This window comes from Mesorhizobium sp. M2A.F.Ca.ET.043.05.1.1 (assembly GCF_003952445.1).
Lineage (GTDB): Bacteria > Pseudomonadota > Alphaproteobacteria > Rhizobiales > Rhizobiaceae > Mesorhizobium.
This window is the reverse complement of sequence record NZ_CP034446.1, coordinates 2,803,561-3,024,642: the sequence shown is the minus strand read 5'-3', so window position 1 is coordinate 3,024,642 and position 221,082 is coordinate 2,803,561. Positions and strand designations below refer to the sequence as shown.

Annotated in this window: 225 protein-coding genes, 1 tRNA gene, 3 pseudogenes and 1 riboswitch (2 of these 230 cut by a window edge); of the genes and pseudogenes, 134 read left to right on the top strand and 95 right to left on the bottom strand. The window is 64.0% G+C overall.

Annotated elements, in window-relative coordinates; all coding sequences use genetic code 11:
- From EJ069_RS15075 to EJ069_RS15060, 4 genes are all read left to right on the top strand, one after another.
- Positions 1–149: the 3' portion of a response regulator transcription factor gene (locus tag EJ069_RS15075; RefSeq protein ID WP_042642042.1), read on the top strand. Its footprint begins 526 nt before the window's first position; 149 of the gene's 675 nt are visible here — the last part of the coding sequence; its start codon lies off the left edge, out of view; the stop codon is at positions 147–149.
- 8 nt (positions 150–157) lie between these two features.
- On the top strand, positions 158–1,636 hold the full coding sequence (locus EJ069_RS15070; RefSeq protein ID WP_126061958.1) for a HAMP domain-containing sensor histidine kinase: 1,479 nt from the start codon (positions 158–160) through the stop codon (positions 1,634–1,636).
- A 12-nt stretch (positions 1,637–1,648) separates the two neighbouring features.
- Positions 1,649–4,624, top strand: coding sequence for a bifunctional [glutamine synthetase] adenylyltransferase/[glutamine synthetase]-adenylyl-L-tyrosine phosphorylase (locus EJ069_RS15065; RefSeq protein WP_126061957.1), 2,976 nt, complete (start codon positions 1,649–1,651; stop codon positions 4,622–4,624).
- A 245-nt stretch (positions 4,625–4,869) separates the two neighbouring features.
- Positions 4,870–5,112: a hypothetical protein gene (locus EJ069_RS15060; RefSeq protein WP_126061956.1), complete on the top strand. Its 243-nt coding sequence runs from the start codon at positions 4,870–4,872 to the stop codon at positions 5,110–5,112.
- A gap of 236 nt (positions 5,113–5,348) precedes the next feature.
- On the opposite strand, the gene EJ069_RS15055 is transcribed toward EJ069_RS15060, so the two are convergent.
- A complete protein-coding gene (locus EJ069_RS15055; protein WP_126061955.1) occupies positions 5,349–7,670 on the bottom strand; it encodes a PAS domain-containing sensor histidine kinase in 2,322 nt (773 codons plus the stop codon).
- A 300-nt stretch (positions 7,671–7,970) separates the two neighbouring features.
- Positions 7,971–10,616 carry an aminopeptidase N gene (gene pepN, locus EJ069_RS15050; RefSeq protein WP_126061954.1) on the bottom strand — a complete coding sequence of 882 codons (2,646 nt, stop codon included), beginning with the start codon at positions 10,614–10,616 and terminating at the stop codon, positions 7,971–7,973.
- A gap of 204 nt (positions 10,617–10,820) precedes the next feature.
- Here pepN and EJ069_RS15045 point away from each other — a divergent pair, with 204 nt between their 5' ends.
- A complete protein-coding gene (locus tag EJ069_RS15045) occupies positions 10,821–11,768 on the top strand; it encodes a DMT family transporter (RefSeq protein ID WP_126061953.1) in 948 nt (315 codons plus the stop codon).
- Between the two features lie 61 nt (positions 11,769–11,829).
- Positions 11,830–12,288 (top strand): hypothetical protein, encoded by a 459-nt coding sequence (locus tag EJ069_RS15040; RefSeq protein ID WP_126061952.1) that lies wholly within the window; start codon positions 11,830–11,832, stop codon positions 12,286–12,288.
- On the opposite strand, the gene EJ069_RS15035 is transcribed toward EJ069_RS15040, so the two are convergent.
- From EJ069_RS15035 to EJ069_RS15020, 4 genes are all read right to left on the bottom strand, one after another.
- Complete coding sequence (locus EJ069_RS15035) at positions 12,285–13,103, bottom strand: helix-turn-helix transcriptional regulator (protein ID WP_126061951.1); 819 nt, start codon at positions 13,101–13,103, stop codon at positions 12,285–12,287. The two genes, EJ069_RS15040 and EJ069_RS15035, sit on opposite strands and share 4 nt — an antisense overlap.
- A gap of 347 nt (positions 13,104–13,450) precedes the next feature.
- Positions 13,451–14,431: an IS5 family transposase gene (locus EJ069_RS15030; protein WP_189341472.1), complete on the bottom strand. Its 981-nt coding sequence runs from the start codon at positions 14,429–14,431 to the stop codon at positions 13,451–13,453.
- Positions 14,432–14,458: 27 nt separating this feature from the next.
- Positions 14,459–15,451, bottom strand: coding sequence for a uracil-DNA glycosylase (locus EJ069_RS15025; protein ID WP_126061950.1), 993 nt, complete (start codon positions 15,449–15,451; stop codon positions 14,459–14,461).
- Between the two features lie 188 nt (positions 15,452–15,639).
- Positions 15,640–16,278, bottom strand: a complete 639-nt coding sequence (locus EJ069_RS15020; RefSeq protein ID WP_126061949.1) for a hypothetical protein — start codon at positions 16,276–16,278, stop codon at positions 15,640–15,642.
- Positions 16,279–16,503: 225 nt separating this feature from the next.
- On the opposite strand from EJ069_RS15020, the gene EJ069_RS15015 reads away from it, so the two are divergent.
- The gene (locus EJ069_RS15015; protein WP_281060071.1) at positions 16,504–18,207 is read left to right on the top strand and encodes an electron transfer flavoprotein-ubiquinone oxidoreductase; all 1,704 of its coding nucleotides are present in this window, start codon (positions 16,504–16,506) and stop codon (positions 18,205–18,207) included.
- Positions 18,208–18,386: 179 nt separating this feature from the next.
- The gene (locus tag EJ069_RS15010; RefSeq protein ID WP_126061947.1) at positions 18,387–18,989 is read left to right on the top strand and encodes a DUF922 domain-containing protein; all 603 of its coding nucleotides are present in this window, start codon (positions 18,387–18,389) and stop codon (positions 18,987–18,989) included.
- Between the two features lie 30 nt (positions 18,990–19,019).
- Here the strand turns inward: EJ069_RS15010 and EJ069_RS15005 are convergent, their stop codons facing one another.
- From EJ069_RS15005 to EJ069_RS14990, 5 genes are all read right to left on the bottom strand, one after another.
- Positions 19,020–20,030, bottom strand: a complete 1,011-nt coding sequence (locus tag EJ069_RS15005; protein ID WP_126064739.1) for an endonuclease/exonuclease/phosphatase family protein — start codon at positions 20,028–20,030, stop codon at positions 19,020–19,022.
- Between the two features lie 123 nt (positions 20,031–20,153).
- The gene (locus EJ069_RS15000) at positions 20,154–21,614 is read right to left on the bottom strand and encodes an AMP nucleosidase (protein ID WP_245456670.1); all 1,461 of its coding nucleotides are present in this window, start codon (positions 21,612–21,614) and stop codon (positions 20,154–20,156) included.
- 272 nt (positions 21,615–21,886) lie between these two features.
- Complete coding sequence (locus tag EJ069_RS14995; protein ID WP_126061945.1) at positions 21,887–22,090, bottom strand: hypothetical protein; 204 nt, start codon at positions 22,088–22,090, stop codon at positions 21,887–21,889.
- Positions 22,091–22,156: 66 nt separating this feature from the next.
- Positions 22,157–22,291: a hypothetical protein gene (locus EJ069_RS33765; RefSeq protein WP_281060070.1), complete on the bottom strand. Its 135-nt coding sequence runs from the start codon at positions 22,289–22,291 to the stop codon at positions 22,157–22,159.
- Positions 22,292–22,487: 196 nt separating this feature from the next.
- Entirely contained in the window at positions 22,488–22,829 is a 342-nt protein-coding gene (locus EJ069_RS14990; RefSeq protein ID WP_126064738.1) for a DUF2147 domain-containing protein, read from the bottom strand.
- 438 nt (positions 22,830–23,267) lie between these two features.
- Here EJ069_RS14990 and EJ069_RS14985 point away from each other — a divergent pair, with 438 nt between their 5' ends.
- Both EJ069_RS14985 and EJ069_RS14980 read left to right on the top strand, forming a co-directional pair.
- Positions 23,268–23,534 (top strand): sel1 repeat family protein, encoded by a 267-nt coding sequence (locus tag EJ069_RS14985; RefSeq protein WP_042639605.1) that lies wholly within the window; start codon positions 23,268–23,270, stop codon positions 23,532–23,534.
- A 441-nt stretch (positions 23,535–23,975) separates the two neighbouring features.
- Complete coding sequence (locus tag EJ069_RS14980; protein ID WP_126061944.1) at positions 23,976–25,097, top strand: ABC transporter substrate-binding protein; 1,122 nt, start codon at positions 23,976–23,978, stop codon at positions 25,095–25,097.
- A 52-nt stretch (positions 25,098–25,149) separates the two neighbouring features.
- On the opposite strand, the gene EJ069_RS14975 is transcribed toward EJ069_RS14980, so the two are convergent.
- From EJ069_RS14975 to EJ069_RS14960, 3 genes are all read right to left on the bottom strand, one after another.
- On the bottom strand, positions 25,150–27,111 hold the full coding sequence (locus tag EJ069_RS14975; protein ID WP_126061943.1) for an acetyl/propionyl/methylcrotonyl-CoA carboxylase subunit alpha: 1,962 nt from the start codon (positions 27,109–27,111) through the stop codon (positions 25,150–25,152).
- 310 nt (positions 27,112–27,421) lie between these two features.
- A complete protein-coding gene (locus EJ069_RS14965; RefSeq protein WP_126061942.1) occupies positions 27,422–27,958 on the bottom strand; it encodes an O-acetyl-ADP-ribose deacetylase in 537 nt (178 codons plus the stop codon).
- Between the two features lie 2 nt (positions 27,959–27,960).
- The gene (locus tag EJ069_RS14960) at positions 27,961–29,568 is read right to left on the bottom strand and encodes a carboxyl transferase domain-containing protein (RefSeq protein WP_126061941.1); all 1,608 of its coding nucleotides are present in this window, start codon (positions 29,566–29,568) and stop codon (positions 27,961–27,963) included.
- Between EJ069_RS14960 and EJ069_RS33905 the strand changes: the two genes are divergently transcribed.
- A complete protein-coding gene (locus tag EJ069_RS33905; protein ID WP_348639369.1) occupies positions 29,483–29,926 on the top strand; it encodes a type II toxin-antitoxin system HicA family toxin in 444 nt (147 codons plus the stop codon). The genes EJ069_RS14960 and EJ069_RS33905 overlap by 86 nt on opposite strands.
- Positions 29,923–30,291: a type II toxin-antitoxin system HicB family antitoxin gene (locus EJ069_RS14950; protein WP_126061939.1), complete on the top strand. Its 369-nt coding sequence runs from the start codon at positions 29,923–29,925 to the stop codon at positions 30,289–30,291. Before EJ069_RS33905 ends, EJ069_RS14950 begins: the two co-directional genes overlap by 4 nt.
- Here the strand turns inward: EJ069_RS14950 and EJ069_RS14945 are convergent.
- The 3 genes from EJ069_RS14945 to EJ069_RS14935 form a co-directional block, all read right to left on the bottom strand.
- Positions 30,288–31,451 (bottom strand): isovaleryl-CoA dehydrogenase, encoded by a 1,164-nt coding sequence (locus EJ069_RS14945; RefSeq protein WP_126061938.1) that lies wholly within the window; start codon positions 31,449–31,451, stop codon positions 30,288–30,290. The two genes, EJ069_RS14950 and EJ069_RS14945, sit on opposite strands and share 4 nt — an antisense overlap.
- A gap of 49 nt (positions 31,452–31,500) precedes the next feature.
- The gene (locus EJ069_RS14940) at positions 31,501–32,148 is read right to left on the bottom strand and encodes a TetR/AcrR family transcriptional regulator (protein WP_126061937.1); all 648 of its coding nucleotides are present in this window, start codon (positions 32,146–32,148) and stop codon (positions 31,501–31,503) included.
- Between the two features lie 214 nt (positions 32,149–32,362).
- Entirely contained in the window at positions 32,363–32,644 is a 282-nt protein-coding gene (locus EJ069_RS14935; protein WP_126061936.1) for an acylphosphatase, read from the bottom strand.
- A gap of 148 nt (positions 32,645–32,792) precedes the next feature.
- On the opposite strand from EJ069_RS14935, the gene EJ069_RS33310 reads away from it, so the two are divergent.
- Both EJ069_RS33310 and EJ069_RS33305 read left to right on the top strand, forming a co-directional pair.
- Positions 32,793–33,044 (top strand): hypothetical protein, encoded by a 252-nt coding sequence (locus EJ069_RS33310; RefSeq protein WP_245456572.1) that lies wholly within the window; start codon positions 32,793–32,795, stop codon positions 33,042–33,044.
- Between the two features lie 38 nt (positions 33,045–33,082).
- On the top strand, positions 33,083–33,277 hold the full coding sequence (locus EJ069_RS33305) for a hypothetical protein (protein ID WP_245456571.1): 195 nt from the start codon (positions 33,083–33,085) through the stop codon (positions 33,275–33,277).
- Positions 33,278–33,322: 45 nt separating this feature from the next.
- On the opposite strand, the gene EJ069_RS14925 is transcribed toward EJ069_RS33305, so the two are convergent.
- The 3 genes from EJ069_RS14925 to EJ069_RS14915 all read right to left on the bottom strand — a co-directional run bounded on the left by EJ069_RS14925 (position 33,323) and on the right by EJ069_RS14915 (position 35,927).
- Complete coding sequence (locus tag EJ069_RS14925; RefSeq protein WP_126061935.1) at positions 33,323–34,435, bottom strand: pyridoxal phosphate-dependent aminotransferase; 1,113 nt, start codon at positions 34,433–34,435, stop codon at positions 33,323–33,325.
- 91 nt (positions 34,436–34,526) lie between these two features.
- On the bottom strand, positions 34,527–34,796 hold the full coding sequence (locus EJ069_RS14920; RefSeq protein WP_245456668.1) for a hypothetical protein: 270 nt from the start codon (positions 34,794–34,796) through the stop codon (positions 34,527–34,529).
- 276 nt (positions 34,797–35,072) lie between these two features.
- Positions 35,073–35,927, bottom strand: coding sequence for a helix-turn-helix domain-containing protein (locus EJ069_RS14915; RefSeq protein WP_126061933.1), 855 nt, complete (start codon positions 35,925–35,927; stop codon positions 35,073–35,075).
- Between the two features lie 420 nt (positions 35,928–36,347).
- Here EJ069_RS14915 and EJ069_RS14910 point away from each other — a divergent pair, with 420 nt between their 5' ends.
- The 6 genes and pseudogenes from EJ069_RS14910 (at position 36,348) to EJ069_RS14885 (ending at position 43,951) form a co-directional block, all read left to right on the top strand.
- Positions 36,348–37,145 (top strand): hypothetical protein, encoded by a 798-nt coding sequence (locus EJ069_RS14910; protein ID WP_126061932.1) that lies wholly within the window; start codon positions 36,348–36,350, stop codon positions 37,143–37,145.
- Positions 37,146–37,210: 65 nt separating this feature from the next.
- Positions 37,211–37,654, top strand: coding sequence for a hypothetical protein (locus EJ069_RS14905; protein ID WP_126061931.1), 444 nt, complete (start codon positions 37,211–37,213; stop codon positions 37,652–37,654).
- A gap of 506 nt (positions 37,655–38,160) precedes the next feature.
- Positions 38,161–39,666, top strand: coding sequence for an arylsulfatase (locus EJ069_RS14900; protein WP_126061930.1), 1,506 nt, complete (start codon positions 38,161–38,163; stop codon positions 39,664–39,666).
- A gap of 87 nt (positions 39,667–39,753) precedes the next feature.
- Positions 39,754–40,662 carry a formylglycine-generating enzyme family protein gene (locus EJ069_RS14895; protein ID WP_245456570.1) on the top strand — a complete coding sequence of 303 codons (909 nt, stop codon included), beginning with the start codon at positions 39,754–39,756 and terminating at the stop codon, positions 40,660–40,662.
- Positions 40,641–41,861 (top strand): annotated as a pseudogene (locus tag EJ069_RS14890) (alpha/beta hydrolase); the annotation flags it as partial. The gene EJ069_RS14895 and the pseudogene EJ069_RS14890, both read left to right, overlap by 22 nt.
- Positions 41,862–42,274: 413 nt before the next feature.
- Positions 42,275–43,951 (top strand): sulfotransferase, encoded by a 1,677-nt coding sequence (locus EJ069_RS14885; RefSeq protein ID WP_126061927.1) that lies wholly within the window; start codon positions 42,275–42,277, stop codon positions 43,949–43,951.
- 133 nt (positions 43,952–44,084) lie between these two features.
- Here EJ069_RS14885 and EJ069_RS14880 read toward each other — a convergent pair whose 3' ends face one another.
- Positions 44,085–45,275: a porin gene (locus tag EJ069_RS14880; RefSeq protein ID WP_126061926.1), complete on the bottom strand. Its 1,191-nt coding sequence runs from the start codon at positions 45,273–45,275 to the stop codon at positions 44,085–44,087.
- A 330-nt stretch (positions 45,276–45,605) separates the two neighbouring features.
- On the opposite strand from EJ069_RS14880, the gene EJ069_RS14875 reads away from it, so the two are divergent.
- The 3 genes from EJ069_RS14875 to EJ069_RS14865 all read left to right on the top strand — a co-directional run bounded on the left by EJ069_RS14875 (position 45,606) and on the right by EJ069_RS14865 (position 48,594).
- Positions 45,606–45,696: transfer RNA gene (locus EJ069_RS14875), tRNA-Ser, on the top strand.
- A gap of 382 nt (positions 45,697–46,078) precedes the next feature.
- Positions 46,079–47,278, top strand: coding sequence for a porin (locus EJ069_RS14870; RefSeq protein ID WP_126061925.1), 1,200 nt, complete (start codon positions 46,079–46,081; stop codon positions 47,276–47,278).
- A gap of 242 nt (positions 47,279–47,520) precedes the next feature.
- Complete coding sequence (locus EJ069_RS14865; RefSeq protein WP_126061924.1) at positions 47,521–48,594, top strand: site-specific integrase; 1,074 nt, start codon at positions 47,521–47,523, stop codon at positions 48,592–48,594.
- Positions 48,595–48,820: 226 nt separating this feature from the next.
- Here the strand turns inward: EJ069_RS14865 and EJ069_RS14860 are convergent, their stop codons facing one another.
- Both EJ069_RS14860 and EJ069_RS14855 read right to left on the bottom strand, forming a co-directional pair.
- Complete coding sequence (locus tag EJ069_RS14860) at positions 48,821–49,720, bottom strand: alpha/beta hydrolase (RefSeq protein ID WP_126061923.1); 900 nt, start codon at positions 49,718–49,720, stop codon at positions 48,821–48,823.
- Between the two features lie 236 nt (positions 49,721–49,956).
- Positions 49,957–51,990 carry a lytic transglycosylase domain-containing protein gene (locus EJ069_RS14855; protein WP_126061922.1) on the bottom strand — a complete coding sequence of 678 codons (2,034 nt, stop codon included), beginning with the start codon at positions 51,988–51,990 and terminating at the stop codon, positions 49,957–49,959.
- 291 nt (positions 51,991–52,281) lie between these two features.
- Between EJ069_RS14855 and dapA the strand changes: the two genes are divergently transcribed.
- The 3 genes from dapA to EJ069_RS14840 all read left to right on the top strand — a co-directional run bounded on the left by dapA (position 52,282) and on the right by EJ069_RS14840 (position 54,456).
- A complete protein-coding gene (gene dapA / locus EJ069_RS14850) occupies positions 52,282–53,163 on the top strand; it encodes a 4-hydroxy-tetrahydrodipicolinate synthase (protein ID WP_126061921.1) in 882 nt (293 codons plus the stop codon).
- 25 nt (positions 53,164–53,188) lie between these two features.
- A complete protein-coding gene (smpB, locus tag EJ069_RS14845) occupies positions 53,189–53,668 on the top strand; it encodes an SsrA-binding protein SmpB (protein ID WP_041002108.1) in 480 nt (159 codons plus the stop codon).
- Between the two features lie 77 nt (positions 53,669–53,745).
- Positions 53,746–54,456 (top strand): GH25 family lysozyme, encoded by a 711-nt coding sequence (locus EJ069_RS14840; protein ID WP_126061920.1) that lies wholly within the window; start codon positions 53,746–53,748, stop codon positions 54,454–54,456.
- A gap of 21 nt (positions 54,457–54,477) precedes the next feature.
- Here the strand turns inward: EJ069_RS14840 and EJ069_RS14835 are convergent, their stop codons facing one another.
- On the bottom strand, positions 54,478–55,407 hold the full coding sequence (locus EJ069_RS14835; protein WP_126061919.1) for a DMT family transporter: 930 nt from the start codon (positions 55,405–55,407) through the stop codon (positions 54,478–54,480).
- A gap of 132 nt (positions 55,408–55,539) precedes the next feature.
- Here EJ069_RS14835 and EJ069_RS14830 point away from each other — a divergent pair, with 132 nt between their 5' ends.
- Positions 55,540–56,013: an Lrp/AsnC ligand binding domain-containing protein gene (locus EJ069_RS14830; RefSeq protein WP_126061918.1), complete on the top strand. Its 474-nt coding sequence runs from the start codon at positions 55,540–55,542 to the stop codon at positions 56,011–56,013.
- A gap of 33 nt (positions 56,014–56,046) precedes the next feature.
- On the opposite strand, the gene EJ069_RS14825 is transcribed toward EJ069_RS14830, so the two are convergent.
- Both EJ069_RS14825 and EJ069_RS14820 read right to left on the bottom strand, forming a co-directional pair.
- Positions 56,047–56,703 carry a uracil-DNA glycosylase gene (locus EJ069_RS14825; protein WP_126061917.1) on the bottom strand — a complete coding sequence of 219 codons (657 nt, stop codon included), beginning with the start codon at positions 56,701–56,703 and terminating at the stop codon, positions 56,047–56,049.
- 12 nt (positions 56,704–56,715) lie between these two features.
- Positions 56,716–57,297: an NYN domain-containing protein gene (locus tag EJ069_RS14820; RefSeq protein ID WP_040984251.1), complete on the bottom strand. Its 582-nt coding sequence runs from the start codon at positions 57,295–57,297 to the stop codon at positions 56,716–56,718.
- 303 nt (positions 57,298–57,600) lie between these two features.
- Here EJ069_RS14820 and rpoZ point away from each other — a divergent pair, with 303 nt between their 5' ends.
- The 3 genes from rpoZ (at position 57,601) to pyrE (ending at position 61,198) form a co-directional block, all read left to right on the top strand.
- Positions 57,601–58,002 carry a DNA-directed RNA polymerase subunit omega gene (gene rpoZ / locus EJ069_RS14815; RefSeq protein WP_042637845.1) on the top strand — a complete coding sequence of 134 codons (402 nt, stop codon included), beginning with the start codon at positions 57,601–57,603 and terminating at the stop codon, positions 58,000–58,002.
- Positions 58,003–58,263: 261 nt separating this feature from the next.
- A complete protein-coding gene (locus EJ069_RS14810) occupies positions 58,264–60,495 on the top strand; it encodes a bifunctional (p)ppGpp synthetase/guanosine-3',5'-bis(diphosphate) 3'-pyrophosphohydrolase (protein WP_042637846.1) in 2,232 nt (743 codons plus the stop codon).
- Positions 60,496–60,619: 124 nt separating this feature from the next.
- Positions 60,620–61,198, top strand: a complete 579-nt coding sequence (gene pyrE / locus EJ069_RS14800; protein ID WP_126061916.1) for an orotate phosphoribosyltransferase — start codon at positions 60,620–60,622, stop codon at positions 61,196–61,198.
- On the opposite strand, the gene EJ069_RS14795 is transcribed toward pyrE, so the two are convergent.
- The 3 genes from EJ069_RS14795 to EJ069_RS14785 all read right to left on the bottom strand — a co-directional run bounded on the left by EJ069_RS14795 (position 61,173) and on the right by EJ069_RS14785 (position 64,369).
- Positions 61,173–61,592 (bottom strand): hypothetical protein, encoded by a 420-nt coding sequence (locus tag EJ069_RS14795; protein ID WP_126061915.1) that lies wholly within the window; start codon positions 61,590–61,592, stop codon positions 61,173–61,175. The genes pyrE and EJ069_RS14795 overlap by 26 nt on opposite strands.
- A 73-nt stretch (positions 61,593–61,665) precedes the next feature.
- A complete protein-coding gene (locus tag EJ069_RS14790) occupies positions 61,666–62,295 on the bottom strand; it encodes a LysE family transporter (protein WP_126061914.1) in 630 nt (209 codons plus the stop codon).
- A gap of 541 nt (positions 62,296–62,836) precedes the next feature.
- Positions 62,837–64,369 (bottom strand): winged helix-turn-helix domain-containing tetratricopeptide repeat protein, encoded by a 1,533-nt coding sequence (locus EJ069_RS14785; protein WP_126061913.1) that lies wholly within the window; start codon positions 64,367–64,369, stop codon positions 62,837–62,839.
- A 224-nt stretch (positions 64,370–64,593) separates the two neighbouring features.
- Here EJ069_RS14785 and EJ069_RS14780 point away from each other — a divergent pair, with 224 nt between their 5' ends.
- From EJ069_RS14780 to recO, 9 genes are all read left to right on the top strand, one after another.
- Positions 64,594–64,974: a VOC family protein gene (locus tag EJ069_RS14780; protein ID WP_245456568.1), complete on the top strand. Its 381-nt coding sequence runs from the start codon at positions 64,594–64,596 to the stop codon at positions 64,972–64,974.
- 29 nt (positions 64,975–65,003) lie between these two features.
- The gene (locus EJ069_RS14775) at positions 65,004–65,414 is read left to right on the top strand and encodes a RidA family protein (RefSeq protein WP_126061911.1); all 411 of its coding nucleotides are present in this window, start codon (positions 65,004–65,006) and stop codon (positions 65,412–65,414) included.
- 329 nt (positions 65,415–65,743) lie between these two features.
- The gene (locus EJ069_RS14770; RefSeq protein WP_126061910.1) at positions 65,744–66,331 is read left to right on the top strand and encodes a DUF2062 domain-containing protein; all 588 of its coding nucleotides are present in this window, start codon (positions 65,744–65,746) and stop codon (positions 66,329–66,331) included.
- Positions 66,328–66,741 (top strand): holo-ACP synthase, encoded by a 414-nt coding sequence (acpS, locus tag EJ069_RS14765; protein WP_126061909.1) that lies wholly within the window; start codon positions 66,328–66,330, stop codon positions 66,739–66,741. Before EJ069_RS14770 ends, acpS begins: the two co-directional genes overlap by 4 nt.
- A gap of 79 nt (positions 66,742–66,820) precedes the next feature.
- A complete protein-coding gene (gene lepB / locus EJ069_RS14760) occupies positions 66,821–67,570 on the top strand; it encodes a signal peptidase I (protein WP_042637851.1) in 750 nt (249 codons plus the stop codon).
- A gap of 4 nt (positions 67,571–67,574) precedes the next feature.
- Positions 67,575–68,291, top strand: a complete 717-nt coding sequence (gene rnc, locus EJ069_RS14755) for a ribonuclease III (RefSeq protein WP_126061908.1) — start codon at positions 67,575–67,577, stop codon at positions 68,289–68,291.
- A complete protein-coding gene (era, locus tag EJ069_RS14750; RefSeq protein WP_126061907.1) occupies positions 68,276–69,208 on the top strand; it encodes a GTPase Era in 933 nt (310 codons plus the stop codon). The genes rnc and era overlap by 16 nt, the downstream gene beginning before the upstream one ends.
- Before the next feature lie 36 nt (positions 69,209–69,244).
- Positions 69,245–70,138 carry an aminoglycoside phosphotransferase family protein gene (locus tag EJ069_RS14745; RefSeq protein ID WP_126061906.1) on the top strand — a complete coding sequence of 298 codons (894 nt, stop codon included), beginning with the start codon at positions 69,245–69,247 and terminating at the stop codon, positions 70,136–70,138.
- Between the two features lie 85 nt (positions 70,139–70,223).
- A complete protein-coding gene (gene recO, locus EJ069_RS14740) occupies positions 70,224–70,973 on the top strand; it encodes a DNA repair protein RecO (protein ID WP_126061905.1) in 750 nt (249 codons plus the stop codon).
- A 21-nt stretch (positions 70,974–70,994) separates the two neighbouring features.
- On the opposite strand, the gene EJ069_RS14735 is transcribed toward recO, so the two are convergent.
- Entirely contained in the window at positions 70,995–71,459 is a 465-nt protein-coding gene (locus tag EJ069_RS14735; protein ID WP_126061904.1) for an NUDIX domain-containing protein, read from the bottom strand.
- Between the two features lie 245 nt (positions 71,460–71,704).
- Between EJ069_RS14735 and EJ069_RS14730 the strand changes: the two genes are divergently transcribed.
- The 6 genes from EJ069_RS14730 to EJ069_RS14705 all read left to right on the top strand — a co-directional run bounded on the left by EJ069_RS14730 (position 71,705) and on the right by EJ069_RS14705 (position 79,197).
- Positions 71,705–74,527 carry a DUF2339 domain-containing protein gene (locus tag EJ069_RS14730; RefSeq protein WP_126061903.1) on the top strand — a complete coding sequence of 941 codons (2,823 nt, stop codon included), beginning with the start codon at positions 71,705–71,707 and terminating at the stop codon, positions 74,525–74,527.
- Positions 74,528–74,657: 130 nt separating this feature from the next.
- Positions 74,658–75,170: an RNA polymerase sigma factor gene (locus EJ069_RS14725; RefSeq protein WP_126061902.1), complete on the top strand. Its 513-nt coding sequence runs from the start codon at positions 74,658–74,660 to the stop codon at positions 75,168–75,170.
- Positions 75,171–75,172: 2 nt separating this feature from the next.
- On the top strand, positions 75,173–75,967 hold the full coding sequence (locus tag EJ069_RS14720) for an anti-sigma factor (RefSeq protein WP_126061901.1): 795 nt from the start codon (positions 75,173–75,175) through the stop codon (positions 75,965–75,967).
- A gap of 207 nt (positions 75,968–76,174) precedes the next feature.
- Entirely contained in the window at positions 76,175–77,272 is a 1,098-nt protein-coding gene (locus EJ069_RS14715) for a GNAT family N-acetyltransferase/peptidase C39 family protein (protein WP_126061900.1), read from the top strand.
- 3 nt (positions 77,273–77,275) lie between these two features.
- A complete protein-coding gene (locus EJ069_RS14710) occupies positions 77,276–78,739 on the top strand; it encodes a RimK family protein (RefSeq protein ID WP_126061899.1) in 1,464 nt (487 codons plus the stop codon).
- 185 nt (positions 78,740–78,924) lie between these two features.
- Positions 78,925–79,197 carry a DUF3303 family protein gene (locus tag EJ069_RS14705; RefSeq protein ID WP_042637865.1) on the top strand — a complete coding sequence of 91 codons (273 nt, stop codon included), beginning with the start codon at positions 78,925–78,927 and terminating at the stop codon, positions 79,195–79,197.
- Positions 79,198–79,231: 34 nt separating this feature from the next.
- Here the strand turns inward: EJ069_RS14705 and EJ069_RS14700 are convergent, their stop codons facing one another.
- Together EJ069_RS14700 and EJ069_RS14695 are read right to left on the bottom strand one after the other, a co-directional pair.
- Positions 79,232–79,624: a RidA family protein gene (locus tag EJ069_RS14700; RefSeq protein ID WP_126061898.1), complete on the bottom strand. Its 393-nt coding sequence runs from the start codon at positions 79,622–79,624 to the stop codon at positions 79,232–79,234.
- A 78-nt stretch (positions 79,625–79,702) separates the two neighbouring features.
- Positions 79,703–80,632: a LysR substrate-binding domain-containing protein gene (locus EJ069_RS14695; RefSeq protein WP_126061897.1), complete on the bottom strand. Its 930-nt coding sequence runs from the start codon at positions 80,630–80,632 to the stop codon at positions 79,703–79,705.
- 111 nt (positions 80,633–80,743) lie between these two features.
- On the opposite strand from EJ069_RS14695, the gene EJ069_RS14690 reads away from it, so the two are divergent.
- A complete protein-coding gene (locus EJ069_RS14690) occupies positions 80,744–81,634 on the top strand; it encodes a fatty acid desaturase family protein (protein ID WP_126064737.1) in 891 nt (296 codons plus the stop codon).
- Between the two features lie 30 nt (positions 81,635–81,664).
- On the opposite strand, the gene EJ069_RS14685 is transcribed toward EJ069_RS14690, so the two are convergent.
- The 3 genes from EJ069_RS14685 to EJ069_RS14675 form a co-directional block, all read right to left on the bottom strand.
- Positions 81,665–83,806, bottom strand: coding sequence for an EAL domain-containing protein (locus tag EJ069_RS14685; RefSeq protein WP_126061896.1), 2,142 nt, complete (start codon positions 83,804–83,806; stop codon positions 81,665–81,667).
- 65 nt (positions 83,807–83,871) lie between these two features.
- Entirely contained in the window at positions 83,872–84,510 is a 639-nt protein-coding gene (locus tag EJ069_RS14680) for an HD family hydrolase (protein WP_042637869.1), read from the bottom strand.
- Positions 84,510–85,373, bottom strand: a complete 864-nt coding sequence (locus EJ069_RS14675; RefSeq protein WP_126061895.1) for a folate-binding protein YgfZ — start codon at positions 85,371–85,373, stop codon at positions 84,510–84,512. Before EJ069_RS14675 ends, EJ069_RS14680 begins: the two co-directional genes overlap by 1 nt.
- A gap of 84 nt (positions 85,374–85,457) precedes the next feature.
- On the opposite strand from EJ069_RS14675, the gene EJ069_RS14670 reads away from it, so the two are divergent.
- Complete coding sequence (locus EJ069_RS14670) at positions 85,458–86,789, top strand: dihydroorotase (RefSeq protein WP_126061894.1); 1,332 nt, start codon at positions 85,458–85,460, stop codon at positions 86,787–86,789.
- 51 nt (positions 86,790–86,840) lie between these two features.
- Positions 86,841–87,065: a hypothetical protein gene (locus EJ069_RS14665; RefSeq protein ID WP_126061893.1), complete on the top strand. Its 225-nt coding sequence runs from the start codon at positions 86,841–86,843 to the stop codon at positions 87,063–87,065.
- A 79-nt stretch (positions 87,066–87,144) separates the two neighbouring features.
- Here EJ069_RS14665 and EJ069_RS14660 read toward each other — a convergent pair whose 3' ends face one another.
- The 4 genes from EJ069_RS14660 to EJ069_RS14645 form a co-directional block, all read right to left on the bottom strand.
- On the bottom strand, positions 87,145–87,936 hold the full coding sequence (locus EJ069_RS14660; RefSeq protein ID WP_189476381.1) for a hypothetical protein: 792 nt from the start codon (positions 87,934–87,936) through the stop codon (positions 87,145–87,147).
- A 116-nt stretch (positions 87,937–88,052) separates the two neighbouring features.
- Entirely contained in the window at positions 88,053–88,310 is a 258-nt protein-coding gene (locus tag EJ069_RS14655; RefSeq protein ID WP_040984202.1) for a hypothetical protein, read from the bottom strand.
- Positions 88,311–88,664: 354 nt separating this feature from the next.
- Positions 88,665–89,042 (bottom strand): TIGR02301 family protein, encoded by a 378-nt coding sequence (locus EJ069_RS14650; protein ID WP_126061891.1) that lies wholly within the window; start codon positions 89,040–89,042, stop codon positions 88,665–88,667.
- Between the two features lie 71 nt (positions 89,043–89,113).
- Complete coding sequence (locus EJ069_RS14645) at positions 89,114–89,539, bottom strand: NUDIX hydrolase (RefSeq protein WP_126061890.1); 426 nt, start codon at positions 89,537–89,539, stop codon at positions 89,114–89,116.
- Positions 89,540–89,657: 118 nt separating this feature from the next.
- Between EJ069_RS14645 and EJ069_RS14640 the strand changes: the two genes are divergently transcribed.
- A complete protein-coding gene (locus EJ069_RS14640; RefSeq protein ID WP_126061889.1) occupies positions 89,658–90,419 on the top strand; it encodes an SOS response-associated peptidase in 762 nt (253 codons plus the stop codon).
- Positions 90,420–90,610: 191 nt separating this feature from the next.
- On the opposite strand, the gene EJ069_RS14635 is transcribed toward EJ069_RS14640, so the two are convergent.
- On the bottom strand, positions 90,611–90,766 hold the full coding sequence (locus tag EJ069_RS14635; RefSeq protein ID WP_108702811.1) for a hypothetical protein: 156 nt from the start codon (positions 90,764–90,766) through the stop codon (positions 90,611–90,613).
- A 392-nt stretch (positions 90,767–91,158) separates the two neighbouring features.
- Between EJ069_RS14635 and cysS the strand changes: the two genes are divergently transcribed.
- From cysS to cimA, 7 genes are all read left to right on the top strand, one after another.
- A complete protein-coding gene (gene cysS, locus EJ069_RS14630; protein WP_126061888.1) occupies positions 91,159–92,610 on the top strand; it encodes a cysteine--tRNA ligase in 1,452 nt (483 codons plus the stop codon).
- Positions 92,611–92,811: 201 nt separating this feature from the next.
- Positions 92,812–93,204, top strand: a complete 393-nt coding sequence (locus EJ069_RS14620; RefSeq protein ID WP_126061887.1) for a DUF559 domain-containing protein — start codon at positions 92,812–92,814, stop codon at positions 93,202–93,204.
- A complete protein-coding gene (locus tag EJ069_RS14615) occupies positions 93,201–93,587 on the top strand; it encodes a VOC family protein (RefSeq protein ID WP_126061886.1) in 387 nt (128 codons plus the stop codon). Before EJ069_RS14620 ends, EJ069_RS14615 begins: the two co-directional genes overlap by 4 nt.
- Positions 93,588–93,620: 33 nt before the next feature.
- The gene (locus EJ069_RS14610) at positions 93,621–94,112 is read left to right on the top strand and encodes a GFA family protein (RefSeq protein WP_126061885.1); all 492 of its coding nucleotides are present in this window, start codon (positions 93,621–93,623) and stop codon (positions 94,110–94,112) included.
- The gene (locus EJ069_RS14605) at positions 94,109–94,585 is read left to right on the top strand and encodes a GFA family protein (protein WP_108702816.1); all 477 of its coding nucleotides are present in this window, start codon (positions 94,109–94,111) and stop codon (positions 94,583–94,585) included. Before EJ069_RS14610 ends, EJ069_RS14605 begins: the two co-directional genes overlap by 4 nt.
- On the top strand, positions 94,582–95,547 hold the full coding sequence (pip, locus tag EJ069_RS14600; protein WP_126061884.1) for a prolyl aminopeptidase: 966 nt from the start codon (positions 94,582–94,584) through the stop codon (positions 95,545–95,547). The genes EJ069_RS14605 and pip overlap by 4 nt, the downstream gene beginning before the upstream one ends.
- Positions 95,548–95,758: 211 nt before the next feature.
- Positions 95,759–97,375 (top strand): citramalate synthase, encoded by a 1,617-nt coding sequence (gene cimA / locus EJ069_RS14590; protein WP_126061883.1) that lies wholly within the window; start codon positions 95,759–95,761, stop codon positions 97,373–97,375.
- A 14-nt stretch (positions 97,376–97,389) separates the two neighbouring features.
- Here cimA and EJ069_RS14585 read toward each other — a convergent pair whose 3' ends face one another.
- On the bottom strand, positions 97,390–98,223 hold the full coding sequence (locus tag EJ069_RS14585; protein WP_126061882.1) for a sulfotransferase family 2 domain-containing protein: 834 nt from the start codon (positions 98,221–98,223) through the stop codon (positions 97,390–97,392).
- A gap of 236 nt (positions 98,224–98,459) precedes the next feature.
- Between EJ069_RS14585 and rarD the strand changes: the two genes are divergently transcribed.
- Entirely contained in the window at positions 98,460–99,389 is a 930-nt protein-coding gene (gene rarD / locus EJ069_RS14580; protein ID WP_126061881.1) for an EamA family transporter RarD, read from the top strand.
- Between the two features lie 11 nt (positions 99,390–99,400).
- On the opposite strand, the gene EJ069_RS14575 is transcribed toward rarD, so the two are convergent.
- On the bottom strand, positions 99,401–100,396 hold the full coding sequence (locus EJ069_RS14575) for a transporter (protein ID WP_126061880.1): 996 nt from the start codon (positions 100,394–100,396) through the stop codon (positions 99,401–99,403).
- A 208-nt stretch (positions 100,397–100,604) separates the two neighbouring features.
- Entirely contained in the window at positions 100,605–103,202 is a 2,598-nt protein-coding gene (locus tag EJ069_RS14570; protein WP_189476487.1) for an EAL domain-containing protein, read from the bottom strand.
- Between the two features lie 347 nt (positions 103,203–103,549).
- Between EJ069_RS14570 and EJ069_RS14565 the strand changes: the two genes are divergently transcribed.
- From EJ069_RS14565 to EJ069_RS14550, 4 genes are all read left to right on the top strand, one after another.
- The gene (locus EJ069_RS14565; RefSeq protein ID WP_126061878.1) at positions 103,550–103,759 is read left to right on the top strand and encodes a DUF680 domain-containing protein; all 210 of its coding nucleotides are present in this window, start codon (positions 103,550–103,552) and stop codon (positions 103,757–103,759) included.
- A 219-nt stretch (positions 103,760–103,978) separates the two neighbouring features.
- Positions 103,979–104,950 (top strand): MBL fold metallo-hydrolase, encoded by a 972-nt coding sequence (locus EJ069_RS14560; protein WP_126061877.1) that lies wholly within the window; start codon positions 103,979–103,981, stop codon positions 104,948–104,950.
- 31 nt (positions 104,951–104,981) lie between these two features.
- On the top strand, positions 104,982–105,443 hold the full coding sequence (locus tag EJ069_RS14555) for a tetratricopeptide repeat protein (RefSeq protein ID WP_126061876.1): 462 nt from the start codon (positions 104,982–104,984) through the stop codon (positions 105,441–105,443).
- Between the two features lie 233 nt (positions 105,444–105,676).
- Positions 105,677–106,171 (top strand): DoxX family protein, encoded by a 495-nt coding sequence (locus EJ069_RS14550; RefSeq protein WP_126061875.1) that lies wholly within the window; start codon positions 105,677–105,679, stop codon positions 106,169–106,171.
- Positions 106,172–106,174: 3 nt separating this feature from the next.
- Here EJ069_RS14550 and EJ069_RS14545 read toward each other — a convergent pair whose 3' ends face one another.
- Both EJ069_RS14545 and EJ069_RS14540 read right to left on the bottom strand, forming a co-directional pair.
- A complete protein-coding gene (locus EJ069_RS14545; RefSeq protein WP_126061874.1) occupies positions 106,175–106,957 on the bottom strand; it encodes a glucose 1-dehydrogenase in 783 nt (260 codons plus the stop codon).
- Positions 106,944–107,975 carry an L-idonate 5-dehydrogenase gene (locus EJ069_RS14540; RefSeq protein WP_126064736.1) on the bottom strand — a complete coding sequence of 344 codons (1,032 nt, stop codon included), beginning with the start codon at positions 107,973–107,975 and terminating at the stop codon, positions 106,944–106,946. The genes EJ069_RS14545 and EJ069_RS14540 overlap by 14 nt, the downstream gene beginning before the upstream one ends.
- A gap of 161 nt (positions 107,976–108,136) precedes the next feature.
- Here EJ069_RS14540 and EJ069_RS14535 point away from each other — a divergent pair, with 161 nt between their 5' ends.
- Together EJ069_RS14535 and EJ069_RS14530 are read left to right on the top strand one after the other, a co-directional pair.
- Positions 108,137–108,853, top strand: a complete 717-nt coding sequence (locus EJ069_RS14535) for a FadR/GntR family transcriptional regulator (RefSeq protein ID WP_126061873.1) — start codon at positions 108,137–108,139, stop codon at positions 108,851–108,853.
- Between the two features lie 101 nt (positions 108,854–108,954).
- On the top strand, positions 108,955–109,329 hold the full coding sequence (locus EJ069_RS14530; RefSeq protein ID WP_126061872.1) for a hypothetical protein: 375 nt from the start codon (positions 108,955–108,957) through the stop codon (positions 109,327–109,329).
- Positions 109,330–109,368: 39 nt separating this feature from the next.
- Here the strand turns inward: EJ069_RS14530 and EJ069_RS14525 are convergent, their stop codons facing one another.
- Positions 109,369–109,659: a muconolactone Delta-isomerase family protein gene (locus EJ069_RS14525; RefSeq protein WP_126061871.1), complete on the bottom strand. Its 291-nt coding sequence runs from the start codon at positions 109,657–109,659 to the stop codon at positions 109,369–109,371.
- 117 nt (positions 109,660–109,776) lie between these two features.
- Between EJ069_RS14525 and EJ069_RS14520 the strand changes: the two genes are divergently transcribed.
- Positions 109,777–110,661 carry a LysR family transcriptional regulator gene (locus EJ069_RS14520; RefSeq protein ID WP_126061870.1) on the top strand — a complete coding sequence of 295 codons (885 nt, stop codon included), beginning with the start codon at positions 109,777–109,779 and terminating at the stop codon, positions 110,659–110,661.
- 134 nt (positions 110,662–110,795) lie between these two features.
- On the opposite strand, the gene EJ069_RS14515 is transcribed toward EJ069_RS14520, so the two are convergent.
- Positions 110,796–111,407, bottom strand: coding sequence for a TIGR00730 family Rossman fold protein (locus tag EJ069_RS14515; RefSeq protein ID WP_126061869.1), 612 nt, complete (start codon positions 111,405–111,407; stop codon positions 110,796–110,798).
- Between the two features lie 119 nt (positions 111,408–111,526).
- On the opposite strand from EJ069_RS14515, the gene EJ069_RS14510 reads away from it, so the two are divergent.
- The 7 genes from EJ069_RS14510 (at position 111,527) to EJ069_RS14480 (ending at position 119,136) form a co-directional block, all read left to right on the top strand.
- Positions 111,527–113,014, top strand: coding sequence for a LysM peptidoglycan-binding domain-containing protein (locus EJ069_RS14510; protein ID WP_126061868.1), 1,488 nt, complete (start codon positions 111,527–111,529; stop codon positions 113,012–113,014).
- Positions 113,015–113,236: 222 nt separating this feature from the next.
- Positions 113,237–113,572, top strand: a complete 336-nt coding sequence (locus tag EJ069_RS14505) for a metalloregulator ArsR/SmtB family transcription factor (protein WP_126061867.1) — start codon at positions 113,237–113,239, stop codon at positions 113,570–113,572.
- Positions 113,572–115,455, top strand: coding sequence for an ABC transporter ATP-binding protein/permease (locus tag EJ069_RS14500; RefSeq protein ID WP_126061866.1), 1,884 nt, complete (start codon positions 113,572–113,574; stop codon positions 115,453–115,455). The genes EJ069_RS14505 and EJ069_RS14500 overlap by 1 nt, the downstream gene beginning before the upstream one ends.
- A 294-nt stretch (positions 115,456–115,749) precedes the next feature.
- A complete protein-coding gene (locus EJ069_RS14495; protein WP_126061865.1) occupies positions 115,750–116,091 on the top strand; it encodes an antibiotic biosynthesis monooxygenase in 342 nt (113 codons plus the stop codon).
- Positions 116,092–116,235: 144 nt separating this feature from the next.
- The gene (locus EJ069_RS14490) at positions 116,236–117,489 is read left to right on the top strand and encodes a DUF4375 domain-containing protein (protein ID WP_126061864.1); all 1,254 of its coding nucleotides are present in this window, start codon (positions 116,236–116,238) and stop codon (positions 117,487–117,489) included.
- 129 nt (positions 117,490–117,618) lie between these two features.
- Entirely contained in the window at positions 117,619–118,317 is a 699-nt protein-coding gene (locus tag EJ069_RS14485; protein WP_126061863.1) for a phosphatidylserine decarboxylase, read from the top strand.
- A gap of 75 nt (positions 118,318–118,392) precedes the next feature.
- Positions 118,393–119,136: a phosphatidylcholine/phosphatidylserine synthase gene (locus tag EJ069_RS14480; RefSeq protein WP_245456666.1), complete on the top strand. Its 744-nt coding sequence runs from the start codon at positions 118,393–118,395 to the stop codon at positions 119,134–119,136.
- A 9-nt stretch (positions 119,137–119,145) separates the two neighbouring features.
- Here the strand turns inward: EJ069_RS14480 and EJ069_RS14475 are convergent, their stop codons facing one another.
- Positions 119,146–121,368 carry an AMP-binding protein gene (locus EJ069_RS14475; protein WP_126061862.1) on the bottom strand — a complete coding sequence of 741 codons (2,223 nt, stop codon included), beginning with the start codon at positions 121,366–121,368 and terminating at the stop codon, positions 119,146–119,148.
- Between the two features lie 153 nt (positions 121,369–121,521).
- On the opposite strand from EJ069_RS14475, the gene EJ069_RS14470 reads away from it, so the two are divergent.
- Entirely contained in the window at positions 121,522–122,025 is a 504-nt protein-coding gene (locus EJ069_RS14470; protein WP_245456564.1) for an antitoxin Xre/MbcA/ParS toxin-binding domain-containing protein, read from the top strand.
- The gene (locus EJ069_RS14465; RefSeq protein ID WP_126061861.1) at positions 122,022–122,528 is read left to right on the top strand and encodes an RES domain-containing protein; all 507 of its coding nucleotides are present in this window, start codon (positions 122,022–122,024) and stop codon (positions 122,526–122,528) included. Before EJ069_RS14470 ends, EJ069_RS14465 begins: the two co-directional genes overlap by 4 nt.
- A gap of 31 nt (positions 122,529–122,559) precedes the next feature.
- Here the strand turns inward: EJ069_RS14465 and EJ069_RS14460 are convergent, their stop codons facing one another.
- Complete coding sequence (locus EJ069_RS14460) at positions 122,560–122,967, bottom strand: 4-oxalocrotonate tautomerase family protein (protein WP_126061860.1); 408 nt, start codon at positions 122,965–122,967, stop codon at positions 122,560–122,562.
- A gap of 111 nt (positions 122,968–123,078) precedes the next feature.
- Between EJ069_RS14460 and EJ069_RS14455 the strand changes: the two genes are divergently transcribed.
- Entirely contained in the window at positions 123,079–123,933 is an 855-nt protein-coding gene (locus EJ069_RS14455) for a LysR substrate-binding domain-containing protein (protein ID WP_126061859.1), read from the top strand.
- Positions 123,934–124,070: 137 nt separating this feature from the next.
- On the opposite strand, the gene EJ069_RS14450 is transcribed toward EJ069_RS14455, so the two are convergent.
- Together EJ069_RS14450 and EJ069_RS14445 are read right to left on the bottom strand one after the other, a co-directional pair.
- Positions 124,071–124,988, bottom strand: coding sequence for a DMT family transporter (locus EJ069_RS14450; RefSeq protein ID WP_245456562.1), 918 nt, complete (start codon positions 124,986–124,988; stop codon positions 124,071–124,073).
- Between the two features lie 40 nt (positions 124,989–125,028).
- Positions 125,029–125,922 carry a DMT family transporter gene (locus EJ069_RS14445; protein ID WP_126061858.1) on the bottom strand — a complete coding sequence of 298 codons (894 nt, stop codon included), beginning with the start codon at positions 125,920–125,922 and terminating at the stop codon, positions 125,029–125,031.
- Between the two features lie 170 nt (positions 125,923–126,092).
- On the opposite strand from EJ069_RS14445, the gene EJ069_RS14440 reads away from it, so the two are divergent.
- Together EJ069_RS14440 and EJ069_RS14435 are read left to right on the top strand one after the other, a co-directional pair.
- Positions 126,093–126,473 (top strand): hypothetical protein, encoded by a 381-nt coding sequence (locus EJ069_RS14440; RefSeq protein ID WP_126061857.1) that lies wholly within the window; start codon positions 126,093–126,095, stop codon positions 126,471–126,473.
- 338 nt (positions 126,474–126,811) lie between these two features.
- Positions 126,812–127,243 (top strand): nuclear transport factor 2 family protein, encoded by a 432-nt coding sequence (locus EJ069_RS14435; RefSeq protein WP_189476378.1) that lies wholly within the window; start codon positions 126,812–126,814, stop codon positions 127,241–127,243.
- Positions 127,244–127,281: 38 nt separating this feature from the next.
- On the opposite strand, the gene EJ069_RS14430 is transcribed toward EJ069_RS14435, so the two are convergent.
- On the bottom strand, positions 127,282–128,781 hold the full coding sequence (locus EJ069_RS14430; RefSeq protein ID WP_126061855.1) for a peptidase S10: 1,500 nt from the start codon (positions 128,779–128,781) through the stop codon (positions 127,282–127,284).
- Positions 128,782–129,042: 261 nt separating this feature from the next.
- Here EJ069_RS14430 and EJ069_RS14425 point away from each other — a divergent pair, with 261 nt between their 5' ends.
- A complete protein-coding gene (locus EJ069_RS14425; RefSeq protein ID WP_126061854.1) occupies positions 129,043–129,549 on the top strand; it encodes an OsmC family protein in 507 nt (168 codons plus the stop codon).
- Positions 129,550–129,691: 142 nt separating this feature from the next.
- On the opposite strand, the gene EJ069_RS14420 is transcribed toward EJ069_RS14425, so the two are convergent.
- The 12 genes from EJ069_RS14420 to rpsF form a co-directional block, all read right to left on the bottom strand.
- Complete coding sequence (locus EJ069_RS14420; protein WP_041008353.1) at positions 129,692–129,916, bottom strand: hypothetical protein; 225 nt, start codon at positions 129,914–129,916, stop codon at positions 129,692–129,694.
- 169 nt (positions 129,917–130,085) lie between these two features.
- Positions 130,086–130,829, bottom strand: a complete 744-nt coding sequence (locus tag EJ069_RS14415) for an SDR family NAD(P)-dependent oxidoreductase (protein WP_126061853.1) — start codon at positions 130,827–130,829, stop codon at positions 130,086–130,088.
- A gap of 145 nt (positions 130,830–130,974) precedes the next feature.
- The gene (gene purF / locus EJ069_RS14410; RefSeq protein WP_042637921.1) at positions 130,975–132,456 is read right to left on the bottom strand and encodes an amidophosphoribosyltransferase; all 1,482 of its coding nucleotides are present in this window, start codon (positions 132,454–132,456) and stop codon (positions 130,975–130,977) included.
- Between the two features lie 114 nt (positions 132,457–132,570).
- Complete coding sequence (locus tag EJ069_RS14405) at positions 132,571–133,245, bottom strand: CvpA family protein (protein WP_126061852.1); 675 nt, start codon at positions 133,243–133,245, stop codon at positions 132,571–132,573.
- A gap of 42 nt (positions 133,246–133,287) precedes the next feature.
- On the bottom strand, positions 133,288–134,691 hold the full coding sequence (gene radA / locus EJ069_RS14400) for a DNA repair protein RadA (protein WP_126061851.1): 1,404 nt from the start codon (positions 134,689–134,691) through the stop codon (positions 133,288–133,290).
- Positions 134,692–134,913: 222 nt separating this feature from the next.
- Entirely contained in the window at positions 134,914–136,404 is a 1,491-nt protein-coding gene (locus tag EJ069_RS14390) for a replicative DNA helicase (RefSeq protein WP_041010739.1), read from the bottom strand.
- A 607-nt stretch (positions 136,405–137,011) separates the two neighbouring features.
- Positions 137,012–137,977: a small ribosomal subunit Rsm22 family protein gene (locus EJ069_RS14385; RefSeq protein WP_126061850.1), complete on the bottom strand. Its 966-nt coding sequence runs from the start codon at positions 137,975–137,977 to the stop codon at positions 137,012–137,014.
- Positions 137,978–137,980: 3 nt separating this feature from the next.
- Positions 137,981–138,304 carry a YnfA family protein gene (locus EJ069_RS14380; protein WP_126061849.1) on the bottom strand — a complete coding sequence of 108 codons (324 nt, stop codon included), beginning with the start codon at positions 138,302–138,304 and terminating at the stop codon, positions 137,981–137,983.
- Positions 138,305–138,370: 66 nt separating this feature from the next.
- Entirely contained in the window at positions 138,371–139,663 is a 1,293-nt protein-coding gene (locus tag EJ069_RS14375; protein WP_126061848.1) for a cyclopropane-fatty-acyl-phospholipid synthase family protein, read from the bottom strand.
- A 230-nt stretch (positions 139,664–139,893) separates the two neighbouring features.
- Positions 139,894–140,478 carry a 50S ribosomal protein L9 gene (gene rplI, locus EJ069_RS14370; RefSeq protein ID WP_126061847.1) on the bottom strand — a complete coding sequence of 195 codons (585 nt, stop codon included), beginning with the start codon at positions 140,476–140,478 and terminating at the stop codon, positions 139,894–139,896.
- Between the two features lie 213 nt (positions 140,479–140,691).
- Positions 140,692–140,940 (bottom strand): 30S ribosomal protein S18, encoded by a 249-nt coding sequence (gene rpsR / locus EJ069_RS14365; protein WP_006203718.1) that lies wholly within the window; start codon positions 140,938–140,940, stop codon positions 140,692–140,694.
- Positions 140,940–141,434 carry a 30S ribosomal protein S6 gene (gene rpsF / locus EJ069_RS14360; protein ID WP_126061846.1) on the bottom strand — a complete coding sequence of 165 codons (495 nt, stop codon included), beginning with the start codon at positions 141,432–141,434 and terminating at the stop codon, positions 140,940–140,942. The genes rpsR and rpsF overlap by 1 nt, the downstream gene beginning before the upstream one ends.
- Positions 141,435–141,869: 435 nt before the next feature.
- Here rpsF and EJ069_RS14355 point away from each other — a divergent pair, with 435 nt between their 5' ends.
- The 3 genes from EJ069_RS14355 to EJ069_RS14345 all read left to right on the top strand — a co-directional run bounded on the left by EJ069_RS14355 (position 141,870) and on the right by EJ069_RS14345 (position 144,923).
- A complete protein-coding gene (locus tag EJ069_RS14355) occupies positions 141,870–142,475 on the top strand; it encodes a TetR/AcrR family transcriptional regulator (protein ID WP_126061845.1) in 606 nt (201 codons plus the stop codon).
- A 291-nt stretch (positions 142,476–142,766) separates the two neighbouring features.
- Positions 142,767–144,065: a beta-ketoacyl-ACP synthase II gene (gene fabF, locus EJ069_RS14350; protein ID WP_126061844.1), complete on the top strand. Its 1,299-nt coding sequence runs from the start codon at positions 142,767–142,769 to the stop codon at positions 144,063–144,065.
- Between the two features lie 42 nt (positions 144,066–144,107).
- Positions 144,108–144,923 (top strand): oxidoreductase, encoded by an 816-nt coding sequence (locus EJ069_RS14345; protein ID WP_126061843.1) that lies wholly within the window; start codon positions 144,108–144,110, stop codon positions 144,921–144,923.
- A gap of 73 nt (positions 144,924–144,996) precedes the next feature.
- Here EJ069_RS14345 and EJ069_RS14340 read toward each other — a convergent pair whose 3' ends face one another.
- Positions 144,997–146,922, bottom strand: coding sequence for an LTA synthase family protein (locus tag EJ069_RS14340; protein WP_126061842.1), 1,926 nt, complete (start codon positions 146,920–146,922; stop codon positions 144,997–144,999).
- Positions 146,923–147,198: 276 nt separating this feature from the next.
- Between EJ069_RS14340 and fabD the strand changes: the two genes are divergently transcribed.
- The 8 genes from fabD to EJ069_RS14300 all read left to right on the top strand — a co-directional run bounded on the left by fabD (position 147,199) and on the right by EJ069_RS14300 (position 155,110).
- Positions 147,199–148,140 (top strand): ACP S-malonyltransferase, encoded by a 942-nt coding sequence (fabD, locus tag EJ069_RS14335; RefSeq protein ID WP_126061841.1) that lies wholly within the window; start codon positions 147,199–147,201, stop codon positions 148,138–148,140.
- Between the two features lie 60 nt (positions 148,141–148,200).
- Complete coding sequence (gene fabG / locus EJ069_RS14330) at positions 148,201–148,938, top strand: 3-oxoacyl-[acyl-carrier-protein] reductase (RefSeq protein ID WP_042637932.1); 738 nt, start codon at positions 148,201–148,203, stop codon at positions 148,936–148,938.
- Between the two features lie 203 nt (positions 148,939–149,141).
- Positions 149,142–149,378 (top strand): acyl carrier protein, encoded by a 237-nt coding sequence (locus EJ069_RS14325; RefSeq protein WP_006203723.1) that lies wholly within the window; start codon positions 149,142–149,144, stop codon positions 149,376–149,378.
- 34 nt (positions 149,379–149,412) lie between these two features.
- On the top strand, positions 149,413–150,675 hold the full coding sequence (fabF, locus tag EJ069_RS14320; protein WP_126061840.1) for a beta-ketoacyl-ACP synthase II: 1,263 nt from the start codon (positions 149,413–149,415) through the stop codon (positions 150,673–150,675).
- 156 nt (positions 150,676–150,831) lie between these two features.
- Complete coding sequence (gene mltG / locus EJ069_RS14315; protein WP_126061839.1) at positions 150,832–152,067, top strand: endolytic transglycosylase MltG; 1,236 nt, start codon at positions 150,832–150,834, stop codon at positions 152,065–152,067.
- Positions 152,068–152,301: 234 nt separating this feature from the next.
- Positions 152,302–153,192: a YicC/YloC family endoribonuclease gene (locus EJ069_RS14310; protein ID WP_042637935.1), complete on the top strand. Its 891-nt coding sequence runs from the start codon at positions 152,302–152,304 to the stop codon at positions 153,190–153,192.
- Positions 153,193–153,197: 5 nt separating this feature from the next.
- Positions 153,198–153,872, top strand: coding sequence for a guanylate kinase (gmk, locus tag EJ069_RS14305; RefSeq protein ID WP_126061838.1), 675 nt, complete (start codon positions 153,198–153,200; stop codon positions 153,870–153,872).
- 299 nt (positions 153,873–154,171) lie between these two features.
- Complete coding sequence (locus EJ069_RS14300) at positions 154,172–155,110, top strand: IS110 family transposase (RefSeq protein WP_126059835.1); 939 nt, start codon at positions 154,172–154,174, stop codon at positions 155,108–155,110.
- A 73-nt stretch (positions 155,111–155,183) separates the two neighbouring features.
- Here EJ069_RS14300 and rsmA read toward each other — a convergent pair whose 3' ends face one another.
- The 6 genes and pseudogenes from rsmA to lptF form a co-directional block, all read right to left on the bottom strand.
- Complete coding sequence (gene rsmA, locus EJ069_RS14295) at positions 155,184–156,029, bottom strand: 16S rRNA (adenine(1518)-N(6)/adenine(1519)-N(6))-dimethyltransferase RsmA (RefSeq protein WP_126061837.1); 846 nt, start codon at positions 156,027–156,029, stop codon at positions 155,184–155,186.
- Positions 156,030–156,036: 7 nt separating this feature from the next.
- Positions 156,037–157,071, bottom strand: a complete 1,035-nt coding sequence (gene pdxA, locus EJ069_RS14290; RefSeq protein WP_126061836.1) for a 4-hydroxythreonine-4-phosphate dehydrogenase PdxA — start codon at positions 157,069–157,071, stop codon at positions 156,037–156,039.
- Positions 157,072–157,315: 244 nt separating this feature from the next.
- Positions 157,316–158,239 carry a peptidylprolyl isomerase gene (locus EJ069_RS14285; protein WP_126061835.1) on the bottom strand — a complete coding sequence of 308 codons (924 nt, stop codon included), beginning with the start codon at positions 158,237–158,239 and terminating at the stop codon, positions 157,316–157,318.
- 219 nt (positions 158,240–158,458) lie between these two features.
- Positions 158,459–160,872: pseudogene (locus tag EJ069_RS14280) on the bottom strand (LPS-assembly protein LptD).
- Positions 160,872–161,954, bottom strand: coding sequence for an LPS export ABC transporter permease LptG (gene lptG, locus EJ069_RS14275; protein WP_126061834.1), 1,083 nt, complete (start codon positions 161,952–161,954; stop codon positions 160,872–160,874). The pseudogene EJ069_RS14280 and the gene lptG overlap by 1 nt, the downstream one beginning before the upstream one ends.
- 2 nt (positions 161,955–161,956) lie before the next feature.
- Entirely contained in the window at positions 161,957–163,153 is a 1,197-nt protein-coding gene (gene lptF, locus EJ069_RS14270) for an LPS export ABC transporter permease LptF (RefSeq protein ID WP_126061833.1), read from the bottom strand.
- 377 nt (positions 163,154–163,530) lie between these two features.
- Between lptF and EJ069_RS14265 the strand changes: the two genes are divergently transcribed.
- Together EJ069_RS14265 and EJ069_RS14260 are read left to right on the top strand one after the other, a co-directional pair.
- Positions 163,531–165,033 (top strand): leucyl aminopeptidase, encoded by a 1,503-nt coding sequence (locus tag EJ069_RS14265; RefSeq protein ID WP_126061832.1) that lies wholly within the window; start codon positions 163,531–163,533, stop codon positions 165,031–165,033.
- Positions 165,034–165,036: 3 nt separating this feature from the next.
- Entirely contained in the window at positions 165,037–165,486 is a 450-nt protein-coding gene (locus tag EJ069_RS14260; protein ID WP_126061831.1) for a DNA polymerase III subunit chi, read from the top strand.
- On the opposite strand, the gene EJ069_RS14255 is transcribed toward EJ069_RS14260, so the two are convergent.
- Positions 165,483–166,379, bottom strand: a complete 897-nt coding sequence (locus EJ069_RS14255) for a LysR family transcriptional regulator (RefSeq protein ID WP_126061830.1) — start codon at positions 166,377–166,379, stop codon at positions 165,483–165,485. The genes EJ069_RS14260 and EJ069_RS14255 overlap by 4 nt on opposite strands.
- Before the next feature lie 114 nt (positions 166,380–166,493).
- Here EJ069_RS14255 and EJ069_RS14250 point away from each other — a divergent pair, with 114 nt between their 5' ends.
- A complete protein-coding gene (locus tag EJ069_RS14250; protein WP_126061829.1) occupies positions 166,494–167,336 on the top strand; it encodes an alpha/beta fold hydrolase in 843 nt (280 codons plus the stop codon).
- A gap of 49 nt (positions 167,337–167,385) precedes the next feature.
- On the opposite strand, the gene EJ069_RS14245 is transcribed toward EJ069_RS14250, so the two are convergent.
- A complete protein-coding gene (locus tag EJ069_RS14245) occupies positions 167,386–167,952 on the bottom strand; it encodes a T6SS immunity protein Tdi1 domain-containing protein (protein WP_126061828.1) in 567 nt (188 codons plus the stop codon).
- A 137-nt stretch (positions 167,953–168,089) separates the two neighbouring features.
- Between EJ069_RS14245 and EJ069_RS14240 the strand changes: the two genes are divergently transcribed.
- The 8 genes from EJ069_RS14240 to EJ069_RS14205 are packed head-to-tail and all read left to right on the top strand — an operon-like array spanning position 168,090 to position 174,922.
- Positions 168,090–169,079, top strand: coding sequence for a 3-oxoacyl-[acyl-carrier-protein] synthase III C-terminal domain-containing protein (locus EJ069_RS14240; protein ID WP_126061827.1), 990 nt, complete (start codon positions 168,090–168,092; stop codon positions 169,077–169,079).
- A 3-nt stretch (positions 169,080–169,082) separates the two neighbouring features.
- A complete protein-coding gene (locus EJ069_RS14235) occupies positions 169,083–170,066 on the top strand; it encodes an NAD(P)-dependent oxidoreductase (protein WP_126061826.1) in 984 nt (327 codons plus the stop codon).
- Positions 170,063–170,887, top strand: coding sequence for an MBL fold metallo-hydrolase (locus EJ069_RS14230; protein ID WP_126061825.1), 825 nt, complete (start codon positions 170,063–170,065; stop codon positions 170,885–170,887). The genes EJ069_RS14235 and EJ069_RS14230 overlap by 4 nt, the downstream gene beginning before the upstream one ends.
- Positions 170,884–172,140 carry a F390 synthetase-related protein gene (locus tag EJ069_RS14225; RefSeq protein WP_126061824.1) on the top strand — a complete coding sequence of 419 codons (1,257 nt, stop codon included), beginning with the start codon at positions 170,884–170,886 and terminating at the stop codon, positions 172,138–172,140. Before EJ069_RS14230 ends, EJ069_RS14225 begins: the two co-directional genes overlap by 4 nt.
- On the top strand, positions 172,137–173,282 hold the full coding sequence (locus EJ069_RS14220; RefSeq protein WP_126061823.1) for a GNAT family N-acetyltransferase: 1,146 nt from the start codon (positions 172,137–172,139) through the stop codon (positions 173,280–173,282). The genes EJ069_RS14225 and EJ069_RS14220 overlap by 4 nt, the downstream gene beginning before the upstream one ends.
- Complete coding sequence (locus tag EJ069_RS14215; RefSeq protein ID WP_126061822.1) at positions 173,279–174,274, top strand: Rieske 2Fe-2S domain-containing protein; 996 nt, start codon at positions 173,279–173,281, stop codon at positions 174,272–174,274. The genes EJ069_RS14220 and EJ069_RS14215 overlap by 4 nt, the downstream gene beginning before the upstream one ends.
- Positions 174,275–174,326: 52 nt before the next feature.
- Positions 174,327–174,614: a type II toxin-antitoxin system RelE/ParE family toxin gene (locus tag EJ069_RS14210; protein WP_042637956.1), complete on the top strand. Its 288-nt coding sequence runs from the start codon at positions 174,327–174,329 to the stop codon at positions 174,612–174,614.
- A 2-nt stretch (positions 174,615–174,616) separates the two neighbouring features.
- The gene (locus tag EJ069_RS14205; protein WP_126061821.1) at positions 174,617–174,922 is read left to right on the top strand and encodes an addiction module antidote protein; all 306 of its coding nucleotides are present in this window, start codon (positions 174,617–174,619) and stop codon (positions 174,920–174,922) included.
- Positions 174,923–174,927: 5 nt separating this feature from the next.
- Here the strand turns inward: EJ069_RS14205 and EJ069_RS14200 are convergent, their stop codons facing one another.
- The 3 genes from EJ069_RS14200 to EJ069_RS14190 form a co-directional block, all read right to left on the bottom strand.
- A complete protein-coding gene (locus tag EJ069_RS14200) occupies positions 174,928–176,085 on the bottom strand; it encodes a hypothetical protein (RefSeq protein ID WP_126061820.1) in 1,158 nt (385 codons plus the stop codon).
- A 90-nt stretch (positions 176,086–176,175) separates the two neighbouring features.
- Positions 176,176–176,676: a DUF995 domain-containing protein gene (locus tag EJ069_RS14195; protein ID WP_126061819.1), complete on the bottom strand. Its 501-nt coding sequence runs from the start codon at positions 176,674–176,676 to the stop codon at positions 176,176–176,178.
- 130 nt (positions 176,677–176,806) lie between these two features.
- Positions 176,807–177,724, bottom strand: coding sequence for a glycoside hydrolase family 26 protein (locus EJ069_RS14190; RefSeq protein ID WP_126061818.1), 918 nt, complete (start codon positions 177,722–177,724; stop codon positions 176,807–176,809).
- Between the two features lie 590 nt (positions 177,725–178,314).
- Between EJ069_RS14190 and EJ069_RS14185 the strand changes: the two genes are divergently transcribed.
- Both EJ069_RS14185 and EJ069_RS14180 read left to right on the top strand, forming a co-directional pair.
- Positions 178,315–180,147 (top strand): cellulose synthase catalytic subunit, encoded by a 1,833-nt coding sequence (locus tag EJ069_RS14185; RefSeq protein ID WP_245456664.1) that lies wholly within the window; start codon positions 178,315–178,317, stop codon positions 180,145–180,147.
- Between the two features lie 471 nt (positions 180,148–180,618).
- A complete protein-coding gene (locus tag EJ069_RS14180) occupies positions 180,619–181,020 on the top strand; it encodes a hypothetical protein (protein ID WP_245456560.1) in 402 nt (133 codons plus the stop codon).
- Between the two features lie 138 nt (positions 181,021–181,158).
- Here the strand turns inward: EJ069_RS14180 and EJ069_RS14175 are convergent, their stop codons facing one another.
- Positions 181,159–181,644, bottom strand: coding sequence for a MarR family winged helix-turn-helix transcriptional regulator (locus tag EJ069_RS14175; protein WP_126061815.1), 486 nt, complete (start codon positions 181,642–181,644; stop codon positions 181,159–181,161).
- 90 nt (positions 181,645–181,734) lie between these two features.
- On the opposite strand from EJ069_RS14175, the gene EJ069_RS14170 reads away from it, so the two are divergent.
- The gene (locus tag EJ069_RS14170) at positions 181,735–182,103 is read left to right on the top strand and encodes an antibiotic biosynthesis monooxygenase family protein (RefSeq protein WP_126061814.1); all 369 of its coding nucleotides are present in this window, start codon (positions 181,735–181,737) and stop codon (positions 182,101–182,103) included.
- Positions 182,104–182,106: 3 nt separating this feature from the next.
- On the opposite strand, the gene EJ069_RS14165 is transcribed toward EJ069_RS14170, so the two are convergent.
- Positions 182,107–183,186 carry a glycosyltransferase family 2 protein gene (locus EJ069_RS14165; RefSeq protein ID WP_126061813.1) on the bottom strand — a complete coding sequence of 360 codons (1,080 nt, stop codon included), beginning with the start codon at positions 183,184–183,186 and terminating at the stop codon, positions 182,107–182,109.
- 5 nt (positions 183,187–183,191) lie between these two features.
- The gene (locus EJ069_RS14160; protein WP_126061812.1) at positions 183,192–184,109 is read right to left on the bottom strand and encodes a lysylphosphatidylglycerol synthase domain-containing protein; all 918 of its coding nucleotides are present in this window, start codon (positions 184,107–184,109) and stop codon (positions 183,192–183,194) included.
- A 225-nt stretch (positions 184,110–184,334) separates the two neighbouring features.
- On the opposite strand from EJ069_RS14160, the pseudogene EJ069_RS14155 reads away from it, so the two are divergent.
- A pseudogene (locus EJ069_RS14155) lies at positions 184,335–184,514 on the top strand (DUF995 domain-containing protein); the annotation flags it as partial.
- A 102-nt stretch (positions 184,515–184,616) separates the two neighbouring features.
- On the opposite strand, the gene galE reads toward EJ069_RS14155, so the two are convergent.
- The 4 genes from galE to EJ069_RS14135 form a co-directional block, all read right to left on the bottom strand.
- Positions 184,617–185,735, bottom strand: a complete 1,119-nt coding sequence (galE, locus tag EJ069_RS14150) for a UDP-glucose 4-epimerase GalE (RefSeq protein ID WP_126061811.1) — start codon at positions 185,733–185,735, stop codon at positions 184,617–184,619.
- A complete protein-coding gene (locus EJ069_RS14145) occupies positions 185,732–186,790 on the bottom strand; it encodes a UDP-glucuronic acid decarboxylase family protein (RefSeq protein WP_126061810.1) in 1,059 nt (352 codons plus the stop codon). The genes galE and EJ069_RS14145 overlap by 4 nt, the downstream gene beginning before the upstream one ends.
- A gap of 492 nt (positions 186,791–187,282) precedes the next feature.
- Positions 187,283–187,636, bottom strand: coding sequence for a hypothetical protein (locus tag EJ069_RS14140; protein WP_126061809.1), 354 nt, complete (start codon positions 187,634–187,636; stop codon positions 187,283–187,285).
- 250 nt (positions 187,637–187,886) lie between these two features.
- On the bottom strand, positions 187,887–188,360 hold the full coding sequence (locus tag EJ069_RS14135; protein ID WP_126061808.1) for a carboxymuconolactone decarboxylase family protein: 474 nt from the start codon (positions 188,358–188,360) through the stop codon (positions 187,887–187,889).
- 135 nt (positions 188,361–188,495) lie between these two features.
- Between EJ069_RS14135 and EJ069_RS14130 the strand changes: the two genes are divergently transcribed.
- The 3 genes from EJ069_RS14130 to EJ069_RS14120 all read left to right on the top strand — a co-directional run bounded on the left by EJ069_RS14130 (position 188,496) and on the right by EJ069_RS14120 (position 190,747).
- The gene (locus EJ069_RS14130; protein WP_245456558.1) at positions 188,496–189,110 is read left to right on the top strand and encodes a TetR/AcrR family transcriptional regulator; all 615 of its coding nucleotides are present in this window, start codon (positions 188,496–188,498) and stop codon (positions 189,108–189,110) included.
- 100 nt (positions 189,111–189,210) lie between these two features.
- Positions 189,211–189,840: a hypothetical protein gene (locus tag EJ069_RS14125; RefSeq protein WP_126061806.1), complete on the top strand. Its 630-nt coding sequence runs from the start codon at positions 189,211–189,213 to the stop codon at positions 189,838–189,840.
- Positions 189,841–189,898: 58 nt separating this feature from the next.
- Positions 189,899–190,747 (top strand): 23S rRNA (adenine(2030)-N(6))-methyltransferase RlmJ, encoded by an 849-nt coding sequence (locus EJ069_RS14120; protein ID WP_126061805.1) that lies wholly within the window; start codon positions 189,899–189,901, stop codon positions 190,745–190,747.
- 15 nt (positions 190,748–190,762) lie between these two features.
- Here EJ069_RS14120 and EJ069_RS14115 read toward each other — a convergent pair whose 3' ends face one another.
- Positions 190,763–191,518 carry a helix-turn-helix domain-containing protein gene (locus EJ069_RS14115; RefSeq protein ID WP_126061804.1) on the bottom strand — a complete coding sequence of 252 codons (756 nt, stop codon included), beginning with the start codon at positions 191,516–191,518 and terminating at the stop codon, positions 190,763–190,765.
- 182 nt (positions 191,519–191,700) lie between these two features.
- Between EJ069_RS14115 and EJ069_RS14110 the strand changes: the two genes are divergently transcribed.
- From EJ069_RS14110 to EJ069_RS14095, 4 genes are all read left to right on the top strand, one after another.
- Entirely contained in the window at positions 191,701–192,123 is a 423-nt protein-coding gene (locus EJ069_RS14110) for a VOC family protein (protein ID WP_126061803.1), read from the top strand.
- A gap of 34 nt (positions 192,124–192,157) precedes the next feature.
- Positions 192,158–192,520, top strand: coding sequence for a DoxX family protein (locus tag EJ069_RS14105; protein WP_126061802.1), 363 nt, complete (start codon positions 192,158–192,160; stop codon positions 192,518–192,520).
- A 131-nt stretch (positions 192,521–192,651) separates the two neighbouring features.
- Complete coding sequence (locus EJ069_RS14100; RefSeq protein WP_126061801.1) at positions 192,652–193,104, top strand: hypothetical protein; 453 nt, start codon at positions 192,652–192,654, stop codon at positions 193,102–193,104.
- A gap of 16 nt (positions 193,105–193,120) precedes the next feature.
- Positions 193,121–193,735 (top strand): LysE family translocator, encoded by a 615-nt coding sequence (locus tag EJ069_RS14095; protein ID WP_126061800.1) that lies wholly within the window; start codon positions 193,121–193,123, stop codon positions 193,733–193,735.
- 57 nt (positions 193,736–193,792) lie between these two features.
- Here the strand turns inward: EJ069_RS14095 and EJ069_RS14090 are convergent, their stop codons facing one another.
- From EJ069_RS14090 to EJ069_RS14080, 3 genes are all read right to left on the bottom strand, one after another.
- Complete coding sequence (locus EJ069_RS14090) at positions 193,793–195,052, bottom strand: RNA polymerase sigma factor (RefSeq protein ID WP_126061799.1); 1,260 nt, start codon at positions 195,050–195,052, stop codon at positions 193,793–193,795.
- Positions 195,049–195,453, bottom strand: a complete 405-nt coding sequence (locus EJ069_RS14085; protein WP_126061798.1) for a YciI family protein — start codon at positions 195,451–195,453, stop codon at positions 195,049–195,051. The genes EJ069_RS14090 and EJ069_RS14085 overlap by 4 nt, the downstream gene beginning before the upstream one ends.
- A gap of 179 nt (positions 195,454–195,632) precedes the next feature.
- Complete coding sequence (locus tag EJ069_RS14080; protein ID WP_126064731.1) at positions 195,633–196,223, bottom strand: TetR/AcrR family transcriptional regulator; 591 nt, start codon at positions 196,221–196,223, stop codon at positions 195,633–195,635.
- 104 nt (positions 196,224–196,327) lie between these two features.
- On the opposite strand from EJ069_RS14080, the gene EJ069_RS14075 reads away from it, so the two are divergent.
- The 6 genes from EJ069_RS14075 (at position 196,328) to EJ069_RS14050 (ending at position 200,903) form a co-directional block, all read left to right on the top strand.
- Positions 196,328–196,843 carry a DinB family protein gene (locus EJ069_RS14075; RefSeq protein ID WP_126061797.1) on the top strand — a complete coding sequence of 172 codons (516 nt, stop codon included), beginning with the start codon at positions 196,328–196,330 and terminating at the stop codon, positions 196,841–196,843.
- Between the two features lie 383 nt (positions 196,844–197,226).
- The gene (locus EJ069_RS14070) at positions 197,227–197,616 is read left to right on the top strand and encodes a histone (protein ID WP_126061796.1); all 390 of its coding nucleotides are present in this window, start codon (positions 197,227–197,229) and stop codon (positions 197,614–197,616) included.
- A 268-nt stretch (positions 197,617–197,884) separates the two neighbouring features.
- Positions 197,885–198,481 (top strand): glutathione S-transferase family protein, encoded by a 597-nt coding sequence (locus EJ069_RS14065; RefSeq protein ID WP_126061795.1) that lies wholly within the window; start codon positions 197,885–197,887, stop codon positions 198,479–198,481.
- A 379-nt stretch (positions 198,482–198,860) separates the two neighbouring features.
- On the top strand, positions 198,861–199,823 hold the full coding sequence (locus EJ069_RS14060; RefSeq protein WP_126061794.1) for an IS110 family transposase: 963 nt from the start codon (positions 198,861–198,863) through the stop codon (positions 199,821–199,823).
- A gap of 103 nt (positions 199,824–199,926) precedes the next feature.
- Entirely contained in the window at positions 199,927–200,304 is a 378-nt protein-coding gene (locus EJ069_RS14055; RefSeq protein ID WP_126061793.1) for a TfoX/Sxy family protein, read from the top strand.
- Between the two features lie 65 nt (positions 200,305–200,369).
- Positions 200,370–200,903: a GFA family protein gene (locus EJ069_RS14050; RefSeq protein ID WP_348639368.1), complete on the top strand. Its 534-nt coding sequence runs from the start codon at positions 200,370–200,372 to the stop codon at positions 200,901–200,903.
- Here EJ069_RS14050 and EJ069_RS14045 read toward each other — a convergent pair.
- Complete coding sequence (locus tag EJ069_RS14045) at positions 200,875–201,528, bottom strand: outer membrane protein (protein ID WP_126061792.1); 654 nt, start codon at positions 201,526–201,528, stop codon at positions 200,875–200,877. The genes EJ069_RS14050 and EJ069_RS14045 overlap by 29 nt on opposite strands.
- A 410-nt stretch (positions 201,529–201,938) precedes the next feature.
- Here EJ069_RS14045 and EJ069_RS14040 point away from each other — a divergent pair, with 410 nt between their 5' ends.
- The 10 genes from EJ069_RS14040 to EJ069_RS13985 all read left to right on the top strand — a co-directional run bounded on the left by EJ069_RS14040 (position 201,939) and on the right by EJ069_RS13985 (position 209,118).
- A complete protein-coding gene (locus EJ069_RS14040) occupies positions 201,939–202,703 on the top strand; it encodes an SDR family oxidoreductase (RefSeq protein WP_126061791.1) in 765 nt (254 codons plus the stop codon).
- Positions 202,700–204,781 (top strand): excinuclease ABC subunit UvrC, encoded by a 2,082-nt coding sequence (gene uvrC / locus EJ069_RS14035; RefSeq protein ID WP_126061790.1) that lies wholly within the window; start codon positions 202,700–202,702, stop codon positions 204,779–204,781. Before EJ069_RS14040 ends, uvrC begins: the two co-directional genes overlap by 4 nt.
- Before the next feature lie 143 nt (positions 204,782–204,924).
- A complete protein-coding gene (gene pgsA, locus EJ069_RS14030) occupies positions 204,925–205,521 on the top strand; it encodes a CDP-diacylglycerol--glycerol-3-phosphate 3-phosphatidyltransferase (RefSeq protein ID WP_126061789.1) in 597 nt (198 codons plus the stop codon).
- 1 nt (position 205,522) lies between these two features.
- Positions 205,523–205,780 (top strand): molybdopterin converting factor subunit 1, encoded by a 258-nt coding sequence (gene moaD / locus EJ069_RS14025; RefSeq protein ID WP_126061788.1) that lies wholly within the window; start codon positions 205,523–205,525, stop codon positions 205,778–205,780.
- 1 nt (position 205,781) lies between these two features.
- Entirely contained in the window at positions 205,782–206,261 is a 480-nt protein-coding gene (locus EJ069_RS14020) for a molybdenum cofactor biosynthesis protein MoaE (protein WP_126061787.1), read from the top strand.
- A 295-nt stretch (positions 206,262–206,556) separates the two neighbouring features.
- The gene (locus tag EJ069_RS14010; protein WP_245456556.1) at positions 206,557–206,856 is read left to right on the top strand and encodes a YbaY family lipoprotein; all 300 of its coding nucleotides are present in this window, start codon (positions 206,557–206,559) and stop codon (positions 206,854–206,856) included.
- Positions 206,857–207,118: 262 nt separating this feature from the next.
- The gene (locus tag EJ069_RS14005; RefSeq protein WP_126061785.1) at positions 207,119–207,388 is read left to right on the top strand and encodes a hypothetical protein; all 270 of its coding nucleotides are present in this window, start codon (positions 207,119–207,121) and stop codon (positions 207,386–207,388) included.
- 258 nt (positions 207,389–207,646) lie between these two features.
- Positions 207,647–207,709: riboswitch (Fluoride riboswitch) on the top strand.
- Positions 207,710–207,807: 98 nt separating this feature from the next.
- On the top strand, positions 207,808–208,221 hold the full coding sequence (crcB, locus tag EJ069_RS13995; protein WP_126061784.1) for a fluoride efflux transporter CrcB: 414 nt from the start codon (positions 207,808–207,810) through the stop codon (positions 208,219–208,221).
- A gap of 3 nt (positions 208,222–208,224) precedes the next feature.
- Positions 208,225–208,662: a fluoride efflux transporter CrcB gene (gene crcB, locus EJ069_RS13990; RefSeq protein ID WP_126061783.1), complete on the top strand. Its 438-nt coding sequence runs from the start codon at positions 208,225–208,227 to the stop codon at positions 208,660–208,662.
- Between the two features lie 111 nt (positions 208,663–208,773).
- Complete coding sequence (locus EJ069_RS13985) at positions 208,774–209,118, top strand: DUF190 domain-containing protein (RefSeq protein WP_126061782.1); 345 nt, start codon at positions 208,774–208,776, stop codon at positions 209,116–209,118.
- A 122-nt stretch (positions 209,119–209,240) separates the two neighbouring features.
- Here the strand turns inward: EJ069_RS13985 and EJ069_RS13980 are convergent, their stop codons facing one another.
- Positions 209,241–209,447, bottom strand: coding sequence for a hypothetical protein (locus tag EJ069_RS13980; RefSeq protein WP_126061781.1), 207 nt, complete (start codon positions 209,445–209,447; stop codon positions 209,241–209,243).
- Between the two features lie 163 nt (positions 209,448–209,610).
- The gene (gene ndk / locus EJ069_RS13975) at positions 209,611–210,033 is read right to left on the bottom strand and encodes a nucleoside-diphosphate kinase (RefSeq protein ID WP_040984737.1); all 423 of its coding nucleotides are present in this window, start codon (positions 210,031–210,033) and stop codon (positions 209,611–209,613) included.
- A gap of 130 nt (positions 210,034–210,163) precedes the next feature.
- On the opposite strand from ndk, the gene EJ069_RS13970 reads away from it, so the two are divergent.
- Entirely contained in the window at positions 210,164–210,424 is a 261-nt protein-coding gene (locus EJ069_RS13970; RefSeq protein ID WP_126061780.1) for a hypothetical protein, read from the top strand.
- Positions 210,425–210,550: 126 nt separating this feature from the next.
- Here EJ069_RS13970 and EJ069_RS13965 read toward each other — a convergent pair whose 3' ends face one another.
- The gene (locus EJ069_RS13965; protein ID WP_126061779.1) at positions 210,551–211,243 is read right to left on the bottom strand and encodes a glutathione S-transferase family protein; all 693 of its coding nucleotides are present in this window, start codon (positions 211,241–211,243) and stop codon (positions 210,551–210,553) included.
- 58 nt (positions 211,244–211,301) lie between these two features.
- Between EJ069_RS13965 and EJ069_RS13960 the strand changes: the two genes are divergently transcribed.
- The 4 genes from EJ069_RS13960 to EJ069_RS13945 all read left to right on the top strand — a co-directional run bounded on the left by EJ069_RS13960 (position 211,302) and on the right by EJ069_RS13945 (position 214,729).
- Positions 211,302–211,814, top strand: coding sequence for a DinB family protein (locus EJ069_RS13960; protein ID WP_126064730.1), 513 nt, complete (start codon positions 211,302–211,304; stop codon positions 211,812–211,814).
- A 257-nt stretch (positions 211,815–212,071) separates the two neighbouring features.
- Positions 212,072–212,677, top strand: a complete 606-nt coding sequence (locus EJ069_RS13955; protein ID WP_126061778.1) for a hypothetical protein — start codon at positions 212,072–212,074, stop codon at positions 212,675–212,677.
- Between the two features lie 264 nt (positions 212,678–212,941).
- Positions 212,942–213,727, top strand: a complete 786-nt coding sequence (locus EJ069_RS13950) for a GGDEF domain-containing protein (protein WP_126061777.1) — start codon at positions 212,942–212,944, stop codon at positions 213,725–213,727.
- 186 nt (positions 213,728–213,913) lie between these two features.
- Positions 213,914–214,729 (top strand): sterol desaturase family protein, encoded by an 816-nt coding sequence (locus EJ069_RS13945; protein ID WP_126061776.1) that lies wholly within the window; start codon positions 213,914–213,916, stop codon positions 214,727–214,729.
- 92 nt (positions 214,730–214,821) lie between these two features.
- Here EJ069_RS13945 and EJ069_RS13940 read toward each other — a convergent pair whose 3' ends face one another.
- The 3 genes from EJ069_RS13940 to EJ069_RS32775 all read right to left on the bottom strand — a co-directional run bounded on the left by EJ069_RS13940 (position 214,822) and on the right by EJ069_RS32775 (position 217,583).
- Complete coding sequence (locus EJ069_RS13940) at positions 214,822–215,124, bottom strand: DUF982 domain-containing protein (protein WP_126061775.1); 303 nt, start codon at positions 215,122–215,124, stop codon at positions 214,822–214,824.
- Between the two features lie 150 nt (positions 215,125–215,274).
- Complete coding sequence (locus EJ069_RS13935) at positions 215,275–217,356, bottom strand: ATP-dependent helicase (RefSeq protein ID WP_126061774.1); 2,082 nt, start codon at positions 217,354–217,356, stop codon at positions 215,275–215,277.
- 56 nt (positions 217,357–217,412) lie between these two features.
- The gene (locus EJ069_RS32775) at positions 217,413–217,583 is read right to left on the bottom strand and encodes a hypothetical protein (protein WP_189476592.1); all 171 of its coding nucleotides are present in this window, start codon (positions 217,581–217,583) and stop codon (positions 217,413–217,415) included.
- 125 nt (positions 217,584–217,708) lie between these two features.
- Between EJ069_RS32775 and EJ069_RS13930 the strand changes: the two genes are divergently transcribed.
- Positions 217,709–217,891 carry a hypothetical protein gene (locus EJ069_RS13930; protein ID WP_095816012.1) on the top strand — a complete coding sequence of 61 codons (183 nt, stop codon included), beginning with the start codon at positions 217,709–217,711 and terminating at the stop codon, positions 217,889–217,891.
- 212 nt (positions 217,892–218,103) lie between these two features.
- On the opposite strand, the gene EJ069_RS13925 is transcribed toward EJ069_RS13930, so the two are convergent.
- Entirely contained in the window at positions 218,104–219,072 is a 969-nt protein-coding gene (locus tag EJ069_RS13925; protein ID WP_126061773.1) for a LysR substrate-binding domain-containing protein, read from the bottom strand.
- A gap of 112 nt (positions 219,073–219,184) precedes the next feature.
- Here EJ069_RS13925 and EJ069_RS32770 point away from each other — a divergent pair, with 112 nt between their 5' ends.
- Both EJ069_RS32770 and EJ069_RS13905 read left to right on the top strand, forming a co-directional pair.
- Positions 219,185–220,018, top strand: a complete 834-nt coding sequence (locus EJ069_RS32770; protein WP_189476375.1) for a hypothetical protein — start codon at positions 219,185–219,187, stop codon at positions 220,016–220,018.
- 41 nt (positions 220,019–220,059) lie between these two features.
- Positions 220,060–221,082 carry the 5' portion of a DMT family transporter gene (locus tag EJ069_RS13905; RefSeq protein ID WP_245456656.1) on the top strand. It continues 87 nt past the right edge of the window, so only the first 1,023 of its 1,110 coding nucleotides appear in the window; it begins with the start codon at positions 220,060–220,062; its stop codon lies beyond the right edge, outside the window.

Here is a 221,082-nt window from a genome sequence, read left to right as displayed (position 1 = left end):
TGGAAAATGTCTGGGACTATCATTTCGATCCGCAGACCAACGTCATCGACGTCCATGTCTCGCGCCTGCGCGGCAAGATCGAAAAAGGCTTCGATAAGCCGATCCTGCACACGATCCGCGGCGCCGGCTACATGCTGAAGGGCGGTTAAGGAGCAAAATGGCTCTTTCCCTGCCGGCCATCATGAAGACGACGGCGGCCCGGCTCTCGGCGCTCTATCTTCTGCTTTTCGCGCTTTGCGCGGTGCTGCTCGTCTTCTATATGACGTCGCTGTCGGCGCGCATGCTGACCGCGCAGACGCAGGAGACCATCAACGAGGAGGTGCTGGGCCTCGCCCGTGCCTATCAGCGCGGCGGCCTGCCCGTGCTGGTGCGCGTCGTCGAAAACCGCTCGCGCCAGCCCGGCGCCAACCTCTATCTCATCGCCGACGCCAACGGCCAGATCCTGACCGGCAACGTGCAGAGCCTGGAACCCGGCGTCATCGAGACCGAGGGCTGGACGACCGAGCCCTTCTCCTACCAGCGCTTCGGCGAAGGCGAGCTCGACCGGTTGCGCAGTGGAGCTACCGACCAGCCCGCGCCCCAGGCCGGCGACAACAGCACTCCCCAGTCGACAGGCGAAAAGGGCCACAACGCCATCGCCTTGGTGCTGCGACTGCCAAACCAGATGATCATGCTGGTCGGCCGCGACCTCGGCGAGCCCGAGCGCTTCCGCGCCGTCATCAGCCGGGCGCTGACGCTGGCGCTCGGCATGATGGGCCTGGGCGGGCTCCTGATCTGGTTCTTTGTCGGGCGCGCCGCGCTGAAACGCATCGACAGCGTGTCCGATGCCAGCCGCCGCATCATGGGCGGCGACCTCAGCGGACGGCTGCCGGTCACCGGCGCCGGCGACGAATTCGACCGCCTGTCGGAAAACCTCAATGCGATGCTGGCCAGGATCGCCATGCTGAATGAGGGGCTGAAGCAGGTCTCCGACAACATCGCCCATGATCTGAAGACGCCGCTGACCAGGCTGCGCAACCGCGCCGAGGCGACGCTTGCCGGCAGGCACAAGACGGAAGACTACCGCCAGGCGCTGGAAGGCACGATCGCGGAGTCCGACCAGCTCATCAAGACGTTCAACGCCATCCTGATGATCTCGCGGCTGGAGGCCGGCTATTCCTCGGAACAGACCGGTCCGGTCGATCTCGCCGCCACGGTGAGCGACGTCGTCGAGCTCTACGAGCCGGTGGCGGAGGAAGCGGGCGTCACGCTGGAGGCGACCGTGCCCGAGGCCTTCACGATCAACGGCAACCGCGAGCTGATCGGTCAGGCGCTGTCCAACATCGTCGACAACGCCATCAAATACTCGACCGACGCCGCCGAGACGCCGAAAGTGCGTGTGGCGCTGGAGCGCGCCGGAAGCGAAATCAAGCTTACCGTCACCGACAATGGCCACGGCATTCCCGACGACGCTGATCGTGCCCGCGCCACCGAGCGTTTCGTGCGCCTGGAAAAGAGCCGCTCGCAGCCGGGCTCGGGCCTCGGCCTCAGCCTCGCCAAGGCCATCATGACTTTCCACAACGGCAGGCTTGATCTTTTGCCCGCCAATCCCGGATTGTCCGTGGTGATGAGTTTTCCATTGCGGGAGACGCATTGATGGTTCGGATGAATGGCGAAGAAGAAAATCGAATCCGAGTTCCGGCTTAGCCCGACATTGACGCTCCAGCCCCTGGACGCGGAGCATGCCCGGCGCGAATTGTCGGAAATCGCCGACACCGCCGAGGAGGAGGGGCTTTCCCGCCTCGCCGCGTTGCTGGCGGGCGAGGGGCCGCTGCAGGACCTGATGGCGACCGTGTTCGATCTCTCGCCCTTCCTGCGGGATGTCGCGCGCCGCCGGCCGGCAATTCTCGACACGCTGTTCGACGAGACGATCGAAGCTCGGCTCGGCGCCATCGGCGAGGCGATCGGCGGCGCGGCCAGGGCGGACGACGCCTCGGAATCGACCCTGATGATGGCGCTGCGGCAATGGAAGACGGAAGCGCATTTACTGATCGCGCTGGCGGATCTTTCCGGCGAGGCGGAAACCTCCGTGACGGTGCGCCGCCTCAGCGATCTCGCGGACGCCTGTACAAACGCCGCCGTCGATTTCCTGCTGCTCGACGCGCACCGGCAAGGCAAGCTCAAGCTGCCGAAGCCGGCGGTGCCAGCCAAGGATTCAGGCTGGATCCTGCTCGGCATGGGCAAGCTCGGCGCGCAGGAGCTGAATTTTTCCTCCGATATCGACCTTGTCGTCTTCTTCGATCCGGAAGCGCCGGCCGTCATCGACCCGCTCGACGCGACTGAGCTGTTCTCCAGGCTCACCCGGCGGCTCGTGCGCATCCTCCAGGACCGCACCGAGCACGGCTATGTCTTCCGCACCGATCTCAGGCTCCGCCCCGATCCCGGCTCGACGCCGCTGGCGATCCCGGTCGAGGCAGCGCTTCGCTATTATGAGGCGCGCGGCCAGAACTGGGAACGCGCCGCCATGATCAAGGCGCGCCCAGTCGCCGGCGACCTCGCCGCCGGCGCCGCCTTCCTCAAGGAATTGCAGCCCTATGTCTGGCGCAAATACATGGACTATGCGGCCATCGCCGACGTCCATTCGATCAAGCGCCAGATCCATGCCCATAAGGGTCATGGCGAGATCGCGGTGAAGGGCCATAATGTGAAGCTCGGCCGCGGCGGCATCCGCGAGATCGAGTTCTTCGTCCAGACCCAGCAGCTCATCGCCGGCGGCCGCTTCCCTGAGCTGCGCGGCCGCGAGACGGTGCCGATGCTGGGCGCGCTCGCCGCGCGCGGCTGGATCACCGCCGATGCGCGCGATGCGCTCACCCGGCAATACTGGTTCCTGCGCCGTGTCGAGCACGCCATCCAGATGGTGGCGGACGAGCAGACGCACATCTTGCCCGACAGCGACGAGGGGCTGGAACGCATTGCGCTGATGCTGGGCTTTGCCGGCGAGGCCGAATTCACCCAGGCATTCCGCGCCTCGTTACAGCAGGTCGAGCGCCACTACGCGGCACTGTTCGAAACCGCGCCCGAACTGTCGGCCGGTATCGGCAACCTGGTCTTCACCGGCGATGTCGACGATCCCGACACACTGCAGACCTTGCATCGGCTGGGTTTCCAGCGGCCGAGCGACATCTGCCGGGTCATCCGCGGCTGGCATTTCGGCCGCTACCGCGTCACCCAGTCGGCCGAAGCGCGCGAGCGGCTGACCGAACTGACGCCGGCGTTGCTCAAGGCTTTCGGCCAGACGCGACGCGCCGACGAGGCGCTGATCCGCTTCGACGAGTTCCTTGCCGGCCTGCCGGCGGGCATCCAGCTCTTCTCGCTGCTGCAATCCAATCCGGCGCTGCTCAAGCTGATGGCGACGATCATGGGGGCGGCCCCGCGGCTGGCGGCCATCATCACGCGCCGCCCGCATGTTTTTGACGGGCTGCTCGACCCGGCGCTGCTCACCGAATTGCCGGATCGCGCCTATCTTTCGGCCCGCCTTGCCGCCTTCATCGAGGGCGACCGCGCCTATGAGGACGTGCTCGATCGCCTGCGCATCTTCGCTTCCGAGCAGAAATTTCTGATCGGCGTGCGCCTGCTTGCCGGCTCGATCGATCCTGCGCGGGCGGGGCGTGCCTTTTCCGATCTCGCCGACCTCACCATCGAGGCGGCGCTTCAAGCGGTGATCGCCGAATTCGCGCAGCGCCATGGCAGCATCGCCGGGGGCAGGGTGGCGCTGCTCGGCATGGGCAAGCTCGGCAGCCGCGAGCTCACCGCCGGCTCCGATGTCGATCTCATCCTGCTGTATGACCATGACGCGGATGCCGAAGAGTCCGACGGCGACAAGCCGCTGGCGCCGTCGCACTACTATACCCGCATGACGCAGCGCCTGATCGCCGCCGTCTCGGCGCCGACCGCCGAAGGCGTGCTCTATGAACTGGACCTTCGCCTGCGCCCCTCCGGCAACAAGGGGCCGGTCGCCACCCATATCGACGCGTTCAAGAAATATCAGCGCCAGGATGCCTGGACCTGGGAGCACATGGCGCTGGCGCGGGCGCGCGCCATCGGCGGCGATGCCGAACTCTGTGCCGAGCTCGAGGAAGAGGTGGCGGCGGTTCTGGCGCAGCCGCGCGACGCCGCCAAGGTGAAAGCCGAAGCCTCGGAGATGCGCGCGCTGATCGAAAAGGAAAAGCCGCCGCGCGACCTCTGGGACATCAAGCTGATCCCCGGCGGACTGATCGATCTCGAATTCATCGCCCAGGTCGCGACCATCACCGGCAATGTCGAGCCCGGCCGCCGGGTGACGGCGACAGTCGACATTCTGGCGCGGCTTGCCCCCGATTTCGCGGGCGCCGATGTCCGTGAAGAGCTAGGCGAGGCCTACCGGCTCTATCTGGCGCTGACCCAGATGATCAGGCTTTGCCTCACCGGCGAGTTCCAGCGCGACGACGTCCCGCCGGGCCTCTCGGACCTGCTCCTGGCGGTCACCGACCTGCCGGATTTCGCTGTGCTGGAAGCGCATCTCAAGGAGATGTCGAGGAAGGTCAGGAAGGACTTCGACCGTCTGCTTCGTGCGGGAGCATCGCTATCACCCGCATCGTCGCCATGAGATTCCTCGGGGTGGCACATTAGCCACAGTTAATATTAATCGGCGATCCGGCCTTGCGCCATTGGCAGAGGTGTCCCGTAATGGGGCAACGGGTCTGGCACCGCAATTGCACTGTCAGCAATGCCGGGGTCAATCATCACCCCGACGAAGGGGGGCCTCGCCGCTTCGCAAATGGAGCGGCGGGTTCTTTCAACGGCTGACTTGAAAGCCCCCCAAATCGCCAAAACCTGGGGCGCTGGGCAACTATGGATCTTCAGAAATTCTTGGTGGGCATGTTTGCGGCGTCATTCATGGTGGCGATCTGGGCTGACATGGAAACTGGTTCCGTCTGGACGGCGCTCGGATGGGCAATGCTGGCCATGGTCATTCTGCAGGTCGGATATTTCGGTCTCGTCGTCGCCTTGGTCTATAGACAGGCATCGAAAGGCGCCGAGGCAAGCCCGCCGTCGGCAGCCGTAAACGATCTAAACCCTACTGGCTCAGTTTAGCGGCCCGACAGTTCGTTGGGGTGGGTTCGACCAACCGCCGGGCCTAACCGGCGCGGGGGCAAGCCGGCTGAGCCAATCGTAATATTAGCAATTCTGCATTAAAACCCGGAGCGGACGTTTTCCCCCGTTTTGGGCAGCACAGCGGGCGCTGGTCCGCCGGTGAACCGCTCTATCTCTTTGTTTTTACGCAATTCCGGACGGAAAACCGTTCACACTTTTCCTGGAATTGCTCTAGCCTAAGCCGCGACCTTCACAGCGGTCGGCGCCTTCTTCAGCGGAATGCGCACCGACACGATGGTGCCGACGCCTTCGGTCGAGCGGATCTTCAGCGCTCCGCCCTGCAGCTCGGCCAGCGAGCGCGAGATGGCGAGGCCAAGGCCTGAGCCGGTGTGGTTCTTGGAGAACTGGTTCTGCACCTGCTCGAACGGCCGCCCGAGCTTGCTCAGCGCATGCTTGGGGATGCCGCAGCCATTGTCCTCGATGGTGAGCAGCAGGGCGCCCGACGTGTTGCGTGCCCGGACCGTGATCTTGCCGCCCTGGCCGGTGAACTTCACTGCATTGGAGAGCAGGTTGATGGCGATCTGCTTGATCGCGCGGCGGTCGGCGTAGACCCGCATCGCATCGGCGATGCGCGTCTCGACATTGATCGACTTTTCCGCCGCCTGCAGCGAGATCACCCGCACCGTCTCCTTGATCAGCGGGCAGAGGTCGATCTCCTCGCGGTCGAGCGAGAACTGGCCGGCCTCGATCTTCGACATGTCGAGGATATCGTTGATGACGCCGAGCAGGTATTTGCCGCTGCCGTTGATGTCGGTCGCGTATTCCTCGTAGCGCTCGGAGCCAAGCGGCCCGAACAGGCCCTGCTGCATCAGCTCGGAGAAGCCGATGATGGCGTTGAGCGGCGTGCGCAGCTCATGCGACATGTTGGCGAGGAACTCCGATTTGGCGCGATTGGCCGCCTCGGCGCGCTCGGTCTCCTTCATATATTTGCGGTTGAGCTCGACCAACTCGCTGGAACGTTCCTCCTCGGCGCGGCGGGCGAGGCTGAGATCGTGGATCGTCGCCATCAGCCGGCGCTCGCTGTCGACCAGCTTCTCCTGATGCAGCTTGATCTGGGTGATGTCGGAGCCGACCGAGACGATGCCGCCGTCGCGGGTCCTAAGCTCGTTGACCTGCAGCCAGCGGCCATCGGCAAGCTGGCGCTCCAGGGTGACGCCGCCATGCGGCCCGTTGGCGTTGGCGAGCCTGCGCTCCGAGGCGAAGGCCAGCATCCGCTCCTCGAGCGCATCGCGACCGACGCCCGGCACGACGTCGCGGTCCGAGAGCCCATTGTCCTTCTGGAACTTCGAGTTGCACATGATCAGCCGCTCGGAGGCATCCCACAGCACGAAGGATTCGTTGATGTTCTCGATCGCGGTCCTCAGCCGCATGTCGGCCGCTTCCGAACGCAGCGCCAGATGCCGCTGCTCGGTGACGTCGACGGCGATGCCGATCAACTGGATCTCCGGCGCCTCCGGGTCGATCACCTGCGCGCGGGCCCGCATCCACACCCATTGGCCGTCGGCGTGGCGCATGCGGAAGACCTGGTCGATATGATCGATCTCGCGTTCGACGATGCGGTTGGCGAGCTCGAACAGGTCGCCGTCGTCCGGGTGGATAATCTCGTCGACCTCGCCGAAGGAGAGCATCGTATCGCAGGGTTCATAGCCCAGCATGTCATACATCGAGCGCGACCAGTACATCTTGCCGCGCACCATGTCCCAGTCCCACAGCCCGCAGCGGCCGCGCACCAGCGCCATGTCGATGCGCTGGTGCGCCTCGAGATAGATGCGGTCCGCCGCCTGGGCGCGCGCCGCCTGGCCGAAATAGGCGTAGAGGATGACGATCAGCACGCCCGCCGTCAGCACGAACAGCGTGACGTTGAGCGACATCGACTTGCGCCAGCTGTCGAACACCGCTTCCTGCGGCACCAGAACGGCGGTCGCGTGCCTGCGATCCCCGGTGAGGCTGACGGCGGCGAACCAGTCCTGTCCGGCGATCGAGACATCCATCACGCCGGCGCGGTCGCCGAACATGAACAGCGGCTGGCCGCCAAGGACCAGACTGTCCAGCGTGCGGCCCTGCCAGCCGGTCGACAGCGGCGAGACGGCGATGACCTTGAAGGCGCCGTCGGTGATGGCCAGCACATGGGCGCGGCTCATGGCGCCCTGGCGGCTGGTGCTTTCCAGCAGGCTGATGGCGTTGGCGCCCGCGGCGTTGGGGTCGGCGGTGATGGCCTGCGCCATCTGGCCGGCGGCTAAAGCCAGTACCGCCTTGGCGTCGCGCTCGATCTCGTCATGCTCGTTCATCAGCGACAGGAAGCGCAGCGCCGCGATAACGATGAGGAAAATAACAATCAGCGCCGGGATTGAACGGCGCAGAAACGGCTCGGCGGCCAAGAGCCGCTGATAGGTGGGTTCGGCGATCAGGCGCGTATTGCCGGCAAGTCCATCGCCCCTTGCCTTGCGACGCGCAAAAGCCTTCCCTCCGGGCGCGCCCCACGCGTCCGCCTTGGCCATAAATGGCACTCCCCGATCTGCCGTATACTGGATGATCCGGATACGCCGCACGCCCGAATCGCCATTAAAGAATCAAACGTGATTCGCCTTGTCCAGAGGAGCGCGCGAAAAAGATTAAAAGTTGATTGAAATTGCGCCTTTTTCCCTTCTCCCCTTGTGGGATAAGGTGGATCGGCGCGTTAGCGCCGAGACGGATGAGGGGTGTTCCAGCGGAATGAGACGCTGGTGGCATCTGGAGCACCCCTCATCCGTCGCCTTCGGCGACACCTTCTCCCGCAAGGGGAGAAGGGGGAGTCGGCGCTACGCCAGCGTCCGCTCTACAATATCCCGCAGATCCGCCGACAGGTTCTCTACCTTCGCCATATCGAGCAGCGCCTGCTTGGCCTTGGCCTGGCGTCCGGGCTCCAGCGAGCGCCAGGAGCGCAGCGCCGTCGCCAGCCGCGCCGCCACTTGCGGGTTGCGCTTCTCGACCTCCAGCACCGTCTCGGCGAACAGGCGATAGCCTTCGCCGTCGGGGCGGTGGAAGCCGGTCTGGTTGGCGCTGGAGAAGGTGCCAATCAGCGAACGCACCCGGTTCGGATTGGCGATCGAGAAGGCAGGGTGCTGCATCAGCGCGCGTACCTTGTCGACGGTCCGTGCGCCGGGCACGCCGGCCTGGATCTGGAACCATTTGTCGAGCACCAGCGCGTCGCCGCGATAGCGGGCCTCGAAGGCCGCCAGCGCCTGTTCGGCCTCGGCTGTGCCCGAATGACGATGCGCCAGCACGGCCAGTGCCGCGGCACGGTCGGTCATGTTGGTGGCGGTATTGAAGTGCCGCGCGGCGAGGGCGCCGCCGCCCGGCAGCAGCGAAAGATAATCGAGCAGGATGTTGCGGAGCGCCCTGCGTCCTGCGCTCGCCGCGTCCGGGCTGAACGGACCCTTGTCGGCGAGGCTGTCATAGAGAGCAGAGAAGGCATCGCGATTTGTCTCGGCGATGATGCGCGCCAGCGCCTCGCGCGCGGCGAAGATGGCGTCGGGGTTGATGCCCCTGCCGATGTCGCGGGCAATGTCGGATTCGCCGGGCAGCGCCAGCGCCAGTGCCCGGTAAGCCGGCTCCAGCGCCTCGTCGCCGGCGATCCTGCCGGCAAGCTCAGCCAGCCGTCCTGCGAAGGCCGGGTCCTTGCCGCCGAGGATCTGGCGGAAGGCGGCGATCAGCGCGTCGGTCAAAAGCGTGTTGAATGCCTGCCAGCGCGAGAAGGGGTCGCTGTCATGCGCCGCCAGGAAGAACTGGTCATCGGCCTTCTGCTGCACCGACAGCGTGATCGGCGCCGAGAAGCCGCGGTTGAGCGACACCGAGGGCCGCTCCGAAACGCCGGAAAAGCGCACCGTGTGCCGGCGCTTGCGGATATGGATGACGCCGTCATCCACTGTCGCACCCTCGACGGCGTCCCAGGCGACAGGCTTGCCGTCGGCGCCGACAAGTCCGAAGGCCAGGGGGATATGCATCAGCCGCTTGCGGCTCTCCGACGGCGTCGGCGGCACCGACTGCTCGATCTCCAGCGTGAACTCCCTGGCCGTCGCATTGTGCGTGGAGCTCACCGTCAGGTTTGGCGTGCCGGCCTGATGGTACCAGAGCGCGAATTGCGCGAGATCCCGTCCCGATACCTCCTCAAAGACTTTGAGAAAATCCTCGATCGTCGCGGCCTGCCCGTCATGCCGCTCGAAATAGAGGTCCATGCCGGCGCGGAAGAGCTCGGCGCCGAGGATGGTGCGGATCATGCGCACCACCTCCGAACCCTTCTCGTAGACGGTCGCCGTGTAGAAATTGTTGATCTCGCGATAGCGGCGCGGCCTCACCGGATGGGCTAGCGGCCCCTGGTCTTCCGGGAATTGGTGCGCGCGCAATGTGCGCACCTCGGCGATGCGCTTCACCGCCCGCGAGCGCTGGTCGGCCGAGAATTCGTGGTCGCGGTAAACCGTCAGCCCTTCCTTCAGGCAGAGCTGGAACCAGTCGCGGCAAGTGATTCTGTTGCCTGTCCAATTGTGGAAATATTCATGCGCGATGATCGCCTCGATATTGGCGAAGTCGGCATCCGTCGCGGTCTCCTCGTCGGCCAGCACATATTTGTCGTTGAAGACGTTGAGGCCCTTATTCTCCATCGCCCCCATGTTGAAGTCGGACACGGCGACGATGTTGAAGACGTCGAGGTCGTATTCGCGGCCGAAGGCGTCCTCGTCCCATTTCATCGAGCGCTTCAGCGCGTCCATCGCATAGCCGGCAAGCCGCTCCTTGCCGGGCTCGACGTAGATGCCGAGCTCGACCTCCCGGCCGGACATCGTGGTGAAGCTGCCCGCCACCTTGCCGAGCGCTCCAGCCACAAGCGCGAAAAGGTAGGACGGTTTGGGGAAGGGGTCGTGCCAGACCGCATAATGTCGCCCATTGGCGAGCGCGCCGCGTTCGACGGGATTGCCGTTGGAAAGCAGCAGCGGAGCCTCGTTATGCGGGGCTTCGACGCGCACCGTGTAGACGGACAGGATATCGGGCCGGTCGAGGAAATAGGTGATGCGGCGAAAGCCCTCGGCCTCGCATTGCGTGCAATAGACATTGTTGGAGCGATAGAGGCCCATCAGCGCTTCGTTGCGTGAAGGCGCGATCTCGGTCTCCAGACGAAGCTCGAAACGCTGTGTCGCCGGCAGCTTCAGGATCGTCAGCCGGTCCGGCGTCGCCTCGTAGTCGCCGGCAGCGAGCGCCTGCCCGTCGATGGCTACGCCAAGCAGCGTCAGCCCGTCGCCGTCGAGCACCAGCGGCGCAGTTGCCGCGACGCCCTCCCGCCGCTCGATGGTGAGCAGCGCGGTGACATGGGTCGCGTCCGGCGACAGGCGGAAGTCGAGGCTGGTCCTCGGGATGAGATAGTCGCTGGGGCGATAGTCTTCGAGCTTGAAGACATGGCCGGTATCGGTGCGCATTCCTTGGGCTTTTCCTGTCGATGTCTTGCGGGGGCCAGCTCGGCTGGTCCAGGAATTTTGAGGTGCGCGCTCTTTACACGAAACCGTCACGCGACAAAACCGCAGGATATCACGTGTTTTCGCAATTTCCGGCTACGCACTTTTCCTGGAATTGCTCTTAGGCTATTTGGCGGCTTCGTTTTCCGACCATCCTGACGAGGCAAGATGACCGTCGATCATGCCGTCGGCCACAGCACGCTGCGCGGCATCACACTGAAGATCGTCTCGGTGACGGTCTTCGTCGGCATGCAGACCTGCATCAAGGCGGCCGGCGACGTGCCTGCCGGGCAGATCGTCTTCTTCCGTTCCTTCTTCGCCATCTTCCCGATCATCGCCTTCCTGGCCTTCAAGGGCGAGCTCGCCACCGCCTTCACGACCAGGCGGCCGTTCAACCACATCGCGCGCGGCCTTGTCGGCGTCGGCGCCATGGGGCTCGGCTTCTTCGCGCTGACCAGGCTGCCGCTGCCTGAGGCGATCACGCTGAACTATGCCCAGCCGCTGCTGGTCGTTGTGTTTTCCTCGATCTTTCTCGGCGAGACGATCCGCGTCTATCGCTGGAGCGCGGTCGTCGTCGGTCTTGCCGGCGTGCTGGTCATCTCCTGGCCCGAACTGACGTTGCTCAATTCCGATCAGGGTCTCGACGACCAGGAGGTGCTTGGCGTCATGGCCGCGCTGATCGCCGCCGCGATTTCGGCCGTCGCCATGCTCCTGGTGCGCAATCTCGTCCAGACGGAGAAGACAGCGACCATCGTTCTATGGTTCTCCTCGACGGCTTCGGTGCTGTCGCTCCTCACGCTGCCATTCGGCTGGCAGGCGCTGACGCCGCTGCAGGCGGCGCTGCTTGTTTTCGCCGGCTTCTGTGGCGGCCTCGGCCAGATCCTGATGACGGCGGCCTACCGCCACGCCGAGGCCTCGGTCGTGGCGCCGTTCGAATACACCTCGATGATCCTAGGCGTCGTCGTCGGCTATCTCGTCTTCGGCGACGTGACCTCGCTCAACACGCTGATCGGCGGCGTCATCGTGGTCGCCGCCGGCATCTTCATCATCTGGCGCGAGCGGCAGCTCGGCCTGGAGCGCACGCGCACCAGGACGGCCGCGCCGCCGCAGGGGTGATCGAGATCGCCGGCATCTCGACAAAGGTCACGGATGTTTCTCAGTCCATGGGGAATTGAAAATGAATGACAAAGAGCGCCCTTACGTCCTTCACACCAACCGCGAACTGGAGATGATGCTTGCCCGAGCCAAACCGATGGCTGTGTTTGCTCACGAGAAAGTGGATGGCTTTGAAAAATCCGACGCACTGGCCAATCAGGACTTCGCGCCACACGTCGCCGCCGGGACTCTTTCAGAGCATGTGAGGACCAGAACGATCTCCCTGCCAAGCGGTACTGCGGTGGACATCGACTACTGGTTCTACACGCTCAAGGGCGAGGAATGGCGGGTCGAAGCATATTGGCTGCTTATCGATTTCCTCCACCACAGGGGTTGGTGCCCGCAATTCGAATGGCTGCAGGGAAAGCTGCTTGGGTACACCGATCAGGAGAATACCCATCATCTTTTGCGGACCTATCCGGCAGACCTGTGGGTTGCCGAGATTTGCAAGTCGCAGGATGCCGGATCGGCCGAAGCTTAGCTGCTCGTCGCTTTGGCCCGCTCTTTCGCCAGCCGCACCAGCACCGCGCGTGTCTGCTCATCAGCCGGGAAGAAGGATTCGATCGCCAGTTCCGACAGGGTGACATCGAGCGGCGTGCCGAACACGGTGATGGTGCTGATGAAGGAGAGCACCTGATCGCCATGCGCGAGCCTGAGCGGATGCACGATGCCGCTTGGCTCGACCGGAGCCGGCCGGCTGCTCTTCAGGCCGGACGGATAGGCGCGGAGCTCGCGCTCCAGCTCGATCAGCACAGGATCGCCTGTGGCGTCGTTCTGGTGCTTCAGCCGTTCGAGCAGATGCGCGCGCCACTCCGCCAGATTAACGATGCGCGGCGCCACGCCGCCTGGATGGAGGCTGAGCCTCAGCACATTGACCGGCGGCGCAAGCAGCGACTGTTCGGAAATATCGGCGAGGAACGGGGCGATCGCGGTGTTTGCCGAAACCAGGTTCCAGTGCCGGTCCACCGCCAGCGCAGGAAAGGGCTCGTGGCCCTTGAGCACGGTCTCGACCGCGGCCATCGCCGGCGCCAGCGTTGCGTCGGTGAGTGGCCTCTCGCTGAAGCTCGGCGCGAAACCCGCCGCGAGCAGCAGCTGGTTGCGTTGACGCAGCGGGATCGACAGTTGCTCGGCCAGATGCAGCACCATCTCGCGCGACGGCTGGGCGCGGCCGCTCTCGACGAAGGAGAGATGCCGCTGCGATATATCGGCTTCCATCGCGAGATCGAGCTGGCTCATGCGCCGTCGGGTGCGCCACTCGCGGATGAGGCTGCCTGCGGAGATGTCGGATGTGGTCATGGACGGATGAGTAGGGCGGCGGGCGGCGCAATTCAATTACCTGGGAGGTTATAGCTCCCCCTTCTCCCCTTGTGGGAGAAGGTGGATCGGCGCGAAGCGCCGCGACGGATGAGGGGTGTTCCAGCGGAGTGAGACGCTGGCATTCCCTGGAACACCCCTCATCCGTCTCGGCGCTGGCGCGCCGATCCACCTTCTCCCACAAGGAGGGTTTTGCATGGGAGCCGATATTTAGCGCACGAGGCAGATGGGCGTTTTTTGAAAGGCGCTCTGGCCGCTTTGGCGGGTTGTTTTGCCTCGCTCTTGAGGCCTCAGGCCGCCTTGGCAGTGGATTTTGGGCGGACTGCGCCTCATGCCGGCTTCCTCTTTGGGAAGAGGACTGCGGCCGCTCTTTGCAGATTGTAGCCGCAGCCGGCAAGCATGCACTGCGTCCGGTTGGTCGCAAGGTTGAAGAAGCGCAGTCGCCGCATGCCGTAGCGCTGTTTGAACACTGCAAACGGCCGCTCCACTGCCGCCCGCACCTTCGAGATGAGCCGGTTGCGCTGCTTCTGACGCGGTGTCAGCGGATGGTGCTTGTTGGCTCTGTGCATCAGCCGGTCCTTGATGCCGGCCTGCTTCAGCCGGGCATGGCGGGCATGGGTGTAGTAGGCTTGGTCGCCATAGGCCGCCTTCTCGTCCCCGATGATCAGGCCGTCGGCCGGCTCGGTATCGGTGACCGATGCATCCGTAAAGTCCATGCGCCGGATCAGCGTATGAGCATCGTCGACGCCGTTGTGCACCTTATAGCCGAACACGGTCTTGTTGCCCTTGCGTCCCCAACGTGCCTCGCCATCGGCCGATGGCCGCGCCGTCGCCTCCTCACCCTTCTTCGGCTTCGCCGGCGGGCGCGCGGCGGCCTGCATGAAGGAGGCATCGATCAACGTGCCGCGCTTGACGATCAGCCCCTTCTGCTCAAGCTGCCGCGTGATCTCATAAAACACCCGGTCGATCAGCCCATCGCACTTCAGCTCCTCGCGGAAACGCCACAACGTCGAATGGTCCGGCGTGGGGTCCGACAGGCTGAAACCGGCAAAGCGGCGGAACGACAGCCGGTCGCGCAGTTGTGCCTCCAGCGAAGGATCGCTGAGATTGTTCCACACGCCAAGCAGCAGACAGCGCAGCAAGGCCTCGGCCGGATAGCTAATGTTGCCCCGTCCTGGTCCGCTGCGCTGACCAAGAAGCGCCTTGATCGGCACCCAGTCGATCACTCGCGCGATCTGGTCAAGCTCCGTCACGTCCGACCACACCAGCCCATCCGCAAGGCTCAGTTGTCCAAGCACGCGATCGACCATCCGAATCATCTCCCCTTCATGCCGGACCTACGGAATCACCAACTCAGTTCCGTGCAAAGCCCTCACAATGGGAGAAGGGGAAGCCGCCAGCGCCCGCAACTTCGCCTTAACCTCGAGAAAATCCCGCCAGGCCAGCTTCTTGTGAGCCGGCGTCCGCAAGAGGTAGGCCGGGTGCAGCGTCGGCATCGCCGGAATGGCTATGCCCGATGCGGTCGTGTGCACCCGCCAGTTGCCGCGCAGGCGCAGGATGCCTTCGGCCGTGTTGAGCAGCGTCTTGGCCGATGGCCCGCCGAGATTGACCAGCACTTTCGGATTGACCAGCTCGATCTGCCTTTCGATGAAGGGCCTGCAGATTTCGGTCTCATGCGGCGTCGGCGTACGATTGCCCGGCGGCCGCCAGGGAATGACGTTGGCGATATAGGCGGAACCACGGTCAAGGCCAATCGCGGCCAGCATGCGGTCGAGCAGCCGGCCGGATCGGCCGACGAAGGGCAGGCCCTCCAAATCCTCGTCGCGGCCCGGCGCCTCGCCGACCAGCATCAGGTCGGCGTTCGGATTGCCGTCGGCGAAGACCAGGTTCTTGGCGGTGAATTTGAGATTGCAGCCGTCGAAGCCGGCCATGTACTGGCGCAGTTCATCGAGCGTCGTCGCGCGGGCGGCAAGCTGCCGCGCGAGCAGGACCTGCCCCTCGTCGGGAACGGCCGCGGCTGCGGGCGGCCGGGCTGGCGCGTCCGGAATATTGCTGGCATCGAGGCCGGAGAAAGGCGCTGGCGGGTTCTCAACGCGTTCGGGAGCCTGCTCGGGTACCGTTCGGCTCTCGGGCACGGCTTCGCGGCGTGGCGCGGTCGGCGCGCGCTCGGCAGGCCTGCGTTCGGCCGGCCCGCGTCCAACTGGCGCTGCCGCCGCTTCGGCGAACCGGTTGATCGGCGTGTCTTCGAGCGCGTCGTCGACGCCGGCGCTGGCATAGAAGGCGAGCAGTTCGGCGATCTCGGCTGGTGTTCTGGGGGAGGCGGCAGTCATGGCGCCACCATTGTCCGCGCGGTTCGAATTTGCAACCTCGGCGACTGCAATCTCCCCACTTGAGGGGGAGATGGCCGGCAGGCCAGAGGGGGTCGGTTCGACTGGGCTCGACGCATTGGACGCCGGCGCTTCACGCGCGGCGACCCCCTCTGTCGCCTTTGGCGACATCTCCCCCTCGAGGGGGGAGATTATCCGGTCGGAATCCTAGGATCCTGCACGATGTAGAACGTCCAGCGCGGCGTGTAGTCGGTGATCAGGAAATCGAAAGTTGCTGACTTCAGCGGATCGACCTTGCCGTTTTTGAACAGCAGCTGGTCATAGGGTTCGAACTTACGCTCGAAATCGGCGAAATTGCTGGAGATGATGTTGTCGGGCGTCTTGTTGCGCTGGTCGAAGGACAGGCCATCGCCGAACACGCTCGGCTGGTCGAGGATTTCCTGCAGCTCGAACTGGAACTCCACCCAGGGGAGCGCGCTGTTGTTGAGCACGTCGATGCGCATATACATCACGCCGTTGGCGACCTCGCCGGCCTTGCCGAAGGGCTCGATCGGCTTGGTCGCGCGGATGGTCAGGGTCACCGGCGTCGCCGTATTCAGTTCCTCCTTAATGACCAGCGGATCTTCCTTGGTGCCGATGCCGGACACGCCGGTAATACGAAAGCCGCCCAGCTCGTCGGAGAAGGAATAGGCGCCGGTGGTCCAGACCTTCACCGGATCGCCTTCAGCTGGCAGGCTCAAAAAGAGGAGCGGAAGAACCGCCCGCCAGGCCAGGCCTGGCGTGAAGAGTAAGCGCTTCGATGGAAAGCCGGAGGGCTCTGGACTGCGCATGGCGCGAAGTATTGCCGATAACCAAGCCGCCGAACAATTAAAAACATGCAGGCGCCGCCTGGCCTGCCAACATGCCAGGTCTGGCCTATGCTTGGCCATGGCCTGTGCTGCTGCCTTTTCGTAGGAAACCGCGACTTTTTGTCGAAATCGGCGTTGTCACGTCAGCGCCGGTTTCGCGTCGCGAATTGATGCGCTATGCAGCGCGTGAGCCAGCACAATGCGAGAATGCGGCAAGCTATAGAGGGGTCGATGAGCGATATCGAACGCGAAAGCATGGAATTCGACGTGGTGATCGTCGGCGCCGGTCCCGCCGGCCTTGCCGCGGCGATCCGCCTGAAGCAGCTCAACCCGGAACTCTCCGTCGTCGTGCTGGAGAAGGGCGGCGAGGTCGGCGCGCACATCCTGTCCGGCGCGGTCGTCGATCCGATCGGCATCGACCGGCTGCTGCCCGGCTGGCGCGAGGAAGGCGATCATCCCTTCAAGACGCCGGTAACGGCGGACCATTTCCTGGTGCTCGGCCCGGCCGGCTCCTTCCGTCTGCCCAATTTCCTGATGCCGCCGCTGATGAACAATCACGGCAATTACATCGTCTCGCTCGGCAATGTCTGCCGCTGGCTGGCGACCAAGGCCGAGGCGCTGGGCGTGGAGATCTATCCGGGCTTCGCCGCGGCCAGCCTCGTCTTTAACGAGGCCGGCGCCGTCACCGGCGTCATCACTGGCGACATGGGCATCGAGAAGGATGGCACGCATGGCCCGGCTTACGCGCCGGGCATGGCGCTGATGGGCAAATATGTGCTGATCGGCGAGGGCGCGCGGGGGTCCTTGGCCAAGCAATTGATCGCGAAGTACCAGCTTGCCGACGGCCGCGATCCAAGCAAGTTCGGCATCGGCCTCAAGGAGCTTTGGCAGGTCAAGCCCGAGAACCACAAACCGGGTCTGGTGCAGCATTCCTTCGGCTGGCCGCTCGACATGAAGACCGGCGGCGGTTCCTTCCTCTACCATCTCGAGGACAACCAGGTGGCGGTCGGCTTCGTCGTCCACCTGAACTACAAGAACCCCTATCTCTCGCCCTTCGAGGAGTTCCAGCGCTTCAAGACGCATCCGGCGATCGCCGGCACCTTCGAAGGCGCCAAGCGCATCGGCTATGGCGCGCGCGCCATCACCGAGGGCGGCTGGCAGTCCGTGCCGAAGCTGTCCTTCCCGGGCGGCGTGCTGATGGGTTGTGCGGCTGGTTTCGTCAACGTGCCGCGCATCAAGGGTTCGCACAATGCGGTGCTGTCCGGCATGCTGGCGGCCGAGCATGTCGCCGACGCCATCGCCGGCGGCCGCGCCAATGACGAGCTTGCGTCCTATGAGGAGGCCTGGCGCGGCAGCGACATCGGCAAGGATCTGAAGAAGGTGCGCAACGTCAAGCCGCTCTGGTCGCGCTTCGGCACCATCGTCGGCGTCGGCATGGGCGGCCTCGATATGTGGCTGAACACGCTGTTCGGCTTCTCGCCCTTCGGCACGCTAAAACACGGCAAGGCCGACTATGCGACGCTCGAGCCGGCCTCCAAGCATCAGAAGATCGCCTATCCGAAGCCGGACGGCGTCTTGACCTTCGACCGGCTCTCCTCGGTGTTCCTATCGAACACCAACCATGAGGAAAACGAGCCGGTGCACCTGATCGTCGGCGACATGGCGCTGCAGCAGCGTTCCGAGCACGACGTCTTCGCCGGTCCCTCGACCCGCTACTGCCCGGCCGGCGTCTATGAATGGGTGGACAAGGACGGCAACGCCGCCGCCGATCCGTCGGCCAAGGACGTGCGCTTCGTCATCAACGCGCAGAACTGCGTGCACTGCAAGACCTGCGACATCAAGGACCCGAACCAGAACATCAACTGGGTGCCCCCGCAAGGCGGCGAAGGCCCGGTCTACCAGGGCATGTGAGCCGCTCCGACCGGGCCGTCTCGACCGCCGCTCCAACAAAGCCGGCGAAGGCCCGGTCTACCAGGGCATGTGAGCCGCTTCATCGACCGGCAACCGTTTGCGGTCCAGTCGGCGGGTTCCTTACGCTTGAAATTGCAAGCGGCTTATAGTTCCTTTTCTGCGGATAGGGAGCAAGGGCAATGCGCCTGGCGGTTCTGACATGCCTCGTCATGCTCGGCGGCCTGTGCGGCGGCGCCCCGCAGGCCCTGGCCGGCACCAAGGTGCTGGTCACGACGCGCAACTATGACATCGCCGGCGCGACGGGCGCCGCCCTGGTTGAAGCGATGAACCGCAAAGGTCCCAAGCACGGCTTCATGACCCGCGCCATCGCCGATACCGGCTATGTGGTGAACTGGAAGCTCGATGTGGACCGCACCGACGGGGTCTGCAGGTTGCGGGGCGCCGACGGAACGATGGAGCTCACCTACACTTTTCCGCGCCTGGCTTCGCTGCCGAAACCCGAGCTCGAGCGGCGCTGGCAGCGCTTCCTCGCCGGCGTCCACGCCCACGAGCGTCACCACGGCCGCATCGCCGAGGCCATGATGCGGGCCACCGATAAGTCCATTGCCGGCCTGAAGCTGGCCGACAATTGGTTCTGCACCGCCACCCATCGCGAGGCCAGGCGCCGGATCGACGCCGTCTACGCGCAATATGAAGCGAGACAGAACGCCTTTGACGCGCGCGAGCACCGCGACGGCGGCCATGTCGACCGGCTGGTCAATGCGCTTGTGGGGAAGAACTGAACTCAGCCTGTTCGCTTAAGAAACGAAGCGTCAGCCCCGCGGTCTGTCCGGCGCGTCGTTTGCCGCCAGCGCCGACTTGTGCTGGTCCTCGGGCGCATTGCTTGCGGGCGGCAGCGTGAATTCGACCAGAACCGGCAGATGGTCTGAGCCTGTATCCTCCAGCCGGGCCGACGACAGGATCCTCACTCCGCCCTTGCTGAACACCTGGTCGATCGGCAGGCCGGCATAGCGGCGCAGGACGTCGGGCAGGGTGCGGTGGATCCAGGTCGGGCCGGCCGAGGGCATCAGCGTCATGCCGCTGAGCCGCGCCACCCGCCGCACCGCCGCGCTCCACGGCACGGCATTGCAGTCGCCGGCCATGATGGCGGTTTCGCCGAGCGCTGCCAGCGGTTCCGCCAGCTCGCCGATCTGCCAGGACTGCTCCATCGGCCATGGCCAGCTGAGATGGATCGCGGCGACGTCGACCGGAACGCCGTTGAAGTCGATCGTTGCGGTCGCCATCGCCCCGCGCGGCTCGCAACGCGGCGCGGTGCCGGCGGCGAACGGACGGCGTGACAAGAGAGCCACGCCGAATATGCCATTGGGGTAGTCGCACAGGATGCGATAGGGATAGGCGCCGGCAATATAGCCGAGCTCCTTCGCCCACATGCCGGACACTTCGTCGAGCGTGATGACGTCCGGATTGGTCCGGCCGATCAGCGACAGCACCTTCTTCGGCGTCGGATTGTTGAAGCGCAGGTTCATCTGCAGCAGGCTGTAGACGATCCGGTCGGCCGGCTTCGCGACCGCCTGCTGCGTCGACAACCTAGGCAGCGCGCTCGTGGTCGTGGCGAGGCAGACAATGGCGAAGACCAGCGCCGCGACCGCCTGCAGCCGGTAGGAACCGGCAAGCAGCGGCAGCGCGAGCAGCGCCGTCAGCACGCTCAGATGCATGCGGAAATGCGAGAAGGAATCGAAGGCCGGATGCAGCGCGCCGAAGAACCCGGCCAGCAGCGCGGCCGAAAATGCCGTCATCGCCAGGAATGTCAGCTGAGCCATCATGCTCAAGCGCGCACCGCCCGTAGTCATCTTATTGCCCCGGCAATCCGTTCTGATCGCTTATCGGCCAAATTGCGGCTCAAGCAAGACGACGGATTGCCCCGCCGACAGCTGGCTGGCATGCGCCTACTGGAACGCCGTCTCCGAGAAACTTCTGAGCTTGCGCGAATGCAGCCGCTCCATCGGCATTTCGGCAAGCTTCTCCATCGCCTTGATGCCGATGGTGAGATGCTGGGCCACCTGACGCTTGTAGAACTCGGTCGCCATGCCGGGCAGCTTCAGCTCGCCATGCAGCGGCTTGTCGGAAACGCATAGCAGCGTGCCGTAGGGCACGCGGAAGCGGAAGCCGTTGGCGGCGATCGTCGCCGATTCCATGTCGAGCGCGATGGCGCGGGACTGCGACAGGCGCTGCACCGGTCCGCGCTGGTCGCGCAGTTCCCAGTTGCGGTTGTCGATGGTGGCGACGGTGCCGGTGCGCATGATGCGCTTGAGGTCGTAGCCGGAAAGTCCAGTGACTTCGGCCACGGCTTCCTGCAGCGCCACCTGGATCTCGGCCAGCGGCGGGATCGGGACCCAGACCGGCAAATCGTCGTCCAGTACGTGGTCCTCGCGCACATAGGCATGCGCCAGCACATAGTCGCCAAGCGCCTGCGTGTTGCGCAGGCCCGCGCAATGGCCGAGCATGACCCAGGCATGTGGCCGAAGCACCGCGATATGGTCGGTGATCGTCTTCGCGTTGGAGGGGCCGACGCCGATATTGACCATGGTGATGCCGCCATGGCCGGGCTTCTTCAGGTGATAGGCCGGCATTTGCGGCAGGCGCTGCGGCGGCGTGCCTTCGCTTGGCGCGCCGGTTCCCGCCTTGGTCACGACATTGCCCGGCTCGACAAATTCACTGTAGCCGCCTCCACCACTCTCCATCAATTCGCGGGCCCGCGCCACGAACTCGTCGATGTAGAACTGGTAGTTGGTGAACAGCACGAAGTTCTGGAAGTGCTGCGGGCTGGTCGCCGTGTAATGCGTCATGCGGTGCAGCGAATAGTCGATACGTTGCGCGGTGAACGGCGCGAGCGGCCTCGGCTCGCCGAACGCCACCTCGAAGGTGCCGTTGGCGATCTGGTCGTCGGTGCCGTCGAGATCCGGCACGTCGAACAGGTCGCGGATCGGCCGCTTGATGCGCTCGGCGGCCGCGCCGTCGACATAGCTGCCTTCCAGGAAGGCGAAATGCAGCGGAATGGGCGTCGTCGATTCCGACACCGTCACCGTCACGCCGTGGTTGCGCATGATGAGGCGAAGCTGCTCGATGAGGTAGTTCTCGAACAGCTGCGGCTGGGTGATGGTGGTGGCGAAATGCCCGGGCGTCGGCATATGCCCATAGGCCTGGCGCGAGTCGACCTGGCTGAACGAAGTCGTGGTGACGCCGATCTGCGGATAGAAGGCCCGGTAGCGCTTGCTCTCGTCGGCGCCGGCGGCAAGAGCGGCGAAGGAATCGCGCAGGAATTTGGTGTTGCGGTCGTAGAGCGCCTGCAGCGCCGCGACGGCCTTTTTGGCGTCATGGAAGCTCTGCGCGCCGAAAGGCTCCGGCATGACGACCGATTCGATGGCTTGGGGGTAGATTCGCTTTTCCATGTCTCAATATAGAGATTCAGGATGGCGCTTGGGAGGGGGATGTGGGACCGCGAGAGCCGATAGCGTCGATTTTCTTCGGATGTGTTTAATGCATGTCGCCCAGAAGTGTGCGCGGTTCTGGGACAACGACATGCAGCAAAACAAAGACTTAAAGCGCCTCGCCTGAACCCGGTTCAGCGCGACGCGCTTTAAGGCGCGCTGGCTACGAGCCAGTCGCGCCGTTCGACACTCTATAAAGCTTGCCCGCGCTGCAGGCTGACCAGCAGCACAAAGCCGACGCTCCTGTTCTTGTTCGCCGGCGCCTCGATCCTGTGGCCGGTGTCGGCGCGCATAATCGGCACAGCCAGCACCGGGGCGGCGAGCAGCATCAGGATGAGCGTCGCCCGCGGCAGCAGCCTCAGGATCTTCGTTGTGGTGGCGGCGATGCGGTTCATTTTGGTGGTGTCCCGATTTTCAACGTGGTCGATTTTCAACTTTGTCGTTTCAGCGCGTCACTTGGTTCACGGAGCCGAGAACCCAGCCACGGGCCGTTCCCACAAGCGGGCAGAGTGGCCGCCTTCGGCCACCAGGATGGCGAAGAGCATGCCGAACAGGCTCATCAGCAGGCAGACGACGGTGAAGCGACGGGCAAGCATTTCTCTCTCCTTCAATGCGGGAGAGAATGCCGCAATGCCTCTGAACCGGTTCTGAGACCGGTATTCATCTGCGGTTCAAAATGATTGACGAGGTCTCAAGCCGCCGCCGGCGACAAGACCGTTCGGCGGAGCGCCGCCGCCGCAAACGAAAACGGGGCCGCTCGGGGCCCCGTTTCGGATGATCTCGGAAGGTCAGTTACAGCTTGTGCCAGGTCTGGCTCTTGCAGATCAGGCCGCCGAGCACGCAGCCGCTCATCTTGAGCGATGTGCCCGACAGCGTCGCCTTGCCGGAATAGGTCTTGTCGGTTTCCGGGTCGGTGATGGTGCCGGTGTATTTGTTGTCGCCGGCCGCCTTGAAGGAGCCGATCGTCTTGCCGGAGTACTTGCCTGATTTCAGTGTGATGGAGAACGCATCGCTGCCGGCGATTGCCGCCGTTGAGCCGGCCTGCGTCTTCCAATTGCCTTCGATCGGGTCGGCCCACGCGGCGCCCGCCATGATCAAGGTGGCCGCCAGGGCCAGGCTCGTCTTTCGAAACATCTTGTGCTCCTCCCAATGGGCATGCGGGGACTCCGGCCCACCTTCCAGTCCCTTACGCAAAGGTAAAGCTAGTCCAGCTCCCGCCAAAACAAAAGCGATGCCGCTACGGAAGGTTGTAGCGTTTTTCGCCTCGCGCATGGCCGAAAATGAACGGCACTGGAAAAACGCTTCGGTTCCCGTGGTTAGCGAAGTCTTGATTCCGCTCCCGCCAATTTTCATCGAATTTGACGCAAAACCCCGCAAACGCTGGATTCCCATGCTTAACGGTTTCCCGCGTTTACCTCTTGTTTTAGCTTTGTTTTCCGCAAATTAAGCAAGCCATTTAACGACGGATTCAAGGCCAGGCTTCATCCTCGAAAGCATCGAAAGAGCGGCCCGCCCCGAGGGAAATCAAGGGACAGAAGGAGGCAGCTCTCGGGAGCCAGACAGGGGATTGAAATGGCACGCTTTGAAATGCTTGAAGACGGCTTCGGCGCCATGGGGGCAACTGCCCAGGCCGACATTCTTTTCGAACTGGGCATGATGTATGCGACCGGCCGCGATTGCGAGACCGATGTCGTCGCCGCCCACAAATGGTTCAACATCGCCGCGATCAAGGGTTCGGTCCGCGCCGCCGAGCTGCGCTCGGAACTGTCTGCCACCATGTCGAAGGTGGAGATCGCCATGGCGCTGCGCGAAGCCCGCGAATGGATGACGATGCACTGATCCTGCGCGCAGCGCTGAGAGGTTGATTTGGACAAGGCCGCGAAAAGACGGCCGGCCCACAAGACCAAGAACGCGGCAGGCCAACAGGGCAAAGCCGCGCCGACCATGATCCCGAACCGAAGGTCCACGCAGTGAAAAGTGGAGTGCGGTTTTCGGATAAGATCATGGTCCACTAGAAACAGGGAAGCGAACGGGTTTCAGGCGCGGGGCGTCTGGGGAGCTCGACTGCAAAAGCCGCGACCGACCGAAACAAGGTCGGCGCGGCTTTTTGCATTACGCCAGGTGATCACGCGGGCGCGTGGCCCAAGAAATCCTCGCCGGAATGAACCAAAACGGGTCTCATTGTCCTCTCGACAGTCTCGGCGAAGGGTGAAATTGTCCCGGCTCTGTGAAAGAAGCGCGGCCATGCCGCCGCGCACAAGTGGAGGAGTTCTTATAACCATGAAAAGATTGGGTATTTTGAGCGCGGCCGCATTTGGCCTGATGATGAGCGCCCCTGTTGCCTTTGCCGACGACATCACCATTTCGGTGGTCGGCCCGATGACCGGCCAGCTCGCCACCATCGGTGACCAGTTCAAGCAGGGTGCGCAGGCTGCCGCCGACGCCATCAACGCCGCCGGCGGCGTCAACGGCTCGCAGATCAAGCTCGACATCGAGGACGACCAGTGCGATCCGAAGCAGGCGGTGTCGGTTGCCAACCGCATCGTCGCCAACGGCGTCAAGTTCGTCGACGGCCATGCCTGCTCGGGCTCGAGCATTCCGGCCTCCGCCGTCTATGCCGAAGCCGGCACGCTGATGATGAGCCCGGCCTCGTCGAACCCGGTGCTGACCGACGCGGCCGCCAAGTCCGGCTGGCCGACGATCATGCGCCTCTACACGCGCGACGACGCGCAGGGCGCCTTCATCGGCCCGTGGATCGCCAAGAAATATGCCGGCAAGAATGTCGTCGTCCTGCACGACAAGAGCGCCTATGGCCAGGGCGTTGCCGACGCCGTCAAGGCGACGATGAATGCGGGCGGCCTCAAGGAAGTCGATTACGAAGGCATCAACGCCGGCGAGAAGGATTACTCGGCCCTCGTCACCAAGCTGAAGGAACTCAAGGCCGACGTCGTCTATTTCGGCGGCTACCACCCCGAGGCTGGGTTGATCCTGCGCCAGGCGGCGGAGCAGAACGTCAAGTTCCAGCTGATCATGCCGGACTCGATCGCCTCGCCGGAATTCTGGCAGGTCGCCGGTCCAGCCGGTGAGGGCACGCTGTTCGTCTTCCCGTCGGACCCGCAGGCCAAGCCCCAGGCGAAGGACGCTGTCGCCAAGATAAAGGCCGGCGGCTTCACGCCCGAAGGCTTCACGCTGTTCTCTTATGCCGTGATCCAGGCCGTCGCCGAAGGCGTCAAGCGCGCCGGCAGCGATGACCCGGCCAAGGTCGCCGAGGCGCTCAAGGACGGCAAGCCCATCAGCACCGTCGTCGGCGACGTCATCTTCGACGAGAAGGGCGACCTCAAGAACGCCAGCTACGACATCAACCAGTGGCACGACGGCAAATACGCGCCGATCCAGCAGTAAGTCGGTTCTGTTTGTGTGAAGGTGGCCGGGGCTCGTCCCGGCCACTTTCGTTTTATCGCTGGTCCTCCGTGAACCGCACCAGCACAGTGCCGTCGCTGACCTGCGCGCCCTCGGCCGCGATCTCGGCGATCACCCCGTCATGCGGGGCGGCGATCATGTGCTCCATCTTCATCGCCTCGAGGATCAGAAGCGGCTGGCCCTTGATCACGGCATCGCCCACTGCTGCGCGCACCAGCTTGACCAGCCCCGGCATCGGCGCGCGCAGGCTGCCTGAGGCGGCTCCCGCCTCGTCGGCCTTGGCGAGCGGATCGGGAACCGCGAAGGTGTAGCCGACGGCGCCCTCGAAGACGGTGACATGGCCGGGCCAGCGGGCGGCGTGCGGCATGGTCCTCAGATCATGCGTGTTCGCGGCATCATGCGGCGCTTCCAGCGCCACCTGGAAACGGCCGTCCGGCCGTGCCGAAACTCTGGCCAGGATGTTCTCCTCGCCATGGCGCAGGCGGATGCGGCGCGCGAGCGTGTGGAAATGCGCATAGCCTGAAAGTGTCGACCACGGATCTGCGGCCGCACCTGGCGCGCCGGCGTCGGTCGCGGCCAGCGCCGCGGCGGCGATCGTCTCGTCACTCGGCGCGGGGATCGCGGTGAGCGCCTCCTGATGCCTGCCGATCAGCCCGGTATCGACATCGCCCGCCGCGAAATCGGCGGCGGCCGCGAGCGCCGCCAGGAAGGCGGTGTTGACGGTGGAGCCCGCCACTTCCGTCCGCGCCAGCGTCTTGCGCAGCGCGCCGAGCGCGGCGTTCCTGTCCTTGCCGTGCACCACCAGCTTGGCGATCATCGGGTCATAGAAGGGCGAGATCGCGTCGCCGGCGCGCACGCCGGTCTCGATGCGCATCGCAGCACCCTCCGGCGGCGCATCGGGGAATTTCAGATAATGCAGCGTGCCGGTCGCCGGCAGGAAGCCTTTCGCAGCGTCCTCGGCGTAGAGGCGCGCCTCGAAGGCGTGGCCGGAAAGCGCGATCTCGCCTTGCGTCTTCGGCAGCCTTTCGCCGGATGCGACGCGCAACTGCCATTCGACGAGGTCGATGCCGGTGACCATTTCGGTCACCGGGTGCTCGACCTGCAGCCGAGTGTTCATCTCCATGAACCAGAAGCGGTCGGCTTTGAGCCCCTGGGAGGCATCGACGATGAACTCGATGGTGCCGGCGCCCGAATAATTGATCGCCTTGGTGGCCTTCACGGCGGCCTCCGTCATCGCCTTGCGCAGCGCAGGCGTCATGCCGGGGGCGGGGGCTTCCTCGATCACCTTCTGGTGGCGGCGCTGCGCCGAGCAGTCGCGTTCGAAAAGATGCACGGCATTGCCGAAATTGTCGCCGAATACCTGCACTTCGATATGGCGCGGCTTGTCGACATATTTTTCGACCAGCACCCGGTCATCGCCAAAGGCCGCTTTCGCTTCGCGCCGCGCGCCCGACAGCGCTTCGGAGAAATCGTCGGGATGGTCGACGCGGCGCATGCCCTTGCCGCCGCCGCCGGCGCGCGCCTTGATCAGGACGGGGTAGCCGATCTCGCGCGCCTTGGAGGCGAGCAGCACGATCTCTTGCGCTTCGCCATGATAGCCGGGCACGACAGGCACGCCGGCCGCCTCCATCAGCCGCTTGGCGGCGTCCTTCAGCCCCATGGCACGGATCGAGGCGGCGCTCGGCCCGATGAAGACGAGGCCTGCCGCCGTCACCTGGTCGACGAAGTCCGGATTTTCCGACAGGAAGCCGTAGCCGGGATGGATCGCCTCGGCGCCGGTGGCGAGCGCCGCGGCAACTATCTTGTCGCCGCGCAGATAGCTTTCGCCGACAGGCGAGGGGCCTATATGCACCGCCTCGTCGGCCATCTCGACATGCAAGGCGCGGGCGTCGGCGTCGGAATAGACGGCCACGCTGCGCACGCCGAGCTTGCGGGCCGTGCGAATGACGCGGCAGGCGATCTCGCCGCGATTGGCGATCAGGATCTTGCCGAACATGGAACCTCCGCAGCCAGAGTATGCTTTGAGCGAGGTCGGCGTTCCTTCGCGCCCCCCTCTGTCCTGCCGGACATCTCCCCCACTTGGGGGGAGATTGGATGTCGCCGCCGCCTTCGCCAACTATCGACGTTGCAGGAAAGGAGCCGTCCGCAAAGCTGCTGATCTCCCCCCTTCTGCGGGAGATGCCCGGCAGGGCAGAGGGGGGCGCTGTCCCGCCAGCGCTTCGGGACAAGCATTCGTCCGAAATCATAGACCTCTCCCTCGCCAAGGGAGTGCTCTGCCGAGGTCGCCTCTTGGGCAGTTTTGGTCATCAAGGTCCGCTCCTTCCAACGGCAGCGGCGGCCCGCCGGTAGATCTCCGCCGTCTGCTCATCGAAACAGCAGAAGGTAACTGCATCCGGCACTGCATTCTGCCGCAGAAAGTTACTGACTGTGTCGACGGCAATCCCAGTCGCTTCCTCCTTCGGAGAGCGGTAAATACCGGTCGAGATCGCCGGAAACGCCACCGTCCGGCAATCATGGCCGAGTGCGATTTCGAGCGAGCGCCGATAGCACGAGGCAAGCAGGCTCGCCTCGCCCTCGCCGCCGCCCTGCCAGACCGGACCGACCGTATGGATGATGAAACGCGCCGGCAGGCGGTAGCCCCTGGTCAGCTTGGCGTCGCCGGTCTTGCAGCCGTTGAGCGTCCGGCACTCGGCAACCAGCTCCGGCCCGGCCGCGCGGTGGATGGCGCCGTCGACGCCGCCACCGCCGAGCAATGAGGAATTCGCTGCGTTCACGATGGCATCCACCACGAGTCGGGTGATGTCGCCGGTGTGGATGCGGATCCTGTCGCCGAGAGCACCCATCGTCACATCCTGAACACGCCGAACTTCGTGTCCTCGATGCCGGCATTCAGCGCCGCGGAGAGGCTGAGCGCCAGCACGTCGCGGGTTCTGGCCGGATCGATGATGCCGTCGTCCCAGAGCCTCGCCGAGGAATAGAGCGGGTGGCCCTCATGCTCGTATTTCATCAGGATCGGCTTCCTGAATTTGGCTTCCTCCTCGGCGCTCCATTCACCACCCTTGCGCTCGATGCCTTCGCGTTTGACCATGGCAAGCACGGTGGCTGCCTGCTCGCCGCCCATCACCGAGATGCGCGCGTTGGGCCACATCCATAGGAAGCGGGGCGAATAGGCGCGGCCGCACATGCCGTAATTGCCGGCGCCGAACGAGCCGCCGATGATGACGGTGAGCTTCGGCACTTTGGCGGTGGCGACGGCCATGACCAGCTTGGCGCCGTCCTTGGCGATGCCGCCGGCCTCGTATTTTCGCCCCACCATGAAGCCGGTGATGTTCTGCAGGAAGACCAGCGGAATGCCGCGCTGGCAGCAGAGCTCGATGAAATGCGCGCCCTTGAGCGCGCTTTCGGAAAACAGCACGCCGTTGTTGCCGAGGATGCCGACCGGCATGCCGTGCAGATGCGCGAAGCCGGTGACCAAGGTCGTGCCGTAATTCTGCTTGAACTCGTCGAACTCCGAACCGTCGACAAGGCGCGCGATCACCTCGCGCACGTCATAGGGCTGGCGCAGATCCGTCGGCACGATGCCGTAGAGTTCCTGCGGATCGTAAAGCGGTTGAATCGGCTTCTGCAAATTCAGGCTTACGGCCTTGTTGCGATTCAGGTTCTTGATGATGCGCCGGCAAATGGCCAAGGCGTGTTCGTCGTCCATGGCGTAGTGGTCGGCGACACCGGAAAGCCTGGTATGGACGTCCGCGCCGCCGAGCTCCTCGGCGCTGACATCCTCCCCCGTCGCCGCCTTCACCAGCGGCGGGCCGCCAAGGAAGATGGTCGCCTGGTTGCGCACCATGATCGTCTCGTCCGACATCGCCGGCACGTAGGCGCCACCCGCCGTGCAAGAGCCCATCACGCAGGCGATCTGCGGGATGCCCGCCGCCGACATGTTGGCCTGGTTGTAGAAGATGCGGCCGAAATGCTCGCGGTCGGGGAAGACTTCATCCTGGTTCGGCAGATTGGCGCCGCCGCTGTCGACCAGATAGACGCAAGGGAGGTTGTTCTGCAGCGCGATCTCCTGCGCGCGCAAATGCTTCTTCACCGTCAGCGGATAATAGGTGCCGCCCTTCACCGTCGCGTCGTTGACGACGACCATCACTTCCCGGCCCTCGACGCGGCCGATGCCGGTGATGATGCCGGCCGACGGAATGTCCTCGCCATACATCGACCAGGCCGCGAACTGGCCGACCTCGAGGAAGGGCGAGCCGGTGTCGAGCAGCTGTGCCAGCCGCTCGCGCGGCAACAACTTGCCGCGTGAGACATGGCGTTCGCGCGCCTCGTCGGAGCCGCCGCGCTCGACGCCTGCCGCCTTCTCGGCGATGTCGGCGACCAGTTCCCGCATGCGCTCGGCATTGGCGCGGAAAATGTCGGAGGAGGGGGAGATCTGCGAGGTCAAGGCGGGCATTGACGACCCTCAAATGATATCATATTTTAGTATCACTTCGGGCTCTCGCCCTAACCCCAGAGGAACTGACCACAAAGGTATTCGATTGGGGAGGGCGAAAGCCATGAAAGCGGCGCACCGGCAGACACTGGACAAGATATTTGCGAACCCGGTCAGCGCCTCGATCAAATGGCGCGATGTCGAGACGTTGTTGGTGGCGCTCGGAGCGCGAGTGTCGGAAGGGCGTGGATCGCGGGTGCGCTTCACGTTGAACGGGATAACGCTTCGAGTGCATCGACCGCATCCATCGCCAGACACGAAAGCATACGTGGTCCGCGAGATCAGGACTTTCCTAATAGATTCGGGTGTTGAGCTATGAAGCCCTACAAGGGATATCTGGGAACGATCGAGTTCGATGAAAACGACGTTGTATTTCACGGTCGTATCATAGGTATTCGCGACATCTTCACATACGAAGCCGATTCGGCGGAAGAGTTGCTGAAGGCCTTTCATGAATGCGTTGACGACTATCTGGAATTTTGCGCTGAAGAGAACAAGGAACCGGAAAAGCCTTTTTCGGGCAAACTCGCTCTGCGCACCACGCCCGAGGTTCATCGTCTTGTCAGCCGGGCCGCTGCCAGTGACGGAAAATCGATAAATCAATGGGTGTCGGACGCTCTCGCAGAAGCGGCGCGCAAGCGCGTCGACGAAGGGTCGACCAAGGTCAAAACCCGCACTCACTAAACCCCCTCCGCCATGATCTCGCGGCCGATCAGCCAGCGGCGGATCTCGCTGGTGCCGGCGCCGATCTCGTAGAGCTTGGCATCGCGCAGCAGCCGTCCCGTCGGGTAATCGTTGATATAGCCGTTGCCGCCGAGCAGCTGGATCGCGTCGAGTGCCATCTGCGTCGCCTTCTCGGCCGCGAAGAGCACGCAGCCGGCGGCGTCCTTGCGCGTGGTCTCGCCGCGATCGCAGGCGGCCGCCACCGCATAGACGTAAGCCCGCGCGGCATTCATCGTCGTGTACATGTCGGCGAGCTTGCCCTGCACCAGTTGGAACGTGCCGATCGGCTGGCCGAACTGCTTGCGCTCATGCACGTAAGGTACGGCGACGTCGAGGCAGGCCGCCATCAGCCCGATGGGGCCTCCGGAAAGCACTGCCCGCTCATAGTCGAGCCCCGACATCAGCACCTCGACGCCGCGCCCTTCCTCATGCAGCACATTCTCGAACGGCACCTCGACATTTTCGAAGACGAGCTCGCCGGTGTTGGAGCCGCGCATGCCGAGCTTGTCGAGCTTCTGCGCCACCGAAAAGCCGGCAAAAGTCTTTTCGACGATGAAAGCGGTGATGCCGCGCGAATGGCGCTCCGGATCGGTCTTGGCGTAGACCACCATCGTTCCGGCGTCGGGGCCGTTGGTGATCCACATTTTCGAGCCGTTGAGCACATAGCGGTCATTGCGCTTTTCGGCGCGCAGCCTGAGCGACACCACGTCGGAGCCAGCGCCCGGTTCCGACATCGCCAGCGCGCCGACGGTTTCGCCCGAGCAGAGGGCAGGCAGGTATTTCTCCTTCTGCGCCGGCGTGGCCCAGCGATTGATCTGGTTGACGCAAAGGTTGGAATGCGCGCCGTAGGAGAGGCCGACAGAAGCCGATGCGCGCGAAATCTCCTCCATGGCCACGACATGCGCGAGATAGTTCATGCCGGTTCCGCCGAAATCAGGATCGGCGGTGATGCCGAGCAGGCCGAGCGCGCCGAGCTCGCCCCAGAGATGCGCGGGAAACTCGTTGGAGCGGTCGATCTCCGCCGCGATCGGCGCGATCCTGTCCTGAGCGAAGCGCCGTACAGTGTCGCGCAACGCCTCGATGTCGGGATCAAGTCCGAAGCTGAGCGTGTTCGTGTACATGCCGTTCCTCCCTGCGCACGCCCCGGTCTTCGCGGGGATCATGCCCGTATCAGAGTGCCACGGCGTTCCCGGCTCGCCCGGAAGGACGCGCGGTGCCATGGCTGATTGTCGCGCCGACCAGGCGCATTGTCATCGAAAGATATGATGCCGTGACTTCGGCGAGCGACAGCCGTTCGCCCGGACGGAACCAGACGATCACGCCGGTCATCATCTGGATCAGCGCCATGGCGGTCAGGCCTGTATCGTCGATCTCGAAAGCGCCGGCTTCCACGCCCTCGCGCAGGATCGTGCGCAGTTCCTTCTCATAGGCTGTGCGCATCTTGAGGATCTGCGTCAGTCTTTCATGCGACAGGCTGCGCAACTCCATGTTGGAGACATGGGTGGCGTGGCGCCGCTCGATGTGGAAGGCGATGTGGTTTTCGACATAGGCGGCAAGCCGGATGACCGGATCGGCACTTAACGGCCGCGCCGCGTCCCAGGCCTTGAGCAGACCCTCCATATGCTCTCGCATCAAGGTGAAAAGCAGATCTTCCTTGGTGGGGAAGTAACGGTAGAGCGCTGCCGCCTGCACGCCGACCTCAGCCGCCAGCTGCCGCATCGACATCGCCTCATAGCCCAGCCGCGCGATCAGGCTGACCGCCGCCTCGCGGACGGCCGCCTCGGTCTTTTCCCCGTCTGAGCCTGCGGTGCGGGCCATATTTGCCTCCAACAGCACTAATAAAACGAACGTTCAATTAATTCAAGCGCCAAATCTTCCCCCTTGAGGGGGAGATGTCGCCAAAGGCGACAGAGGGGGTCGTCTCGCGTGAAGCGCCAACGCCCTTTGCGGCAAGAAGCCCACGCTGGAGACCTACGTGAGACGACCCCCTCTGGCCTGCCGGCCATCTCCCCCTCAAGGGGGAGAGACCAACTCACACGACAATCCTGAAATCCGCCGGCGCGTCATCGGCCGCTTCCTCGATCTCGATCTTCGAGACGAGGGCGCCCCGCGGCCCTTGCCACAGGCGTTCGATCATCGCCGTGACTGCGGCATCGGCGCCGGCAATCAGCGCGGTGACCGAGCCGTCGCGCTCGTTGCGGACCCAGCCTGTAAGCCCGAGACGCAGGGCTTCGCCGCGCGTCCAGACGCGGTAGCTCACGCCTTGCACGGTGCCGGAAACACGCGCCCGAACGGCTCTTTGCTCACCTTGCATCGCCCGCTCCAGAATCTTCCCCATCAATCTGGAGCATGAAAGGTCAAATGCAACCGCTTCGAAGCATGGGTGGCTCGGTGGATTAAATAATTGACTCAGTCAACCAATGAGGAAATTATCGGATGCAATGTCTCCAAGGAGGGTCGGCATGCCGCATGAAGCCCTGGTCCAAGAGATTCGTCGCTTCAACCGGTTCTATACCGGGCTGGCCGGGCTGCTCGATGAGACCTTGATGCAGAGCCCCTACACGCTGGTTGAAGCCCGCGTGCTGTTCGAGCTCGGGCGCAAACCCCGACCCTGCGGGCGAGCTGGTCTGCTGGCGCGCATGTTTCATCTCGACCTCGCGCCGGTGCATCCGAACTGGCTGGAGAACTCAACCTTGCCCCCGCCTATCTCATGAGGGTGCTTCGGAAATTCGCCGCCACGGGGCTCGTGGAGATGCGCGACGACCCGGAGAACGGGCCGCCCGTCCTTGCGCTGACCAGGCGCGGCAAGGCCGCGCTGGTCGATCTCGAGGCGGCGACGAACCGCGATCTCGCTCGCCTGACCGTCAAGCTCGAGGACAGGCAAGCCGCTGAGCTTTCCGATGCGCTGAACCGCTTGACACGCCTGCTGGCAGCCGCGGGACTGTGAATCGCCCGATCTCCCTGCGGAGTAGATATATCGGCCAAGGTCCGGTCAGTTCCCCCGCGCTGCCGCGAGCGCGCCCGGCAATTCCTCGGCGAAGATGTCGAGCTCGTGGTCGAGGCCGACGCTCACCCTTATGCAGCGGTCGAGCCTGGGGACCATCGGCTTGCGGATGAACACGTCGCGCGACAAGAGGCCCTGCATCACCTTCAGCGCGAAGGCGCCGTCGCGGCCGCAGTCGATGGTGACGAAATTGGTCGCCGACGGCAACGGTTTCAGGTCGTTCTGCCTGGCGACAGTCGAAATGCGCTCGCGGCCAGCCGCCACGCGCGCCACCACCGTGCGCAGGTAATCCTGATCGGCAAGCGCCTCGAGACCGGCGATCTGCGCCATGCGGCTGACGCCGTAGTGATTGCGGATCTTCTCGAAGTCGCGGATCACCTCGGCCTCCGCCACGGCGTAGCCGCAGCGTATGCCGGCCAGGCCGTAAGCTTTGGAGAAGGTGCGCATGCGGATGACGTTCGGCCGCGCGACATCGATCGCCGGCAGCGCTGAGGCCGGGCCTAGCTCACCGTAAGCTTCGTCCAGCACCAGCATGGTGGTTTCCGGCAGCGCTTCGATGAAACGGACGACGTCCGGCGCCTCCCACCAGCTTCCCATCGGATTGTCGGGATTGGAGAGATAGACCAGCGGCGCCTTTTCGCTGACGACCCTGGCCAGGAGCCCGTCCAGGTCCTCCTTGTCGTTGGCATAGGGTACGGTCACCAGCCGGCCGCCGACGCCGGCGATGTGGAAATTGAAGGTAGGGTAAGCGCCGAGCGAGGTCACGACCGCATCGCCCGGCGCGACATACATGCGCGCCACCAGGCCGAGCAACCCGTCAATGCCTTCGCCGACGACCACATTTTCGACGGCGACGCCGTGATGCGCGGCCGCCGCAACCTTCAGCTCGTAATTGTCGGGATCGCAATACATCCACTGGTCGCGCGCGACGCTCTCCATGCGCGCAATGACACGCGGCGACGGACCGAAACTGCTCTCATTGGCGCCGATGCGGGCGCGAAAAGGCCGCCCGCGCTCGCGCTCCTGTGCCTCCGGACCGACGAACGGCACCGTGGTGGGAAGCGCGCCGATGATCGGCGTGAGGGAAGGGCGACGAAGCATGGCACAGGCTCGCGTGAGAGGAAGTTCTAGCTAGCCTGTGCGACCGGCGGGCGCAAGTTGGCGGCCGCCCGGAGAGCCGATGCCATTTCTCTCAATGAATGTGGACGACGACGTATCGGCCCCCGTAGGGCTGGTAATACGTGCTGCCACAGTGCCACAGCACGGTACCGTTGATCGAAGTTTTCACGCACGCTGCCGGTAGTCTGGTCACATACATGGTCGAACGGCGGATCGTACGGCGCGTGGTGCGCCTGGCAACCCCAGCTACGCTGCCTGGAGTGAGCGGGTGACCGACGCGGGCCTGCGCAGGGCTGACGAAAAGGGCGAAGGGTGTAACGGCATCGGCGATACCCGCAAGCATCAATGCGAATGCTATCCCGGCAGCGCCGGTCGATCTCAAGCTCGATTTTTTCATTTGCATCCTCCAAGAACTCACAATTTCCCTGCGTTCAAGTCCGCAGCCCATGAGATCGCTGACGTACGCCCGGGGCCGAACCCTCCCACCCTGCGGCAGGAGGCAAGATATTTTAGAGGATACTAATTATAGAATCCGGCTTCTATCCGGATTGCGCAATTTCCGTCGAACTGCCTGCATGACGACTGGCGCCAATTCCGCGACCGACGTTCACCCTCGTTGTCATCTTCTGGCACGTTGAAGTGTGTCCTTCGGGGACTCACCGAAGAGCATGCGATAACTCGCAGCGAAACGGCCAAGATGGGTGATCCCCACCTCCATCGCGATACGTGTGACGCTCAAGCCATCCGCTCCCCGCGCAGTGAGCAATCGCCTCGCTTCATTGAGGCGAACCGCCCTGATGAATTCCAGCGGGCTGAGGGCAAAGGCGGCGCGAAAGGCATACTCCAATTGTCGTCGGCTGATGCCGATTTCCTTGCACAACCGGATGATGGGGATGTCTTCGCGGATGTGCGCGCGAATAAAATCCTCGGCCGCCCATGCCTGTCGGAGGTGGCGAATGGAGGACCGATCTGTTTCGACGTTGCCTCGGGCGCCAGCGAATGCGTTGGCTATGCCCCCCAAATATTCCGCCAACGCGATCGGAGTATGCTCCGGCAAGGCTGAATCGCTTGCGGCTTCCCCGAAGCGGTATGCCATCGCCTCCATCTGGCTGCGGAACATTTGCGCATCGCTGGCGCTGAGCCGAACGGCATTTGGATGGTCGGCCGCCCGGTCCAAGATCGTGCCGGCGGAAAGTGCCTGGATTTCCACCCAGATCGACGTCGGAACAACGGCGCCCGTGTAGCGAAGGCCGGGCTGGACCGTCGCTGCGACGCTCGTGCCGGCGGGAATTGCCACGATCATGTCGTCCTTGAGCGGAATGCCGCAGATCGTCGAGTCCCGGGCCCGCTCTACAGCCACGATTGCCACGGAACCTGGATCAAAGCCGCCGTTGGCACGGAAGGCGCAATTGAATTCAGCCAGATCGAGCGCCCACTTGCCGTGGGACTGGATTTGCCGGAGGCGCGACGGCATTTGCCCTGGCGAAAGCCTGTCAACCTTCACGGGCAGCCCAGAGGCGGCATCGCCGAGCGCGTCTGGGCCAAGTTGCACGTCCCTGTGCGAAGTCGTTGGAGGCCACGCGCTCAAAAATGCATCCTTTGCGCAAAGTGGATATCACAACACTTGTATTAGGTGTAGCTTAAACGCAAATTGCGCGAGATCAATTCGGCGCAAAATATCGCCGACTCGCGGCTCTGGGGACGATGGACGAAGCAGATCTACTTATTGGGGAGGCGCCAGGCGTCTTGGCCGTACGCATCGCGTTGACGGCGTCAGCATCGCACGTTGGATCAAAGGCAATTTGACAGAGGGCAGGACCTGAGACGGCGCGTGACATGATGCGGGCGCGCACGCGCCGGTTAAGTATAGCAAATCGAGGAGCACCTTGAGGGGATGATCGTGAAAAGATTTCGTTTGGTAGCCTTGGGAACGGCTGTGATATCGGTACTTTGTGCCGTCAACGCATCTGCGGCGGACATCGCCAAGCAGCAGGATGACGGGTGGACGTTTACTGTCGCCCCGTATCTCTGGGCCTCGGGAATTAAAGGCGAGAGCGGACTCTTCGGATTTCCGCCTCAGGATGTCGATGTGAGCTTCAGCGACGTGCTGCACCACCTCAAATTCGGCTTCATGGGGCTCACGGAAGCTCGCAACGGGCCTTTCACAATCAGCACGGACATAGTGTACGCCAAGCTCGACGCCAACATAGGCACCCCGAAGGGAATCCTCGCCTCCAACATTGATGCGACGGTGAGCACTTTCATGGGCACGGCGCTGGGTGGTTACAGCGTTTACTATCAGGATGGGACGAATTTCGATCTTGTCGCCGGTGCCCGCCTCTGGTCGGTCGACAACAGTTTCGACTTCCACGGAGGTGTGCTGGATGGCAGGTCAGCGAGCGACGGCGATACGTGGGTCGATCCGGTGGTCGGCGCCAAATTCAAGGCCGATGTCGGTAACGGGATCTACTTGGCTGGCTGGGGCCTCGTCGGCGGTTTCGGCGCAGGGTCCAAGTCAATGTGGGATGTGATGGGAGGCGCCGGCTATCAATTCAACGACAAGATGTCGATGTTCGTCGGTTATCGGGCCGTGCACGACAATTATAGCCATGACGGCTTCGTGAACAAACTCACTCAGCAGGGTCCGATTCTGGGGCTCACTTATCAATTCTCGCCAGCCCATCCGGGATAATAGCGGATTGAGATGACGTGGTCGGTTCTCTGCGGCGCTTGCATTCGGCATTGGGCTGCTGAGGGATGGCGGAGCCAGGCATCGCCCGCCGGCGTTCGACGGCGCAATTCTGCTTGTGGCTGCTGGTGCAGACCATTGCCGATACGATCGTGCTGTGGAACGGAATTCCATTTTACCGCCGGTTGCTGTTAGCCGGTCAGCAGTTTGACCCACTACTCTATTTGATTGCCGCTCTTTGCTCCATTGCCGGGCAAGTCGGTTACTGGTCGGCTATGTCGATACGGCACAGCGTAGTCTTGCCTCGCTCTACCGTAGCATCTCACATTCTCCAATTTCTGGCGCGGCTCAACTTCATCTATGCCAGCGCCATGTTCTCGGTGGTGTTTTTCGTCAAGCTGGACATCAGGCTGGGGAAGATTGTCCTTCTGATTGCCGTGCTGTTCTCGATGTTCTGCTATTCCTCGCAACTAAAGCATGTCTCCCGAAAGTGGGAACCGGTTTCGGGATAAAGACATGCGCAAGATCAAAAACCTAAAGCGCTGGGAGCGAATCTGAAAGATCGCGACGCGCTTTAGAGTGGATCGGCAAAGCGCTTACGGTGGGCCAAGGCGCCAAGGCAAGCGAAAGGTGACGTGCGCTCGGGGCGCGTCTGATTCGCCGCGTGACGAGCCACAGAAGCGCATCTCCTGGGACGGCAGGTCAGGATGCCAAAAAATGCCTCGTTTGCGCAAAGTGGATAGCAGTATGGCTCTATTAGCAATAACTTAAGCGAAAGCAGCGCGAGACCAAATAGCGCGGAAATACCGCCGACGCACGGCGAGTGGGGAGCATGAACAGGCAGGGCTATTCGCAGGCGTCCGCAGAGGACATTGAGCGCGCCGCAGCAACGGCAGCGGCAGACGTGGGTGCTGAGCCGCCACGCCTTTGGATTCCAGGCAAAATGATTGGCGCCAGAGCACCAGACGCGCCGCGGTTTTGAGCAGAACGGCGTGAATTAGCAGAGCAGGGGCATAATATGAGCAACGATCGAGACTTCCCGGCCGAAGCCGGTGCAACCAACAGAATCACGCGGCGGGACGCTTTGATGGGCGGCACTGCGGCTGCGGTTTCGCGATTTGCCGCACCCGTCGGCCTTTCCGGCGCGCTCGCCGGCCTTGCGGGCGTCCAGACGGCGGCGGCCCAGCCCTCGCAGCCGAACATCGTCTTCATCGTTGCGGACGATCAGGGATGGAAAGACGTCGGCTATCACGGCTCGGACATCAAGACGCCCAACATCGACAAGCTTGCCGCGGAAGGGACGAAGCTCGAAGAATATTACGTGCAGCCGATGTGCACACCAACGCGGAGCGCCCTCATGACCGGCCGCTATCCGCTGCGCTATGGCATGCAGGTTGGCGTTGTCCCCGCAGCGGGAACCTATGGCCTTCCGCTCGATGAGACACTTCTTCCGCAAATCCTAAGAGACGCGGGCTACCAGACGGCGATGAGCGGCAAATGGCATCTCGGCCATGCCAAGACGGACTTCTGGCCCAAGCAGCGTGGATTTGATTCATTCTACGGGGCGACGGTCGGCGAGATCGACCATTTCAAACACGCATCGCATGGTATCGCGGACTGGTACAGGAACAACAAGCCGATCAAGGAGCCGGGCTTCGACAACACCTTGTTCGGTCAGGAAGCTGTCAGGGTCATCAACGCTCACGATCAGAAGAAGCCGCTCTTTCTCTACCTCGCTTTCACCGCGCCCCATACGCCATTCCAGGCTCCGAAGGAATATCTCGACCGGTATAAGAACATCGCTGACGAGAACCGCAGAGCCTATGCCGCAATGATCTCGGTGGTCGATGACGAGATCGGCAATGTCGTGGCCGCCCTCGAGAAGAAGGGGATTCGCGACAATACCCTGATCGTCTACATGAGCGACAACGGTGGCGTCGTTAACTCGATGTTTGCGGGCGACTCGAAGGTGGGTGGCAAGCTGCCTGCGGATAACGGCCCCTATCGCGACGGCAAGGGCACCCTCTATGAGGGCGGCACCCGCTCGGTCGCCTTCATGAACTGGCCCGGTAAGATCAAGCCTGGCGTCTTCAATGGCCTCATGCATGTCGTCGACATGTTGCCGACACTGGCCGGGCTGGCCGGCGCCAAGCTTGGCAAGGACAAACCGCTGGACGGCATGGATATGTGGCCGGCGCTGAGCGAGGGCAAACCTTCGCCGCGCACAGAGATCGTCTACAATGTCGATCCGATGGCCGGTGCGGTGCGCGAGGGCGAATGGAAATTGTTGTGGTCGGCAACGTTGCCGCAAAAGATAGAGCTGTTCGATTTGTCGCAGGACAAATCGGAGGCCACTAACTTGGCCGATAAGTATCCTGATAAGGTCAAGGTGTTGCAGGCAAGGATCACCGAACTTGCAGCCCAGATGAAACCCCCGCTGTTGCTTATGGAGGCAGTGCGGCTGACCTACTTCACGCCGCTGGTGACACCAAGCCCGGAGGAAATGTTCGCTGCGGGGGATTGAACGGCGGATGCGTTCTGCCGTTGACGAGACCAGCCGATGACTGAGGCGCGACCTGCAGCGAAGCCAACGGATTCGTCAAACGCCGATATGCTCTGGATTCCCGGCGGCGAGTTCCTGATGGGCTCGGACCACCACTATCCCGAAGAGGCGCCGGCGCACCGCGTCGTCGTCGGCGGCTTCTGGATGGATCGCTCGACGGTCACCAATGCCGAGTTCAGGCGCTTCGTCGAGGCCAGCGGCTATGTCACGCTGGCCGAGCGTCCAGCGAATGCCGCGGACTATCCCGGGGCCAGTGCAGAATCATTGGCGCCGGCTTCAGCCTTGTTCGTTAGGCCCTCGCGCGGCATCGATCGCAACAATCACTACAACTGGTGGGCCTACGTCCGTGGCGCGAACTGGAGGCACCCACGCGGCCCCGCCAGCGGGCTGAAGGGGCTCGACAACCATCCCGTCGTGCACATCGCCTATGAGGACGCGGAAGCTTATGCGAACTGGGCGGGGAAGGCTCTGCCGACCGAGGCCGAGTGGGAGTTTGCCGCACGCGGCGGGCTGGACGGCGCCGAATTCGTCTGGGGCGACGAGCTGACCCCCGGCGGCCGGCATATGGCCAACACCTATCAGGGCGAGTTCCCTTTCCGCAACGATTGCGAAGACGGCTACGAATGGACTGCGCCAGTCGGCTCGTTTCCGGCAAATGGCTACGGGCTCTATGACATGGCGGGTAATGTCTGGCAGTGGACCACCGACTGGTACCAGGAACATCGCCGGATCGAGAGCCCTTGCTGCACGATGCAGAATCCGCGCGGCGGCGAGCGTGAGGCGAGCTTCGATCCGCTGACACCCGACGTCAAAATTCCACGCAAGGTGACCAAGGGCGGGTCCTTCCTGTGCGCCCCCAGCTATTGCCGACGTTATCGCCCGGCCGCTCGCATGGCGCAGCCCGTGGATACATCCACTTGTCACCTGGGTTTTCGATGCGTCGCGCGTCCGTCGTGAGAGGAGGGCGCAGCGTGCTCTATGGGCATCGCGGCACCGGGAGGTCCAAACCGGCGCGCCGGCGGGTTGCAGCAGCCATATCGGCCGTATTCCTTACGCTCACGGCGTGCGGAACTGGACCCGAAGGGGTTCTGGCGCCGATCTCCGCGAGCCTGGTTTCGCCGGCGGCATCGGATGTGACGATGTTGGTCGCGACCAGCCGCAAGCCTTCCGGCGACCCGGCGACCTTGTTCACGGGCGAGCGCAGCCCGGCGCTTTCGTTGACCGACCTGACCATCTCGATTCCGCCGAACCGTGCGCCCGGCACGGTCGAGTGGCCGAAAAAGCTGCCGCCAGACCCCCAAAAGGATTTCGCGGTCCTTGCCGCAAGAAACCTGTCGGTTCCCGAGGCTCACAAATGGCTGCATGCTCACAATTCGAACGGCCATGTTCTCGTCTTCGTGCATGGCTTCAACAACCGCTATGAGGATTCGGTCTTTCGTTTCGCGCAGTTCGTGCACGACTCGCGGGCGAGCGTCGTGCCGATCCTTTTCACATGGCCGTCGCGCGCGAGTGTGCTTGGCTACAACTACGACAAGGAAAGCGCGAATTTCTCGCGCACTGCGTTCGAGCGGACGTTGAAGGCCTTGGCCGACGACCGCAGCGTGACGGACGTCACTGTCATGGCCCACTCGATGGGCACCTGGCTCGCGATGGAATCGCTGCGGCAGATGGCGCTGGAGGATGGGCGCGTTTCGCCCAAGATCAGGAACGTCATCCTTGCGTCTCCCGACCTCGACGTGGATGTCTTTGGTCGCCAGTGGACCGAGCTTGGGCCGAAAAAGCCGAAGTTCACCATCACCGTCTCGCGGGACGATCGGGCGCTTGCCGTCTCGCGTCTGATTGCGGGCAATGTCGACAGGGTGGGGCAGGCCGATCCGTCGAAGGAGCCGTACAAATCGAAGCTCCAGGCGGCTGGAATAACCGTGCTTGATCTGACCGACGTAAAGACCGCAGATCGCTTGAATCACAGCAAGTTCGCTGAAAGTCCGGAGATCGTCCAATTGCTCGGCGCGCAACTTGCTTCCGGCCAGACCTTGACGGATTCCAGAGTGGGGCTTGGCGACGAACTCGGCCTTGTGGTTGCCGGCACGGTCGACACGATCGGTAACGCCGCGGCAAGCACGGTCAGCGCGCCCGTCGCGGCCATTGAAGGAAAAACGAACAACGCCCCGCCAGATGAGCTCGAGACGATCCTGAAGGGCGATGCGACGACCCAGTGATCGTGTTAGGTGGCGTAACGGCGGGCCGCAGCGTGACATCGCTAGCCGGGCAGAGCGATATCGGGCGATTGGGAGGTGACCAGCCTTCAGCGCCCGAGAGGCAGGATTCTGTCGCTCTTTTTGCTAGCCAGACACGATGAACAACCGGCTGCCGCCCTAGCGCGGGCGGGGAGTGGGTGCAAGTTGGGCGACAAGCTGAAATTGGCTGGCTTGAGCCGTACCCAGCTCTTAAGAGGTTTGCCGATGCATGGGCCAGTGAACGCTGCGGCGGAAGCCTCCTGTCGGCCCCGGAGTGCGATGTGGACGACGTATCGCTGGATTCTGCCTGCCGCTTTTGCTAGCGAGGCAGGATGAGCAACCGATTGCCGCCCGCCTGGGCAAAGCACCTCAAGACGCAGCCCTCGTCGAGGGCGGTATCGCCGAAAGCTGCACCACCCAAAGCCCAGCCGAAAGCTGGTTCGCCCCGTAGTCAGGCCGACGATATGCTGTTGAGGCAGGCGCTCGAGCTGCAAAAAGCCGAGCAATTGCCGGAGGCCGAGGAACTCTGCCTCCAGGTTCTGGCGCGTACGCCAAACCACCCATTGGCTTTCTACATCCTGGGAACCCTCGGCATCGGATACGACAATGAGAAGGCCTTGCGGTACTTTGCCCGTGCGGTCGCAGAGGAGCCGCGAAATCCTTATTACCACCTCAGCCTCGGTGAAACCTATCTGAAGCTCAGCGAATTCACGCCGGCAATCAGGCACATTCAGCAGGCCTTGGCTTTGAAGCCGGATTTGGTGGAAGCTCTTTGCGCCTTGGGCGATGCCTACAACTCGTTTGACAAGGGAGAAATGGCGCTGCCGCTTTTTGAGAAGGCGCTCAAGATCGACCGAGATCACCCTCTGGCCCGAATCGGGCTACCCCGAGCGCTCACAAGCCTCGGACGCATGGACGAAGCAGCACTTCACCTGAAGGAGGCGATAGACCGGCGCATTGCCGTGCCTGCGGCCTACAACGCACTTGTGCGCACACGCAAGTACGCGGAAGAGCCGCCAGAGCTAGCGGTGATCCTCAGGGAGCTTGAGGACCCTGCCCGCATGCCTGAGGAAGCGGCAGCGCTCCATCACGCCGCCGGAAAGGTTCTCAACGACCTCCATCGCTACAAGGAGGCGATGGACCACTTCAAGCAAGGAAATCAGGCCGGGGGCCAAAAATTCGACGTGGGAAGCTACCGTCGCTGGGTCGATGCCATGATCGAAACCTTCACGCCCGAACTGGTGGCTTCAATGGCCGCTTATGGCAATCCCTCGGAGGTGCCTGTATTCATTGTCGGCATGCCCCGCTCGGGCACGACGCTGACGGAGCAGATTTGCGCCAGCCATCCTCATGTTCATGGCGCCGGCGAGCTCAGCAAGCTTAGACGAATTGCCAATGCGATAGGCCTCAAAGACAGCCCCGATGCAAGCCTCGGCAAATCGGTCGCGGCGATCACTCCCGAACTGACCAAGACCCTGGCAGCAGAGCATCTCGCCTATCTGCATGAGCGAGCGCCCGCCGCGCTCCGAATCGTCGACAAGATGCCCCACAATTTCGAGTTGATCGGACTGATCGGCGTTCTGTTTCCCAGCGCGCGCATCATTCATTGTCGCCGCGACGCCATCGACAATTGTATTTCCTGTTTCGTCCTGCAGTTCAACGAGGCGCATAGCTATAGCGCAGATCTCGAAACACTAGGGCTCTACTACAGGGAATATGACCGTCTGATGCGGCATTGGAGCAAGGTTCTTCCGGGACGCATCTTCGAAAACCACTACGAGACATTGATCGAGAACCAGGAGGAGCAGTCGCGCCGCTTGATAGATTATCTCGGGCTGCCCTGGGACGAAGCCTGCTTGCGTTTCTTTGACAGGGCTGGCTCAGTAAACACCTATAGCAATTGGCAGGTCCGCCAGCCGATCTACAAGTCGTCGGTCAAGCGATGGAAGAATTACGAAAGCGAGATCCAGCCCCTGATCGACGCTTTGGGAGATCTAGCCGACACCTGAGCTTGGCTTCGGTCTGCGGTCCGATTTCCAACGGTGATTGCCCGTCAGTCGTAGCAGCTTGATCTAATGGCCACTTCACACAAAAAACCCGGCGGTTGCCCGCCGGGTTTTCGATTTAATCAGGGAGTGCCTGTTAGAACGAGCGCTGGAAGCGGAGCAGACCGCCGACGCTGTTCTTCTTGTCGGCGCCGGTGAAGTTGACGGTCGAGGAGTGATCCGCGTTCCACTCGTCGTACTTGCCGAAGTGATCCCAGTCGACTTCGGCCGTGACCGTGAAGCCGGGGACGATGTCGTAAGCGACGTTCGCCGCCACGCCATAGTTCTTGTCCTCATCACCCGACACCTGGAGGTTGAACGAGGTCTTCTCGTTGAACTTGTAGGTGCCGCCAGCCCAGAACGCCCAGTTGCCGCCCCAGATCTTGTAGAAGCCGCGGTCACCAGCCGGGATGGCATAGCTCGAGTCGTTGAGGTTGTCGTCGCTGCCATAGCCGAACATGCCGAACAGCGAGATCTGGTCGTTGACGTTGACGTCCAGGCGGACCTTGCCGGCGACTTCCTCGTAGTTGCTGTCGTAAGCGACGACGCCGGTGATGGCGCCCCACCCTTGAGTCCACTTCACGCCGCCAACGACATGCGGAACGTAGCTGTCGATCGTGCCGACAACACCGGAACCCTCTTCGAGCGAGACCACCGCCGAGAAGCCGTTGCCGGCGTCGAAATAGTACTGGACGACGTTGGTGTCGAAATCGCCGTAGGGGACGATCGTATCCTGGATGACGTTGCCGGCGTAGCCGATGAATGTATCGAAGGCCGATTCGTCCTTACCGACGCGCAGGCCACCAAGCTGGATCCAGGCGAAGTTCAGCGAGACGTTCTTGTTGCCGGCGGCATTGCCGAGCGGATGCACAACGCCGGCGGTGTCGGTGCTGACCGCGCCGTAGCCGTTGCGGTTGCCGAAGTTGAAGCGGGTCTCGGTGTAGGTCTTCAAGGTGCCGAGCTCGGTCTCCTGGCCGGTCCAGGTCTTCAGCGTGAAGCGGGTATTCTTGTAGAAGGTGCTCTGCTCATCGCCGTCCTGATGGTCGAACGACTTCGCTCCGTCGAACGAGCCGACGTCGCCGACGCCGATGTCGTAACGGACATAGCCGCCGATGCGCAGGCAGGTCTCGGTGCCGGGAATGTAGAAGTAGCCCGAGCCGTACACGTCGCAGATCTTGACGTATTCAGCCGGTTCCGGCTCGGCGACGGTCACCGCGTCGGCGGCGCGGGCGCCGGAAACTGCGATCAGGGCCGCAGCTGAGCCGAGAAGAAGGCTCTTGATGTTCATTTTCTGACCTCCAGTCAGAATCGGACGGAAGCGATGCGAACTTTCGACCAAAATTATGGGCAATGCCTTGTTATTGCGCTCTTCTTCGTGCGGCGGAGCGAAGGGCGTCTGCCGGGTGATTGCGTGTACCGTTTCCGGTCTACGATGACGCTCCAATGAAGGCGCCTCTGCTGGCTCGAAAAGGCCGCATAAGTCACGATTCGCCACGTCTGGGCCGATGCGATGCCGATGCTCCACCGCTTTCAGAGGCTGCCGGCCTAACGATTTTTCGGCGATTATGGCGCCGGCTTGTTGATTGTGCCCACGCTTTTCTTTATCCAGCGGCGCGACGGAGAGGTGGCCGAGTGGTCGAAGGCGCTCCCCTGCTAAGGGAGTAGAGGTCAAAAGCTTCTCGTGGGTTCGAATCCCATCCTCTCCGCCATCCTCCCCTGCGCTGTGCGCAACAAGCCTCCCTTCGCAAGGCGATTCTGCGGCAAGAACCGGTCAGGGCGACTCGCCGGGACGCCGCAATTCCGGCCGTTAACCGCCGGATTCGGCCGGGCCGCGAGCCTCATTGGTTAACGAGAGCTTTCGGAGTGAGGCCAAATCGTGTCATTTGTGCAACAACATCCGGGGATAGCGCCCGGATAGGGCTTTCGCCGATACGATCATGGTTGAACGCCGCCATCGCCTGGGTAAAGGTCATGTTCGAAGGAGCGGCGCGGTGCGCATCTTTTTCGGTAAGTGGGGATGGGGCAGGGAACGCTGTCCTTCAGCAAAAAATACCCAGACCCGTTTTTTAACTTTTGACTGGAGGTCAGAAAATGAACATCAAGAGCCTTCTTCTCGGCTCAGCTGCGGCCCTGATCGCAGTTTCCGGCGCCCGCGCCGCCGACGCGGTGACCGTCGCCGAGCCGGAACCGGCTGAATACGTCAAGATCTGCGACGTGTACGGCTCGGGCTACTTCTACATTCCCGGCACCGAGACCTGCCTGCGCATCGGCGGCTATGTCCGTTACGACATCGGCGTCGGCGACGTCGGCTCGTTCGACGGAGCGAAGAACGTCGACCATCAGGACGGCGACATTCATAGCACCTTCTACAAGAACGCCCGCTTCACGCTGAAGACCTGGACCGGCCAGGAGACCGAGCTCGGCACGTTGAAGACCTACACCGAGACCCGCTTCAATTTCGGCAATAATAACCGCGGCGCCTCCTTCACCCCGGCTTCTGGTACGGGTACTACTGCGACTCCCGCCGTGGTTGCCGACAATCCGGCCGGCTTCAAGGGCGTTTCGCTGAACTTCGCCTGGATCCAGCTTGGTGGCCTGCGCGTCGGTAAGGACGAATCGGCCTTCAACACGTTCATCGGCTACGCCGGCAACGTCATCCAGGACACGATCGTTCCCTACGGCGATTTCGACACCAACGTCGTGCAGTACTACTTCGATGCCGGCAACGGCTTCTCGGCCGTGGTCTCGCTCGAAGAAGGCGCGGGCACCAAGGGCACCATCGACAGCTACGTCCCGCATGTCGTTGGCGGCGTGAAGTGGACTCAAGGGTGGGGCGCCATCACCGGCGTCGTCGCTTACGACAGCAACTACGAGGAAGTCGCCGGCAAGGTCCGCCTGGACGTCAACGTCAACGACGCGATCTCGCTGTTCGGCATGTTCGGCTATGGCAGTGACGACAACCTCAACGATCCGACCAACGTTATTCCTGCGAACGGTCGCGGCTTCTACAAGCAGTGGGGCGGCAACTGGGCATGGTGGGCTGGCGGTACCTACAAGTTCAACGAGAAGACCTCGTTCAACCTCCAGGTGTCCGGTGACGACGACAAGAACTACGGTGTTGCGGCAAACGTCGCCTATGACATCGTTCCCGGCTTCACGGTCACGGCCGAAGTTGATTGGGACCACTACGGTCACTTCAACGATCCGGCCAGCTTCACCAACGTGAACTGGACTGGTGCCGACAAGAAGAACAGCGTCGGCGGTCTCCTCCGCTTCCAGCGCTCCTTCTAAGGGCTGGACTGTTACAACTGGAATCCGGCCCGGGCGTCTCCACGCCCGGGCCGTTTTGTTTTCGCGATTGGTCGAAGCAAACGAAAGGATGGGGGTGAAACGGTAAGCTGATCGGGTCTGTGGAGCGACTTTGTGGGATCCGCCACTGGCGGATGTGGTCGGCCGCAAGATTCGAAAACTCTTGAAAGGACATCTCCGAACGGTTAGGGCTGAAAGCTTAACCACAGGGGGTGTGGCTAAAAATGTCGAACGAAGCGATTCAAGAGGGGGACCCCTCTGGTCATTTTGCGGTATTTTCTTCTCAGAATTCGAAGTTTAGGTACACCTACAACAAGATCCGGGAAGTAAAATCGCACAGGATCGGGGAACTCTTTGCAGCATACCGGGATATACTCTGGGATGATGGGCGACATAAATACAATGTCAGCTCTTTCATCGGTGAAATAGACGAGATCCTACTCGGAGAACGTTTCAGCACCTTTGACCAGAACACCCTGGACAATCTTATCGGTACCTTGCGCCAGCGCGGGAACAGCAACGCAACCATCAATCGCAAGATGGCTGCCCTCAGCAAGCTGCTGCGCAAGGCTCATAAGATGGGAGATATCCACAGCCTGCCTGAGTTTCGCCGCCAGAAGGAGCGGGCGGGACGGATTCGTTTCCTCGAAAGGGATGAAGAGGCAAGGCTGTTCGCGGCGATCAGGAGCCGCAGCGAGGATGCCTACCGGCTTTCCGTCTTCCTGGTCGATACCGGATGCCGTCTCGGCGAGGCGCTCGGCCTGATCTGGAACGACATCCAGGAGCATCGCGTCTCCTTCTGGATCACCAAATCCGGCCGCAGCCGCACCATTCCAATGACCGAACGGGTCAAGGAGGTGATCAAGCTGCCGCCCAACACCGAAGGACGCCGGCCGAAGGGCCCGTTCACCAAGCTCAGTCAGGCGCAATACCGCGCCATCTGGAACGAAGCGAAGGCGGAAGTCGGCCTCGGCGCCGACGAGCAGGTGGTGCCGCACATCCTGCGTCACACCTGTGCTTCCCGCCTCGTTCAGGGCGGCATCGACATCAGGCGCGTCCAGATGTGGCTTGGTCACCAGACGCTGTCGATGACCATGCGTTACGCGCATTTGGCCACCAACGATCTCGATGGCTGCGTCGTCGTTCTCGAGAAGCCGCGCGGCGAAGAAGCGTCGTCGCGCTCGGCGGAGAGTTCTGTGTTTGCGTCTCCGTTGACCACGCCATCTTCGTCAAAGTCGGCGCGTAAGCCAAAGAGCGAAGCTGTCAAGGCGGTCGGCAAAAGTTCCAAGGTGAAGTAGCGCTGGTTCCCCCTTCTCCCCTTGTGGGAGAAGGTGTCGCCGAAGGCGACGGATGAGGGGTGCTCCAGAAGACACCAGCCTCTCACTTCGCTGGAATACCCCTCATCCGTCTCGGCGCTGCGCGCCGATCCACCTTCTCCACAAGGGGAGAAGGGAGGCATGCGCTTGCTCGCCGAACCCACCTATACTGCCGCGGCGCCTCGACACCCCGCTCTGATCTTCGGTTTTACTTGGAGATAACCTCACGCTCGGCGCGATCGAGGAATGCGGCGATCTTTCCGGGCAGATCGCCGGTCTCAAGGAAGGGTGCATGACCCTGGCCCTCGACGGTGGCCGATTCCATCCTGGGATGACGCCTGCCCATCTCCTCAAATGTCGCCACGGACAGAAGTTTCGAGTTTGCGCCGCGAATGGCAAGCAGCGGCACGGTGGCCAAGCCATCGAACTGCGGCCACAGATCCGGCAACGGCTTGCCGAAATCGATGCCGGCCAGCGTGTCGGCCAGCGCCGGATCGAAATCCGGCACCCAGCCGGCCTCCGTCTCGCGGCAGATTGCCCGGACCATCCGGGCCCAGTCGATGTCGGTGAGCGCAGGGAAATCGACGCCATGCACGCGCCGCTGGGCATCCGCCGCCTCGGCGAACATCTTCGGTTTCGGCGCGCGGTCGAGATAGGAGCGGATATGGGCCAGCCCCTCCGCCTCGATCACCGGCCCGATGTCGTTCAGGACGATGGCCTTCAGCACGGTCGGCTTCAGTGCCCCAAGCACATGGATGATCAGCCCGCCACGCGACGTGCCGACGAAGGCTGCCTGCTCGACGCCGAGCGCCGCCATCCCGGCAAGCACGTCGCCGGCTTCGACCCCGACATTATAGTGGCCGATATCGGGATCGTAGTCCGACTGGCCCCGGCCACGGTAGTCGAACGCGATGACCTTACGGGGGATATCCACCTTGCTGGAAAGATGCAGCGCCAGCTCATGGAAGTCGCGGGCATTGCGGGTGAGGCCCGGCAGGCAGATGACCGGCCAGCCGACGGTGTTCGCCTCGCCATAGATCCGGGCATGGAGCTTCAGGCCGTCAGCTGCGGGATAGAAGAAGTCGGAGAAACCTTCGTCGCTCGCCATCGGAGTGCCGTCCTCGCTGCGGGGTGACCGACAGCTACAGGCGAGGGCAGGGATCGTCAAATAGGAGACTCTTCCCCTTCTCCCCTTGTGGGAGAAGGTGGCCTCGCGAAGCGAGGTCGGATGAGGGGTGTTCCAGGGAACGCCAACGTCTCACTCCGCTGGAGCACCCCTCATCCGTCTCGGCGCTGCGCGCCGATCCACCTTCTCCCACAAGGGGAGAAGGGAAGGACGCCGCCTCAACTCCGCCCATTCACAAGGTCGCCCACGATGTCGTATTTCCCCGAAATGCGCATCTTGTAGACCTCGTAATTCTCCATCACGCGCTGCACGTAACTTCTTGTTTCCGTGTAGGGAATCCGCTCGATCCAGTCGACGACCGCATCCACGTCCTTGCCGCGCGGATCGCCGTATTTCGCCACCCACTGGGCGGCGCGGTTGGGGCCGGCATTGTAGCCGGCGAAGGTCAGCACATAGGAGCCGCCGAAGCGGTCGAGCTGCTCGCCGAGGAAAGCCGAGCCCAGCGTCGCGTTGTAGCCGGCATCGCTCGTCAGCCGCGCCTGCGAGAAGCTCATGCCCGCCTTCTTCGCCAGCTGCTTGGCCGTGCCCGGCATCAACTGCAGCAGGCCGCGAGCCCCGGCGCTGGAAACGGCGCCGACATTGAACTCGCTTTCCTGGCGGGCAATGGCGTAAGCAAGCGCCTTGCCGGATCCGGAGATATTGGCCGTATCGGGAATGACACCCAGCGGATGCGACAGCGCGCCCACATCGATGCCGCGCTGGGCGGCGATCTTGCCGACCTTCAGCGCCATGAAGTGATTGCCCTGCTTTTCCGCCAGCACCGCAAGCAGGGCCAGCTCGCCCGGGCTGGTCAGCTGTCCGGCAAGGTCGCGGTAGAGCGTCTCCGCGTAGCGGTCATAGCCCGCTTCCTGCAGCCGCTTGATCGCGCTCACCGCCTCGCGCCCGTCAAAGCTCTGGCGGTCGGCCGCGCTCGGTTTCGGGTAGGCGATGTTGAGTGTCCTCAACCCCACGCGCTCGCCCGCGAGCTGGCCATAGAAGGTCGTGCCGTAGCTGGCCGCGCGCGTGAAATACTCCTTGGCGCTGCCCGGACCGCCGACTTCGGCCGCGCGCCCGAGCCAGTAATAGGCGCGCGACAGCGACACCGGTCCCTGGGCGAGCTCGGCAATGCGCTTGAAGTGGGTGGCGGCGGTCATCGGATCGTTGAGGCCGCGCAGCGCGTACCAGCCGGCATGGAATTCGGCCTCGGCGGCATTGGCCGGGCTTTCGGCCGCATGCATGGAGACGATTCTGTAGGCGGTCTTCATGTCACCCTGGTCGACCAGCTCGCGCGAGAGCACACGCCGTTCCACCCACCAGGCATCGGGGTCGACCAGCGAATCGCGGTCAGTCGGCGCCTTCATCACGACAGCAGCGGCGTCGGCGAATTTCTGCTGCTTGCGCAGATATTCCGCCTCGGCGAAGAAATAGCCGGCCGAGCGCTGCGCCGCGGGCACCGCCTTCAACAGCTTGGCGGCGTTCTTGTCGCCCTTGTCGGCAGCCGCCCACGCATCCGCCAACGGCTGCGCCCCGGCGAGCCCGGCGACGCGTAGCGCCGAGGACGGCCGGTCGGCATAGAACATGCGCTCCATGCGGTAGCGATGGTCGGCCGCGGGGATCAGCGTGCCGAACTCCTTGATGATGGCGTTCTCATCCTTGGTTTCCAGTTTCTCGCTGCGCCAGAACGGCACCAGCACCGCGCGCGCCGCAGCCTGGTTGCCAAGCGCCACCTGCGAGCGGACGAGGATGATGACGCCCTCGGGCGTCAGCGGCTGGCTGCGGCCGAAAGCCTGCACCACCACTTGCGGCGGCGGATTTTCGCGATAGAGCGCACGTTCGCTGTTCCTGCGCAGCGCGATCGTGCCCGGCCACCCGGGCAGCATCTTGGCGGCATCGGCAATCTCGCCGCTCGGCACCTGGTCGCCCCCATAGAGCGCGATCGCCCAGGCCAGGATGTGCCGGTCGAGCGAAGTGGCGGGCAGCGTGTCGCGGGCATTGCGCGCGCCGGCAATGTTGTTGGCGGCAAGCGCGTCGAGGCCGCTCTTCAGTTGCGCGATGTCGGAGAATGGGGCGGTGGGGCCAGGCGCCTGCGGCGCATCGGGCATGGGGATAGAGGCCGTAGCGCGCGCGTCGACGCTGGCGCCGATCGCCATGGTGGGCGTCAGCGCGACGATCGCGCCAAAAAGCGCGAAGAGATGAGGCCGCCTCGTCGGCATGGTTGCAATCCTAGCACATCGTCAGCAGGCGCGGGCAGTTGAGAACCCGATGCGAAGCCTAGACTTAGGTCGTGAAGGGCCCGTAAACAAAAGGTTATCGAGGCCGTTCGAATTGCGCTTGCTGGCACTACGCCGATGCTTGCCGCTAAACCATGTCGAGACTATGGTGCGCGGCTTCGCTTTCGGTTAGAAGGCGCGCAAGCAAAACAGACGTATGTCGCCCAAAAGTGGGAACCGGTTTTGGGATAACGACATGCGTAAACAGACAAAGTTCCAAGGAGTTTGGAAGATATGCTGAGAGGCTCGCTGACCGCGCTCGTCACACCGTTCGAAAAGAGCGGGCGTTTCGACGAGAAAGCCTTTCGCGCTTTCATCGAATGGCAGATCGCCGAGGGCACCACGGGCCTCGTCCCGGTCGGCACCACAGGCGAGTCGCCGACGCTGTCTCATGAGGAGCACCGCCAGGTCGTGAAGGTCGCCATTGAGGTGGCCAAGGGCCGTGTTCCGGTCGTCGCCGGCGCCGGCTCAAACAACACCGAGGAAGCGGTCGGCCTTGTGAAGTATGCCGAACAGGCCGGCGCCGATGCCGCCCTTGTCGTCACGCCTTACTACAACAAGCCGACGCAGCGCGGCCTTTACGCGCATTTCGCCGCCGTCGCCAAGGCGACCAGGCTGCCGATCATCATCTACAACATCCCGCCGCGTTCGGTGATCGACATGACGCCGGAGACGATGGGCAGGCTGGCGCACGACTTCAAGAACATCGTCGGCGTCAAGGATGCGACAGGCAAGGTCGAGCGCGTCTCCGAGCAGCGCATGACCTGCGGCAAGGACTTCATCCAGCTCTCCGGCGAGGATGCGTCCGCGCTCGGCTTCAACGCCCATGGCGGCGTCGGCTGCATCTCGGTGACATCGAATGTCGCGCCGCGGCTCTGCGCCGAATTCCAGGAAGCGACACTCTCCGGCGACAGTGCCAAGGCGCTCGAGCTGCAGGACCGGCTCTTGCCGCTGCATAAGGCGATCTTCATCGAACCCGGCCTGTGCGGCGCCAAATATGCGCTCTCGAAGCTTGGCAAGGTCGAAAACGTAGTGCGTTCGCCGCTGGTGACGATCGAGGCCTCGACGGCCGAAAAGATCGACCAGGCGATGAAGCACGCCGGCTTGATAAATTAGGGATGAGGCGCCACCTCTCCGCATTATGAATCAAGTCAAGAAAGCCGACCCGAACAACAGGACGGTCGCCGAAAACCGCAAGGCGCGCTTTTCCTACGAGGTGCTCGACACGATCGAGACCGGCTTGGTGCTGACCGGCACCGAGGTCAAGTCGCTGCGCCAGGGCCAGGCTAACATCCAGGAGAGCTATGCTTCCGCCGAGGGCGGCGAGATTTGGCTGATCAATTCCTATCTGCCGGAATATCTGCAGGCCAATCGCTTCAACCACGAGCCGCGCCGGCGCCGCAAATTGCTGGTGTCGAAGCGCGAGATGGCCAAGCTGTCGCAAAGCGTCGAGCGCGAGGGCATGACGCTGGTGCCGCTGAAGATCTATTTCAACGACCGCGGCCGCGCCAAGCTGCTCTTGGCGATCGCCCGCGGCAAGAAATTGCACGACAAGCGCGAGACCGAAAAGCAGCGCGACTGGTCGCGCGAGAAGGGCCGGCTGCTGAAGGAGCGCGGCTGAGCTTCCGAGCCGGCCGAAAAAAGCCACCGGCCAGGTTCTTGGTTCAGGCCTAACAGCATTTCGGACGGGGGTGGGTCTTGGGGAAGCGGATCGTTTTCTGGGGCCTGGCCAGTGTGATTGTCGCCTGTGCCGTCGCGGCCGGCGCCTATTTCTGGTTCCGTGGCTTTTCGCCGGATCGAGAGGAATTCCCGATCCGGGGCATCGACGTCTCGCATCATCAGGGCAAGATCGACTGGCGGCGCGTCGCGGCCGACGATGTCGCCTTCGCCATCATCAAGGCCACCGAAGGCGGCACCCATGTCGACACCCTGTTCGCGACCAATCTGCGCGAAGCCCGCGCGGCCGGCCTCGCGGTCGGCGCCTATCATTTCTTCACCTTCTGCCGGCCGGGCGCCGACCAGGCGAAGAATTTCATTGCAGTGGTGCCGCGCGGCGAGCCGCTTTTGCCGCCGGTGGTCGACATCGAGTTCGGCGGCAACTGCCCGCAACGGCCGTCGCCCGAGCAGTTGAACACCGAACTTGCCGCTTTCCTCGGCCCGGTCGAGGCGGCCTTCGGCAAGCAGGCGATCTTCTACCTGACCGATGAGGCGGCCGACGCCTATTCCGCAACCATCATCGCGCGCCAACGCTGGCTGCGTTCATTAGCGATCAGGCCGCGCGAAAACGACTGGATCTATTGGCAGTATCACAATATGGGCCGCGTCGACGGCATCGAAGGCGATGTCGATCTCAACGTGCTGAAGGGCAGCCGCGAGACGCTGGCCGGGCTGTTCGCGCCGACGCCTTGAATGCCCGCGCCGCTGAAACGTTCACGATCGGCCCGGCGCCGGTTCACTGAGACGTCTGCTGGCAATACGTCCTCCGATCGCTGACAAGCCCATCCCGGCGGCCATGATGGCTATGGCTGCGAACTGGATCGTCATCGGCGTTTCGCCGAGTACGGCCATGCCGACAACCACCGTGGCGATCGGTATGCCGGGCAGGAACAGCGATGCCGGCTGCGGCCCCAATTGCCGGACGATGTAGGTATAGAGGAACATGGCCGCCGCGCCGGCCAGAATCCCCTGGATCACGATCTGACCGATGATTTCCCCGACGGCCGCTGCATGGATTTGGCTTGGCGCCAAGAGATAGAGAACCGGCAGCGGCAGGCAGGACAGGAGCACCACCGCGGCCGTCGCCGTGACGGGATCGGCGCGCCAGCGTCTGACAAGAACGGCATAGGTCGAGAACATCAGGCCCGATCCGATGAAAAGCATGTCGCCGAAGAGAACGCTGCCTGTTCCCTCGCGCGCCGGCGCGAGGAACAGGAACAGGCCCGCGATGATCGCGAGGACGCCGATGGTCCGTTGCCGCGAAGCGCCGTCGTGGAAGACGAAGCGCGACAGCAGGAACGAGAAGAAGACGATTGACGCGGGGCAGAGCGCCGCCGCATGGGCGGCAGGCGCATAGGTCAGGCCCCAATTGATGATCAGCGGATAAGGCAATCCGGCCAGCGCCGCCAAGGCCAAGGCTCGTCGCCAGCCAAGCGCTCTCATGCCTGCGAGGCCACCGCGCCAGGCGATCGGCAGAAAGACCACCGCGGCGCCGCCAAAGCGCAAGACGGCTAGGTCCGTCGCCGTCAGATGCTCCCGGAGGCTGAAGCGGGCGGCGACGAATTGGATGGCATAGATGCCGATCATGGTCAGGCCGGCGAAAATCGCCAGTGTCGTGCTTCCCGAGTCTCTTTCGCTTGCCACACTGTCACCCATATGTCGTCCGGGCGGACCACCGGCACGATGAAAGTGCAGGCTATTGTTCAGTTCACTGTGTTGAAATACGCTCCTTTTTGGAAATCGTAGCGATATTCACGCTAGAAGGGGCGTTCTGAAGTGAATCCGGAAGCCAGCGATCTCGACGCGGTCGACCGCAATCTTCTTCGGCTGCTGCAGGAAGATGGGCGTCGCACCACACTTGATCTGGCGGCGCGAGTCGGCCTGTCGCCGACCGGCACCAGCCTGCGCGTGAGGCGGCTGTTTCGCGAAGGTTACATCACTGCGGTCAGGGCCGTGCTCAATCCGGCAAAGATCGGGCGTGGCACGCTCGTCTTCATCGAGGTTCGTCTCGACCATACGGCGCCGCATATTTTCGAGCGTTTTGCCGAAGCGGTGATCAAGGCGCCCGAGGTTCTCGAGTGCCATATGGTTGTCGGCGGCTTCGACTATCTGGTGAAGGCGCGCATTTCTGAGATGGCTGCCTATCAGGATTTTCTGACCCGGGTCATCCTGCCGCTGCCCGGCGTGAAGGAGACGCACACCTACGCCTCGATCGGCGACGTGAAGCCGGATGCGCTGCTGCCGGTATGAGCGGGTGGGCAGCGCACCTAAGGTGGTTTGGGTCTAGCCCTGCAGGAACGTCGCGATCTCGCTGAACACGCTGACGAACATCTCTTCCGTCAGCACGCCCGTATTGGTGTTGTAGCGCGAGCAGTGATAGCTGGAAAACAGCGCGATGCCGCCGGCCTCCTGCTTTCCGCCGTGGCGGAACGGAACGGCCGCGACGCGCTCGCCCAGCGCCCGCACCGTCGACTGATGCGCGATCGAACCCAGCGTCAGAATGGCGCGTAGGTTGGGGAAGCGCGCGATGGTGGGTTTCAAAAAGGTCCGGCAGGTGGCGATCTCGGCGCCGACCGGCTTGTTCTCCGGCGGCACGCAGCGCACCGCATTGGTGATGGCCGTGCCGACCAACTCCAGCCCGTCATCCGGCCGCGCCTTGAACTCGCCGCGCGCCAGGCCATGCGCGATCATCGTGCCGTAGAGCAGGTCGCCGGCATAGTCGCCGGTGAAGGGGCGTCCCGTCCGGTTGGCGCCGCGCAGGCCGGGCGCAAGCCCGACAATCAGCAGCTTGACCGAATCCTCGCCTTCCGGCGGCAGGAAAGTCGGCACCGGCGCGTTGAACCAGCTTGGCTCACGCTCGCGCCATGCGGCAATGAAATCATGCAGCCGCGGGCAAAGCGGGCAGTCGCGGCTGGGTTCGGGGGAGGGCGCGGCGCTCAAGGCCGCCGCCCGTCAGTAATCGTCCTCGTCGACTTCGGCCGGTTCCGGCCGGCGCACCGGCCGCTCGGACGGATCGCGGCCGACTTCGCTCTTCAGCGTCATCAGGTCGATGAAATGGTCGGCCTGGCGGCGCAGATCGTCGGAAATCATCGGCGGCTGGGAGGCCATGGTCGAAATGATGGACACCTTGCGGCCACGCCGCTGCAGCGCCTCGACCAGCGTGCGGAAGTCGCCGTCGCCGGAGAAGATCACATAATGATCGACGACATCGGCAAGCTCCAGCGCATCGACGGTCAACTCGATGTCCATGTTGCCCTTGATCTTGCGGCGGCCGGTCGAGTCGGTGAATTCCTTGGCGGGCTTGGTCACCACCTTGAAGCCGTTATAGTCGAGCCAGTCGATCAGCGGCCGGATCGAGGAATATTCCTGGTCCTCGACCAGCGCGGTGTAATAATAGGCGCGTAAGAGATAGCCGCGCTTCTGGAAGCTCGATAGAAGCTTGCGGTAGTCGATGTCGAAGCCCAGCGCGCGCGACGTGGCGTAGAGATTGGCGCCGTCGATGAAAAGAGCGATCTTTTCACGGGGATCGAACATTGAAAAAACATCCCTTTCAAAAATTTCTGTCGTCTAAAAGCGTCGACGGATAGGTCCCACAAACGCGCTTGCTACCCGTCACATCCGAGATAACGCGCAATTTATGGATATCCAAGGGCACGGCCGGCATTGCAAGCAATTGTGATCGCGACTATGTGAGCCGCATCATGACGTGGCGCGATGATGAGCCGGGCAACGGCCCGTAAAGCTGGCGCCGCCGCCATAAAGCTTGTATTTCGCCCGCGCCCGCGTTATGGAGCGCGCCAGCTTTCCATCAAATCCATCGCATGAAAGGGGCAGCCCATGGCCCGCGTAACCGTTGAAGATTGCATCGACAAGGTCGACAACCGTTTTGAACTCGTGCTGCTCGCCGGCCATCGCGCCCGCCAGATCAGCCAGGGCGCGCAGATCACCGTTCCGCGCGACAATGACAAGAACCCGGTCATCGCGCTGCGTGAGATCGCCGACGAGACGCTCTCTCCCGACGACCTCAAGGAAGACCTGATCCACTCGCTGCAGAAGCATGTCGAGGTCGATGAGCCGGAAGCCGAGGGCGAGGCGATCACCGACCAGACCGGCGCGACCGCTGTCGCGGCCGACGCCGACGATGCTGAGGAGAACATCGCTTTCGACCGCATGAGCGAGGAAGACCTGCTCGCCGGCATCGAAGGCCTGGTGCCGCCGGAAAAGAGCGACGACTACTAAGAGCTTTGATAATTCTACTCAGCCGGCCGCCTGGCGCGGTTTTCTGCGCTTCCGGTGCTCACGGACCTGAATGTCCGCTCCGCTCCGGTTCTCGAAAACCACACCATGCGACTCGGCTGAGCGAATTCTGAGAAGCTCTTCCGGTAACTTGCCTGGATCAAGCATCCGGCACTTCCGTATCTTAGGTTTCGTGGCTATCTATGGGATGCGTCGCACCTTGGTGCGGCGCATCAATCATTTTAGCACCGCGAGATCCCGCCCATGATGCGTCAGTATGAGCTTGTCGAGCGCGTGCAGCGCTACAAGCCTGACGTCAACGAGGCGCTGCTCAACAAGGCTTACGTCTATGCCATGCAGAAGCATGGCCACCAGAAGCGCGCCTCGGGCGATCCCTATTTCTCGCATCCCCTCGAAGTCGCCGCCATCCTGACCGAGATGCATATGGACGAGGCGACCATCGCCGTTGCCCTGCTGCATGACACGATCGAGGACACCACCGCGACCCGCGCCGAGATCGACGAGCTGTTCGGCCCCGAAATGGGCAAGCTGGTCGAGGGCCTTACCAAGCTGAAGAAGCTCGACCTCGTCTCCAAGAAGGCCGAGCAGGCGGAGAACCTGCGCAAGCTCCTGCTCGCGATCTCGGAGGATATTCGCGTCCTTCTGGTCAAGCTCGCCGACCGCCTGCACAACATGCGCACGCTCGACCATATGCCCGAGTCCAAGCGACTGCGCATCGCCGAGGAGACGATGGACATCTATGCGCCGCTCGCCGGCCGCATGGGCATGCAGGGCATGCGCGAGGAGCTTGAGGAAATCGCCTTCCGCTACATCAATCCGGAGGCCTATCGCGCCGTAACCGCGAGGCTTGCCGAGATTTTCGAACGCAACAGGGGTGTCCTGCAGGAGATCGAGACGGCGCTGTCCGGCCTGTTCGAGAAACACGCCATCAAGGCGAGCGTGAAGAGCCGGCAGAAGAAGCCATGGTCGGTGTTCCGCAAGATGGAGGCCAAGGCGCTCTCCTTCGAGCAGCTCTCCGACATCTTCGGGTTCCGCGTCGTGGTCGATTCGGTCGACGACTGCTATCGCGCGCTTGGCGCCATCCACACCACCTGGTCGATGGTTCCGGGCCGTTTCAAGGACTATATCTCGACGCCCAAGCAGAACGACTACCGCTCGATCCACACCACCATCGTCGGCCCGTCGCGCCAGCGCGTCGAATTGCAGATCCGCACCAAGGAGATGAACAAAATAGCCGAATACGGCGTCGCCGCCCATTCGATCTACAAGGATACCGGCGGCAAGATGAACGGCGCCGGCCATGCGATCTCCAAGGAGACCAACGCTTATGCCTGGCTCAGGCGCACCATCGAGCAACTGGCCGAGGGCGACAATCCTGAGGATTTCCTCGAGAACACCAAGCTGGAGCTGTTCCAGGACCAGGTATTCTGCTTCACGCCCAAGGGCATGCTGATCGCGCTGCCGCGCGGCGCCACGCCGATCGACTTCGCCTATGCCGTCCACACCGATGTCGGCGACACCTGTGTCGGCGCCAAGGTCAATGGCCGCATCATGCCGCTGATGACGGAATTGAAGAATGGCGACGAGGTCGAGATCATCCGCTCCAAGGCGCAGGTGCCGCCCGCCGCCTGGGAATCGGTCGTGGTCACCGGCAAGGCGCGCGCTGCCATCCGCCGCGCCACCAAGAACGCGATCCGCAAGCAATATTCCGGTCTCGGCGCCCGTATCCTGGAACGCGCCTTCGAGCGCGCCGGCAAGACCTTCACCAAGGAGAGCCTGAAGCCGGTTCTGCACCGGCTGGCGCGCAAGGATATCGAGGATGTGCTGGCTTCCGTCGGCCGCGGCGAGCTGAGCTCGACCGACGTCATGAAAGCGGTCTTCCCCGACTATAAGGACGAGCGCGTCACCGTCGCGCCGCCCAAGCAGCGCGAGGAAGGCTGGTCGAAGATCCGCAACGCCGCCGGCATGCTGTTCCAGATGCCCGGCACTCGGGCCGCGCGCAAGGGCAAGGACCAGCCGCGCGACGGCGCCGTGCCGATCCGCGGCGTGCGCGGCGACCTGCCGGTGCGCTTCGCGCCGGAAGGCGCCGTGCCCGGCGACCGCATCGTCGGCATCATCCAGCCCGGAACCGGCATCACCATCTATCCGATCCAGTCGCCGGCGCTGCAGGCCTTCGACGACCAGCCCGAGCGCTGGATCGACGTGCGCTGGGACATTGACGAACGCACCAAGGAACGTTTTCCGGCGCGCATCTCGGTCACCGCCATCAACGCGCCTGGTTCGTTGGCCGACATCGCCCAGGTGGTGGCGTCCAACGACGCCAACATCCACACGCTGTCCATGATACGCACGGCGCCCGATTTCACCGAGATGCTGATCGATCTCGAAGTCTGGGACCTGAAGCACCTCAACCGGCTGCTGTCGCAGCTCAAGGACAATTCGAGCGTCAGTGACGCGCGGCGTGTGAATGGGTGAATAGTGAATAGTGAATAGTGAAAAGTGAATAGTGAATAGTGAATAGTGAATAGTGAATAGTGATAGCAGGTGCTCTCACTACCATTCACCATTCATCACTCGCCAAAGGGGGCATGGAGCAACAATGAACACTGACGAAGTGCTGGGCATTTTCCGCGAGGCCGGCGCCGTTCTCGAAGGGCATTTCATCCTGACATCCGGCCTGCGCAGCCCGGTCTTCCTGCAGAAGGCCCGCGTCTTCATGCATGCCGACAAGACCGAGCGCCTGTGCAAGGCGCTGGCCGAGAAGATCCGGGAAAGCGTGCCCGGCAGGATCGACTATGTCGTCGGCCCGGCCATCGGTGGCCTGATCCCAGCCTATGAAACCTCGCGCCACCTCGGCGCGCCGGCCATCTGGGTCGAGCGGGAAGGGGGCGAGTTCAGGCTGCGCCGCTTCGAGATCGACAAGGGCTCGCGCGTCGTCATCGTCGAGGACATCGTCACGACCGGCCTGTCGATCCGCGAGACAATCGACTGTTTGCGCGAGATCGGCGCCGAGGTCGTCGCGGCCGCCTGCATCATCGACCGCTCGGCCGGCAAGACCGATGTCGGCGTGCCGCTGATCGCGCTTGCCGAATATGAGGTGCCGGCCTATCCCGCCGACCGCCTGCCGCCGGAACTCGCCGCCATCCCGGCAATCAAGCCGGGAAGCCGCAATATCTGAGAAGCGTCCGGACAGATGGTCTCGCCCTTCGTTTGAGGACTGGAAGCGCGCGACTGCTGTTCAGCAGGTTGATTGGGGCGATGGCCTCCTCCTCCGTTAGGAAGACAAGAATCCCTTGGTTCGTGGCGACAGGCATGCCTGTCGCCCGGTCCCAGATCAAAAAACGGCCTGACGGATCGAGAAGATAATCGGCGCAAACCGGATTTGCTGCTTCGATCGCCCCGCGAACCCTCGTTGGAATGAAGTTTTCAACTTGTGGATCGGCCGCTATCTCAACGCCCGCTCCCATGGAGGCGAGGAATGGATGGACCTCGGCGACCCACTCGAAGGTACCATGTTCGCCATCATATTCCATTCGTGTGAATGTGCCTCTGAATTCACGGTATCGATTCATGTCGGATCTCCTGCGAGGATGATGCTAACGCTTCGTGGACACGGACGGCGGGGCATGCGGGCGCGCGGATCGCTCAGGGCACGGCGAGCCCGGCCGCCATCGTTACCGCAAGGCCGGTGAGGATAAGGCCGGACAGGAGATCGAAGACGCGCAGATTGGCTCGGTTGCGGAGCAGTGAAGCCATGATGCCGCCGCCCGCCGCATAGCCATAGCAGTAGAGTGCCGACATCAGGATCAAGGCAGTGACGAATTCGAACCTTGCGCCGGAAGTGGCGAAGGACCGGCCGAGCGCCGCCGGGACAAGCAGCAGCTCGATATAGGTCAGCGGATTCATCCAGACCGCGCCCATGACGCGGGCGACGCAGGAGCGGTCGCTCTCGCTCTTGCCGGAATGATCCTCGACACATTTGGCCGCAGAGGCGGCGCGGAAAGATTGCAGCGCGAACCATGCCACTGCCGCCAGGCCAATCCAGGAGAGCGTGGTGCGGAAGGCCGGATCGAGCTGGGCGATCGAGCCGCCCAACAGGCATGAGGCCGCGATCAGGGCGGCATAGGTGCCCCACACCAGGCTCGCAACGAGCATGGCGCGCCTGCGCAGCAGACCCTCGCGGATAATCAGCAGATTGTTCGGCCCGATCGAAGCGATCGAAGCCATGCCGAGCGCCAGCCCGGCCTGAAATCCGCTCGCATTCACCAGGCTCATGGCATTTCCTCCAGCGATGCATGACCGCGTCTATCGGCCGGGTCGCGCTAAGGACAAAGTCAGATAGAGAATGGGCAGGAGAGGGCTGGCTTGGCGCGGCCGGTCATTTCCGACGGGGAGGCGCTCCGGCGGACAATCTGTATTCGCCGCTCCTTTGAGGAGGCCGGTTGCAAGCGGTGCGCGAAGCCAGTGACTGTTTCGCGGAACCTGGACAGTAGTGCGATGAAAAGCCGGGACGCGGCTCGGCCGGGTACAAGCATGGCTCCAGCGAGCAACGAGCCACCTTGCGCCAATCCGGTCGCCATGACCCGCCGATGCAACTCATCCACAGAAGGTTTTTGCCCGTAGATCCTGCCTTGATCGAGCGAGACGATCATCAACGGTGACATTTGAGCCCCTCGGTTCAATGCTGAAGCTAACGAGGGGCACTTTGCGCTAGAGGACGATTTAGCTCCTTTGGCCGAGTGTAAAAAGTTCTAAAAAGATATGAGAAACCCGAGGCTGCCCGCGCGAGCAATTCCCGCCGGTGCGCTATCAGATATTATCCCTCTTCAAGGCCGGCCAGGCGCAGCCCTTCAAGCACGACGCCGATCCGCTCCGGGATCATGGCAGGCTGGCCCGCTCTGATCGTCGCGATCGTAACGCCTGGAGAGAGCTTGCTCAGCACCTCGACAAATCGGCGGGCCTCGTCCATGCGCCCGAGATAGGCGCTGGCAGCGGCCAACATCCAGAGCGAGGCGTCGAAGTTCGGATTGCGGGCCAGCGCACGGGAAGCCGACGCCAGCGCTTCTTCATAGTTACCGAGAATGACATGCGCATGGGCAATTCCGCAAAGCGCTATATGCGCAATTTGATCGCGAGGCATCAGCCGGTTCGCTCGGTGGAAACAGGCAAGCGCGTTCTCGACGCTCCCGCAATGGAGATGACCCACGCCCGCCGACGTGACGACCGTCAGGTTGTTGGGGTTGGCGTCAACCGCGGATTGAAGGACGGCCATGCCCCAGTCATAGTCTCTGACGACCTGAAGCAGCGCCATGGCGCAATGCGTCATCACTATCGCATCGCCGGCCGCATGTTCCAGCCCGCGCCGTGCGAAGTTTGCGCATCTTTCCCTATCGTCGGGCCCGAACGGCGGCCAGCCCATCGTTATGCGATGTTCTAGCGCCCAGGCTGCGTGGGCCAGGAATTGGGGATTGTCCGGCTCAAGTGCGAGACCCTGTGTCAGAAGGGCATAGGCTTCTGCATTCCCCCGTTTGGATTCCGACAGGATCTTGGCCCGTGCCTGAAGATAGACGTCATAGGCGGCGATGCTTCCGGGCCGCTCCCGCCGCGAACGTTCGATCTCGGCCCATTCGATCTCCGGCCCAACCACAGTTGCGACCGCCTCCGTGATCCTGTCCTGGAAATCGAACACGTTGTCGAGGGCGCCATCGAGGTTCTGCGCCCACAGATGCGCGCCGGTGCTCCCTTGGATTAATTGGGCCGTGATTCTGAGCCGATCGCCCGAACGCCGCACGCTGCCCTGGAGGACGTAGCGGACATCGAGTTCCTTCGCCACTTGCCGCACGTCTACGACCCGGCCCTTGTAGACGAATGAGGAGTTACGGGCGATCACCGCGAAACTCTTGAAACGGCTGAGCGCGGTGATGATGTCGTCGACCACGCCGTCGGCGAACCAGTCCTGCTCGGAATCGCCACCAAGGTTCTCGAAGGGCAGCACGGCAAGTGCCGGCTGTGCGGGAAGCGCAACCATGTCCTCGCCACGCCTCGAAGTCACCATGCGGTAGCCGATCCGCGGAACAGTCGCGATCCACTCGCGGCCGTTCGGGTCGACTCCAAGCAGCTTACGCAGGGCGGCGATCTGGACGGTGAGGTTTCCCTCCTCCACCGCCATGCCAGGCCACACGCTATCCATCAATTCTTGCCTGCTGACGACACCGCCCTCAGCTTTGAGCAGCGCCTCAAGGAGCGCAGCGCCCTTTTGACCCAGCGCGATCGGCTTGCCGTCCCGCAGCAGCTCTCCAAGGCCGGGGGCGAAGACAAACGGTCCGAAAACGAAAGGCGGCGCAACCATTGCCGCCAAAATAGCCGCAACGCGGTTCCAGTGAAACTTTGATCTGCGTTTGCCTTCCTACCTCGCAACTCGTGCCTGACCGGAACGTGCGGAAAGAGCTTGGGGGCCATGCTCGACCTCGCGAGCATTCCGTGTCGTAAAGCTGGCCACAATGTTATCAATGCATGTCATCAGAAGGTGCGCAGCGGTTTCGGGGTGACGACGTGCAAGAAAGGAAGCCAAAATTGATTGCCGGGATCGACCATTTCGTGCTGACGGTTCGCTCGGTCGAAGCGACCTGTGCATTCTACCAGCGCGTGCTCGGCATGCGGCGCCTGGATGAGGCGAACCGGCCGACCGCGCTTCTGTTCGGCCCGCAGAAGATCAACCTGCATGAGGTCGGCCGTACTTTCGAGCCGAAGGCCAAGGCGCCGACGCCGGGTTCCGGCGATTTCTGTCTCGTGGCGGCGGTGCCGCTTGCCGAAGTCCAGGCCAGCTTGCAAGCCAATGGCGTGGCGGTCGAAGTCGGTCCGGTCGAACGCACCGGCGCGCGCGGTGCTATGATGTCGGTCTACTTCCGTGATCCCGACGGCAATCTGGTCGAGGTGAGCGAATACCGGTCATAGGTTTGGCCAGCCCAAATTCGAGAGCTCACATGGCGACAAGCTTCAATCCCTCCGAAATCTGGCAGCCATTCGGTGCTTTTTCCATGCTGAAGATCCAAGGGGTGGGCCAAATCGTCCATCTCAAGGGGCAGGTTTCGCTCGACAAGGAGGGGCAAGTCGTCGGCAAGAACGATATGCCGGCACAGGTCCGCAAAACGTTGGAGAATATTCAGGCCGTTCTGGCGTCCGTTGGCGGCACGATGGCCGACATCATATCTTTGACCCAGTACGCCACGGACATACAGAAGTTCATGGCCGCAGGGGAAATTCGCAAGCAGTTTTTCGCTGAGCCATTTCCAGTTACGACCACTGTAGAGGTCGTTCGCCTCTATCATCCCGACCTGTTGATCGAGATCACGGCGACCGCGGAAATCCCTCATGACCGCTTCAGGCGGCCGTAAGACTTTTCAAGACAGACTACGCGATGTTTGGCTGGCTGTACCGCTGCTGCGGTCGGATGAGAGCCGCTGAACCGATGCGCAGTCCATCAGTCGATCCGCCGCCGCCGTCATCGTGCGGACGGCCATGTTGTCTTTCTTTCCTCAGTTTCGCCAGAAATGAGGCTCTTGTTAGCGCCTGCGGCAGACCATCGCGGCGGCGTTTTCGTTGTTTCGCGGCACTGCCGTCGCTATATCAAAGTTTGTTGCCTTTCTGCGCCCTCGAAGCGCAAGATGCGTGGCGCGTCCCGGTGGGCAGGGGCAGCGCGTGTTGGACCGGGAACTGGAACAGAGTGCTTTTTCGACGCCGAGAGCCTGATGGCCTCCTGGAGCGGGTGCGTACTTACCTTTGGCCGCGCCGCTCGTTCTCGCGTTCCGTGCAGTATTTCTCCAAGCGCATCCTGCGGCTGAAGGCGACGCCGCATTCGGTCGCCGCCGGTGTCGCCGCGGGTGTTTTTGCCTCCTTCTTCCCCCTTGGCGTCCATTTCGTCGTTGCCGCCGTGCTTTGCTGGGTGATCGCCGGCAATCTGGTCGCGGCGGCGCTCGGCGCCGTGTTTTTCGGCAATCCGCTGACCTCCCCGCTGCTGTGGGGCGCATCCTGGGAAACCGGAAAACTGATCCTGCGTCAGCATCTGCCGAGGCACGGGCCGCCCGAGCATCTCGGCGAAATGATGCACAAGCTCTCCTTCGCGAAGCTCTGGCATCCCGTGCTGGAGCCGATGCTGATCGGCGCGGTGCCGCTCGGCCTGGTCTTCGGGCTCGTGTTCTACGGCGTCACGCGCTGGGGCATGACCGTGTTCCGCGAACAGCGCAAGAAGCGCATGGCCGAGCGTGCCGAGAAGAAAACGCGGCAGGGCGGACGGGAAGTGCCGGCGGAATGATCATCGGCATCGGCAGCGACCTCATCGACATCAGACGCATCGAAAAATCGCTGGAGCGGCACGGCCAGCGCTTCGTCCAGCGCATCTACACCGAGGTCGAGCAGGCCAAGTCGGAAAGGCGGGCCGCCCGCGCCGCTTCCTACGCCAAGCGCTTCGCCGCCAAGGAGGCCTGCGCCAAGGCGCTGGGCACGGGCATGGCCGAGGGCGTGTTCTGGCGCGACATGGGCGTGATCAACCTGCCGAGCGGCGCGCCGACCATGGCGCTGACCGGCGGCGCCGCCGCCAGGCTGGAGAAGATACTGCCGAAGGGCCATCGGGCGCTGATCCATCTCACCATCACCGATGATTTTCCGCTTGCTCAAGCCTTTGTGATTATCGAGGCGGTGCCCGCCGAACAAGCGCCACATTGATTCCATCTGACCACGAGCGGCATGACGTTGCTCAGCGCGCGCCGAGACTCTATACCAACATCGCACAATCGAGGACGACATGAGCGTGGCTGAAAAATCGCAGAAGAAATCCGGCGGGCTCGGGGAAACCTTTTCCGTCATCATCCAGGCTCTGCTGCTCGCGCTCGTCATCCGCACGCTGCTCTTCCAGCCTTTCTCCATCCCGTCCGGCTCGATGCGGCCGACTCTGCTCGAAGGCGACTATCTCTTCGTCACCAAATGGGCCTATGGCTATTCGCGCTATTCGCTGCCCTTCGGTCCCGATATCTTCTCGGGCCGCATCTGGGGCTCGGAGCCAAAGCGCGGCGACGTGGTGGTGTTCAAGTTCCCGCCGGACCCATCGGTCGACTACATCAAGCGCGTCGTCGGCCTGCCGGGCGACAAGATCCAGATGAAGGACGGCCAGCTCTTCATCAACGACGTCGGCGTGCCGCGCGTGAAGACCGGCCAGATCGAAAATCCCGACATCACCGAAGTGCCTCAGCCCGTCGACGTCTACCGCGAGACGCTGCCGAACGGTGTCAGCTACGACACGCTCGACCTGACGCCGAATTCGATCGGCGACAACACCCGCGAATGGACCGTGCCGCCCGGCCACTACTTCATGATGGGCGACAACCGCGACAATTCCTCCGACAGCCGCTTCACCGTCGGCTTTGTTCCTGCCGAAAACCTGGTCGGCCGCGCCAACCTCATCTTCTTCTCGATCGCCGGCAAGGCGAGCCCGCTCGAGATCTGGAAGTGGCCATCGCTGATGCGTGCCGATCGCCTGTTCCATTTCGTCCACTAGAGCGATGGCGGCCAGCAAGCGTTTGACCGCCGATGCCCTCGCCGAGGCGCTTGCCCCGCGCACCGGCCATGCCTTCGCCGATCGCCAGCGCCTGCAGCGCGCGCTGACCCATGCCAGTGCGCGCTCGACCCATGCCGGCGTCGACTACGAACGCTTCGAGTTCCTGGGCGATCGCGTTCTCGGCCTTGTCGTCGCGGACATGCTGCTCGCGGCCTTTCCCGAGGCCGCCGAGGGCGAGCTGTCGCTGCGTCTCAACGCGCTGGTCAATGCCGAGGCGCTCTCCGACATCGCCGAGGAGATCGGCCTGCCCGAGCTGATCCGCGCCGGCTCCGATGTGCGTAATCTCGACGGGCGCAAACGTACCAATCTGCGAGCGGACGCGCTGGAATCGCTGATTGCCGTGCTTTACCTGGATGGTGGCCTCGAAGCTGCCCGCGCGTTCATCCATCGCTATTGGCAGCCGCGCTCGCAGGCGATCGGCGCTGCGCGGCGCGACGCCAAGACCGAATTGCAGGAATGGGCGCACCAGGCAGCCGCCGGCGCCGTGCCGGCCTACCGGGTCGACGGCCGCGAGGGACCGGACCACGACCCGCTGTTCACGGTCAGCGTCAAGGTCGGCTCATTTGCTCCGGCGACCGGCAGCGGCCGCTCCAAACGTGAGGCCGAGCAGGCCGCCGCGGCTACTCTTTTGCTGCGCGAAGGCGTATGGAGCGCGGCATGACAGAAAATGAAAGCCCTGAAGTTCCCGCGACGCGCTCCGGCTTCGTCGCGCTGATCGGCGCGCCCAATGCGGGCAAGTCGACGCTGGTCAACCAGCTGGTCGGCGCCAAGGTGTCGATCGTCACCCATAAGGTGCAGACCACCCGCGCCATCGTGCGCGGCATCGCCACGCATGACAACGCGCAGATCGTGTTCGTCGATACGCCCGGCATCTTCAAGCCGAAGCGGCGACTGGACACCGCGATGGTGACCACCGCCTGGGGCGGCGCCAAGGATGCCGATGTCGTGGTGCTTCTGATCGACGCCGAGCGCGGCATCAAGGGCGATGCCGACGCCATCCTCGACCGGCTGACGGACGTCCGCCAGCCGATGCTGCTCGTCCTCAACAAGGTCGACCGCGTCAAGCCCGAGACGCTGCTTGCGCTGGCCGCGACCGCGAACGAACGCGTGCCGTTCAAGCGCACCTTCATGGTCTCCGCGCTCACCGGCTCCGGTTGCAAGGACCTGCTCGACTATCTCGCCGAGACGCTTCCCCTGGGCCCCTGGTACTATCCGGAGGACCAGATCTCCGACCTGCCGATGCGCCAGCTCGCGGCCGAGATCACCCGCGAAAAGCTTTATCTGCGGCTGCACCAGGAGCTTCCCTATTCCTCGCATATCGAGACCGAGAAATGGGAAGAGAAGAAGGACGGCTCGGTCCGCATCGAACAGGTCATCTATGTCGAGCGCGACAGCCAGAAGAAGATCGTGCTCGGCCACAAGGGCGAGACGATCCGCGCCATCGGCCAGGCCGCGCGCACCGAGATCGCCGAAATCCTCGAGCAGAAGGTGCACCTCTTCCTGTTCGTGAAGGTGCGCGAGAACTGGGGCGACGACCCCGAGCGCTACCGCGAGATGGGGCTGGAGTTTCCCCATTGATGCTTGTCGCCTAGAAGGTCCGTAAGGGTCTGCGACATGCATAATCCAGAGATCACGATCGATACCGGTCTCGTGCGACGGCTGGTCGACACGCAGTTTCCGCGATGGCGGGACCTGCCGGTCAGCCCGGTCGCTTTCGGCGGCTGGGACAACCGCACTTTTCATCTTGGCGACGAGATGACGGTCCGACTGCCGAGCGCGGCCGCCTATTCGCTGCAGGTCGAGAAGGAGCAGCGCTGGCTACCGAAACTGGCATCCCTCCTGCCGCTGCCGATTCCGACGCCACTGGCCGTGGGCGAACCGGCCGAAGGCTACCCCTGGCATTGGTCGATCTATCGCTGGATAGAGGGTGAGACGGCCAAGAGCGGCCGCATCGCCGATCTCAACGTCTTCGCCGTTTCGCTCGCCGATTTCCTTGTCGCATTGAGGGGCATCGATCCGAACGACGGGCCTGCACCCGGCCAGCACAATTTCCACCGTGGCGGGCCGCTGACCGTCTATGACGGCGAGGCGAGGCAGGCCATCGCCGCGCTTGAACGGCGGATCGACGCCCAAGCCGCCACGACCGTCTGGGAAGCCGCACTTGCCGCCACCTGGTCTGGCTCTCCGGTCTGGTTTCATGGCGATGTCGCCTCGGGCAATCTTCTGGTCGAGGATGGTCGCCTGAGCGCCGTCATCGATTTCGGCACGTCCGGCGTCGGTGATCCATCCTGCGATCTGGCGATCGCGTGGACCTTCTTCGAAGGCGAAAGCCGGGAGGCCTTCCGCGCCCGCATCGCCGCCGACGACGCCACCTGGGCGCGCGGCCGCGGCTGGGCGCTGTGGAAGGCGCTGATCACCGTCGCCGGCCACGACGCCAACCAGGCCGAGGCGGAAAGGCAGCGCCACGTGATCGACGAGGTGCTTGCCGATCATTGCCGTTGGGCTTGACACGGGATCAGAGAATGTCAGCACAGATCGAGCGCGGCGGGTCGAAACCTTGATTTCGCCGCGCAACGGGTGAAAAGCTCGATCCATGGAATGGCGCGACGAGGGAATCGTTCTCGGCACCCGCAGGCATGGCGAAACCAGCGCCATCCTCGAGGTGATGACGCGCACCCATGGCCGCCATCTTGGCCTTGTGCGGGGAGGGCGCTCGCGCAAGCAGCAGCCGGTGCTGCAGCCCGGCAACCGCGTCGACCTCCTGTGGCGGGCGCGGCTCGACGAGCATCTCGGCGTCTTCCAGGCCGAGGCGATCGAGATGAACGCGGCGCGGCTGATGGACAGCGCGGTTGCCGTCTACGGCCTGCAGACCATGGCCGCGCATCTGAGGCTCCTGCCCGAGCGTGACGCCCATGGCGGCCTTTACGAAGCGCTGGCGGTGATGATCTCGCATCTGGACGACGCCGACGCGGCGGGCGAGTTGGTGGCGCGCTTCGAGCTGCTCATCCTCGATGAACTGGGCTTCGGCCTCGATCTCAGCCAATGCGCGGCGACCGGCTCCAGGCAGGATCTCGCTTATGTCTCGCCGAAATCCGGCCGCGCCGTGTCGCGCGAGGCCGGTGCGGCCTGGCACGACAAGATGCTGGCGCTGCCGGCCTTCCTGCAGCGTGGCTCCGGCCTGCGCGCCGACGTGGCGGCGCTCGAGGACGCCTTCCGGCTGAGCGGCTTCTTCTTCACCCGCCATGTCTACGAGCCGCGTGGCCTCGAGCCACCCGACGCCCGCGCCGGCTTCCTCGCCGCGCTGCGCCGGCATCATGCGGCGGTGAAGGCGGTTGCGGGCTAGGCAGGATTGCGGGACAGACGCCTAGTCGGCGCCGCGCCGTTCCAGGAAATCGTCGAGCATAGCGCGCTGGCCTTTCAGGATCTTGACGCCGGCTTCGGGCGGCGAAAACCATCCGGCTCTGTCGACTTCGGGGAAGTCCTTCATGCGTCCCGATTTCGGCGGCCACTCCAGGGTGAACATGTTGCTCCTGATGGCGTTTGGGTCGACATCGGCCTCGACGCTCCACGCCACCACGATCTTGCCGCCCGGTTGTTTGTAGCTGCCGAGCGGCCGGAAATCGCCGTCGATGGCGACGCCGAGCTCCTCCTCGGCTTCCCGTTTGGCGGCTTGGAGCTCATCCTCACTGTCGCCGATCAGTCCCTTGGGGATCGACCACGCGCCTTCATCCTTGCGCGCCCAGAACGGACCGCCTGGATGGACGAGCAGGAATTCGAACACACCACCTATGTGTCTGTGGATCAGCAGGCCGGCACTTCGCAGCGGCATCGGTCACCTCGCGACATTTTCTTCGCCCGCGCGAGAATAGCACGAGTATTCCGCCCTCGAAGTCACACGATCTCGCCTGCAATGCCGGCAGCCTCGGCGGCTCGCCATTGGATAACCAGGCAAGTTGCTGGCAATCGGCCGCGAAACATGCTCGATCTTGTTAATTGGCAAGGCGCTGATTTGCGCCAGTCGTCTCGTTGCCGCATTTGTTGGCCACGACTGGTCTGGTTTTGAGGGAAACCGCGATGTTTTTCAGCCTGATCGCCATTGCCGCCGTCATAGCTCTTTTCGTCATCGTGTCACGACAGCAGAACCGCATCGCGCTGGTCGAGCGCGAGCTCGGCATCCTGCGCGGCCTGGTGCAGTCGGGCGCTTCGCTATCCCCGCCCAAGGCGGATGCCGCCGCCGAGGGCGCTCCGAAGGAGGCGGGAGAGGCCGCGGCGATCGCCGCCGCGCCAGCTGTTCAGGAGACCGCCCCGTCCGAGCCCATCGCGATAACGACCGGCATTGCCGAAGCCGAAGTCGCGGCCGGACCATGGAAGAAAGGTGAGGTGGCAGCGACAAGTGCCACGGAGCCCGGCAAAGACGAGCTCGCGCCGGAACTTTCAGCCGAAACCAAAGCGGCGTTCACCCAATCCCCGGCCACCGAGAAAGCAGCACGCCGGACCGATGTCGAAACGGCGCTGGGCACACGCTGGGCGGTCTGGGTCGGCGGCATCGCGTTGGCGCTGGGTGGCCTGTTCCTGATCCGCTACACGATCGAGGCCGGCATATTCGGTCCCGGCGTGCGCCTGACCATGGCCGGCATCCTTGGCCTGGCGCTGATTGCAGGCGCCGAATTCATCCGCCGCACCGGCTTCAGGGTACCAGTGCAGGGCGCTGCCGGCGCCTATATCCCCTCCATCCTCACGGCTGCCGGCGCCTTCATCCTGTTCGGCACGGTCTATGCGGCGCATGGCATCTATGGCTTCATCGGTCCGGCGACCGCCTTCGCGCTGCTTGGCGTCATCGGCGTTGCCACCATTGGCGCCTCGCTGGTGCACGGCCTGGCGCTGGCCGGCATCGGCCTCGTCGGCGCCATGGTCACGCCGGCGTTGGTGGCATCGCAGGCGCCAAATCCCTGGGCGCTGTTCGTCTATCTGGCGATCGTGCTTGCGGCGAGCGCTGCAACCGCCCGCATCCGCGACTGGAAGGCGCTCATGGCGGCCGCTTTCGCCGGCACCGGCATCTGGACCATCCTCTACATGGTCGACGCGCCGGATGTGAACCTCGCCGCCGTCCTGTTCATCAGCTTCGCCACGCTGGCGGTGCTGGCCCTGGTCTGGCTCGCCCCCTTCTTGACTGCTGGCCGCGACGAAGCGGCGCGAGGCTTCGACTGGCCATCGATCGTGCCTGGCTTCTTCATCGCCTTGAGCGCGCTGGGCCTGTCCGTCGATCCGGCTTTTGCCAGCGCCGGCGATGCATTGCACGGCGCCGTCTTGCTGGCCGCGCTGGTCGCGGTGGCGCTCCACCGGCCGCGCGCGCTTCCGCTGGTCTTTGCCGCCGGCATCGCCACCGTGCTGATCTATCTCGGCATCATCCCGCCCGCCACGATCGGCGCCGACGCGCTCGATGTCGGGCTGGACGCCCAGCCCCTGGCTTCGTCCGACACGCTGACGTTCCGCATCGGCATCGCGCTTGGCCTGATTTTCCTCGCCGCCGGGTTCTGGGCGGCGCGCCGCTTCGCCGCCACCGCTCCGGCACGCGCGGCTTGCTGGGCAGCCTGGGGCGTCATTGCCCCGGTGATGGTGCTGACCGCCCTGTGGCTGACCTTCGGCGATATCGACCGCGACCTCGGCTACGCGCTGCCGGCGCTGCTGCTGTTGCTGGCCTTTGCCGCTGGCGGCGAATGGATCGCGCGCGCCGAGGAGCCGCCGCTGGTGGGCGGCCCGGCAGTGTCCTTCGCGCTCGGCGGCGCCGGCGTCGCCGGCCTGCTGATGCTGCACATGGCTTTTGGCTCGGGCTGGACGACCGTGCTGCTCGGCGCCGCCGCCATTCTGCCGGCGCTGGCCACACGCTGGCGCTCTTACCCCGTGCTCGGCTGGATCGCGGTGGGCGCGGCGGTCGCCGTGCTTGGCCGCGTCGCCTTCGACCCGACCATCGTCGGCGCGGCGTTTCTGTCGAGGACACCGGTCTTCAACTGGCTGCTGCCGGGCTATGGCGTGCCGGCGCTCGCCTTCGGTTTCGCCGCCTGGCAGCTTGCACGCACCACCAGCGGCCGGCCGCACCTCGTCATGGAGGCGGCCTCGGCGCTGTTTACGCTGCTCACCATCGCCATGCTGGTGCGCCACGCCATGCATGGCGGCGTTATCGACACCGGCGCGGTGACCCTTGCCGAGCAGGCGATCTACACGCTGATCACGCTCGGCGCCAGCGCCATACTGGTCGCAATCGACATGCGCTCGCCAAGCTCGGTTCTACGCTATGGCTCGATAGCCGCCGGCGTTGTCTCGGCGGGCCTCATCGCCATCCAGCATTTCGTGGTGCTGAACCCGCTGCTGACGGACGAGTCGACCGGCACGATCCCGGTGTTCAACCTTCTGTTCCTCGCTTATCTGCTGCCGGCGGTCGCCGCCGGCGCGCTGGCGCTCTATGTCCGCGACAAGCGCCCGCGATGGTATGCGGCGATGCTGGCCTTGATCGCCGCGCTGCTCGCCTTCGCCTACGCCACGCTTTCGGTGCGTCGCCTGTTCAAGGGTGAGTTCATCGCCTTGTGGAGCGGGCTTGGCCAGCTCGAGACCTACACCTATTCGGCGCTGTGGCTGGCCATCGGCGTGGCGCTGCTCACCGCCGGCGTCTGGCTGAAATCGCAGGTGCTGCGCATCGCGTCCGCTGTGCTGATCGCGGTCGCGGTGGTGAAGGTCTTCCTGTTCGACATGTCGGAGCTGGAAGGCGTGCTGCGCGCGCTCTCCTTCATCGGTCTGGGGGCCGTGCTGATCGGCATCGGCCTGTTCTACCAGCGGCTGCTGACACGGGCGGCGAGGGATAAGACTGAAAACTTGCAGGAACAAGTGGATAGCCGGGAATAAACCGGCCCGCGTCCGCGTTATCCACTTGCTTGGGTAATCGCAGCGGTTCGGCCGCTTCGCGCTGACTGCTTGCACCGCGCCGGGAAGGCGCGTTCTATCGGGATGGAAGGCGACCACGAAACAAGCGGTCATGGACGACAAGAAGGCAGCGATCCTGAGCGAAATACCGCGGTTGCGGCGCTATGCGCGCTCGCTGCTGCGCGACCGCGATTCCGCCGACGACCTTGTCCAGGACTGCCTGGAGCGGGCGCTTGTGCGGCTCGACAACTGGCAGACTGGAGAAAGCCCCCGGAGGTGGCTGTTTACGATCATGCATCACTTGTTCATCGACCAGATGCGCAAGGTCAACCGGCGCGGCGAGGCGACGATGCTGCCTCTCGAAGCCGGTGAGGCCCAAGCCGCGCCCGCCGATCAGGTCGAGACCATCGCCTCGCGCGAGATCATGGATGCCCTGCAGGCGATCAGCCCCGATCGCCGCGCGGCGTTGGTGATGGTCGCCATCGAGGGCTTTTCCTATGCCGAGGCCGCCAACATCCTTGGCGTGCCGGCCGGCACGCTGATGTCGCGCATCGCGCGCGGCCGCGAGGAACTGCGAGGATTGCTCGACGACACATCGCGCCGCCGCTCGATAAGGATCGTCTAGAAATGACCCGCCGCGATTTTTCCGAACGCGATATCCATATGGCCCTCGACGGCGAGCTGCCGGGCGAGGAGCGCATGGCTTACGATGCCTGGCTCGAGGCCAATCCCGAGATGAAGGCGAAGTCCGCGCGCTACATTGCCGACCGCGCCGCCATGCGCGCCGCCTTCGCGGGCGTGATGGACGAGCCGGTGCCGGCGCGGCTGCGGCAGGTCGTGCTTGGCGAGGCGCGTGCAAAAGCATCGGCCTGGCGCTCGCGCTGGTGGCTGTCGGCTGCCGCGGCCGTGATGCTCGCGGTCGGCGGGCTCGGCGGCTATGTCGCCGGTGTCGACAGCATCGCCCGTGGCGGCGAAGGCGACGACCAGCTCGCCGAGCAGGCGATCGCCGCCCATGTTACCTACGCTGCCGAGAATCGCCACGCCGTCGAAGTCCCGGCGAGCGACAAGGACCATCTCCAGACCTGGCTGTCGAACCGCGTCGGGCTGAAGCTGGTCGCGCCCGATCTTGCGGCCGAGGGCTTCCAGCTGGTCGGCGGCCGGCTGCTGCCGGCTGGTGAGCAAGGCAAGGCGGCGATGCTGCTTTATGAGGATGCCAAGGGCGAGCGCATCTCGCTCTACGTCACCGCCGACTCGTCGGAGACATCGAAGGGCACCTACGCGGCCGAGACGGGCGGACCGGAAGCGGTCTATTGGCTCGACAAGGGCTACGCCTGCGCGGTCGTCGGCTCATTGCCGCCGGAGCGCCTGTCGGACGTCGCAAAGGTCGCCTATGGCCAGCTCGTGGCCGGCATATCGAGCTGAACGGGCTGCGTTTTTCGGCGGCCGGCAGTCGCTTGAACAGCAATTCTGTTCAAGCGCTTGGCCCTTTGCTGCCGCCGCGGAAACTGTCACAATTCGGCCCTAATCAAGGAGCGATAGCGCTTGATGAATACTGGCGCTTCGGCCAGTATTCGCGACGCATCCACCGGGGCCGTTTCTTAAACCCAATCGAGGTTCTCCCAAGCCCGTATGCCTGCCGAGATCCGCAAGGCCCGCGCGTCAGACGTCGATGACCTCGCCGCCATCGAGAAGGCTGTTTTTCCGGGCGACAGGCTCTCGCGCCGCTCCTTCCGCCAGTTCATCGAACGCGAAACCGCCGAGATGCTGGTGGCCGAGAACGAGGGCCGGGTCGCCGGTTATGCGGTGGTGCTGTTTCGCAAGGGCAGCGGCGTGGCGCGGCTCTATTCCATCGCTGTCGGTCCCTTTTTCGGCCGCCTCGGCATCGGCCGGCTCCTGCTCGCGGCCGCCGAAGAGGCGGCCTTCGAGCACGACCGGCTGTTGCTGCGCCTCGAAGTGCGCGAGGACAATGATCGCGCCATCCGCATCTACGAGCAGGCCGGCTATCGGAAACTGGGCCGCGAGCCCGACTATTACGAGGATGGCGCGACCGCGCTGCGCTACGAAAAGACGCTGCGCGGCGACACGCCGACCGCAACCAAGGTGCCGTTCTACCAGCAGACCTGCGAGTTCACCTGCGGCCCTTGCTGCCTGATGATGGCGATGGCGAATTTCGACCGCGGCTTCGTGCCCGATCCGGTCATGGAAATCCGCCTGTGGCGCGAGGCGACCACGGTCTTCATGATGTCGGGTCCGGGCGGCTGCGAGCCTTTCGGCCTGGCGGTCGCCGGCTATGAGAGCGGGCTCGCCGCCGAGATATTCGTCTCCTTCTATGGCGTGCTGTTCCTGCAGTCGGTGAGGAGCGAGGACAAGCGCCGCGTGATGGAGCTCGCCCAGGTCGATTTCCGCCGCCGCGCCGAACTCTACGGCATCCCCGTCAACTACCGTCCGTTCGGCATCGGCGATATCCGCCAAGCCCTCGCCGAGGGCAAGCTGGTGCTGGTGCTGGTCAGCGGCTTCCTTATGTTCGGCAAGAAGGTGCCGCATTGGGTGCTGGCCATCGGCGACGATGGCGACCATATCCTGATCCACGACCCCTGGGTCGAGGATGAAAGGCAGGAAACCATACTCGATGCCGCGAACATTCCAGTGCCCTACGACATCTTCATGAACATGGCGCAGTTCGGCCGCGACGGCTTGCGCGCCGCCATCACTCTGGGAAAACGCTGAACAATGACCTGGGTAATCCTCACAGGCAGGCAGAATGATCTCGATCAGGTGGCCACACCCCACAAGATCATCACCAACCGCGACTATCTCGCGCATCCGGCGCTGTTCCGCGGCCAGCGGCCGAAAGTGATCAACCTGTCGAACAATTACGGCTATCAGAGCCGCGGCTACTATGCTTCGCTGCTCGCAGGCTCGCGTGGCCACCGGGTGATCCCGACCGTCGAGACGATGATCGACCTGTCCGAGCGCAAGCTCTACGAGCACGCCCTGCCGGAGCTCGAGCTGGCCTTGAACAAATGCCGCAAGGACCTCGGCGGGACTTTTCCGGCCAAGGTCGCGATCTTCTTCGGCATCGGCCCGTCGAAAGTCTGGGACCGTTTTGCCAAGCTGTTGTTCGACTGGTTCCGCGCGCCGGCGCTGGAGGTGCACATCAAGGACAGCGCCGAATGGGCCTCGATCCGCAAGATCGGCTTCCTGCCGCTCGCCCGCATGACCGAGGACGAGGAAGAGCTCTTCCTGCAGTGCCTGGAGACCTACACCAACCGCGAATGGCGCGACACCAAGGGCCGCACGCCGGCGCGCTATACCTTCGCGACGCTGGTCGATCCGCATGAGGAATTGCCGCCGTCGGAGATTTCCTCACTGCGCTACTGGGCGAGGATCGCCGAGAAGATGGGCGTCGAGGTCGAGCCGATCACCAGGAAGGACCTCGCCAAGCTTGCCAATTACGACGCGCTGTTCATCCGCGAGACCACCTCGATCTCCAACCACACCTACCGCTTCGCACGCCGCGCCCAGCAGGAAGGCATGCCGGTGATCGACGACCCGCTGTCAATGATCCGCTGCACCAACAAGGTCTATCTCAACGAGCTGATGACCTACAACAAGGTGCCGGTGCCGCCGACCGTGATGATCGCCGGCACCTCCGACTTCGCAGTGGCGGCGCAGACGCTTGGCTTCCCGCTGGTGCTGAAGATTCCGGATTCGTCTTTCTCGCGCGGCGTCAAGAAATGCGAGAACATGGCGGAGCTGACCAAGCTCGCGACCGAATGGCTGGAAGATTCCGATCTCCTGATCGCGCAGAAATTCATCCCGACCGAATATGACTGGCGCGTCGGCGTGCTCGGCGGCCAACCGCTGTTTGCCGTGCATTACCTGATGGCGAAGAAGCACTGGCAGATCGTCAACCACAAGGCCAGCGGCAAGCCCGACCAGGGCGGCATCAAGACCTTTACACTGAAGCAGACGCCGCCGCATGTCGTCGAGACGGCTGTGCGGGCGGCAAAATGCATCGGCGACGGCCTCTACGGCGTCGACCTCAAGGAGACCAAGGACGGGGTCTTCGTCATCGAGGTCAACGACAATCCCAATCTCGACCACGGCTGGGAGGATTCCGGCGAGAAGGACGAGCTCTGGGTGCGGCTGACGCAGTGGTTCCTGGAACGCCTGGAGCGGCCGGAGAAGTAGGGGCGGGGGAAGCGGAATTGAAGAACTGAGGAACTGAAGAACTGAAGAACTGAAGAACGAAGAATGGGGTGTCTCGCGGACCATCCGTCCTTGCATTATCCGCTCCTCGTTTCCGATCCTCTCAGTTCCTCAGTTCCTCAGTTCCTCAGTTCCTCAGTTCCAATCATTCAAGCCGAGGGAAAAGCATGCTGTTCTTCGTGATCGAGGATTTTCACGGCGCGGACCGCAAGGAGATCTACCGCCGCTTTCGCGACAAGGGCCGGCTGAAGCCCGACGAGCTCGTAGTGCATCACAGCTGGATCGCGGGTGACATGAGCCGCTGCTTCATGCTGGTTGAAGCCGATGACGCGACGGTGCTGCAGCGCTGGGCCATCGAGTGGAACGACCTGGTCGAGTTCGAGATCATTCCAGTGGCGACGAGCAAGGACATGGTCGCGGCATTGGCTACGCATCTCTGAAAGGCTTCGGGGCGCGCAGAGTGCCGTTTCCCCGTCAAATGACGGCTATCGCGTCGACCTCTATCAGGTAGCCTGGTGACATGATCGCCACGCCGACGATCACATTCGCCGGCTTGTGGTCTCCAAACAGCGAAATCTGCGCGGCCTCGATGATCGGAACGTGTTCGTCGCGGTCGTAGTCGACGATGTAGATTGTGATCTTGCAGACCTGGTCGGGTCGGGCACCCGCCGCGTTGAGCGCTCGCCCGAGATTGGCGAATGACAGGCGCGCTTGCGCCGCAAAATCACCGTGCCCGACGAGCTTGCCGTTCGTGTCTTCGGGCTGCTGACCCGAGATGAACACCAGCTTGGATCCCGTCGCGACAACGACCTGCGTGTACATCTCGGGAACCGGCAGATCGGCCGGATTGATGAGTTCGAGCGACATCAAGATCTCCTGCTGCTTCGTTTGCCTGAAAACGGGCGGGCGCGAAGGATTGGTGCTCCGTTGCCCAAATTCCCTGAACTACGTCTCGGAGGACTGGGCGCCGAGCGCTGGCGAATTGACCGCGCGCACGCATTCCCCGACCAGCCATTCCCGGAACGCGCCCACGATGTCGCGTCTTGCGCTGCGTTCGGGGATCGTGAGGCAATAGGGCTGGCGCAGTTCCAGGGATTGCGCGGGGGCCCGCACCAGCTTGCCATCCTCCAGCGCTTGCGCGCAATAGATGCCTTGCGCCAGCGCCACGCCTAGCCCTGAAATGGCGAGATCGAGCGCCGCCCGCGACGAGTTGGCCGAAAGGCCGCGCTGCGCCGCGCGGCCCGGCTCGCTTCCCGCCGCCTCGAACCAGTTGCGCCAGGACGGAAAGGACGCTCCGGTCGGTCCCCAGTCCGTGTGGATCAGCGGCAGGCCCGCAAGGTCGTCCGATACGGTCGCTCGGGCCAGCGTCGGCGCGCAGACAGGATAGACTGCATCCCTGACGATCTCCTCGGTCGGATGCTCCCGATAGTGCGGACCATAGGAAAGGCGGATGTCGATCAATTCATGATCGAAGGGCACCGGATCGTCGTCGCCCCTGAGCGATATATCGGCAGCGCCATGGGATGCGACGAAGCCGGCGAGCCGTTCCGAAAGCCAGCCCATCGCCATGGAAGGCGGCACCGAGATGACGAGCCTCGGCCGGAACGCGCCGCCGCCGACATCGCGCGCGACGCTGCCGATCTCCCGGAAGGCCATGCTGAGCCTGGGCAGCATCTCCACCCCGGCCTCGGTCAGCACGGCCCGCCGATTGACCCGGTGGAACAGTTGTCGTCCCATCTGCTCCTCGACGGTGCGGATAAGCTGGCTGACGGCCGCGGCCGAGATCGACAGTTCTTCGGCGGCGGCTGCGAAGCTTCCCGTCCGCGCCGCCGCTTCGAAGGCCTGAAGTCCGCGCAAGGAGGGAAGGGCGACCATGACAATCCAATAGATAAGTTCGCCTTATCTATTTCGCAGAAATCCTCGTTTTTCGAAAGGTTTCTTTCTGGAGTATCGTGACTCATGAACGCAATCGATCATCACGAAACCATCGACCATCGCCAGCTGATCGCCTCGCTGACGAATGAGGAGCGCGGGCGGCTGACCGGCAAATCGGATGGGCCGGGCCTTGTCCAGTTCGCGCTCCATCTCGGGGCGATCACCGTCCTTGGCGCGCTGATCGGGGCAAGAGTGCCGTACTGGCCGGTCCTGATGCTGCCGCAGGGCATCCTGGTAGTCTTCCTGTTCACCCTGCTGCATGAAACCGTGCACCGGACGGCATTCGAAACGCAATGGCTGAACGATGTGGTCGCGTGCTTCTGCAGCCTGGCGATCGCGCTGCCGGCCGACTGGTTCCGCTACTTCCATTTCGCCCATCACCGCTTCACTCAGGATCCGGAAAACGATCCGGAGCTGGCCTTCCCGAAGCCCGAGACGATGCGGCAATACATCGTCCACGTCTCAGGGCTGCCCGTGTGGTGGGGCCACTTCAAGACGCTCTACACCAATGCGATGGGGCGCTGCCGGGACAGCTACGTGCCGCCGAAGGGGCTGCCGAAGGTGAAGGCCGAGGCGCGGGCGATGATCGCCTTCTATCTCGTTCTGCTGGCGCTCGCGGTGTGGTTCAAGGCGTCGGTGCTGCTCACTGTCTGGATAGTGCCCGCGCTGCTCGGCCAGCCGTTCCTGAGGCTCTATCTGTTGGCCGAGCACGGCCGCTGTCCCTTCGTCGCCAACATGCTGGAAAACACCCGCACGACGCTGACCAACTGGTTCGTGCGCAAGCTCGCCTGGAACATGCCTTATCATGCCGAGCACCACGCCTATCCCGGCGTGCCGTTCCACCAACTGCCTGAATTCCACCGGCTGATCGAGCGCCATCTCAAGGTGATCGAGCCCGGCTATGTGAGCTTCCACGAGAAATATATCGGGGCGCTACGCTAGGCGACGGACGCGTCAGAGAGACAGCGCATATCAGCCTGACTGGCGCAGCAGCGCCTGTGAATGCAGCAGCCGGCTCAGGTCGGCCGCTTTGGCCGGCACGCCGATCAGATAGCCTTGCGCCTCGCCGCAGCCGGTCTTGCGCAGCATGTCGAGCTGCGCTTCGGTCTCGACGCCTTCGGCGGTGACGGTGATGCCGAGCTCGGCGCCGAGACCGATCACGGTGCGCACGATCGCCGCCGTGTCGCGTCTGTCGAGGTCTCGGATGAAGGAGCGGTCGATCTTGATCTTGTCGACGGGGAAGCGCCGGAGGTAGCCGAGCGAGGAATAGCCGGTGCCGAAATCGTCGAGCGCGATGCGCACGCCGAGACCGCGCAACTGGCTGAGCGTCCTCAGCACCGCATCGCTTTCGTCCATCATCACCGTTTCGGTGATTTCGAGCTCCAGGCGGCTGGCCGGCAGGCCCGAAAAGGCGAGCGCCGAGATCACGCTGCGGGTGAAGCCGCCGCTCTTGATCTGGGCGGCCGAGACGTTGACGGCCATGCGCATCTCCGTCGGCCAATGGGCGGCCACGCTGCAAGCCTTGCGAAGCGCCCAGTCGCCGAGCTGCACGATCAGTCCGGTCTCCTCGGCGGCGGCGATGAAGTTTTCCGGCGACACCAGGCCGCGCGATGGCGAGCGCCAGCGCATCAGGGCTTCCGCGCCGACAATTTCGCCGGAGCCGATGTTGAGGATCGGCTGGAAATCGAGCTCGAACTCGCGCTTGGAAAGGGCTGCTTCGAGATCGGCTTCAAGCGCGCGGCGCTCCCGCATCAGGGCATCCATGCCCGGCTCGAAGAAACGATAGACATTGCGACCTTCGCCCTTGCCCCGGTAGAGCGCCATGTCGGCATTGGTGAGCAGCGTGTCGGCATCGTGCCCGTCACCGGGATAGAGCGCGATGCCCAGGCTCGCGCCCACATGCATTTCGCGTCCCTTGTCGCGATAGGGCTTGCCGACGATCTCGACGATGCGCTTGGCAAGCTTTTCGGCGTCGGCGGCGCTCTTGATGCCGGACTGGATGATGGCGAACTCGTCGCCGCCGAAGCGGGCGACCACGTCCTTGCTGCCGCGCACGGCATGCTGCAGCCGCTTGGCGACGCATTTCAACAGCCAGTCCCCGGCCGGGTGGCCGAATGTGTCGTTGACGGCCTTGAAGCGGTCGAGGTCGAGCGAGAGGATCGCCAGCGGCTTGGCCTTGGCCTCGCCAAGCGCTTGGTCCAGTTTCTCGCGAAACATCGAGCGGTTGGGCAGGTTTGTCAGCGTGTCGTGATGCGCAAGATGCGTCATGCGCTCCTCGACGCGGCGCCGCTCGGTCACGTCCTCGAAGGTCGCCACCCAGCCGCCGCCGGCGAGCGGCCGCCGCAGGACGAAGAGCGTTCGGCCGTCGACCAGTTCGCGATAGCTCGAGCGCGACTGGCCCGCGTCCAGGGCCGCCTTCGCCTTTTCCACCTCGATGTCGACTTCAACAGGCACGAAGATGCCGAGAGCCACGAGTTTCTCCAGCATCTGACGGTGCGTCATGCCGAGCGTGATATCGGCAGCCTTCGCGTTGCAAAGGTCCAGGAAGCGCTGGTTGCGGACGATCAGGCGGCCCTCGGCGCTGTACATCAAGAGGCCTTGCGACATGTTGGCCAAAGCTGCGTCGAACCGGCGGTGCTGCTCCTTCAGCTCCGCCTCGGCTCGCCGCCGCTCGGTCACGTCCTCATAGATCGAAACCCAGCCGCCGACGGCGATGGGCCGATGGGAAATGACGATGATGCGCCCGTCGGACAGGACTTCCTCATAGGTCGAAGGCCTGGCGCCGTCGATATAGGGCTTGCGGATAGCATGGAGTTCTTCGGCGCTTTGCGAGGCGACGCCGACATCGACACTGTGCTGCAGAATGTCGAAGTATCGGATGCCAGGCTTCACCACCTTGGCGTCGAGGCGGAAGAGATCGATGTAATTGCGGTTGCAGATGATCATCCGCTCATCGGCGTCGAACATGCATAGCCCATGCGACATGTTCTCGACGGCGGCCGCGAAACGCTCGTTCTGGGCCCGTAATTCGTCCGCAATCCGCCGTGCCGGACCGATAGCGGCCGTTCCTCGCTTGCCGGCGGTGGAAGCCGTCTTGACATGAACGCCAGGCATGAGCACGCCTTCGGACCGTGACCGAACGCTATACTGTCCTGGTAGCCGGTTAATTTAGCGTTCTTTCAAATGGCCGAATTGGCGACGAACGAAGACTGGCGCATGGCATCCAGTGTCTTGAAACGCTTGAGGAAAGCCGTTTGCGCCCAAGTGACGGATTTGGGCGTGAAGTCGAAGCGGTCGGCGGAGAAGCCGCGCGGGCGGCCGAAATACTCGGTCGCTTCCGCCGTCGAGAAGCCGGCCAGCAGCGTCGCCTCGAAATAGGCGGCGATCTGGTCGGCGCGCTTGATGTCCTTTCGCAAGGAGGCGGCGAGCTCCGCCGGCAGCGAGAAACGCAGATGGATGGCGCGCTGCAGGCGCAGCTCGCAATCCTTATAGGAGCCGCCCATCACCGATTTGAACGGCGAGATCATGTCGCCGATGACATATTCCGGCGCGTCGTGCAGCAGCGCGGCGAGCCGCGCCTCCGCCGTGGCCTGCGGTGCCAACTCGCCATAGAGCGCCTCGACCAGCAGCGAGTGCTGTGCGACGGAGAAGGCATGGTCGCCGCTGGTCTGGCCGTTCCAGCGGGCGACGCGGGCGAGCCCATGCGCGATGTCGGCGATCTCGATGTCAAGCGGCGAGGGATCGAGCAGGTCGAGCCGCCGGCCCGAAAGCATGCGTTGCCACGCGCGCGGCGGCGCGCCGGCCCGGTCGGCCGCCATCAGGCCTCCTCCGCGCTGGCCGCGCCTTCAGGGAAGCTGAACTTCGCCCAGGCGGGAATCGCGAGCGTCACCGGAACCTCGCCCGCCAGGATCGCCTCGCCGGCATGGAGCGCCGCCTTGACCCGGTCGATGCGGGCAATGGCAAGTCCGGTCCTGCCGCTAACCGAGCCGAGCGCGCCCACCGGCCGGCCGGCGACGGCAAGCTCGGTTCCCGAAGCGGGCAGGGGGCCGTCGGCCGACACGATCAGCACGCGTCGCCGCGCGGTGCCGCGATGCTGCATGCGCGAAACCACTTCCTGGCCGATATAGCAGCCTTTCTTGAAGCCGACGCCGCCGGTTTCGTCGAGCAGCACGTCATGCGGGAAGGCGTCGCCGAGCTGGTAGTCGGCGCCGCTTTCGGCGATGCCGCTGGCGATCCGAACTACTTTCCAGCCATCAGGATCGCCACCGTCCTTTGCCCCGCCGCTATAAATACGCCTCACCGCCGCATCGCGAAAACGCGTGTCGGCAAGCGCCGTTGAATCGGAAGACGAGGGGGTTGAATCATCACCCCACGCGACCGTGACAACCACCTGATCCTGCTTGGCAATCTCGGTCTTTGCCCTCAGCCGATAAAGCATCAGCCGGCGCACTAAATCGTCGGCCGTGTCGGCCCGGCATTCGAGCCGAAAACCGTTGTCGCCGGCGCGCGAGATCAGGAAATCGAACAGGATTTTGCCCTGCGGCGAAAGCAGCGCGCCGGGTTTGGCTTCGCCGGGCTTCAGGGCATCGAGATCGGTGGTGAGGATGTTCTGCAGGAAATGCTCGGCGTCGGGGCCTGACACGGAAATGAGCGCGCGGTCGTTGAGCTGGGTAAAGGGCATGAGGGAAAGTCGGCCTGATCTTGCAAAACGTTCGGCCATTACGTAAGCCGGCCACACTCCCCCCGCAAGAGATTGGACCTGCCCATGGCAACCACCTTCGACCTCATCCTGACAGGCGGCACGGTAGTGAACCATGATGGCGAGGGCCGCCGCGACATCGGCGTGAAGGGCGGACGCATCGCGCGGATCGGCGATCTCGGCCAGGCCTCGGCCGGCGAGACCATAGACTGCACCGGCCTGCACATCCTGCCGGGCGTCGTCGACAGTCAGGTGCATTTCCGCGAGCCGGGGCTGGAGCACAAGGAAGATCTGGAGACTGGTTCCCGCGCGGCGGTGCTGGGCGGCGTCACCGCGGTCTTCGAAATGCCCAACACCAATCCGCTCACCACCAGCGAGGCCGCACTTGCCAACAAAGTACGCCGCGCCACCGGCCGCATGCATTGCGACTTCGCCTTCTGGGTCGGCGGCACGCGCGACAATGCTCGCGATGTCGGCGAGCTGGAACGGCTGCCGGGCGCGGCCGGCATCAAAGTGTTCATGGGCTCGTCCACCGGCGACCTTCTGGTCGAGGACGATGAAGGCGTCGCCTCGATCCTGCGCAACACCCGCCGCCGCTCCGCCTTCCACTCGGAGGACGAATTCCGTCTGCGCGAGCGGCTCGGCGAGCGCGTCGAGGGCGATCCGTCGTCGCATCCCGTCTGGCGCGACGAGATCGCGGCGCTGCGCTGCACCGAGCGCCTGGTGCGCATCGCCAGGCAGACGCGCGCGCGCATCCATGTGCTGCACATCTCGACCGCGGAAGAAATCGTCTTCCTCGAGCAGCATAAGGATGTCGCGACCTGCGAAGCGACGCCGCATCATCTGACGCTGACGGCGGACGACTATGCCGGGCTTGGCACGCTGATCCAGATGAACCCGCCGGTCCGTGCCTCGCGCCACCGTGACGGCGTCTGGCATGGCGTTTCGCAAGGCATCGTCGATGTTCTTGGCTCCGACCACGCGCCGCACACGCTGGCCGAGAAGGCAAAGCCCTATCCGGCCTCGCCGTCGGGCATGACCGGCGTGCAGACGCTGGTGCCGATCATGCTCGACCACGTCAATGCGGGCCGGCTCACCTTGCAGCGTTTCGTCGATCTTTCCAGCCACGGCCCGCAGCGCATCTTCGGCATGGCCAGTAAGGGCCGCATCGCCGCCGGCTACGATGCCGATTTTACCATCGTCGATATGAAGCGGCGCGAGACCATCACCAACGCCCAGGCCGGCTCCAAGGCCGGCTGGACACCCTATGACGGGAGGGGGGTCACCGGCTGGCCGGTCGGCACCATCCTGCGCGGCAATCGCGTCATGTGGGAAGGTGAGATCGCGACACCCGGCCAGGGCAAGGCGGTGGAATTTTCCGAGGCGCTGCCGGCTTAACCCTGCCAAAAGTTGGATTTGTTAAGCGCTCTGCATTATCTTGTAGGCGCTATGAGCGAGAACATCGCGCCGATCATTCCTGCAGAGTTTCCCGAGCTCCAGGCACTTGCCTGGAACCGCGATGTCGCGCGCCCGATCCCGGCCAAAGAGGCCTTTGCGCTTTACGAGCGCAACTGGCGCTTTGTCGACCAAAAGCGCCTTACGGCACGTGAGAAGCTGCTTATCATGAAGTTGGCTGACGAATTCGGCCACGGCATCCTTCTGACCACTGCCTAAGCGGTCGCGACAGTCCTAACCGATAGGCTTGACGGGACGTCGTTTCGTTGCCCCGCCACATTGCCATACCTGGGAAGCCTTAATCCCCGGCGACGAAAAACAGCCACTGCCCTGTCGGCGTGATGCCGACGCGGTAGAAGATGTAGGCGCCGAACTGCTTCATGTCGTCATAGTCGCTGGCCGTGACCAGCTTGAACAATTCGACGCGCTGTCTGGCATCGAGCTTGTCGAGCGGCAGCGCGAAGAAATACGGCCAGACATAGAGTTCCTGCGGAGTGCCGGTGTCGACATGCACATAGCCGGCCGAAAGCACCTCTTCCAGGATGGCGAGGATCTCCTGGCCGTCGCCGTCGCCCGATAGTCCCTTGAGGAAGGTGATCGGGTCGCCGTCGATATCGCCCAGCGACAATTGCGTCATGGAATCGCCCTTGCCGATCAGCGGCCGCAGCTTCTCGATGTCGCCGGTACGGCAGGCCTCGATGATCAGCCCATGCATGCGCTTGACCGGTTCAGGAAGCGTGTTGAGGTCGTAGACGACCGCCGGCGGCGGCGAGTCCGGATCGGCGCGCGGGCTGGTGATGCCGCCATTGGCGGGCGGCGTTTCCGGCTCCGACTTGTCGGTGTCGTCTGCCGGCTGGCCGCTGCCCGAAGGCTTGGAGCCGGGCGCTTCCGGCATCGGCACGGTCGCGCCGGGCGCGGCGCTGTCGCTGTCGGCGGGCGGGGTCACCGGGGAAGGCAGGTCTTCGCGCTGGATCTCACTCAGTGCATAGGAAGGCGTGCTGGCGAGGCACAAAGGCAACGCGAGGCAGGAAGCGGCGATCAGGATGTTGAGCGTCAGCCCGCGCGGCCGGCCTGACATCGAAGATCTCACCGCTTGCCTCTCCATTGTTACCCGGCCTGATCCGGGCGGCGCCTTGAATGGTCAAGCGCATGGGCATGATGCCCAAACGGCGTGCCCTCGTCAAAAGTCACTGTTAAAACGGATGACTAGTGCTTCAGCCGTTCGGGCTCGAAGGCGCCGGCGATCACCTTTTCCCGCATGCGGTCGAGCAGCGCCAGCGCCGAGGTCTCGCCATTGGCGCGCAACATCTCGCCGAAAGCCGTCTCCAACGCCGCCTCGGCGATGATTTCCGGTTCGATGCCGGCCGACAGGCCTTCCGCCCATGCCTCGCTGTGGCTCTCAACGGCGGTCAGGCGTTTTTCTTCCCTGACCAATGCGTCGATGTCGCTGACACCATGTTCCATTGCGATGTCCACCTTACTGCAAGCGGCGATCCAACAGTGGATCCGGCTTGGGCTGTCAGTTCGTCCGCAGTCTCAATTAAGTCATTGTAAATACGACATTTTTGGGGTCGAAATTCACATTGTCGGCGAGACTGCGCTCAATCGATGCCGAGCTTAGCCGATTAGGCCGGCTTGCGGCATCAAAACCTTCAGTTTGAGTTAATTCCGCAATCGCGCGCTAACGTTTCATTAACACTGTTGCGAAACCGCAACAGATGATTGCACCAGAGCGGGACAGGAGACAATAAGGCACATCACATTGGCGCCGATTGCCACAGGAAATCTGGGCAAAACGCGCTGGCGGCCCGAGCTGCCTCAGTTCCCGTAGCGCGAAGCGATGTCGCGCGACAGCGTCTCGCCTTCCTTCATGTAGCGGGCGATGGCCTCGGTCGCCGAAGGCGTGCATCGCGTGTAGGTGCCGCTGAAGGAGCGGTAGCCGCGGTTGAAGGAGGCGATGAAGCGGGCGCGCCGGTCGGGGTCCGGATTTTCCGACTCGAGCAGCTTTTCCATTTCGACCCGCCACTGGTCGCCCTTTTCGCCGCACAGGTTACGCAGGAAATGCAGCGATCCCAGCACTTCCGCCAACCGCATCAGCCCCGGCTCGAACGGCGCTTCTGCGGCGCGCGCCGTAGCCGGCGAAGCGGCGATGCCGACAGCGAGGCACACGGCGAGAAGAGGGGAAGTGCGGGTCATCGGGGCCTTGCGAAGAAAGGGCAAGGCTTTGTGGCGAAACATTTTGTCGCCTGCAAGGCCATTCTGGATGCTCACGGCGTGGCGCGTTGCGCAGGGCCGAGCAACTCATCGGCGACCGAGAACACGTCGCCGGCAAGCGGCATGTCAGCCATTTGCGCCAGCGTGTAGAATGCCGCGGTCTCGGCATCGTCGTTTGCCACGGGCTCGCCGCCGGCATAGGCGGCGCCGAACACCGTCAGCAGATAGTCGACCGCGTGGTTTTCACCGCTGCCGTCGATATGGATGTCGCGCAACGGTCGGTAGTCGACGGCCTCCAGTCCGGTCTCTTCCCGCAACTCCCGTGCGGCGGCTTGCGGCAAGGTCTCGCCAGGCTCGACCTTGCCGCCCGGATAGGCATAGAGCCCTTGCGATGGCGCCCGCCCGCGCTTGACCAGAAGCACGGCGCCGTCGCGCACGACCGCGACGGAAACGGCCGGTATGATCTTGCGCTTTTCCATGCGTGCCGATCCTTCTGCAGGCTTTTGTGGACCGATTGGGCGAATCCAGCTTTAGCCGTTGCGGCGTGGCGGTTCCATCGCCACTTTTGATGGCACGTCAATCGAAGAGCCCAGATCCATGTGCGGACGCTTTGCCCTGACCGCCACGCCGGTCCAGACCGCCGCCTTTCTTGGCCTGGCCGAGCTGGAGGGATTTCCGGCTCGCTACAACATCGCGCCGACACAGCCGGTGCTGATGGCGTTTGCCGGCCCGCCGCGGGAACCCGGGTCCAACCTGCCGGACCGCCAGGCGATGCTGGTGCGTTGGGGCCTGATTCCGGCTTGGGTCGAGGACACCAAGGCGTTTCCGGTGCTCATCAACGCCCGTTCCGAGGGCGTGTTGCAAAAAGCATCGTTCAAGGCCGCCATGCGCCACCGCCGCGCTCTTGTGCCGGCATCCGGTTTCTACGAGTGGCAGCAATCGGGTTCGGCCAAGGGGCAACCCTACTGGATCCGCCCGCGACGCGGCGGCGTGGTCGCCTTCGCCGGCCTGATCGAGACTTACTCCGAGCCCGGCGGTTCCGAGATGGACACCGGCGCGATCATCACGACTGAGGCCAATGCCGACATCGCCCATATCCACGATCGCATGCCGGTGGTGATCGAGGAACGCGACTTCGTTCGCTGGCTCGATTGCCGCACGCAGGAGCCGCGCCACGTGCTCGATCTGCTGAAGCCCGCCGAGCCGGATTTCTTCGAGGCGATACCGGTTTCCGACCTGGTCAACAAGGTCGCCAACACCGGGCCGGAGATCCAGGAGCGCGGCATCGTTTCGCCGCAAGCTGAAAAGCCCAGGCGCCAGAAGCCTGGCGCGGACGAAAACCAGATGAGATTGTTTTAGAGCAATTCCAGGAAAGTGTGGAGCGCTTAGGTTCGGCGCCTTCGCCGTAACCTTCCGTTCGGAATTGCGTCAAACCATCCAACAGAAGGCTGCCTGCCCGAAAGGCTGCTTTGGGGCCTTCATCTCCAGGGCGCTCGTGGCGCCCTCGTCACCGCCGTCCCATCGTCGGAGACCGTGCCGGTTGCGCCGTTTCAGGCGGCGCGCGGCGAGACGATCTTCTGCGCGGGCTTCTTCTTCTTCGCGGTGTGGAGGAGGGCGGCGACGATGGCCGCCGGGCCGATCGCGCGGTAGTGGTTGGCCAGCGCGGGCTGCGTTTGTCGGATCTGTTCCTGCTTGCTGCGAGCCATGATTCTCTTCCCTGGTAACGGTTTCGTGTTCAGCGTTTGGCGGCTGATTCCGTCCAAATCGTGACACCGGGCGGTCTAGCCGGCGAATGTTTCATCACTGTGCCGACATGTTTAATAAAATGTTTCGCCACGTCTTTACCTGTGATCCAACGACATCTTTCCTAAGCCGAGCGACTTGACGGCAACACCCGCCGGCGCGATAAAGCCGGCCATGAAAACGTCTTTCGCCATTTGTGGCATTTGCATTATTGGCTAGCCTCGCGCTGGTCCGGACGTTTTCGCCTCATCTTTCCCCAGATCGGAAAAAACGCCCCGGCCAGCAGGCTGGAGCCTGTTTTGCGCCGTGGCGCAGGCAAGGCTCCATCCAAGTCTAAGGGATCGGAAGGGCACGTATGTCTGAACCATCGAAGGGCCTCAGCCTTTACAACACGCTGACGCGGACGAAGGAACCGTTCGTTCCGATCGACCCGCAAAACGTGCGCATGTATGTCTGCGGCCCGACCGTTTACGACTTTGCCCATATCGGCAATGCCAGGCCGGCGATCGTCTTCGATGTGCTTTTCCGCCTGTTGCGCCAACTCTACGGCGAAAAGCATGTCACGTATGTGCGCAACATCACGGATGTCGACGACAAGATAAACGCCAGGGCGCTGCGAGACTTCGGCGGCGAGATCGCGGCCGGAAAGTTGTCGCTGAATGATGCAATCCGCAAGGTCACCGAAAAGACCGCCGACCAGTACCACAAGGATGTCGCCGCGCTTGGCTGCCTGCAGCCGACCTACGAGCCGCGGGCGACGGAGTTCGTCGCACCCCGCGCCGACGGCAAGGCCGACATGCTGTCGCTGATCCGCCAGCTGATCGAGCGCGGCCATGCCTATGTCGCCGGCGGCGAGGTGCTGTTCGACACCGCCTCGATGCCGGACTACGGCGAATTGTCGAAGCGCAATCTCGACGAGCAGCAGGCCGGCGCGCGCATTGCGGTCGACGCGCACAAAAAGAACCCGGGCGATTTCGTGCTGTGGAAATTGTCTTCGCCCGAAGAGCCGGGCTGGGAAAGCCCGTGGGGCAGGGGCCGGCCCGGCTGGCACATCGAGTGCTCGGCCATGTCGGCCGCTTATCTTGGCGAGGTCTTCGACATCCATGGCGGCGGGCTGGACCTGATCTTCCCGCACCACGAGAACGAGATCGCCCAATCGCGCTGCGCCCACGACACCAAGGTCATGGCCAATGTGTGGATGCACAACGGCTTCCTGCAGGTCGAAGGTCAGAAGATGTCGAAGAGCCTCGGCAATTTCTACTCGATCCACGAATTGCTGGAGACCGAGACCTTCGGCGGCCGCACCTGGCCGGGCGAGGTGCTTAGGCTGGCGATGCTGATGACGCATTACCGTGAGCCGATCGACTTCTCCGTGCGCAAGCTTGAGGAGGCGGAAAACACGCTGCGCAAATGGAAGCGTGCCGCCGATCTTGCGCCCGCGGCCGCGAAGGACCTGCCGGCCGAAGTGGTGGAAGCGCTCTCGGATGACCTTGCCACCTACACCGCCTTCCAGCGGCTGACGCAGCTTGCCGGCGAGGCGGTCGAGGCTAGCGGCGATGGTGGCAATGCCGCCGCCGCTTCGTTGAAAGCGGCACTGGCCTTCCTCGGCTTCGATGTCGGCGCGGCCAAGGTTGACGAGGCGGCGGTGGCAAAAGCAATCGCCAGACGCTTGGAATTCATCGCCGCAAAGAACTGGGCCGAGGCCGATCGCATCCGCGACGAGCTTCTGGCACAGGGCGTGCAGCTGAAGGACGGCAAGGATCCTGTCACCGGCGCGCGTGTGACGACGTGGGAGATCAAGCGGTGAAGGTGGATGCCTCCATACGGGAGAGGTTGGAGCGAGGCCCCCCTCTCTGTCCTGCCGGACATCTCCCCCTCAAGGGGGAGATTGGATGTCGCCTGGGCTTTCGCCAACCGCCAACGTTGAAGATTGGGCGCCGTCGGCGAAGCTGCTGATCTCCCCCCTTGAGGGGGAGATGCCCGGCAGGGCAGAGAGGGGGGCCTCGCGATGACCCATCATCGTGTATCGCCCGTCAGTCGCGGCAATGCGCGCAAGATGCGCAAGCAAATGACGGATGCCGAATTGAAGCTCTGGAACGAAGTCCGGGCGCATAGGCTGATGGGCCTTTCCTTTCGGCGGCCAATGCCTATCGCAGGCTACATTGTCGACTTTGCTTGTCCCGACAAAAAGCTGATCGTCGAGATCGACGGCTCACAGCACGCTCTTGCCGAAGTTTCGGCGTCCGACGCCGCGCGAACCGCGAAGCTTGAAGGTCTAGGCTGGACCATCCTGCGCTTCTGGAACGCCGACGTGATCCGCGATATCGACAATGTCTGCCAGCACATCGTCATCGTGGCCGGCCTTGCCGCCGCGCCACCAAGGGAGGAGCTCGTCCTGTGATCGATCATCTCGGCATCACCGTTTCCGATTTCGACGCGTCGAAGGCTTTCTACGACAAGGCGATGGCGCCGTTGGGGGCTTCGCTGCTCTACATGGTGCCGCAGGAATATACCGGCGGCGCCAAGGTTGGCGGCTATGGCCGCGACCGGCCGGTGTTCTGGGTGAGCGACAGCACGGACAAGCCGAGATCAACCCAGCACATCGCCTTCACCGCGCGCAGCCGCGCCGAGGTCGACGCTTTCCATGCCGCAGCGCTTGCCGCCGGCGGCAGGGACAATGGCGGGCCGGGCCTGCGTCCGCACTATCATCCGAACTACTATGGCGCCTTCGTCTTCGATCCCGACGGCAACAATGTCGAGGCGGTCTGCCATGATCCGGAGTGAGCCCCTAAAGCAGCCCATGAAACGGAGTGAGCGATGAGCCTCGACAACAGGCCGATCTACACCGGCGGCTGCCAGTGCGGCGCCGTGCGCTTCCGCGTCGAAGGCGCGTTGGGCGACGCCTCGGTCTGCCATTGCCGCATGTGCCAGAAGGCGAGCGGCAATTTTTACCTGCCGCTGGTGTCGGTGCGCGGCGCCACGCTGGACTGGACGCGCGGCGAGCCGAAACGCTTCCGTTCCTCCAACGCTGCCTGGCGCGGTTTCTGCGCCGAATGCGGCACGCCGCTGACCTTCGAAGCGCCCGACGGTATCGCGCTGGCGATCGCCGCCTTCGACGACCCGACCGGCATCGCGCCGACCATCCAGTGGGGGACGGAGGCGAAGCTCCCCTATGTCGACGGCATCCCCAAGCTGCCGTCCGAGGACACGATGGCCGATATCGCCTCTGCGCCTTACCTCGCCGAGCTCGTCTCCTATCAGCATCCAGACCATGACACCGACCAATGGCCGCCGGAGGAAAGACCATGACCGATCAAGTTCGAACCGGCGGCTGCCAGTGCGGCGCCGTGCGTTTTCGCGTGCACGGCAAGCTTGGGCGCCCGTCCATCTGCCATTGCCGCATGTGCCAAAAGCAGTTCGGCAATTTCTTCGGCGCTCTCGTGACGGTGCCGAAGGACGGCGTCGAATGGACCCATGAGGAACCGACCTATTTCCAGTCCTCGGTCAACATCGACCGCGGCTTCTGCGCCCGCTGCGGCACGCCGCTGACCTACCGCCAGCCGGGCGCGCTGGAGATCGCCATCGGCGCGTTCGACGACCGCTCCGATCTCGCGCCGCAGATCCAGGTCAACTACGCGGTGCGGCTGCCCTGGGTGGAGAAGATCTTCGAGGCCCCGATCCTCGACGATCCCGATTTCTACCGACGGCAGGAGCAGATCATCTCCTTCCAGCACCCCGATCACGAGACGGCCAATTGGCCGCAGCAGGGCTTGAAACTATGACGATCCACAGTGGTTCCTTGCGCAGCCTCTATCCCGAGATCGAGCCGTTCGAGTCGGGCATGCTCGATGTCGGCGACGGCCACACCATCTACTGGGAGCGCTGCGGCACCAGGGGCGCCAAGCCCGCAGTGTTCCTGCATGGCGGCCCGGGCGGCACCATCTCGCCAAAACATCGGCGGCTGTTCGACCCGAAGCTCTACGACGTCATCCTGTTCGACCAGCGCGGCTGCGGGAAATCGACGCCCAACGCCTCGCTGGAGGCCAACACCACCTGGCATCTCGTCGCCGACATAGAGCGCCTGCGCGAGATGGCCGGCTTCGACAAATGGCTGGTCTTCGGCGGTTCCTGGGGCTCGACGCTGGCGCTCGCCTATGCCGAGACGCATCCCGAGCGCGTCAGTGAGCTCATCGTGCGCGGCATCTATACGCTCACCCGCGCCGAGCTCGAATGGTATTATCAGTTCGGCGTCTCGGAGATGTTTCCCGACAAATGGGAGCGCTTCCTCGCGCCTATCCCCGAGGCCGAGCGCGGCGACATGATGGCCGCCTATCGCAAGCGGTTGGTCGGCTCCGACCGCGCGCGCCAAGTCGAGGCCGCCCGCGCCTGGAGCATCTGGGAGGGCGAGACGATCACGCTGCTTCCCGAGCCCGAGACCAGCGATCCTTTCGCCCAGGACGACTACGCTGTCGCCTTCGCCCGCATCGAGAACCACTATTTCGTCCATGCCGGCTGGCTGGAGGAAGGGCAGCTGCTCCGCGACGCCTGGAAACTGGAGGACATCCCCGGCACCATCGTCCACGGCCGGTACGACATGCCGTGCCCGGCGAAATATGCCTGGGCGCTGCACAAGGCCTGGCCGAAGGCCGATTTCCACCTCATCGAAGGCGCTGGCCACGCCTATTCCGAGCCTGGGATTCTGGATCGGCTGATCCGGGCCACGGATCGGTTTGCAGGGAAATAATGATGCAGGTTCGTGCTCTACGGCGCCCCCCTCTGGCCTGCCGGCCATCTCCCCCACAAGGGGGGAGATCAGCAGCTTCGGCCCTGCCGCTTCTCCTGCAACGCTGGAGATTGGCGAAAGCCGAAGTGCCGTCCAATCTCCCCCCAAGTGGGGGAGATGTCCGGCAGGAGAGAGGGGGGCGCGAAGGAGCGCGGCATTTCGAGCTATCGCCATGAAGAAACAACGCCTCTATCTCTTCGACACCACTCTGCGCGATGGCCAGCAGACGCCGGGCATCGACTTTTCCGTCGAGGACAAGATCGCCATCGCAAAACTGCTCGACGCGTTCGGGATCGACTATGTCGAGGGCGGCTATCCGGGCGCCAATCCGACCGACACCGCCTTCTTCCAGAAGAAGCGGACGGAAAGCGCGAAATTCGTCGCCTTCGGCATGACCAAGCGTGCCGGGGTCTCGGCTTCCAACGATCCGGGGCTGGCGGCGCTGGTGCAGTCGAAGTCGGACGCCGTCTGCTTCGTCGCCAAGAGCTGGGACTATCATGTGCGCGTGGCGCTCGGCTGCACCAACGAGGAGAACCTGGAGTCGATCAAGGCCTCGGTCGAGACGGCGGTGGCCGCCGGCAAGGAGGCGATGGTCGACTGCGAGCATTTCTTCGACGGCTTCAAGGCCAATCCCGATTACGCGCTGGCCTGCGCCAGGACCGCCTATGAAGCCGGCGCGCGCTGGGTGGTGCTGTGCGACACCAATGGCGGCACGCAGCCTTCGGAAGTGCGCGAAATCGTCGGCAAGGTGGTCGCCGGCGGCATCCCGGGCGACCATCTCGGCATCCATGCGCATGACGACACTGGACAGGCGGTGGCCAATTCGCTGGCCGCCGTAGAAGCTGGTGTGCGCCAGATCCAAGGCACGTTGAACGGCATCGGCGAACGCTGCGGCAACGCCAATCTGATCACCATCATCCCGACGCTTTCACTGAAGCCCGCCTTCGCCGACCGCTTCGAAACCGGCATTTCGGCGGAGGATCTGACTGGAATATCCAGGCTTTCCCGTGCCTTCGACGAATTGCTCAACCGCGCGCCGGAAGCGCAGGCGCCCTATGTCGGCTCCTCAGCCTTCGCCACCAAGGCCGGCATCCATGCCTCCGCGCTTGCCAAGGAGCCGGCGACCTACGAGCACGTGCCGCCGGAAGCCGTCGGCAACCGCCGTCGCGTCATGGTCTCCGATCAGGGCGGCAAGGCCAATTTCCTGGCCGAGCTGAAGCGGCGCGGCATCGATGTACCGAAGGACGACAACCGGCTCGACTCCCTGATCGCCGTCGTCAAGGAGCGCGAGGCCGAAGGCTATGCTTATGAAGGCGCCGACGCGTCCTTCGAGCTGCTCGCGCGAAAAATGCTGCACGGCTTGCCGGAGTTCTTCAACGTCACCTCTTTCCGCTGCATGGTCGAGCGCCGCTTCGACGCCAACGGCAATCTGAAGACCGTCTCCGAGGCGATCGTGAAGGTCGAGGTCGACGGCGAGGAGAAGATGTCGGTGGCGGAAGGCCACGGCCCGGTCAATGCCCTCGACATCGCGCTGCGCAAGGACCTCGGCAAATACCAGAGCGAGATCGTCGACCTCGAGCTCGCCGACTTCAAGGTGCGTATCCTCAATGGCGGCACCGAGGCCATCACGCGCGTCCTGGTCGAATCGCATGATTCCACCGGCGCCCGCTGGTGGACCGTCGGCGTCTCGGAAAACATCATCGACGCCTCCTTCCAGGCGCTGATGGATTCGATCATCTACAAGCTGATGAAGAACCGCGAGATGGCTGGGCTGGTGGCAGCGGAGTAGGGGGAATCGGATCGTCAGCCGGCTCGATAGTCGGCATCATAACCGAACCGCCTGAAATCCTCCGCATAGGCCCGCCTGACCTGATCAACCAGCGGCCGCGTCCATGCAATTCCTGGCGTCGGGGCAGACTGGTTGAGCGGTTTTGCCAGCGAGTTTCGAATTTCCTCCGAAGCGCCTAATCGGGCCAAGACAGGATTCAAGCCTTCGGCCAGGGATTCGAGCTTTATGATGTCGATCCTGAAGTCGCTCGAATTCGGAATTATTGCTGACATTAGGCCCCAATGGCCGTTCTTGCCGAGAGCAGCCGTTGTGCAGGCGCCTTTGACGAAGCTGTCGAAAGACAGTTGGTCTCGGTCGATGTCCGACGAGGACAATGAGGTCATGTCGCCCATCAATTGCTCAATCAGTCCGGTATTTCCTGGGTCGGATAGTTTGAGCTTATAGAACTTGTTGAGATAACATGACCGCAATCTGGAGAATGGATTTCTCACCACGGAGAAAATCAGCGTCTCCGGGTCGCGCAGCAGCGATTCGAACAGTTTTACGCCGACGTCGCTCGGGGCAAGCAGTCCGGATTTTCGACGCGAATGATATGCCTCGGGATCGTCATCATGGTTGATTCCGTAGGCGCAGATCGAAAGCAGTCGCTTGACTGTGGTGCAACCCGCCTTGGGTACCTCCACATAGATCAGCTTTCGGTCCGGGAAAACGTGAAAGAAGTAATCGATGTCTGTTGTTGCGCGGTAAGCCCGATAGGCGACCGAGTCGGCCAGATGACGCCTTACACCCAGCTGTGCTCGGAAGAAAGTATACTTCCTATTCTTTATGGCACTTGTCAGGCGCGACATTGAAGGGTTCCAGAATCACTTCATATTGGAATTCCCCCAAGCGCCAAAATGAGGCTATTACTTCGGGCGGGCCATCGCAAACAGAAAATTCTGTAGGCGGACCGGCGGAGGCGAATTGTGATGCGGCGCCACGGAAAGGAATCGGTCCCGGCCCGCTGAGCCATCACCAAAACTCCGTTGATCCATCATAATTTTGTGATGGTCTTGGGCGGTCCGCTGGGCCATAGCGTTGGGCCATGGTCACCGCTACAGCCGATCTCGATCAAGACGCCAAGGGCCGACGCGGCTTCCTTCTGGCGCTTGGCGCTTATTTCCTCTGGGGGCTCTTGCCCTTCTACATGAAGGCGGTGGCGCATCTGCCGCTTGCCGAGGTGATCGCCAACCGCGTCGCCTGGTCGGTGCCGATCGCGGCGGCGGTGCTGATCTGGGCCGGCCGCACCGCCGACTTCAAGGCGGCGATCCGTTCGCCCAAAAGCCTTGCCATGGCGGCACTGACGGCGGTGCTGATCTCGGTCAACTGGGGCATCTATGTCTGGGCGATCGCGGTCGACCGCACCGTGGAGACCGCGCTCGGCTATTACATCAACCCGCTGGTCAATGTCGTCGTCGGCGCGGTGCTGCTCGGCGAGCGGCTCGACCGGCTGCAGGTCGCGGCTGTCGCGCTGGCAGCGGTCGCGGTGACGGTGCTCACCGTCGAGGCCGGCAAGCTGCCCTGGGTGTCGCTGGCGCTCGCCTTTTCCTTCGCCGCCTACGGCTTCTTCCGCAAGACCCTGCCGATCGGCCCGAGCCAGGGTTTCCTGCTCGAGGTGCTTTTGCTGTCGGTGCCGGCGCTCTGCTACATCGCCTACCTGGTTGCCACCGGCCAGGACCATCTCATCTCCAGCACCGGTGCCGACACGGCCTTGCTCATCGGCTGCGGCCCGATCACCGCTGTACCGCTGCTGCTGTTTGCCTTCGGCGCCAGGCTGCTGCGCCTCTCCACCATCGGCATCATGCAATATATCGCCCCCACCATGGTGTTTCTGATTGCCGTGCTGATCTTCGACGAGCCGTTCGGCACCACCCAGGCCATCGCCTTCGCGCTGATCTGGATGGCGCTGGCGATGTACAGCTGGTCGATGTTCAGGGGCCGCGAAGCGCGGCTGGCGTCGCCGGCGACGAGATAGGGATCGGCGCGCTACACGCGCCCCAGCCGTCGCACGATCTTGTAAACAATGCCGGCAATGACGACCGAGATCGCCGTCACCACCCAAAAACCGTGCGGCGTGTCGACCAGCGGCAAGCCTCCGACATTCATGCCGAACAGGCCGGAAATGATGGTCGTCGGCAACAGCACCGCCGTCATGACAGAGAGGATGTAGAGCAACTGGTTCGACTGTTCGGTGAGCTTCGCCATCAGCTCGTCCTGCAGCAGCCGCGTGCGCGCCTGCAACTGCTCGCTGTCGTGATGCAGCGTGTGCGCCCGGTGCGAGAGGCGTGTAGCCATGTCGTTGATCGGGTCCGGCAGCTCGTTGCGATGCGAATGGTCGAGGTGGCGGAAGAGGCTGGTGAGCGTCGCCATCTGCCGGTGGATCAGCACCAGCTGCCGGCGCGCGTCGACCAGCGCCTGGCGTTCATTGTGCCATGCATCGCACACGATGCGGTCCTCGATGCCGTCGAGCGTGTCGCCCATCTTGTCGAGCTCGGCTGCCATGCCGTCGAGCGACTGGCCCATCACCGCCTCGATCAATTCGGCCGGCGTGCGGAATTTCCGCGTTCCGCTCTCCACCAGCTTGCGGATCTTGTCGACCGATTCCAGCGGCTGCTTGCGGGCGCCGACCAGCATCTTGTCGTTGAAGGCGAAGCGGAAATGCGTGAGTCCGCGCGCCTCGGCAAAATCGTGCCTGAGGTCCGGCAGGTCGCCATAGAGGAAGTCGTCCTCGAAATCGATCTGGCAGCCATGGCTTGGCGACAGGAAGGCGTCGCGCACAGGCGCCGGCAGGGCCGTCTCGGCGCCGATCTCGTGGCGGGCGCGCATGTCGGTGATCTGGTAGCTGCGCCAGCTCCAATGCGCCTCGGCGGGATCCGCGGTGCGGGAACCGTCCGCCTTGAAATGGTAGATGAAGAACAGCCCGTGCTCGTCCGGCAGATAGGGCGAGAGATCAGTGCCTTCAGCGGGGAGGGCGATGTTCATGGCGGCTTCGCCGGTTCTTGATGCAGTCGCGGTCGCGGGGGCGGCCACGGCAAACCTACCATGGCGGTTGCCGCCTGGTGTGACAGTTTGATGACCGGGCTTTCAGCATGCCCCCGCTCGGCAGGGCTGTCCTATCGTTTGCGCTTGCCGAACGGGTCGTGCAGCCGGCAACGGCCCAGTCAAATGGTAGGTCGGTGAGCCGGCACCGCTATCCCGCTGCCAGCCACTCCCGCGACTGCGCGAAGGTCCTGAAGGATGTTGCGTCCATCGGCCGCCCGAAGGCGTAGCCCTGGAGGATGTCGCAGCCAAGCTCTTTCAGGATGCGCGCATGTTCCATCGTCTCGACGCCTTCCGCCACGACCCCGATGCCGAGCGATTTGCCGATCTCTATGATTGACGACACCAGCCGCCGCTGCGCCGGCGAGCCGGTTATCGGCGTGACGAGCTGCCGGTCGATCTTGAGACGGCGCGGTTGCAGTTTGAGCAGGCTGACGACGGATGCGTAGCCCGTGCCGAAATCGTCGATCTCGATGTCGATTCCGAGCTCCTTGATGTGCTCGATGTTCCAAGCGACAAGGTCGTCGTGCTCGTCGAGAAAGATAGATTCCACGAGCTCGAACGAGACGGTTCCCTTCTTGATCGCCAGCTTGCGCAGGCCGTTGATGAGATCCTTGTCTTCCAGCCTTCGTGCCGAGACATTGACCGAGACGCGCGGGATGTTGAGCCCGTCGAGCGACCAGCGCTGGAAATTCTCGAGCGTTTGTTCGAGGATCGTGCGGTCGATGAGCGAGACCACGTTCAATTCCTCGGCCACCTTGAGGAACACGTCGGGGCCGAGGATGCCGCGCTGTGGATGGCGCCAGCGCGACAGCGCTTCGACACCGACGATCTCGAGCGTGTTGGCGTCGAACTGCGGCTGGTAATAGGCAATGAACTCGTTGCGCTCTAAGCCGCCGAGAATCTCGTCGGCGGTTTGCTTGGTCTTCACGATCTCGCTTTGCAGCTCTTCGTTGAAGAACTCATAGCGGTTGCGCCCTCGGCTCTTGGCTCGGTAGAGCGCGAGGTCGGCATTGACCAGCAATTGCTTGGCATCGATGCCGCTATTGGCCGCAATCCCGATGCTGACTCCAAATCGGCATTGATGGCCCTTATAGTCGACGGGTTGGCGCATCTCTTCGATGATCCGGTCCGCAAGGGCGGCGAGTTCATCGTCCCTGCGTCCGCGGCACACCACGATGAACTCGTCCCCGCCGATGCGCGCCACGAAGTCGGCTGTCCGGGCATTGGCCTTGATGACCTTCGATGCATGAATGAGCATGGCGTCGCCTGCCGCGTGGCCGAGCGTGTCGTTGATCTGCTTGAAGCGGTCGAGGTCGAGATGCAGCAGTGCGGTGCGATCATCGTGCGCCCCGGCGAGCATCTCATCGAGATAACGGCGATTGGGCAGGCCTGTCAGAGAATCATGCAGCGCGACGTGCTCGATCCTAGCCTTGGCGGTCTCGAGCTCGGCATTCTCCGATTCCGACAATTGCCGCTCACGCACCAGATTCTCGTTGAGCAGGACGTCGCTGGTCACGTCCCATTCGGCGCCGATCATCTTGGGCGTGTCGTCGGCGTCCTGCAGGAAGCCTGCTCGGGTGCGCACATGGCGGACGGTGCCGTCAGGAAGGAGAAGACGGTACTGCGAGGAATAGCGGCCGTGGGTCGCGGCCGCCGTGTCGAAGTCCTTCCTTGCGCGCTCCAGGTCGTCTGGATGAATGGTCAGAGCCCAGTCGTCATAGCCACGCGGCCGGCCGTCAGCCGGCTTGCCATAGATTTCGTTGACGCGATCATCCCACACGAGCTGCGAGGTGGCGAGGTCGTGTTCCCACACGCCGATGCCCGACGCGTCGAGGGCAAGCTCCAGCCGCTGCGAAAGCCGCCGCAGCTCCGCGTAGTTCTTCTGTCTCTCGCCGAACAACCAGCCGGCTATCAAGATGGGCAACACAACCAGCGCGCCGGCCAGCGCCATCGTTGCCCACAAGGTGGCCTCGTTCTTCGGCGTGGCCGGCCAGCCGTGTTTCGGTATCGCCGACAATTGCCAGGACCCCAGCGGCAGTTCCACTTCGGCCGTCACCGGGGTGCCGTTGACCACGTTCTCGCTGCCGAAGAAGCGCTGGCCGCCGCCGCCCAGCGCGTCCTTGCCTGTCAGGGCGACCTCGATATCGAGGTCCGGGTCGGTGAGGCCGCTTGCGGCAAAGAGCCTGTCGACATCGATGACCGCGGAGAGAATGCCCCAGAACCGGTCACCGCCGCCCACTGTCGGTACGAAAATCGGAATCCTGCCGATGAACCCTCGGCCGCCCTGGACGAGGTCTACCGGACCCGCCAGGACCAAGGCGCGCTGGTCGCGGGCCCGCAGCGCCGCCATGCGTTGTGCTTCATTCTTGCGGTAGTCGAGTCCGAGCGCCTTTTCGTTGCCTTTCATCGGGTACATCAACGAGATCACAAGGTCGGGCGCGCCGGCAATGTTGCGCAGCTGCGATTTCTCCTTGAACAGGTTCGCGGCGAGCGCCGCAAATCGCTGTTGCCCCATATACGGCTCGGTCGTCACCGCCGAAGCAAGGCCCTGCACCAGCTGCAGGTTGCCGTTTATGTTGCCCTCGAGCTTGGCGCGGATGATGTTGACCTTGGCGAGCACCTCGGCGCGCAACAGTTGGTCGGAGACTTTTCTGTTTTGCTGGTCGACGAAGAGCGCGCAGATCGCAAGCACGAAAACAGCGATTGCCGCCGGCAAGTTGGCGGAAGAGAAAACGGCCGGTCTGATGCGGCCGATATTGAAACCCGTCCAGGTCAATTCGACAGGAATACCTTTCGCGGACAGAAATCCGTCGGTTGAAGCTAGCAGGAAGTGCTTAAATTTAAACTTCCGGCCCGGCTTCAAGTTGCGTCACTGGCAGCTTCGCGGCTTATTTTCAGCCCAAAAACTGGAGCGATGCTTAACGCCGGCTAACTGGCCGCGGCTTCCCGTTTCATCCGGACGAGTCGCGATTTCTATCGCGCCCTGAAAAGATTCTTTCGCGCCCGGGAATAAAGCCCGGGGCTTCCGGGTCTTGGCTGTAGCGGGGCCATCCTCCCAAGGCACGCATCAAGCAACCCGGAAGGAATACGCATATGAACAAGATCGCCCTAACCGTAGTGGCCATCCTCGTTGCCACCGGCAGCGCCTTTGCCGGCAGCGACCACTTCTCCGCGGCCGCCCAGCACGCAGCCGCCGTCGACACCACCACCACTGCTTCCATCGTGAAGCTGGACCGCCACGACATGAAGCCGGCGGCCAAGATCGCTGCGGATGAACCCGGCCAGGGCATCTGGGGTCGCTGAGCTAGGAGTCGAGGCCAAAGGTCTTGACCATGTGCGAGGAAGGCACGCCTCGCTCCGGCTCAACGACCAGACGTCCCGATCTCCCCGGCGCCGGTCGGTCTTCAGTCGGACCGGCCGGCACCGGCTTCCGCAGCCGGCGGAGGGTCGCACCGGGCCCTCCGCCAATCTCTCATACCGCCTGAACCTGACGCAACCCGCAGCCACTAGAGGAGATTTCTGATGTTCAACATGACACGCCGCATGGTGCTCGGATCAGCCGCCGCCGCTGCCGCCTTCGGCATTGCCGGCAAGCTCGAATTCGCGCCCGCGGCTTACGCCGAAACCCCGGTCGAGCCGCTGGTCGGCTTCTACAAATACAAGGTCGGCTCGCTCGAGGTCACCGCCGTCTATGACGGCATCTGGCGCAAGCCCCACGACCCGGCCTTCATCAAGGACGTGTCGGTCGACGACACCAAGGCGGCGCTCGCCAAGGCAGGATTGACCACAGAGTTCATGCCGATCCCGCTCACCGTCGTGGTGCTCAAGATGAACGGCCGCACCATCATGATGGACGCCGGCTCCGGGGTCGGCCAGTGGCAGGCCAACGCCACGCATCTGCCGGCCAACATGAAGGCCGCCGGCATCGATTACAAGGCGATCGACACTATTCTGATCTCGCATTTCCATCCGGACCATGTCTGGGGCCTGATGGAGAAGGGCACCAACGATCCGGTGTTCCCCGATGCCGAGCTGATCGTCAACGCTGCCGAGTACAATTGGTGGACGGATCCGAGCCGCCTCGCCAAGCTGCCCGAGGGCCGCAAGCCGGCGGGCAAGCGCATCGCCGAGAATTTTCCGAAATGGAAGAACTGGAAGCTGGTCGACGACGGCGCGGAAGTGGTGCCCGGCATCCGCATCATGGCGGCGCCCGGCCATACGCCTGGCCATTCGGTCTACCATGTCGATGCCGGCGCCGAGCAATTCCTCGTCTCGGCCGACACCATGTACGTGCCGGCGCTGCTTGCCCCGCATCCCGAATGGCAGGGCGCCTACGACCAGGACGGGCCGATGGCGATCGCCACGCGGCACCGGATCATCGACCAGGTGATCGCCGGCAATGTCCGCATCTGCGGCTCGCACTTCCCGTTCCCCGGCACCGGCAGCTTCGTCAAGGACGGCAACGCCTACGCCTTCACCCCAACCCAGATTTGAATCGGATCCTGAACAGAAAGCGACAACTCCCATGAAACACGCATCTTTTGCGGTGCTCGGCGCCATTGCGGTCTTGACCGCGGCCCCGATCGCAATCGCCGTTCCGGCCTATGCCGTGGACGACATCGAAGGCACCGATGCACCCGACCTGACGGCCGTCAAGGCCAAGATCGACGCCAAGGACTATAAGGGCGCGCTGGCCGATCTCCGCGACCTGGCGCAGGACACCCAGCAGGCCGACGTCTACAACCTGCTCGGCTTCACGCTGCGCAAGACAGGCGACTACCAGACCTCGCTGACCTACTACACCAAGGCGCTGGAGCTTAAGCCCGACCACAAGGCCGCGCATGAATATCTGGGTGAGCTCTATGTCGAGACCGGCGACATGGCCAAGGCCAACGAGCAGCGCGCCTCGCTGGAGAAGCTGTGCCCGTCGGGCTGCGAGGAGCTTTCCGACCTCAAGCAGGCGATCGACACGAAGGTGACGAAGTAACGTCGCCTTTTTCCTCGCCCCACGAAGTGGGGAGAGGTGGCCGCGAAGCGGCCGGAGAGGGGACCTGGCGCTGATCTCTCCCTTCAATACCAACTTTTTGGGTGCCACGGCGGTAGCGCCCGAAAACCGGAGCCGGCGTTCCTCTCCCTCGCGCCGGCTCCGACCTTTCAACCTCGAGCGCGCGTCCACGCGGGCGCGTGGCGGCTACCTGCGTCCAAGAATTGGAACCAACGATGACACCGATCGAACTTGCCGAAAAACTGCACGCCAGGGATGTCGTCCTGCTGGCCGGCCGGCTGCTTCTGTCCCTGATCTTCGTGCATGAGGGACTGCAACTGGCGACGCATTTCGAGGGCGCTCAGAAGGCGATGGCCGCGCTTGGCGTCGGCACGCCGCTGCTCATTGCCACCATCGCGCTGCAACTCGGCGCCGGCCTGTCGGTGGCGCTCGGCATCCTGGCGCGGCTGGGTGCGATCGGGCTCGGCCTGTTCTGCCTGATGACGGCAAGCCTCTTCCACACCAATTTCGCCAGCCAGAACGAACTGCTGCATTTCGAGAAGGATCTCGCCATCGCCGGCGGCATGTTCATCCTGGCGCTCAGCGGGGCGGGCAGGCTGTCGGTGGATCGGGTGCTGACCGGGTTCGCGAAGGGCACCAAGATTGATCCGCCCATCGAGCGGCATCTGTCGGTGGGGAGACGAGCCTGCTGGTTTGAGTGTTGCCTATGAGGCTCACAACACACTGGTAATCCCGCCGTCCACCAACAGCGTTTGTCCCGTCACGAAGCTGGCTGCGTCCGACGCCAGGAACACCGCCGCGCCAGCCAGTTCCTCGACATCACCCCAGCGCCGCATCGGCGTGCGGCCGGTGAGCCAGGTCGAGAATTTCTCGTCGGCGACGAGAGCGGCGTTCATCTCGGTCTTGAAATAGCCGGGCGCGATCGCGTTGACGCGCACGCCGTGCTGGCCCCATTCGCCGGCCATCGACTTGGTCAGCATGGTGATGGCGCCCTTGCTCGCCGCGTAGGGTGCGATCGAGGGGCGGGCGAGGGCGCTCTGCACCGACGAGACGTTGATGATGACGCCCTTGCGGCGTTGGATCATGCCCTTCACCGCGGCGCGGCTCACCTTGAACACCCCGTCGAGATTGGTCGCCATCAGCGCGTCCCAGTCGGCGTCGGAAAAAGTCTCGAGCGGCGCGCGGCGCTGGATGCCGGCATTGTTGATGAGGATGTCGATCGGACCGGCGTCGGCTTCGCTCGCCGCGACGGCCGTGTCGACCGACTGGGTGTCGGTGACGTCGATCACGGATTCCGCGACCGTGTGCCCACGGCCGCGCAGCCGGTCGCCTGCGGCCTTGAGCTCATCGGCCTTGCGGCCGCCGAGCGTGACCCGCGCGCCGGCCGCGGCCAGCGCCTCCGCGAACGCAAGCCCCAGCCCGCGGCTGGCGCCGGTGACCAAGGCATGCCTGCCCTCGAGGCCGAAGAGACGGCCGAGATAATCAGTCGAACGCAATTTGCACCTTCATCGATTGCGATTTGTCGCTGGCGAGCTCGAAGGCCTTTCGCGCCTCGGCGAGCGGCAGCGTGTTGCTGAGCAGCGGCGCGACGTCGATGCGGCCCGAGCCGATTAGGTCGACCGCAAGCGCGAATTCCGTGTCGAAGCGGAAGCTTCCCTTCACCTGGATTTCCTTGGTGACGATGACCGACATGGAAAGCTCCGCCGTCGCGCCCTGGCCGACGGCCACCAGCGTGCCGCGCGGCTTGATGACAGGCAAGGCGCTGGCGACCGTCGCGCCCTGGCCGGCGGCCTCGAAGACGACGTCGAAATACCCCTTGTTGGCGGCGTAGCCGTCCATCGCCTCGGCATGTGTGGCGACATTGATCGTGCGGTCGGCACCAATCTTGGCGGCGTATTGCAGCGGTCTGTCCTGCACATCGGTGACGACGACTTCGCGCGCGCCGGCAAAGCGCGCGGCGAGCACCAGCAGCGTGCCGATCGGTCCGGCGCCCATGATCAGCATGCGGCTGCCATATACCGGCGCCTGGGCGACGGCATGCAGCGTCACGGCAAGAGGCTCGGCGAAGGCGCCGGCGGTTGGGTCGGAGCCCGTCGCCAGAGGCACGGCGTTTTCGGCGCGGCAGACGAGATGTTCGGCAAAGCCGCCCTGCACATGCGGCATGCGCATCGCCGACCCCAGGAAGCGCATGTCGAGGCAATGGATTGGTTGCCCGGCGCGGCAGAAGGCGCAGACGCCGCAAGGGTTGGCGGGATTGACGGCGACCGCCGTGCCCACCGCCGGTCCGGAGACGCCGGCGCCCAGCGCCTCGACGCGGCCGGCGATCTCGTGGCCGAGGATCATCGGCTCCTTCATGCGGACAGTGCCGAAGCCGCCATGGCGGAAATAATGCAGGTCGGAGCCGCAGATGCCGCCGCGCGCAATACGCACCAGCACCTCGCCCGGACCGGGCTCCGGCGTCTCACGCTCCTCGACGTCGAGGTCGAGCGGCCGGCGCAGCACCACCGCGCGCATCGAGGATGTTGGCGACAAGCCGGCTCTCCGCTGTTTCCCCAACAGCTAACAGGAAAGTCGCGATGCCTTCAACTGAATTTATCTGACAAATCAGATGATAATGGACAGGTTCGGCTTGGTGAGGTAACACCGACGGTTGCAGACCAAATGGGCCGGGACAAATGGCAGGCAACCAGACGGCGTCGGTGACGGACGAGATAACCAACAGTCTCGGCCGCGAAATTCTCCGCGGGCTGTTTCCGCCCGGCTCGACCCTGATTGGCGAGGAGGAGATCTGCACCCGCTTCGGCGCCAGCCGCAGCGCCGCCCGCGAAGCGGTGAAGATCCTGTGGGCCAAGGGCCTGCTGGTCACCCGCCCGCGGCGTGGCTCGCGCATCCGCCCGCTGAAGGACTGGAATTTCTTGGACCCCGCGGTGCTGGGCTGGCTGCGCGCCAGCGCGACACCGCGCCACTTCATCATCGAGCTTCTGGAAGTGCGCCTGGGTTTCGAATGCGAGGCCGCCGCTCTTGCCGCGAGCCGCAACAACCCCGACGAGATCGCCGCCATCCGCGAGGCCTTCGAGGCAATGCGCGCGGCCTCCTCCGGCCAGGGCGATCCGGTCTTGTCGGACGCCGCTTTCCATGAAGCGGTGCTTGCCGCCACCGGGAACCGCTTCTTCCTGCCGCTCTCGGCGCTGATCCACACGGCGCTGCAGTATAGCGTGCCGACCACCAACGCGCTGTTTGGTCATCCGGTGGGCGATCTCGACGCGCATGGCAAGGTCCTGAAGGCGATCGAGTCTGGCAACTCCGCAAGAGCCCGCCAGGCCATGCACGACATGCTGAGCGAAGTGCTCGCCCGCGTGCGCACGGCCGTTGAACTCACTGGTGCCGGCTGAATCGTCCTGGCCGGAACCTGCCTGTCGTCCCGGTCTGCTGTTACGCGCAGTTAAGGCCGGACTGATAGATTACGCTGCGTTCGGTCGGGAAATAATGGCCCATGAGCCAGCGCGCGTTCATCACTCTACTCGTCCTCCTGGCGGTGCTGGTCGCGCTGTCGGCGACGTCCTTTCCAGGCGCGATGATCGGCTTTCTGTTCGGCATCGCCATTGCCTTCTTTGTCGCCGGACCGGTGATGCTGATCGGCAAGGTGCTCGAGAATGCCGGCATTCCGATATCCGGTGGGGCGGTCTTGTGGATGCTGGCCGGGTTTTATGCGCTGCTCATTCTCTTCGCGGCATTCCAGACCTGGCGCCGGCTCCAGCGTCAGGAGACCGGGCAGGCGCGATCCGCGGGGCTGCGGCTGGCGCTGCTCGTCGCGCTTCCCACGATGGCATGGCTGTCAGTGAACGCGATGCAAGAAGCCTGGCCGTGAGGCCGCCAATATGCGGCAACCTCACGAATAAAGCTCGATTCAGCGCTTCGGCCCAAAGCCCGGATAGGGGTTGAGCGGCACGATCGCCGTGATGTCCATCATGCCGGCCTCGATCAGCGGCAGCGTGGCGAGATGGCCGCGCACTTCCTTCTCGTCGTCCGCTTCGAGCATCATGCCGCTGCCGGGAATGTCGCCACGATTCCAGATCTGGCGCACCGCGCCTTGCATGTAAAGCGTCTTTCGCTGCTCGGACTCCGGCGGCAGCAGCGGCGCGAAATCGGCGTCGCTGAATTTCTGGGTGTTGCGGCTGAGCAGGGCAAAGAACTGCATGGCGGTCTCCTTCGTGGTTGATTGACGGGGGAGATATCGCGCCGACTGTTCAGACTGTCCAAGACTGATTAGGATAAAGTTCAGACCTTTGAGGACTTGGAATGGAAGGCCGGAAGAATGCTCGATCTGCGCCAGATAAGATATTTCGTCGCCGTCGCCGAAGCCGGCAATGTCGGCCGCGCCGCCGAGCAGTTGCACATCTCGCAATCGCCCTTGAGCCGACAGATCATCCAGCTCGAGGAGCAACTCGGCGTCACTTTGTTCGAGCGTGCGAAGCAGCGCGTCCATCTCAACGCCGAGGGCAGGGCCTTCCTTGCCGAAGCGCGCGCCTTGCTTGCCAATGCGGCGCGGCTGGAAGAAATCGGCCGCAACCTCGCCAGCGGTGCCACGGGCAGCCTTGCCATCGGCTATGTCGAGGGCGCCGTGCATGCCGGGCTGATCGCCGCGATGCTGAAGGATTTCCGCCGCGCGCGGCCGGATTTTCACCTGCAACTCAGGAGCCTGCGAACAGCTGCGCAATTCGATGATCTGAGGCAGCGCGTGCTCGACCTCGGCTTCGTCTACTCGCCGGCCCCCGAGGGCGATCCCGATGTTGAAAGCATGCTGGTGCGGCGCGAGCCATTGGTGCTCGCAATGCCTGAGGGCGACCCGCTCGCCGGTGCCGCCGCCATCGCGCCCGGCCAGCTCGACGGCCGCGTCTGGATCACCGTGGTGCGCCAGCCCGGCGACACCAACCGCGCGCAGTTCCTGGCGGCCTGCGCCGAATCCGGTTTCATGCCCGACATCGCGTACGAGACGAACGACCCCTTGACCTCGCTTGGCCTGGTCAGCGCCGGCCTCGGCCTGGCGACGGTTCAGGCAAGCCTGCGCAGCGCGGCACCTCCGGGCGTCGCCTTCCGCGACCTGCCCTGGTTCAGGCGCAGCGTGTCCATCCATCTGGCATGGCGCAGGAATGATGGGCGGACGGTGATTGGGGATTTGAGGAGGGCAGTAGGGCAGTAGGGCAGTAGGGCAGTAGGGCAGTAGGGCAGTAGGGCAGTAGGGCAGTAGGGCAGTAGGGCAGTAGGGCAGTAGGGCAGTAGGGGGCATTTTCCGCAGCCTTACATACTGCCTTACTCCCCTACTGCCTTATTGCCTTACATCTTATCTATCACCGACTGCACGCCTTCCGTCGGCGCATCGACCGAGGAGCCTGCCACCATGATGGCGGCGACGATTGCTTCCGGGTCGTTGACCACCAGCGGCTTCACGCGATGCGCGGTGTGGATGAAGCCTTCCTCCGACATGTGCTCGATCAGCGCCAGCATCGGGTCCCAGAAACCCTTGACGTTGGCGAAGACGATCGGCTTGCGGTGATGGCCGAGCTGCGCCCAGGTCATGACCTCGACGATCTCCTCCACCGTGCCGATGCCGCCCGGCAGCGCCACAAAGGCGTCGGATTTTTCGAACATGCTGTGCTTGCGCTCGTGCATGTTGTCGGTGATCAGCAATTCGTCGAGCTTGTCGAGCGCGGTTTCGGTCGCTTCCCTGTTGATCAGGAAGCGCGGGATGATGCCGGTGACCTTGCCGCCGGCCTTGAGCGCGCCGTCGGCGACGGCGCCCATGATGCCCTTGGTGCCGCCGCCATAGATCAGACGCAACCCGGATTTGGCAAGCGAGCGGCCAAGCGTGTGGCCGGCCTTGATATAGGCCTCGTCGCGGCCCGGAGACGAGCCGCAATAGACGCAGACGGATCGAATCGTGTTCATGACGATGATTGGTGATGGGGACGGTTGGCCGGGTCAAGCCCGCGGACGGGCTTTTTCTTGTGAGCTTGGAGAAAACACGCTAGACCGGCGTTAGGTGGCTAAGGGGGCAGTATAAAATTATGGCTATCAATCCTTCTAAGGCGTTTTTATTCGCGGCGGGCGGCGTGGCCGTCGTCGCGGCGGTCGCCTACGGGTCGGGTGCGCTCGATCCCTACATCAACCAGAAACCGGCGCAGGTCGCGGCGCTGCCGCAGACCGATGCGAAACCGGCTGAATCCTCGAGCACGACCACTGAGGCGCGCGTGCCTCAAGCTCCTTCAAACACAATGGCCCCGGCCAACACGATGGCGCCGGCCAACAAGAACGCAACGGCGCCGGCCGCCGCGGCCGGCCCGACGCTGCCGACCTTCGATGTCGTGCGCGTCGAAAGCAACGGCTCGATCGTCGTCGCCGGCAGCGCCGCGCCCAACGCCAAGGTCGAGATCCTGAGTGGCGGCACGGTGCTCGGCTCGACCGATTCCGGCCCCGACGGCGCCTTTGCCATCGTGCTCGACGATCCGCTGAAGCCGGGCGACTATACGATCACGCTGCGCCAGACGGTTGGCGGCATCGCCGTCGCCTCGGCCCAGACCGCCGTCGTCTCGGTGCCGCAAAGCCCGACCGGCCAGGTGCTGGCGATGGTCGAGGAACCGGGCAAGGCCTCGCAATTGATCACGGTACCGCAGGCCGAGACCAAGCCGGCGGCGCCGGCCGCCGACCAGGCGGCCCAAGCTCCGGCAACGACTGCTCCCGCAACGACCGCGCCGGCTGCATCCGACACGGCCTCGGCGTCGCCCACGACCGCGCCAGCCGCCACCGATCAGGCCTCTGCTCCGGCGACTGCGCCGGCCTCTGGCGAGCCCAAGATCGCCGTCGAAGCGGTCGAAATCGACGGCAGCAAGATCTTCGTTGCCGGCACGGCCGACCCCGGCCGCAAGGTGCGCGCCTATGCCGACGCCATCCTGCTCGGCGATGCGCAGACCTCCGCCGACGGCCATTTCCTGATCGAGGCGACCCGCGACATCCCGGTCGGCAACTACACCATTCATGTCGACGGCCTGGACAGCGACGGCGTCAAGGTCGTCGCCCGCGCCGCCGTGCCGTTTGAGCGCGAGCCCGGCGAGTCGATCGCCGCCGTTGCTCCGAACGAGACGAAGACCGGCGAGGCCAAGCCGGCCGAGACCAAGCTGGCACAGGTCCAGGGCGCCGGATCCCAGGCGGCGGAAGCCAAGCCAACGGCCGAAGCGGCTACGCCCGCCGAGGCTCCCGCCAACGTCGCCGAGGCGACGCCGTCGACCGACGTGGCCGAGACGGTCGCGCCGAAGCTCGAACATGCCGACGGCGCGGTCATCATCCGCCGCAACGACACGCTCTGGCGCATCTCGCGCCGCGTCTATGGCCATGGCACGCGCTTCTCGACCATCTATCTCGCCAACAAGGACCAGATCCGCGATCCCGACCGCATCTGGCCCGGCCAGGTGTTCAAGGTGCCGTCCAAGTCCAAGGAAGGCGAGGACGCCGACATGAAGGCCATGGGCGAGCAGATGACCGCGCCGAAGACGGAGTGAGCGCCAATCTCCCCCTTGAGGGGGAGATGGCCGCAAAGCGGCCAGAGGGGGTCGCCGCGCGTGAAGCGCCGACGTCCCTTGCTCACAGCGAGGTAAGCGCTCTACGCGCAGCGCCCCCCTCTGCCGCCTCCGGCGACATCTCCCCCTCGAGGGGGAGATTGCTCCCTCTACCCATCCGCCTAGCTTGCCCTCCCATCCTCCATCGTCTATCGCCGATGGACGATGACCGAATCCCCCGAAAGCCGTTGTGCCGACAGCCGCGCCATCGCGCTGCGCCTGGCGGCGCTCTCGCATCCGGCGCGCATCGAGATCCTGAAACATCTCTCTGCCAGTTCCTGCTGCTCGTGCCGTGAGGTGGTCGACCATCTCGATCTCGCACAATCGACCGTTTCGCAGCACCTGAAGGTGCTGGTCGAAGCCGGGCTCGTCCGTTTCGAGACCGACCGCCAGCGCTCGCGCTACGCGGTCGACCACACCGCGCTCGCGGGCGTCTCCGCCTCGCTCAACCAACTCGTTGCTTCCTGCTGCCCCGGCAGTTTACCCAAAAGGCAAGACTAGTGGCCGAAAAGACCGTATCCGCCGAAGCCGGCACCCTCACGACTCTGCGCAATCTTTGGCCCTATATGTGGCCGGCCGAGCGCGCCGATCTCAGAGCCCGTGTCACCTGGGCGACGCTGCTTCTGGTCGTCGCCAAGCTCACTTTGGTCGCCGGCCCGTATTTCTTCAAATGGGCGACGGATGCGCTGGCCCATGCCGCGAAGACCCCGCCGCCGCTGCCGTCTTTCCTGCTGGCGCCGGTGGCGCTGGTCATCGCCTACAACGTGCTGCGCCTGGTCCAGCTCGGCTTCAACCAGTTGCGCGACGCGCTGTTTGCCCGCGTCGGCCAATATGCGGTGCGCCAGCTCGCCTACCGCACCTTCGTCCACATGCATGAGCTGTCGCTGCGCTTCCATCTGGAGCGCCGCACCGGCGGCTTGTCGCGCATTATCGAGCGCGGCACCAAGGGCATCGAGACGATCGTGCGCTTCATCATGCTGAACACGGCGCCGACCATCCTCGAATTCGCGCTGACGGCCGGCATCTTCGCCTTCACCTATGGCTGGAAATATGTCGCGGTCGTCGCCGTCACCGTCTGGCTCTATGTCTGGTTTACGGTCAAGGCGAGCGACTGGCGCATCTCGATCCGCCGCGACATGAACGACAGCGACACCGACGCCAACACCAAGGCGATCGACTCGCTCTTGAACTTCGAGACGGTCAAATATTTCACCAATGAGCGCATGGAGGCCGAGCGTTTCGACCGCTCGATGGCACGCTACGAGATCGCCGCGACCAAGACCTGGACCTCGCTCGGCTGGCTGAATTTCGGCCAGGGACTCATCTTCGGCCTGGGCACCGTCATCGTCATGTGCATGTCGGCGCTGGAAGTGCAGGCCGGCACGCAGAGCGTCGGCGATTTCGTCTTCATCAACGCCATGCTGATCCAGCTTTCGGTGCCGCTCAATTTCATCGGCTTCATCTACCGCGAGATCCGGCAGGGCCTGACCGACATCGAGCACATGTTCGACCTGCTCGATGTGCCCCAGGAGATCGTCGACAAGCCGGACGCGAAGCCGCTCAAGGTCGGCCCCGGCAAGGTCGAGTTCCGCGACGTACATTTCTCCTACGATCCGAACCGCAAGATCCTGAAGGGCGTCTCCTTCGAGGTGCCGGCGGGCAAGACGGTAGCGATCGTCGGCCCGTCGGGCGCCGGCAAGTCGACCATTTCCAGGCTTCTGTTCCGCTTCTACGACGTGCAGGGCGGCCAGGTGCTGATCGACGGCCAGGACATCCGTGACGTCACGCAGGAGAGCCTGCGCGCCGTGCTCGGCATGGTGCCGCAGGACACGGTGCTCTTCAACGACACCATCGCCTACAACATCCGCTATGGCCGCGTCGGCGCCAGCGAGGAGGAGGTGCGCAAGGCCGCCGAGCTTGCCCAGATCGGCCCGTTCATCGACAAGCTGCCCGAAGGCTACAAGTCGATGGTCGGCGAGCGGGGCTTAAAGCTGTCGGGCGGCGAAAAGCAGCGCGTGGCGATCGCCCGCACCATCCTCAAGGCGCCGCCGATCCTGATGCTCGACGAGGCGACCTCGGCGCTGGATACCCAGACCGAGCAGGAGATCCAGGCGGCGCTCGACCTCGTCAGCAAGGGCCGCACCACGATCGTCATCGCTCACCGCCTGTCGACGGTGATCTCGGCCGACGAGATCATCGTGCTCAAGGACGGCCAGATCGCCGAGCGCGGCACGCATCAAGCGCTGCTGGCCAAGCACGGCCTCTACGCCTCGATGTGGGACCGCCAGCGCGAGGCAACCGAAGCCGAAGAGCGCCTGCGCATCGCGCGGGAAAGCGACGAGCTTGGCGTGATTGTGCGCAGGAGGACTGCGGAGGTGAGCTAGGCGCCACTTCCCCTTCTCCCCTTGTGGGAGAAGGTGGCCTCGCGAAGCGAGGTCGGATGAGGGGTGTTGGAAGGATCGCCGCGCGGCAAGACTAAGCGCTTGAAGCATTTATTCTTTTCTCGTCTCGTTCCTTCCAACACCCCTCATCCGTCTCGGCGCTGACGCGCCGATCCACCTTCTCCCACAAGGGGAGAAGGAAAGGGGAAAAATCCCCTTGACCTCAACCTATCTTGAGCTTGCAAACCGTCTCCGAGCCACCTGCCAGGCAACCTTCCAAATCGGAGACAGATCGAAATGAGCACCAACGATCACCGCACCGGCAGCGTGTTCCGGGTCGACAAATTCGTCGTGCCGGCCGAGGCGCGCGACGAAATCCTGAGCAGGGTCTTCATGACGCATGAACTGCTGCGCCGGCAGGAGGGCTTCGTGCAGGATTTCCTGCTCGAACAATTCTCCGGCCCCGGCGAGTTCAACATCGTCACCATGGTCGAATGGGAAAGCCAGGCGGCGATCGACAAGGTGGTGCCGATCGTCAAGGCGGCCCACGAACGCATCGCCTTCAGCGCGCAGGAAACCATCGCCCGGCTCGGCGTCAAGGCCGACATCGCCAACTATCAGCGCATGCCGGAGGTGTAAGGATATGCTAGCAGCGGCGCCCAGCCGATGGGCGTCGCTCATCGCTATTCAATAGATCAGCCAAGGGCTTTTATCTTCAGCGGCTACTGATATTGTCTCGACAGAAATAGTCATCCCATTTACTTTGAACTACGGAAAATTTCGATGTTCGGGTTCTTCTCGCGCAAATCCAAAGAAGCTTCCGAGAAGAAATCGCAGGCCGCCGAGGATAAGCGAGGCCTCCTCGTACCTCTGATTGTCGTGCCTCGTTCAAAGATCGAACAGGCCGACGGATGGTCATTTCATCTTGTCTTCGCAGTCATGCAATTCGTCGTGACGATGGTTTCCAAAGGGCTCTATCGCCATTCGGAGATCAACCCTAAGGCGTTGCAGGTCTTTCATGCGGACCAGTACTCCTTGGAGGTGAAGAACGGCGGTCATAGTCAATTTATCCACAATGCCGGCAGCGAAATCGACGCCATGATTGCCAACGCCAGAGTCGGACTCAGCGCGTGTGGGGCAAAAGGGCAGCTGGCAACATTGGAAAAGATGTCAGCCTGGATTGCCAAGCATCCTGAGGAAGCTGCGAAACAAACGGGCTTCGAGGGTGGGCGCGACGATTTCCTGGATACACTTGATGATGCATTCTATGAGGCCGATGACGCCATGCCGATGGAGGATTTGATCGCGCGTTGGATCGCTTCTTGGCCCGATCTGCAAATTGTCGATGATGACAACTACGATGACGCGATCGATCGACTGGTGCTGTCCAACCCTCAGCGGGAGGCCAGGCTTCTTCACGACTCGGTTGGCAAACTGGTGCGTCAGATGTTGAGCCAGCGCGAAGTCGGCGCCGGCCTCGCCTGCGCAACGATATCGCCATCGGAGATCAAGCTGGGGTTCGGCATGGCGAGGATGCTGGACATCGAAGGCGAAAAGCAGATGGTCTTCCAACTGCGTACCGATGCCGAAGAGCTCCGGTTATGCGCCTCGACAAAGACACACGTCGCAGTTTACGAGTATGTCGCCCCTGAAGACCCTCCTGTCATGCGCCCGGGTGACAACCCGTTGGGAGCGAACGCACCGAGGGTCGGGACACTGCTTGGACGCGCGGAGCAGTCAGAGATTGAGACAGCGATCCAGCTGTCCGAACAAAATCATGCTCCCGTCGCTGTCGACCTTCTGCTGCGCAAGGCTGGCTTCGATCCGCTGGGTGCCATCGTTTCTGCTAACTCGGTGGCGCAAACGGCGGAAGGGCCAGTTGTGAATTGGGTGGTGCTGGCGTCTGACCGGACCTTCCTCTCCCTGTCTTCGCCGAATGGCAGTGTGCTCTTGTGTGGCGAGGATTACGAAAAGCTCGCCGAGGCTACAATGCCTGAACTCGACGCGCACTTTGATCGCTCCGCCGCCGCTGGATAGTTCCCAACTCGCGTCTCACAGTATTCGCACCTAGCGACCTTGCTCATCCTGCCCCCATTGTTGCGTTGCGGGGAGGGGGGCTTTCGGCTATTGACGAGCAACCTGAAACAGGGACCGCCCCCAAGCCCTATGACGCTTCTCGACTCGGTCAAGAATACGTTCGTTCCGATCCATCGCGAAGGCTATCCCTTTATCGCCGCCTTCGCCGCGGCGACGCTGTTTCTCGGCTATTTCTCCTCGGTGCTGTTCTGGATCGGGCTGATCCTCACCGCCTGGTGCGTCTATTTCTACCGTGACCCCGAGCGGGTCACGCCGGTCGACGACCGGCTGGTGGTGAGCCCGGCCGACGGCGTGATCTCGGCGGTCGGACCCGCCGTGCCGCCGAGCGAGCTTGGCCTGGGCCCGGGCGAGATGACCCGGATCTCGGTGTTCATGAACGTGTTTTCCTGCCACATCAACCGCGCTCCGGTGCGCGGCCGGATCACGCGCATCGAGCATAAGCCCGGCAAATTCCTCAATGCCGAGCTCGACAAGGCAAGCGCCGAGAACGAGCGCAACGGCCTGGTCATCGACAGCCCGAACGGCACCATCGCTGCCGTCCAGATCGCCGGGCTGGTGGCGCGTCGCATCGTCTGCTGGGCCGAGGCCGGCGGCTCGATCGCCATCGGCGAGCGTTTCGGCCTGATCCGCTTCGGCTCGCGCGTCGACGTCTTCCTGCCGTCGAATGCCGTGCCGCGCGTCGCGGTCGGCCAGACGGCTGTGGGCGGCGAGACCGTGCTTGCCGAATTCGGCGGCACGGCGGTCACGCCCCTGGTCAGGGTTTCCTGAGCGTTGGGCGCGCCGTTCAAGAAATTCGAGGCCCATGCCAGCGGCGGTCCGCGCATCCGCGAGATCCCGATGCGCATGGTGCTGCCCAACCTGGTCACGGTGCTTGCCATCTGCGCCGGCCTTTCCGGCATCCGCTTCGCCTTCGAGAACCGCTTCGAGATCGCCGTGGTCATGGTGCTGCTTGCCGCCTTCCTCGACGGCATCGACGGGCGGCTGGCGCGTATGCTGAAGGCCACCTCGAAATTCGGCGCGCAGATGGATTCGCTGGCCGACATCGTCAATTTCGGCGTGGCGCCGGCTTTGGTTCTCTACGCCTTCCTGCTCGACCGCGCCGGCTCGCCGGGCTGGATCGCAGCACTTCTCTTCACCATCGCCTGCGGCATGCGGCTCGCCCGCTTCAACGTGCTGGCAGACGACACCGACCAGCCTGCATGGCAGACCGAATATTTCGTCGGCGTGCCGGCCCCGGCGGGCGCGGTGCTGGTCATGCTGCCGCTCTATCTTTATTTCCTGCGGCTCGGGCTGGAGCCGTCCCGGCCGGCCGCCTTCATCGCCACGGGCTTCACCGTGCTCATCGCCTTCCTTCTGGTCAGCCGCCTGCCGGTCTATTCGGGCAAGAGCGTCAAGGTGCCGGGCGACAGGGTACTGCCGGTCATCCTCGGCGTGGTGCTCTACATCCTCTTGCTGATGACCTATCCCTGGTACACGCTGACCGCCTCCGTCGCGGGATATCTGCTCTTCCTGCCGTTCTCGGTGCGAGCCTATTCGAAGCGGGCCATGCGAGAGGGCGAGAAGGTGCCGCCTTCGGATATCGGGTAACGCGGCGCGCTAAGCCGCCACGCCCAGTCCCAACTTGTCGATCGCCAGCTTGCGGGCCGAGACGTAATCCGTCTTGCCCGAGCCCAGCACCGGGATGTCTTCCACCTTGATGATGTCGTTGGGCACCATCAACTCGGCGGCGCCCGCCTTCTTGCCGAACTGGCGCAGTTCCTCGGCATTGGCGTCGTCGGCGGTGGTGACCAGCACGATACGCTCGCCGCGCCTTTTGTCGGGCACCGCCACCGCCGCGTGGCGCTCTTCCGGCCACAGCGACTGCACCAGCATCTCGACAGCGCCCAGCGACACCATCTCGCCGGCGATCTTGGCGAAGCGCTTTGCCCGGCCGCGGATGGTGATGAAGCCCTCGCGGTCGATCGAGACGATGTCGCCGGTGTCGTGCCAGCCTTCCAGCGGCTGCAATTCGCCGGGCCGGTCGGCGCTCATATAGCCCATCATCATGTTCGGCCCGTCGAGCCACAGCCGGCCGCCCTCGGTGATGCCCTCGACAGGCTCCAGCTTCATGCGGATGGCCGGCAGCGGTCGGCCGACCGTCCCGTCGCGGCTGTGGATGGCGGTGTTCACCGCCACCACCGGCGCGGCTTCGGTCAGTCCGAAACCTTCGACGATCGAGGCCTGGAAGCGGTCGCGGTAGGTGCGTCGCGTCTCCGGTTTCACCGCCTCGGCGCCGGCCACGACGAAGCGCAGGCTGGAGAAGTCGCCGTCCTTGGCGGTGCGCGCATAATTGGCGAGGAACGTGTCGGTTCCGAACATGACGGTCGGCTTCACCTTGCGGGCGATCTCGGGGATGATCTTGTAGTGCAGCGGCGAGGGGTAGAGGAACAGCTTTACGCCCAGCACCAGCGGCAGGATGGTGCCGCCGGTGAGCCCGAAGGAATGGAACGCCGGCAGCACGTTGAGCAAGGTGTCGGCCGGCGAGACGGAGACGCGGGCCTCGGCCTGCATGACATTGGCAAGCAGGTTGCGGTTCGACAGCACCACCGCCTTCGGCGTGCCTTCCGAGCCGGAGGTGAACAGGATGACGGCGGGCTTCGAGGCTTGCTGCCGTTGCAGCGGTAAGCGCCACAAAAGCGCCGCGGCGACCTTGTCCAGCGCCGTCACGCCGGCTCGTACGTCTTCCAGCCACAGCATCTTCGCGCCGCCTGCCTCGACCGCGGCAATGATGTCATCGATGCCGGCCTTTTCGACGAAGGCGCGGGATGACACCACGGTGCGGATGACGGCGGTACGGATCGCCGCGGTCACGCTTGCCGGGCCGGCGGTGTAGTTGATCATCGCCGCAACCCTGGCCGCCGAGATCAGGCCGACGAAGGTGAGCACCACGCCATTGGCGTTGGGCAAGAGCACGCCGACCGCTTCGCCGGGCGCCGTCGCCGCCTCGAAACGGCGTCCGAGCACGCGTGCGCCGATGAACAGCTTGCGGTAGCTGAGCGAACCCGAAATCACGTCCTCGATGATCGGATGCGATGGTCCGACGCGATCGGCGGCGTCGCGCATGGCGAGGAACAAGCCGCGGTCGAGATTGGTGCCGTAGAGCCGCGCCTCGGCGAAACGGTCGAACAGCGCGTTGGTGTTGGAGGCCATGTCGGGATTGCGCGCCACCAGCTCGGCGATGGTCATCGGCTCCAGCACGCTCACCGAAAGCCGCGGGAACCAGTGCCTGGGCGCTTTCTCCTTCGGCGTCAGCGACATCGGCAGATCGCGCGTTCCGGCAACGAAGATCGGCACGATGCGGGCGTCGGCTTGCATGGCGATGCGGGTGATGGCGCGAAACAGCCGGAAGGATTTGACGTCCGGCTCGACACTGTCCGGCAGGTAGACGGCAAGCCGTCCCTTGCCCTTCAGCACGCGCACCAGGCGCCGGCTGACGAAGACATGCTCGGCATTGAAGGCGATGGTGCGGCCAAGCTCGCGCCATGGTTCGAGCCAAGGCGAGCGCGCCGAGGCCTCGTCAAGAATATGCAGCGTGTCGTCGGGAAGCAGCGACAGCATCAGCGCCGGCTCGATGCGCGACTGGTGCGAGATCACATAAATGACTGGCGTGTTGGCGCTTCGGGCAATGCGAATACGGTTGTCGGCAATCCGATAGGCGAGCTTGAACGGCACATAGAGCAGCGCCTGGGTGAAGCGCAGGTCGAGCCGGAACCGCTCGATCACGGCGATCAGCAGCCAGGCAAACACAAGGCCCACCAGCTGCGCCAGGGTCAGGATCATGCCGCTCTCTCCCAGTCTCCTCCAGGCCGCGGCTCTTGAGCGGCCGCTTCGGTGGCAGAGGGTAGCGGAAGCGCGGGCAAGGTCAATGCGGGGTGAAGCAGTGCCTCGATCCCACTTGAAGAACTTCGACACATGTCGTAAATAAAGTGACACGTGGCGGAGAAGCAAAAGATGGCTAGTTTCCCGACGGGATTTGCTGAAGCACCACACATGGAGCCGGAGTTCGAACGGCTGGTCGACCTGTTCGGCGGGCCGAAGGTTCTTGGATCCTCGGTATCCAACCCGCTCGAGGCGCATGAAATGATCCTGCATGGAATTCCTAGCCAGGCTCTGGAAAGCCTCGTCAGGCAACTGACCGTCATCGAAGCGGATGCTTTCGAGGCGGCATTCGGCATGAGCGAGCGGACATTTCAGCGGCACAAATCGGATCACTCCAGGACGCTCAATCGGGAGCAGGGCTCAAGGACCTGGAATTTCGCCAGGGTTCTCACCAAGGCCACGTCCGTTCTCGGCACTCAGGAAGCGGCCGAGAAATGGATGATCGAGCCTGCCATGGGCTTGGACAACCGGCGCCCGATCGATCTCCTGGCCACGGCGGCGGGTACTATCCTTGTCCAGGAATTCCTCGAACGGCTTGATTATGGTGTCTACGCGTGACGCCTTTGCCGGGTTCTCTTGGGACGGGAGAAGTCCTCGGCTGGAGACTTGATCACAAACGCTTCCAGGCCACCTGGAACAGCGGCGAGGGAGCCTTCAAGCTTGGAGGAAGGTGGAACAGCAAAGGTGTTAGGGCCGTCTATGCATCCATTGACCCTTCGACCGCCATTCTGGAGGTGGCTGTGCACAAAGGATTTCGCACGCTCGATACAGTCCGCCACGTGCTGACCGCATTCGAAATCGCCGATCCTTCGAAAATTCATGTGGTGGAAGCCGGCGATATTCCAAACGCGAACTGGCTTCGGCCAGGCATTCCAAGCGCGGGGCAGCAGCAGTTTGGCGACGGTCTGCTGGCGGAGCATCCCTTGTTTCTGATTCCGAGCGCCGTGTCCCAGCACAGCTGGAACCTGGTGCTCGATCCCGTCCGTGGGAGCGGCCTTTACAAGCCGCACCTGCAGGAGGATTTCGCGCTGGATACCAGGCTTCATCCTCCCGCGAGATAGCATATCGTCCGGGCGGAGGAGCAAAACAATCTCACGCCGCCTTCAATCTTCCGCTGATGAAGCGGAATTCCTGGGTTTTGCCGCCATAGCCATAGGCCGCCGCCGGCACTTCGTGCACGAAGGCATAACTTTCCTCATGCACCCCGCCGAGCAGCCGGCCGAAAGCCTCGAAGATTGCCTTCAGATAGGCTTCGAGCTCGAGCTTGGTGTTGGTGCCGTCGACGACCTTGATGTCGAGCCAGAACGTGTTGGTGCCATGATCGACCAGCGACCTGCCGCCGGCGAACCAGTGCTGCGGATCGATGTAGTTGACCGCGACCGCGGTGATCGTCGGGTCCTTGCGCAACTCCTTGGCGGTAATCTCGGTGATGTCCTTGGCGATCGAGGCGGACAGCTTGGCGTCTGGCTTGCCGGTGACGCTGATATTGATGATCGGCATTTTTCTCTCCTTGGGTTGGGCGCCTCGCGCCTTCGATGAGAGAATCATGGCATTGGCGTGTATTCGATAAAATCGAATTGTTTTTGAAAAACACTTCGATATCATCGAAGTATGGAAATGCTCGATCTCGACTTACTGAAGACCTTCCTCGCCTTCGTCGAGGGCGGCTCGCTTGCCAAGGCCGCATCCGCCGTCGGCCGCACGCCGTCGGCTGTGACCGCGCAGATGCAGCGGCTGGAGGAGATCGTCGGCGAGCCGCTGCTGATCCCGCAGGGCAGGGGACGCGGCCTGACACCGGCCGGCGAGGATCTTGTCGGCCATGCGCGCCGCATCCTTGCCGTCCACACCGAGGCGTGGTTGGCGCTGAAAGGCGCGCGCGCCGGCGGCCGCATCGCCATCGGCACGACACAGGATTTCGCCGACCACGGTCTGCCGGATCTTCTAAGGGCCTTCGCCGCCAGCCACCCGCGTGTGCGGATCGAGCTGCGTGTCGGCCGCTCCCTGGAACTCGGCTCGGCGCTGCAGGCCGGCCAGATCGACCTCGCAATCACCATGCGCCATGCCCCGACGCCAGATGAAACGGCCGTGGTCAGCGAGCCGATGTTGTGGCTCTGCTCGGAAAAAGGCCTGGCGACGCGGCAGGAAGCCGTGCCGCTGGCGCTGCTCGATCCCTATTGCGGCTTTAGGGAGGCCGCGCTCAACGCGCTCGATGCCGCCGGCCGCCGCTATCGCATCGCCGCCGGCAGCGCCAGCCTTGCTGGCCTGCGCGCCGCGGTCGATGCCGGCATCGCGCTGACGCCGCGCACCCGGCGCTTTGCCCATTCGGGCATCGTGGAGGCGCCATACGAGCACGACCTTCCGCCGCTCCCCATGGCCGACTTCGCCATCCGGCTCGGTCGCGAAGCTCCGCGCCCGGCGCGGGATCTGGCGGAGCTGCTGGGCGATGGCCTCGCCCTGCCGTCGTGATCCCCAAAGAAAAAGCCGACCTTTTTGCGGGTCGGCTTCTAGTCGGACGGGTCGAGGGGTTTGGGGGGACTTGGGGGGTGACCCGTCAACCTAACAATGCCTGGGCCGGATAATGGTTCCGTGATTGGCGAAATTTTTTACGAGCGCGCCGATTTCGCCTTCAGCCAGTCGCGTCCGGCATGGACAAAGACCGCGCACAGCACGATGGCGCCGCCGATGACGCTGGCCATGGGCGGGGCTTCGCCGAGGAAGACCAGGGCAAACAGGATGGCGAACGGCACCTCGGCCGAGCCCAGCAGGCCGGATTCCGCGGCAGGGATAAGCCGCGAGCCTTCCGTCCACAGGATCGAGGCCAGCGCGAAGGAGCAGCCGAAGGTGGCAAGCAGCACCACGTCGCGCATCGAGATTGCCAGCGGATCGGTGACGAACCAGCCGAGCACGAAGAGCAGGAAGGCCGAGACCGCGCCCGCCCACACGACAGGCGAGTCACGGAAGGCGCGCACCATGATCATGTAGAGCGCGCTGCCGGCGGTCATCAAAAGCGCCAGCCCGTCGCCGAACAGATGGCCGCTGCCGAGGCCGCCGCCCACCATGATGGCGACGCCGCACAGCGACACGGCCGCGGCCAGCATCGTCTGCAGCCGGAATTTCTCCTGCACCAGAAGAAAGGCAAGAAGTGCGGCGATGAAGGGCGAGGTCGCGTAGATGACCGCGACATTGGCGACATAGGTGTATTTGAACGCCGAGATGAAGGCGATGCTGATCGCTGCTCCTTCGACCGCCAGCAGCCAGCCCCGCCAGCCCAGTCTCAGGCTTTCGCATCCACCCGAGCGCCGGCGGCGCCAGAGCACATAGAGGCTGATCAGGATCGAGCCGAAAAAACCACGCCAGCAGGTGATCGTCAGCGGATCGGCATGGATCGACTTGGTCAGCACGCCGGTAAGCGCGAAGGCGATGGCCGATGCCGAGACCAGGATGATGCCAAGCGTGCGCTCGGCCGCTGCGTCGGCGGCGCCAGGCGTGAGCTTTTCCGGCATCTCAAGCGTGTCCGTCATAGCGCCAGCCCACCCGGTTGCTCCTGACAGCCCTCTGTCATCAGGCCTGCTCCCGCTTGCGGAAATGCTCGTTGACGACAATGAGCAGGCCGGCGCCGATGATCAGCGCCGCGCCCATGAATACCTCCGTGCGCGGCACGTCGCTCCAGATGGCGAAGCCCAGCGCGAAGGCCCAGACCAGCGAGGTGTATTCGAACGGCGCCACGATCGACACCGGGGCGCGCTTCATGCCTTCGAACAGCACATATTGCGCCACCCCGCCGAGCGCGCCGACGCTGAGGAGCAAAAGCAGCTGCGTTCCGTCAGGCATGCGCCACCACAGCAGCGCCGGCACGGCCGAAAAGAGCAGGAAATAGAAATTGTTGAGCACGAGCTGGATCGTCGTGCGCTCCTGCAGCGCCGTCTTGCGCAAGAGCACAACGGCGATCCCCCAAAGCACGGCGGCCGCCAGCACCAGCAGCACCGGCACGGAGAGGCCGAGCCGCGTCGGATCGCAGGCGATGAAGACGCCCACGAAGCCGACGAAGACCGCGATCCAGCGCAGCAGCGGCACCGTCTCGCCCAGGATCACCACGGACAGCACGGTGACGATGATGGGTGCTGCGTAATAGATGGTGGTGAGCTCGGCGAGCTGCAGTGAGCGCGCGGCGTTGTAGTAGCAAAGCCACGCGGCCAGCGTGAAGGCGCTGCGCACCAGCATCGGCCTGACGATCGGTGAATCGATCGTGTCGGCAAACAGCCGCTTGCCGCCGATCGCGCCGCAGGCGAGGAGAACGGTGATCGAGCGGACGAACATGATCTGCCAGACCGTCATGCCGGCGACCAACAACTTGATTGAGGCGTCCTGCGCCGAAAACAGGAAATAGGCGGCAGCCGTGAACAGGATGCCGGCCAGCACCCTTTCGCGGCTTTCGAGGACGACGATTTCGGCCATACGGTCCAGCGTGTTTGCATGAGGCGGTTCCGCCCCAGTCGGGACCGTTGCTTCAGCTATACGGGCGAAAGCTTGCACGGCGCTGCTCCAGCAGTGCGCTTGCGTTGGGGCAGGGATGGCAATCCCTGCGCCGGATGATAGCGTGGGGAAGGCTGGGGGAGGGGCATCGGGTGAAAGCAGTCTTTGTAACGGGCGCAATGCTGATCGCGAGCGCGGATATCTCGGGCGCCGAAACCGTTTACCGCTACGAGCATGGCCCTTCGACGATGTGCGATATCCGCGGTGCCGACACCGTTGATTTTCTCAGGCAGGTGCGGGCGAGCCTCCATCAGGCTCCAGCATCAGATCGCTTCGAAGTATTCGTCGCGGATGACGGTGTGACGCAATGGGTTTTTACGAAGCCCTCCGAGAAGGCGTATCCCGCGGTCACCTGCCGGTGGCTGGACAAGGACTCGCAAGGCCATTGGATAATAAAGCGGAAAATCCGCTGCGAGGCTGATCGCGCCGCCTGTGACCGCTTGGCCGGCGAATTTGCGAGCCTCGACGACTAGCTGCGACGCTCGCTGACCGACAAGAAGTAAGGTGTTCGCATGACCTACGACCGTGCTTGGCTCGAACAAGGTGTACGCTCCAAATTACGGCCGCGCCTGTTGTTCTTCTGTGGCCACCCGCCCTCGAAAGACGGCAGCATTACAGCATCGGCGCGGATATTGTAGGCCGGCAGCCTGCGCTGCTCCAGAGGCGGACGAGAATGTTCGGAGCCTGCAATGCTGGACGGCCAAAGCCCGGTCAGGTAATTCTTGAGGCGCGCGAATTGATCGGCGTGGCTCCCACCGGCAGTAGACCACGGAGAGCGGCAATGCCTGCGTTGCACAAATCCGGGACTTCGATGCCTGACGTGATCGATCGACTGGTGACCGCGATGAACGCGCACGATCTCGACGCTCTCGCCGCCCTCATCCACGAGAACTATCGGAGCGAACAGCCAACGCACCCGGGCAGAGCTTTCGTCGGGCGGGCCCAGATGCGGGCCAACTGGGAGGCCATGTTCGCGGGAATACCTGACTTCCACGCGGCGGTCACGCGCTGGGTCCAGGACGGCGACACGACGTGGATCGAATGGCATTGGTCGGGTACTCGCTCCGACGGGCAGCTCTTCGAGGTGCGCGGGGTCGCGCTGTTCGAAATTGTCGACGGTCAGATTGTGGCCGGGCGACTATATCTGGAGGACGTCGAGCGGCAGCCTGCCAGCATCGAAGACGCCGTTGAAGTCCTGTCGGGGCGCCGTCCGCCAACGGCCAGCGGTAGCACCGATTCCTGACCCCACCATCGTGCCGCAGCGAGGACCGCCGGTAGCGCTCACTGCGTCGCCTGATAGAGCTCCGATGCCGCGTCCTTCAGGGCGCGCCGTCCATCCGGCCGCAGATACATCATGTGTCCGCCCTCGACAACGTCGAGGCGGATCGGCTTGGCGTCTGACAGCGAAGGAAGCTGGTTCACCAGGTAACGTGAGGCGAGATAGGGCGTGACCAGGTCGGTATAGCCGTTGACGATGACGACGCCGAGGGCCGGGTTGAGCGAACGCGCCCGCTGCAAATCGTTCATCACGCCGGCATAGCCCTGGCCCGAAGTGCCGTAGTCCCAGTTGCGGGTGACCTCGCCATTGAGCAGCCGGTAGCTGATATCGGTGCGGTAGTTCAGCTCGTCGCGGACATAGGCGACGAAGGCGGAGGTCAGGACCGGAACGCTGCGGTCGAGCACCGGATCGGGACCGGCGTCGCGCGGGCTTTGCGGCGCGATGTCGGCCGTGCCGATGGTGGCGTCATAGGGGCTGAGCACCTTGTCCGTGGCGCGCTGAAATTCCTTGGCGAAAAGCCCGGTGGGGATGCGGGCGAGATTGCGCTGCACGAGCTCGAGCGGCAGGCCGGTGATCGCCGAAACGCGACCGCTGGCGAGCTTGCCGCCTTGCTCCAGCCCGCTGTTCAGCGCCGTCAGGTAGTCGCCGAGCGCGTAATGCTCGACCTCGGCCAACCTGTCGCGCAGCGCATCGCCGCTCACGCCGTCGCCCTTCAGGCGGGTCGCCGCCAGCGAAGGCAGCTCCAGCGCCCAATGCAACTGGTCGAACTGGTCGGGCCGCACCAGCATGAATTCCAGCGCCGGCGAGATCAGCACGATGCCGCTGGGGCTGAGGCCCACATCCTCCTGCAGCGTGCGGGCAAGCAGCGCGGCGCGAAAGCCGCCATAGCTTTCGCCGGCGAGGAACAGCGGCGATCCGGTGCGGCCGTTCTGCGCCAGATAGAGCCGGATGAAGGCGCCGACCGAGCTGGCGTCGGCATCGACGCTCCAGAATTCCTTGCCTTCATGCCCAGGCGCCTCGCGGCTGTAGCCGGTGCCGACGGGGTCGACGAAGACGAGATCGCTCATGTCGAGCCAGCTGTCGGGATTGTCGATGAGCTTTTGCGGCGGCCGGCGGAATTCGCCGTCGGCGGCTGTCTCGACGATGCGTGGCCCGATCGCGCCGAGATGCAGATAGGCAGACGCCGCGCCTGGCCCGCCATTGAAGACGAAGGTGACCGGCCGATCCTTCGCCGGGGCGGACGACTGCTGCGTGTAGGCGACATAGAAGATCTCGGCCGTGACCTCGCCCTTGCCCGACAGGAGCGAGAGCGTGCCGGACTTGGCCTGGTAATCCAGCTTGCGCCCGCCAAGCGTGATCGAATGCTCCGTCACCTGCGGCGGCGGCAACAGAGATAGCACGCCGCCTTGGGGCGCGGGGCGCTCGGGTGCTTCCGCGGCGAAGCCCGGCTGAGCGAAGGCGGCGAGCGCCACAAGGATAAGGGGGACGAGCTTGGATCGCATGACGGCTCCGCGCGGAATGACATCCCAAAGGTATGGCCGGGGCGAGGGAAGTCAAAGGGGGCGTCACAAGACTTGGGTTCCTCGCCCCGCCAAAGGCGGGGAGAGGTGTCCGCGAAGCGGACGGAGAGGGGGCTCTCGCAGGGCGCTCCCCTCTCCGTCTCGGCTTCGCCGAGCCACCTCTCCCCACTTTCGTGGGGCGAGGAATCCAAGCTGAAATTATGTGCTATCTACCGTCAAAGAGGTACCGAAAGGACAGCACCCATGGACGCCACCGCACTCAAGGCCATGCAGGCTCCGCTGAAGGAAGCCTATCGCGACGACGCCGCCAAGGCGCTGATCACGCTGAGAGCGCGCGGTACGCTGGACGATCAGTCGATCGCCTGCAAGGTGGAGACGGGCAGGGCGCTGGCGGTTGCCGGCCTTCATCCAGCCACCGGCGGCTCGGGCCTGGAGCTATGTTCTGGCGACATGCTGCTGGAGGCGCTGGTCGCCTGCGCGGGCGTGACGCTGAAGGCTGTGGCCACCGCGCTAGAGTTCAAGCTCGGCAACGCCAGCGTCGAAGCCGAGGGCGACCTCGATTTCCGCGGCACGCTCGGCGTTGCCCGCGACGCGCCGGTCGGCTTTCGCGCGATAAGGCTGAAGTTCGACCTCGACACCGACGAGCCGCAGGAGCGCATCGATTCGCTGATGAAGCTCACCGAGCGCTACTGCGTGGTGTTCCAGACGATCAACAACAAGCCGGCGCTGAGCGTAAGCGCGGGGCGTTGAAGCGCGACGTCCCCTCATCCGGCCGCGCGGCCACCTTCTTCCCGGTGGGGAGAAGAGATTGGCGCCGGCGCTGACAGCCTCCTCTCCCCAGCGGGGAGAGGTCAGCCGAGCGAAGCGGAGGCTGGGTGAGGGGGAGTGTTGCCTACTGCGCCGACGGCGTCTCCGCGTCCCCCTCATCGGTGAACGGCGAGGCGCTCGGCACGCATTGCACGGCCCAGCCCTGCGGCGTCGGCTGCTTCTGATATTCGGTGATGGCGTTGGTGCATTGCTCGCGGGTGTCGAAGGTGCTTGGCAACACCACCATGCCGCCTTGCGGGCCGGCGATCACCAGATACCAGACCAACGCTACGCTGGGAGTGGCAGCCATGGGAATTCCTCGCTTTGCTTGAATGTCGGAGTCGGACCGATCCTAGCAACTCCCTTGGAGCGGGGAAAGCTGGACGGCGGAACACGCTTCCGCAGCACCGTTCACAGACCCGTGAAGAGGGCTTTCGCCAGGCGGGCTCGGCCTGCCGCGACGCACTTTTGAAGTCGAATTATTCCGGTTGCCGGTAGGCGACGAAGCGGTTGTGCTTGGCCTGGAAGATCAGGCCCGTCTCCTTCAGTTCCGGGCTTGCCAGCGGCACGATGCGCCTGGCGATCTCTGACGGATGCGGCAGCGTCTCCGGATCCTCGCCGGGCATCGCCTGCGCGCGCATCGCCGTGCGGGTGGCGCCGGGATCGGCGGCGTTGACCCTCAGCGGCAGGCTCTCGGTTTCATGCGCCCAGGAGCGCATCATCGTCTCCACCGCCGCCTTGGACGCCGCGTAGGGCGCCCAGAAGGCACGTGCCGAATGGGCGGAGTTGGCGGACATGATGATGGCGCGCCCGGCATCGGAAAGCCTGAGCAGCGGGTCGACCGAGCGGATCAACCGCCACGTCGCGGTGACGTTGATGGTCATCACCTTCTCGAAGGTCTTGGCCTCGACATGGCCGATCGGCGAAATCACGCCGAGCACAGCGGCGTTGGCGACAAGGATGTCGAGCTTGCCCCAGCGTTCATGGATCGCGCCGCCCAGCCGGTCGATGCCTGCCATGTCGGTGAGGTCGAGCGGCACCAGCGTCGCCTGTCCGCGCCCATCAGCCTTGATCTGGTCGTCGAGCTCTTCCAGCCCGCCCACCGTGCGCGCCACCGCGATGACATGCGCGCCGGCTGCCGCCAGTTCCTTGGCGATGAAATAGCCAATGCCGCGCGAGGCGCCGGTGACGACCGCCACGCGGCCGGAAAGGTCGAGGGTCATGCGAGAATTTCCGTGGGCTAAAGCAATTCCAGGAAAAGTGTCTAACGGTTTTCCGTCCGGAATTGCGTCAAAACAAACGCTGCAATTCCAGGAAAAGTGTCTGAAGGTTTTCCGTCCGGAATTGCGTCAAAACAGATACCGCGGCCTACGACCCGCTCGACGCCAGCAGCGACAGCGTGCGCACATTGTCGTGGCCTTCGAAGTCGAGCAGGCGGGTGGGGTACTGTCCGGTGAAGCAGGCGTCGCAGAATTGCGGCTGGTCGTTGTCGCGGCGCGCCTCGCCGACGGCGCGGTAGAGCCCGTCGATCGACAGGAAGCCGAGCGAGTCGACACGGATGAACTCGGCCATCTCCTCGACCGACATGCGCGATGCGAGCAGCTTCGACTTCTCCGGCGTGTCGACGCCGTAGAAGCAGGATGCGCTGGTCGGCGGGGAGGCGATGCGCATATGCACTTCCTTCGCGCCGGCATCGCGCACCATCTGCACGATCTTCTGGCTGGTGGTGCCGCGCACGATCGAATCGTCGACCAGCACCACGCGCTTGCCCTCGATCATGCGGCGGTTGGCGTTGTGCTTGAGCTTCACGCCCATGTGGCGGATCGAATCGCCAGGCTGGATGAAGGTGCGCCCGACATAGTGGTTGCGGATGATGCCGAGCTCGAAGGGAATTCCGGCGGCCTGGGAGAAGCCGATCGCCGCCGGCGTGCCGGAATCCGGCACCGGCACGACGATGTCGGCCTCGACCGGGTTTTCCTGCGCCAACTCGGCGCCGATGCGCTTGCGCACCTCGTAGACGTTGCGGCCCTCGACCGAGGAATCCGGCCGCGCGAAATAGACATATTCGAAGATGCAGAAGCGCGTCTTCTGCGGCTCGAACGGGAAGATGCTCTCGATCCCCTTGGAGGTGATGACCACCATCTCCCCGGGCTTGATGTCGCGCACGAAGCGGGCGCCGATGATGTCGAGCGCGCAGGTCTCCGAAGCGAGGATCCAGGCGCCGTCGAGGTCGCCCAGCACCAGCGGGCGGATTCCCAGCGGGTCGCGGCAACCGATCATCTTCTTGGCCGTCATCGCCACCAGCGAGAAGGCGCCCTCCACCTGGCGCACCGCCTCGATGAAGCGCGAATTCAGATCGCGCTCCTTGCTGGTCGCGACCAGATGCAGCAGCGTCTCAGTGTCGGAGGTCGAGGAGAAGATCGAGCCCTGCTTCTGCAGCGCGCGCTGCACGGTGAGGGCGTTGGTGAGGTTGCCGTTGTGGGCGACGGCAAGACCGCCCTCCGCAAGCTCGGCGAAAAAGGGCTGGATGTTGCGCAGGCCGGCGCCGCCGGTGGTGGCGTAGCGCGTATGGCCGATGGCGCGATTGCCCTGCAAGCTGTCGATGACGCGCTGCTTGGTAAAGGTGTCGCCGATCAGGCCGACATGGCGTTCGACATGGAACTGGGTGCCGTCATAGGAGACGATGCCGGCCGCTTCCTGGCCGCGATGCTGCAAGGCGTGCAGGCCGAGTGTGACGATGGCCGCCGCGTCCTGCCGGCCGAAAATACCGAACACGCCGCATTCGTCATGGAAATGATCGTCGGCCTCGGCGGAAAGGACATTGCCTGCATCTGCCGTTGAGTCTGCCATCTGGTGCTCAAGCTCCGCTAAAGCCGCCATATAGGGCGATCTCTCGCGGAACGCAACGCACCTCGTCAGGCATTCACAAAATGCCTCAGGCCAGCGCTATGGCCGGCCTGGATTTCAGTTTGCCGGCGCTGGAGCGGGAGCCGGGGCGGGCGCCGGAGCCGGCTCGTTGTCGGCAGGCGCCTCGCCCTCGCTGTCGTCGGGCGCCGGCGCGTTGTCATCGCCGGCCGGCGGCTCGGCCGCGGGCTGGTCGGTCGTGGCCGGCGCGCCAGCCTGCGGCGTGCCCTTATGCGTGTATTTGTTGACCAGTTCCTCGGTGTTTTCCGGCAGCACGCTTTCGAGCTTGGCGCCGATCGTCTCGAGCAACGGCCGCGACTTGGCGTTGGCGATCCAGGCGGGCGCCTTGGCGCCGGCAAGCCAGTTGAAGAACAAGAGCGCCACCGCGACCACCAGGATGCCGCGCGCCGCGCCATAGAGGAAGCCGAGGGTGCGGTCGAGCGCGCCAATACGCGAATCGATGATCCAGTCGGCAAGCTTCATCGTGATCACGGAGACGACGATCAGCGCGATCAGGAAGACGATGCCCGCGGAAGCCGCCATCGCGATCTTGTCGTTGTCGACATAGGGCTGCACGTAGGGCAGGACCGGCTTGTAGAAAAAGAAAGCCGCTGCCGCCGCCGCTGCCCAGGAAACCACTGACAGAACTTCACGGGAGAAGCCGCGCACCATGGCGAGCATTGCTGAAACCAGGGTGAAGCCGACGAGAATTCCGTCAAGCAGCGTAATCGGCATGGTCCTCGCCCCACTTCCTGTCTTACGGCCCGACGAGCCGCATCACTCATCGTCGTCGGCACGGCTGCGCCGCGAGCCGGCTATGCGCGCCACAAGGTCGGCAAGCTCGGTGGGCTGGAACGCGCCGGCCCCGATCCCCCCGGCAACTTCCTCGCTGCCGAGCGGCAGCACCGCGCTTCCAAAGCCCAGCTTTTCGGCTTCCTTGAGGCGTTGCTGCGCATGCGCAACCGGCCTCACGGCGCCCGATAGGCTGATTTCGCCGAAATAGACGCAATCGGCGGGAAGGGCAAGACCGGTGAGCGACGAAACCAGCGCGGCGGCGACCGCCAGATCGGCCGCCGGCTCCGAGATCCGGTAGCCGCCGGCGACGTTGAGATAGACGTCGTGCTGGCCGAAGCGCACGCCGCAATGCGCCTCGAGCACGGCGAGCACCATCGACAGCCGCGCTCCGTCCCAGCCGACGACGGCGCGGCGCGGCGTGCCGAGCGAGGAGGGAGCGACCAGCGCCTGGATCTCGACCAGCACCGGCCGCGTGCCCTCCATCCCTGCGAAAACCGCGGCGCCCGGCGATTTTGCGTGGCGCTCGCCGAGGAAAAGCTCGGACGGATTGGAAACCTCGCGCAGGCCCTTGTCCGACATTTCGAAGACGCCGATCTCGTCGGTCGGCCCAAAGCGGTTCTTCACCGTGCGCAGGATGCGGAAGTGATGGTTGCCTTCGCCTTCGAAGTAAAGCACGCCGTCGACCATGTGCTCGACGACGCGCGGGCCGGCGATCTGGCCCTCCTTGGTGACATGGCCGACGAGCACGATCGCAGCACCCGTGGATTTCGCGTAGCGGATCATGGCTTGAGCGGCCGCGCGCACCTGGGTGACGGTGCCCGGCGCCGAATCGGCAAGGTCCGTCCACAGCGTCTGGATGGAATCGAGGATGACGAGGTCCGGTCGCTTGCCATCGGCGATGGTCGCCAGAATGTCCTCGACATTGGTTTCGGCGGCGAGCTCGACCGGCGTCGAGGCGACGCCGAGCCGCTGGGCGCGCAACCTGATCTGCGCGACGGCCTCCTCGCCCGAGACATAGACGATGCGGTGGCCCTTCGAGGCGAGCGCCGCCGCTGCTTGCGTCAAAAGCGTCGACTTGCCGATGCCCGGGTCGCCGCCGACCAGCAGCGCCGAGCCGCGCACGAAACCGCCACCGGTGGCGCGGTCGAGCTCGCCGATCCCCGAAACGATGCGCGGCGCGTCCTCGATGTCGCCGGCGAGGCTGGTCAGCACCACGGCGCGGCCTTTTCGCGCGTTGCGCGTGTTGGCCGGTCCCGATCCGATGCCGCCGGCGGTGCCTTCCTCGACCAGCGTGTTCCACTCGCCGCAGGCATCGCATTTGCCGGCCCAGCGCTGATGCACCGAGCCGCAATTCTGGCAGATGAACTGAACGCGCGATTTGGCCATCAGACGCGGCCCGATATTGGATAGGCTGGCGGGACAGCGCCCCCCTCTGTCCTGCCGGACATCTCCCCCTCTAGGGGGGAGATCAGCAGTTTCGCCAATTGCGCCCATCCTGCAACGTTGGCGATTGGCGAAAGCCGACGCGACATCCAATCTCCCCCCTTGAGGGGGAGATGTCCGGCAGGACAGAGAGGGGGGCGACGGAGTGAGACGTTTCCCAAAACGCTACTCAAACCTCTCCGGCAGATGGTGCTCCTCGGCCAGGTCTGAGAACCGCGTGAATTCGCCGTGGAAGGCGAGGCTGACGGTGCCGGTCGGTCCGTGGCGCTGCTTGGCCACGATGCACTCGGCCTTGCCGCGCGCCTCGTTCATCTCGTTTTCCCACTTGACGTATTCCTCGGTGCCGAGCTTCGGCTCGCGGTTCTTGAGGTAGTATTCCTCGCGATAGACGAACAGCACCACGTCGGCGTCCTGCTCGATGGAGCCGGATTCGCGCAGGTCAGAGAGTTGCGGGCGCTTGTCGTCGCGGCTTTCGACCTGGCGCGAGAGCTGCGACAACGCGATGATCGGCACGCCGAGCTCCTTGGCCAAAGCCTTCAAGCCCGTGGTGATCTCGGTGATTTCCTGCACGCGGTTCTGCGACGCGCGGGCGCTCGATCCCTGCATAAGCTGGATATAGTCAATGACGATGAGGTCGAGGCCGCGCTGGCGTTTCAGCCGCCGCGCCCGGGCGGAAAGCTGCGCGATCGAGATACCGCCGGTCTGGTCGATGAACAGCGGGATCTTCTGCATCGTCTGCGAGCAGGCGACGAGCTTTTCGAAATCCATCTCGGTGATCTCGCCGCGGCGGATCTTCGACGAAGAAATCTCGGTCTGCTCGGAGATGATGCGGGTGGCGAGCTGCTCCGACGACATTTCCAGCGAGAAGAAGCCGACGACGCCACCATTGGCGGCTTTGAACGTGCCGTCGGCCTGCTGCGCCGGGACATAGGCCTCGGCGATGTTGAAGGCGATGTTGGTGGCCAAGGAGGTCTTGCCCATGCCCGGGCGTCCGGCCAGCACGATAAGGTCGGAAGGCTGGAGACCGCCCATGCGGCGATCGAGGTCGCGCAGGCCGGTCGAGATGCCGGAGAGATGGCCATCGCGCATATAGGCGGCATTGGCCATGTCGACGGCGGTCTTGACCGCGTCGTTGAAGCTTTCGAAGCCGCCATCGTAGCGGCCGGTTTCGGCGAGCTCGAACAGCCGCCGCTCGGCGTCCTCGATCTGCTCGGACGGCGACATGTCGACTGGCGCGTCATAGGCGATGTTGACCATGTCCTCGCCGACGGTGATCAGCGCGCGGCGCGTCGCGAGGTCGTAGATGGCGCGGCCATAGTCGGTGGCGTTGACGACGGTGACCGCTTCGACCGCAAGCCGCACCACATATTGCGCCACCGTCATGTCGCCGACCTTCTCGTCGGCCGGCAGGAAGGTCTTGAGCGTGATCGGCGTCGCGATCTTGCCCATGCGGATCAGCTCGGACGCGACCTCGAAGATGCGGCGATGCAGCGGCTCGTAGAAATGCGCCGGCTTGAGGAAATCCGAGACCCGGTAGAAGGCGTCGTTGTTGACGAGGATGGCACCGAGCAGTGCCTGCTCGGCCTCGATGTTGTTCGGTGCCTCGCGATAGAGCGGCGTTTCCGCCGCGCCGAATTTCAGTGCCGCCTCTGCCATGATATCCCCGATTTCGATCCCGCCTTCCTCGATACCAGAACGGGAAGATTCGGGTGCTGACCTTTCTGCAACACTCCTCGGTCCAACCGGCTTGATGCCCAATGTTCACAGGATCGGCAAACCATCCACAGGACAGTATTCCGGTGGCCTGATTCCGTTTGACTCGGCAGGGCGCGATTCTTACGCGCGAGGCCGGAACGAAGCAAGAACAATTTCGACGACAAGCGGCTCTTGCTGGTCGCTCATTGCAGAACCGTTTATGTACGCTTGGACGGAGCGGCGCGGCCGTTGGGGATGAGCTGAAACGTTGGAGCTTCGTCATCCACGGGCGGAGCAAGGAGCAAAGCGACGCGCGCAGACCCGAGGATCCATGCCGTGCCCGTGCGCCAGGAGTAAAAGCGGTGCAGAACTAGAGTTGTTCTGCTCCGCTGCAACGCTCACAGGTAACGGCATGGCATGGATTCTATGGTCTACGCGCGTCGCTTCGCTCCTTGCTCCGCCATAGAATGACGACCTGACAAGCGCTTCAGCTAATCGCCAAAGTAGCGTTTCTGCCAAACACATCGACGCCCCGACTTCGCTCAAATGTCGCTGGCCTTACGTGCCCTCAGCCCAGCGTGTCGCCCCAGTCCGCGCGCCGGGCCGTCTTGAAGACATCGCCGTCGCGCTTGCTGAACAGTTGCTCGCCGGCGCTGCCGTCCGGCTGGCAAAGTTTCAGCACCACCTTGCCGGAACCGCCCTTCGGCGGCGCCAGCACCCGCGCGGCGCGCGCCGGCGCCGGTTGCCGGGAGGCGGCGAGATAGATGAATTTTTCGTCCTCCCACGGCACCTCGGCTTCCTTGACCAGGCGATGCAGGCGCGAGCGGGCGACGCGGCGCGAAAAATGGCACCAGTCGGGCGGCGCGAGCGGGCAGGGCGCTTTATGCGGGCAGGGCGCCAGCACATGCGCGCCGGCGGCAATCAGTTGCTGCCGCGCGGCAAGGATGCGCTGCCAGCCGGCGGGCGTGCCGGGCTCGACGACGAGCAGCGTGTCGGCGGTCAGCTGCCAGAGGCGGTCGACGAGCTTCGGCAACGAGGCCGGCGCGACTTCGTCGAGCACATAGGCGATGCTGACGAGGTCGGCGGCCTTGAGGCCATCGAGATCGATGGTGGCATCGCCGGCGACCCACTCGGTGCGGACGGCGATCGTGCCGGCTGCAAGCGACTGCCCGACCTTGCGTACCGCGGCGCTCGCTTCGACCAACACAGCCTGTTCCAGCTCCGGCCAGGCGTCTGTCGTGGCCCAAAGCATCGTGCCAGGCCCGGCGCCGATGTCGAGCAAGGTCTTCGGTTGGAAGTCCGGTCGCGCATCGGCGAGCGCCTCGAGGCTAGCGCGCACCGCGGCATAGGTGGCGGGCAGCCGCGTCGCCAGATAGGCCTTGACCGCCATCTCCTCGCCCATATGCAGGCGGCCATCGCGCAGCTCGGCGCGGTAGCGTTCGGACAGCGTCCTTGCCGCCTGCTTCAGCGCCGGCAGCGGCACCTTCTCGAGCAGGCTGTCGACGCCTTGCCGGAGCGGGGCGGGGAGTTCCATCCCTCAAATCCCGCGCGGCGCAAGCAGGATGACGGAGGCGCCGACGATGCAGAGTGCTGCGCCCGCCATGTCCCAGCGGTCGGGGCGCACCCCTTCGACCAGCCACAGCCAGCCAAGCGAAGCCGCGATGTAAATGCCGCCATAGGCGGCATAGGCGCGGCCCGCCGCGTTCGTGTCGACCAGCGACAGCAGGAAAGCGAACAGCGCGAGCGAGACGAGGCCGGGGAGAAGCCAGAGCGCCGGCTTTTCCAGTCGCCACCACGCCCAGAACGAGAAGCAGCCGGCGATCTCGGCAAGCGCTGCGGCGATATAGATGAGATAGGTCATGAAAAAGGTCTCGCGAACGAGACCTTTTCATGGGCTTAGCCCGCAATGGCAAGCGGTAATGCGTGTCTACTCCACCGCCTTGCGCCTGCGCGTGGGCTTGGGCGCGGCGGCGGGCGTCGCCGGCTCTGGATGGTCGTGGTCGCGCAGCTCCAGCGCCTTCTCGCACTTGGCCATGTAGTCGCGGGTCATCGGCAGCGTGTCGTTCTTCTTGGCGAGCTGGAACTGGAAGATCACCAGGTCCTGCCAGCGGAAGGCGGCCTCGGAGGCGGCGAGATAGAATTCCCACATCCGACAGAAGCGCTCGTCATAGATCGCCTTGGCCTTGTCGCGGTTGGCGGCGAAGCGGGCGCCCCAATGCTTCAGCGTGTCGGCATAGTGCAGCCGCAGGATTTCTATGTCCGTCACCACCAGGCCCGACTTCTCGATCGCCGGCATCACCTCCGACATCGCCGGGATGTAACCGCCCGGGAAAATGTATTTGCGGACGAAGGCGCTGGTCGCCCACGGCACGCCGGAACGGCCGATCGTGTGGAGCAGCATCACGCCGTCCGGCTTGAGGAGCGTCGCGGTCTTGTCGAAGAAGGTTCGGTAATGGTTGACGCCGACATGCTCGAACATGCCGACCGAAACGATGCGGTCGAAGCGCTCGTTGATGTGCCGATAGTCCTTGAGCTCGAAATGCACGCGGTCCTGCAGGCCTTGCGCATGCGCACGGTCGGTGGCGACACCATGCTGCTCGGTGGACAGCGTGACGCCCTGCACGTCGACGTCGAAGATCTTGGCGAGATAGAGGCCGAGCCCGCCCCAGCCGGAGCCGATGTCGAGAACCGTCTGGCCGGCCTTGAGCCGCAGCTTTGCGGCGATATGGCGCTTCTTGGCAAGCTGCGCCTCGTCCAGCGTCATGTCGGGCTGCTCGAAATAGGCGCAGGAATACTGCATGTCCTCGTCGAGGAAGAGCTTGTAGAGCTCGCCCGACAGGTCGTAGTGGCGCTGCACATTGCGGCGCGAGCGCGCGGCGGTGTTGATCTGCTGCAGCCGGCGGAAGGCATGGCGCAGGCCCTCGATCGCCTTCGACCAGGACACGTCGATGCCGCTCGAGCCCATGTTCTGGAACGCGATGCGCATCAGCCCCAGAACGCCGCCCTCCAGCACGTCCAGCTCGCCGTCCATATAGGCCTCGGGCACCGCCAGCATCGGATCGAAGGTGATGGCGCGCTCGGCATGCGACGTCTTAATGTGGATATGCACCGGCTCGCCGCTGCCGTCGCCGAACTTGTGCGTCGTGCCTTTCGGTCCGGTCACCTTGAGGTCGCCGGCGCGCACCAGGCGCTCGAGAACGTGCTTCAACAGGATATTCATGACCAAATGTCCCCTCAGTCAGATCACCCGGTAATCAGACTGGAATGCCTAAGCGAAGATGCCACAGCGCATCGCCCGCGTCCAATCGACGCGCTACGCTGTAATGTGCACAAGATATGGGGTGTCGAAAAGTTCCTTTTGGCACAAAAAAGCCCGGGTCTGAGACCCGGGCGTTGGTCCAGAAATCCTGGACGTCTGCGAGCCGAAGCGACGCTTCGGAACTGCAGTGATCAGGCGTTCTCTTCGCCGCCTTCGAATTCGGCGTTCGGGTCGAAGAAATTCTCCGGCCGGGCGTTGTCGTTGATGTCCTCGCCATAGATGGCTTCGGCGGTGGTCAACGTCTCGCCCTTGGCCTGGCGCTCCGCCTCGTCGGCCGATCGGGCGACGTTGAGCGTCACGGTGACCTCGACTTCCGGATGCAGCGCGATCGCCACATTGGACAGGCCGATGGTCTTGATCGGCTGGTTGAGCTCGATCTGGTTGCGGTTGACGGTGAAGCCTTCCGCGGTGAGCAGATCGGCGATATCGCGGGTCGACACCGAGCCGTAGAGCTGGCCGGTCTCGCCGGCCGAGCGCACGACGATGAAGCTCTTGCCGTCGAGCGTCTCGGCGATCTTGGAGGCCTCGGACTTGCGCTCCAGGTTGCGGGCTTCGAGCTGGGCGCGCTGGCCCTCGAACTTCTTCTTGTTGGCTTCGTTGGCGCGCAGCGCCTTGCCCTGCGGCAAAAGGAAATTGCGGGCGAACCCGTCCTTGACCTTCACGGTCTCGCCCATCTGGCCGAGGCGGGAAATGCGCTCGAGGAGAATGACTTCCATGGTTTCGTTCCTTCGTCTGTGCGTCGATCGAGGATCGACGCTGAATGAATAGGAACAGGTCAGGAAGCTTGGCGCGGCATCGCCGCTCTTGTCGCTGTCCTGCCTGTCTTGGCAGTTAGAGGCTACAGGCCCCAACTCGGGATTTGGTATCAAGCCGTCGCGGCGCCCGTCGCCGCAGAGGTGGAAGCGGGCGGCAGGCCGCCCGCTCGATTTTTAGCGGACGACGTAGGGCAGCAGGCCGAGGAAGCGGGCGCGCTTGATCGCCTTGGCGAGCTCGCGCTGCTTCTTCTGGCTGACGGCGGTGATGCGCGAGGGCACGATCTTGCCGCGCTCGGAAATGTAGCGCTGCAGCAGACGCACGTCCTTGTAGTCGATCTTGGGCGCATTGGCGCCGGAGAACGGGCAGGTCTTGCGGCGGCGATGGAACGGGCGCCGGGTCGGGATCTGATTGATGTCGACCATTATTCTGCACCTCCTTCAGAGCTTTCGCGCGGACGGCGCGGACCACGGTCGCCGCCGTCACGGTCGCCGAACGAACGCGGACCACGGTCGCCGCGGTCGCGGTCGCCGAAGGAACGCGGGCCACGATCGCCACGCTCGCGGTCGCCGAAGCCGCCGCGCTCGGAGCGCTCTTCGCGCTTCTGCATCATCGCCGAAGCGCCTTCTTCATGCGCTTCCACCTTGACGGTGAGGAAGCGAAGGACGTCTTCCGACAGGCCCATCTGGCGCTCCATCTCGTTGAGCGCGGCCGGCGGGCAGGTGATGTCCATCAGCGTGTAGTAAGCCTTCCGGTTCTTCTTGACCCGGTAGGTGAGGGACTTCAGTCCCCAGTTCTCGATCCGGCCGACCGAGCCGCCATTCGCGGTGATGACGCCCTTGTACTGTTCGACAAGCGCGTCAACCTGCTGCTGCGACAGGTCCTGCCGGGCAAGAAACACATGTTCGTAAAGAGCCATTATGTCTTTCTGCCTTTCTTCGTTTCTCTGTCCGGCCCTCGCGGCTAAGCCTCTGCAACTTGTCTGACCCGACGGAACGGGGAAGAAAGGAGCATCACGAGACGGTCGAGAGCGGAGACACGGGAGGCTAAAAGCGCTTCTGGCTTCGTGTCGCGGCTTCGAAAAACCACGGCCCTCCGTTCAGCCCCCAGCAAGGACCGGCAGATTGCGGGCGTCTATATAGCAATTTCGCGGGAAGGCAAGGGCGGGTCGTGTGTCAGGTTGAATTTCTGCCCGCCGAGAGCGATGCGCTCAGGGTACTGCGGATCATCTTCGTTTCTGATGCCGGATTTCGATCGAACCCACGCCGCCAATCTCGTATGCTCCTTTATAGATTGCGTTCGGTTTCTAACTGCAATATAGATTTAACGCGCAATCTAAATTTGGAGATCGGTGATGCGCGTAAGCCGCATTCAGGCTGAGCGGAACCGGCAAACCGTGATCGATGTGGCCAGCCGGCTTTTTCGGGAGCACGGTTTCGACGGTATCGGCCTCAAGGATCTGATGAAGGGCGCCGGGCTGACCCAGGGCGCCTTCTATAAGCAGTTCGCGTCGAAGGAGGACCTAGCTGCACAGGCGTCCCAGCGGGCGCTGGAGAGCGCTGCCCTCCGATGGGCGGAAGCAACTGCGTCGAAACCCGAGGATCCGTTTGGTGCAGTGATCGAGTTCTACCTTAGCGCCGGACATCGCGACGAAAGGATGGAGGGGTGTCCAGTCGTGGCGCTCGGCTCGGATGCCGCCAGACAAGGCAGGGACGTCAAAGCGTCTTTCGAAGCCGGGATTAGGAAATACCTCGACCTTGTCGGTAGTTGGGTTGGCGATGCGCATGGCGAGGATTTCCGCGACAAGGCCATGGCCGTTCTCTCCACCATGGTTGGCGCGGTCGTCCTTTCGCGGGCCGTCAATGACGAGCGGCTGTCAAAGCAGTTCCTGCAAGCGGCCTCCGAGAGCTTACGGAGGGAGTCGCGTGCCGTGGATACTCAGCCAGGACGGCAACAATGATGCAGGTTTCCGTGACGGACGCGCGCAGCTCAACGGTCTCAATCGCCATCCGGCGAAATGCGTCATCGGCCATGTCCGATCTTGCGGCCGGACCGCCATGACCTCGGAAGGCAGGATCGAGAATTGTAAGGCAAGCTCCACGCCCATGGGGCGTCCATATGCCTGATGGTGCGTAACCAGTCGCAGGGCCCGTCCTCTCAGTGCGAACGGGCAAGCGGATATCCAGTGTCCGTCCAAGACCATGCCAGCGCGTGGGAGGCGCGGGGCACAAGCAATTCGATAGGAGACTAAATGCGACGGATAGTCGTTACAGGCATGGGCGCGATCACGCCTCTGGCCGCAAATGTCGAAACATCGTGGTCGCGGCTTCTGGCTGGCCGCTCAGGCGTCCGCAGGCTACCGGACGAAATAGTGGGAGACTTGCCCGCGAAGGTCGGCGGCGTGGTTTCCTCCCTGGAGGAAGACCCCGAGGCCGGTCTCGATGCGAATGCCTTCGTGGCCCCGAAGGATCAGCGCAGGGTCGATCGCTTCATTCTCTTTGCGCTGGCCGCGGCGGAGGAGGCGCTCGCTCAGGCGCGGTGGAAGCCTGCCTCGGAAGACGATCGGACCCGTACCGCGACGATCATTGCCTCAGGCGTTGGCGGGTTCCCTGCCATCACTGAGGCGGTGCGGACCGTCGACCAGCGCGGCGTCCGGCGTCTCTCACCGTTCACAGTGCCGTCTTTCCTGGTGAATCTCGCTGCGGGCCACATCTCGATCCGCTACGGCTTCAAGGGCCACATCGGCGCGCCGGTGACGGCGTGCGCCGCCGGCATTCAGGCAATCGGTGATGCGGCACGCATCATCCGCGCCGATGAAGCCGACATTGCCGTGTGTGGCGGCACGGAAGCCTGCATGAACACCGTCAGCCTGGGCGGCTTCGCGGCGGCGCGCTCGCTCTCGACCTCCTTCAATCACCGTCCCGACCAGGCTTCACGGCCGTTCGACGTCTCGCGAGACGGTTTCGTCATGGGCGAAGGCGCTGGCATCCTGGTCATCGAGGAATTGAATCATGCGCTTGCGCGCGGCGCGCAACCCCTCGCTGAGGTCGTCGGCTATGGCACGACGGCGGATGCGCACCACGTGACGTCCGGTCCGGAGGACGGCGACGGCGCGCGTCGTGCCATGGAAATCGCAATTGCCCAGGCCGGCATTTCGCCACACGAGGTCAGCCATCTCAATGCGCACGCAACCTCCACGCCGGTAGGCGACCTGGGAGAAATCGAAGCGATCAAAAGCGTCTTCGGCACGGATTATTCTATCGCCGTCAGCGGAACCAAATCGGCGACAGGACACCTGCTCGGCGCCGCGGGCGGCCTTGGCGCAATCTTCACGATCCTGGCGCTTCGAGACCAGGTCGCGCCGCCGACCCTCAATCTGAGCGCGCCCGATCCGGCCGGGGAGGGGATCGATTTTGTGGCAAACAAGCCCCGGCCGATGGAGATGGATTACGCGATCGCCAACGGTTTCGGCTTCGGTGGCGTCAATGCCAGCGCGCTGTTTCGCCGCTGGGATACACGCGGCATGAACGGTCGAACTGCTCGTGACTGAAGCTTCCTGCTTCCCCAACCAAAACCAGAGAAAGTGATCTCCATGAACAAGGCCAATCCCGGCGTCGCCATCGTCACGGGAGCATCCTCCGGCATCGGGCATGTGACAGCCAAGGCCCTGCAGAATTCGGGCTTTCGCGTGTTCGGAACCAGCCGTCGCGCAATTTCCAAAAAATCCGACGGCATTACCATGCTGGCCTGCGATGTGACCGACGACACGTCGGTGGCGAAACTTGTCGACGAGGTGCTGGCCGAGGCAGGGCGCATAGACCTGCTCGTGAACAATGCCGGCCTGGGCCTGCTTGGCGGCGCGGAAGAATCCTCGACCGCGCAGGCCCAGGCTTTGTTCGACGTGAATGTCTTCGGCGTCATCCGGGTGACCAATGCGGTGCTGCCGACCATGCGACGGCAAGGAAAGGGCAGGATCGTGAATTTGAGCTCGGTGCAGGGATTCATCCCGGCTCCTTATTTCGCACTCTATTCGTCGACCAAACATGCCGTTGAAGGCTATTCCGAATCGCTTGATCATGAAGTGCGGCCGTTCGGAATTCGTGTCTCATTGGTAGAGCCGGCCTATATCCGTACGTCTTTCGAGGACAATCTCGCTAGGCCCGACCAGTTACTCGACATCTATGACGCCGCTCGCGCCGGCATGACCATAGCCGTGCGGAAGGCGATGGAAAAAGGTGATGCGCCCGAAGTGGTCGCCAACACCGTTTTGGCGGCGGCGACCGACCCCAGCCCGAAGCGGCGCTATGAGGCAGGAAAAATGGCGCGCCGAGTCAGTCTCCTGCGCCGTTTCGTTCCCGCGTCGGCATTCGATCAGAGCCTGCGAAAGCAGCTCGGCCTACCGGTCTGAAGGTGAAATCAAAGGTATCCCGAGGCCGGCGGCAAGCTGACACACCACGAAAATCGTCTTTAACAACCTCACCTCAGCTCGTATGCGCGACGAGCTTGTTCACCGTCTCGGGGAAGAAGTCGGGCGCCGAGTGGCGCTTGCCGAACATCATGTCGTATTGGATGAGGCGGAAATCGTTGATCTTCGGATCGATCTGCTTCTGCCTCGCCCAGTCCGGCGTCGCTTCGCCTGCGGGCGACAAAAGCAGGTTGCGGTCGACCACCCGGTAGTGCTCGCGCAGCGCGCCGAGGAAGCCGGTGTAATAAGGATGCGTGATGCCGGCCGTGGTCAGGATGTGGTAGGGCAGGAAGGCCGGGCTCACCGCGCCCAGGTTCTGCACCGGACCGGAGCGGTTCGACCAGATGACCAGCGGCGTGTCGTGGTGCTCGAGCGCGGCGTCGCTAGGCTCCTTGCGCGGCGCGACATTGTCCTTGAGGAAGCCGGTCTCGACATAGACGGGTCCGAGCGGCGGCAGGTGGTCGCCGAAGAAGGCGATGATGGTCGGCCGCTCACGCTTCTTCGCCCAGTCGATCAGCCGCTGCAAGCCATGGTCGGCGTCGGCCGAGCCCTCGGCGTAGGAAAGCAGCGATTCCCGCGCCCAGGAACTGATCGGCGCATCGACCGAATGCGTCGGATTGTAATAGCGGTAGGGCTCGTAAGGGCCATGGTTCTGCAGGCTGACGGCGAACAGGAACACCGGATCGTCGCTGGCGTCGGCCTCGCGGATGATCTCGTCGGTCATCGCCGCGTCGGACGCCAGCGGCCCGCGCTTTTCCATCGGCGGCAGCGTCTCCTCGGAGCGGAAATCGCTGAAGCCGAAATCGGCATAGACGGCGCCCCGGTTCCAGAACCAGTTGGTGCCGGGATGGATGGCGCGCGCCCGGTAGCCCTCGCTCTTCAGGAAGGTCGCCAGCGAGGGCGTCGGCGTGCGCACATATTGCTGGTAGGGGATCGAGCCGGCCGGCAGGAAGGCGTTGGAGAAGCCGGTCAGCGCCTCGAATTCGATATTGGCGGTCATGCCGCCGAACTCGGGCGAGAACATCGAGCCGGAGCGCAAGGCGCGCACGGTCGGGATCGGGTCGGGCTTGATGGTGACGCCCGGCAGTCGCGTCGGATCCCAGAAGGATTCGCTCATCACCACCACGATATCTGGCTTCTCCTCCGGCACCGAAGCAGCGACGTCGGTGCGCTGGATCGCGGCCATCGCCTTTTCGGAATAGCCGGGCGGCGCCGAGACATGCGCCATCGGCACATTCATCGCGAAGGCCAGCGCAAAACCATTCGAGGCGTAGTTTTCCTTCTGGTCCCACATGATCGGGATGATCTGCAGCCGGTCGCGCGTCCACGAGAAGGTGGCGTAGTCCATGATCGAGACGAAGAAGGCGAGCAGCGGCACGGCCAGCGCCAGCCGCGCCAGGCGGCCCTTGCGGCTGAGGATCGGCACCCGCCGGCGCCAGGTCCGCCAGCCATAGACCAACAGCGCCAGCCCACCGACGATTGCCGCGGCCAGCATGATGGCCGTCCATGGCCGCTCGCGCACCAAAAGGGGCATCAGCGCCATGATCTGACGGGCAAACAGGAAATCCGTCGGATAGAGCGGATCGCCGAGATAATGCGATTTCTGGTGACCGACAAAGGCCAATGCCAGCGTCAGCGGCGCCACGATCATCAGGCTCTGGTGGCTGCGGCCAATCACGGCGTCCAGCCCGACCAGCACCAGCGCGAAGACGATGATGGTGGTCCAGCCCGGCTTGAAGGGCTGCAGGAAGAAATCGACCGTGCCGAAGAAATCGCCGCGCACGATCCATTCGATCGCGAACACGAGAAGAGCGGAGACGAGAAGCGTCGCCAGGCCGTAGCGTACAGTCGGCCAGGGTCGCCCCGGCAGGTAGCCGGTGGACGGATCGTCTTCCAAAAATTGCGGCACGGGCTTGGCCGCGCCTTTCCTGATCCTTGCCACTGAACTCCCCCGGGCCCTTGCAACACGCCTTCTACGCGCGTCACGGCTCTGTCATCAAAGTGTCACGCAAAGCTAGCGCCTGTGGCGGAAATAAGAAGAGCCAGCAAACCAAACGTGAGCGGTTTTCATCAGGTGTGATCGCCAAAAAGCCTTTTGGAACAGGGAGTCAGCCGGGTTTTCCGGCCAAAATGACGCTTAAAGGCATGCCCGCGGGCTTGACTTGGCCGTCCGCCTTGCGCCAGAGGCAGGGAAAAACCAGCCTCTGGAGAGACTAAAATGGCCGTCGCATTCACCTTTCCGGGACAGGGCAGCCAGGCCGTCGGCATGGGCAAGGACCTCGCCGATCAATTCCCGGAAGCGCGCCGCGTCTTCGAGGAAGTGGACGCCGCGCTCGGCGAAAACCTGTCGAAACTGATCTGGGAAGGCCCGGAAGAGACGCTGACGCTGACCGCCAACGCGCAGCCGGCGCTGATGGCGGTGTCGCTGGCGGCGATGCGGGCGCTCGAAGCGCGCGGCTTCTCCCTGAAGGACAAGGTGGCCTATGTGGCCGGCCATTCGCTGGGCGAATATTCCGCGCTTGCCGCGGCCGGCTTCGTTTCGGTCGGCGATGCGGCACGGCTGCTCAGGGCCCGCGGCAACGCCATGCAGGCGGCGGTGCCGGCCGGCGAGGGCGGCATGGCGGCCATCATCGGCCTCGATCAGGCCGACGTCGAAGCGGCCTGCGCGGAAGCGGCCAAAAGCTCCGTCTGCCAGGTTGCCAACGACAATGGCGGCGGCCAGCTGGTGATTTCCGGCGCCAAGGCGGCGGTCGAACTGGCGGCGAAGCTTTGCATCGACAAGGGCGCCAAGCGGGCGCTGATGCTGCAGGTTTCGGCCCCCTTCCACTCGGCGCTGATGGCTCCGGCGGCCGACATCATGCGCGAGGCGCTTGCGGGCGTGGAAAAGGAGGCGCCGGTGGTCCCGGTCGTCTCGAACGTGACGGTGACGCCGACCAGCGACCCGGACGAGATCGCCCGCCGGCTGGTCCAGCAGGTGACCGGCCGCGTGCGCTGGCGCGAGACGGTGGAATGGTTCGGCGCCAATGGTGTCGCCACGCTTTACGAGGTCGGCGCCGGCAAGGTGCTGTCGGGCCTGGCGCGCCGCATCAACCGCGACATCGCCACCGGCGCCATCGGCACGGCGGCCGACGTCGAGGCGGCGCTGGCGGCGCTGGCCTGACAGGCTGGCGATTTGACGGCACCTGTGCCAAGGGTGCCCCTCTGAGATGAGGAGAGAAAAATGTTCGAACTGACCGGCCGCAAGGCGCTCGTCACCGGCGCATCGGGAGGCATCGGCGAGGCGATCGCCAGGGTGCTGCACAGCCAGGGCGCCATCGTCGGCCTGCACGGCACGCGCGTGGAGAAGCTGGAAGCGTTGGCAGGCGAGCTCGGCGACCGCGTAAAGCTGTTCCCGGCCGACTTGACCGACCGCGACGCGGTCAAGGCGCTCGGACAGAAGGCGGAAGCGGATCTCGAAGGCGTCGATATCCTGGTCAACAATGCCGGCATCACCAAGGACGGCCTGTTCGTGCGCATGTCGGATGCCGACTGGGACAGCGTGATCGAGGTCAACCTCACCGCCGTGTTCCGGCTCACCCGCGAGTTGACCCATCCGATGATGCGCCGCCGCCATGGCCGCATCATCAACATCACCTCGGTGGTCGGCGTCACGGGCAATCCCGGCCAGACCAATTATTGCGCCTCCAAGGCCGGCATGATCGGCTTTTCCAAGTCGCTGGCGCAGGAGATCGCCACCCGCAACATCACCGTCAACTGCGTCGCCCCGGGCTTCATCGAATCGGCCATGACCGACAAGCTCAACGACAAGCAGAAAGAGACGATCATGGCCGCCATCCCGACAAGGCGCATGGGCACCAGCGCCGAGGTCGCGTCCGCGGTTGCCTACCTCGCTTCCAATGAGGCGGCTTACGTCACCGGCCAGACCATTCACGTGAATGGCGGCATGGCGATGATCTGACCGGCCAGGTCGGGCAGGCCTGTGAAAACAGCCATTTCGGCTTGGACGCCCGGCATTTTTCGTGTAATGCGGCCCGCAACCCGGCGGTTCGGGCAAAAACCGGTCCTGTGGCGTTGCGTTGTCCGCAAGACCATCTTTCAGCTTGATTAGCGGCATTCCGCCCGCTAACGAAGATCGACAAACATAAGACGAGGATTGCCCAAATGAGTGACACCGCAGAGCGCGTCAAGAAGATCGTCATCGAGCATCTCGGCGTCGATGCCGACAAGGTGACGGAGCAGGCGAGCTTCATCGACGACCTGGGCGCGGACAGCCTCGACACGGTCGAACTCGTCATGGCGTTCGAAGAAGAGTTCGGCGTCGAGATTCCTGACGATGCCGCCGAGACCATCCTCACCGTCGGCGACGCCGTGAAGTACATCGACAAGGCCTCGGCCTGAGTTCTTTCGCAGGCATAATCGGGGAGGACCTGCGATGAGGCGTGTCGTCGTCACGGGCCTTGGCCTGCTTTCGCCGTTTGGCATGGGCGTCGAGCATAGCTGGCGGGAATTGCTTTCCGGCCGCAGCGCCTGCCGCCGCGTCACCGAGTTCGATGTGGACGATCTTGCCTGCAAGATCGCCCACATCATCCCGCGCGGCGACGGCTCGAATGGCACCTTCAATCCGGAGGCCGTGCTCGAGCCGAAGGAACTGCGCAAGATCGGCGACTTCATCCTTTACGGCATCGCGGCCGCCGACGAGGCGCTGGCCGATTCCGGCTGGAAGCCTGAGACGCATGAGGACCAGTGCGCCACCGGCGTGCTGATCGGCTCAGGCATTGGCGGCATCGACGGCATCGCCGAAAACGCGATGATCCTCAAGGATCGCGGCCCGCGCCGCATCAGCCCGTTCTTCATCCCCGGGCAGATCATCAACCTGGTCTCTGGCCAGGTCTCCATCCGTCACGGCCTGAAAGGCCCGAACCACGCGGTCGTCACCGCCTGCTCGACCGGCGCGCACGCCATCGGCGACGCGGCCCGGCTGATCATGTGGGGCGATGCCGACGTCATGGTGGCGGGCGGCGCCGAGGCGCCGGTCACCCGGCTGTCGATCGCGGGCTTCGCCGCCTGCCGCGCGCTCTCCACCGACCGCAACGATACGCCGGAAACCGCCTCGCGTCCCTATGACCGCGACCGTGACGGCTTCGTCATGGGCGAGGGCGCCGGCGTCGTCGTGCTGGAAGAGCTCGAGCACGCCAAGGCGCGCGGCGCCAAGATCTATGCCGAAGTCACCGGCTACGGATTGACCGGCGACGCCTACCATATCACCGCCCCGGCCGAGGACGGCGACGGCGCCTTCCGCTGCATGACGGCGGCGCTGAACCGGGCGAAGCTTTCGCCGGCCGATGTCGATTACATCAATGCCCATGGCACCTCGACCATGGCCGACACGATCGAGCTTGGCGCGGTCGAGCGCCTGGTCGGCAATGCCGCCTCGAAGATCTCGATGTCGTCGACCAAGTCGTCGGTCGGCCATCTGTTGGGCGCCGCGGGCGCCGCGGAAGCGATCTTCTCGATCCTTGCCATCCGCGACAATGTCGCCCCCGCCACCATCAATCTCGACAATCCGGAACGCGAGACGGCGATCGATCTCGTGCCGAACAAGCCGCGCCAGCGCCAGATCGACGTCGCGCTGTCGAATTCCTTCGGTTTCGGCGGCACCAATGCCTCGCTCGTGTTCCAGCGTTACAACGGCTGAGTAGCAACCGGAGCGGCCCCGGGAGAGTGCACGGTTCATCCGGCATGCTCCGAGACAGACAGCTAATCGGCAGTCCGCCAACTGCCGTCATTTTTGCCAAATTCGCCCCTAGCCTTGCGCCGGGGGATTCGTTGCAAGATCAGACGGCAGGGCGTCATGAACACTAATCCGAGCGACGGGGAATTCGGGCGGCAAGGCGCGAAGGGGCCGATCGTGCCGAAGACCGCGGCCGAGGCGTTGCGCCCGGAGGCCGGCACGCCGCCGCCGTCGAAGCGCTCGCGCGCCTCGCGCAGCCAGGTCGTGGTGTTCCTGAATTTCTTCCTGTCCGTGGCGATCCTTCTCGTGCTCGCCTCGGGGGCCGCGCTCTATTTCGGCATGCAGGCTTTCGTCGAGCCCGGCCCGTCCGCCAATGGCGACACCTTCATGATCAAGCCGAACACCGGCGTGCAGGAGATCGCCGATCAGCTGGAACGCCGCAGCCTGATCAGCGATGCCCGCATCTTCCGGCTCGGCGTGCGCGCCACCGGCAATGAATCGGCGCTGAAGGCCGGTGAATACGCCATCAAGCCGCGCGCCTCGATGCGCGATATCATGGAGCTCTTCAAGAGCGGCAAGTCGGTAATGTACTCGCTCACCATTCCCGAGGGGCTGACGGTCGAGCAGGCGCTGCAGCGCGTGGCCGATCAGGAGGCGCTCACCGGCGATATGCCGGCGACCTTGCCGCCCGAGGGCAGCATTGCCACCGACACGCTGCGCTTCACCCGCGGCGCCACCCGCCAGCAGATGATCGACAAGCTTGTCGCCGATCAGAAGAAGCTGGTCGAGGATGTCTGGTCGCATCGCGCGCCCGACCTGCCGATCGCCAACATCGATGATTTCGTCACGCTGGCGTCGATCGTAGAGAAGGAAACGGGCAGGAGCGACGAACGCTCACGCGTTGCCGCCGTCTTCCTCAACCGGCTGGCCAAGGGCATGCGGCTGCAATCCGACCCGACCATCATCTACGGCCTGTTCGGCGGCAAGGGCAAACCCGCCGACCGGCCGATCTATCAGTCCGACCTCGACAAGCAGACGCCTTACAACACCTACCTGATCAAGGGCCTGCCGCCGACGCCGATCGCCAATCCGGGCCGCGCGGCGCTCGAAGCGGTCGCCAATCCGTCGAAGACCGACGATCTCTATTTCGTCGCCGACGGCAATGGCGGCCACGTCTTTGCCGCGACGCTGGAAGAGCACAACCAGAATGTCGCGCGCTATCGGACGCTGCAGAAGAAGCAGGCGGATGCCGCCGCGAAGGCTTCCGGCCAGACCACGGCCCCGGCCGCTCCCGACGCCGGCGACAATGGCGACAGCGGCGAAAACGGGGACGCGGGCGGCGACGCGGCTCAATAAACATGCCGCACGCGTCCTTTGACGCGACGCCATATTCATGTTTTGAGGGGACGCCGGCCGATCGTTCGGCGATTTTTAGAGCAATTCCAGGACAAGTGTGAGCGGTTTTCCGTCCGGAATTGCGTAAAAACAAAGAGATAGAGTGGTTCACCGTTTCCGTGAAACGGTGAAACGCTCTAGGGCGTGTAGCGCCGGGCCGCGTGCGTTGGCCTGCGACAGGGGATGACAGGCACAATGAACCTGCAGAGCATGACCGGTTTCGCGCGGTCCGCCGCCGAAAGCGAGGGCACGTCGATCGCCTGGGAGGTGAAATCGGTGAACGGCAAGAGCGCCGAGGTTCGGCTGAGGTTGCCGCAGGGTTTCGACCGGCTGGAAACCGCCGTACGGCAGACCGTTCAGAAGCGTTTCGCGCGCGGCAATTTCCAGGCGACATTGACCGTCGGCCGCGCTGCCGCCAGGCAAGCCCAGCCGGTCGTCAACGAGGCGTTCCTCAAGGATCTGGCGGGACTGGCGAAGCGCTTGCAGGAGCAGTTCGGCACCGAGCCCGCCACCGCCGACGGCCTGCTCTCGCTGCGCGGCGTGCTCGACATTCCCGAGGCGATGGAGACCGAGGAGGAACGCGCCGCGCTTGATGCGGCGATCCTGTCGGCGCTCGAGGCAGCGCTCGCCGGGCTGGAACAGGCGCGGCAAGGCGAGGGCGCGGCACTTGGCGCGCTGCTTTCCGGCCATATCGACGCCATCGAGGCGTTGACGCTCAAGGCCGAAGCCGATCCGTCGCGGGAGCCGGCGGCAATCCGCGAGCGCATCACGGAGCAGGTCCGCCTGTTGATGGATGCCTCGGCCAATCTCGATGCCGTCCGGCTGCATCAGGAGGCGGCCTTCCTCGCCACCAAGGCCGACATCCGCGAGGAGATCGACCGGTTGAAGACGCATGTCGCTTCGGCGCGGACGCTGCTCAAAGGCGGCGGCGCCATTGGCCGCAAGCTCGATTTTCTGGCGCAGGAATTCAATCGCGAATCGAATACCTTGTGCTCCAAGTCGAACGCCGCCGCAGTCACCGCGATCGGGCTGGAGCTCAAGGCGGTGGTCGACCAGTTTCGCGAACAGGTCCAGAATCTGGAGTGACGGGAATGGTTGCCAAGGAACCGACGGCTGCCAGGGATCTGGGGTCCCGCATCCGCCGCCGCGGATTGATGCTGGTGCTGTCGTCGCCGTCGGGCGCCGGCAAGTCGACGATCGCGCGCAACCTTCTGGAGAGCGATCCAAGCCTCGAGCTGTCGGTCTCCGTCACGACGAGGCCGCGCCGCGGTTCGGAGATCGAAGGCGTCCACTATCATTTCCGCTCCATGCGCGACTTCGAGCGGCTGCGCGATTCCGACGCGCTGCTCGAATGGGCCGAGGTGCACGGCAATTGCTATGCGACGCCGCGCGAGCCGGCGGAAATCGCGCTGGCCGAAGGCCGCGACATGCTGTTCGACATCGACTGGCAGGGGGCCCAGCAGCTCAAGGAGAAGATGCGCGCCGACATCGTCTCGATCTTCATCCTGCCGCCGTCGATGAAGGAATTGAAGGCGCGCCTGAAGCGCCGCGCCGAGGACCAGGAATCCGTCATCGAGACCAGGCTGAAGAACGCTCGCCTGGAGATCGAGCATTGGAAGGAATACGACTTCGTCATCGTCAACGACGATCTCGACCGCGCCTTCGCCGAGGTCCGCGCCATCGTCGCGGCGGAGCGGCTTCGGCGCGACAGGCGGCCTGGCCTGTTCGACTTCATCTCGGGATTGCTGGACGAGAAGACGGAGTAGCTTTTCCCTTCTCCCCTTGTGGGAGAAGGTGGATCGGCGCGCAGCGCCGAGACGGATGAGGGGTGTTCCAGCGGAGTGAGACGTTGGCGTTCCCTGGAACACCCCTTGTATCTGCACGGACAGAGATTTGTGCAAGGAAAGCGACTGAGCCTCGAACCGGACGGCCATCCGATACGAGGCTTGGCGAAGTCGCCCGACACCCCTCCGGTCACAACCGTGGATGAGCCTGGGATCTTCGCCTTCGTCACGCACGACCGAATAGTCGCTTGGCTCCAATCGCACGCACAAGGCAGGTTACCGTGAACAAGATCATATGTGGAGTGGATGTTTCGAAAGGATGGCTCGATGCCCATGTCGAGCCGAGCGGGGCGGTGGGCCGCTTCGGCAATGATGCGGCAGGCATCGCCGATCTGGCCGCCTGGTGTCAGAGCCACGACGTCGAGCTTGTCGTGATGGAGGCTAGCGGCGGCTATGAACGACTGGCCTTCCTGCTGCTGTGGGAGTTGGGCGTATGCTGTGGCTTGGCCAATGCCCGCAGTGTGCGCTACTTCGCCGAGGCGATGGGCTTCCTGGAAAAGACCGACAAGATCGATGCCGCCATGATCGCCCGCTATGGCGCGGTCAAGCAGCTCAAGGCGATGCCGCCACCAAATGCGGCCCAACTGCGGCTCAAGGCGTTGGTTGCCCGGCTTTCCCAGGTGACTGGCGATCTCACCGTTCAAAAGCAGCGCAAGAGTGCTGCCCTCGACGCCGAGACCGTCGCCAGCCTTGATGAGGTGATCGCGCTGCTCACACGCCAGAGCCGCAGGCTCGAGGGTGAGATCGCTTCGCTCATCGACGATGATCCGTTGTGGGCATGCCTCGACCGGGCCTTTCGCTCGCTCAAGGGCGTGGCCTCTCGCACCGTGCCACGGCTGATGGCGCAACTGCCTGAGATCGGCATCGTCTCCAACAGGGCCATCGCTAAGCTGGCTGGCCTGGCTCCGATCGCCAATGACAGCGGTAAGCGCAGCGGCCGAAGAGCGGTGCGCGGTGGCCGCGCCGGGCCGCGAGGCGTCCTCTTCCTCGTTGCCAGCATCGTTGCCAAATATGATCCCCATCTCGCCGCCTTCAAGCAACGGTTGCAGGCGGCTGGAAAGGAAAAGATGGTCATTCGCATTGCGCTCGCCAGGAAGCTGCTCGTCATCCTCAATGCAAAAGCACGCGACGCGCGCAAACAGTTCGCAAATGCAACTTGACACCTCAGATAGTCGCTCATCCGTCGCCTTCGGCAACACCTTCTCCCACAAAGGGGAGAAGGGAAGGGCGCAGCTACACCGCGTTCGTCAGCCGGACAAACTCTTCCACGCTCAGCGTTTCCGCCCGCCGCGTCGGGTCGATGCCGGCTCGTGTCAGCAAAGCCTCGCCGCCCAGGCTTTTCACGCTTTGCCTGAGCATCTTGCGGCGCTGGCCGAAGGCCGCCTCGGTGACACGGCCAAGCTTCTTGCCGTCGACGGGCAGGGGGGACGGGCGCGGCACCAGATGCACGACGGAGGAGGTGACCTTGGGCGGCGGCGTGAAAGCCTGCGGCGGCACGTCGAAGGCGATCCTCGCCTCGGTACGCCAGCCCGCCAGCACGCCGAGCCGACCATAGGCGTCGCTGCCCGGACCCGCCGTGATGCGCTCGGCCACCTCGCGCTGGAACATCAGCGTCATCGACTGGTAGAAGGGCGGCCAGTCGTTGACCGTCAGCCAGCGGATCAGAAGCTCGGTGCCGATATTGTAGGGCAGGTTGGCGGCGATCTTCACCGGCCCGCCATTCGCCGTGCCGGCAAGCGCGGCGAAATCCGTTTTCAGCGCATCGCCGGGAATGACCTCCAGGCGACCGGGATAGTGGCTGGAAACCTCGGCCAGCGCTTCGAGGCAGCGCTCGTCGCGCTCGATGGCGATCACACGCCGCGCGCCGTTGAACAGCAGCGCCCGCGTCAGCCCGCCCGGGCCGGGGCCGACCTCGATCACGGTGGCCTCGCCGAGATCGCCGGCGGCGCGCGCGATCTTGCTTGTCAGGTTGAGGTCGAGCAGGAAATTTTGCCCGAGCGCCTTCTTGGCCTGCAGCCCATGCCGCTCGATCACCGCGCGCAACGGCGGCAACCCGTCGATCGTCGTGCGCTCGTTCAAGGCGTCCTCACGCGGCTGCGGCCCGCTGCCCGCTGTCGGCCAGCCGGCGCGCCAGCCTGAGCGCCGCGATCAGGCTGTCGGCGCGGGCAATGCCCCTGCCGGCGATATCGAAGGCGGTGCCGTGATCCGGCGAGGTGCGGATGAAGGGCAGGCCCAGCGTCACGTTGACCGCCTCGTCGAAGGCCAAGGTCTTGGCCGGGATCAGCGCCTGGTCGTGATACATGCACAGCGCCGCATCATAGGTGGCGCGCGCGCGTGGATGAAACATCGTGTCGGCCGGCAGCGGCCCAACCGCATCGATGCCTTCCGCCTTCAGCGTCTCGACAGCCGGGGCGACGATTGCGGCATCCTCCTGGCCCATGGCGCCGGCTTCACCGGCATGCGGATTGAGCCCGGCGATCGCAAGCCTCGGCCGCGCGATGCCGAAGCGGCTCTTGAGATCGGCGGCGGTGATGCGCGCGATGGCGACGATCAGCTCCGTGGTGAGCACTTTCGGCACTTCGGCCAGGGGGATATGGATGGTCACCGGAACGGTGCGCAGATCGGGTCCGGCCAGCAGCATCACCGGCGTGACCTCCTTGCCGGTGTGGCGCGAGGCCAGATGCGCCAGATATTCGGTGTGGCCGGGAAAGCCGAACCCCGCATCGTAAAGCGGCTTCTTGGCGATCGGACAGGTGACCACCGCGGCGGCGCTGCCGGCGAGACAGTCGGCGACGGCCCGGTCGATCGCCTCGATGGTGCCGGCGGCATTGGTCGGATCCGGCTCTCCCGGGCTGTCGACATGACGGGCATGGAGCGGCACGACGGGGAGCACACGGGCAAAATGATGCGCGGCCTGTCCGGGCAAGGTCTCGGCAACCGTCACATTTGCGCCGACAAGTCGGGCGCGGGCTTTGATCAGGGCCGGGTCGGCAAGCAGATAGAAGGGCGGCACCCCGGCGCTGTCGCCCGCCTGCCAGGCGGCGATGGCGATCTCGGGTCCGATGCCCGAAGGGTCGCCGACACTGAGCGCCAGCGGCGCATCGGTCTTGCGCGGGCTCATTGGGTGGGCTGACTGCGGTATCGCATGCTTGTCGCTCAGAGCATGACGCCGAAAAATATGCTGCGGTTTTCGGACGACATCATGCTCCATTTCTCGAATTTGGGAGACGGATTCAGGCCGATCCGACCTGATGTCTCCGGCTCTAGGGCAATTCCAGGGAAAGTGTGAGCGGTTTTCCGCCCCGGGATTGCGTTGAAACAATGAGATAGAGCGGTTCGCCGTTTCCGTGAAACGGTGAAACGCTCTAGCGTTCGACGATCTTGGCCTTCTGCCGCAGCTCGGCGACATATTTCTTGCTGAGCTCGTCGGCGTCCTTGTCGTTGCTGCCCTCGGCCTGGAACACCATCTGCGCGGCCTTGTCGTCGGAGACCTCGCGCGAGGAGCAGATGCCGATGAATTCGACGCCGCGCTCGGTCTCGCGCGTCGGCGTCGCGCCGCCGACCTTGGTGGCCTTGATCTGCTCGGCCCAGTCGGTCGGCAATTGCGGCGCCAGCACCCGGCCGAGATCGCGCACGGTGACGTCGAGCAGACCCTTGGCGAATTGGCGCGTGGTGTTGCAGTCGCTGAAGCGGGCGCGCATGGCGTCGGCCTCGCGCTTGCGCTTGGCGAGCGTGGCGGCGCGCTCCGAGGCCGGAACCACGAAGATCACCTGCTGCAGCATGTACTCCGTCGCCGTCGGCTTGGCGCCGCCCTTGTCGAGCATGCGCCGCACGGCGTCCTGCTCGGTCACCGAGCCGCCCTCGCCGGAGCGGTAGCGCGCGCTGAGCGCCTGGTTCCAGGCCATCTGGGCGCGGATGAATTCCTTGAAGTGCTCCTTGGTGACGCCCGACTGGCTCATGATCGCGTCGAGCTTGGCCAACGGCATCTTGTTGCCCGAGGCGAAGCGCTGGTAGGCGGCGTTGACCTGCTCATCGGTGATGCGGATGCCGAGCCGCTTGGCCTCGGCCAGCCGCAGCGTCTGGTCGATCATCTCCTGCCCAGCATCGCCTTTCTTGTGCTGGAGCTTGAAGAAGGCGGCGCGGTGCGCGATGTCGCCAGTGGTGATCGGTATGCCGTTGACGACATATTTGATCTCCGCGGCGAAAGCCGGCTGTACAACAGCCGTGACCGAAACCGAGCTCGCCGCCACCAGAAGCGCCAATCCTGCCGAAAACAGGTATTTCCTCATCTTACCTTCCAATTTCCCCGCCCCAATTTGTCGGCACGACAGCGCCGCGCGTCCTCCGAACGCCTGCGCGCTGCAGCCGACCCCATGCCTGTCCTATGCGGCGAAACGATGTCGCCAGCGCATGGCCCCGAGAATCACCGCATTTTCGAGGGTTCACGCTCCAAATCAAGACCAAGCATCATCGGCGCGCGGCTCACAGGGTCACGCGCCGGCCTTCGTTTACTGGATGGTATCGATCGCGCTCGTCGACGAGCCGAAATCGCCCAGCGTGCGGAACGACAGGTTGAAGCCGATATTCTGCGACACTTCCTTGGTTACGGTATCGCGTGTCTGCGAATAGGTCATGATGTAGGTGAAGCAGGAATCGTTGTAGGCGAACCCGACCCCGTCCTTGACCAGCACGTTGCTCTGGAGGTCGTAGGTGCCGGTGCCGAACAGCCGCCAGTTCTGCGCCAGATGCGTCGAGGCGCCGAGCGTGACTTCATGGCGGTCGGTGGTGAAGCCATAGAGCGGCTGCGCCTCGATGAAGGCATATTTGGCGCTGAGCGATATCGGCAGGCTGGAATAGGCGGCCTTCACTTCGGCGCGCCTGACCTCGAATGTCTGCTCGTCGAAACGCCCGCTCACCGAGCCGGAAAAACCGCTCGGGCTGTTGAAGCCGACGAGGCCGACATAGTCCGAGGTCCGTTTGTCCAGGCCGGACTCGGCTCCGGCATTGACCAGATCGGGCGCGGAGAAGGAGTTCTCGCCAGCGAGCTGGTAGGACTGGCCGAAGATGGCATTCGTGGCCCAGCCATTGTCATAGGCGCCAGAATAGCGGAAGCCGACATTCGCGCGTGTGCCGCCTTCGATCCGGTCATAGCCGGAGAATTTATCGCGCTCGAACAGCGTCGTGGCGTCGAAGACGAAGCTCTGCGCGTCTTCGTTCGGAACGGCCAGTCCGCCGACATACTGCTCGTTCGGACGCACAAAGACCTGCGCGGTCGGCTCCAGGACATGGCTGGAGCTGGGCATCGAGAACAGCAGCGGCCACCGCGCCTCGAGGCCGAGGGTCGCCATGTAGCGGGCAAGCGATGAGCGCATGTCGACGTCTTGGCCGAGATTCGTGCCCATCTGGTTGACGGCATCGAGCGAAGCCTGATTGGCGTTGACATAGCCGGCGTCGCCGCGGAAGGCGAGCAGCGGAGTCAACTGCAGACCGCCATCAGTGGTGAAGGTGCGCTTCCATTCGGCCTCGGCGCTCAGCCGGCTGGATTCGCCTTCGATACCGCGCACGTTGTTGATCGAAGCCGGGTCGCTGGCATCAGCCAGCACGGCGTCCAGCCGGTTGCGGCTGATCACGCGCGTGTTCACGTTGAACGACAGCTGGCCGCCGGCCACCGACGTGTCGGGGATGTAGGCATAGTCGAGCGACGGCAGCACCCAGGGCTGCTTGGCGGAGCGTGACGTGGGATCGCTGGAGAGCGTGTCTTCCTGCACCTCGAAGCGCATGGCGCGGACGTCGAAGTAGTTGCGGTCGCTCAAGCCCGTCAGATAGATCGACGACTGATGGACGAGGTCGCTGAAGCCGTCGATATTGTAGGTGCGCGAGAAATTCTTGTCGGTCTGCAGCAGCACATCCCAGCCGAAGTCCCAACGCTCGTTGATCGCGAACTGGCCCGTGGTGCCCATCATGCCGCGGAACTTGTTCGGATCGCCGGGCTCGCCTGAATCGACGGTGGGCGATTGCCGGTGCCGATAAAGGCGTCGGGATCCTGCTGGTTGATGCCGGCGATCTTCAGCGTGTACTGGCCGTTGTTGAAGCGCTGGCGCCACTCGGCCTCGCCGAGGAAGCCCTGCTTGGTATAGCCGCTGCCGGTGACGGTCAGGTCATAGGTCGGGGACAGCGCGAAATAATAGGGGACTTTGACGCCGACGCCGAGATTGTTGTTGTAGACGATGCCGGGGATCAGGAAGCCGCTCTTGCGCTTCACGGTAGGGTCGGCGATCTCGAAGGCCGGCAGATAGGCAAGCGGGAAGCCGAAGAATTCGAAATTCGAATTTTCGAAGCGGACCGTCTTCTTCTCGCCGTTCCAGATGATCTTGCGCGCCTTGACGCGCCAGGTCGGCGCTTTGTCCGGCTTGTCCTCGCAAGGCTCGCAGGCGGTGTAGACGCCATTGTGGAAGGTGGTCAGCACGCCGCCCATGCGCTCGCCGCTCTCGGCGGCGAAATAGGCCTTGTCGATCGTCTCGACGCGCAACGCGTTGGTGAACCCGTCGGCGAAGTCGTCGGTAATGTCGATATGGTCGGAATTGATCTTGGTGCCGTCGCTGTTGATGAGCTCGACGGCGCCGCTCGCGACGAGGCGCTTGGTGTCGCGGTTGTACACCACGCGCTGGGCGACCAGCTTGTTGCCGCCATAGTCGATCTGCACGCCGCCGACGGCCGTCACCGTATGCTGGTCGTTGTCATAGACAAGCGTATCGGCGGCCAGCAGCATCTGCGTGCCGGACGGGACGGGCTTGGCAGCGATGGTCTGCGCCTGCGCGGGTGCCATCGGCACCGCACAAGCGAACAGACATGCCAAGGCGGTCGCCCCATAAAGGCGTGCCAAACCGGCCTGCCTATGGCTGCGCAAAACCGCCTCCCTCACTAGCCGTCTTCCTTGTATAGCAGAAACGTCACCCCAAAGAACATAGCCACGACGACCGGAACCCATGCAGCCACCACCGTAGGAACGAATCCGGCCACACCGAATGCCTTGACCAGTACCGAAACGACATAAAGCAGAAAGCCGGCCACGACGCCACCCAGAATCATCGTTGCCGACTGCCCCATTCGCGCAAATCGCATTGAAACCGTTGCAGCAATCAGCGTCATGGCGACGAGAAGGAACGGCAACGCCACCAGCGAATCAAACTGCATGGCGAAGGCATTTGCCTTGAGCCCGAAGGAACGGGCAACCTCGATCTTGCGCGGCAGCTCGTAGAAAGGGATGGTTTCCGGGCGCGCCAGGCGCTCCTGAACGAATTCCGGCTTGAGGTTGGTCGGCACCTTGTCGGTTGCCAGCGCCCGGATGTTGCCCGCCTTGAAGACCTTGACGTCCTGCAATTCCCAGTAACCGTCGCGCAGGAAGGCCTTGGCTGCGTCCTTTCGCTCGGCGATGTTGCCCTGCGGGTCGAGGATGAAGAACACCGCGTCCGCCATCTCGAGCCCCTGATTGAGGATGGCGCGGGCGCCGATGATGGTGTCGCCTGATTCGGTCTTCTGCCTGAGCCAAGGCGTGACATTGGTGGTGACGGCATTCGATTTGCCGGCCCGCAGATCGTTCTCCATCTGCTCGGACCAGGAAAAGCCATGCGCGGCGATGGGGTTCATCACGGCCACCGACAGCACGCCGAACATCAGCGCGCCGACGCAGCAGGGAAACAGGAACTGCCAGGCCGAAACGCCGGCCGAGCGCGCGATCACCAGCTCGTAGCGGCGGTTGAGCGACACAAGCGTCGCCATTGCCGAGAACAGTCCGACGAACGGCACCGTCTGCAGCATGATCATCGGCATCCTGAGCGCCGAAATGGCGAAGGCCGTGCCATAAGTGAACCCCGGCAGCCCGGTCGTGCGGCCGGAGAGCTCGGTGAAATCTATCAGGAACACCAGCGCCAGCAGGCCCAGGAAGAACCAGAAGGTGATCGAGACGTAGCGGAAGAAGAAATAGCGGCCCAGCGTCCAGCCCATGGTCAGGCTCCCTGGCCGGAAGTGCGCCGCGCAAGCCACAGCTTGAATGCCGTCCAGTTGTCGCTGGCGCGCTTGGCGAGGTTGGTCAGCCAGTCCGCCCAACTGACCGGCAATTCCATTGTGCGGGACGAGACAATGAACCAGATCGAAACCGCGGACGCAATCAGCGGTATGCCGTAGAGCAGGTAGATGTAGTACGAGACCCTGTCGGCCTTGCCGGCGGCGAAGAAGCCCAGCCATCGCACGAAAAGCGCTATCGCGATCGCCGTGATCAACGGGTTGATGCGTGCTTCGCGATGCGAGCGCGCATCGCCCGCGACGGCCAGCGCGATCAGCGCGAACACCAGCGAATAGGACCACTCGGCGAAGCGCTGGTTGAGCTCTGCGCGGTAGCTGCCCGGTTCGCGCTGGAACATCTTGTCGTTGGGATCGGGGTTGAGCAGATACGCCGTCGTGCGGTCCTTGGGCAAAAGCGTGATGTCGTTCGTTGCCGACAGGAAGGCGGACATGTCGAAGGCGTAAGAGGTGAAGCGGATGACCGAGAGGTCGCCAGTGACCGATTTGCGGTTGATGACGCCGTCATTCATCATCAGTACCTTCTCGTCGCCTTTTTCGACGATGCTGCCGGTCTTGGCATAATAGGTGAGGCTGGCGCCTTCCTCGCGTGAATCGGCGACGAAGATGCCGCCCAGCCGGTTGCCGGGAAGCCGCTCGCCGACCTGCAGGTAAAGGCCCTCGTCGATCTTGCGGAACGTGCCTTCCTGGATGATCAGCGACACGAGGTCGGCGCGCGAAGCCGCCACCAGCTGGCGGTTCTTCTGCCTGGCATAGGGGTCGATGGCGTTGTCGACTATGAAGGAAAAGGCGCAAGCCGCGATTGTGAGCAGCAGGATCGGCCGCGCGATGGTCCAGCGCGAGGCGCCCGCGGCGCTGAGCACGGCGAGCTCCGAATCGGTGTTCATGGCGCTCAGCGTCTGCGCCACCGCCACCACCAGGGCGAACGGCACCACGATCGGGATGATCGAGGGAATGATCAGTGCAGCGACCTCGAAAAAGGTCAGCGCCGACTGGCCGTTGTCGGTGACCAGGTCGATCTTGGCCAGCACCTGCGTCGTCCACACGATCGCCAGCGTCCAGACCAGCGCGGCGAGGAACATCGTCAGCGCGCGGCGCATGATGTAGCGTTCAACGACCTTCATGAAGGCTTTTCTCGATTTTGCCGAACGGCATCATGCCCGCCGACAAGGTAGTGATCCGGCGTCGCCCGCACAACTGCGTCATAGGCGGCTCGCTCCGGTTTGTCGCCCCACGCCACATGCCCCGGCGCGGCGGAGTCTCCGCGCCAATGGATAAGAAATGCAAAACATCGATGGTTAACAGTATGTTGCGGCAGCAAGCTAAGGTCGTGCCGAGGCGAATCCCTTGTCCATGGTGGCGATGATATAGGCAGCGATTTCGGCCAAAGTCTTGCCAAATGGCTGAAAACGACCAAATGTCGCGCACGCCAGCCAAACCCCTTGCTGGCCAAGATTTACCTTTGCCGGCACCTTACGGCCACCCCCGAAAGCAGGACCTGATGACGTTGAGACCATCCATTTCTTTCGCCAAATTCGCCGTGCCGAAAAAGGGCAGCGTCTTCGTGTTCGCTGCCGACGGCGGCGGGCTCGGCGAGGCGGCGAAGGCCTGCGATCCTGCCGGTGCGCTGGCTCGCGCGTTTCCGGTCGCCGATTTCTCCGGCAAGTTCGCAGGCTCCGCCGAGGTGCTGGCGCCGGAAGGAACGTCCGTCGACCGGCTGGTGGCGATCGGCGCCGGCAAGGTGTCGGCTCTCGACGACAATGCCTGGCTGAAGCTCGGCGGCGCTGTCGCCGCTTCGCTGCGCAAGGCGACTGAGGTGGCTGTCATTCTCGATCTGCCGGAACTGCAGGCCGATGGCCGCCAGGCGGCGAGCCTCGCCGCCGGCATTCTGCTGCGCAGCTACGCCTTCGACAAGTACAAGACCAGGAAAGACAAGGACGACGGCCAATCCGACGCGAAGGCGGCGAAGCCCGCCAAGGTCACGATCCACTGCGCCGATCCGACTGCCGCGAAGAAGGCCTTTGCCGGCGAGGAAGCGGTGGTCGACGGCGTGCTGCTGGCGCGCGACCTCGTCAACGAGCCGGCCAATGCGCTGGGGCCTGTCGACTTCGCCGAGCGCGTCAAGGCGCTGGAGGCGCTCGGCGTCGAGGTCGAGATCCTCGCCGAAAAGGAGATGAAGAAGCTCGGCATGGGCTCGCTGCTCGGCGTGGCGCAAGGCTCGCCGCGCGGCGCCCGCCTGGTGGTGATGCGCTGGAGCGGCGGCAGGGCCAAGGACGCGCCGCTAGCATTCATCGGCAAGGGCGTCACCTTCGACACCGGCGGCAATTCGATGAAGCCGGCCTCCGGCATGGAGGACATGAAGGGCGACATGGGCGGTGCGGCCGCCGTCACCGGGCTGGTCCATGCGCTCGCCGCGCGCAAGGCCAAGGCCAATGTGGTCGGCGTCATCGGCCTTGTCGAGAACGCCGTCGACGGCCATGCCCAGCGCCCGGGCGACATCGTCACCTCGATGTCGGGCCAGACAATCGAGGTGCTCAACACCGACGCCGAAGGCCGCCTCGTGCTGGCCGACGCGCTCTGGTACACCAACGACCGCTTCAAGCCGAAATTCATGATCAACCTGGCGACGCTGACCGGCGCCATCATGGTGGCGCTTGGGCAGCATTATGCCGGCCTGTTCTCCAACAACGACGAGCTTGCCGGCAGGCTTTTCAGCGCCGGCCAGTCGTCCCAGGAGCGGCTGTGGCGCATGCCGCTCGGCCCCGAATACGACAAGCTGATCGATTCCAAGAACGCCGACATGAAGAACATCGGCGGCCGCTACGGCGGCGCCATCATCGCGGCGCAATTCCTGCAGCGCTTTGTCAAGGACACGCCCTGGGCGCATCTCGACATCGCCGGCACCGCGATGGGCGCGCCGTCGAGCGAGATCAACCAGTCCTGGGGCTCGGGCTTCGGCGTCAGGCTGCTCGATAGGCTGGTGCGCGATCACTACGAAGGGTAGGGGATGGCCGACATCCTGTTCTACCATTTGACCGAATCGACGCTCGAGGAGGCGCTGCCCGGCCTGCTCGAGCGCAGCGTCGAGCGCGGCTGGCGCGCGGTGGTGCAGACCGGCACGGAAGAGCGGCGCGACGCGCTCGACCAGCATCTGTGGACTTTTCGCGACGATTCCTTCCTGGCGCATGCCACCGACCGCGAGGCCTATCCGGCCGAGCAGCCGGTCCTGCTCACCACGGGCGAGGGAAACCAGAACGCCGCGCAGATCCGCTTCCTGGTCGACGGCGCGACGCCGCCGGAGCTTTCCGGCTACGAACGCGCCGTCTTCCTCTTCGATGGCCATGACGCGGCACAGCTCGAAGCCGCACGCGGCCATTGGAAGACGATGAAGGAAGCCGGCCACGCCGTAACCTACTGGCAGCAGACGCCGGATCGGCGTTGGGAGCGGAAGGCTTAGCCCGAAAGCTTGGGACTGTCCTCAAGGTGTCGCCACAGCGCCTCGGCCACGGGCCCATGCGGCTTGTCGCGTCGCCGAACCGCGGCCACGGTCTCGGTGCGGCCGGGGATATGCTTGCCGGCGATTGAGATCAGCCGACCGTCCCGCAGCTCATTCTCGATCAGCCACTCCGGCAAATGACCCCAGGCGAGCCCGTGCAGGATCAGCTCCTTCTTCATCATATGGTCGGGCACCGAACATGAATGCGCGCCGTCGATGACGAAGAAGTTTTCAGATGAGGGTCGCCGCGCCGTGTCGCGGATCACGCATTGGGTGAAGGGCCGCATCGCTTCGGGCGTGACGTCAGCCCCGGTCTCGAAAGGGAGGAAGCCCGGCGCCACCACCGGCACGAAAGGGACTTCGCGCAGATCGATCCGTTCGAGATGCGGGTCGGATGGGTTGGCCCGATGGAAAACGAGATCGGCCTCGCCATCCATCAGCCGCTCCACCGGCCCGCTGATCGCTTCATAGTCGAGATGCAGGCGGGTGCGCGGCTGTTCGGCGAAGAACCGACCGAGCATGCTGAGTATTCCGGGTCTCGGGCAGACGTCGCCCAAGACGACGCGCAGCACGGTTTCCTCGCCGCTCGCGAGCTGATCGGCATAGGTCCGGAGATGCTCCAACTCGCGGATCGCCAGCTGCGCTCGCGCATGGAGCAGGCGGCCCTCGTCGGTCAAGCTCACCCGGTAACCGCTGCGGTCGAGCAGCTTCAGGCCGAGTTGCTCTTCAAGCCGGGCGATGGCGGCGAACACGGAGGGATGAGTCCGGTGCAAAGCCTTGGCTGCGGCTTGAAAGCTGCCTTGAGCGGCGACCGCGTCGAAACATCTGAGATCGTGAAGCTTTAGGCCATCCATAGTCGGAAAGTCCTACAGGGGTTGTTCAATCATAGTAATTTTCTTCGATAGTTGCCACGCTTAGCTTTGTCCCATCCGAGATCGCGCGAACGCGCCCAATGGATGAGGCCCAAAATGACCGAGACCCTTCATTTCACCGCGGGCGATGGGACCCGCATTGCCTACAGGCTGGACGGTCCGGAAGGCCGGCCGGAGCTGGTGCTTTCCAATTCGATCGCCACGACGTTCCATATGTGGGATGGCCAGGTTCCCGAGCTCGCCAAATCTTTCCGCCTGCTGCGCTATGATTTTCGCGGCCATGGCGGCTCCGACGCACCGGCCGACGCCTATTCGCTCGACCGTCTCGGCCGCGACGTGCTGGAACTGCTCGATTTCCTCGGACTTGCGCGCGTCCATTTCCTCGGCCTGTCGCTCGGCGGTTTCGTCGGCCAGTGGCTGGGCATCCATGCACCGGAGCGCATCGAGCGCCTGATCCTCTCCAACACCTCGCCGCATCTCGGGCCAGCGTCCTATTTCGACGAGCAGATACACAACGTGCTTTCAGTCGACGATCTGTCGGCCACGGCCGACATGTTCATGCGCAACTGGTTCCCGGCCTCGATGCTTGCCGGCTGGGACGAGACGGTCGCGCCCTTCCACGCCGCGATTCTCGCCATGTCGCCGCAAGGCCTCGCCGGATGCTTCGCCGCGGTCCGCGACGCCGACCTGCGCCGCCCGATTTCGCTGATCACCGCGCCGACGTTGGTCATCGGCGGCGAGGACGACAAGGTGACGCTGGCAAGCCACAGCGAGGCCATCGCGGCCGCGATTCCCGGCGCCGAGCTTCTTCTGCTCCCCGGTGTCCATCTGCTCAATGTCGAGCAGCCGATGGAGTTCATGGAAGCGGTGCTGGGCTTCCTGGGCGCAGTTCCCAATAGCGAGGCAGCTGTGTCCAATCACTTACCGGCGCCCTGCTAGCGATCGGCTAATGCCATACGCGCCTTCGTGCCGGGACCATAGGTGACGATTAGCGATCGCCGATCGTCACTTTGTTGATCTTCGTACCGTGCGGGAGGTCTTTTACTTGCCGGTGAATTTGGCCGGCCATGTGCACTTTGACCACGAAGAGAGTCTTTTCGATTTGCTTAGCGGACATTTCGCCACCGAGTACGGGTGGCGTTTCGAAGTCGTAACATTCGCCGTCCGCCAGGACCAATGCCTTCTTTCGTGCCGCCGCCGCTAAGCCAGCCAGCAACAGTTCGTCGCGACGACCAGGATCGGCGAGCTGGGCTATAAGCGCCGGCCACGTTTTCGACACGTGGGTCAATCGGCCCCCGATCATGTCCAGCAATTTGACGGAACCATCGGGAGCCCGGAAGAAAATGTCGCCGAATACAGAGACTGCGGTGGGCTCCAGGCCATCAAGCCCAATCCACTTCCAGCCGTCCAGCGCTTCCCAGACATCCTTCTTGGATGGCTCGATAAATAGATACTGGAGACCGTCCGGCCATGGGCTTCCGGCAGCTTGTGCATTCGGCTTCGAAACAGAATTCCCGAAGACAGAAGAAATAAAGCGAGAAAAAGAATTAGCCATACCCCACCCCCTGCAACATCACACACTTATCGCAGAATGATCGGCGATCAAACGTCGTCACCGACTCGCCGGTGATGGCCGTCGCCCCACGCCAGTTTTTGCGCTAGATAGAGCCAAGCTCATGCGACGAGGGGTGAATGCGGATAAAGGTCGTCGGAACCGGAAGGACGGTACCGGCTGAGCGGGTGACGACGCGCGCGCTGGAGGAGCGGCTCGGCCTTGGCCAGGGCACGCTGGAAACCGTCACCGGCGTCATCGAGCGCTATGTCTGCCAGGCCGAATCACAGATCGATCTCGCTTGCGCCGCGGCATCGCTCGCGCTTGAGGATGCCGGCCTAGAGCCCGGTGCCCTGGATCTGATCATCGGCGGCTGCGGCGTGCCTTACCAGCCGCTGCCGGCGACCGCGCCTTTGGTCATGCAGCGCCTCGGGCTGGCGGACGGCTCGGCCGCCGCCTTCGACGTCAACAGCACCTGCCTCGGCTTCCTCACCGCCTTTGAGACTGCCGGCCGCATGATCGAAGCGGGGCAATGCGAGACGGCCCTGGTCTTCTCGTCCGAAGTCGCTTCGCGCGCGCTGCCGTGGCAGGACGCGCCGGAGATCGCAGCACTTTTCGGCGACGGCGCTGCGGCGGCCGTGCTGCGCAAGGCCAGGCCGGGCGAGGGCAAGGTCGCGGCGAGCCTGATGCGCACTTATCCATCGGGCTGGGAAGCTTGCGGCATCGGTTCGGGCGGCACGCGCTTCGATTTCCGCAAGGAGCAGGAAGCGTTCGCCGCGCACAGCCTGTTCCACATGGATGGCAAGGAGCTGTTCCGGCTGACCTCGCGGCACTTCAACAGCTTCGTCGACATCCTGCTCGAGCGGGCGGGCTGGCAGCGGGAGGACGTCGATCTCGTCGTGCCGCATCAGGCGAGCCCCTTCGCGCTTGCGCATATGGCGCGCCAGACCGGCTTTGCGCCGCAAAAGCTGGTCGACATCTCCGCCCGCTTCGGCAACCAGATCGCCGCCTCCATGCCCTTCGCGCTCGACGTCGCGCGCCGTGAGGGGCGGGTGGCGGCGGGCATGAAGCTGCTCTTCCTCGGTACTTCCGCCGGCGTCTCCCTCGGCGGCATGGCGCTGGAGGTCTGAGCGATGGCCGTCCTCGTCACCGGCGCCAGCGGGTTCCTGGGCTCCCATGTGCTCGAGCGGCTGGCCGCTTCCGGCACGCTGGCGCTCGGGCTCGGCCGCGATGAAACGCGCTGCGCCGCTCTCGAAGCGGCCGGCCATCGCATCATCCGTCACGATCTCGCGCAGCCGTTCGATGCCACCCTCGACCCCAGGCTGGGCAGGGTCGAACGGATCATCCACTGCGCGGCGCTTTCGTCGCCCTTCGGACGCCTCGCGGACTTCGAGGCGGCCAATGTCACGGCAACACGGAACCTTGTCAATTTCGCCAGGCGGCAAGGCGTCAGCCGTTTCGTCCACATCTCCAGCCCGTCCGTCTGCTTCGCCTTCCGAGACCAGCTTGGCCTTGCCGAGGACGCGGCCTTGCCGGAGCCGGTCAATCACTATGCCCGCACCAAGCGCGAGGCCGAAAAGATCGTGCTCGGCCAGCCCGATGTTCATCCTATGGTGCTGCGGCCGCGCGGCATCTACGGCAAGGGCGATCGGGCGCTGCTGCCGCGCCTGATCAAGGCGGCGAAAAGCCGGCCGCTGCCGCTGTTTCGCGACGGCCGGGCGGCCATCGACCTCACTTATGTCGACGATGTCGTCGATGCGGTGATGGCGGCGCTCGCCGCACCTGGCGAAGCCGAGGGTCGGATCTTCAACATCTCCGGCGGCGAGATGCTGCCGGTCCGCCGCATCGCCGACGCGGCCTGCATCCGCGCCGGCTTGCACGCGCGCTGGCGGCCGATGCCGCTCGCGCCGGCGATGCTGGCGGCGGGCTTGATGGAAGCGGTGGCGCTGCGGTTGCCCGGCTGGCCCGAGCCGCCGGTCACCCGCTACGGGCTTGGTCTCTTCGCCTACGCGCAAAGCCTCGATCTTTCCAAGGCGAAACGCGTTCTCGGCTGGGCGCCGAAAATCTCGTTCGAACAAGGGCTCGACCGCACCTTTGCCGGCGGGGCCAGGCCATGAAGCTCGTCTTCGCCAACAGCGCCTGGGTCAACGCCGCCGAGCGGCTGATCCTGCGCGGCGGCACCTGGCAAAGCGTCAGGCTGCGTGTCCGCTACGGGCTGTTCTTTCACCCCGCCGCCGGACCGGTGCTGGTCGACACCGGCTACACGCCGGACGCGCTGAGCGGCGAGCGGCGCGGCCGGATGCTTCGGCTCTACGGCGCGCTGCTGAAACCTCAGCTCAATGCCGACGAGCAGGTTCTGTCGGTGCTGCGCCGTTTCGGCCTGTCGCCTGACGATATCCGCACAGTCATCGTCACCCATTTCCATGCCGACCACATTTCCGGCCTGTCGCTGTTCCGCAACGCGCGTTTCATCGCCAGCGACACCGCCTGGGCGCGGGTCAAGGCGCGCACGCCGCGCCAGAATTTGCGCCATGGCGTCTTCATCGAATTGTTTCCCGCCGACTTCGAGTCGCGGCTCGACGGACTATCCGGCAAGCTGCGCATCGAGCCTCGCGGCGACATGCCGGGCGGCACGGATCTCTTCGGCGACGGCAGCGTGATCGCTGTCGATCTTCCAGGCCACGCCGATGGCCAGTTCGGCCTGTTGTTCAATCGCCTCGAGCGACCGCTGCTCTACGCCGTCGACGTGCAATGGCTGCTCGCCGCTTTGATCGAGAGCCGCACGCCGGGTTTCCCGGCCACCCTGATCGCCGAGGATGCGGCGGCCATCGAGCCGACCAGCGCCATGCTGCGCCGCTTCCTCAGCACGGGCGGCGAGGTGATGCTCTGCCATGATCCCGCGCCGACGCCTTATGACCTCGCGCCGGAGATTGCATGAGCCGGCTGGCCGAAGCGGTAGGATCTTTCGCTCTGACGCGCTGGGTGGCGCGCAAGAGCCGCGCGGATTTCGAGCGCTGGCAGGCAGGCGCCTTGCGCCGCTTCCTCGACCGCGACCTGCCGCGCGCTCCCTTTTATGGCAAGGCGCCGGCCTGCCTCACCGACCTGCCGGTGACCGACAAGGCGCTGCTGATGGCGCGCTTCGACGAGTTCAACATCCACGGCCTCACCGCCGCGCCAGCCTGGGCGGCCCTGGCGCGCGACGGACGCGCAGGCGCGCTGACGGTCGGCGCCAGCACCGGCACCTCCGGCAATCGCGGCCTGTTCGTGATTTCGGAAGCGGAGAAATACCGCTGGCTGGGAACGATCCTCGCCAAGGCGGCGCCCGATCTTGTCTGGCGCGGCATGCGCGTCGCCGTCATCCTGCCGCAGAACACCGGGCTTTACGACAGCGCCCGCAAATCGCGCCTGATCAAGCTTGCATTCTTCGATCTGACCTTGGGGCCGGAAAGCTGGCGCGCCGCGCTCGAAGCCTTCGACCCAACAGTCATCATCGCGCCGCCAAAGATCCTGCGGCATTTTGCGTCCGAGAACTTCCAGCTCCGGCCCAAGCGCGTTTTTTCCGCCGCCGAGACGCTCGATCCGGTCGACCGTCCGGTTATCGAGAATTTCTTCCGGCTGCCGCTCGATCAGATCTATATGGCGACGGAAGGCCTGTTCGCGGTGACCTGCAGACAGCGCGGCCTGCATCTTGCCGAAGACTCCGTCTTCTTCGAATTCGAGCCGGCGGGCGAGGGGCTGGTGACGCCGCTGGTGACAGCATTTCGCCGTCAAACCCAGATCATGGCGCGCTACAGGATGAACGACCTGTTGCGCTTGTCCAAAGAACCTTGTCGGTGTGGTTCGCCGTTGCGCTGCGTCGACGAAATCGTCGGCCGGATGGACGATGTTTTCCGATTCACGTCGCCGGACGGCCCGATCCTGGTCACGCCCGATGTGCTGCGCAACGCGGTGCTGAAAGCCGACCGCCGCATCGACGATTTCCGCCTTGTCCAGACCGGGCCGGAGAGCATCGAGCTCAGGCTTCCGCCGACGCTCCCGGACGATGCGGCGGTGGCCGCGCATCAGGCGGTTCGCGCGCTCCTGGAAATGCGAAAGGCCGCCGCCACCGTGACGCTCGTCCGCGCGCCGCTGCCGTTGGAAACAGGCCGCAAGCTGCGCCGCGTCGAATGCCGCCTGGAGCCGGCGCGATGAGCGGCGCGGCGACGATGGAAAGGCCCGTGCAGCAGGCCGACCGCGTCGAGAACAAGCCGGCGAAGGTCGCGGCTTTCGTAAGCCTCTTCAGCGAAGTGCCGGTGCGCGATCTCATCGCCAACCTCAAGACGAAGGTGGAGACCTTCGAAATTGCCGGCCGCGTTTTTCCGCTGACGCTGAACGACGCCGATGATGCGCCCAACTGCTATATCTGCTGCCCGGCCAGCGCCTATATCGACTACGCTATCGACGAGACGCGCAACTTCGCCGCCCACCCGCTGTTGCGGCGCGCGCTCAACGCGTTGATCAGGGCCTGCGCGCCCCTGGTCAGGGCAAGCGGCCTCGACCATCAGGCGCAGGTCAACAACTGGCTCTATTCGACCAATCCGGTGCCGCTGCTCGACCGGCCGACAGTCGCGTCGCTGCGCTCGGCCTTGACCGCGCGTTTCCCCGATCGCGCCATCGTCATCCGTTCGTTGAACGATATCGCCGATCCGGCGACGATTGCCGCCTTGAAGGCCGAGGGGTTCCGCGTGCTGGCGGCGCGCCAGATCTACGTCTTCGCCGACCGCAGCGCCGCGCCCGCCATGACGCGCGACATGAAGCGCGATCGCGCCCGCCTGTGCGCGACACCGTTCGAGCGGGTCGGAAACGGCGATTTCAGCGAGGCTGACTATGCCCGCGCCGAGCAGCTCTACGATATGCTCTATCTCGACAAATACACGCCGCTCAATCCGCACTACACCGCCCGCTACATCGCCGAGATGCACCGGCGCGGCATCATCAGCCTGGCGGGATTGCGCCGGCCCGGCGGCGAGCTGGTCGCCGTCACCGGCCTGTTCGAAAACGGCCGCACGTTGACCCAGCCGATCGTCGGCTACGACACCAGTCTGCCGGTGGCCGACGGGCTCTACCGCATGATGATGGCGGTGGCGCAGGACCACGCCACGTCGCGCGGCCTGTTCTTCAACATGAGCGCGGGCGCCGTAGGTTTCAAACGCCGGCGCGGCGCGGTCGCGGCGATCGAATACAACGCCGTCTATGCCGGGCATCTCCCGCTTCGCCGGCGCGTGGTGATCCGTCTCATGGAGACGGTGCTGGCGCTGATCGGCATTCCCCTGCTCAGGAGGTTCGAACTGTGAGTGAGGGCCGGCGGGAAGCCTATTGGCAGGCGGTGGCGCTGTCCGCCGATATCGGCAAGCGGCCGAAGCGTATCCTTTTCGACGGCGAGCCCCTGGTGCTGTTCCGCTCGACGCAAGGTGTCGCCGCGTTGTTCGACCGCTGCCCGCACCGGCTGGTCGAGCTGTCGACCGGCAAGGTGGTCGGCGGCGAGATCGAATGTCCCTATCACGGCTGGCGTTATGACGGCGAGGGACGCTGCACGGCGATTCCCGGCCATGTCGGCGCCTTGCCGCATTACCGGGTCCGCCGCTTCGCCGCGATCGAGCGCGACGGGGTGGTCTTCATCTCGTCCGGCACGCCCAAGGACGAGCCTTACCTGCATTGCATGCAAGGCAAGGATATCATCCTGCGGCGGGTGCGCTCGTCGACGCAGTCGACGGTCGTCGATGCGGCGGAAAACATCCTCGATGCCACCCACACCCACTTCACCCATAAGGGCCTGCTGCGCGGCCTCACCTCGAAACGCCATCTGGTGCGGGTCGAGGTGACGGGCGGCGAGGGCTGGGTCGAGGCTAGCTACACCGGCGAGGACCGCCAGCAGGGCCTGATCAGCCGGCTGCTGGAAGGCGAGCGCGCCAAGACCATCGGCCGCTTCCGCCATCCCGGCATCGCCGAGCTCGAATATTGGGGCAAGGACGGGCTGGTTCTGGCCACCACATTCCACCTCCGCCAGGCCGATGAGCGCATCGTCGAAGGCGTCGGCTGGCTGATCGGCCGGCGCCAGGGCTTGCTCGGCGAGCTGAAAGCGCTGGCCTTCAAGCCGCTCTTCACCGTCGCGCTGCACCAGGACCGCCGGGTGTTGAAATCGGCAAGCGACAATGCCCGTTTCGCGCCACTGGCTCTGCCGGTCATCGGCCCGCTCGATTTCCTGCGCCGCGACATAGCGGCGATCATGGAAGGCAGGATGCCGGGAGCAGCGAGCGAGGCCAGGGTGCACGAGATCGAGCTGTGAACTGAAGTTCACGCATCTTGATCTGAGCGTCTGTGTGAATTATAGTTCACAGATGATCGAGGTCCGGCAGACAGCCGATTTCGCCAACTGGCTGGACGGACTTCGCGATGCTGCGGCTCGCCTGCGCATCGCTGCCCGCATTCGTCGGGTCGAAATCGGCAACATTGGTGATGTCAAATATTTCGATGGCATCGGCGAACTTCGGATCGACCATGGCCCAGGCTACCGGCTCTACTTTGTGAAGATCGGAAACGCCGTGATCATCCTGCTCTGTGGCGGCGACAAGTCCAGCCAAAGGCGCGACATCGCCAAGGCGAAACAAATGGCAAAGGAGATATGACGATGCCTCTCGAAACCACCCGCTTCGACATTCTCGATTACCTGAAAACCCCGGAGGATCGCTTGGCCTACATCGAGGCCGCTTTCGAGGATGGTGATCCTGCGCTCATAACGCATGCGTTGGGCGACGTAGCGCGCTCCATAGGCATGACGGCCGTGGCTAAGAACGCCGGTGTCACGCGGGAGGCGCTCTACAAGGCATTGAGCGAGAAGGGTGATCCGCGCCTCAGCACACTGCTGGGTGTCACCAAGGCACTTGGTCTGCAACTTGACGTGAAACCTATCGGCCCTGGCTCGCTCGGGGCATGAGCATATCAAACTGGCCCGTTCCACTCGATATCCCGCGTCGACGCCGCCTGCAGGCTGATCCGCTCACGCCACGCGATCCCGGCGATCTCCGCCAGCGCCGGCCATTGCGCCCTGACCGGGGCTGAATCGCCCGGCCAATCGAGCAGTTCCTGGCCCTCGCGCATCGCCTTGCGGAAACGGGCGAGCCCGCCTGAACGAAGCGCCACCGGCAATCCATAGATCCACATCGCGAGGCGCACCGTTTGCGGCACTGTGGCGTCCGGCCTGACTTCCGGACCGTCGCCGAGCACAGCAGCGGCAAACCGCGCCGGATCGCGGAAGAAATGCAGGCCGCTGACCGCCCGCGGATTGCATTCGAGCGGCAGCACGCGGCCGTCCGGCTCGCGCATCAGGTCGAAGGAAATCTGCCCGGTCCAGGTCGTGCCCGCGACGATGCGCTGGACCAGATCGCATGCAGCCTCGTCCTCGACCCGCTCGAAGAAGATGCCGGCGCCCTTGCCGGCGCGATAGGGAGAACGGTAGAGCGCCAGCGCCTTGAGCCGTCCCTTGCGCGCCACCGCATAGGCGCTGATCTCTTCGCCCTCGACGAAACGCTGCGCCACCCAGGGCATGGCGGGCGAGGGCGCGATCGCATCGAGGAAATCCGGTGTCGGCCGCAGCAGGACATGGCTGGCGAAGCGCGACCAGACCGGCTTGAACACCAGGTCGCGCGAGTGGCCGCGCACCGACTCCAGATCGTCGCGGGAATTGAGAAGCGTCGTCTGCGGCACCGCCAGGCCGAGCTGTTCGGCAAGCCGGATGAAGCTGTGCTTGTTATGGACCTGCGCCAGCAACCCGATGTCGTGGGCGAACAATTTTCCCGGCATGGTCCTGCCGCGCCAGGCCAGCGCAAGGTGAAAGATCTCCTCGCAGGTCGGGATGACCAGTTCGACGCCTTCAGCCCTTATCAGCGCTTCCACCGCATTCGCATAGGCTTGCGGTTCGAAGCGCGGTGGCGGCAGGCGGTGATAGCGCGCGCAGGCCTTGCTCGCCGCCGCGATCGGCCGCGCCGGCGTGTCGGCCAGGATCACCCTGCGCCCCGCGCCGTGGACAAGGCGCGCCAGATGCAGCGCCGCCGGCGCGCGCGCGCCGGTTATCAGGATGGTTCCGTCAGCCCCCGGCATCGGTCACGCGGTCGTTTCAGCCGCGACGACCGTTGCGCGAAATCGCCGTGCTTGGCAATCGCGCTACTTCACGTCGAGCTGCGTCCGCGACTACAGCTTCGCCTTGAAGCGTTTCACCTTCTTGCTGGCATAGTCGCCATTGCGCAGGTCCGATTTGCCGCGGCGGTCCCTGAACTCGTACCAGTCTCCGCTTGGAGATTTGCGCTGGTAGATCACCTTGCCGGCCTGGCGATGCTCGAAGCAGCTCAAGGAGGTCTTGGCGCCCCATGAACCGCGCCAGGTAGCCCGGAAACACAGTTTGCCGCCGCCGGGCATGAACCAGATACCCTCGCCGTAGCTCGGCTTGTCCTCAGTGGACCAGGCCGTAAACTGCCGCTTGCCAACCGCAAAAAAAGCGGCACCATGGTTGCCCCAACGCCAGGTACGGTTTTTGTAGAGCTGATAGATGCCTTCGTCGGAGACGGCGGTGGCCTTCGCCGCCTTGTCGCCGATCCTGTTCGCGGCCTTGGCGATTGCGGTGTCCTGCAGGCCGATAACAAAAACGGAGCAGGCGAGCGCCGCTCCGACAAACTTCCCCACTGCGCTTTTCACGATTTTACTCCGCCCACTGATTTACGCATACGCTTCACCCGCCGCCGAGCCAGCCCGGCGGCAACCCCCACTTTGACACATATAGCCGGAGCCCGTCCCGGTCTGGCCGGGGCGGGCATGGTCACGTCCCTTATGGCAAGACGTGCTGGGTCACACGCCAGTCGGGCAGGCCGTAGCCGCCCAGCCACGGCCAGACTTCCTTCTGGTTGAAGTAGACGACCGAGGTGAGGGCCGGAAACTCCGCATAGGACTTGCGGGAATCATCCGCCCATTTCGAGACATAGTCCTGCTTGCCGACATAGCCGAGCTCAGCCACGATGACCGGCTTGTTGAAGCCGGCCACGCGGTCGTAACCGGGCTTCAGCGACTCTTCGAACGTCCGGTCGCGGCCGACCTCGTCATTGTCCTTCTTCTGCAGGCCGAATACCGACAGGCCGATGACGTCGACATAGTCGTCGCCGGGATAATATTTCTCCAGGCCTTCGACACCCTTTGGCGACCACATGTATTTTGCCGCCGGCGCGGCCTTGCGGCAGACGTCCACCTCGCGCTTGTAGGCGGCGATCCAGTCTTTTGGCGCCCAGTTGGCCCAGGTGAAGCGGCCATTGGTGTCTTCCATTTCCTGCGCCCAGCGGATGGTGACCTGGCTCTTCATCTGTCCGACCAGATTGCAGATCGCCTGCATGTTGGCGTCGTATTTGCCGCTCAATATGCCATTCTTCAGCTCGGGCGGCGTGATGCGCCAGTCCTTCGACCATGTCCAAGGCTCGATGGTGATCAGCAGCGAGCGGCCGCGCTGCTGCGCATAGGCGTCCGCCAGCGGCAGTGTCGACAGGTCTACGTCTTCCCAAGGCAGGAACAGTTCCTCGATGCTGGCCGACTTGTCATTGCTGAAATCGCCATAAGGATCGTAGGAGCCGAAGGCCGACGCGGCCGAACTCGTCTTGATCGGATCCGTTCCCGTCTGCGATCCCGCCGAAGCCGGGAACGCAAGGCCGCCGCCGATAATCAGTGCCGACACGAATGCAGTTGCTGTGGAGTAATTCATACTTGCCTCCCATGGCTCCGACGTCCGACGGACATCGGAACTCGCCGCTGCGTGCCGGCATGGACCGGTGCGCAACCCTAGCGTCTGCCAACGTGAATCGTGGGTTTCCTGAGCGATGGGGACGGTCGTGTTTGCCGAGCGCCGTCCACCGAGGTTATCTCTCGAGATCCTCTACCTGAAACCCGGAGATAAGGTCGCCGCGATACTCACAAATTCGCGTCAACATTATGATATTAACCCTCTCTTATATAAGAGCCTATACTCGGCGAGAGTCAAGCGCAATTAACCGTTACTTAACCTTATAGCCACCGGTATGGTTAACGGAAGGAAGGCTCGCGCCGGCCCCGAGCGTTTCACACCAGCCAGCGTTGCGGCCGCGCCCGGACGGCTGGGGTGGCGATGGCCATGGTTGGTTAACCAGCTCCCAACAAGCTTGGTTAACGAAAGCCTAATTTTGTTGACTCTGCATTAGCTTAAGCCGATTCTATAGCGGGGATGAATGCGTTCGACCGGCTTAGCCGGGCGGGTAGGGCGTGGGTAGCATGGGCGTATCTGGGGATGCCGACATTGTCGGCGGCAAAACGACGCCAATGGGCAAGCCTGGCGGGGTTTCGACCGGCCACGGCCCCAAGGGCCCCTATCTCGTGCCGGTGCTCACGCCGCCCCAGCAATTGATCCTGCGGCTTGGCCTCGCTTTCTGGTTCCTCACGCTGGTCTTCTTCTGGTCCTGGTGGTTGCGGCCCGAGCATATCGATCACGTCGGGCCATTTGCCTTCGCCACAATCGTGCTGGCCTGGCTGACCTTGATGCCGATGTATTTCCTGCTCAACGTCCATGCCTCGAGGAAGTCGTCGAAGCTGCACGCGATCCCGAAGCGCTCGCGCGTCGCCATGGTGGTCACCAAGGCGCCGTCCGAACCCTTTGCCGTGGTCCAGCGCACATTGGAAGCGATGCTGGCGCAAGACTATCCGCATGACACCTGGCTTGCCGACGAGGATCCGACCGAGGCGACGGTTCACTGGTGCGACGCGCATGGCGTGCTGATTTCGACCAGGCGCGGCCGCAAGGACTATCACCGCAAGACCTGGCCGCGCCGGACCCGCTGCAAGGAAGGCAATCTAGCCTTCTTTTACGACCACTACGGTTACGAGCGCTACGACTTCGTCGCCCAGATGGACGCCGATCACGTGCCGACGCCGACCTATTTGAGGGAAATCCTCTATCCGTTTGCCGATCCCGGCGTCGGCTATGTCTCGGCGCCCAGCATCTGCGACAACAATGCCGACGAAAGCTGGGCGGCTCGTGGCCGGCTTTTCCCGGAAGGCATGTTCCACGGTCCCTTGCAGTCCGGCCACACAGGCGGCGGCGCGCCGCTCTGCATCGGTTCGCACTACGCCGTCAGGACGCGGGCGTTGCGCGAGGCAGGCGGCCTTGGTCCGGAACTGGCCGAGGATCATTCCACCTCGATGCTGATCAACGCCGCCGGCTGGCGCGGCGTGCATGCCATCGACGCCATCGCCAATGGCGATGGCCCCCAGACCTTCGCCGATCTCGTCACCCAGGAATTCCAGTGGTCGCGCAGCCTGGTGACGATCCTGCTCGAATACACGCCGAAATATTTCGGCAAGCTGACACCACGGCTGAAGTTCCAATTCCTGTTCTGCCAGCTCTGGTACCCGCTGTTCGCGGTCTTTGCGCTGATGATGTATGTGATGCCGATCTATGCGCTGGCCACCGGACGCAACTTCGCCGACGTCATGTTTGCCGAATTCGTCCTCTACTATGCGCCGAATTCGGTGGCGCTGGTCGGGCTGGTGATCATGCTCAAGGCCTTCGGCCTGTCGCGGCCGACGACGGCAAAGACGCTGAGTTGGGAAGGCACGCTGTTCCTGTTCTTCGCCCGCTGGCCCTGGGTGCTCTGGGGCACGTTGTCGGCCGTGCGCGACTGTGTGACGAAATCCTTCGTCGACTTCCGCGTCACGCCGAAGGGCAGCGGCCCGAAGCAACTTCTGCCTGCGCGCGCCTTCGCGCCCTATGTCGTGCTGGCGATTGGCGCGGCCCTGCCGGTGCTGCTGGTCAAACATCCTTTCGACGCCACCGGCTTCTACTGGTTCGCCGCTTTCAACGCCTTCCTCTATGGCCTGCTGGTCACTGTGATCATCGCCAGGCATGTTCGTGAGAACCGGATATCGCTGTGCGCCAACGCAGCGAAATTCGCCCTGCATGCTTCCCTCGCGCTGATCGCGCTCGGTGTCCCGCTTGCTGGTTTCTACGATCGCGGGCTCGAGGGTCTCTACGGGCTGCAGCAGGGGGCCGGCGGCTTTCGCGTGGTCCGGATCGCCTATGTGATTTCCGGCGCCGGCATGGGCGACATCGGCTCGCGCAGGTTTTATTTCGACCCCGGTTGGGAAGCGCCGCGCTAGATCAGGATGAGGTTCGTTGAATCGTCATCCTGATCTAACTCTTTGTTGGAGCATGATCTTTTCCGAAAACCGGTTCCCACTTTTCGGGATCATGCTCCATAGCAATTTTCGGGAAAGGTATGAGCGCTTGCGCTCGGCGTCTTCGCCCTGGCCGTTCGGTCCGGAATTGCGTCAAAGCAAACAGGCAGAGCGGTTCGCCGTTTCGGTGAAACGGTGAAACGCTCTGGCTTCCCGCGCCTGTCGTCCGGCATGTCCCTTTCGCTGGCGCGTCCAAAAGATCGAATTTAATAAACATCGACCGGATGTCGAAAGACCGCGCTCATAACGTCGTTTGCGCGAATTTTAATAAGTCTCCTCTAATATTCAGCCGCGATGCGAGTGGATGTGAGCCGCTTGCGCAGCATGAATGCGAGGCGGGGAGAAAATATCTCCGCGCTCCATCAAGAAATACTGCGGCAGAGGATGGCAATGATGAAGTTCGCGAAAGGCGCGGTAGCGGTTGGCGGAAGATATGCCGTCGCGCTTGCAGCTGTCGCACTGGTCTCGATGGTGTCGGGCTGCCAGAGCATGGATACGATGAAAACCGGCTCGCTCAGCGTCAAGCCGGTGACGGAGCAGCTCGGCAAGAAGACGCACCACGTCAGCAACAGGCGGCTGCATGTGGTCAATCGCAAGACGATGACGCGCATGACCAGCGTGACGCGCGTCAGGGAAGAAGCCTACGCGGCTTTCGTGCGCCCTCGGCGGCTGCGCGATGCGGCGCCGGTCAAGATATCCTATACGCTGGGCAGCGTCGGTCCGCTGCTTGGCCATTCGCCGTGGATCTGCGGCCCGAGCGGCTTCGGCCAGCGCTCGGCCTGTCGGGCGCGTTGACCCGCCCATTCCGTCGCCGGGGGGCATGGGCCGGAGGCGAGGGGAAGCGTGCGATGCACGCGCTGCCTCTTGCCTCCGGCCGCCAGTCGTCGCCAGTTCCACGAACCTCGTGGATCACCCCCCACGGAGCCGTAGCGGTCAGCTCTGCTCCTCCGGATCCGCGGCTCCTTCCAATCTTCGTCGCAGCACCGTGATCACGCCATGCATGGTGTTGATGTCCTCGACCGCGAGCCCTTCGGCGAGGTCGTTGATCCAGGGTGCCTGAAGGCGCATGGCCGCGTCGTAAGCCTGGCTGCCCTTGTCCGTCAGCATCACGAGCTGCGCCCGCCGATGGTGCGGGTTGGTCTTGAAGGCGATGAGTCCCTCGCCCTGCAGGTCGTTGACGATGCGCTGCACGTTCTGCCGGTTGGCGCCGAGGTCGCGCGCCAGCCATGCCACAGGCTGTGGCCGCTCGGCCGCTACGATAGCTCCAAGAACCTGCCAACGGGCACTGGTGAGGCCGAGATCGGCCACCAGCCTGTCGCCGGCTGCACTGATGCGGCTGTTCAACCTGAACAGATCGAGGATGAGATCGCTCAAGGCCTTGCCAGCCGCTGTCCGTTTCATATCGCGCGATTGTGTCATTCTATTTCCATATTGACATCATAGTGTCAAATTCAGTAAGTATGCATGGTAACAGATTGACACCATAGCACCAATATATGGGAGTTCCCGATGATCCATATGCGTCCTCTCGACCCTGCTTTCCCGATCGACCGTCAAGTCGCGCTCGACGCCAACGCCGTCGTGCTGGTCAATGTCTTCACACTCGACAAGGCCGACGAGCAGGCCTTCCTGGCGGTCTGGCAAGACGACGCAGTCTTCATGAAGCGGCAGCCGGGCTTCATCTCGACCCAGCTGCACCGTGCGCTCGGCGACAGCCCGACCTATCTGAACTACGCGATCTGGGATTCGACCGCCGCTTTCCGCGCGGCATTCATGCATCCGCAGTTCAGGGCGAAGGTTTCGGCCTACCCGTCCTCGTCGGTCGCTTCGCCGCACCTTTTCCAGAAAGTCGCCGTGCCAGGCATCTGTTTAGCCTGAGCGCTATTTCCGGCGCGGCTTCGCCCTCCCGGCGGCGGCCGCCTTGCTCGGCCAATGCCAGCCGTCGCCCTCACCATGCGCGGGCTGCGGCCGCGCCACATAGGCGAGCGCGCCGTTGGCCTCCAGATAGACGCGTGACAGCATCTCGGCCAGCACGCCCGACGTCACAGCTTGCAGCCCGGCGATAACCAGGAAGAAGCCGGTGATCAGCATCGGCCTGGTGCCGATGTCCTGCCCCCAGAAGACCTTGATCGCGAAGAGATAGGCCAGGATCAGCGAGCCGAGCACGCCGAGCACGATGCCGATGCCGCCGAAGAAATGGCCGGGCCGCGTGCGATAGCGCAGGAAGAAGAACATGAAGACGAGGTCCAGCACCACACGGAAGGTACGCGAGATGCCGTATTTCGACTGGCCGTGGATGCGGGCGTGATGCGTCACCACTTCCTCGGCTATGCGTCGCGGCGTCGTCACCGTCGCGAGCCACGCCGGGATGAAGCGGTGCATCTCGCCATAGAGCCGCACGCTGCGGATGACGCTGCCGCGGAACACTTTCAGGCTGCAGCCATAGTCCTTGAGCTTAACGCCGGTGACCCGCGCGATCAGCCTGTTGGCGATGCGGGACGGCAGGCGGCGCAACCAGAACCCTTCCTTGCGGTCCTTGCGCCAGCCGGCGACGAGGTCGAGATCCTCGGTCAGCAGGCGATAGACCATGCGCGGAATGTCGAAGGGGTCGTTCTGCAGGTCGCCGTCGAGCGTCGCGATGACGTCGCCGCGCGCGGCGTCGAGGCCGGCCTGCATGGCGGCGGTCTGCTTGTAGTTGCGCACCAGCTCCACGCCATGCACATGCGGCCCGTACTGCGCCGCCAGCCGGCGGATCTCGGCGGGCGTGGCATCGGTGCTGCCATCGTCGACCAGCACCACCTCCCACGGCTGGCTGTAATTCTCCATCGCCTGATGGATGCGCACAAGCAGCGGCTCGACATTGTCAGCCTCGTTATACATCGGGATGACGATGGAAAGCTTGTGCTCGGGCATGACGGCGCCCTCGGGCAATCCCGATGCGGGGATGGGAAGCACGTTCATGGCGGTCATTTCCTTGCCGGTCCCGCCGCCGGGTTTTCCGGCAGCGTCGATTTCGAGGGGAACAGCCAGGCGATCGCACCGGTTGCGACCGCCGAGCACAGGATGAAGAGGTGCAGCGCGAGCGCCGCTTGCAAGCCGTCCTTCATGGCGATGCCGGAATAGAGCAGCGCCGCGGCGGCGCCGGCCTCATAGGTGCCGAAGCCGGCGACGCCCTGCACCGGCAGGATGGCGGCTGCCTCCGCGCCGACGGCGCCGGGAAAGGCGGTCTGGAACGAGGTGTTGAGCAGCATGGCGAGCAGCCAGCCCTGCACGCCGAGCTTCAGCGCCCAGTTGGCGATCGTCCACCACCAGCCATAGCGCGAGCGCCCCGTCGCCTCGGTGAAGATGTCGCGCAATTTGCCGAGCTTGGAGACGATCCTGCCGCCGGCCGTCCAGTTGTGCGGCGCGCGGGCCCAGCGCGGCAGGTACCAGGCGGCGGCGATCAGCGCCGCAATGCCGGCGGCCCGCAGCGCCAGATGCAGGCCCGGCCATACGAGGCAGGCCAGCACGCCGACGACGAAAGCGTCCTGCAGCCTGAACCAGAGAAGAGAGGCGCTGGCGCGCACGATCGACACGCCGAACACCTGACGCAGCAGGATCGGAAAGGCCGTCTCGCCGCCGCGGAAGGGGACGACGTTGATCATGGCATTGTGGATCAGGATGATGCGCAGCGCGGCGCCGAAGCGGCCGTTCACATCGTCGCGGAACTCGTCGCAGACGCGCAGCGCCCTGAGCACATAGGTGACGAACAGCGCTGCCGCGACCGCCACGAAGGCGCCGGGCGTGATGGAGGCGAAGGCATCGCCAACCATCTTCCAGCGCTGGTCGCTGGCAAGCCATGCCAGCAGCGCCAGGGTGACGACTATCGATATCGCTCGCTTCAACCAGTTCTCCGATGGCGCCACCACCGCGTTGGAGCGGCCTATCCGGTGGTTCGACAATTCACGCCTTTATCCGTGGATCGCTTCGCCGGCGCGCCTCAAATGGCGCGCCGTCACGGGCGGGTGATCCTATAGACCAGCATCGTATCCGAATCCACAAGCTTGGTCGCGGTCTTGTCGAGGTGGTCGATCATCGCGTCATGATCCGGCTGTAGTGCACCGCAATCGCACTACAGCCATCGTGTCGAGAAGGGCTACATCGAGCGGCGCAAGATTCCCGACGGCACCTGGTATGATTGCAAGCACACCGAGGACGATCCCGCTGACGAGCACCAGAAGTTCGTGCCGGGCAACACCAAGGGTGCGCGGTTCGATGAGACCCGCAAGCTGATCGACAGCAAGAGCTGAAGCAATTCCAGGAAAGGTGTGAGCGGTTAGGCTTGGCGGCTGATTGCGCTCAGGCAACCGGCTGGAAAAATAGGAGGCTCGCTGAGCCGGCCTTAGCCGAACTCAGCGAGCCCACGCCCCCGACACATTACTCACGGGGCCGACCGCCGGCCTTGCGGGCCGGCGTTTCTTATTGACGTTCGCGCCGCGCGGGGCGCGCAATGCGCGCGGCATGGCGGCCGAAGCGCCGGAATCGCGCAAGGCCGGACCGAGCCCGAAAAAGGGTGCGGCCGTCCTGACGATGGTGTCGATGTCGGAAAGTTGCGCCACGAAGCCCAGCTGTTCGCGGGCAAGGCCGGGGTCGGCGAAAAGCCCGGCCGGATCGCCGGGGCGTCGCGCCTTGTACATGACTGGGACCGGCCGCGATGTGATCCGCTCGACCGCGTCCATGATCTGCCTGATCGAAACCCCGCGGCCGGTGCCAAGGTTGACAGCAAGGCTTTTGCCGCCGGCCTCCAGATGCATGAGGGCCTTGAGATGAGCCCGGGCGAGGTCGCCGACATGGATGTAGTCGCGCACGCAGGTGCCGTCCGCTGTCTCGTAGTCGGTGCCGAAGACCTCGATCGCCTCGATCATGCCGGACGCCGCCATCAACACCCTGGGAATGAGATGGGTTTCCGGCGTGTGCCATTCGCCAAGCTCGCCGTCGGGATCGGCGCCGCAGGCGTTGAAGTAACGCAGGATCGCGTATTTCGTGCCGTAGGCCGCGGCATGGTCCTTGATGATCTGCTCGCCCATCAGCTTGCTGCGTCCGTAAGGGCTGATCGGGTTCTGCGACGAGGTCTCGCGCACGGGCAGCGCCTCGGGCATGCCATAGGTCGCGCAGCTGGAGGAGAAGATGATGTTGCCGATGCCGTTCGCCCGCGCGGCCTCGAGCACGGCGATCGTGCCGGCGACATTGACCGAATAATAGTCCGCCGGGTCACTGACCGACTCGCCGACATAGGCGAGCGCGGCGAAGTGGATGACCGCCTGCGGCCTGTGGCCGGCGATGGCCCGCTCGAGCGCGCCGCGGTCGCGGATATCGCCGACCACCAGCGGACCCCAGGCCACCGCCTTCTCGTTGCCGCGGCTGAGATTGTCGTAGACCACCGGCAGGTAGCCGGCCGCTGCCAGCTGCTTGCAGGTGTGGCTGCCGATGAAGCCGGCGCCGCCCGTCACCAGGATGGAGCGGGCACTCATAGCGCCAAAGCCCCGCCGGAGGACAGATGGCCGCCGCGTGAGGTCCTGGGCTGCCGGCGGTCCAGCAGGGCTTCGAAATAGCCGGCGGTGCAAGCCAGCCCCTCGCTCAGCGCGACCTTCGGCTTCCAGCCGAGATGCTGCTCGGCAAAGCTGATATCGGGCCGGCGCTGCCGGGGATCGTCGACCGGCAGCGGCCTGTGCACGATCCGGGAACGGGAATTGGTGTAATCGAGGACGAGCTCGGCCAGTTCCATGACGGTGAACTCGCCGGGGTTTCCGAGGTTGACCGGATGGTTCGGCGCCGCGGACGACCGCATCAGCCGCATAAACCCTTCGATGAGATCGTCGACATAGCAGAAGGAGCGGGTCTGCGTGCCGTTGCCATAGACGGTGATATCGTCCCCGCGCAGTGCCTGGACGATGAAATTGGAAACCACGCGGCCGTCATCGGGCCGCATGCGTGGACCATAGGTGTTGAAAATGCGCGCCACCCGGATATCGAGGCCGTAGGTTCTCGCATAATCGAAGAACAGCGTTTCGGCCGAGCGCTTGCCTTCGTCGTAGCAGGCGCGCGGTCCATGCGTGTTGACGTTGCCGAAATAGCCTTCGGGCTGCGGATGCACCAGCGGGTCGCCATAGACCTCGGAGGTCGAGGCCTGGAATATCTTTGCGTTGTGGCGTCGGGCAAGTTCCAGAAGGTTGATTGCCCCGAGCACGCTGGTCTTGAATGTATGAATGGGATCGGCCTGGTAGTGAGGCGGGGACGCCGGGCAGGCAAGGTTGTAGATCTCGTCGACGGCGAGATCCGTCGGCAACGTATCGACGACGTCGTGACTGACACAAGTGAAGGCGGCGTCGCGCGCGATGCCGGCTAGATTGTACCTTTTGCCGGTGCGGAAATTGTCCAGGGCGATGACTTCATAGCCGTCCGCAAGCAGTCGCTCGCACAAATGAGAACCCAGGAATCCCGCTCCGCCGGTGACCAGGGCCCGGCCGCGATCGATGCTCTTTCGACCCGATCGAACCGGCTTCAGAACTTTGATGAGCCTATTCATGGCAACCTCGGACGCACACGCTACCATTCCCGGACGGGCATTGCCCGACCAGGTCACAACGGCGATTCCTCCGCAGAGGCAGAACCGCCTGCACTGATGTGCGTCGTAATTTTCTGAGTTCGCGGGGCTTGTCGCTCTACGGCTTGTCTTCGCCGCCTAAGCGTCCCTCATGCCCCTAGGTCGCGATCCACGAGTCGGTTGCCACCACCGCAGACTGCTCGCCCAAATTGCACACCCAACGCATACAAAGATATACCTGTGCCGGGGGTAGTCAACTAAATTAGCGTTTCGTTAACCTCACGTCTTTGCGAATGGTTAACAAAGGAGTGGGCGCACCGGGCTCATCAGCGGTGAGATGATGCCCAGGAAAGCTTGGAACCGGGCGCCGCGTTCATCGAATTGCGGTAGCAGGCCGGGAGACACTCTCCGCGTCATCCTTGAATCCTGGAAGCAACGTCAGCAAGACGCCGGGTCGAGATTGCCGCATCGCGCCTAGATGTTCTCGGCGACCGCCCCGGCACTTCTGGCAAAGCAATGCGATTGCTGTCCAAAGCCGCTCGGGCCGCAAATAAAACCAGCATTCCCAAGATAAGGATTGATCCTTACCACCGGCGCCGAGCGAGAGGAGCTCTCTGTATGGATGTGTCGGGTTGGTTTCAAGTCGATCAAGGCGGCGTTGCCGCTTTGCGACACGCTGAATGAGCTCGTCTGACCGAAGTTGAAGTATTGGCAACCGGAAGTTGCCAACAACGCACCCAGGACAAAAAAACGGAGCAGGGCCTTGATCGGAAAGCGGAAATTTTTGTTAAGGCAGGGCCGGCTTAAGCCTCGATAGGCTATCAGCATGAAGTAAAATCCCCTCAAGCGCGCGGCGCTTATGTTCGAATCATGATCAGCCGCCCACCCAAGCTTATTATGGCAACCAGGTTAATTTAGCGATAGCTGTTTGAACGCTTGCACGGGTTTTTCTGTTGCCGCAAGGGGGGCGAGACGGCTTACGGCCGGACATCCCGCCGGTGCCGGCAAAGCGTGGCAACAAAATGGCCCCCGTCGCCGCGGGCCATTATTTCACCTTCGGTACCTTGTGCCTGAGCCCTTATTCTCCGCCCATCTCTTTCTTGAACTGGTCGAAATCGACCTGCATGCCGTTGAAGATGGTGCTCCAGTGACGCGTCAGCGCCGCCATGGCGACGGCTTCCTGGATCTCCTGGTCGGTGGCGCCGGCGTGCCTGGCGTTTTCGGTGTCCGACCAGATGCAGTAGCTGCAGGGGATCTGCGCCGCGACCGCCAGCGAGATCAGCGACTTCTCCTTCGGCGTCAGCGCCGTCTTGTCGCTGAGCTCGATGGCCTTGACCTCGGCCCACGCGCCGGGCAGACCGGCTTTCGGGAACTGTTTGACGAAGCTCGGCACGCCGCCCATCGTCGACTGGATGTCCTTGAGGGTGGCGTCGTAATCATCGGCCCGGGCAGGCGCGGAAGCGAGCGCCACGGCAAACGCACCCGCGATGGCGATAAGCGAGGCGGAACGAAGGCAGGAATGCACGGCTGAGGCGATGCGAATGACTGACATGATGTTCTCCTCTGGTCTTTGTTAGCCTTACGATGTAAGGTATGCGAACGATGAACCTTACAGTGTAAGTTGTCAAGCGCCGCCATGGATGCATCGAGCAAAAACAAGCGCCCCCGCGGAAAGCTCTCCCGCGAGATGATCGAGGATGCTGCCTTCGAGGTGATCGAGCGGGAAGGGCTGTCCGGCTTTTCGATGCGCAAGCTCGCCGCCAGGCTCGGCTGCGAGGCGATGAGCATCTATCACCACTTTCCCTCGCAGGCGCATCTCTACGAAGCGCTGGTCGACCGCCAGATGAGCGGGCTCGTCATCCCTGGCGCTGATCTGCCCTGGCGCGAGCGGGCCCGCATCGGCATGCAGGAGTTCCGCCGTGTCGCCACCGAGCACCCGGCCTTCGCGCCCTTCATAGTCGTCTACCGCATGAACTCGCCGCCCTGCCTTGCCAAGCTCAACGCCATTATCGGCCTGTTCGAGGATGGCGGCTTCGGGCCAGAGCTCAGCGCCCGCCTGTTCCGCGCCGCCGGCTACTATCTGATGGGCGCTATCCTCGACGAGACGGCCGGCTACGCCAAGGGGCCTTCGGCCGTCACAACGGTCAGCAATGAGGAGTTGGCGCGCGACTATCCGAGCGTTGTGAAGGCCGGGGCCTATTTCGGCAGCGCCGGCTTCGACAAGACATTCGAGCTTGGCCTGGAAATGTTTCTGGACGAGATGGAGCGCGTCCGCGAAGCTGCCGGAGGGGAAGACCGCTAGAGCAATTCCAGGAAAAGTGTGGGCGGTTTTCCGTCCGGAATTGCGTCAAAAAAAGATAGAGCGGACAGCCGCCAGCCGAACAAAACAGCCAAGGGTCTGAATGCGCTTCCTCTTTGTCCTTCTCCTCATTGCCGGTGCCGCCATCGGCATCTTCTATCCCTGGGCGATGAGCAACTTTTCCGGCCATGCGATCGGCACCTACCGCGTCTATGAGGGCGGCCGCTTCCGGCCGGTCACCGTGCAACTCGCCACGAGCGACGCGCCGGTGCGGGTGCTGGTCGACTTGACCGCGCGAGCCGAGCGCGTCGCGGGCCAGCAGCGCACGGTGCTGACGCTAACGGCGGCGAGTGGCGGCCGCACGGCGCTGGCCTCGGCGCTCTCCTTCAACCATACCGACAATCCGCGCCAGACCAGCCCGCAACTGCCCGACAAGATCTTTCGGGACGAGGCCGGCGTCATCGACAGGGTCACGCCCGGCCCTTACGTCTTCACCGTCGGTCCCGGCGATGCCGACGGCATCGACATGCGCGCGGTCGATCTCGTCCTGCGCGCCGGCACCGGCTCGATCGACGAACGCGCTGAGCCGGCCGGCTACACGCTGATGGGCGTCGGCCTTGCCGGACTGGTGCTGTCGCTCGTCTTCGGCCGCCGCGGCGGAGGCCATCCGCAGAATCCCAATTCGCAGCCGCCACCGCCGCGCTGGGGCCGCAACGGTTCGCCACGAGCATGATGCCGAAAAGTGTGAAGCGGTTTTCGGACGACATCATGCTCTCTGAAGTGAGGCCGGTATGAATTATCGCCACGCCTACCACGCCGGCAATTTCGCCGATGTCGTCAAGCATGCCGTGCTCGCGCGCCTCGTCGAATATCTCAAGCAGAAGGACAAGGCTTTTCGCGTCATCGACACCCATGCCGGCATCGGCCGCTACGATCTTGCCTCGGTCGAAGCCGGCAAGACCGGCGAGTGGCAGGGCGGCATCGGCCGGCTCACCGAGGCGACGCTCGAGCCGCAGGCGGCGGCGCTGCTTCAGCCCTATCTGGAAGCGGTGCGGGCACAAAATCCCGATCGCGGCCTCAAGCATTATCCCGGCTCGCCGCTGATCGTTCGCCATCTTCTGCGCAGCCAGGACCGGCTGACGGCGGTCGAGCTGCATCCCCAGGATGCCGCGCGGCTCAAATTCGTTTTCGCGGGCGATTTCCAGGTTAGGGTGATCGAGCTCGACGGCTGGCTGGCGCTGGGCGCGCAACTGCCGCCGAAGGAAAAGCGCGGCTTGGTGCTCATCGATCCGCCCTTCGAGGAGGAAGGCGAGTTCTCCCGTCTGGTCGATGGCCTGCGCAAGGCGCACCGGCGCTGGCCGGGCGGCATCTACGCGCTCTGGTATCCGATCAAGGATCGCAGGGCGGTGACGGCCTTCCGCGCGGCGCTGAAGGAAACCGGCATTCCGAAGCTGCTCGACATCGCCTTCGAGATACGGCCCGCCTCGGATGAGCCCAGCCTCGACGGCAGCGGGCTGGTGGTGGTCAATCCGCCCTATACGCTGGAAGGCGAATTGAAGATCCTGTTGCCCGCCCTGCATAAGGCGCTAGCCGTCCGGCAGCCGTCGCGCTGGACCTCTGATTGGCTGGCGGGCGAGTAGGGCGCCTGCGTACGCTCAAGACAACGCCGAGGGCGTCACGCCGGTCAGCCGCCGGCTTTCGCGGATCAGATGCGCCTGGTCGGCATAGCCGGCCTCGATGGCGAGCAGCGCGGTCGAGGCTTCGCCCTGCTGCCGCAGCATGCGCCGGAACCGGTGGAAGCGCAGGATGCGGTCGAGCGTCTTCGGACCATAGCCGAAAGCATCCTCGAAACGCCGGCGCAGCGTCCGCTCGCTCATATGCAACTGGCGTTGCAGGAACGGAACTAGCGGCGTTCCCGGCGGCAAACCTTCGTCGATGACGTCAAAGACCCGGCCCATCTGCGGGTCGAGCGCAGCGCGTCCTTCCGTGTGCGCGCCGATCGTCTCCTCCAGGCGCCGAACCAGGTCGGCGAGGTTGGGCGTCGCTCTGATCCGGTCTGAAAGCTCGCGGCTGCGCGTGCTCCACAGTTCGCCGAGATCAAGCCGTCCGCCGACGATTTCGCCGGCCGGCACGCCGAGCCAGCCCGCCGCCGCGCCCGGCCGGAAGCGGAAGCCCACGATCACCGCCCCAGCGGCAGGCTGCTCGATCTGCGGCTCCTTGTCCGGGCCGGCGATACGGAAGCGGCCATCGATCCATTGCAGGTCGATCGTCGCGTCCGGCGTGATGACGATAGGGGGAACGGTCTGCTCGTCCATGCGATGGACCCAGACAGCGGAGAAGGCATCGGCCAGCCCGCCGGCGGCAGGCCGCTCCCGAAAGAAGCCGGTGGTCTGTGCCAGGACCGGTTCCATCTCCTCTCCGATCTGCTCCAGCGAGGTTGCCGGATCGGTGTGACGGTTATTTTGGCCGAAATATTCAATGCCGGCCGCGTCATCCATGGCAAAACGGACGGAACTTCACGGCGGTTCACGCGCTCGCATCGGACCGCATCCGTTTGCGACTGTGGTCACGAATATAGAAAGGAGTGAGAGAAATGAAAGCTCGCATCACCGTATTGACGCTCGGCGTCGATGATCTGGAAGCCTCCCTCAAATTCTATCGCGACGGCCTCGGCCTGCCGACCGAGGGCATCATCGGCCGCGAATTCGAGCATGGCGCCGTCGCCTTCTTCGATCTCGCCGGCGGCCTGAAATTCGCCATCTATGAGCGCGCCAGCATCGCCTGGGATGCCGCCGTGCCGCAAAGCGGCCGCAGCCCGACCGAATTGACCATCGGCCACAATGTCGGCAGCGAGGCCGAGGTCGACGCGGTGATGGCTGAGGCCGTCAAGGCCGGCGCGCGCGTGGTCAAGCCGGCGCAGAAAACCTTCTGGGGCGGCTATGCCGGCTATTTCCAGGATCCCGACGATCACCTGTGGGAGGTCGTCTACAACCCGGCCTTCATCCCCGAGGATTGAATGGAACGAACCACGTCGTCGAGAGGAGGCCGCCATGCCTGTTCCAATGATCCAAGCTGTCGGCGCTCTCCTCATCGGCGGCGTGTTCGTCTTCGCCGGCATCGAGCATTTCCTCAAATTCGGGGCGATGCGCGACTATCTGGCCGCGCAGAAATTTCCGGCCCCCACCTTGATGCTGGCCGCCGGTTCGGCGGTCGAGGTCATCGCGGGCTCGCTGCTCGCCGTTGGCGTGGCACGGCTGTTTGCCGCCGTCGCTCTGGTCATCTTCACGCTGGCGACGAACCTCAAGCTGCTGCGTTTCTGGGCGAGCGCGGAGCCGGAGCGCCAGGTGCTGCGCAACGCCTTCCTGATCAACATTGCCGTCATCGGCGGGCTGCTGCTTGCCGGCACTTACTGATCAACCGGCAAATCCGCAACGAAGCTTTGCGGAAACCCCAAAAGTCTCTTCCGAAAACCTTTATTTCGCGACCGCTTGACCGCCGCCAAGCGAATCCGCACAGTGCGTGCAACCGACCTCGAGAGGCTGTCATGACTCGCTTCGCCCATTCCGTCCTTGCCGCGCTGGTTGCGCTGTCCACTCCCTTCGCCGCCCCGCTGGGCTTTACCCAGGCGGCGCAGGCCGCCGACCTTTCCGTCTACAGCGGCGACGATGGCAGCGTCTGCGGCGAAAGCTGGGTGCTGAACAAGATCACCGACCGCTTCTCCTATCAGGTGCATCACGTGCCGCATCTGCCGGATGTCGCGATCACCGATTTCCGCGACATCCGCCAGCATCGCTACGAGCCGGCGAGCGAGGAATGGCCGATCGGCCGCCACTATTGCCGCGCTACGGTCAACCTTTCAGACGGTCGCGACCGCTCGATCTTCTACCTGATCGAGGAAGGCCAGGGCTTTGCCTCGATCGGCGACAATGTCGAATTCTGCGTCTTGGGCTTCGACCGCTGGCTGGTCTATAACGGCCGCTGCCGCGTGCTGCGCTGAGGCTTCGCTGACGGGCATGGATATCACGACGCTGCTTGCCTTCGCGGCGGCCTTCTTCGTATTCGCCGCCAGTCCGGGTCCCGACAACATGACGATCGTCGCCCGCACGATCTCCAGCGGTGCTGCGTCGGGCATCGCCTATGGGGCCGGGACGGTGGTCGGCATCCTGATCTTTCTGGTGCTCGCCACCTTCGGGCTGTCGATCGTCGCCGCCAAGATGGCGGTCGTCATGACTGTGCTTCGCTATGGCGGCGCGGCCTATCTGATCTGGATGGGCATCAGGCTGTGGGCCGCCATTCCCGTGGTCCCGGCATCGCAGCCGGTATCGAACCGGCGCGGCTTGCTGGCGACCTTCGCCGCCGGCATCGCGCTCAACCTCGGCAATCCGAAGATGCCGCTGTTCTATGTCGCGTTGCTGCCCAACGTGGTCGGCGCGTCGCTCAACACCGGCGATCTTGGCGTGTTGGCGACGGTGATCCTGATCGTCGAGGCCGTGGTCATCGGTGGACATGTCCTGCTCGCCGGCCGAGCCCGCGGCGTCTTGCGCACACCAGCGATCGTGCGCCGCGTCAATCGCGCCGCCGGTGGCGTGATGATCGGCGCCGGCGTGGCCGTGGTCGCCACGCGCTGAGAGACGCCGGTTCAATGGCAGGCGATAGACAGCTGAGATAGGCGCTGTCCCGCCGGCCTATCCCGAGTTGGCTTCTCCACCACCAGCCCGCGCAAGCAACAGCGCCCGTTCCCGCTCATTGCCGGCCAACCCGGCGGCGCGGCGGAATTCGGCGCGGGCTTCGTCCATCCGTCCGAGCTTCGCCAGAAGATCGCCACGCACCGTGGGCAACAAATGCGTATCCTTGAGCCGAGGTTCGTCCCGCAGCGCGTCGGCGATTGCCAGCCCTTGCGCCGGTCCGAACGCCATGCCGGCAGCGACCGCCCGGTTGACCTCGACGACGGGCGAGGGCGCTGCAAGCGCAAGTGCCTGGCAATATGCGGCGATGGCGATCCAGTCGGTATCGGCCGCGCTCACGGCGCTCGCATGGCAGGCGGCGATCATCGCTTGCAGCTGATACGGGCCAGGTGTCGGCGTCAGCGCCATCGCGCGGTTCAACCCGTCGAGGCCGCGCCGGATCAGCGACCAGTCCCAGCGGCTGCGGTCCTGGTCGAGCAGAAGGACCGGGTTGCCCGCTGCGTCGATGCGGGCGCCAAAGCGCGACGCGCTGAGCTCCATCAGGGCCATCAGGCCGAGCGTCTCGGGCTCCTGCGGCACCAGGGCCGCCAGCAGACGGCCGAGGCGCATTGCCTCGCCGCAGAGATCCGTGCGCAGCCAGTCCGGTCCGGCGGAAGCGACGTAGCCTTCGTTGAAGATCAGGTAGATCACCTCCAGCACGGCGCCGAGCCGCTCGCGCCGCTCCTGCCCGCGCGGCATCTCGAAGGCCACGCCGGCTTCGCGCAGCGTTCTTTTGCCGCGCACGATACGCTGGGCGACGGTCGCCTCCGGCGCCAGGAAGGCGCGTGCGATCTGAGGCGTCGACAGGCCGCCGAGCATCCTGAGCGCAAGCGCCGCGCGCTGTTCGGGCGCCAGCACTGGATGGCAGGCGGTGAAGATCAGCCGCAACAGATCGTCGTCTATGTCCTCGTCCAGCGCCGCCTCGATGTCGGGCATCTCGCGCTCCAACTCGGCGAGGTCGACGGCCAACTGACGATGCTTGCCGTCGATCAGCACGGTTCGGCGCAGCCGGTCGAGCGCCCGGTTGGTGGCGACCCGGGTCAGCCAGGCGGCCGGATTGTGGGGAATGCCTTCCCCGGGCCAGCGTTCCAGCGCCAGCACGAAAGCATCCTGCACCACCTCTTCGGCCAGCCCGACATCGCGCAAGTAGCGGGTGAGCCTGGCGGCGAGCTTTGGTTGCTCGATCCGCCAGACCGCTTCGATCGCCGCCGTGGCGGTCAACCCTTAAGCTCGTCGAACCCGTCGACGACCTTCTGGACGTCCTCGGGAAAATCGGTCATCTCGAAAACGCGCCGGACCTCGATGACGTCGTTTTCTCCGGCCGGACAGCGCCGCGCCCATTCGACGGCTTCCTCGGGGGAGCGCACGTCGATCACCCAGTAGCCGCCAAGCACTTCCTTGACCTCGGCGAACGGGCCGTCGGTGACGGTAGGCTTGCCTCCCTTGAAGGAGACCCGCGCGCCCGATGATGGCGGATGCAGCCCGTCGAGCGCGAGCAGCACGCCGGCCCGCTTCAGCTCTTCATTGTATTTCATCATCGTCGCCACGGCTTCCGCTTCGGGCCTGACGTCGGGAGCCGCGGTCGCGTAGCCGCCGGGGATCATCAGCATCATGAAACGCATCGGTGTGTCGTCCTTGGTTGTTTGGTTGCGATGATACGACGAACGGGGATCGGCGGAATCGACAGGCGATGCGAATTATTTTGCGATGCCGGCGGCCGGACGAGGCGGCGTGGCGGTACGCGAGCCACCGCAGGCCTCGTCCGCTGGCGCCGTCTGAGGCTGCCCTGGCGCCCGACAGGTCAGGTAGCCCGGCTGCCTGACAGATAGGCCGAAATCAGCTCGACGAGCTGCTTCTGCAGTTCCGGCGCGTCGAGCATGTTGCGCCGCGCCGCGTTGTGGATCACGCCTTCGACCGCCGAGGAGAGCACGCGCGCCATCGTCTCGGTGTCCTTGCGGCGCTTGCGGTATTGCGCGACGGCCGCGGCGTAATGTTCGAGGTAGCGCGCCTGGAACGAGGCATGCGCGGCGCGCGAGCCGCGGTCTCCGGGCGCCTCGTCGAGCAGCACCTGGTGCAGCGTCGGATGGATCGAGTGCGCGCCGATCATACCGCGCACCAGCTCGCGCGCGAATTGCCTGAGCGGCTTCTCCTCCGCCGACGCTTCGCGAATCACCGACAGCACATGATCGAAGTGACGGCGCCGGATCGCTTCGACCAGAGCGAGCTTGTCGGGAAAATACTGATAGAGCGAGCCGATGCTGACGCCCGCGGCTTCGGCCACCTTGTTGGTGGAGAAGCCGACCCAGCCGAGCTCGCTCAGAACGTGAGCACCGGCTTCGATGATCGCCTCGACGGTGGCGATCGAACGCGCCTGGCGCGGCTGCTTGCGCATGCGCGCGGCCGGCTTTGCAATGCGAGTAGACATGCTGGCCCGTCTCCCGAGAATATGAACAGGATACTCACATTCATTTCGCCAACGCAAATGGAGCCACGAAGATGAGCGCCAAGACCTTGCTGAAGGGCCTGCTTGCCTATCAGGCCTGGGCGGATGACGAGCTCTTGGAGACGCTTGCCGGATTGGATCCGTCCCGCGGCGCGGCAGAGCGACACGCCGCGATCCGCCTGATGAACCATATCCATGTCGTGTCGCGGATCTTTGCCGCGCATCTGGAGGGCGTGGCCCACGGCTATGCGGGCGACAATACGCCGGACACGCCCGAGCCACGCGCGCTGCGAGCCGCTCTGGCCGAGGTCGATCGCTGGTATCTCGACCATCTCGAAACCATTTCGGAGCAGGCACTTGCCGAGCCGATCGCCTTCACCTTCACCGATGGCGACAAGGGCTGCATGACGAGGCAGGAGATGCTGACCCATGTCGTCCTGCACGGCGGCTATCATCGCGGCGAGGTCGGCCGAATGTTGGCCGGGATCGCGGTCTCGCCGCCCTGGGACACCTACGCCGTGCACCTGCACCGGGTCGAACCGGCGCGCCGCCTGCAGGTCGAGATATGAGCTTGAAGCTCGCTTTCAAACGCGTAAGCTTTGACCGCCTCGCGTGGCCGGTTCATCTGTAGATGTTTTCGCTGGACAAGATGAAGCCGGTGTTCAGCGGCGGGTTCTCTATTGTGAGCACTCTGCTCACATTACGATATAAGCTTATGCCGCGAATGGATGGATCATCGGGTGATAGAAGCCACGCGAAAGTCTGTGCGCCGGCCCGTCACTTCGAAAGTGACAGATTCGCTCACAATTTTTCGATGAGATGCATCTTCGTGTAACCAAAATTCAATAACTGAAAATCATTGTGTTGCTTCGCTGGCTAGACAGTCGCGAGTCAGATATGCATGAGCATGCCGGGTCACTCACGACCTTAGGCAAAACGCAAGGGGCATCGCATGGCAAAGACCACAACCAAGGCGCCGGCGGCGAAAGCGCCGGCAAAGAAGCCGGCAGCTAAGGCTGCCGCGAAACCTGCAGCAGTGAAGAAGGCAGCGGCACCGAAGGCAGCCGCCAAGGCTCCGGCCAAGGCAGCAGCGAAGCCGGCCGCGAAGGCCGCGGCAAAGCCCGCCGCCAAGGCAGCAGCCAAGCCCGCCGCCAAGAAGCCGGCAGCGAAGGCCGCGGCAAAGCCCGCCGCAAAGGCAGCAGCCAAGCCCGCCGCCAAGAAGCCGGCAGCGAAGGCCGCGGCCAAGCCCGCCGCCAAGGCTCCGCTGAAGGCCGCCGCCGCCAAGGCTCCGGCAGCCGTCAAGAAGGCAGCTCCGGCGAAGAAGCCGGCCGCCAAGAAGTAATCGCGTAGCTTCGCGCGCGAACCTCAACGGCTGAGGGCGGGTGCTATTCAGGCACCCCTCTCGCCAATTCGGTGTCTGAGCGAGCGGAGTCGGAGCGGACGCTCCTCCTAAAGCTCTCGGAAATTTGCCGCCAGGCAAACCTTCCGGGAGCTTTTTTGTTCCCGCGTCCGCGCCGGCAGGACGTGGCTAATCCGGATCGGCTTTGCTGGGCCGTTGCCCTGGAGGTCCCATTCGGTCAACAGTGCGGCAGACAATTGGGAAATCGATCATGCCGAAACTGCTCTATGCCTCCACGTCCCCGTACAGCTCGAAGGTCCGCATGGCAGCCGTCTACGCCGGCATCGCCATCGACCTCGTGCCGGTCAAGACGGAAGACAAGCCCGCCGAACTGATCTCGGCCAACCCGCTCGGCAAGATCCCGGTGCTGGTGCTGGAGGATGGCCGCTCGATCTATGACAGCCGCACTATTACCCAGCATCTCAACCGGCTGTCGAAGAACGCGCTGTTCCCGCGCAACCCCGACAAGCGGCTCGAGGCGGAAGGTCTCGAGGCGCTGGCCGACGGCATTTGCGACTGCGCGCTGTCGATGGTCTATGAGCGGCGGACGCGGCCGGAAGAGATGGTCTACCAGCCCTGGCTCGACCGCCAGTGGGGCAAGATCACCACCGCGCTCGACCTCATCAACGCCAACCCGCCCAAGCTGCCGAAGAAGATCACCGCCGGCCACATGGCGCTGCGCGCCACCCTTGGCTATCTCGCGCTGCGGTTTTCCGGCCAATGGGAGAAGGGCCGCAGCCGCCTCGTGCGCTGGGCTGCTAGGTTTGACGAGAAGTTTCCGGAGCTGAAAGCAAGCGTGCCGGGGTGAGGCGCCTTTTCCTTCTCCCCTTGTGGGAGAAGGTGGATCGGCGCGATAGCGCCGAGACGGATGAGGGGTGTTGGACGGAGTGAGGCGCTGGTGAACCTGGCGCCATCCGAGACTGACCAAGGTGTGCGCCAAGCTGGAGCACCCCTCATCCGTCCGAGCTTCGCTCGGCCACCTTGCATAAGCGATGTTGTATGAAGTGGTCGTCCCGTAAGGGACGCCAACGGCCGGGTGGCCACCCGGCCGTTGGCGCCGATCGTCGGATCGCCAGCCACCCGAACCCGTGGGGTTAAGGAGAAGCAAGATCGCGATCGGCTCTTCATCGTGGCCCGGATGGTTGCTGGAACAACCTGGTTCGTATGCAAGGCAGGGAACGACGAAGATGAATGAGACTAGCACAAGAACCGCCGGAATCGACACCAGCAAGAAGTCGCTTGATGTCGCAACCTATCCGACGAGCGACAGGTTGCGCGTAGCCAATGCCAGAGACGGACATCAAGAGTTGGTTGCTTGGCTGAGCGCGCGTAAGATCAAACGCATCGGCATCGAAGCCTCCGGGGGTTACGAACGAGCCGTCGTGGAATATTTGCGCGAGCAGGGCTTCGAGGTCGCTCTCCTGCAGCCGCGTCAAGTGCATGCCTTTGCCATCTACAAGCTGCGTCGTGCCAAGAACGATCGTATCGACGCCGCCCTCATCGCCGAGTGCGCTGCCAATCTCGGCGACCTGCATGAACCGCCAGACACCAGGCTGGCCGCGTTCGCTGAGCATCTGCTCTTCATCGAGCAACTGGAGTACGATATCGCTCACCTCAAGACGCGGCGCGAGCACTTCACCACCAAGCGGATTCTCAACCAACTCAAGCGTGACGTTCAGCGTCTGCAGCGGCGCCGCGAGGCCGAACTGCTGCTCCTGCAGGTCGTCGTGTGCAAACACGATGATCTCGCTCGGCGGCTCGAGCTGATCGCCAGCGTTGATGGCATCGGCATACGCACCGCGCTCACCCTCGTCATCCTCTTGCCCGAACTCGGCAAGGTCAGTCGTGAGCAAATCTCTGCCTTGGTTGGCGTCGCTCCTTACGACGACGACTCGGGCGAACGTACCGGCGAGCGCCATATCGCCGGCGGTCGCAGTCGTGTCCGCCGAGCGCTCTTCAATGCTGCATTGCCCGCTTCCCAGCGCTGGAACACCGCCCTGGTCGCTCTCTACGGCCGCCTTACGAACAACGGCAAGGCCCACAGGAAAGCCATCATCGCCTGTGTCAGAAAGCTCCTCATCTTCGCCAACGCCGTCGTCGAACGCGGCACTCCGTGGAGCGAAGCTCCACCCGCAAACCACGCCGCCTAAGCTAATGGTTGCGCTTCTCCCGCAAGGGGAGAAGGAGAAGCGAGCTTGAACCGCCACCCGCTTCCATGCTTGCCTGACATCATCCAAGCCGGAGGTGGTGAGCATGACAAAGCCCTCAACCAGCGTCGCGCCCGACCCGATGGTCGAGCGCTTGCGCGCCGGCCTCGGCGGACGCGCCTTCACCGAGCAGAAGATGTTCGGCGGCACCTGCTTCATGATCGATGGCAACCTACTGATCGGCACCTCGAAGCGCGGCCTCCTCGTGCGCGTCGGCAAGGACGCGCATGCGGCGGCGGCTGCTCGTCCCCATGCGCGTCCGATGGAAATGGGCGGGCGCTTGATGGAAGGCTACCTCCACGTCGGGCCGGAAGGCACGGCGAACGAGGCCGAGCTCGCCTTCTGGCTCGATCTTGCTCTGGCCTTTGTCCAGACACTGCCGCCGAAGGACAAATCCGCCAAGGTCGCAAAGAAGCGCGCGTAAGCCGCTGACTCGCCATTTCCAAGCGGCGATGTGTCAGTATCGGCTGCGCCGGCGATGATGAACGCATGGCCAAGGGGGAAGCGATGGCACTCAGCGGGCATTGCATGTGCGGAGCGGTCACCTGGACATATTCCGGCGACATCATCCGCAATCTGGTCTGTCACTGCGCTGACTGCCAGCGCGCCACCTCGTCTCCCTTCACCGCCTTCCTGGGACTGAGGGCCGATGAGCTGAGCTGGGCCGGCGACATCAGGCACTATGAAAGCAGCACGGACACGTTTCGCGGCTTCTGTCCGTCCTGTGGCACCAGGCTTTATTTCCACTCGACAAGATGGCCGTCGGAGATCCACGTTCACGCCGCGACCATGACCGATCCGGGCGACTACCGGCCGGACGCTCAGGTCTTCATGCGATCGCGCTTGAAATGCTGGACCGGCTGCATTCGATCCCGACCCACGATGGTTTCCAGAGGCAGCCGGCGCGTCGGTCGGGTGCCTGACGCCTTTCGGCCGGGCCAACAAAAAAAGCCGGGCGCAAGGCCCGGCTTTTCCGTGTCGTGGCTTCTACGACTTAGAACTTCATACCGACGCCGAAGGTGACGCGGTTGTCCTTCGACTTGACGTTGCCGAGAGTGCCGAAGTCCTTGTCGCCGTAGTCGGTGTAGCGGTACTCGACACGGCCGAACACATTGTCGGTGATCTTGATGTCGGTGCCAACACCAGCCGTCCAGCCGAGCATTCCCTTGCTCTCGTCGGTGAGCGTGACGCTATCCGTGATCTTCTGGTTCTTGGCGGCAAGACCGCCGGTGCCATAGAGCAGGATTTCCGGGGTCACGGCATAGCCGAGGCGAGCGCGCAGCGAGCCTTCGAGGCCGCCCTTGGCGCTGATGCCGGCGCTGTCGCCCTTGACGCCGTTGTAGCCGAGATCGGCTTCAGCGCCGTAGACGAAGTTCTCTTGCTGCCACTGGTAGCCGCCGAAGACGCCGCCGATGAAGCCCTTGGTCTTCACGTTGACGCCTGCATCGCGGGCATCGGCATGGCCGCTGAAGCCGTAGCCGAGGTTGATACCGGCATAGGGGCCGGCCCAGGAAGCAACCGGAAGCTCGGCAACCGGGGCGGGAGCCGGCGGCTCCTCGGAAACGACGTCGGCCGCAAAGGCGGTACCAGCAAAGGCGAACAGCCCGAGCGCGGCGGCAAGCGGCGCGAATTTGAGATTGGTCTTCATTATATACTCCTTAAGCCACAAGACACTTAGGCTTGCTTGTTCATGAAACGCCCCGGCCCGTCCGGGGGGATAAACGAGCCTGGCGTTTAACGGTTCCAAATGTCGTGCTGAAATGCGGCTGAAGCGAACCTGAACTTGGGTCATTCCCCGGCGCCAATGAGGCCGAAACGTGACGTTGCATCTTCGCAACAGCGAATGTCAGCAGGCTAATCATGTTGCGCTGCACATCGCTTGGTTCAAGGGGTGCAGCGACATATATTGCCGGCAATGGCGCCCCGAATCCGGCGGGGCGGAAGCGCGTCCGGGCCGCTTCGCCACATTCCTGCCCCAGGTGGAAATGGCATTTAACGCTTGGCCCGTCATATTGTGCCGGCTTCCCGGAATCGTGAAGCCGATTGAGGATTGACACCATGAAACAAGCCACGGCCGTCGCGCTGGTGACGGGTGGAGCAAGACGGATCGGCAAGGCTATCGTGGAGGATCTGGCCGCCAATGGCTTCGCCGTCGCCATCCATGCCAACCGTTCAGGCGCCGAGGCGGAGGCACTGGCGGGGAAGATCACGGGCGAGGGCGGCCGCGCCGCCGTCGTCGCCGCCGACCTCACCGACATGGATGCGGTGGGTGGTCTCATCGGTCGCGCGCAAGCCGCGCTCGGGCCTGTGACGCTGCTGGTCAACAACGCGTCCCTGTTCGTCGACGACAGCGTCGATGATTTCGACTGGCAGGCCTGGGACCGCCATTTCGCCGTCCACGTGAAGGCGCCCGCGCTTTTGGCGCAGAATTTCGCCCGCGCGCTGCCGCAAGGCGAGGAGGGGCTGATCGTCAACATGATCGACCAGCGCGTCTGGCGGCCGACGCCGCGCTATTTCTCCTACGCGCTGTCGAAATCGGCGCTGTGGACGCAGACTGAGATGCTGGCGCAGGCGCTCGGGCCGCGCATTCGCGTCAATGCCATAGGTCCCGGCCCGACACTGAAGAACAAGCGCCAGGACGACGACGATTTCGGCAAACAGGTCGAGGGCCTGATCCTGAAGCGCGGCCCGCAATTGCCTGAATTCGGCGCCACGATCCGCTATCTCTGGCAGGCGCGCTCGGTGACCGGCCAGATGATCGCACTCGATGGCGGCCAGCATCTTGCGTGGCAGACGCCCGATGTGACAGGCATGGTGGAATGAGTCCCGCAGTCCAAAAACACAGACGCAACGGCGCCGCCGACGACCTGCCCCCCGATGTCGATCTCGACGTCGAGGACGAGGCGGCGGAGGAGATCGTCGAACCCGAGGCTTTGCCGACCGGCCCCGATGTCGCCTTCACGGCCATCGACTGGACGCCGCATGCCGGCGACGCTGACGGCATGGTCGGCGCCGAGGTGATCCAGACATTCGTCAAGCGGCTGCCCAACCAGCCCGGCGTCTACCGCATGATGAACGCCGCCGGCGACGTGCTCTATGTCGGCAAGGCGCGCAGCCTGAAGAAGCGCGTCACCAACTATGCGCAGGGGCGATTCCACACCGCCCGCATCGGCCGCATGGTGCGGGAGACGGCGACGATGGAATTCGTTGTCACCCGCACCGAGATCGAGGCGCTGCTGCTCGAGGCGAACCTCATCAAGCGGCTCAGACCACGCTTCAACGTGCTGATGCGGGACGACAAGTCCTTCCCGTACATCCTCTTGACCGGCGATCATGTCTCGCCCGGCATCTACAAGCATCGCGGCGCGCGCTCGCGAAAAGGGGACTATTTCGGCCCCTTCGCCTCGGCCGGCGCGGTCGGCCGCACCATCAATTCGCTGCAGCGCGCCTTTCTGCTTCGAAGCTGCACCAACTCCTTCTACGAGAACCGCACGCGGCCTTGCCTGCTCTACCAGATCAAGCGCTGCGCCGGTCCCTGCACCGGCGAGATCTCGCATGAAGGCTATGCCGAGCTGGTTGCGGAGGCCAAGGATTTCCTCTCTGGCCGCAGCCAGAAGGTGAAGACCGAAATCTCGGCCGCCATGCAGCAGGCTTCGGCGGAGCTCGATTTCGAGCGCGCCGCCATCTACCGCGACCGGCTTGCCGCGCTCTCCCATGTGCAGGCGCATCAGGGCATCAACCCGCAGACGGTGGAGGAGGCCGACGTCTTCGCCATCCATCAGGAGGGCGGCCAGACCTGCATCCAGGTGTTCTTCTTCCGCACCGGCCAGAACTGGGGCAACCGCGCCTATTTCCCCAAGGCCGATCCGGCGCTGGAGCCGGCCGAGGTGCTGGGCTCGTTCCTGGCGCAGTTCTATGACGACAAGCTGCCGGCGCGCACGCTGCTTCTGTCGCAGGTCGCGCAGGAGCAGGAACTGCTCGCCGAAGCGCTGTCCACCCATGCCGGCCGCAAGATAACGATCTCCGTGCCGCAGCGCGGCGAGAAGAAGGACCTGACCGATCACGCGCTGCAGAACGCCCGCGAGGCTCTCGGCCGCAGGCTGGCCGAGACCTCGACCCAGGCGCGGCTGCTGCAGGGATTCGCCGAGACCTTCGGCCTGGCGAAGCCGCCGGTGCGCATCGAGGTCTACGACAACTCGCACATCATGGGCACCAATGCGGTCGGCGCCATGGTCGTCGCCGGGCCGGAAGGTTTCGTGAAGAACCAGTACCGGAAATTCAACATCCGCTCGACCGAGATCACGCCGGGCGACGATTTCGGCATGATGCGCGAGGTGATGCAGCGGCGTTTCTCGCGGCTGCTCAAGGAGCATGGCGACGAGCAGTCTGGCGCGACCGCGGACGATGCGGGTGACGAGGATCTGGTCGCCGGCAATGGCGGTTTTCCGGCCTGGCCCGACGTCATCCTGATCGACGGCGGCCAGGGCCAGATGACGGCGGTGCGCCAGATCCTTGCCGATCTTGGCGTCGAGGATCGGGTTGTCGCCATCGGCATCGCCAAGGGGCCGGACCGCGATGCAGGCCGCGAGCGCTTCTTCGTCAAGGGCAGGGAAAGCTTCATGTTGCCGGTGCGCGATCCAGTGCTCTATTTCGTCCAGCGCCTGCGCGACGAGGTGCACCGCTTCGCCATCGGCTCGCATCGCGCGCGGCGCAAGAAGGAGATGGTGAAAAGCCCGCTCGACGAGATCGCCGGCATCGGCCCCGGCCGCAAGCGCGCCCTGCTGCTCGCCTTCGGCACCGCCAAGGCGGTCAGCCGCGCCGCGGTCGAGGACCTGGTCAAGGTCGACGGCATTTCCGAGCATGTGGCGAAGCTGGTCTATAATCATTTTCATGAGAGCTGAGGCGGTTGCGCAGGGATGTCCCGAGGGGTACCTCACAACGCCCCTCACGCCATTTTTCCCTGTCCAATCGAATCTCGGCTGTTGACCCCCTACATTGGCTTCTGATTTGAGTACCTCTGGCGGTGGAGATTTCCCGAGACGATATGGCACAACGCGCGTTCAACCTGCCGAACATCCTCACCTACGCCCGCATCGTCGCGGTGCCGCTGGTCGTGCTGTGCTTTTTTCTGGAGGGGCATCTGAAGTCGTCCGACTTCGCCCGCTGGTCGGCGCTGGTCATTTTCCTGCTCGCCTCGATCACCGATTACTTTGACGGCTATTTCGCGCGCGCCTGGCAGCAGACTTCCAACATCGGCAAGATGCTCGACCCGATAGCCGACAAATTGCTGGTCTCCACCTGCCTGCTCCTGCTTGCGGCCGACACAGACCGCCACGCCGGCATCGCCGGCTGGTCGCTCTGGGCGGCGATCATCATCCTGTGCCGCGAGATCCTGGTTTCGGGCCTGCGCGAATATCTGGCGGCCCTGAAGGTGTCGGTGCCGGTGACGCAGCTCGCCAAGTGGAAGACCACCATCCAGATGGTCGCTATCGCCTTCCTGCTGGTCGGCCCGGCGGGCGACAAGATCTTTCCGCTGACCACACAGATCGGCCTGGTGCTGTTGTGGGTCGCGGCGCTCGTCACGCTCTACACCGGCTACGACTATTTCCGCGCCGGCCTCAAGCACATCATGGATGAGTGAGATGTCCACCAAGCTCATCTATTTCGCCTGGGTGCGCGAGCGGATCGGCAAGCCGGAAGAGGACGTCGAATTGCCGTCCGGCATCGAGACGGTGGGCGACCTGCTGCGCTGGCTGAAGTCGCGCGGCGAGGAATATGAGAACGCGCTGCAATACCCCGACGTCATCCGCGTCGCCATCAACCAGGAACATGTCGGCCACCGCGAGAAGATCGCCGGTGCGCGTGAGATCGCGCTGTTTCCGCCGATGACCGGAGGCTGACATGGCCGGCGCCGTCGTGCCCGCCATCCGCATCCAGCGCGAGGATTTCGACGTCGCCGCCGAGATCGCCGGCCTGACCAAGGGCCGCACCGATATCGGCGCCGTGGTCACCTTCTCCGGCCTTTGCCGCGACGAGCAGGGCGCGCTGTCGGCGCTCGAGCTCGAGCACTATCCCGGCATGGCGGAGGCGGAGATCGGCCGCATCGCGGCGGAGGCCGTCGAACGCTGGCCGCTGCAGGGGCTTACCGTCATCCATCGCCACGGCAAGGTAATGCCGGGCGAAAACATCGTGCTGGTGGTCGCGGCCTCATCGCACCGGCAGGCGGCCTTCGAGGCGGCGAATTTCCTGATGGACTATCTGAAGTCGCGCGCGCCCTTCTGGAAGAAGGAGCATCTGGCCGACGGCTCCGAGGGCGGCTGGGTCGAGGCCAAGGAAGCCGACGACCAAGCGGCGGACCGCTGGTCGAAGTCGCGTGAATAACCATGGCCGGGGAACTTGGTGTCGTGTCACAATGACTCGCCCTCTATTCCCGTGTCAGTGTTGTGGTTCGCTCGCCGTAAGCAAGCCGGGCAACTATGAAATCTGCCAAGAATGCGGGTGGGAAGACGACCCAGTGCAGGCCGCCGATCCCGACTATGCAGGCGGGGCAAATGAACTCAGTCTAAATCAATACCGGGATCGAATTTCAAACTGAGGCTACCGGTAGCGGCCATTGATTGACCGCAATCCTTCCCGACCCTGCAAATCGGTTTGATTTGCTTGGCGGGGCAATCTCATGCTGGACCGCATCGCGGAGTTCTTCATCTTCGGGCTGGTGCCGCTGGTCGTCGGCATTCTTGCCGTACCGCAGGTGACCAAGGCCGCCGAGAAGACCATCGCGGGCGAGGTGACCTATCGCGAGCGCATCGCTTTGCCGCCAGATGCCGTGCTGGTGGTCGAGCTTGCCGACGTCTCGCTTGCCAATGCGCCGGCAACCGTGATCGCCAAGCGCAGGATAGCGCCCACCGGACAGGTGCCGATCAAGTTCGAAATCGGTTTCGACGCCAATGCGATCCAGAAGGGCCGGAGCGGCTGATGTTCATCACCGACACGAACCATCAGCTCGATCCGCTGGCCGGCACGCCCCAGACGGTGTTGGTGAAGATGCCGCGCTGACGTCGGGCGCCGGCTGGACGGCCGCGACTTTTCACACCTGGACATCGTGCTCGCCGGAATAAACCGGCGCCGCCAAGCGTTGACCTATGCAGATGGCGGGCAGGCAAAGGGACAAACGTCCCTTCACTCAAACCGCCAGACCGAATGCGCGGGATCGATCTGGCACTCAATGGAGACCAGATATGAAAAAGCACATGCTCATTCTCGCAGCCACAAGCGTATCGCTGATCGCCTTCGCAGGTTTTGCCCGCGCGGACGACCATCTGTTCAACGCCACGCAGCATGGCCTCAGCCCCGACAGCCAGCCCTTCCAGACCAACAAGGCCGGCCATAGCGGCGACCTTGCGCCTGGGCAGGGCAGCCCGTTCACCGGCGAGGAGACGAAGACGCCGGCCACCGACACAGAGGCGGCGAACGCCCACGCCAATGTGAAGGAGCGCCAAGCAAAGTAACGTTACCCTCAGACGCTGGCGGGACAGCGCCCTCCTCTGTCCTGCCGGACATCTCCCCCACCAGGGGGAAGATCGAATGTCGCGCCGGCTTTCGCCAATCTCCAGCGTTGCAGGATTGAGTTCGGCGCCACGGCTGCCAATCTCCCCCCAAGTGGGGGAGATGGCCGGCAGGCCAGAGGGGGGCGCGAAGGAACGCGGCGTAACCGTCTTTCAGCTAGCGGCCCCAATTGACCCCACCGCCTCAACCGCCTAGGCTCGCCCGAAAATGGGGATGGGGTTCCCCCGAAACCGCCCTTATGGGCTGATGACTCCTGCCAGGCGTGCTCTTGCGCGGCAGGATTTGTTTTTCCCGCTCGCATCATGCCTGATTTCGTGAAGTGATTCCCGTGCGGGAATCGCATTGGAAAGGCATTGAGACGATGACCCTTGCGGCCTGCGCCCTGGTCCTGATCGGCGGTTTCCTCGGCGGCGTATCCCGCTTCTTTCTCTCCGGCGTGATTGGTCGCGGCGTCGGCGAGACCTTTCCCTGGGGCACGCTGGCGGTCAACGTCTCCGGCGCCCTTGCCATCGGCGCCTTTGCCGGTGCCGCGCGGGCGGTGGGCGGCGTCTTCGCCAGCGATCTCGTGCGCGACCTCATCGTCGTCGGCCTGTTCGGCGGCTACACCACCGTGTCGTCCTTCTGCCTGCAGACGCTCAACCTCGCGCTCGACGGGGAGGGCCGGCTCGCGGCCTTCAACGTCGTCGCCTCGTCGGTTCTGTGCGTGCTGTTCGTCGCCCTCGGCTTCTGGGCAATTGTCTGGGTGGCTGGTTCAGCCACCGGGGCAGCGGGCTGAGCGATGACGGACAGACAGGCGGCAATGCGGCTTTATCTGGCGGTCGGCTGCGGCGCGGCGATCGGCTCCCTGACCCGCTTCCTGTCGGGCTACGTCATCGTCTCGCTGCTCGGCCTAAACGCTCTATGGTCGACCGCTTTCGTCAACGTCGTCGGCTCCTGGGTCATCATGACCTTTGCCACGCTGACCGGACCGGATGGGCGCATGATGGTCGGACCGGTCAGCCGCAATTTCGTCATGGCCGGCTTTTGCGGCGGCCTCACCACGTTTTCGGCGATGAGCCTCGACACCTTCATCCTGCTGTTCGAGGGCGACTTGCCGCTGGCCGCGACCTATCTCATCAGTGTGGTCGGGCTGTCGCTCGTGGCGGCGTGGCTGGGTTATCTCATGGCATCCAGGCTCAACCGCTTGCCGAAAGGCAGTCAGGCAACAGGTAGCTAGAGCAATTCCAGGAAAAGTGTGAGCGGTTTTCCGTCCGGAATTGCGTCAAAACAAAGAGATAGAGCGGTTCGCCGTTTCTGTAAAACGGTGAAACGCTCTAGGGAGGAAAACATGGAACTTCCCGCGCAATGCGCGCTGCTCAGGATATTCTTCGGCGAGGACGACAGGGCGGCCGACGGCAAGCCGCTGCACGAGGCGATCGTCATCAAGGCGCGCGAAACCGGCATGGCCGGCGCCACCGTGCTGCGCGGGCCGCTGGGCTTCGGTCGCTCCAGCGTGCTCCACACCGCCAAGATCCTGCGCCTGTCGCAGGATCTGCCCATCGTCGTCGAGATCGTCGACGCGCCGGAGAAGATCGATGCGCTGATCCCAGCGATCAAGGCGCTGACGAATGAGAAGAGCTGCCTGATCACCAGGGAGAAGGTCGAGGTCATCCGCTACGGCGACGGAGACTGATCCCCAAAGCATGTCTCCCGAAAGTGGGAACCGGTTTCGGGATAAAGACATGCGCAAAAATCAAAAACCTAAAGCGCATAGAACGAATCCGAAGGATCGCGACGCGCTTTAGGACCCCTCGATTAGCCGCCGCGCAGACGTCTTCCGATCGTTCCTTCGTCGAAGATACCGGCGGAAAAGAGTTTCATAGCTTCGATCGCCAAGTCAGAAGCCTCGGAGCTGCCGCGGGCAATGCCTCGCTCCACGCAGACCTGGTCATAGATGCGCTTCAGCAGGACGAGATCGTCCGGATAGGCTATGCCGCTCTTGGAAACATGGGGGCCGATCATCGCATCCTCCATTGTTGGACGGAAGCATGACAGAAGCTCGCGGGGGCGGTGAGCCTTCTATCGCCAGACCGGCACCATAGGGCGCTGCGTCGGTCGCGCATTCACCCATGTTAAAAAGGCGGCCCGAGGGCCGCCTTCTGTATCCCGGAAGGTTTCAGCTGACTCAGCCGACGATCTCGGTGTCCGAGAACCAGTACTTGATCTCCTGTGCGGCGGTCTCCGGCGCGTCGGAGCCGTGCACCGAGTTCTCGCCGATCGACAGCGCATGCACCTTGCGGATCGTGCCTTCAGCGGCGTTTGCCGGGTTGGTGGCGCCCATCACTTCGCGATTTCGGGCGATGGCGTTCTCGCCTTCCAGCACCTGCACGATGGTCGGCGCCGACGACATGAATTCCACCAGCTCGCCGAAGAACGGGCGATCCTTGTGGACGGCGTAGAAACCTTCGGCCTCGCGGCGGCTCATCCACACGCGGCGCGATGCGACGACGCGCAGGCCGGCGTCTTCCAGCATCTTGGTGATGGCGCCCGTCAGGTTGCGCCTGGTCGCGTCCGGCTTGATCATGGAGAAGGTGCGTTCGATCGCCATAGGGTCGTCCTTGTTCTTGGGAATGGAAATTGGAGTGGCGGGCTCTATACAAGCCGCCCGGCGGCTTGCCAAGGGGAGGCGGCTTCTGGTCAAGGCGGGTCCTTTGCGGGATAATTAAACGGCTGCGAACATGCTTCGCACGGAAATCCGGGGCGTTGCGGCAGCGGAGCCCGAGGCGATGAACTGGCCTTACTTCAGACGCGGCGATGTTGCCGTCATCCTGTTCATGGCCATTGTTCTCGCCGGGATCGTCTTCGTCCTGCTGTTCTTTCCACAACGCGGGCAGCGGAATTTCGGCTTCGGTCCGGAGTGGCAGTGCGCCCGCATGGAGAAAGGCGACCCGATCTGCGTCAGGTTGGTCGGTAAGGGCGAGGGGGGAGATGGCCGGTAGGCCAGAGGGGTCGCCGCGCGTAAAGCGCCGACCTCTTTTTCGCCACAGAGGGCGTCGCAGCGCTGAGGCGTCCCCCTCTGTCGCCTTCGGCGACATCTCCCCCTCAAGGGGGGAGATCACCGGTGTTCACGCCGCCGCCGCGACCTGCCGTCCGATGCCGCCATGCAGGTCGAGGCAGCGCTCGAACCAGCGGGCGATGCTGTCGCCGTCCTCGAGCAACTGGAAAGGCGAGGCGATGCGTCCCCATTGCAGCGCGCCGAACACGATGTAATCGGCAAACAGCGGCTCCTCGCCGCCGATGAAGGGCTGGTAGGTGAGCGTCGAACGCAGCGGCTCCAGCGCGGCGCGGAAGGCCGCGAGCCCGGCATCGCGGTTCGCCACGACCTCTTCCAGCCGCTTGCCGTAGCGCTGCTCGCGGCTTTCGCGGAAATAGGCGGCGTTAGGCTCGTCTTGCATGTCATGCAGATCGGTCAGCGCCACCGTCGCGACGTACGGATGGATGGTGGACTGAGACCAGCGCTCGATGAAGCGCGCCAGCGCCTTGCCGCCTTCGCCGGCAAACAGGGTAGGCCGATCCGGATAGGCTTCGTCGAGATAGAGCGCGATGGCGAAGGAATCGGCCACCACGCGCTCGCCGTCGCGGATCACCGGCACCGTCTTCGACGCGCCGCTCTCGACTTTGGGTACCTCGAGGAAGCGCGTCGGCACCTTGGTGACGGCGAGCCCCTTATGCGCCAGTGCCATCTTGGTCTTCCAGCAATGCGGGCTGAACGGTCGTGCTGCATCGTGGCCGACAAGGTCGTAGAGAAGAATGGTCATTGGCGCGTCCGTTGCTGCGGGTTAGGTAGAGCCAGGATTCGTGGCGAACCGGTGGATGATGAAACAGCATTTCATGATGTTTGCGGCCTATAATCAATGGGCCAACCAGCGTCTCTACGATGCCGCGGCCCACCTCAGCGACGAGGAATTCAACCGCGACACCGGCGCCTTCTTCGGCTCGATGATGAAGACGCTCAACCATATCCTGACTGCCGATCGTATCTGGATGAAGCGTTTCACCGGCGAGGGACAGGCACCGTCTTCCCTTGACGCCATTCTTTACAAGGCGCTGCCACCCTTGCACAGCGCGCGCGAGGCGGAGGACAAGCGGATCATCGACTGGATCGGCGGCATGAGCGAAAAGGCGCTCGCCGGCCGCTTCTCCTATATGACCCTCTCCGACATGCGAACTGTATCGCAACGCGTGGCGCCCGCGCTCAGCCATTTCTTCAACCACCAGACCCATCATCGCGGCCAGGCGCATATGGTGCTGACCGTGCTCGGCCGCCCTTCGGTGCCGCTCGATCTGGCGCTGTTCCAGCGCTCCGAGGAAGGCCGCGCCTACGCCTGAAGCGCTCTCTAGCCGGGAACGCCTGCGGCAAGTTGCGCAAATGGCCTGAGGGAAGAATTTGCGAGGCATTTTAAGAAAAATATAATACACGTTGGACCGAAGATAACAGAAATCGCAAACCAAACTTCATTCTTGGGAATGAGCCGGCGAAACCGGACGAAATCTCACGCGTAACTTTCCGTGTATTCAGAAGAAGTATGCAGGCAATGCTTGCATACAGCAATGCTGAGTGATTTCTACCTGAAGAGGAGAGTGTTATGCGCAATATTGTTGGGAAAGCCGCCACTACTCTGACCCTTGGGACGATTATCGCCGTTCTGGCCATGCCCGCGAATACTGCAAGCCTTGGCGTTGGAGCATCGATCGGCGGGTCTGGAGGCGTCAACGCTGGTGCCGGCGCCTCTGTCGGCGGTGGCAGCGGTGTCAATGCCGGGCTTGGCGCCTCGGTTGGCGGGTCGAACGGCGTGAACGCCGGCGCGGCCGCATCGATAGGCGGCTCGAATGGGGTCGACGCAAACGCCACGGCGTCGATCGGAGGTTCAACCGGCATCGACGCGGGTCTTGGCGCTAACGTCGGCGATGACATCAACGCCAATGCGAATGCAAATGTCGGCAATGGCGCCAACGCGAGCCTTGGCCTCGGGATTGGTGACGACGCGGACGTCGGCGTGGGAAGGTTCTCTGCGCTGAGCACGCCTAGCACGGTAGCAGCCCCTCAAGCGCCCGCGACGAAGAACGCCGTGGCTGAGATGTCCGGCACGAAATTGACCCGCATGAAGAAGCGCTGCGCCGACGTGCTCTCCAGCGAAGGGACCTATGATGCCGATCTGAGGGCGCTCTGTCTGATGATCGCACGCCGTTGACGCGTTCGAGTGGTAGCCGCAACGCCGGACCGGCAGTGAGGCTCTGCGGCATCTCCCAACCGACCGCCGCCATGGCTGGCGTTGCGTTGACGAGAACATCCGGCCAGTCGGGAAGCCTGCCGCGCTTGGCGGCGGGCTTTCTGCTTGCCTTGCCATCACGGGAGGTCCCGACGGCCTGTTAACCACACTTGCATTGAAGCTAATATGTTAGGACTTCCTTTGCGCTCGCGCTCCACAATAGGCCGGTAGCAGTGGGAGCAACGGATGCGCATCGATTTATCCCCGACAAGCTGGGGCAGGGTCGTGGTGGTCACCGCCGCCGGCACCGCCTTTTTCATTGCCGTCGCCTTCTTCGTCGATTCCTTCAATTTTCCCTCGCTGTCGCCGCAGGCGCTGCTGTGGGCGAAACTCACGGATCTTTTCCTGCCGCTTGTCCTCGGCGGCTCCTTTCTGTTCTTCCTGATGTGGAAGATGCGCCAGCTGGCGATCACGCAAAAGGAGCTCAGCGTCATCGCCGCGACCGACAGCTTGACCGCGGTCTTCAACCGCGGCGCCTTCTCGATGCTGGTCGAGGCCTATCTCGACCAGGCACGCGACCAGACGGTCGCCGACGCCGGCGCGCTGCTGATCGTCGATGCCGACCATTTCAAGTCGATCAATGACCGCCTGGGCCACGACTGCGGCGACCAGGCGCTCAGGTTGATCGCCGCGACGATCAAGGGGCAACTGCATGGCGCCGACATCGTCGGACGCATCGGCGGCGAGGAATTCGCGATCTTCCTGCCCGGCGCCGATGCCACACGCTCCTTCCTGGTCGCCGAATCCATCAGGCGCCGCATCCGCGAGACCGAGTTTGCGCCAGACGGGCGGCCTTGGCCGCTTTCGGTCAGCATCGGCGGCATCGCCTTCAGCGGCCCGACCACCTACCACGACATGTTCCAGGTCGCCGACCGCCATCTTTACAAGGCCAAGGCCAACGGCCGCGACCAGGTGAGCTTCGAGAGCCGGCGCAGCGGGACGGCTGGCAATGCCGGCGGCACCATGCACTAACGCATGTCTCCCGAAAGTGGGAACCGGTTTCGGGATAAAGACATGCGTAAGATCAAAAATCTAAAGCGCATGGAGCGAATCTGAAAGATCGCGGCGCGCTTTAGGCGTCCCTTGGCGCCATCAACGGTCCGTTCATCCTTTGGCGGCTAGTGTCGGCGGCTGACCTCAGCCGATCCGCGAGCGACCGTGTTCGATCTTATCGACTTCAAGGCGGTGCTGATCATCGCCCTCATCTTCATCCCGCTGGAGCAGCTCCTGCCGCTGCATGGCGAGCAGTCGGCGACGCGCCGCCATTGGCTGAACGATGTTTTCTACCTGCTCTTCAACGGCATCGTCATCAAGGCCGGCATAGTATTGGTGGTCGGCGCGGCGATGCTGCTGGCGCAGCGTTTCGTTCCCGAGGCGCTCACCGCCGCCGTCCAGTCGCAGCCTGTATGGCTGCAGGCGATCGAGGCTCTGCTCATCGCCGACATCGGCTTCTATCTTGCCCATCGCGCCTTCCACGCGGTGCCGTTCCTGTGGCGCTTCCACGCCATCCACCACTCGATCGAGGAGATGGACTGGCTGGCCGCGCACCGCGTGCACCCGGTGGACCAGATCCTGACCAAGTCGGCTTCGTTCCTGCCGCTGTTCGCGCTGGGTTTTTCCGCCGAGGCGGTTCTCATCTACGTGCTGATCTACCAGTGGCAGTCGGTGTTCATCCACTCCAACACGCGCATCAAATTCGGGCCGCTGAAATGGCTGATTGCCTCGCCGCAGTTCCATCACTGGCACCATGCCAACGAACGCGAGGCCTATGACAAGAACTTCGCCGGCCAATTGCCCTTTCTCGACCTGATCGGCGGCACTTTGTTCATGCCGCCGCGGATGCCGGAAAAATACGGTGTCGACGAGCCTGTGCCGCAGCTCTACCACCGGCAGCTCGTCTATCCTTTCGTTGCAGCGGCCGAACCGGCTGCGGCGATCGCCGAGGCCGCGCCGGCTGCCGCCAAGCCGGAATAGCGGTACGGAAAAGGCCCGTCTTTATGTGAACCGGGCCCGGGGTAGTTCATAAGCAGCGGGCTTGCCCGGCAAAATGGGCTTTTGCCGTAAGTTCAGGCGGCAAAACCGCCATAGCCGCGCGCGACCGGCTTCACCGAGACGATCGGCTGGTCCGACGGCCACAGGATGCCGGCGGTCACCGCGAAGGTGATCAGCGCATCGCGCGCCGACTCGGCGGAGATTTCTCCGGCACGCGCCGCCTCGCAGGCCTTTACCGCGGCGCCGTAGCTCAGCCGCCGCCGCGATGGCGGAAACTCGGTCAGGAATTCATGCATGGCGGACAGCGAGGCGATCATACGCTTATGGCCGGCGCCGACGCTAAGGGCGACCGGGGTGAAGAACATCCTGTCGTACATTGAGACCTCGTCTGTTGGCTGCGGAGGCGGCGGGCCTCCGGTCTGGGGAGGGACGCCACACAACGCGGCTTGCGGCGTGAGGTTCCGCGCACGCCGATTTTTCCGTCTTGGACCTGATCCGTCGCGTGAATCGGCAGGAGGGCAGGCAGCCTATTTCCACATGCCGCGCATGCGGGCGCCAAGGTCTACCTTGACGCCTGGCCGCTGGCGCGGGTCGTCCTTGAGCGCCGCACTCGCCCAGGACGATTGCTCGAAGGCCGAAAGCATCGAGGCCGGGATGAAGCGGGTGCGCGAGGCATAGACATGGCGATCGCCGCGCGCCGCCTGGTTGTGCGGGTAGAAGCGCTGCGGCACCACCAGATGCAGGCTGTCCTTGGCCCTGGTCATCGCCACATAGAGCAGCCGACGCTCCTCCTCGATGTCCTCCTTGGTGCCGACGCCGAGATCGGCCGGGATGCAGCCGTCGACCGTGTTGAGCACGAAGACGTTCTTCCATTCCTGGCCCTTGGCCGAATGGATGGTCGACAGGATGAGGTAATCCTCGTCGCGATGCGGCGGCCCGGCCTGGTCGCTGGTGGCGTCGGGCGGATCGAGCGTCAGCTCGGTCAGGAAGCGTTCGCGCGACGGATAGGTCGAGGCGATCTGCTCGAGCTGGATGAGATCGGCCCGGCGCGTGATCGCATCCTCGTGGATGCGCTCCATATGCGGTTCGTACCAGAGCCTGATCCGTTCGAGGTCGGCCGGCCATTTGGCGCCGGCGCGCAAGCCGCTATAGATGTCGAGGAACACCGGCCAATCCTGCGCCGCGCGCTGCGGCGGCCGGAAGCGGGCAAGGCCGAGCGTCTCGTCGAGCGACGTCGCCATGGCATCCACGATCTGCGAGGCGGCGGACGGGCCGATGCCCGGCATCAGCTGCAGCACGCGGAAACCGGCGACGCGGTCGCGCGGGTTCTCGGCGAAGCGCAGCATCGCCAGCATGTCCTTGACATGCGCGGCGTCGAGGAATTTCAGCCCGCCGAACTTGACGAAGGGGATGTTGCGGCGCGTCAGCTCCACCTCCAGGGGCCCGCTGTGGCTCGAGGTGCGAAACAGCACCGCCTGCGCCTTCAGCGCCGTGCCGGCCTCGCGTTCGGCCAGGATCGCCTGGCAGACATAATTCGCCTGCTCGGCCTCGTCGCGCACGCTGACCAGCTGCGGCCGGTGCGAGGACCGGCGCTCGGTCCACAGATTCTTGGTGAAGCGCTCGCTGGCCTCGCCGATCACCCTGTTGGCTGCGGCAAGGATCGTCTCGGTCGAGCGGTAGTTTCGCTCCAGCATGACGACCGCCGCTGCTTGCGCGAACTGCTTTGGGAAATCGAGGATGTTGCGCACTTCGGCGGCGCGGAAGGAATAGATCGACTGCGCGTCGTCTCCTACCACAGTGAGCCCGGCGCCGTCCGGTTTCAGCGCCAGGAGGATCGAAGCCTGCAGCCGGTTGGTGTCCTGGTACTCGTCGACCAGCACGTGGTCGAAGCGGGAACCGAGATGGGCGGCGATCTCCGGCTCGGCCGCCATCTGCGCCCAGTAGAGCAGCAGGTCGTCGTAATCGAGCACGTTCTGCGCCTGCTTGGCCTCGACATAGGCCGCGAAAAGCTCCTTCAGTTGCTCCGCCCATGCCGCGCACCAGGGGAAGGCGGAGCCGAGCACCTCGTCCAGGTCCGCCTGCGCGTTCACCGCCCGCGAATAGATCTGCAGACAGGTGCCTTTGGTCGGGAAGCGGCTCTCGGTTTTCGAGAAACCCAGCTCGTGCCGTGCAAGGTTCATCAGGTCGGCCGAATCCTCGCGGTCATGGATGGTGAAGGCCGGATCGAGCCCGATCTGCTCGGCATAGTCGCGGAGCAGCCTGGCGCCGATCCCGTGGAAAGTGCCGGCCCAGGCGAGCGCGTCGGCGATGATCGTCGCGTCGCGCCCCAGCACCTCGCCGGCAATGCGCTCGACCCGCTTGGCCATCTCCGCCGCGGCACGACGGGAGAAGGTCATCAGCAGGATGCGGCGCGGATCGGCGCCCTTGACGATGAGATGGGCGACGCGATGCGCCAGCGTGTTGGTCTTGCCGGAGCCGGCGCCCGCGATCACCAGCAGCGGCGCCGCCACCTTGCCGTCGCCATGCACCACCGCCAGCCGCTGCTCATCATTCAGCCGGGCAAGATAAGCGGGCGTCTCGAAGGACGAATCACGGGCGGCGATGTTCATCGCCCATCAAGCATCGTTTCCGCTTTGTTCGCAATACAGCTAATCTCCCCCACAAGCTACCGCTTCGGCTCCACCCCCATTGCCGCTGACTGGCGCCGCAACTTGCGCCTCTCGTCGCCCGGCATGTCGAGCGGCGCGACATCGCCGGGCACCTCGTCGATGATCCTCACGGCGACGCGGTAGGCGGTGTAGGCGAAAAGCCCCGTAAGCAGCAGGCGGATCATCATCGTCTCCTCATGCGGTTCGATTGGCTTTCAACCGGACGCGGGCCGGTTGGTTCCGCCTCAATCGCAACCAAACCGCCACCGCCTCGTTTGCCCTTTATGAAAGGGGCGAACGAGAGGAGGTCGTCATGATGAAGCTTCCTGTGCTGCTGGCTCTTGCGGCAGGGCTCGTGCTCGCCGCCTGCGACAACAGCGTGCAACCCACCAAGGCGCCGGGCGACGAGGTCAACCAGAACCCTCAGGTCGACAAGAACCCGGTGCCGAAATCGACCACCGGCGGCGACCAGCCGGGCACGCCTCCGAAGCAATAGGGCAGGGCGGGTTGAATTGTCGTCAGCTTCGAACGAAGAAGGCCGGCGCTGCTTGGGAGGAAGCTGGGTAGCGCCGGCCAAGCGGGAAAATCAGGCCCGCCGCGCAATCCAACATAGCTGAGTCTCGGCCTTGCGTCATGGTGCGATCGCGCTAGCCGGCTACAGTCAGTGGAAACACCCGGAAAATCCTGACGCTGCGCGAGCGGCGCTGCTTAGGCCACCGCCGCGCGTGCCGGCTGTCCGCCGGCGATCTCGGTGTCGAGCTGGCGCTGCGTCAGCGCCGCTTCGGCCAGGATCCATTGCTTGAACAGTTCCACCTTGCGGGCGCCGAGCGCCTTGATGGGGCTGACGAAATACCAGCCTGCCGTGTTGGGGTGATGGACCGCGAAGGGCGCCACCAGCCTTTCGGCGCGGATGTCGCTTGCCATATAGGCGCGGTTGGCGACGGCGAAGCCCATGCCGGCATTGGCCGCTTCGTAGGACATCATGCAGCTGTCGAAATAGACGCTCCTGGTCTCGCCAAGCACGAAGCTCGCGCCGGCGAAGCCCAGCCACGACTGCCAGTTCTGCGTGCAGGTGTCGGAATGCAGCAGCGTGAAGTAGCGCAGGTCCTCCGGCACCACCTTCGACAGCGGCTTGTCGCCCAGCACGTCGTGAAACAGCTTGCGGCTGCACACCGGCGTCAGGTCTTCCTTGAACAGCAGTTCCGAGGTGAGGCCGGGGAAATTGCCGTCGCCATAACGGATCTCGAGATCGTATTCCGAGGTCGAAAATTCATGCGTGGCGTAGGATGTCGACACCCGCATCTCGATGTCGGGATATTGCTGCTGGAAGGTCATCAGCCTGGGAAACAGCCACCGCGCCGCGAAGGTCGGCAGCACGCAGATACGAAGCACATGCGCCTGCGACTGGCCGGTGGCCTCCATGCTGGCCGCCACGATCCGCTCCAGCGCCTCGCGCACGCGCGCCACATAAGTCTCGCCCTCCGGCGTCAGCGACACCGCGTTGCCGCCGCGCTCGAAGATCTTGAAGCGCAGCTGATCCTCCAGGCTCTTCACGCGCTGGCTGACGGCGGAAGCGGTGATAAACTGCTCCTCGCCGGCGCGCGTGAAATTCCTGTGTCTCGCGGCGCTTTCCACGATTTTCAGCGAGTTGAGGTTGACCTGACTGAGCAGACGCACGGGGTTTCGACCTTAAGCTGGGCTTACGCTACCACCAGCTTTCCTAAATTTACAGGGGTGGGCGTTTAAATGACTGTTAACCAAGTGTTGCCCCCATCTTGGAGAAAGTACAATGAACGCCCATACAATTCCCGAACTGCGTTGTGCAATGAGCCGCGAGGCCATCATTGGTCATGAGACCGCCTGGAAAGTCTCGACCTTCGGCGTCGCCCAGTATCGTCACGGTTACGACCAGGCTCTGCTTGCCGCGATCGAGGAAGCCGCCCTGAAGCTGAAGGCCAGCCATGCCGTTCACAAACATCTCGACCTCACCTTTATCACCGGCGCCGATCGCTATATTCCCGAGATCAAGGAGCTTTTACACGACAAGCTGCGCTTGGAAAGGCTGTCCGACATGATGGGCACCAAGCTCGAACCCTATCCGCTGTCGATCGTCGGTTCGACCGTCACCTTCATGAACCCCAGGGACGGCGCCGTCGAATGGCACTGCGACGGCGTCCCGGTGACGGAGCTCATCCCGCTGTCGATCAGCGACCCTCTCATCGGGGGTCATCTTGAGATCTATTGCGACGATTCCGAGACCGGCCGCTCGATCCTGGAATCCGGCCGCGACCTGCCGCGCAACAAGATCATGCGCATCGACCACAAGATGAACTATGCCACGCTCGGCCAGTTCCTGGGCGTGCTCCACCGCACCGCGCCGATCCAGCTCGGCGAGCGCGTCACGCTGGTGCTCAACCAGCGCTCGGCGATCAAGCCCTATGTCGACGACAACCGCATGTTCTACCTCGCCGCCGACAACGACCATGACCGCGCCTGGGTGAACGAACTGGCCGAGGATGTCTGGACCAACCAGCTGCCCGCCTATCGCCGCCATGCCGAGGAGCATCCCATGCCGCAGCCGGCCGCGGAGGCGGTTTCCGGCGGAGCAAGGGAGTCTTGGTAGTGACCAACGATCCGGTCGAGCACCAGCCGCGTCCAGCGTCGCTGAGCCTCGGCCCGGCCGTGCCGGACTGTCGAGACCATCCCAGCGCCGCCCCAGCGGCGGCGCTGGCCTTCGCCCTCGGCGCCGTGGCGCTGTGGGCGACCAACGCCCTGGTCGGCAAGACGCTGCTTGCCCTCTATCCGGTGTCGCAAGTGCAGTTCCTCCAATTTTGCGGGGCGGCCGTCGTGTTTGCGCTGATCCGGCTTTTCCCTTCTCCCCTTGTGGGGTCTGAAGGACGGGGCGAGACCCGTGGCTCGCCCCCGGGCGGTGGCCTCGCGAAGCGAGGTCGGATGAGGGGTGCTGGACGGATCGCCGACGCTGGAGTTTCTTCCAACACCCCTCATCCGTCTCGGCGCTCCGCGCCGATCCACCTTCTCCCACAAGGGGAGAAGGAAAGAGTCTCGCTTGCCGCCTATGCCGTCGGCTTCCTGGGGCTGGTCGGCACCATGGTGTTGCAATATATCGGCTTCGCCTCGATGCCGGTCATCGAGGCGAACCTCGTCGCCTATACTTGGCCGCTGATGACCGCCGCGGCGGTTATCCTGCTGGGCCGGCCGCGCCGTCCTCTATTGCTTGGCCTGGCCGCGGCCGTCGGCTTCGTCGGGGTGGCGCTGGTCATTTCCGGAGGGCGCGCCCATTCTTGGTTCAACAGGGCCTGGTTCGAAGGCGGCAGCGTTGTCGGTTATCTCGCCGCTTTCGGCTCGGCGCTCTGCATGGCCTTCTACTCGCTTACTATCGGCCGCCTTGGCGTGCCGCCGGAACGCCTGCTTTTGCCCTCGGCGCTGATCGGCGTCGCGCTCACCTTTGCCTGGTGCCTGCATGACGGCGCTGGACGCCTGACCGGTCCGCATCTCCTGCTCGGCCTCTATCTCGGCGCCGGCCCGATGGGGCTCGGCTACTATTTCTGGTCGCGCGCGGCAAAGCTCGACCACGGCGGCAGGATAGCGGTCGTCGCCTATCTGACGCCGATCGCTTCCACGTTTCTGCTGACCCTGTCGGGCGAAAGCCTGTCGATGACGGCCGTT

Bases quoted from the DNA above. Each gene is read 5' to 3' on its own strand.
- EJ069_RS15070 (WP_126061958.1), top strand. From the start codon at position 158: ATGGCTCTTTCCCTGCCGGCCATCATGAAGACGACGGCGGCCCGGCTC.
- EJ069_RS15065 (WP_126061957.1), top strand. From the start codon at position 1,649: ATGGCGAAGAAGAAAATCGAATCCGAGTTCCGGCTTAGCCCGACATTG.
- EJ069_RS15060 (WP_126061956.1), top strand. From the start codon at position 4,870: ATGGATCTTCAGAAATTCTTGGTGGGCATGTTTGCGGCGTCATTCATG.
- EJ069_RS15055 (WP_126061955.1), bottom strand. From the start codon at position 7,670: ATGGCCAAGGCGGACGCGTGGGGCGCGCCCGGAGGGAAGGCTTTTGCG.
- pepN (WP_126061954.1), bottom strand. From the start codon at position 10,616: ATGCGCACCGATACCGGCCATGTCTTCAAGCTCGAAGACTATCGCCCC.
- EJ069_RS15045 (WP_126061953.1), top strand. From the start codon at position 10,821: ATGACCGTCGATCATGCCGTCGGCCACAGCACGCTGCGCGGCATCACA.
- EJ069_RS15040 (WP_126061952.1), top strand. From the start codon at position 11,830: ATGAATGACAAAGAGCGCCCTTACGTCCTTCACACCAACCGCGAACTG.
- EJ069_RS15035 (WP_126061951.1), bottom strand. From the start codon at position 13,103: ATGACCACATCCGACATCTCCGCAGGCAGCCTCATCCGCGAGTGGCGC.
- EJ069_RS15030 (WP_189341472.1), bottom strand. From the start codon at position 14,431: ATGGTCGATCGCGTGCTTGGACAACTGAGCCTTGCGGATGGGCTGGTG.
- EJ069_RS15025 (WP_126061950.1), bottom strand. From the start codon at position 15,451: ATGACTGCCGCCTCCCCCAGAACACCAGCCGAGATCGCCGAACTGCTC.
- EJ069_RS15020 (WP_126061949.1), bottom strand. From the start codon at position 16,278: ATGCGCAGTCCAGAGCCCTCCGGCTTTCCATCGAAGCGCTTACTCTTC.
- EJ069_RS15015 (WP_281060071.1), top strand. From the start codon at position 16,504: ATGCGGCAAGCTATAGAGGGGTCGATGAGCGATATCGAACGCGAAAGC.
- EJ069_RS15010 (WP_126061947.1), top strand. From the start codon at position 18,387: ATGCGCCTGGCGGTTCTGACATGCCTCGTCATGCTCGGCGGCCTGTGC.
- EJ069_RS15005 (WP_126064739.1), bottom strand. From the start codon at position 20,030: ATGATGGCTCAGCTGACATTCCTGGCGATGACGGCATTTTCGGCCGCG.
- EJ069_RS15000 (WP_245456670.1), bottom strand. From the start codon at position 21,614: ATGCCGGAGCCTTTCGGCGCGCAGAGCTTCCATGACGCCAAAAAGGCC.
- EJ069_RS14995 (WP_126061945.1), bottom strand. From the start codon at position 22,090: ATGAACCGCATCGCCGCCACCACAACGAAGATCCTGAGGCTGCTGCCG.
- EJ069_RS33765 (WP_281060070.1), bottom strand. From the start codon at position 22,291: ATGCTTGCCCGTCGCTTCACCGTCGTCTGCCTGCTGATGAGCCTGTTC.
- EJ069_RS14990 (WP_126064738.1), bottom strand. From the start codon at position 22,829: ATGTTTCGAAAGACGAGCCTGGCCCTGGCGGCCACCTTGATCATGGCG.
- EJ069_RS14985 (WP_042639605.1), top strand. From the start codon at position 23,268: ATGGCACGCTTTGAAATGCTTGAAGACGGCTTCGGCGCCATGGGGGCA.
- EJ069_RS14980 (WP_126061944.1), top strand. From the start codon at position 23,976: ATGAAAAGATTGGGTATTTTGAGCGCGGCCGCATTTGGCCTGATGATG.
- EJ069_RS14975 (WP_126061943.1), bottom strand. From the start codon at position 27,111: ATGTTCGGCAAGATCCTGATCGCCAATCGCGGCGAGATCGCCTGCCGC.
- EJ069_RS14965 (WP_126061942.1), bottom strand. From the start codon at position 27,958: ATGGGTGCTCTCGGCGACAGGATCCGCATCCACACCGGCGACATCACC.
- EJ069_RS33905 (WP_348639369.1), top strand. From the start codon at position 29,483: ATGTCGGCGACCAGTTCCCGCATGCGCTCGGCATTGGCGCGGAAAATG.
- EJ069_RS14960 (WP_126061941.1), bottom strand. From the start codon at position 29,568: ATGCCCGCCTTGACCTCGCAGATCTCCCCCTCCTCCGACATTTTCCGC.
- EJ069_RS14950 (WP_126061939.1), top strand. From the start codon at position 29,923: ATGAAGCCCTACAAGGGATATCTGGGAACGATCGAGTTCGATGAAAAC.
- EJ069_RS14945 (WP_126061938.1), bottom strand. From the start codon at position 31,451: ATGTACACGAACACGCTCAGCTTCGGACTTGATCCCGACATCGAGGCG.
- EJ069_RS14940 (WP_126061937.1), bottom strand. From the start codon at position 32,148: ATGGCCCGCACCGCAGGCTCAGACGGGGAAAAGACCGAGGCGGCCGTC.
- EJ069_RS14935 (WP_126061936.1), bottom strand. From the start codon at position 32,644: ATGCAAGGTGAGCAAAGAGCCGTTCGGGCGCGTGTTTCCGGCACCGTG.
- EJ069_RS33310 (WP_245456572.1), top strand. From the start codon at position 32,793: ATGCCGCATGAAGCCCTGGTCCAAGAGATTCGTCGCTTCAACCGGTTC.
- EJ069_RS33305 (WP_245456571.1), top strand. From the start codon at position 33,083: ATGCGCGACGACCCGGAGAACGGGCCGCCCGTCCTTGCGCTGACCAGG.
- EJ069_RS14925 (WP_126061935.1), bottom strand. From the start codon at position 34,435: ATGCTTCGTCGCCCTTCCCTCACGCCGATCATCGGCGCGCTTCCCACC.
- EJ069_RS14920 (WP_245456668.1), bottom strand. From the start codon at position 34,796: ATGCTTGCGGGTATCGCCGATGCCGTTACACCCTTCGCCCTTTTCGTC.
- EJ069_RS14915 (WP_126061933.1), bottom strand. From the start codon at position 35,927: ATGCCGTCGCGCCTCCGGCAAATCCAGTCCCACGGCAAGTGGGCGCTC.
- EJ069_RS14910 (WP_126061932.1), top strand. From the start codon at position 36,348: ATGATCGTGAAAAGATTTCGTTTGGTAGCCTTGGGAACGGCTGTGATA.
- EJ069_RS14905 (WP_126061931.1), top strand. From the start codon at position 37,211: ATGGCGGAGCCAGGCATCGCCCGCCGGCGTTCGACGGCGCAATTCTGC.
- EJ069_RS14900 (WP_126061930.1), top strand. From the start codon at position 38,161: ATGAGCAACGATCGAGACTTCCCGGCCGAAGCCGGTGCAACCAACAGA.
- EJ069_RS14895 (WP_245456570.1), top strand. From the start codon at position 39,754: ATGCTCTGGATTCCCGGCGGCGAGTTCCTGATGGGCTCGGACCACCAC.
- EJ069_RS14885 (WP_126061927.1), top strand. From the start codon at position 42,275: ATGAGCAACCGATTGCCGCCCGCCTGGGCAAAGCACCTCAAGACGCAG.
- EJ069_RS14880 (WP_126061926.1), bottom strand. From the start codon at position 45,275: ATGAACATCAAGAGCCTTCTTCTCGGCTCAGCTGCGGCCCTGATCGCA.
- EJ069_RS14870 (WP_126061925.1), top strand. From the start codon at position 46,079: ATGAACATCAAGAGCCTTCTTCTCGGCTCAGCTGCGGCCCTGATCGCA.
- EJ069_RS14865 (WP_126061924.1), top strand. From the start codon at position 47,521: ATGTCGAACGAAGCGATTCAAGAGGGGGACCCCTCTGGTCATTTTGCG.
- EJ069_RS14860 (WP_126061923.1), bottom strand. From the start codon at position 49,720: ATGGCGAGCGACGAAGGTTTCTCCGACTTCTTCTATCCCGCAGCTGAC.
- EJ069_RS14855 (WP_126061922.1), bottom strand. From the start codon at position 51,990: ATGCCGACGAGGCGGCCTCATCTCTTCGCGCTTTTTGGCGCGATCGTC.
- dapA (WP_126061921.1), top strand. From the start codon at position 52,282: ATGCTGAGAGGCTCGCTGACCGCGCTCGTCACACCGTTCGAAAAGAGC.
- smpB (WP_041002108.1), top strand. From the start codon at position 53,189: ATGAATCAAGTCAAGAAAGCCGACCCGAACAACAGGACGGTCGCCGAA.
- EJ069_RS14820 (WP_040984251.1), bottom strand. From the start codon at position 57,297: ATGTTCGATCCCCGTGAAAAGATCGCTCTTTTCATCGACGGCGCCAAT.
- rpoZ (WP_042637845.1), top strand. From the start codon at position 57,601: ATGGCCCGCGTAACCGTTGAAGATTGCATCGACAAGGTCGACAACCGT.
- EJ069_RS14810 (WP_042637846.1), top strand. From the start codon at position 58,264: ATGATGCGTCAGTATGAGCTTGTCGAGCGCGTGCAGCGCTACAAGCCT.
- pyrE (WP_126061916.1), top strand. From the start codon at position 60,620: ATGAACACTGACGAAGTGCTGGGCATTTTCCGCGAGGCCGGCGCCGTT.
- EJ069_RS14795 (WP_126061915.1), bottom strand. From the start codon at position 61,592: ATGAATCGATACCGTGAATTCAGAGGCACATTCACACGAATGGAATAT.
- EJ069_RS14790 (WP_126061914.1), bottom strand. From the start codon at position 62,295: ATGAGCCTGGTGAATGCGAGCGGATTTCAGGCCGGGCTGGCGCTCGGC.
- EJ069_RS14785 (WP_126061913.1), bottom strand. From the start codon at position 64,369: ATGGTTGCGCCGCCTTTCGTTTTCGGACCGTTTGTCTTCGCCCCCGGC.
- EJ069_RS14775 (WP_126061911.1), top strand. From the start codon at position 65,004: ATGGCGACAAGCTTCAATCCCTCCGAAATCTGGCAGCCATTCGGTGCT.
- acpS (WP_126061909.1), top strand. From the start codon at position 66,328: ATGATCATCGGCATCGGCAGCGACCTCATCGACATCAGACGCATCGAA.
- lepB (WP_042637851.1), top strand. From the start codon at position 66,821: ATGAGCGTGGCTGAAAAATCGCAGAAGAAATCCGGCGGGCTCGGGGAA.
- rnc (WP_126061908.1), top strand. From the start codon at position 67,575: ATGGCGGCCAGCAAGCGTTTGACCGCCGATGCCCTCGCCGAGGCGCTT.
- era (WP_126061907.1), top strand. From the start codon at position 68,276: ATGGAGCGCGGCATGACAGAAAATGAAAGCCCTGAAGTTCCCGCGACG.
- EJ069_RS14745 (WP_126061906.1), top strand. From the start codon at position 69,245: ATGCATAATCCAGAGATCACGATCGATACCGGTCTCGTGCGACGGCTG.
- recO (WP_126061905.1), top strand. From the start codon at position 70,224: ATGGAATGGCGCGACGAGGGAATCGTTCTCGGCACCCGCAGGCATGGC.
- EJ069_RS14735 (WP_126061904.1), bottom strand. From the start codon at position 71,459: ATGCCGCTGCGAAGTGCCGGCCTGCTGATCCACAGACACATAGGTGGT.
- EJ069_RS14730 (WP_126061903.1), top strand. From the start codon at position 71,705: ATGTTTTTCAGCCTGATCGCCATTGCCGCCGTCATAGCTCTTTTCGTC.
- EJ069_RS14725 (WP_126061902.1), top strand. From the start codon at position 74,658: ATGGACGACAAGAAGGCAGCGATCCTGAGCGAAATACCGCGGTTGCGG.
- EJ069_RS14720 (WP_126061901.1), top strand. From the start codon at position 75,173: ATGACCCGCCGCGATTTTTCCGAACGCGATATCCATATGGCCCTCGAC.
- EJ069_RS14715 (WP_126061900.1), top strand. From the start codon at position 76,175: ATGCCTGCCGAGATCCGCAAGGCCCGCGCGTCAGACGTCGATGACCTC.
- EJ069_RS14710 (WP_126061899.1), top strand. From the start codon at position 77,276: ATGACCTGGGTAATCCTCACAGGCAGGCAGAATGATCTCGATCAGGTG.
- EJ069_RS14705 (WP_042637865.1), top strand. From the start codon at position 78,925: ATGCTGTTCTTCGTGATCGAGGATTTTCACGGCGCGGACCGCAAGGAG.
- EJ069_RS14700 (WP_126061898.1), bottom strand. From the start codon at position 79,624: ATGTCGCTCGAACTCATCAATCCGGCCGATCTGCCGGTTCCCGAGATG.
- EJ069_RS14695 (WP_126061897.1), bottom strand. From the start codon at position 80,632: ATGGTCGCCCTTCCCTCCTTGCGCGGACTTCAGGCCTTCGAAGCGGCG.
- EJ069_RS14685 (WP_126061896.1), bottom strand. From the start codon at position 83,806: ATGCCTGGCGTTCATGTCAAGACGGCTTCCACCGCCGGCAAGCGAGGA.
- EJ069_RS14680 (WP_042637869.1), bottom strand. From the start codon at position 84,510: ATGGCGGCCGACCGGGCCGGCGCGCCGCCGCGCGCGTGGCAACGCATG.
- EJ069_RS14675 (WP_126061895.1), bottom strand. From the start codon at position 85,373: ATGCCCTTTACCCAGCTCAACGACCGCGCGCTCATTTCCGTGTCAGGC.
- EJ069_RS14670 (WP_126061894.1), top strand. From the start codon at position 85,458: ATGGCAACCACCTTCGACCTCATCCTGACAGGCGGCACGGTAGTGAAC.
- EJ069_RS14665 (WP_126061893.1), top strand. From the start codon at position 86,841: ATGAGCGAGAACATCGCGCCGATCATTCCTGCAGAGTTTCCCGAGCTC.
- EJ069_RS14655 (WP_040984202.1), bottom strand. From the start codon at position 88,310: ATGGAACATGGTGTCAGCGACATCGACGCATTGGTCAGGGAAGAAAAA.
- EJ069_RS14650 (WP_126061891.1), bottom strand. From the start codon at position 89,042: ATGACCCGCACTTCCCCTCTTCTCGCCGTGTGCCTCGCTGTCGGCATC.
- EJ069_RS14645 (WP_126061890.1), bottom strand. From the start codon at position 89,539: ATGGAAAAGCGCAAGATCATACCGGCCGTTTCCGTCGCGGTCGTGCGC.
- EJ069_RS14640 (WP_126061889.1), top strand. From the start codon at position 89,658: ATGTGCGGACGCTTTGCCCTGACCGCCACGCCGGTCCAGACCGCCGCC.
- EJ069_RS14635 (WP_108702811.1), bottom strand. From the start codon at position 90,766: ATGGCTCGCAGCAAGCAGGAACAGATCCGACAAACGCAGCCCGCGCTG.
- cysS (WP_126061888.1), top strand. From the start codon at position 91,159: ATGTCTGAACCATCGAAGGGCCTCAGCCTTTACAACACGCTGACGCGG.
- EJ069_RS14620 (WP_126061887.1), top strand. From the start codon at position 92,812: ATGACCCATCATCGTGTATCGCCCGTCAGTCGCGGCAATGCGCGCAAG.
- EJ069_RS14610 (WP_126061885.1), top strand. From the start codon at position 93,621: ATGAGCCTCGACAACAGGCCGATCTACACCGGCGGCTGCCAGTGCGGC.
- EJ069_RS14605 (WP_108702816.1), top strand. From the start codon at position 94,109: ATGACCGATCAAGTTCGAACCGGCGGCTGCCAGTGCGGCGCCGTGCGT.
- pip (WP_126061884.1), top strand. From the start codon at position 94,582: ATGACGATCCACAGTGGTTCCTTGCGCAGCCTCTATCCCGAGATCGAG.
- cimA (WP_126061883.1), top strand. From the start codon at position 95,759: ATGAAGAAACAACGCCTCTATCTCTTCGACACCACTCTGCGCGATGGC.
- EJ069_RS14585 (WP_126061882.1), bottom strand. From the start codon at position 98,223: ATGTCGCGCCTGACAAGTGCCATAAAGAATAGGAAGTATACTTTCTTC.
- rarD (WP_126061881.1), top strand. From the start codon at position 98,460: ATGGTCACCGCTACAGCCGATCTCGATCAAGACGCCAAGGGCCGACGC.
- EJ069_RS14575 (WP_126061880.1), bottom strand. From the start codon at position 100,396: ATGAACATCGCCCTCCCCGCTGAAGGCACTGATCTCTCGCCCTATCTG.
- EJ069_RS14565 (WP_126061878.1), top strand. From the start codon at position 103,550: ATGAACAAGATCGCCCTAACCGTAGTGGCCATCCTCGTTGCCACCGGC.
- EJ069_RS14560 (WP_126061877.1), top strand. From the start codon at position 103,979: ATGTTCAACATGACACGCCGCATGGTGCTCGGATCAGCCGCCGCCGCT.
- EJ069_RS14555 (WP_126061876.1), top strand. From the start codon at position 104,982: ATGAAACACGCATCTTTTGCGGTGCTCGGCGCCATTGCGGTCTTGACC.
- EJ069_RS14550 (WP_126061875.1), top strand. From the start codon at position 105,677: ATGACACCGATCGAACTTGCCGAAAAACTGCACGCCAGGGATGTCGTC.
- EJ069_RS14540 (WP_126064736.1), bottom strand. From the start codon at position 107,975: ATGCGCGCGGTGGTGCTGCGCCGGCCGCTCGACCTCGACGTCGAGGAG.
- EJ069_RS14535 (WP_126061873.1), top strand. From the start codon at position 108,137: ATGGCAGGCAACCAGACGGCGTCGGTGACGGACGAGATAACCAACAGT.
- EJ069_RS14530 (WP_126061872.1), top strand. From the start codon at position 108,955: ATGAGCCAGCGCGCGTTCATCACTCTACTCGTCCTCCTGGCGGTGCTG.
- EJ069_RS14525 (WP_126061871.1), bottom strand. From the start codon at position 109,659: ATGCAGTTCTTTGCCCTGCTCAGCCGCAACACCCAGAAATTCAGCGAC.
- EJ069_RS14520 (WP_126061870.1), top strand. From the start codon at position 109,777: ATGCTCGATCTGCGCCAGATAAGATATTTCGTCGCCGTCGCCGAAGCC.
- EJ069_RS14515 (WP_126061869.1), bottom strand. From the start codon at position 111,407: ATGAACACGATTCGATCCGTCTGCGTCTATTGCGGCTCGTCTCCGGGC.
- EJ069_RS14510 (WP_126061868.1), top strand. From the start codon at position 111,527: ATGGCTATCAATCCTTCTAAGGCGTTTTTATTCGCGGCGGGCGGCGTG.
- EJ069_RS14505 (WP_126061867.1), top strand. From the start codon at position 113,237: ATGACCGAATCCCCCGAAAGCCGTTGTGCCGACAGCCGCGCCATCGCG.
- EJ069_RS14495 (WP_126061865.1), top strand. From the start codon at position 115,750: ATGAGCACCAACGATCACCGCACCGGCAGCGTGTTCCGGGTCGACAAA.
- EJ069_RS14490 (WP_126061864.1), top strand. From the start codon at position 116,236: ATGTTCGGGTTCTTCTCGCGCAAATCCAAAGAAGCTTCCGAGAAGAAA.
- EJ069_RS14485 (WP_126061863.1), top strand. From the start codon at position 117,619: ATGACGCTTCTCGACTCGGTCAAGAATACGTTCGTTCCGATCCATCGC.
- EJ069_RS14480 (WP_245456666.1), top strand. From the start codon at position 118,393: ATGGTGCTGCCCAACCTGGTCACGGTGCTTGCCATCTGCGCCGGCCTT.
- EJ069_RS14475 (WP_126061862.1), bottom strand. From the start codon at position 121,368: ATGATCCTGACCCTGGCGCAGCTGGTGGGCCTTGTGTTTGCCTGGCTG.
- EJ069_RS14460 (WP_126061860.1), bottom strand. From the start codon at position 122,967: ATGCCGATCATCAATATCAGCGTCACCGGCAAGCCAGACGCCAAGCTG.
- EJ069_RS14455 (WP_126061859.1), top strand. From the start codon at position 123,079: ATGGAAATGCTCGATCTCGACTTACTGAAGACCTTCCTCGCCTTCGTC.
- EJ069_RS14450 (WP_245456562.1), bottom strand. From the start codon at position 124,988: ATGACGGACACGCTTGAGATGCCGGAAAAGCTCACGCCTGGCGCCGCC.
- EJ069_RS14445 (WP_126061858.1), bottom strand. From the start codon at position 125,922: ATGGCCGAAATCGTCGTCCTCGAAAGCCGCGAAAGGGTGCTGGCCGGC.
- EJ069_RS14435 (WP_189476378.1), top strand. From the start codon at position 126,812: ATGCCTGACGTGATCGATCGACTGGTGACCGCGATGAACGCGCACGAT.
- EJ069_RS14430 (WP_126061855.1), bottom strand. From the start codon at position 128,781: ATGCGATCCAAGCTCGTCCCCCTTATCCTTGTGGCGCTCGCCGCCTTC.
- EJ069_RS14425 (WP_126061854.1), top strand. From the start codon at position 129,043: ATGGACGCCACCGCACTCAAGGCCATGCAGGCTCCGCTGAAGGAAGCC.
- EJ069_RS14420 (WP_041008353.1), bottom strand. From the start codon at position 129,916: ATGGCTGCCACTCCCAGCGTAGCGTTGGTCTGGTATCTGGTGATCGCC.
- EJ069_RS14415 (WP_126061853.1), bottom strand. From the start codon at position 130,829: ATGACCCTCGACCTTTCCGGCCGCGTGGCGGTCGTCACCGGCGCCTCG.
- purF (WP_042637921.1), bottom strand. From the start codon at position 132,456: ATGGCAGACTCAACGGCAGATGCAGGCAATGTCCTTTCCGCCGAGGCC.
- EJ069_RS14405 (WP_126061852.1), bottom strand. From the start codon at position 133,245: ATGCCGATTACGCTGCTTGACGGAATTCTCGTCGGCTTCACCCTGGTT.
- radA (WP_126061851.1), bottom strand. From the start codon at position 134,691: ATGGCCAAATCGCGCGTTCAGTTCATCTGCCAGAATTGCGGCTCGGTG.
- EJ069_RS14390 (WP_041010739.1), bottom strand. From the start codon at position 136,404: ATGGCAGAGGCGGCACTGAAATTCGGCGCGGCGGAAACGCCGCTCTAT.
- EJ069_RS14385 (WP_126061850.1), bottom strand. From the start codon at position 137,977: ATGGAACTCCCCGCCCCGCTCCGGCAAGGCGTCGACAGCCTGCTCGAG.
- EJ069_RS14380 (WP_126061849.1), bottom strand. From the start codon at position 138,304: ATGACCTATCTCATCTATATCGCCGCAGCGCTTGCCGAGATCGCCGGC.
- EJ069_RS14375 (WP_126061848.1), bottom strand. From the start codon at position 139,663: ATGAATATCCTGTTGAAGCACGTTCTCGAGCGCCTGGTGCGCGCCGGC.
- rplI (WP_126061847.1), bottom strand. From the start codon at position 140,478: ATGGAAGTCATTCTCCTCGAGCGCATTTCCCGCCTCGGCCAGATGGGC.
- rpsR (WP_006203718.1), bottom strand. From the start codon at position 140,940: ATGGTCGACATCAATCAGATCCCGACCCGGCGCCCGTTCCATCGCCGC.
- rpsF (WP_126061846.1), bottom strand. From the start codon at position 141,434: ATGGCTCTTTACGAACATGTGTTTCTTGCCCGGCAGGACCTGTCGCAG.
- EJ069_RS14355 (WP_126061845.1), top strand. From the start codon at position 141,870: ATGCGCGTAAGCCGCATTCAGGCTGAGCGGAACCGGCAAACCGTGATC.
- fabF (WP_126061844.1), top strand. From the start codon at position 142,767: ATGCGACGGATAGTCGTTACAGGCATGGGCGCGATCACGCCTCTGGCC.
- EJ069_RS14345 (WP_126061843.1), top strand. From the start codon at position 144,108: ATGAACAAGGCCAATCCCGGCGTCGCCATCGTCACGGGAGCATCCTCC.
- fabD (WP_126061841.1), top strand. From the start codon at position 147,199: ATGGCCGTCGCATTCACCTTTCCGGGACAGGGCAGCCAGGCCGTCGGC.
- fabG (WP_042637932.1), top strand. From the start codon at position 148,201: ATGTTCGAACTGACCGGCCGCAAGGCGCTCGTCACCGGCGCATCGGGA.
- EJ069_RS14325 (WP_006203723.1), top strand. From the start codon at position 149,142: ATGAGTGACACCGCAGAGCGCGTCAAGAAGATCGTCATCGAGCATCTC.
- fabF (WP_126061840.1), top strand. From the start codon at position 149,413: ATGAGGCGTGTCGTCGTCACGGGCCTTGGCCTGCTTTCGCCGTTTGGC.
- mltG (WP_126061839.1), top strand. From the start codon at position 150,832: ATGAACACTAATCCGAGCGACGGGGAATTCGGGCGGCAAGGCGCGAAG.
- EJ069_RS14310 (WP_042637935.1), top strand. From the start codon at position 152,302: ATGAACCTGCAGAGCATGACCGGTTTCGCGCGGTCCGCCGCCGAAAGC.
- gmk (WP_126061838.1), top strand. From the start codon at position 153,198: ATGGTTGCCAAGGAACCGACGGCTGCCAGGGATCTGGGGTCCCGCATC.
- pdxA (WP_126061836.1), bottom strand. From the start codon at position 157,071: ATGAGCCCGCGCAAGACCGATGCGCCGCTGGCGCTCAGTGTCGGCGAC.
- EJ069_RS14285 (WP_126061835.1), bottom strand. From the start codon at position 158,239: ATGAGGAAATACCTGTTTTCGGCAGGATTGGCGCTTCTGGTGGCGGCG.
- lptG (WP_126061834.1), bottom strand. From the start codon at position 161,954: ATGGGCTGGACGCTGGGCCGCTATTTCTTCTTCCGCTACGTCTCGATC.
- lptF (WP_126061833.1), bottom strand. From the start codon at position 163,153: ATGAAGGTCGTTGAACGCTACATCATGCGCCGCGCGCTGACGATGTTC.
- EJ069_RS14265 (WP_126061832.1), top strand. From the start codon at position 163,531: ATGACGTTGAGACCATCCATTTCTTTCGCCAAATTCGCCGTGCCGAAA.
- EJ069_RS14260 (WP_126061831.1), top strand. From the start codon at position 165,037: ATGGCCGACATCCTGTTCTACCATTTGACCGAATCGACGCTCGAGGAG.
- EJ069_RS14255 (WP_126061830.1), bottom strand. From the start codon at position 166,379: ATGGATGGCCTAAAGCTTCACGATCTCAGATGTTTCGACGCGGTCGCC.
- EJ069_RS14250 (WP_126061829.1), top strand. From the start codon at position 166,494: ATGACCGAGACCCTTCATTTCACCGCGGGCGATGGGACCCGCATTGCC.
- EJ069_RS14245 (WP_126061828.1), bottom strand. From the start codon at position 167,952: ATGGCTAATTCTTTTTCTCGCTTTATTTCTTCTGTCTTCGGGAATTCT.
- EJ069_RS14240 (WP_126061827.1), top strand. From the start codon at position 168,090: ATGCGGATAAAGGTCGTCGGAACCGGAAGGACGGTACCGGCTGAGCGG.
- EJ069_RS14235 (WP_126061826.1), top strand. From the start codon at position 169,083: ATGGCCGTCCTCGTCACCGGCGCCAGCGGGTTCCTGGGCTCCCATGTG.
- EJ069_RS14230 (WP_126061825.1), top strand. From the start codon at position 170,063: ATGAAGCTCGTCTTCGCCAACAGCGCCTGGGTCAACGCCGCCGAGCGG.
- EJ069_RS14225 (WP_126061824.1), top strand. From the start codon at position 170,884: ATGAGCCGGCTGGCCGAAGCGGTAGGATCTTTCGCTCTGACGCGCTGG.
- EJ069_RS14220 (WP_126061823.1), top strand. From the start codon at position 172,137: ATGAGCGGCGCGGCGACGATGGAAAGGCCCGTGCAGCAGGCCGACCGC.
- EJ069_RS14210 (WP_042637956.1), top strand. From the start codon at position 174,327: ATGATCGAGGTCCGGCAGACAGCCGATTTCGCCAACTGGCTGGACGGA.
- EJ069_RS14205 (WP_126061821.1), top strand. From the start codon at position 174,617: ATGCCTCTCGAAACCACCCGCTTCGACATTCTCGATTACCTGAAAACC.
- EJ069_RS14200 (WP_126061820.1), bottom strand. From the start codon at position 176,085: ATGCCGGGGGCTGACGGAACCATCCTGATAACCGGCGCGCGCGCGCCG.
- EJ069_RS14190 (WP_126061818.1), bottom strand. From the start codon at position 177,724: ATGAATTACTCCACAGCAACTGCATTCGTGTCGGCACTGATTATCGGC.
- EJ069_RS14185 (WP_245456664.1), top strand. From the start codon at position 178,315: ATGGGCAAGCCTGGCGGGGTTTCGACCGGCCACGGCCCCAAGGGCCCC.
- EJ069_RS14180 (WP_245456560.1), top strand. From the start codon at position 180,619: ATGAAGTTCGCGAAAGGCGCGGTAGCGGTTGGCGGAAGATATGCCGTC.
- EJ069_RS14175 (WP_126061815.1), bottom strand. From the start codon at position 181,644: ATGACACAATCGCGCGATATGAAACGGACAGCGGCTGGCAAGGCCTTG.
- EJ069_RS14170 (WP_126061814.1), top strand. From the start codon at position 181,735: ATGATCCATATGCGTCCTCTCGACCCTGCTTTCCCGATCGACCGTCAA.
- EJ069_RS14165 (WP_126061813.1), bottom strand. From the start codon at position 183,186: ATGAACGTGCTTCCCATCCCCGCATCGGGATTGCCCGAGGGCGCCGTC.
- galE (WP_126061811.1), bottom strand. From the start codon at position 185,735: ATGAGTGCCCGCTCCATCCTGGTGACGGGCGGCGCCGGCTTCATCGGC.
- EJ069_RS14145 (WP_126061810.1), bottom strand. From the start codon at position 186,790: ATGAATAGGCTCATCAAAGTTCTGAAGCCGGTTCGATCGGGTCGAAAG.
- EJ069_RS14140 (WP_126061809.1), bottom strand. From the start codon at position 187,636: ATGCTGATAGCCTATCGAGGCTTAAGCCGGCCCTGCCTTAACAAAAAT.
- EJ069_RS14135 (WP_126061808.1), bottom strand. From the start codon at position 188,360: ATGTCAGTCATTCGCATCGCCTCAGCCGTGCATTCCTGCCTTCGTTCC.
- EJ069_RS14130 (WP_245456558.1), top strand. From the start codon at position 188,496: ATGATCGAGGATGCTGCCTTCGAGGTGATCGAGCGGGAAGGGCTGTCC.
- EJ069_RS14125 (WP_126061806.1), top strand. From the start codon at position 189,211: ATGCGCTTCCTCTTTGTCCTTCTCCTCATTGCCGGTGCCGCCATCGGC.
- EJ069_RS14120 (WP_126061805.1), top strand. From the start codon at position 189,899: ATGAATTATCGCCACGCCTACCACGCCGGCAATTTCGCCGATGTCGTC.
- EJ069_RS14115 (WP_126061804.1), bottom strand. From the start codon at position 191,518: ATGGAACCGGTCCTGGCACAGACCACCGGCTTCTTTCGGGAGCGGCCT.
- EJ069_RS14110 (WP_126061803.1), top strand. From the start codon at position 191,701: ATGAAAGCTCGCATCACCGTATTGACGCTCGGCGTCGATGATCTGGAA.
- EJ069_RS14105 (WP_126061802.1), top strand. From the start codon at position 192,158: ATGCCTGTTCCAATGATCCAAGCTGTCGGCGCTCTCCTCATCGGCGGC.
- EJ069_RS14100 (WP_126061801.1), top strand. From the start codon at position 192,652: ATGACTCGCTTCGCCCATTCCGTCCTTGCCGCGCTGGTTGCGCTGTCC.
- EJ069_RS14095 (WP_126061800.1), top strand. From the start codon at position 193,121: ATGGATATCACGACGCTGCTTGCCTTCGCGGCGGCCTTCTTCGTATTC.
- EJ069_RS14085 (WP_126061798.1), bottom strand. From the start codon at position 195,453: ATGCGTTTCATGATGCTGATGATCCCCGGCGGCTACGCGACCGCGGCT.
- EJ069_RS14080 (WP_126064731.1), bottom strand. From the start codon at position 196,223: ATGCGCAAGCAGCCGCGCCAGGCGCGTTCGATCGCCACCGTCGAGGCG.
- EJ069_RS14075 (WP_126061797.1), top strand. From the start codon at position 196,328: ATGAGCGCCAAGACCTTGCTGAAGGGCCTGCTTGCCTATCAGGCCTGG.
- EJ069_RS14070 (WP_126061796.1), top strand. From the start codon at position 197,227: ATGGCAAAGACCACAACCAAGGCGCCGGCGGCGAAAGCGCCGGCAAAG.
- EJ069_RS14065 (WP_126061795.1), top strand. From the start codon at position 197,885: ATGCCGAAACTGCTCTATGCCTCCACGTCCCCGTACAGCTCGAAGGTC.
- EJ069_RS14060 (WP_126061794.1), top strand. From the start codon at position 198,861: ATGAATGAGACTAGCACAAGAACCGCCGGAATCGACACCAGCAAGAAG.
- EJ069_RS14055 (WP_126061793.1), top strand. From the start codon at position 199,927: ATGACAAAGCCCTCAACCAGCGTCGCGCCCGACCCGATGGTCGAGCGC.
- EJ069_RS14050 (WP_348639368.1), top strand. From the start codon at position 200,370: ATGGCCAAGGGGGAAGCGATGGCACTCAGCGGGCATTGCATGTGCGGA.
- EJ069_RS14045 (WP_126061792.1), bottom strand. From the start codon at position 201,528: ATGAAGACCAATCTCAAATTCGCGCCGCTTGCCGCCGCGCTCGGGCTG.
- EJ069_RS14040 (WP_126061791.1), top strand. From the start codon at position 201,939: ATGAAACAAGCCACGGCCGTCGCGCTGGTGACGGGTGGAGCAAGACGG.
- uvrC (WP_126061790.1), top strand. From the start codon at position 202,700: ATGAGTCCCGCAGTCCAAAAACACAGACGCAACGGCGCCGCCGACGAC.
- pgsA (WP_126061789.1), top strand. From the start codon at position 204,925: ATGGCACAACGCGCGTTCAACCTGCCGAACATCCTCACCTACGCCCGC.
- moaD (WP_126061788.1), top strand. From the start codon at position 205,523: ATGTCCACCAAGCTCATCTATTTCGCCTGGGTGCGCGAGCGGATCGGC.
- EJ069_RS14020 (WP_126061787.1), top strand. From the start codon at position 205,782: ATGGCCGGCGCCGTCGTGCCCGCCATCCGCATCCAGCGCGAGGATTTC.
- EJ069_RS14010 (WP_245456556.1), top strand. From the start codon at position 206,557: ATGCTGGACCGCATCGCGGAGTTCTTCATCTTCGGGCTGGTGCCGCTG.
- EJ069_RS14005 (WP_126061785.1), top strand. From the start codon at position 207,119: ATGAAAAAGCACATGCTCATTCTCGCAGCCACAAGCGTATCGCTGATC.
- crcB (WP_126061784.1), top strand. From the start codon at position 207,808: ATGACCCTTGCGGCCTGCGCCCTGGTCCTGATCGGCGGTTTCCTCGGC.
- crcB (WP_126061783.1), top strand. From the start codon at position 208,225: ATGACGGACAGACAGGCGGCAATGCGGCTTTATCTGGCGGTCGGCTGC.
- EJ069_RS13985 (WP_126061782.1), top strand. From the start codon at position 208,774: ATGGAACTTCCCGCGCAATGCGCGCTGCTCAGGATATTCTTCGGCGAG.
- EJ069_RS13980 (WP_126061781.1), bottom strand. From the start codon at position 209,447: ATGATCGGCCCCCATGTTTCCAAGAGCGGCATAGCCTATCCGGACGAT.
- ndk (WP_040984737.1), bottom strand. From the start codon at position 210,033: ATGGCGATCGAACGCACCTTCTCCATGATCAAGCCGGACGCGACCAGG.
- EJ069_RS13970 (WP_126061780.1), top strand. From the start codon at position 210,164: ATGCTTCGCACGGAAATCCGGGGCGTTGCGGCAGCGGAGCCCGAGGCG.
- EJ069_RS13965 (WP_126061779.1), bottom strand. From the start codon at position 211,243: ATGACCATTCTTCTCTACGACCTTGTCGGCCACGATGCAGCACGACCG.
- EJ069_RS13960 (WP_126064730.1), top strand. From the start codon at position 211,302: ATGAAACAGCATTTCATGATGTTTGCGGCCTATAATCAATGGGCCAAC.
- EJ069_RS13955 (WP_126061778.1), top strand. From the start codon at position 212,072: ATGCGCAATATTGTTGGGAAAGCCGCCACTACTCTGACCCTTGGGACG.
- EJ069_RS13950 (WP_126061777.1), top strand. From the start codon at position 212,942: ATGCGCATCGATTTATCCCCGACAAGCTGGGGCAGGGTCGTGGTGGTC.
- EJ069_RS13940 (WP_126061775.1), bottom strand. From the start codon at position 215,124: ATGTACGACAGGATGTTCTTCACCCCGGTCGCCCTTAGCGTCGGCGCC.
- EJ069_RS13935 (WP_126061774.1), bottom strand. From the start codon at position 217,356: ATGAACATCGCCGCCCGTGATTCGTCCTTCGAGACGCCCGCTTATCTT.
- EJ069_RS32775 (WP_189476592.1), bottom strand. From the start codon at position 217,583: ATGATGATCCGCCTGCTGCTTACGGGGCTTTTCGCCTACACCGCCTAC.
- EJ069_RS13930 (WP_095816012.1), top strand. From the start codon at position 217,709: ATGATGAAGCTTCCTGTGCTGCTGGCTCTTGCGGCAGGGCTCGTGCTC.
- EJ069_RS32770 (WP_189476375.1), top strand. From the start codon at position 219,185: ATGAACGCCCATACAATTCCCGAACTGCGTTGTGCAATGAGCCGCGAG.